A 223,377-nucleotide genomic window follows, 5' to 3' on the forward strand; every position below is an offset into this window, starting at 1 on the left:
GGCCAGTTCGGCAGTCACCACTGCATCGCTTCCACCTGAGCGAGCCGCAGGCACCTGGATCACAGTGACGGACCCGGGATCGATCTCCATAACGCCCTCGAAACCGGTGACGCTCACGTCTTCTCCTGCGTCCGCGGCCGTCGTGGCCACACCGGTCGCGGGGCCCGAATCGCCGGGGGAGGCGTGAAGCAGGCCGTCGCGGAGCGACAGCGTCACCGTCTCGCCCGCCTGGATGGCCGCCGTCGCGATCGCGGCGTCCTCCTGCACGCTCTCGAGGACGTCGTCGGTGACGTGCTCGGCGAAGCGGCGGAGTCCGCGCGCTTGCTGAAAGAGCCAGTCGACGCCCTCTTTGGTCACGCGGTACCGCGAGCGGGCTTCCTTGTCGACGTACCCGTCGTCGACGAGTTCGCGGATGTACTCGCTGACTGCCTGACTCGTCACCCCGACCGCCTCGGCGATTTCGCCCTGGCTCACCGCCGGCTGACGGTCCGCGATCTCGACGAGGATGCGAAACCGGGTCGCGGTCCGCTTGTCTTCCAAAGCACCGCTCATACCGACGTATCGATCGCCGCGGAGAAAAATCCCCGCGGGCGGTGCGGGATGCCCGGGGTGTCACTTGCGGGCGACGACGCGCCACGAACCGGAGCCGCTGCGGATATGTCGCTCCGCGCTCAAGGCGTCCTGTGGACGGTATCGAGTACCGAACGCGGGCGGCGTTCCTCGAGGACGCGGAGACGCTCGTCGTCGCCGATCTGCACGTCGGACGGGCCGACGCGTCGGGGGTCGCGTTCCCGATCGGCGAACGGCGCGACCTCACCGAGCGGCTGGCGTCGCGACTCGACGAGTTCGATCCGGAAACCGTCGTGTTCGCCGGCGACGTCCTCCACCGGTTCGGAACGATCACCGAGCGGAGCCGCGAGACGGTCAGCGCGCTCGCAGACGCCTGCCGGAATGCGGGAGCAACGCCCGTGTTCGTCCGCGGGAACCACGACACGGCTCTGGAGGCGATCGACGAAGACGTACACGACGCCTTCGTGGCCAGCGACGCGCCGCGGACCGTGGTCTGCCACGGACACGAAGCGCCCAGCGTCGACGCGGAGCGCTACCTGGTCGGTCACGATCATCCGGCGATCACGATCGAGGGGCGAAAGCGGCCCTGTTTCTTGAATGCACCGGACGCGTTCCGGGAGGCCGACGTCCTGATGTTGCCGGCGTTCTCGCGCGTCGTGTCCGGCGTCGTGGTCAACGACGCACGCGGATCGGACCTGCAATCGCCGCTGCTCTCCCGGCTCGGCGACGCGCGCCCGATCGTCTACGACGAGGGGAGCGAGGAGGCGCTCACCTTCCCGCCGCTGGACTCGTTCCGCCGACTGCTGTAAGGGCGCAGCGGGGGATCACCGGTCCCGCTGGACCGCTCGGGCCGCCTCGCGCCCGCTCCGCATCGCACCCTGAATCGACGACCACGCGGTGTAGTCACCGGCCAGGTACGTCCGCCCGCCGGGCGCTCTGACGTCCGGGAGTTCCTCGTGGATCCCCGGGGGCTGATCGAACTGTGCGAACTCGATCCGGTGCGTGCGGACGGGCGCTAACTCCTCAAAGTCCCGGTCGGGGTACCACGATTCGAGCGTCAGCCGCGTCTCCTCGGCGAGCGCCGCCTCGTCACGGTCGAACGCGGCGTCCTCGAGGAAGGTCGCGTTCAGGAGCGCCGCCCCGTCGGGGGCGTACTCGGGTGCGACCTCCGACATCGGGACGATGGTGTTCGGCGATGGATCGCCCGCGTTGAGCAGCAGCTTCCGGCCCGTCGTCGGCGCGATCTCGCTCGGGAGTCGGTAGTGCTGCGTCACACAACTTCGGGTCGCTGTCGGAATTGAGTCCGTGCCGGTCAACTGCCGGGCCGTCTTCGGATCGGTCGCGACGACGACGGCGTCGGCCGTGATGGCGTCGCCCTCGACCTCGATGGTAACGCCGTCGTCGTGGTCGGTCACGTCGACGACGCGTTCGCCGAGGCGGATCGACGCGCCGGCGCTGCGGGCCGCATCGGCCAGTTGCTCGGGGATCGCCTGCATCCCACGGGCCGGAAGCGCGATCCGGCCTTCGGAGAGCGACTTGAACGTGTACTCGAAGACGCGCTTGGACGTCGACAGCGACCGATCGAGCGTGATCCCGCCGTAGAACGGGGCGACAAAGTTCTCGATGTAGGACTCCGAGAACCCCCACTCCCGGAGGTATTCGCGGATCGATTTGTCTGCGCTCCGGAAGATCTCGACCTCGGTCCGCGTGCCCACGTCCTGTCTGAGTAACAGCGTCCGGACCTTGTCGGTCTGGGTGACCTCGTGGTTCCGCAGCGACGCCAGCGCCGACTGCGGGTCGCGGAGGGGGTCCGAGAGCGTCGAGCGCGACCCGGGGCGGGCGATGACCGCCCCTGGGGTGAAGTACCGGAGATCGAGCGCGTCGAGGTCGAGTTCGGTTCGAACGGCCGGATAGCCGGTGAAGAGCACCTGGAATCCCCGATCGAGGGTGAACCCCTCCCGGTGCTCCGTGCGGACCCGGCCGCCGACCGAATCGCGCCGTTCGAACAGCGTCACGTCCGCGCCGCCGGTGGCGAGCCGACGGGCCGCGACGAGTCCGGCGAGTCCACCGCCGACGACCGCGACGGAATCAGCAGTCATACGCGGGTGTTCAGCCGGGACGCACAAAGGGACTGCGAGTGGCCGACGGCGTGGTCGAGTGATCGATCGCGGGCGTCGGATGGCCAGCGACGGCGCTCGGGCGTCCGGGCCGGGCAGTCAACGGGGCCCCTCCGCGGCCCCGCCCGATGAATAGGGATTTGAGCGTCGGACCGAACGTCGAGGTATGGGAACGAGCGAGGCGTTTCGCGGGTTACGGTGTACGGCGACCGACGAGCGCTACGACGCGACGGCGACCGGTGAGACCGACGCGGGCGCGCGACTCGAAGCGACCTACGAGTACGACGCTGTCGACTGGGCCGACGACGCACTCGACGGAGCGCCCCAGTCGATGTGGCGGTACGCGGAGCTCCTCGCCTTCGGGGACCCAGTGACCTCGGGCGAGGGCGGGACGCCATTGGTGTCGGCTCCGACACTCGCCGCGGAGGCCGACGTCGGGAGCCTCACGATCAAAGACGAGAGCCGGAACCCGACGGGGACGGTCCTGGACCGCGGCCTGGCGGCGGCGGTGACGGCAGCGCGCGAGGCCGACGCGGACCTCGTCGCGCTCGCCGCCCCGGGGAACGCGGGACAGTCAGCCGCCGCCTACGCGGGGATGGCCGACCTCCGATCGTACGCGTTCGTCCCCTCGCGCGCGCCGTTCTCGAACAAGGCGATGGTGAACGTCCACGGCGGCGAGATGCGCGTCGCCGGGGGCCGCTACCCGGACGCCGAGGCCGCGCTCGACGACCAGTTACAGTCGGAGTGGTACACGCTGCAGGAGTTCGACAACCCACACCGCCACGACGGGCTCAAGACCGTTGCCTTCGAGATCGCCGAGTCCCTCGCGTGGACGGCACCGGACGCAGTTGTCGTCCCCGCTGGCACCGGTGAAGTCGTCGCGGGCGTCGGCAAGGGGTTTCGGGAACTCCAGGCGATCGGGATGATCGAATCGGCCCCCACGCTCTACGCCGCACAGCCCGCCGGGTGTGCGCCGCTCGTGGCCGCCGCCGAGCGAGGTGACGACGAGATCGAGCCGTGGTCGTCGCCGGATACGATCGTCGGCGAACTGGAGATTCCGGCGCCGAAAGGTGGAGCCGCAGCGCTCGCCGCCGTCGCCGAGACCGACGGGCGGTTCGTCGCGGTCGACGACGACGACAGCCTCGAGAGCGCCGTCGTCGCCGCGCAGGAGGCGGGCCTAGAAGTCGGGGCGGCCGGCGGCGTCGCACTGGCGGCCGCCGGACAACTCGGCGACGACGGAGTCCTGGGCTCCGAGGACGACGTGGTCGTGCTCAACACCGAATCCGGAACGAAGACCGCAGACGTGCTTCGAAGCCACCTGATGGGAAAAGGAATCTAGCAGTGAGACCGGATCCGGCCCGAGATCGTTCGCTTTCACGGTAATCAGTCACACAGAGACAGTTGTTTCGACCGATAGACTAATATTTTTAGAGTGGTCTAAACCATCTATGTTGAGTGACGTGATGGAAGACTATCTCAAAGCCATCTACCAGTTACAAGCCCGGACCGGGCCGCCCGTCTCGACGTCTGCGATCGCCGACACGGTGGGGAAGACGCCTGCGACGGTGACGAGTATGCTCGAGACGCTCGAAGAGCGCGGACTCGTGGCACGCGAGAAGTACAAGGGAGCAGAACTCACTGCGGAGGGCGAGACGGTTGCACTCGAGGTGCTCCGGCACCACCGACTGCTCGAATGCTATCTCGCCGAACACCTCGATTACGCCTGGAGCGAGGTCCACGAGGAAGCCGACGCACTCGAGCACCACATCAGCGAGGAGTTCGAGCGGCGCGTCGCCGCCGCACTGGACGATCCGGTCGTCGATCCGCACGGGGACCCGATCCCGTCGGCCGATCTCTCGCCGCTGGATGAGGACGACGCGACCCCGCTGACGGCCCACGATGTCGGGAGTCGGGTCGTCGTCTCGCGCGTCAGCGACCGCGACCGCGAGGAGTTGGAGTACCTCGCCGACGCGGGTGTGACGCCGGGGACCGTCCTCGAGATCGTCGACATCGCGCCGTTCGGGATGGTCACGGTTCGGACCGAGGACGAGGCCGAACAGAGCCTCCCCGAGTCCGTCGCGGACGCGATTTCGGTCCGTCCTGCCGCGGAGGCGGGCGCGGCCGCCGGCCCCGGCGAGGTGACTGACGCGTGAGCAGCTACCTCGAGATCCTGGTCGTCGCGTTTGTCGCACAGCTGGCGGTGCTCCCCGGCGAGAAGGTTCAGTTCATCATCGCGGGGCTCTCGACGCGGTACGATCCCCGCGTGGTGGTCGCGGCCGCAGGTTCCGCCTTCGCCGGGTGGACCGCCATCGAGATTCTGTTCGGCCGCGCGCTCCAGTCGCTGCTGCCGCCCGTCGTCCTCGATACCGTGACTGCCGGGCTCTTTCTCGCGTTCGCGGTGCTGCTCTATCGCTCGGCACCCAGTCAGGGCAGTGGCACGGGCCTGAACGAGGCGACCGAGACCGACGGCGGCTTCGTCGATCTCGCGGGGAAGGACCTCCCGGGTCCGCTGAACCGATTTTCCGGTTCGTTCGGCGGCTTCCTGCCGATCTTCGTGATGATGGTCACCGGCGAGTTCGGCGACAAGACGCAACTCGTCACGATCGGATTGGCAGTCCAGTACGGCGCGACCTCGGCGATCTGGGCGGGCGAGATGCTGGCGATCATCCCGATCAGCCTCGCGAACGCGTACTTCTTCCACACCTTCGCCCACCGGTTCGATATGCGGAAAGCCCACTTCGCCTCTGCGGCGCTGTTCGCGTTCTTCGGCGCGGACACCGCGCTCTCGATTCTGACTGGGTTCTCCCTCTGGGAGACGTTCATCGGCTCGGTCAGCGCGGCCGTGGCGGTGCTCCTGTAAGGACCCGCCATTTCGGTTCTTTTTTCTCGATTCCGGTCCTCGGACCGGTCGATGACGAGTCTTCTCGCGACGCTTTCGGCGGGGGTAGTCTTCGGCGTTGCCCTCGCCGCTCCGCCCGGCCCGATGAACGCGATCATCGCCGAAGAGAGCGTGGTCAGAGGATGGCTCGCGGGATTCAAAGCCGGCCTCGGGGCGATGAGCGCCGACGCGATCTTCTTCGTGCTGGCGGCACTCGGCGTCGTTGCGTTCGTCGACCGCTTCCCGCTCGTGCGGGCGGCGATGATCGGCGTGGGCGGCCTGCTGATGCTGTACTTCGCGTACGGTGCGGCCGCGGACGTCCGCTCCTCGTTCCGCCCGGGTGAGGGGCCGACCGACGAGTCCGATCCCAGAGTCGGCACCGGGTTCAGGAAGGCGTTCGTCCTGGCGCTCACGAACCCGTATCAGATCCTCTTCTGGCTCACGATCGGCGTCGGGCTCCTCCAGTCGGGCACGGTCGACATCCTGGCGCAGACGCCGTACGTCGGGAACACGCTGGCCGGGCTCTTGGTCGTCGAGACGGGGTCGCCGGCGCTCGTCGCCGGCTTCTTCGGCGGGATCGTCCTCTGGATCACCGGATTCCCGGCCGCGCTCGTCGGTGCGGAACGCCGCGTCGAGGCCTTCGCGCCCCTGGTCGCCGGTCTCAGTGCCGTCGTCCTCGCGGGGTTCGGCGTGGTCTTCCTCGCCGAGAGCGTCGCGGTGCTCGCTTAACCCGACGTCGAACCCACAGGTGTCGGAGCGATCAGTGCCGCTCGGAGCCACCGTCGAACGGGCATAAACTATGTACCAGCAGGACCCTAATTATCTACGATGTCAGACTCACAGCCGCCCGACGAGCGCATCGACGAGACGACGACCTGGCCCGAACTCGCGATCGGTCTCTACGACAGACTGACCGGGCGCGGAGCGGAGATCACGTACGACTTCGAGGATATGGAGGTCGAAGTCCCGAGCGGAACCGGCGACGACGCCGAGCACGCGCGGTGGCGCGTCGACGGCACGCTCCGCGTCACGACCCGGGAGCGTGACTGACGCGCACGCCGAGGAACAGTTCCCGCCCCTCTCGGTTGCTGCGGACCTGACCCTCGAGGTCGCCGGGACCCAGGCCGAGGTGCAGTCCACCGGGGAGCGGTTGTTCGTGCTGTTTCCCTCGCTCCCCGGAGCGGTCCGGGCGCTGCGCCGACTCCCCGAGGGCGGCGAGACGCGTCTGGACGAACTCCTCCGACTGACGGATCTGACCGTCGAGATTCGGATTCGCGACCGGACGGTGGCCGTCGCCGGCGTCGGAGCCGACCCGGGCGTCGTCTCGACGCAACTCGGGACCGCACCGATCGAGGTCCGGATCGGCGGACTGCTCGGCGCTGTCGGCCGCGAACTCGTGGTCGCGCTCCGTTCGGTGTGAGCGTCGACTCCCGTCCTCGGAGCCTCGCGTCCCTGCCCCCCGAGCGTGGCGGGCCGGGACGGAGACCCTCATCTTCTAAATGGTGCAGCGAAGTACGTGTGCTATGTTCGATAAGACGACGTGGATCAAACTCCCGCGGAACGTGCTCGTCGGGCACGGCGTCCTCGACGACCTCTCCGACGCGCTCGGAGAACTCCATCTCGCCGGCCGTCCGCTCGTCGTCACGAGTCCGACGCCGAACGAGTTGGCTGGCGACCGGGTCCGTGCGCAGTTCGACGATCCGGCGACGGTCACCGTCGCGTCGGCGAGTTTCGACGCCGTCGAGCGCGTCATCGACGTCGCGGAGGCCGAAGACGCCGGCTACCTGGTCGGCCTCGGCGGCGGAAAGCCGATCGACACGGCCAAGATGGCTTCCGACCGGCTGGGGTGCGGCTTCGTCTCTGTGCCCACGGCTGCCAGCCACGACGGCATCGTTTCGGGCCGGTCGTCGATTCCGGAGGGCGACACCAGACACTCGGTCGCCGCGGATCCGCCGCTGGCGGTCGTCGCCGACACGGAGATCCTCGCGGAGGCGCCGTGGGACCTCACCACGGCGGGCTGTGCGGACATCGTCTCGAACTACACGGCGGTGAAAGACTGGCAGTTGGCCCATCGGTTGAAGAACGTCGAGTACAGCGAGTACGCCGGCGCGCTCTCGAAGATGACCGCCGAGATGCTCGTCGAATCCTCTGACGCGATCAAACCCGGGTTCGAGGAGTCGGCGTGGCTGGTGGCGAAGGCGCTCGTCTCCTCCGGCGTCGCGATGTCGATCGCGGGGTCGTCCCGGCCCGCGTCGGGCGCGGAGCACCTCATCTCACACCAACTTGACCGACTCGTCCCCGGACGCGCGCTGCACGGCCACCAGGTCGGCGTCGCGGCCATCGTCACCGAGTACCTCCACTCCGGCGAGCGCGGCGAGTGGGCCGACATCCGCGCCGCGCTCGAAGACGTCGGCGCGCCCACGACCGCCGAGGAACTCGGGATCGACGCGGAGACGTTCCTCGAAGCGCTCACGACCGCCCACACGATCCGCGATCGATACACGATTCTCGGCGACGGCGTCAGCGACGACGCGGCCCACGAGGCGGCGACGTTCACCGGCGTGCTCTGAGCGAGTCGTCGCGGATCCGAAGACCGAATAGTGCCGAGTCCAACCCTTCGATATGGCAACTGCGAGCGCCGACAACGCGGCCAAACGGCATCCGCTGGCGGCCACGATCGTCCTCTCGATCGTCGGCTACGCCGCCGTCGTCGGGACCTTCCTCGGCGTGGTCCCCCGGAGTCTCTTCCCCGAGCTCTCGCTGACGGCAGTGAACCGCCTCGCCGACGCGATCGCACTCGTCAACGCGGTGAACGTGCTCGTGATCGCCGCCGGGTGGCGGTGGATCCGGCAGGACGAGGTGAAAAAACACGCCACCGCGATGGTGACTTCCTTCGTGCTGATCTTGGTGTTCCTCGTGATGTATCTCACCAAGATCGGCGGCGGCGGAACCAAGGAGTTCGTCGGGCCGAACATCGTCTACTACCCGTATCTGGCGATGCTCGCGATCCACATCGTCCTCTCGATCGTCGCGGTTCCGGTGGTGCTGTACGCGCTCGTACTCGGCGCGACGCACTCGCCGGCCGAACTGCGGACGGAGACGCGACACCGCACGGTCGGTCGGATCGCCGCGGGATCGTGGCTGCTGTCGCTCACCCTCGGCGTCGTCACCTACCTCCTGCTGAATCACGCCTTCGACTGGGAGTACGTCGAGGCGGCCGCGGCGACGCTGCTTCTCGTCGGCTGACCCGATCCAGCCGAACCATTTTACCGTCCGGCGCCGTCGCTCTCGCTGGTATGAGTGGCACGCAGTACACGCACGTCAGTATCCTCGCGACCGACCTGGATGCTTCAGTCGAGTTTTACGAGTCGGTGTTCGGGATGGAACAGATCCCGACGCCCGGCTTCGACGAACCGACGCAGTGGCTCGCCTGCGGCGATCTCCAGTTGCACATCGTCGAACGGGCGGACGAACCACCGGCGTTCAACCACCACGCGCTCCACGTCGACGATTTCGAGGCAGTCTACGAGGCCATCCGCGCCCACGAGAGCGCCGAGGTGGAACTCCTGCCACAGATCGAGACCGGCTACGTCGACGGTGAGCCGCCGGTGTACGTGCTCCCGTCCGGCGCGGTACAGTTCTACATCCGCGATCCCGCCGGCAACCTCGTCGAGGTGAACGCGCCCGACGCGGAGGCCCTCGACGACGGGGTCGTGGGGAATCTCGTCGAGCGGACCGACGTGGCGGCACCCGGACCCGACGAGGCGGCCGCACCGATCTATATGGACGACTGAGACGGATCAGAGGCGACAGCCACGCCCGAGCCGGAGGCGGCAGACGCCGGATCGCAGCCAACAGCTACACCCGAGCCGGAAGCGAGCGACCACCCGCGGGACCGGCGGCTACGGGCAGTCACCCTCCGGTCTCCGCACGACAACGATGCGGCGTTTCGACCGCCGGAATGTCGAGGGTTTTTATCGCCACGCCGGAATCCTCGGATATGCGCGTCGCGTTCGTCTCGCTGTATCCCGATCAACGCCGTTCAGACGGGGCAACGAGGCGTGCACGACGAGTCGCCGAGCGGTTGGCCGCCCGCGACCACGACGTCGTCTTCTTCTGTACGCAGTGGTGGGACGGGCCGCTGGATCGGTTCGAGCAGAACGGCGTCGAGTACGTCGGAGTGACCGAGACGCCGTCGGCGCGGGGGTTCGCCTCGAAACTGCCGTTCGCGCTGCGACGAGCCGGTCCGGATGTCGTCCACGTGACCAACAGCCCGCCCTCCCAGGTCGTCGCGGCGAAGACGGCCGCACGGGTACTCAGAGTGCCGGTGATCGTCGACTGGTGGGAGAGACGCGACGGCGACACCACGCGGATGTGCCGCCGGGCCGTGAGCGGCGCGAGTCGGGTGCTCGCCCCCTCACGGCTGGTGAAGACCGACGTTCGCGAGTACGGCGTCGCCGCCGACGCAATCGACGTCGTCCCGGAGTCGATCGACTTCGACCTCGTTCGCGACGCCGGCGTCGACCACCGCGCGGACGTGGTGTACGCGCGTCGCTTAGACGAGCACGCCAACGTCGAGTCGTTTCTCCTGGCGCTGGCGGAACTCCGGGACCGCGACTGGCGTGCGGCCATCGTCGGCGACGGTCCCGAGCGCGAGGCCGCGATGGAGACGGCCGCGGAGCTCCGTATCGACGACCGCGTCGCGTTCCTCGGGGCACTGGATCCCGCGGAGTTCGTGCCGATATTCAAGGGCGCACACGTGTTCGCGCAGACGGCGACCGTCGAGCCGTTTCCCCGCGGCCTGCTGTGGGCGCTGGCCTGCGGGTGTGTCGGCATCGTCGAGTATCAGGCCCGTTCGAGCGCGCACGAGTTGGTCGAGAACCGCGAGCGGGGCGCTCGCGTTACGAGTCCCCAAGAACTGGCTGACGAGGTCGTCGCCGCCGCCGGGCACGAACGCGAGACGATCAACGAGACGTTCATCGAGTACGACCACGGAGCCGTACTGGACAGCTACGAACGCATCTACGAGGCCGAAATCGACGAATACGGGCTATTCTGAGCCCCGAAGGGCTTACTCCTCCTCGATCTCGTAATCGCCGCCGTACTTGAGGAAGAAGAAGGCGAGTCCGAGGGTGGCGACCATCGCGAACGTCGTCGCGACCCCGAGCGTCTTCGCAGAGTTCGGGAGTTCCGGCGCGCCCGATCCCGACGGCGTCGAGAGGGATTCGACGACCTCGATGGACGCGACCATCCCCGCAGTTCGGTGGGGCTGACAGTAGTACTCGTAGGTACCGACCGTCTCGAACGTGTGCGTGTACGTGAAGCCCGTGTTCTCGATCGGCTCGTGGCCCTCCCAGTTCGCCCCTTCGGGCTGGCTCTCGACGACGATGTTGTGGTTGTCCGAGTCCCAGACGAACTCGACCGTCGTGCCGGGCGTGATTTCGAGCGGTTCCTCGGTGCCCGGTTCGTAGACCAGCGATCCGCCGGGGCCGACCGTCACGGTCTCGGTGGCGCCGCCGCCACCGCCGTCTTCCTGTGCCGCTGCGGTCCCGGCTGCGCCGGTCGCCGCCGCGGTGCCGGCCGCCGTCGTGAGGAAGGCGCGACGGGACATCTCCGCGTTGCCGTCAGTCATACCCGGGGGTTGGGAGTCGCCTGTAGTGAATACTTTGGTTTGTCTCCTTCCACGGGAGCGGAACCGGTAGCGTCACTCGATGCTCGGCGCTTCGCGACCCTTCATCTTCGTGATCTCGAGTTCGTACCACGCGGGGTCGAGATCCGCCGACGGCCGATCGAACACCGAGAGGCCGGCGAGAGAGGCGAACTCGGCGAAGATCTCCGACGCGTCCATCGCCGCCGGTGACGCCTCCTCGATCGGCTGGAGCCGACCCTCGACGACGACGCTCCGCCAGTCGCTCGGGTCGTTCCACTCGTAGGCGACCAGCGAGACGCGGTTCGATGCCTCGAGTCGGGCACTCTTCTCGCTGTCCTCGTGGAACACCAACTGGAAGATGCACCGGTTCTCGAGGACGTCGTAGCCGAACGAGATCGGGAGGCTATACGGGACGTCGCCCCCGAACGAGAGGACACCGTGTCCCTGTGAGGTGAGGAACGACGCGACCGCTTTGTCGTCCATCGCGACACCGTAATCACCACGCGGCATTGGTGGCGCTTCCATATCGACGTCAAAGAAAGCACGGGCCGAACCCCGGTGTCCGAGCAACAACTCACAACCCGTTTGTGGTGGTTCCGGAACGTTTTTGCAGGTCGTCTCGCACGTCTCGGCTATGGCAGACGTTGAGGCGGAACTCCGCCAGCAGTTCACCGACGCGTTCAGTGGTGCCGACTACCCCGTCACGAGTCAGATGGACCTCGTCCCGACGCTCCCGGACGGCCCGGGGACGAAGTTCGAAGCCGGCGACGTGACGCTGAGCGCGATGGAGATGGCCGCGAAGCTCGGCTCCCACCAGGACTTCCCGTACGACGACGTCGAGTCGCTCGTCGACGACGTCATCGAGGGGCTGAAGGCCGAAGGGATTATCTGATCCGGCGAGCGTTCCTCGCGTTATAGCCCACGGCGGTCGGCTGTTGCGGCCGTCGAGGCAGTGAGCGATGGTGACCGGTGGGACCCGAACGCTTTCGTCCGCGGCGGCGAACGCGGAGGTATGCCCCACGACATCGAGCGGTACCTCAACGTTCGGAGTGCCTACGGCGCGTCGATCGGACCCGAGGACGAAGCACTCGCGTTTCTGATGGATACGACCGGCGTCCCGCAGGTGTGGACGATCGACGAGCCCGGTGGCTGGCCCGAGCAGCGGACCTTCTTCGACGAGCGGGTGACGTTCGTCTCGTGGTCGCCGACTCGCCGGGAGTTCGCGTTCGGGATGGACGAGGGCGGGAACGAGCGCGCGCAACTGTTCCGATACGACCTGGCCGACGGTGCGATCACCAACCTCACTGCGGACCCGGAGGCGAAGCATCGCTGGGGCGGGTGGAGCCACGACGGCGAGCGGTTCGCGTTCACCTCCAACCGTCGCGAGGCATCCGTCTTCGACGTGTACGTCCAGGGACGAGACGAGCGCGGCAGTGCCGCCGACCTGATCACCGAAGGCGACGGGTGGCTGACGCTCGGCGGATGGTCCCCCGACGATTCGCGGCTCATCGTCTCACAAGCGTATTCGAACTTCGATCAGGACGTCTCGGTCCTCGACGTCGAAAGCGGCGAACTGACGCTGTTGACCCCGCACGACGGAACCGTCCGGTTCCAGAGCCCCGAGTGGGGGCCCGACGGAGAGCGCGTGTATCTCGTCTCCGACCGCGAGAGCGACACGCTCGATCTGTGGTGCGTCGACGTCGAAACCGGTGAGTTCGCGCTCGTCGAGCGCGACCCCGACTGGGAGATCGACGGCGTCGCCGTCGACGAGGAGACGGGGCGGATCGCGTACGCCACGAACGTCGACGGCTACACCGAACTGACCGTGGGCCACCTCCGCGCGCCCGACTCGGCGGAATCGGCGGCCCCGGCGATCGAGGAGGGGCCGGCACCCGCGCTGCCGCGCGGCGTGATCGGCGGTGTCGAGTTCGACAGCGCGGGGGACCGGTTCGCCGTGACCGTGACGCAGCGCGGTGATCCCGCCAACGTCTACGTCGTCGAGTCGGACGCGGTGACCGCCGTGGACGAAGGGTCGGAGCGCCCGGCCGAGCGCTGGACGCGGGCGGCGACCGCGGGAATCCCGCGGGACACGTTCGTCGCGCCCGAACTGGTCCACTACCCGACGTTCGACGGACGGGAGATTCCGGCGTTCTTCTCGACCCCCGAGTCCGACACGGGGACGGACGAGACGCCGGTGATCGTCGACATCCACGGCGGCCCCGAGTCCCAGCGCCGACCCTCGTTCAGCGCGGTGACGCAGTACTTCCTCGCGAACGGCTATGCGGTCTTCGAACCCAACGTCCGCGGCTCGGCGGGCTACGGGAAGGCCTACGGCCACCTCGACGACGTCGAAAACCGGATGGATTCGGTGAAGGACATCAAAGCGGCCGTCGAGTGGCTCGAAGACCATCCGGCGATCGACCCCGACCGGATCGTCGCGATGGGGGGCTCCTACGGCGGGTTTATGGTGCTCGCTGCGATGACTGAGTATCCCGATCTGTGGGCCGCCGGCGTCGACATCGTCGGAATCGCGAACTTCGTCACGTTCCTCGAGAACACCGGCGAGTGGCGGCGCGAACTCAGGGAAGCCGAGTACGGTTCACTCGACGACGACCGCGCGTTCCTCGAATCGATCTCACCGCTCAACACCATCGAGGAGATCCGCGCGCCGCTCTTCGTCATCCACGGCGCGAACGACCCGCGGGTCCCCGTCTCGGAGGCGCACCAACTCGTCGAGGCCGCGAGCGAACACGTCCCGGTCCGAGAGCGCATCTTCGAGGACGAGGGCCACGGCATCGCGAAACTGGAGAACCGAATCGAGGCCTACAGCGAGGTGGTCGAGTTCCTGCGTGAGCACGTCCCGTGAGCGCCCGCGCGGAACTTGTCTCAATTGAAGACACTAACGGGTTTTGGCGCACTGGTAATAGCTACCAAGTCCCGTCGAATTCGGCGAGTTTACACACCAAGGGGTGAGTACGGGACTGAACCGGTCTGCCGGGCAAACATCTTAATGGACTGACGTTCAAGGGGTGCGGTATGGTGGGGGCAGCAGACGGGGGACGCATTCTTGTCGTCGTTCCGGAGTCCGTCGACATCCCACGGGAAGGGGTCGACGTCGGCGACTGGGACGGCTCACGACAGGGGGCTGTCGACGGAGGGGAGACAGGATTTGGCCACGATGACGGCTGCGACCCCGTCGAGAGCGGTGGTTCGAGAGCCGACGAGGATGGCGACGGCAACTGTGACACAGACCGCGATAGTGAGCAGGGAACGAGTCGCGACCGCGACGCCGACGCCGACGCCAACAGGGAACCGAGCGTCGAGACGGTCCTCAAGACGCTCGAACGACACCTCAGAGCCGAAGTGGTGGTACGGTGTCGGAGAACGTATGCCGAATACGTCGAGGAACTCGGGCCGACCCTCGATTGCGTCGTGGTTCTCGGCAAGGACGAGTCGCTCGTTCGCGCGCTCGTCGAAGACAGTCTAGTACCCACGGTCATCTACAGTCCACCGATCGTGGGAACCATAGATGGCGTCCGTTCCGGCGACGACGGTATCGAGACGCTTCTCAACCGCGTCGAGTCGGCGGTCCAAGAAGACCGGCACATCAACAAGCTTCGGGAGTCGAACGCGCGACTCGCTGCACTGAGCCACTACGCCGAGGACATCGCCGCCTGCAAGACGGCTGGCGCCGTCGCCGAACAGACGATCGAAGCGACGACCGAGGCGCTGGCGTTCGATCACGCCATCGTGTTCCTCGCCGAATGTGGGCGGCTCGTTCCGCAGGCGTCGGCCCTCCCCGATCCGGCGGCGAGCGCAACTGATCTCGAGGACGGCATCGCCGGGCGGACGCTGGCCACCGGAGAATCCGAAGTCGTCGCCGACATGCAGTCCGATCCCGACGCGGTCTCCGAACACGACGACCTCCACGCCGTCCTGAGTGTCCCGGTCGGGGACCAAGGAGTGATCCAGGCGGTCTCGGACGAACGAGACGCCTTCGACGATCGGGACGTCGAGTTCCTCGAGATCCTCGCCGGATACACCGCCGAGGCGCTCGAACGGATCGAACGCGAGGTGACGCTGCGACGCGAGCGCGACCGCCTGCACGCGTTCTTCGACGAGATCCCCGCATCGGCGCTCTACGTCGAACGGAACAGACCGAGCCAGACCCTTCGCATCGAGGAAACGAACGGGGCCTACGACGACCGCTTCGGAACGGTCGAGAGTGACACACCGCTCACGGCAGTCACCTCGAGCGATGCCGAGACGGAGCAGTACGAGGCCGCTATGGGAACCGGCGGCGTCTCGAACGGCCGCGTCGAGCGGACGATGGCCGATGGATCGACAGCGACGTTCGCGCTGAGCGTCGTCTCGGTATCGCTGCCGGACGGGCGCACAGGCGCGTACGGGATCTATATCGATCCCACGAACAGCGCGTTCTCCGAGTTGCTCGACTGACCCTCCGGTAGATCCAAGCGCCGGGCGCACGAACACCGGGATATGAGCGCCGACGCCGAGCAGCACGGCCGCAACCGACCGATCCGGTGTCTCATCGCCAAAGTCGGCTTAGACGGCCACGACCGCGGGGCGCACGTCATCGCCCGCGCCTTCAGAGACGCCGGCTTCGAGGTCGTCTACTCGGGGCTCCACCGCGCGCCCGACGAGATCGTGCAGGCGGCCGTCCAGGAGGACGTCGACGTGCTCGGAATCTCGATCCTCTCGGGCGCGCACAACAGTCTGGTCCCCAAGGTGGTCGACGGGCTGAAACGTCACGGGGCGTTCGCGGACACTCTCCTGATCGTCGGTGGGATTATTCCCGAGGAGGATCGACCGGAACTCCGCGACCTGGGCGTCGCCGCGATTTTCGGCCCCGGCACGCCGATGGAGGAAACGATCGAGTTCGTGCGCGAGAACGCGCCGCGCCGCGAGTGATGGCCGGCGACGACACATCCGGGCGCGATCTCGACGCACGGAACGACGACCTCGTCGCGGCCCTGCTCGCCGGCGAGCACCGCGCGCTGGCCCGCGTCATCACCCTGATCGAGAACCGCGCACCGGGCCATCGCGACCTCGTCGCACGACTGCATCCCCACGCGGGCGACGCCGCCGTCGTCGGCATCACCGGAAGCCCCGGAGCCGGAAAGTCGACGCTCGTCGACAAACTCGCGGCAGCCTACCGCGACCGAGGCGACACCGTCGGCGTCGTCGCCGTCGATCCGTCCTCGCCGTACTCCGGCGGTTCGGTCCTCGGTGACCGGATCCGGATGGCCTCGACGAACGGCGATATGGACGTGTTCTTCCGTTCGATGAGCGCCCGGGGGCGTCTCGGCGGCCTCTCGACGGCGACGACGGACGCGATCACCGCGCTCGACGCGTTCGGCAAGGACGTCGTGATCGTCGAGACCGTCGGGGCCGGCCAGAGCGAAGTCGACATCGTTCGAACCGCCGACACCGTCGGCGTCCTGGTGCAACCCGACAGCGGCGACGACGTCCAGATGCTGAAGGCCGGAATCCTCGAGATCGGCGACGTCTTCGTCGTCAACAAGGCGGATCTGGACGGCGCGGCGCGCACTGTCGCCGAGTTGGAGGAGATGCTCCACCGGCGGGACGTCGGCGCCGGGGCCGGCAAGCACGGTCACGGGAGCGTAAGCCAATCCGGTGGAGAGAGTCACGCTGACGGGGCGCGGTCCGACGGTGCCGACGCAGCCGCCGACTGGGAGCCGCGCGTCGTCGAGACAGTCGCGACCTCGGGCGAGGGGATCGAGGACCTCGTGGACGCACTGGACGCGCACGCCGCGTACCTCCGCAGCTCAGGGGTGGGAGAGGCGAAAGCACAGCAGCGCCACGGCGAGAAGATCCGCCGGCTCGTCCGCGGCGATCTCACCGAACTGCTGGAGGCGGAACTCGACCGACGCGGCGGCGTCGATGCACTCGCCGAGCGGGTGCGATCGGGTGAGACCGATCCCTACACCGTGGCCGACGCGGTCGTCGAACCGCTACGAGAGTGCCTCGACGGCCAGCGAGTCGACAACAAGCGCACGCCCACCGCGGCGGAGTCAGACCCCGGAGACGACCGCGACTGAGTCCCGCCCAGCAACCTCAAGCGTCTCGCGGTCGTGCAGACTCGTATGAGACTCAGATCGGTCGCCGGCGCGGCCGTCGCCGGAGCCGGCGCGCTCGCAGTGGCCAACACCGCACTCGATCGACGCGCAGCGCCCCTCGAACCCGCCCTCGGCGGGACGCAGCAGACGTTCGAGTGGAACGGGTTCGACGTCGCGTACGCCGAGGCCGGCGATCCCGAGGATCCGGATCTCGTGTGCCTCCACGGGATCAACGCTGCCGGATCGAGCGGCGAGTTCCGCGAGATCTTCGACGACCTCGCAGACGACTACCACGTCGTCGCGCCCGACCTCCCGGGCTTCGGGACGTCCGATCGGCCGCCGCTGCGCTATTCGGCGACGTTCTACGAGGAGTTCGTCCGCGATTTCGTCGCGACGTTCGAGTCGCCGCGGGTGGTGGCGTCCTCGCTCACGAGTGCGTACCTCGCGGCGGTCGCCGACGACCTCGATCTCACCTCGCTCGTCCTGATCTGCCCGACCGAGCGCGGCGGCCCCGACCGGAATCTCCTGGCACGGGAACTCCTCAGGTCGCCGCTGCTGGGGGAGGCACTCTTCAATGTGCTCGCGTCGAAGCCGTCGATCCGGTACTTCAACGCCGACCACGGCTACTACGATATGGACAGCGTGACCGACGAGTGGATGGACTACGAGTGGCAGACGGCCCATCAGCCGAACGCCAGGTACGCGCCCGCATCGTTCGTCAGCGGCTTTCTCAACGCCGAGATGGACCTCACATCGACGCTCGAGGACATCGATGCGCCGGTGACACTGCTGTGGGGACGCGAGGCCGACATCACGCCGTTGAAGCGGGGTCGCGAACTGGCGGACGCGGTCGGCTGTCGGCTGGTCGTCGTCGACGACGCGAAACTCCTGCCGCACGTCGAGTTCCCCGCACAGTCACTCGAGGCGATCCGCGAGGCGATCGAGGAGTGAGCGACGACCCACGCGGCATCTGATCCGGACCCCGGATCGATATCGAACCGCTGGGTCTTTTTCCTCGACTGTCGTAGCGGCGTGTATGTGCGGAGTCGAGTCGGCCAGACGGGCGAGACGGACGCGACCGGAGACCGAGCTGTGAGCGACGCGGCTCGCTCGGTGCTCGTCCTCCATCGGCCCGATTCGGCGGATTCGACGGTGGAAGCGACGCTCTTCGACCGTGAACCGGCCGATATCGAGGTCGCAGACCCGACCGAGACAGACGTCGGCGAGCGGATCGCAGCCGCCGACGTCGTCGTTGCCGACGGGGAGGCCGCGCTGCTCTCGTTGGCGGGCCACCCCCCCGACTGCCCGGTCGTTCCCGTCGGCACCGGCGCGACGCGCTACGATGTCCCCGCGACGGACGTCGCGGCCGCCGTCGACGCCGTCGGTGCCGGCGTCGAAACCGCGCCGCACCCGGTCCTCGGCGTGACGATCGACGGCGAGACCGTCGGGCACGCCGTGACCGACGTCTCACTCGTGACGGCCGAACCCGCTCGCATCTCCGAGTACGGGGTCGCTTCCGGTGCCGGGTGGTCCGACACGGTCAGGGCCGACGGGATCGTCGTCGCGACGCCGCTCGGGAGCGAGGGCTACGCGCACGCGGTGGGCGGCCCGCTGTTAGCGCCCGAGACCGGACTCGCGGCGGTCCCGATCTCCCCGTACGCGATGCACGCGGACGTGTGGGTCCTCCGTCCCCCCGTGTCGGTGTCGGTCGAGCGCGACGAGGCCGCCGTGTCGCTCCTGCTGGACGACGAGGAAGCGAGAACGGTTCCGGCGAAGGCGCCGGTCGAGATCACCGTCTCGCGGACGCTCGCCGTCGTGACACCGGACAGCGTCCCGGATCGGTAAGCGGCGTTGCGCAGACGCTCCGGTGTCAAAAACGCGTCGACGGGGATCGCTCGGGTCGTGGCCCCCGTCAGATGATCGAGTTCCAGAGCGGCTCGATGAGGAAGAAGAAGCTCTGATAGGCCGCATATATGAGCGCGAAGACCGACGCGCCGACCGCCGGGATCGGTCGTTCGAGATCCTTGCTCTTCGAGCGCGCTTCGACCTTGCGCGACTCGAATCCGAAGAAGTCCGCGATGAATACCGTCACGACGAGGACAGACAGCACCATCCCGCCGTGCGGGGCGACGATCAGATAGAGGAACGACAGCAGCACCATCCCCAGGGTGGTCAGCGTGTGCGGGAGCCACCGGGTGATCGCCTCGTCGCCGTCATTCTCGCGAAGCTGGCGTTTGTGGTGGTTGTGCTGGAGGATCCGCGTGATCATATTGAGTATCACCAGTACGAGGACGGCGACAGGGAGAATCCCACCGACGGCCTCGAGTGCGTCGATCGGAACGAGGAACTGTAGCGGTTGCATACTCGACGTTGGGTATAGGAGTCATTAGAGTTTTTCCAATCCGTCGCGCGACTGGACGATCGACGACATCGACGGCAGAATAGGGCGACAGCGCTACTGTGCGCGTTCTTCGATCGCTTCGCGAGCCTGCCGGATCAGGGGGATCCCGACCCAGAACGTCAGCGCGCCGATGACAGTGAACCAGAACAGCGCGTCCATCAGCAGGACGCCCAACGAGTCGAACATCGTCGCAGAGTCACCGATCGAGATCGGCGCGACGAGCTGCTGACTGCTCTCGAAGCTCGGCGTCCGGTACCAGCCTGCGAGCACCATCCAGGCGAGGCCCCCGCCAGTGAAGATGCCCAATCCTTTGACGAACTCGTCAGCCATTGTTGTTCGAATCTTCGTTGGAGTCCTCTTGAGACTTTCCCATTCCGCGGGCCCGAAACCGCGTGCCGATGACGTACACGCCCGCGCCGAACGCGATGATCGCGAGGCCCAGTGCGGCCAGGACGGTGCTCAACACGCTCTCGGCAACACTGACGCCGAGGAACGACAGGAGACCGCGGATCAGTCCGCCCAGAAAGCTCACGTTCAGCGTCGCCGCGTCGAGGAGCATGAACCCGAACACGACGCCCACGACGGCGATCAGCGTCGAGAACACGGTCACGACCTTGTACAGCGGCATCGGGACGATGACGTCGCGGCCCCGGCCGCTGGGATTGCCCCCTTCCGGCGTCTCCGTGTCTCCCGGCTCGACGGCACTCGTGCCGGTCGCGTCTCCATCGGTCATTAGCGTTCCTACGGCCGGGAGCGAAAAGGACCTTTCCGTCTCTGGGCGGTCGACGATGATGCGAGCGGCGAAAATCAGATCAAACGCAGCAGGAAACGTGGGAGTGAAGACGGGACGCAGAGCGCCGTGCGGCTACTTCGGTGGCCGGAGGCGGTAGTACCGGCGGTTGAGGTCGTACATATACCCCTCCCGCATCGTCTTCAGCACCGCCCAGGTGATGAATCCGCCGACGATCGGCAGGAGGAACGCCAGGTCGAACGCGAGGTCGACGTTCATCGGGAGGAGGTTCTTCGCGGAGTAGACGCTGATCGTGAACGCGAAGATGACGCCGCCGACGCCGACCGCCGCCCAGAAGGGCTGTTCGACGGGCCGGCGTGCGCTCCCCTTGTTGAGGAAGGGCACGATGGCGACGATCCCGACGACGACGAGGTTCGCGAGGACGCCGTAGGTCCGGTCGGCCATCAGCTTCTGCCCGCCGAGGATCGACAGTTCGGGGTTCAGCGGACCGAGCTTGAGCAGCCCGAAGGACCAGTAGAGATACCAGTCAGGCAGGATGATGGCGGGCGTACTCGATGGGTTCGCCGGATCGCCGATGTGCGGTGGCAGCGTCGCCGACAGGAACAGCAACATCCCCACGAAGAAACTCGCGATGGCGAGGTTTCGGATGACCTCGTGGGGCCAGGTCGGGAACGCGAGCACGTCGCGTTCGACGTAATCGGACTCCTGACGGAGGTCCTGGTCTTCGCGGCGGGCGCGCTCGAAGTACTCGTAGGTGAGCCGGGAGAGCCCCTGAGCGCGCTTCTTGCGCTCGTGCCACGTCGGGGTCTCGTCGTCCGGCGCGACGATGCCGCTGCCGTCGGTGCGAGCGTCGTCGGTCTCGGTGTCGGAGGTGGTTTCGTCGGTCATTGGTCTCTTAGTGGGGTTCCGCGATGCCCTGCACCCAGACGATCCCGATGTGGATGGCGATGAGCGTCGTCACCACGAACGGGAGTAAGAACACGTGCAGGACGTACATCCGTTGCAGCGTCGCCTGACTCAGCGAGAAGCCGCCGAACAGGAGCTGTGCGATCCACTCGCCGGCGAGCGGGATCGACAGCGACATCTCGACGCCGATCTGGCCCGCCCAGAAGGCCAGTTGGTCCCACGGGAGCAGGTAGCCGGTGTACCCGAACACCATCGTCAGGCTGATCAGGACGATGCCGATCAGCCAGTTGAGTTCGCGGGGCTCCTTGTACGCGCCGGTGAAGTACACGCGGAGCATGTGCAGGAACACCGCGGCGACCATCACCTGCGCCGCCCACCGGTGGATGGAGCGAAGCATGAACCCGAACTGCATATCGCGCATAATGAACGCGATGCTCTCGTAGGCGACCGTCCCCGCCGCCTCTGATCCCGCGGCGGCTGACGGACTATAGTAGAAGCCCAACAGCGCGCCCGATATCGCGGCGACGACGTACGCGAGGGTCGAAAACAGCCCCAGCGTGTAGAGGGGGTACCAGTACCAGAACTTGTTGTCGAGGTTGTACTGCTCGGTGTGGCTCTTCGGCATCTGGAGGTTGACCCGGTAATAGAGGGTCTCCAGGAGCTCCAGATAGTCGACGATGCGGAACCGCTTGTCGAGCCAGATGAGCGTCGTGAGGAAGGTCGACTCCACGGGAGTCAGATCCTTCTCTTTCATCCAGCCTTTGTGATCGTATTCGTCTTTCTTTTCGAGGCTCATTGTTATCGCTTGTAGTACGGGTAGATCGCCCGTTTGACTTGGTCCCACGCGCCGTCACCGAACGTCGTCCCGTCGACGTCCTCCTCGCGGATGTAGAGGTCCTCGTACTTCCGGCGCCGTTTCTTCACGATCATCACGTCCGGGAGGAACTCCTTCCGGTACAGTGCCAGTATGAACGCCAGGTCAACGAAGATTACGGCCAGGACCGCGCCGAGGTACATGTTCCCGGTCTCCGACAGTCCCCAGCCCGAAATCAGGCCGTACGTGAACAGGAACACGAAGACGACTTCGATGACCGTCAACAGGACGATCGCGATGGCGGCCGCGGTACTCTCGCGCGCTGGCTCGTAGCGATGGATGTCGCCGTAGGTGCTTCCACTCGATGACATTATCCGTTCCTCCCCGTGCCCGTGTGGGCCGATTCACCGTACTTCAGGACATAGAACGTGAAGATGATCGTGACGATGATCGCGAGGATCGTCGCCGCGCCGACCCAGTGGGCCTGGATCGGAACGCCGAAGCTGTGGAGTTCCTTCTCGCCGCCACCGCCGCCGGCGTTGGGGTTCTCGACGACTTCGATGGAGGCGACCATTCCAGCGGTCCGGTGCGGCTCACAGTAGTACTCGTAGGTCCCGAGCGTCTCGAACGTGTGCGTGTACGTGAAGCCCGTGTTCTCGATCGTCTCGTGACCCTCCCAGTTCGCGCCTTCGGGCTGGCTCTCGACGACGATGTTGTGGTTGTCTGAATCCCAGACGAACTCGACCGTCGTGCCCGGTGCGATCTGGAGTGGTTCCTCGGTGCCCGGCTCGTAGACCAGCGACCCGCCGGGACCGACCGTCACGGTCTTCGTCGGCCCGCCGCCACCGCCGGATCCGCCCGAGGTACTCGTTCCCGTTCCGGTACCCATCCCGGTCCCGGTTTCCGTACCGGTCTCGGTGCCGCCGTCCGTCTCCTGGGCAGCGACGCTGCCGGCGGCAGCAGAGGCCGTCGTGGCAGCAGCAGGGACGCTTGCTGCTCGCAGAAAGTCCCGCCTCTTCATACAAGTCGGTCTCAGGATGGAATGCGCTTAAACCCACCGACTCCCCCGCCAGAAACGGATCTACGCACCGGGGTCCTCGTCGGCTGTATCGGCGGTTCGGGGCGCTTCGGGGGCGTCCGTTTCACTCGGCGCCCCGCCGTCTGAGCCGCGTCCCTCGTCCGCTGCGGCCGCCATCTGTTCGGCGACGACGTCGGCCGGTTCCTCGCTCGCCGCGTCCAGCGTCTCGAGTCTGGCGCGGAACTCCTCGACGCGGAACCGATCCGAGAGTCGGGCGTTCGCGACGACCAGGAACAGGAAGAACCCGATTACCAGGAAGCCGAAGGACGCGATCGGCGCGACGATGGTGGAGAGTGACGGGAGTGCGAGCCAGGCGACGAGCAGCCCGACCCCGACGAGGAGTTGGACCCCAGCCACGATCTGGAGCATCAGGTTCCCGAACTCGCCGCTGCCCTCCGGGACGTCGTCGGGGTCTGGGAGCGACGCGTCCGCCGGCGCGTCCATCAGCTCGTAGTCGGCCATCGAACAGAGCGCCACCGTCGGTTTGACGTCTCGGAGGACGGTGCCTTCGCCCTCGACGCTCCCGTCCTTGTAGATGACCGCGTACCCCTCGTCTGAGTAGGCGATGACGCGGTCCTCGCCGTCGGTGACGCGTTCGACGACGGCGAAGATCTCGCGGATCGCGACCCGCGCGTTGAGTTCCTGTTCGACTCGGTCGAGGAGTTCCTCGCCGACGACCCACGTGCCCGGATCGAACGCGGCCTCCCACTCTTCGAGACTCATCTCGGCCATCTCCGCGGGGCCGAAGTTCTCGAAGTCGTACGTCGCTTCGACCTCTTTGCGGAGCGCTTCGAGGTCGTCTGTCTCGGACGTGTCGCCGGCGGTATTTGTCGCGGCGGCGGCCTCGTCCGGTGGGTCGTCGGACCGCGGGTCCGAGGGGCGGTCCGCCGCGGACGACTGTTCCGAGGACTCCGTCATCGGTGGCGGTTGGAGCGGCAGACTCCTTAGGGTAACGGTTCCGCTACCGGTGCGTGACGTCGCCGGCGACGTCGAGTCGGACGGTTTACACCCGGGGAGCCCCTAGCCGGACTGATGGTATCCGACTCGGCCATCGCGACGCTCGCGGCGCTGATGGTCTCAGCGAGCCTCCCGTTCTACCTCTACGGCGCGTGGATTATGATCGACGCGGAAGTCGTGACCTGGGGCGTGCTGATGTACCATCTCAAGTTCATCGTCCCCGGGCTGGTGCTCAACACGATTCCGGTCGTGACGTGGATGCTCCCACGGATCCTGAATCAACTCGAGGGAGTCACCGTCCTGCACGCGCTCTTGGGACTACAGGCGTACGCCCTGCTGGCGTTCGCCCTGACCGGCATCGTGCGAATTCTGCAGGTGAAACGGGAGGCGGACCTCTACGACGAACCGGGAAAGGCAGTCGACATCGACGAACTCCACCCCAATATGAGCGCGTGGCGGGGTCGACTCCGAGTCGGCGTCTTCGGGTACGTGCTCTTCTGGTTTCTGGCGTGGGTGCTCGGCCTCTATCGCTACGTCGGTCGGTACGTGCTGGGCTGAGGTGACGCCGCCGGGGCGCGTCGAGCCGGACCGGAAGCGCTCACTCCCACGACTCGCCCGACGCGAGATCGACGTCGCTGTCCAGTTTCGAGGACGGACAGACGTCCTCGAGGACGCACTCGCCGCAGTCGGGGTTACGCGCGGTGCAGACGGCGCGCCCGTGACTGATGAACAGGTGAGTCGACTGCTGCCAGTCCGATTCGGGGAGTAGGTCCATCAGTTCCGTCTCGATGGCCTCGGGCCGTTCTTCCTCGGTGATCCCGAGCCGGCGCGTGATTCGCTGGACGTGCGTGTCGACGACAACGCCTTCGACGACGTCGTGACCGTGTTGGAGGACGACGTTGGCCGTCTTGCGGCCGACGCCCGAGAGGTCAGTGAGCGCCGTCATCGTGTCCGGAACCTCGCCGTCGTGCTCGGCTTCGAGCGTTTCGCCGATCGATTGCAGGTAGCCGGCCTTGTTGTTGTGGAACGTGATACCGTAGATGTTCTCCGCGAGTTCCGCTTCGTCGGCAGCGGCGTAGTCGGCCGCAGTCTGGTACTTCTCGAAGAGATCCTCGGTGACGTCGTTGACCCGCTCGTCGGTGCACTGTGCCGAGAGGACGACGGCGACGAGCAGTTCGAGCCTGTTGGTGAAGTGCAGCGAGATCGTCGAGTCGGGATACGCCTCAGCGAGGCGGTCGAGTACCTCCGCGGCCTGGTCGTCGCGAGTATCGAGCGGCGTGCCCATATCTGTGTCTCACGGGCGCCGGTGTTGAGTGATTCGGCCGCGGTTCGGCGAGCACGGACCGGTGCCTCAGTCGTCGGACTCGGCAGTCACCGCCGCCAGCGACGCCTCGCCGACGCGATCGACGGACGATCGGTTGCTCGTGGGATCTTTCTCCACGGTGACGAGGTCGTCGGCGGCCGCGACGAGTTCGTCGTCGTGGCTCACGATCAGGATTTGGTTCACGCCGAGGCGCCGCATCTCCTCGACGAGGTCGACGAGCCGCGAGACGTGCCCCGAGTCGAGGAAGACCGTCGGCTCGTCGAGGATCAGCGGCGGCATCGGTGCCGATCCCTCGATCCCCTCCGCGAGCAACCGATAGATCGCACACCGCAGCGAGAGGTTGAACAGCGCGCGCTCGCCCCCGGAGAGTTGCTCGGGTTCGAGCGCGGTGCCGTCCTTCTGGAACACCGTGAGGTCGTACTCGTCGTCGAGTCGGATCCGCGAGTAGGCGTCGTTGCCGTACACCAACTCGAACGTCTCGTTGAGCATCCGTTCGAGCGTCTCGACGTTCCGCCGACGGAGTTCGGCTCTGAGGTCGCCGTAGGTGGTTTCGAGCGTCGACACCTCCTCGTGGAGCGACGCTAAGCGCTCGACGCGCTCGCGGATCCGATCGCGGTCTTCGCGAAGCGACTCCAACTGTTCGATCGATCCGCGGACGCCGCCGATCTCGTTCTGGAGTTCGTCTCGGCGTTCGCGGAGTTCACGCAGTTTCGTCTCGACGTCGTCGAGGTAGGACGCCGCCTCGCGCTTGTTCTCGCGGGCCGTCTGGATCCGCGATTCGTCGATCTCCGCGGCGAGTTCGTCCCGGCGCTCGCGCTTCTCCCGGAGATACTCCCGCCGCTCGTCGTTGCGGTCGGCGATCGTCTCTCGACGCTCCCGGAGTCGGTCGATCTCCGATTCGGCGTCAGCGATCCGTTCTCGAAGGTCCTCGACGCGATCGAGTCGGTCCCGTGCCGACTCGATCCGCTCCAATTCGGCCTCCAGGTCGGCGACGCGCTCGCTGGCCTCGGTCGCGGCGTCGGCTTGCGCCTCCGCGGCGTCGCGCTTCTCCTCGGCCTCGGCCTCGAACTCCGCGGCGTCCTCGCGGTGCGACGACGCCTCCGCGCGACGCTCCTCGGCGGTCGATTCGGCGTCTGCCACGCTCTCGTCGAGCAACGACCGCCGCTCTTCGAGATTGGCGAGTCGGGTTTCCGCCTCCGCCAGCGACGTTGCCGTCTCCAGTTCCGATTCGAGCGCGTCGCGACGCTCCTGTAGCGCTTCGAGATCGCCCTGGAGTTCCGTGATCCGCGCTTCGTACTCGCCGATGGCGTCGACGTGGGGCGAGCCGTCGACCGGCTGTCCGCACTCGGGACACTTGCCCGCCTGGCGGAGCGACTCGGCCTCTTCGAGGCGATCGCGGACCGTCTGCAGTTCCGCACGCGCGTCGGCGAGTTCGTCGCGGACGTCGTCGAGGTCCGACTGGATCGAGTCTCGGTGGGCCGCCGCCGAACCCGGATCGACCGGGGCCTCGCCGAACCGCTCGCGAATGGACGCGATCTCGGAGTCGACCTCGTCGCGTTCGCTCGCTCGGTTCTCGGCGCGAGCCTCGGCGTCTTCGGCGGACGACTCCGCATCAGTCGCTCGGTCGCGCGCCTCCTCCGCGCGCGAATCGAACTCTTCGGCTCGCTCGCGAAGCTTCTCGGCCTGATTCGAGAGCATCGTCTGGCGCTGGCGCGCTTGCTGCAGGTCGTCGCGGACCGACGACTCCTCGGCGTCGAGCGCGTCGCGACGATCTTCGAGTGCGTCGGTGTCGACCCCACTGGCTCCCCCGTCCAGCGCCGTCTCGGCGACCACGTCGTCGAGCGTTGCGTCCAGTTCGTCGATCGCCTCGCGCGTCTCGACGATCTCGTCGCGGAGGTTCTCGCGGGTCGATTCGTCGGACTCGATCGTCTCTTCGAGTTTCGCGATGTCGGATTCGAGCGACTCGATCTCGGATTTCGTCTCCTCGTAGTCGCCCAGGATCTCCTTCGCATCTGCGAGCGTCTCCTCGGCGCGGTCCCGGTTCTCCTCGAAGCGTTCGATCTCGTCGTCGACCGTCGAGAGTTCGGTTTCGAGGTCGTTCAGCCGGTCGTGCAGCCCCGCCTCCTCTTTCGCTTCGATCCGAGACTCCCGATCGGAGAGGAGTTCGCGCTTCCGGTTCAGCACGTCTTCGACGCCGAGGCGCGCCTGGCCCGCTCGCTCGCGGTACGCCTCGAGCTTGCCGAGTTGGAGGAGGTCGTCGATGGTATCCTGTCGCTGCGCCGGCGTCGCGTTGATGAGTTTGTTCACCTCGCCCTGCCGGACGTACGCGCAGTTGACGAACGCCTCGGCGTCCATCCGCAGGAGGCCGGCCACGAACTCGCGGACGTCGGTCGCGCCGTCGATCTCGACGTCCGGGCCCGAGAGCGTGCAGGCCGCCGTCTGCATCCGGTCCCCGGTGCGCCGGAGGCGACGCTCGATCCGGTAGGTCTCGCCCTCGTGGACGAACGAGAGCGTCACCTCGGCCTCGTCCTCGCCGGTCGTCACGACGTCGTCGAGCGTCTCGTCGAGGGCCCGGGCGCCGTAGAGGGCGAAGAAACACGCTTCGAGCAGCGACGACTTGCCGCTGCCGTTGAGCCCGTGGATGACGGTGACGCCGTCCCGAAGGTCGAGGTCGGCGTCGGCGTACGGCTTGAAGTTCTGCAGCGAGATTCGCTGAAAGCGCATCTAGAAGTCCTCCATCGTGACCTGGGTGTCCGCCGGCGTCGTCTCGTCGGTCGCAGAGCCGGGGGCATCGTCCGTCTCGTTCGCGTCCGCCGTTTCGTCTTCGTCGTTCAGGCCTTCTGGTTCGTCGGCGTCGTTCGCGTCCGCCGTTTCGTCTTCGTCGGTCGTTTCCTCCGTCTCGTCAGCGTCGTTCGCGCCCTCAATTTCGTCTTCGTCGTCCGCGTCGTCCAGTTCGTCAGTGTCGACGGCGTGGTCTGCCGCATCGGTCGCCGTCGACTCCCCGACGTCGTCAGCGGAATCGTCCGCCGACGGGTCGGCCGCCGGCGCGAAGGCGTCGGCGTCGTCTTCCAGCAGTTCCGAGACATGGGACTCGACGGTCTCGCGGACGGTGGTGTCGGGAATGCCGTCCGCGCGGATGGTGCCCTCAACGTCGAGGGCGGCCGCGGAGAGGCCGAGTTCGCGGACGCGCTCGTCGACCGCGGCGTCGGGATCGGCGAAGGAGACGTCGATACTCGCCTCGTGGTCCTGCTCGCGGCGGTCCGTGACGCGCGCAATGAGCGCGCCTCGCTCGGTGAGCGCCTCCTCGACGGCTGCGGGCGTCACCGGATCGCCCGCGCCCGTCACCTCGACGACGACGACCGCGTCGGTGACGTCGCGCTGTCGCAGTTGCTCGTGGACGCGCTCGACGCCCTCGTCCTCGGCCAACTCCACGGACACGAAGACGAAGGGCCGGGTGTCGAGCGTTCGCCGGCGGACGTCCACCGACTCGTCGAACGTCACGAGGTTGTACCCGCGGGGCTCCTCCTCGGCGGCGCTGGCTCGCTCGGTGGACCCACAGTAGGTCACCCAGGTGTCGTCGACGACCTCGGTGCCGGGCGCGTGGTTGTCGCCCAGGAGGAGCGCGTCGAAGTCGACGTTCGACTGTTCGAGGACCGTTTCGGTCTCCCAGTTGGCGTGTGCGAACGGGGTGAACAACCCGTGACCGACCAGTACCGCGTGCGCCGCGTCGTGGGCCTGGAAGTCGTAGTCGAGGTCCGCACGTCGCGACTTCGGGACGTGATCGAGTCCGTAAAACGCGGTATCGCCGACGGTTCGGGGCGCGTCGCCGAGGCGTTCGGCGAGATCGAGGTTCTCGAAGAGATCCAGCCACTGACCGCCGCGCGTGGCCTCGTGATTGCCGACGACCGCGAGGAAGGGGACGTCGGCGTCCCGAAGGCGGCGGAGGACGCGGATCGTCCCCAGGAGGTCCCGCAGGTCCGGGCGGCGGTCGTGGAAGAGGTCGCCCGCGTGGACGACGGCGTCCACATCGGTCTCGATGGCGTCGTCGATCACCTGCTCGAAGGCGTCGAGGAAGTCCGCGCGACGCTCGGGGGAGTGGTACTGCTGGTACCCCAGGTGGGTGTCGCCGGTGTGGATCACCCGTGTCATCTGCGCGGATCTTGTGCGGTGGTTCCTAAAACGATTCCGCGACCGGAGTGGAAGTGGTCGCCCCGGAGCCGGCGCATAGGCGGTCACTCAATCGCTGGCCTGCCCGACGGCCGGTGACGACTGAGAATCAGTTCGCGCGTCGAGCAACGCCGTCTGGAGTCGTCGGAGCGTCCGGCGGGCCGCCCGGCCGCGACGCGCGAGGTCGTCGTCGTGGTCATCCGAGGAGCGCTCGGTCGCGGCGGCATCGACCGCGCGATCGAGAGCCGCGAGGCGGCCGTCGGCCAGGTACGCCGACGCGCGCTGCGCACAGGTCGTCGCCGCCTCTGCTTCCGCGATCGCCCGTGCTGCGGCGTCGACGGCGACGACATCGGCTGGGCTGCTGCGCGGCGCTGTGCCGTCTGCCAGCGCACGAAGCGAACGCCGAACCGCGTGAGCGGACGGTGCGGGGGTGTTCGACATATCCCCTCTGGCTCCCGATCCGGGAAGAACGTTCGGACGAGTCGGTGAGCCGGAGTGCGTCCGTCAGATAGCCAGCGTGTAGAGCCGTTTGCGCGCGTCGGTGAACGAGAACCGCGAATCGACGACGTCGGCGTCCTCGAGTCGGGAGAGGGCGTAGCGGACCGTCCGCGGCGGAAGCAGCGTCTCCTCGGCGAGTTGGCTCTGCGTCAGCGTGTCGTTGTAGTCGAGGACCTTCGCCACCAACTTCGCACTCGGCGGCATCTCGCGCACCGGGTCCCAGCGATCTGTCGACTCTTCGTCCGGAGCGACTGCCTCGGTGGTACTCATTCGTACTCGATACACGGTAATGTAGACAGATAATATTTGCTGTATGTTCTTATTACCCGTATGAATACCACTTTCGGAAATGCATAAGCCGGTGCTTTCCTATTGTTGAATAACTGCGTGGGGGTGATCGATACGATGTGCGGGCGACACCGATCGGAGCGAAACAGGGCACAGCGGCTTCGCCGACGGCCGGAGAGACTGAGATGACACTCGAAAACATCTCCCGATACGACCCGGACCGCGTGACCGCGCGGGACGGCCACGCCGTCGTCGTCGGCGCGAGTATGGCCGGCCTGTTCGCCGGGCGCGTCCTGGCCGACGCGTTCGAGCAGGTGACCGTCCTCGACCGGGATCCGCTCCCCGACGAGCGGATCGCGCGCCGCGGCGTCCCGCAGGCGAACCACGTTCACGCGCTGCTGGAGCCAGGGCGCGTGATGCTGGAGGATCTGTTCCCCGGATACGGGGGGGAAATCCGCGACGCGGGCGGGGTCGTGATGAACGCGTCGAAGAAACTCGACCTCTATCAGGGGGGAGACTACATCGCGGAGGCCGAAGAGGAACTGCCGTTCTACTGCGCGAGCAGACCGCTGTTCGAGCAACTCACGCGACGACACGTCGCCGAGCGAGCGGATATCGCGCTCCGCGGGGCGTGTCACGTCACCGACTTCGTCGCCGACGACGACGGGAGGACTGTCACCGGAGTCAGGGTCGTCGACGGAGATGACGGCGAGGAGACCATCGCTGCAGATCTGGTCGTCGACGCGACGGGGCGGACCTCACGAACCCCCGAGTGGCTCGAACGACACGGCTACCCGACGCCGGAAACCGAGAACGTCGGCGTCGACCTCGCGTACAGCACGGTCGCCGTCGATCGACCGCCGGAGAACGAACGGGGGTACCTGATCGTTCCGTCGCCGCCGGTCACGCGCGGGGGGACGGCGGTCCCCGTGGAGGGCGACCGCTGGATCGTGACGGTGTTCGGCCGCCACGGCGATCATCCCCCGACCGATCCGGAGGGGTTCGAGGAGTTCGCGTCGTCGCTCCCGGCGCCGGCGATCAGCGAGGTCCTCGCGCACCACGAGTGGGACGGCGACGAGATCCACCGCTACCCGTTCCCCGCGAGCAAGCGCCGGTACTACGAAGACCTGGATCGATTCCCCGACGGCCTCCTCGTCACCGGCGACGCCGTCGCGAGTTTCAATCCGATCTACGGGCAAGGGATGTCCGCCGCGGCCCTCGATGCGTTGCACCTTCATCACGCGCTCGCGGCCGGACGCGAGAACCTCGCCACGCGGTTCTTCGACCGGGCCGCCGACACGCTGGATGTCGTCTGGCGGATCACGGTCGGCTCCGACTTCGAGTACGCGGAGACAGAGGGGAAGAAGCCGGCCGGGACGGACGTGTTCAACCGCTATCTCTCGTGGGTCGTCGACGCCGCTCACGAGGACAGGTACGTCGCCGAGCAGTTCACGCGCGTTCTCAGACTCGAGTCGCATCCGACCGCGCTGCTGGCGCCTGGGATCCTCGGCCGGGTCGCCACCGCGAAGGTACGTGCGTATGTCTGACAGCGTAGTCGACGGGCGGAGAGCCACCGATACGCGGGCGATCGCGCCCGACGCGCTCCCGCCGTCGGCGACGTTCGAGTTCGTCGAGACGAACGGGATCGAACTGCACACGCTCGTTGCCGGCGACGACGCGGACCCGCCGGTCCTCTGCTTGCACGGCTTCCCGGAGTTCTGGTACGGATGGCGCTCACAGATCGCCCCGCTCGTCGACGCCGGCTACCGCGTGATCGTCCCCGATCAGCGCGGGTACAACCGCAGCAGCAAGCCCGACGGAGTCGACGCCTACACCATCGACGTGCTGGTGACAGACGCGGTCGGCGTACTCGACGCGTTCGGCTACGACAGCGCGCGAGTAGTCGGTCACGACTGGGGCGGGGCGGTCGTCTGGCAGACGCTCGTGGAGCATCCCGACCGTATCGATCGCGCCGTGACGATGAACATCCCGCACCCGGCAGTGTTCTTGCAGTACTTCAGGGAACGGCCGAGTCAACTCCGCCGGAGCTGGTATATGTTCTTCTTCCAGTTGCCGAGGATCCCCGAGGTGACGTGGCGCGCCGATGGCTGGCGCGGCCTCCGGTGGTTCATCGACACCTCGAACCGCCCGGACACGTGGGACGAGCGGACGCTCGAACGGTACGAACAGGCGTGGGCGCGGCCGGGAGCGTTCACGGGGATGCTCAACTGGTATCGAGCGCTGCTCCGGGAAGACGCGCCCGAACCGGCGTCCTGGAGGGTCGAACCGGAGACGATGCTGATCTGGGGCCGCGAAGACCCGTACCTCCATCCGGAGATGGCGTCGGCGAGCGCTGATCGGTGCGAAAACGGGCGGTTGGAACCGATCGAGGGCGCCACCCACTGGGTACAACACGAGGCGGCGGCGCGGGTGAACGAGGTCATTCTGGATTTCCTCGAATAACGGCGTGAGCGCCGCTCGAGAGCGCCTCCTGCTGTGTCGAGGTTTCACCTACCCGAAGCCTCTTATGAAGCCGTGACCTACGACGGGTGATGACTGACACTGTGGACGACGTCGAGCTCCCATACGACGAGGAGGCGGCGTCGCAGCAGGAGAAGATCGAGGCGCTCAGAGAACGCCTCGACGTTCTGGAGTCCCAAAACGAGGAGATGCGGGACAAGCTGCTGGACGCGAACGCGGAGAACAACAAGTATCAGCAGAAGCTCGAGCGACTCACGCACGAGAACAAGAAGCTGAAGCAGTCGCCCCTGTTCGTCGCGACGGTGCAGGAGATCACCGACGACGGCGTCGTGATCAAGCAGCACGGCAACAACCAGGAGGCGCTCACCGAAGTGACAGACGAGATGCGCGAGGACCTCGAACCCGACGCGCGCGTCGCCGTCAACAACTCGCTGTCGGTGGTCAAGCGGCTCGATAACGAGACCGACGTCCGGGCCCGCGTGATGCAGGTCGAACACAGCCCGGAGATCACCTATCAGGACATCGGTGGGCTCGAAGAGCAGATGCAGGAGGTTCGCGAGACCGTCGAAATGCCGCTCAAGTCCCCTGAGATGTTCGAGCAGGTCGGGATCCAGCCGCCGTCCGGCGTGCTGCTCTACGGCCCGCCGGGGACCGGGAAGACGATGCTCGCGAAGGCCGTCGCGAACCAGACCGACGCGACCTTCATCAAGATGGCCGGCTCCGAACTCGTCCACAAGTTCATCGGCGAGGGCGCGAAGCTGGTTCGCGACCTCTTCGAGGTCGCCCGCGAGAACGAGCCCGCGGTCCTCTTCATCGACGAGATCGACGCCATCGCCTCCAAGCGGACGGACTCGAAGACCTCCGGCGACGCCGAGGTCCAGCGGACGATGATGCAGCTCCTCTCGGAGATGGACGGCTTCGACGAGCGCGGCGAGGTTCGCATCATCGCGGCGACGAACCGCTTCGATATGCTCGACGAGGCGATCCTCCGCCCCGGTCGCTTCGACCGGCTCATCGAGGTCCCCAAGCCCGAGAAGGCGGGTCGCGAGATCATCTTCCAGATCCACACTCGCGGCATGAACGTCGCCGACGACGTCGACTACGAGCAGCTGGCCGAACTGGCCGACGACGCCTCCGGTGCGGACATCAAAGCGATCTGCACGGAGGCGGGGATGTTCGCCATCCGCGACGACCGCACCGAGATCGCGATGGCCGACTTCGTCGAGGCCTGGGAGAAGATCCAGGCCGACGCCTCCACCGAGGGCGAAGCCAGCCGCGCCTTCGCCTGAGTTCCGGACGCGGTCAGCCGGACTCGTCGGACCGGTTTCCGTCGACTGTCACGGCGTTTTCATCGCCCGACGCACCGTGTTCCCGTAGCCTCGCGATCGCCCGACGAGTCGTGTCGGTCGCGTCGTAGCCGCGCTCGCCGCGGACCCTCGTCTCGGTGAGCAGTCCCGCCGCGCGGAACTCCGAGAGGAGACCGTGCAGGTCCGACTCACAGAGGTCGTACGCCGAGAGGAGGTCGACGACCGACATCGGCCCCCGGTCGGCGAGTTCGACGAGCAGGCCCAGCGATCGGTCGTCGTGGGCGGCCGTGACGACGGTCCGAACCGACGACGGGATCCCGTCAGTGGCGACCGAGAGCGGCGCGTCGCTGTCCTCGAAGGTCAACTGCTCGTTCGGCAGGTAGCGTTCCTCGCCGGTCTCGGGGTCGCGGACGCGACTCGACTCCGTGGAGCGCTTCACGAGGAGATACCGGTCGCCCGACGGATCGCGAACCGTCTGCATACGCCATCGGAATCACGGCGTGCGCTTATCGGTTGCGCTCGTTCCGCGAGTCGACTCGGCGCGTCGACCCATCGACCCACCGACCCGTCGGCCCGTCGACCCGCCGACCCCCTCACTCGGAGCCGTTCGCTGAGACCTCGCCGGCGGTGTCTGCGGAAGCGGCGGCCGCATCGTCGGCTCCCGTCGCGTCGTCGTCAGCGACGCGCGTCTGGTAGCTGTCATAGAGATCGTACGTCCGATAGAGTGCGATCAGACCGACGGCGATCGCCACCCCACCCACCGTGAACTGGCCGCGGAAGGCGATGACCAGCAACCCGATGCTGACGCCACCGAGCGCGACGTTGGCGTAGACGACCGTCACCCAGAAGTACCTCGCGAGGTCGCTGTCGATCTCGACCTCGGCGTCGGCGTCGACGCGCTCTCCCGGATCTTCGACCGACGGAATGGACGTGAGATCGTCTTCGGGCTGGCCCCACCGCGACTCGGGATCGGGATCGTCGGGCTCGTCGGGCCACTCCTCGGAATCCGGGAACACACCTGAGGTGAGGAACGGCAGTCGCAAAAGCGGTTCGCTCGGTGGTGGCGGATCGACGTCGAAGTGTCGTCCGCGCCGATACTGCTCAGCAGTGATCCGTGAGTGTGACCGTTCGGTCGGCCTCGACCCACGCAAGCGGGTTCTGCGGATCGTAGAATACGATCCCGCCGTCGACCTCGTAGGACTCGACGTCGTCGAGTCCGCTCGCTTCGCCCAGCCGCGCGGGGGCGGCTGACGACCGATCCGTCCGCTCGGAGTCTGCAGGGTCGACCATCGTGGACTTTGGTATGATGTAACACACTATATGTCTTGCGCCGTGAATATCGTGGTCGATAGTGCGGTTCCGCAGCGGTCGGGTGTAATGCCGAACCTTTTAGCCCGGACTCCCGAACGCGTGGCTATGAAACAGGCAGGGCTCACCGACGACTGGGGGGGCGAGGACGCCGCCGACGGCGCCCGGCCGGACGCGGAGGCAGTCGCGGTCGCCGGCAACGGGACCCAGCACGTTTCGGAGGTTGTCGACAGCGAGGAGATCCGCTTTCCCGAGCCCGACGGGACGGTCGAACTGCTGGTGACGCAGGTGAACTACTCCATCGAGGGCAGCGGCCGCCGCGAGTATCCCGTCCTCCACGTGTTCGGTCGGACGCCCGAGGGCGACGTCGAACACGTCCGCGTCCTCGGCTTCGAGCCGTACTTTTACGCACCGACGGAGTCCCTCGACGACGACGCGCTCGACAAGGACGTCATCACGCGAACCGAGGAGGGATTCGAGAGCATCCGCGGCGACGACCTCACGAAGATCTGCACCCGGACGCCGCGCGACGTCGGCGAGATCCGCGACGAGTTCGATCACTACGAAGCCGACATCCTCTTTCCGAACCGGCTGTTGATCGACAAGGACGTCAAGAGCGGCATTCGAGTCCCGGAACGACGCCTCGACGGCGGCGAGGGCGGCGAAGCGGCCGACGACGCACCGATCCAGATCCCCCACGACGAGATCGAATCGACCGACGTCGAGGGGGACATCCGCGTCAACACCTTCGACATCGAGGTGGACGACCGCTCGGGCTTCCCCGAAGAGGGCGAAGAGCCGATCGTCTGTCTCACCTCTCACGATTCCCGCCGGGACGAGTACATCGCGTGGCTCTACGACGCCCCGGACGCCGGCGCGGACGTCGAGTCTCCCGGCGACCTCGGCGACTACGAGCCGATCCGCTCGGACACGGACGTCGACGTCCGAACGTTCGAGGCGGAGGATGCGATGCTCGACGCGTTCGTCTCGTACGTCGAACGGACCGACCCGGACATACTGACCGGCTGGAACTTCGAGGACTTCGATATGCCGTACCTGCTGGACCGGATGGAGGTCCTCGATCCGACCTCGGAGTACGGCCTCGACCCCGAGCGCTTCTCCCGGATCGACGAGGTCTGGCGAGGCGGGTGGGGCGGTCCTAACGTGAAGGGCCGCGTCGTGTTCGACCTGCTGTACGCGTACAAGCGCACGCAGTTCACCGAACTGGAGTCCTATCGGCTGGACGCCGTCGGCGAACTCGAACTCGACGTCGGCAAGGAACGGTACCCCGGCGACATCGGCGACCTCTGGGAACAGGACCCGGCGCGCCTGCTCGAGTACAACGTCCGCGACGTGGAACTCTGCGTCGAGATCGACAGAAAGCAGGACGTCATCGCCTTCTGGGACGAGGTGCGGACGTTCGTCGGGTGCAAACTCGAGGACGCCCCGACCCCGGGCGACACCGTCGACATCTACATTCTCCACGAGGCCCACGGCAGATTCGCGCTCCCCTCGAAGGGACAGGCGGACGCCGAGGAGTACGAGGGGGGAGCCGTCTTCGATCCGATCACGGGCGTGAAGGAGAACGTCACCGTGCTGGACCTCAAAAGCCTCTATCCGATGTGTATGGTGACGATCAACGCCTCTCCGGAGACGAAGGTCGACCCCGAGACCTACGGCGGCGACACCTTCCAGGCCCCCAACGGGACGCACTTCCGCCGCGAACCGGACGGGATCATCCGCGAGATGATCGACGACCTCCTCGCCGAACGCGAGGAGAAGAAGTCGCTGCGGAACGACCACGACCCCGACACGTCCGCCTACGAGCAGTACGACCGACAGCAGGCCGCTGTCAAGGTCATTATGAATTCCCTGTACGGCGTCCTGGGCTGGGACCGGTTCCGCCTGTACGACAAGGAGATGGGCGCTGCCGTCACCGCGACCGGCCGGGACGTCATCGAGCACACGGCCTCGGCGGCGAACGACCTCGGGAAGAGTGTCATCTACGGAGATAGCGTAACTGGAGACCGTCCGGTCGTCGTTCGGGACCCGGACGGCCAAATACGGATCATACCGATCGAGATGCTCTTCGAACAGACCGCGGCAAACTCGGAGTCAGAGATCCTCATTACCGCGGACGGCGCGCCGGTCGGAAGTGCTGGGCTTCCCAAAGAGCGCCGGGAGCCCGACGGCTGGGACGCACTATCTCTGAACGAGGCCGGTGAGACGGAGTGGCAGCCGATCGAGCAGGTCATCCGACACCAAACCGAGAAGGAGGTAGTCAAGCTCCAGCACAAGTTCGGCGAATCGACGACGACCCGGGACCACTCCTACGTCGTCGCTTCCGGCGGAAAATACGTCGAGGCCGAACCCGAGGAAGTCGACGAGCCACTCCGAGTGCCCGATCTGCCGGCAGTCGAGACAGTAGAGACTATCGACGTATACGAGGCGCTGGTCGGGTACGAACGGGCGTACGAAGACGAGGGAGGCACCGGAGGAACGTCGACGAAGACGAAGCGCGTCCACGCCAACGACGAGTACGTCTGGTTCGGTCACGATCACTACGACGAACTCGACTCGACGATCAAGGTCCAGCGATACATCGACGTCGACAGTGAGGACGGACGTGCGTTGAGCAGACTACTCGCAGCATACATACCGGAAGGAAGTGCGACGACCGCCGAGACGGCGGAGTCGAAGTTCGGGGCGAGCATCGCGGAGTCGCGCCGTGAGTGGCTCGAACAACTCAAATCCGACTACGAGCGGCTGTTCGAGAACGCGACAGTAAGCATCATATCGAGCGACACACGGAACGAACGAACCGTCGAGTACGAGACGGCGAGCGGGAGTGGATCGGCGACATACGGCGATCGGACGCTGAAGCTACAGATGATGAACGAACTCTCGGCCGTCTTCTTCCGGGAGTTTGCCGGACAGTCCTCACGCGGGAAGCGGATTCCCTCGTTTGTTTATCATCTCCCGACAGGAGAACAGGACCGTTTCATCGACATCCTCATCGAGGGCGACGGTTCTCGTGAGTTCCCCCGGTATTCGGACGAGTACGCGGAGCGGAATTTCGACTTCGAGACGACGAGTCGGGAACTTGCCGCTGGGGTGTCGATATTGCTTACCCAGCGAGACAAGAAGCACTCGCTGAAGTATCGAGACGGCAAGGATTCGTACACAATTCGGACCGTCGACTCCTACCGACGGGGGCGCGATCCCGTCCTCACCGAGGTCGATCACGACGGCTACGTATACGATCTCAGCGTGGCCGAGAACGAGAATTTCGTCGACGGACTCGGTGGAGTCGTGCTTCACAACACCGACTCAGTTATGCTGGAACTCGGCGGCGACGTCAGCAAAGAAGAGGCCATCGAGCAGTCCTTCGAGTTAGAGGAGTACATCAACGCCTCCTACGACGAGTTCGCCCGCGAGGAACTCGACGCCGACGAGCACCGCTTCCAGATCGAGTTCGAGAAGCTCTACCGGCGGTTCTTCCAGGCGGGCAAGAAGAAGCGCTACGCCGGACACATCGTCTGGAAGGAGGGGAAAGACGTCGACGACATCGACATCACGGGCTTCGAGTACAAGCGCTCGGACATCGCACCGATCACGAAAGAGGTGCAAAAGCGCGTGATCGAGATGATCGTTTACGGGAAGGAGACAGACGAGATTGCGGCGTATCTCAACGGGATCATCGAAGACTTCGAGACCGGCGAGATCCCCGTCGAGAAGATCGGCATCCCCGGCGGGATCGGCAAGCGACTCGACGCCTACGACACCGCGACGGCGCAGGTCCGGGGGGCGAAGTACGCCAACGAGTTCTTGGGAACGAACTTCGGCCGCGGCTCGAAGCCCAAGCGGCTCTACCTCCGGAAAGTCCACCCGTCGTGGTTCCGGCAGATGGAGACCGAGGAGGGCTACGATCCCCAGCGAGACGCACTCTACGGTGAGTTCAAGCGCGATCCCGACGTCATCTGCGTCGAGTACGACGACCAGGTGCCCGACGCGTTCGAGGTCGACTGGGACAAGATGCTGAAAAAGACGCTGAAAGGGCCGATCGAACGGATTATCGAAGCGCTCGGGATGTCGTGGGACGAGGTCAAATCCGGACAGGAGCAGACCGGCCTCGGCAGTTTCGTGTAGGTGTCAACTGGTCCGGGGTGGCCCCGGACGTCGAGGTTTGTTTCGGGAATTGCAAATATATTTTCTCTGCAGTAAAGTTCGGAGTTGTGAATGCGTAACCATTATGAGCGACACAGCCCACTTCACTGGTACGAGGCAACGAAATACGATGGCTACACTCGAAATCAAGAACCTCCACGCGAGCGTGGCGGAGGACGATGGCGAACAGATTCTTCGTGGCGTCGACCTGGAGGTCAACTCCGGTGAGATCCACGCCCTGATGGGTCCGAACGGGTCCGGGAAATCGACGACGGCGAAAGTAATCGCCGGACATCCCGCCTACGAGGTGACCGACGGTGAGATCCTGCTCCACCTCGAGGACGACGAGTTCGGCGAGGACGTGGAGATCCCCGACGAAGACCGGACCTGGGACCTGCTCGACTTGGAACCGAACGAGCGCGCGGCGCTCGGTATCTTCCTCGGTTTCCAGTACCCGGCCGAGATCGAGGGCGTGACGATGACGAACTTCCTCCGGACGGCGCTCAACGCCAAACTCGAAGAGCGCGAAGAACTCTTCGAAGACGAGGACGCAGACGAAGCTGAGGCCGACGAGGACGACGACGGCTACGAGAACTCCCCGATGGAGGGTCCCGCCGATGATGGCGAAATCGGCGTCGCCGAGTTCCAGCAGCTCCTCAAAGAGAAGATGGAGATTCTGGATATGGACGAGAAGTTTATGCAGCGCTATCTTAACGCCGGATTCTCCGGCGGCGAGAAGAAGCAGAACGAAGTGCTACAGGCCGCCATTCTCGAGCCCTCGGTCGCAGTCCTCGACGAGATCGACTCCGGACTCGACATCGACCGCCTGCAGGACGTCGCGAAGGGCATCAACGCGCTCCGCGACGAGCAGGGCACCGGCGTCCTCCAGATCACCCACTACCAGCGGATCCTCGAATACGTCGAACCCGACCACGTCCACATCATGCTGGACGGAAAGGTCGTCAAGAGCGGCGACGCGTCGCTCGCCGAGGACCTCGAGGACCACGGCTACGACTGGGTCCGCGAGGAAGTCTACGAGGCGGCGTAACTATGTTTGGTTACGCACAAGCCTATAAGAAACGAACCGTAAACACACACCACACACTATGAGTTCCGAACAAGATCACCTCAAAGACACTGACACCGAAGCCCGCTTCGACTTCAAGAAGGAGGAGTCCTCGGCGTTCCAGACCGAGAAGGGCCTGACCGAAGAGACAGTCCGCGTCATCTCCGAGGACAAAGACGAGCCCGAGTGGATGCTGAACCGGCGGCTCCGGGCACTGAAGCAGTTCCAGAAGATGCCGATGCCGACCGACTGGCCCGGCCAGCCGGACCTCTCGGAAGTCGACGTCGCGGAGATCGTCCCGTACATCCGCCCCGACGTGGACGTCCGCGCGGGCGTCGACGACTGGACGGAACTCCCCGACGAGATCAAAGACACCTTCGACAAACTCGGCATTCCGGAAGCCGAGAAGAACGCGCTCTCCGGCGTCGGCGCTCAGTACGAGTCCGAAGTCGTCTATCAGAACATGCAGGAGCGCTGGGAGGAGAAGGGCGTCATCTTCATGAATATGGACAAGGCGGTGCAGGAGCACCCCGAAATCGTCAAAGAGCACTTCATGACGAAGTGTGTCCCCCCGTCGGACAACAAGTTCGCCGCGCTGCACGGTGCGGTCTGGTCCGGCGGCTCGTTCGTGTACGTCCCCGAAGACGTCACCGTCGAGATGCCCGTTCAGGCGTACTTCCGGATGAACTCCGAGGGGATGGGCCAGTTCGAGCACACGCTCATCGTCGCCGAAGACGGCGCGGAGGTACACTACATCGAGGGCTGCAGTGCCCCGAAGTACTCCGCGTTCAATCTGCACTCCGGCGGCGTCGAGGTCTTCGTGGGCGAGGACGCCCACGTCCAGTACTCGACCGTCCAGAACTGGTCGAAGAACACCTACAACCTCAACACCAAGCGCGCGCTCGTCGAGGCCGACGGCCGGATGGAGTGGATCTCCGGCTCGATGGGCTCGAAGGCGACGATGCTGTACCCCTCGACCGTCCTCAAGGGGCCGAGGGCCTCCGACAATCACATCACTATCGCCTTCGCTGGCGACGGACAGAACATCGACACTGGCGCGAAGGTCTATCACAACGCGCCGGACACGAAGTCGACCATCGAGTCGAAGTCGATCTCGAAAGACGGCGGCCGGACCAACTACAGAGGGCTGGTCCACATCGCCGACGGCGCAACTGACTCCTCGACGTCAGTCGAGTGTGACGCGCTGATGTTCGACAACGAGTCGACGTCGGACACGATGCCGTATATGGAGATCAACGAGTCGAAAGTCGACGTCGCCCACGAGGCGACGGTCGGCAAGATCGGCGACGAGGACGTCTTCTATCTCCAGTCGCGCGGCCTCGACGACGACGACGCTAAACAGATGATCGTCTCGGGCTTCATCGAGCCGATCACCGAAGAGCTCCCGATCGAGTACGCGGTCGAGCTCAACCGCCTCGTCGAGCTCGAGATGGAGGGGAGCCTCGGATAGTATGAGCGGCGTCCAACTGCCCGCGAACCTCTCCGAAGAGACCGTTCGCGAGATCTCAGAAACCCGCGACGAACCCGAGTGGCTGCTCGAAGCCCGCCTCGACGCGCTCGAATCGCTCGAGACGCTCGAACTCCCGGACGTCATCCAGACGCCCGGCCGTCGCTGGACCAACCTCGACGCGCTCGACTTCGAGTCGCTCGTCGACCCGCTGGACCAGGCCGACGAGACCGAGCGCGCGAGCGACGAGGGCGTCGAAGTCCTCACGTTCGCCGAAGCGATCGACGCGCACCCCGAACGCGTCGAATCCGCGTTCGGTTCGACGATCGATCCCGAGGAGAACTACCTGACGGCGCTGTCGGCCGCGCTCTTCACCACCGGGACAGTCGTCTACGTCCCCGAGGGCGTCGACGCCGAGGACGTGACGATCCGCGCGGAGATGAACTCCCGCTCGCTGTTCAGTCACACCCTCGTCGTCACCGAGAAATCATCGTCGGTGACCATCCTCGAGAGCATCGAGTCCGGCGAAAGCGTCGACAGCGACGCGCGGTACTTCTCGAACCTCGTCGAGATCGACGCCGGCGAGAACTCCTACGTGCAGTACGGGTCGCTGCAGGACCTCGAAGAGGACACCTACAGCTACTCGCTCAAGCGCGCAGACGTCGGCACGTACGCGACGGTCAACTGGATCGAGGGCAACCTCGGCTCCCGGCTCACCCGCTCGGACGTCGAGTCCGAACTCAACGGCGACTCCGCCGAGACGAAGATCGTCGGCGCGTTCTTCGGTCACAGTGACCAGCACTTCGACGTGAATGCGCGCGTCTGGCACAACGCCGAGAACACGACGGCGGACCTCGTCACCCGCGGCGTCCTCGACGAGGAGGCGCGCTCGGTCTACGAGGGCGTCCAGGACGTCGGCCGCGACGCGTGGAACACGAGTTCCTACCAGCGAGAGAACACGCTGATGCTGTCGGACGATAGCGAGGCCGACGCGTCGCCGAAGCTGATCATCCAGAACCACGACACCGAGGCCTCTCACTCCGCGACGGTCGGACAGGTCGACCAAGAGGACCTGTTCTATATGGTCTCGCGGTCGGTGCCGCCGCAGCAAGCGCGGAATATGCTCGTGGAGGGGTTCTTCGTGCCCGTCCTCGAGGAGATCGAGGTCGACGAGTTCCGTGAGGACCTCGAAGAACTGATCGCCGCGCGTCTCCGGTAAGCAGTCTCGCTCCCGATTTTTTGTCATTCTCGTTGGCACTGTCCCGTCGGCGTGACACAGCGCGGCCCGGGTGCAGAACCGCGCCAGGCCAGCGACCGTTCGTCCATATTGCCGTCAGTGTCGCCAACACCGAGTTTGCCCGGTGGGACGACCGCGACGGCGACCGTCCGGATCCGGAAGTCGACGCGTTCGCTCCGGCCCAGCGCCTCCGACACTCCGTCGCCGTCGACGTCGAGCGAGACGGCCGCACCGTCGCGGACGTACGTCGTGTCGCTCCCCTGAGCCCCGACGGCGAAGCGGCCGTACGCGCCGCGGGACTCGACGATCCAGAGGTTCGCCGTGGCGACCCACGGACTGAGCGTCGGCGAGAGCGGTAGCCCCGCCGGGATACCGCCGATGGTGTCGTTCGTCGCGCGGGCGAGACCCCGCTCGGTGGCACGGGCCGCGGCGTCGGTCGCCGCCCTCTCGGCGACCGCGCGGGTGGAAGTGACGGCGTCGTCGACGGCGGATTCGGGGACGCGAACGCGCTCGGAAGTCGCGACCGCCCGGAGTTCGACACGGAGGGCGGTGCGGAGTCGGTCCGCGGCGACGGCCCAGGCCTTCTGCCCGGTGGAGTCCGTTTCGACCGCGACAGCGGCCACTGCGCGGGCCAGGGATCCGTCGGTCGCGGCGACCGCGCGCTCGCCAGGGCCGCCGAAGCGGGCGAACGACTGATCCACGACCCGGCGGCGCTCGTCACGGGTGAGCGACGTTTCCCGAGCAAGCGTGCGCGTGGCGGTGGTCCGGACGTCACCCATCGACTGTTCGACCGTCCGCGCGAGCGCGTCACGTCGCGCTCGAAGCCGTGGGTCCCGGTGCGTTTCGAGGGTCGAGTCGGCGGCGACGAGCGCCTGCCCCGCGGTGTGCAGTGAGACGCGACCGGGGTCGCCAAGCAACGTTCGCGTGACGAGATCCGCGCTGTCGCCGTACGGCACGCTGAAGACGTTCACGTTTCTGACAGCGAGTCCGACGTAGCGTTCGTCGTCAGCGACGCCGTCAACGAGCGTGCCCTCGACGGGATCGGGTGCGAGATACGCGGGGTCCGCGTCGGGGAGCAGGACCGTCTCGCCGCGGACGCCCGTCTCCCCCCCGAGGTTCGTCCGCGGTGATGGTGCGTCGGGGGTGAGCGTCGCGAGGTTGTTCACTCGCGAGGGTACGAGACCGCTCGCGTCGAGCGCGCGATCGATGCCGGCGTTCCGCGACCGGGTCTGTCCAGCGCGGTCCTCGAGTCGCGCGACGACCCGATCGAGGTAGGCCGCGCGGGCGGCGACGCGAGTTCGATCCGCAACGCCGTCGTACCGGGACGGCGCGTCCAGTAACGCCTCGCGTCGATCGCGGAGCAGTGCCGCGAGCCGCGCCGCGCCGTTTGCGTGGCCGGTGGCGGCGTCGCTGGCAGCAACGTCGACAGAGAGGGTGCGGACGCGCTCTCGGAGTTCAGCGAGATCGGCGTAGATCCACGAATCGAGGTCGGCGGGTCGCTCGCCGACGAACGCCCGCGATCCGCTCGTTCGGCCGCCAGTCACCGCCTTCCGGGCAATTGCATCGGCACCGCCGAGCGCGGAGACGAGCCGCTCGGTTTCCGCACGTCCCTCGCGCAGATTCGGCCCGGCGAGCGCGCCGCCGGACTCGAACAGCGGTCTGAGGGGACGGGTCGGTGCCGCGGTGCCCCGCAGGCGACCGGTCCCGGTGATCCGAACGCGGTGGACGTCCCGCCAGGTAGCGCTCGTCGTCCGGGGGGTCTCGTTGCGTTTCACCCAGGTCCGGTCGACGCGCCATCGCTCGGTGACGCGTCGGGTGGCCGAGTAGAGTCGTCGCGTCCCGACGCCGGCCCGGGAGGCCACCCAGCCGCGTCCGTCGCCTCCACTCACGGAGATGTCGTTGGCCGTCGTCGAATACGCGAGAGTCCAGTTCTCGCCGGGAGCCCGCGGAGACGGGCGGTGGCCATCGGCGACCGTCTGCACGCTGGTGTGGACTGCGACCGTCGCGCGATAGCCATCGCGCCGGATCGATTCGAGGGACTGTGCTCCGTTCGTGCCCCGGAGCAGCGAGAGGAACGCGTCGTCCGCTGTCCCGTTGACCCCCACCGAGACGGTCTGTGCCGCCGGGAGCGACGTCCGTCCGGAACTGGCCCCGGTTCGCTCGGCCGCGTTCGGGTCCGGAAGGCGACCCGTGACCGCCGAGACGACTCGCGGGTCCGTTCGGGGGCCGAGGAGGTCGGTCGCGCCGGTCCGGAGCGTCGCCGCGCGAACGCCGGCCGCCGCGTCGGGGTCGGCCCGCCCGAAGGCCGCCCGCTGTGCGTCCAGCAACCCGGCGTTCGTCGAGAGCGCGACGTGGCGGTTCCCGACGACGTTCGTGATCGGCAGGCCCCCGTACTGTCCCAGGCCGCGGGCCTGTGCCATCGCCGTGACCCCGATCGTGGTCCGGCGAGCGAGCCCCGGGGCTTCGATCGGATCGGCGTTCAACCGCGTCTGGAAGGCCGTCGTGCGGTCGTGAAGCGCCAGCACCGGAACACCGACGGTTACCGTCCGATTCACGCGGCGCGTGTCGAGCGTCCGCCCGTCTGTTTCGACCGTCAGTTCGAGCCCGTGGATCGTCACCTGGAGTTCCGTGCCGTCGTCGACGCCGGCGATCGAAACGCGCTGGATCGCCTCGGAGGCGTCATCGATTGCGATCCCGAAAGACGCGCTGGCGACGCTCGCACCACGGTGGTGTTCGACCGGCTCCATCGCCGCCCGAGCGGCGAGGAAGATCCGGAGTCGGAGATATCGACGGAAGGTATCGGGCCCGGTGAGCGCGGTACCGGCGTCGCTGTCGGCGGCAAGCGTGACCGGATCGCGCGCGGCGGCCATAGCGGCATCGCGAGCAGCGACTCTGAGGGCGGCGGTCGCTTCGGCATCGACACGGTCTGCCGCGACGTCGGCAGATCGATCGACCGGCGTCGGTCCGGGCGTCGCGAGTGAGGCAGCGAACGTCGAACTGCCCACGAGCAGCAGCACGCCGAGGAGCGCGAACGGGATTCGAGCGCGGTCGTCTTCGGCGAGCCGCATCACCGGTCACCTCCGGTATCGCCCCACGTTCTGACCACGATACGGACCGAGGAGACCGAAACCGCTTCCGCGGCCTGGGTCGGGGAGTCATACTCAGATCGGAGATCGGCCGACATCCGGGGCGCGAGGCGGCGTGCAATCCGTGCATTCGCCGCCGCCGTATCCTCGGTCGTGAGCGGTGCCGACACTGAGGCGTTGGTTGCCGCCGCCAACCGCGCGTAGCGGTGGCGGACCAGCGCCGCCGCTGGGTCGTCGCCGCGGAGCGCGAGCCGCGCCGGACCGGGAGGCACGAGGAGGTTCACGGTCCGTTGAGCGACTGCAGTCCCGAGTCGATCGAACCCGTCGGCGGTCGATGGCGGCAGCGGCTCGATGCCCGTCGGAATCGTGAGCGTCGCAGCGTGGACACGGTCGGAGGAGGGTTCGGGGCCAACGCCGAGGTGGCCACCGACCGGTGCGCCGGGATACGGTCGCCACGTCGCGTCGATGCGGACCGACGCACCGGTGCGGGCACGGACCGTATCGCGGACGCCTGCAGTGAATCCCGCTCTGCTCCGGGTGAGCGACGACAGATCAGTCGTCTCGCCGTCGAGGTCGACGCCACTGCCAGCCACCGCGCCGCGGGCCAGCAGACCGGCGAGACTCCCCCGGGCCGTGCGGTCAAGTTCCGGGGAATCGAGAGCGATCTCCGGCGCGAGATCGGCCGCTGAAGCGGACGCTCGCATCTCGCGAACCCCCGGTGCGAGCGAGTAGTTCACCGCTGCGGTCGTCGTGGCGAGCGCGTCGGCGACGGCGTCGGCCGAGCCGTCCGTCGCGGCTGGCGACCGGTCGATCGTCGCGAGCCCGACGACAGCCGCCGAGAGCAGAAGCAGACAGATCGCCGCGTCGATGGCGACGTTCATCGCCACACCCAGACGGTGAGGCGGCCCCAGATCACCTCGCCCCCGCCGGCGGCGACGCTGACCGGACGGGTCGCTCGATCGACTCCGGGACGGCCGTCAGACGGTGGCCGCCGTCCGTTCGTCCATCGGCCCCGCGCTGTGCGCACCGCGACGGCGACGCGATAGCCGTCGGGGGCAACACGGCTCGCCCGGAGGAGGGCGACGGGGTCGACCACCCCGCCGGTGCTCACGGCGTCGTGAACGCGGTCGAGGGTGGGGTCGGCGAGTTCGTTGTCGGTCTCGGTCGGCAGCATCGAATCCAGGCCCGCCGCGTAGAGAGATATCCCAGTGCAGACCGCGAAGAGGGCGATCAGCGCGACCAGTGGGGTCGTCTGCGCCCGCGTTCCCGATCGCCGGTCGCGATCACGCATCGACGAGCACGACAGCCACGTCCTCCCACGCGGTCCGGCGGACGAGCAGCGTCCGATCGACCTCGCGCCAGGGCGCGTCGGTCGCCCTGGCCCGGGCATCGACGACGGCCTGCCGAAACGCCTCGGGCGAGTCGTACACCCGCTCGGGCGGCATCCCGTGGAGGACATCACGCAGCGGCGAATCCGCGACCGGAACCGGCGTAACGGGACCGAACGCCAGCGACACGTGAGCCGTGCCCGCGTCCGAGCGGAGTGCGATCCGGCGCGTCCCGAGTCGGATCGAATCGGCGTCCAGCGGGTGCTCCGCGGTCGAAGCGTACTCCGTGGCCGCGACGCGATCGACGGTTGCTCCCACCGCGCCGGCATCCGGCGGCGGTGCCGACGGGAGTCCTGCGGTCGCGCCGAACAGGGCGACACCCGCGAGCGAGAGGCCGATCCAGGCGTACCACGCGTCCACCGTTACGTCGAACATAGCGGCCTTGGTCCCGTCTTGGTATAAAAACGCTCGCGGGCGGTGCCCCCTCAGAACAGGGCTGCGGCCCCGACGTACGCCGCGAAGTACGCCGCGGTGGCGGAACAGAGTGCAAGACCGACGCTGTAGCCGACGAGCGACCGATCCAGGCCGCGATCAAGCCCGGTCGCCACGGCCGTCAGGATGACCGCAAGGGCGAGCACGTACGCGCCGACGGCCGTTCCGAGCAGCGACGGAGCCAGCACCGTCGTGCCCGCGGTACCGAGCGGTGCGGCACCAGACGCCACCACGGCTCCCGAGCCCGCTTCGCCGGCACGCGCGGCAGCCATCTGGGCCGCCATCGCGACGGTCGCCCCGCCGACCAGCGGCCCGAACAGTGCGGCCGTATGCCGCAACGTCCCCGTGATCGCCGCAAGTTCCCGTCGGGCCGACGCTTCGACCCGCTGGAGCTCGGTCAGGTGAGCGGCCAGCGTGACCAGCGTGGGTCCCGCGGGCCGGCCCTCCCGCGCCGCGACTGCGAGGAGTGACGCGGTGGCCCGGGCGCGCGGACTCGGGACATCCGACAGCGCGCCGAAGTCACCGAGGAACGACCGATAAACGCCGACTCGCAGCCGACGCCCGACGCCGGCCGCAGCGGCGAAGCGGTCACTGGTGGCGCCGGTGGTCGCGTCGGCGGCCGAATCGATCGCTGACTCGACCGACTCGCCGCGGCTCACACGGCGGCCGACGACCGCCGTCGCGTCCGCGAGACCCTCTTCGACCGCTCTGACGTCCGCTCGTACCGCTGCCATCGGCCGATAATGAACGACGAGTCCGGCGCCGAGGCCGAGGCCCACGGCACCGACGGGCGACCCCCACGGCACGAGTATGCCGCCGAGAACTGCCCCGACGACGAGCCCAGCGACACCGGCGGCGATCCCACGGATTGGCCCCGACGGAACCGCGGGGTGAGCAGCGGTCACTCGGACGGGTGCGAGCGCGACCGGCCGTCGGAGTAGCAGCCACGCGCCCGCGAGGAGCAGACCCGTGGGGAGCACACAATCGTAGAGCAGGACGAACGCAGTCGCCGGAACCGACACGCCGCCGGCGCGTGCCGCTGGCAGCACGCCGACGAGCGCCAGTGGCAGTAGAACCCCAAAGGCGTAGATCCCGCTCGCGGGCCCGCGGACGTCCCCAGCGAACTCGGCCATCTCGGTCCGGGTCCCGTCGAGGACCGTCTCCAGCGCCCGGTCGAGGGCCTCCGCACGGTCCCCAGCCGAGTCCTCGACGGCAGCCACGAGCAGAGACACCGACCGTTCGAGCGCGGGAAACCAGCCCCGCCACTCGGCCGCGAAAGACCGGAGGCCGGCAGCGGGACCGGCGCGGGACCGTTCGGCGTGCGCTGCGAGGCTGTTCGCGAGCGGCCCCCGTCCGGTCCGCGCGGCGAACAGGGCCGCTCGCTCCGGTGTCGGGTCGAGTCTGAGTCGGAGCGCTGCGCGGGCGACGAGCCCGGGTGCCTTACCGAGCGACCGCGTCCGCCGGAGCGTCGCCGCGGCGACGGGCGCGCGGTGGACGAGCAGTGTCGTGCCCAGGCCGATCCCGACAGCCGCCGACAGCACCGCCGCCGGTGGGAGTCCAGGAATCGAGAGCGTCGCGGTCACGAAGACCACCACGGCGACGATCTGGGCCGCGGTGTAGCCGGCGGCGACGACAGTTTCCGCACGGAGTTCGCTCTCGAGGAAGGCCAGTGAGCGGTTCAGTTCGTCGGTCGGTTCGACGGCGCCCGGATACCAGCGGGCGAGCGTCCGCACGAATCGGTCGAGTCGCGTGGGGGGCCCGGTCATCGCGTCTCGCCCCGAGAAGCCCGCTGCTGCTCGGCCGGCCGCGTCAACCCCGCGGCCGCGAGCCGCTCGAACCGCGCCGTTCGCCGGTCGAGCAGCGCGAGCACGTCGGCGTACGACTCCCCGTCTCGACGGAACCGGTCGACGAGCGTGCTCTCGCCGCGGTCGATGCGACCACACCGACGGAGCGACCCGTCCGTACGCTGGAAGAGCGCGTCGAAGGAGGGTTCCGCGCCCGCTCCATCGACCGCCTCGATCGCGGAGACGTATCGGTCGTCGCCGTCGCGAGCGCAGGTGACGACGAGGTCGGTCGCGCCGAACGACGACGGCGGCACGCCGAGGTCGGAGACGACGCGCTCGCGGACGGCCGCGGCCGAGTCGCCGTGGATCGTCCCGAGCACGGCGTGGCCGTGCGCACCGATCCGCATCGCCTCGTAGAGCGCGCTCGCCTCCTCGCCGCGGACTTCGCCGACGGCGAGCGCACCGTCGCCGAGTCTGAGCGCTGCTCGCAGCGCATCGGTGGGGGAGAACGACTCGTCTCCCGATCCGCCGGTCGCCCCGCCAGGCCCGCCCGACTCGGTGTGGAGCGCCTGGACATCCCGCCCCCGCTCGCGGAGCGACGCCATCGGGAGTTCCGGCGTGTCTTCGATTGTCACGAGGCGCGTCGCCGGCGGCAGTTCCCACAGCAGCGCCCCGAGTGCCGTCGTCTTCCCCGCCCCACGAGTACCGGCCACGATGATCGCCGCACCGCGCTCGACGGCGAGTGAGAGCACCGACGCCGCCCGGGCCGTGATCGAACCGGCTTCGATCAGGCGAGTCAGCGTCCACGCCGACTCGTCGCGGATCCGGAACGCGAACCCGATGCCGTCGCTGGCGGGGTCAGTCACGCCCGCGACGCGAATCCGTCGCCCGGTTTCGCCGACCAGCGAGGCGTCGAGTGTCGGCGAACTCCGCGAGAACGCCCGTCCGCTCTCGCGTCGGCAGCGCGAGGCGAGCGACGCGGCCCCCGCCGGCGTCAGCCGGATGTTCGTGGGCAGGCGTTCTCCCTCGACGACGACACGGACTGGTGCCGCGGTCACCGGCGCGGAGACGAGAACATCGGAGACCGATTCGTCGGCGAAGAGGTGTTCGAGGAGGCCTAGCCCGTGGGTGTGCCGCGCGAGTACGTCGGCGATCCGCTCGACCGGCTGCGCCGCGGGTGCGACGCGCCTGACCGCGCGTCCGGGCGCGCGATCACCACCCCCGACGGAGCCACTCGCGAGCAGGTCGCGAGCCGCCGCCAGCGTGTCCGTCGCACCGTCGTCGAGGTCGCGCACGACGGGATCGAGGTGGTAGGAACGCCCCGACGCGGATTCGACGATCCGGACGGTCGCACCGGTCGGCACGTCGCGCGTCGCACGGACGGTGGCGTCGGCCGGGAAGCACTGTGACGCGTGCGCCTGCGAGATCGTCGGGCCGACGAACGGATCGAGCGCCGTCATGTATACATCTGCAGTCGGTGCGGTTTGCGACGAGTGCCCACCCCCGACGTGTGTCGCCGCGACATCGAGTCCCGATTCGGCGGCGATGCGAGCGACTGGACCCGCGCGCCCCGTAGCCTCGTGGCCCGCGGCGATCGGATCTCGGAGAGCCCGCTCGGCCAGCGCCTCGTCGTGAAACGCGACGCGCTCCACGAAGCGGCCCGCCGCGACGAGCAGCGCCAGGGCGGCGTCGGTGTAGGTCCGCTCGCGCCCGGCGCATCGGGTCCGGACCGTGTCGACATCCCGGCGAGAGAGCGCGTCGATCACTGTCGCCCGGCACGCCGGGGCCGATTCGAGTCGACCCCGACCCGGACAGTCGCCGGCGTCGACGACGAGTTCGCACCGCTCGGAGAGCCCGAGCCCGACCGGTGTCTCGAACGACGTCCGACAGCGACAGACCGGTGATTTCGCCGTCGATTCGTCGGCAGTGTCGGGATCGCGGTCGAAGACGGCGCGGGCCGCGTCCGACAGTGAGCTGTTCAGCCCGTCGACGAGGAAATCGAGGGAGCGAGACATAGCGCTCGTGGTCGCGTCACCGTATATAAACGATCGCCGCTCACCCACCCGAGCCGCGGGCGGCGACGAGCGTGGGACCGCGGTCGTCCACGACGAGCGCGAGCGAGACGACGTGTCGGCCGCTCGTGCGGAATACGATCGGGCCCGTGGGCGTGCGGAGCCGAACCGGAAGCGACAGTCCACGGATCCGCGTCGGCGACGATCGGAGGGCGTAGGTCACGACCGACCGGTTCCCGGGGCCACCCGGCCGGCCGCCGACCGCGACGAAGGCCGGAGCGGCAGTCGTCCAAGATTCCTGCGGGATCGAAACCGCGACGCGTCGCGTCGCCGCCGACCGCCGCGTTTCGACGGCGTCGTTGGTCGATGCGAGTCCCCTGCCGGCGCGTTCGATTCGATCTGCCGCGTTCTCGATCCGGTCGGTGGTGTGCGTCGCGCTCGCATTCTCGACGGCCGGGAGAGCAGCCGCGAGCGTCGCGACGGTCAGCACCGCCGCGACGACCAGCCGAATCACCGGAGGGCGTCTCGGAGCCGCGCGCCGAGTCCCGACTGTCGGTCGGCATCCTGCTCGTCTGCTGCGAGCGGCCCCGATGAGGACCGCTCGCCCGATAGTGACGAAGGGTGGTCGTCCCGGGATCGGACTCGTTCGGCGGCCGGCGTCGTCGTGGCCGGCTGTTCCGTCGGTGCGTCCGCTGTTGGTGACTGGCTCGTCGATGAGTCCCTCTCGGGCGGCGATCCGGGCTCGGCCAGTCGCTCGCGGACGAGACCGTTCGGCTCGGTCGAGACCGCTTCTTCCAGCGCTTCGACCTTCGCGAGGGCGATCGACGCGCGTCGTTCGACCGCCTCGTCGATCGCCTCGACACCGCCGAGGAGGCCGCGGACGGCGTCGAGTTCGGCTTCCAGTTCGGTCACCCGGCGGTCGAGGGCGACCACGCGAGCAGCCTCAACGGCGTCCCCCCACCCCGGGCCACTCGCTGTGCTCTCCGGTTCGGTGGGTTGGTCTGACGCGTCTGCGGTAGCGGCTCGGGGGTCGCTCGACGACGGCGTCGGTCGGGCTCGACGGTCGGAATCGCTGGGCATACCGAGGGTGGTCGCGGCATCCGATATAAACCGTCGCGTGGCCGCGTTCGGGTCGCCCGTCGACGGGGCGATTCGGCGGGGAGAACGTTGAAGGGGGACCTGAGAGATATACGCAGTATGAAGTCCGTCCTGATCGGCGTCGGCCAGGCCGGCGGGAAACTCGCCCGCGAACTGGTCGAATACGACGAGCGGATGGGGTTCGGCTCCATTCGCGGCGCCGTCGCGGTCAACACCGCGAAGGCAGATCTCAGAAACCTCCCCTTCGAGACCGTCCTCATCGGTCAGGATCGAGTGAAAGGCCACGGCGTCGGCGGCGACAACGAACTCGGCGCCGAGGTGATGCAGTCGGATACGAACGAAGTCCTCTCGGCGCTGGACGGCCGCATCACCGCCGGCGTGGAGTCGATCTTCGTCGTCGCCGGCCTCGGCGGCGGCACGGGGAGCGGCGGCGCACCTGTGCTCGCGAAGGAACTCCAGCGGATCTACGACGTCCCGGTCTACGGTCTCGGAATCCTCCCCGGACGGGACGAGGGCGCGATGTACCAGGTGAACGCCGGGCGTTCGCTGAAGACGTTCGCGCGCGAGGCCGATGCGCTCTTGCTCGTCGACAACGACGCCTTCCGGTCGGCCGGCGAGAGCGTCACCGAAGGATTCGATTCGATCAACGAAGAGATCGCCCAGCGCGTCGGCCTCCTGCTGGCGTCCGGCGAGGCCGTCGATGGGGTCGCCGAGAGCGTCGTCGACTCCTCTGAGATCATCAACACCCTCCGAACCGGCGGGATCGCCGCGCTCGGCTTCGCGTCGGCGGAGGCCGCCCCCGATGCCGAGGGGAACATCAACACCGTGATGAGCACCACTCGCCGCGCGCTCCTCTCGGGATCGAGTCTCCCGGACGCGACTGACGCCGACGCCGCGCTCCTGATCGTCGCCGGGGAGCAGGACGCCATCCCGCGGAAGGGCGTCGAGCGCGCGCGCAAATGGGTCGAAGAGGAGACCGGCAGTCTCCAGGTCCGCGGGGGCGACTTCCCCCTTTCGAGCGACCGGATTGCGACGCTCGTACTCCTTGGCGGCGTCGAACGCTCGGACCGACTGGAGACGTTTATGGAGCGCGCCGCGGACGCCCAGAAAGCCGAGGCGGAGGACCCCACCGACGGGGATCCCGCCGAGCAGTGGGGAAACGACGAACTCGACGACCTGTTGTAATCCGGCACTGACTCGGCGATCGTTCTGCGCGGAATCGCAGTCTCCGTCGGCAGCGGGTGCGTCGTCCCGTGGCTGACAGGGATGCGACCGCGCGTCCGCCGACTACTTCAGGAGGCTCGCACCGTCGAGTTCGGCGCGGGCGTACTCGACGTCCATCAGATCGAGGATCGTCGGGGCGATGTCGTAGAGGTCGACGTTCTCGATCTCGGCGTCGGGATCGTCGACGAACAGCGTCGCGTTGTCGAAGCTGTGCATCCCGTTCCGGGGCCCCGTCCCGAACACGTCCTTGTCGCCTTTGAACCCCGACTTGAGGTCGAAGCCGTGGTTCGGAACGACCACCAAGTCGGGCGCGATGTCGTCGTGGTCGCCGCGGAAGGCCGCTTCCTTCTCGACGACGCGGTCGGCGACCTTCCGGCCGTTGGGGCCTTCGAGCGCCTCGAGTTCGGCTTTGAGTTCCGCTCGCGTCTCCTCGTACTCGTCTTTCGGGACGCTTCCGCGGGGCTCGCGCCCCTCGAGGTTGATGTAGAACCGCCCCGGAATCAGCGAGTAGGCTCGCGTGTCGTCGTCGATATCGCCGAGCTCCTCGTGATCGTCGTCCTCGTAGGAGAGCCACCCTTGCTCTTCGAGCCAGGCGTTACAGTGGACCTCGTAGTCCAGCGAGGTGAAGCCGTGGTCGGAGGCGACGACGAGTGTCACGTCGTCCGGCAACGACGCCCGAATCTCGCCGACGTACTCGTCGACCCGCTCGTAGAACTCCAAGAACGCCTCCTTGTTCTGACCGTCTTCCTCGTAGTCTTTGAACAGGAAGTGGTTCACCCGATCCGTCGTCATAAAGACGCCGAAGAACAGGTCCCAGTCGTCGCGTTCGAGCACGTTCTGGAACGCTTCGTACCGGCGGTCGAGGGTCTCGTTGGCGTCCTCGACGAACTCCGTCTTGTCGTCGTCGTGGCCGAGTTTGGCGTTGACGTCGATCCGGTACCCGAGGCCGTCGAGTTCGTCACGGAACTCGTCGGGAGTGGCTGCCTTGTCGACGCCCGGCGAGAGGAAGCCCGAGACCATCCGCTGGACGTTGCGCTGCGGCGGGAACGTCACCGGGACGTTCAGAATGCTCGCTTCCCGTCCGGCCTCGGTGACCCGGTCCCAGAGCCGCGTGGCCTGTACGTCTCGGCCCATCGGAACGTAGGTGTCGTAGGAGCCGTTCTCACGGTCCTGGAAGCCGTAGACGCCGGTCTCTCCGGGGTTGACGCCCGTCGTGAGGGCCGGCCAACACGCCGACGACTCGGGCGGGACGATGCTCTCGATTGGGCCCGCACTTCCCTCTTTGGCGAGCGCAGCGAAGTTGGGGAACCGCTCCGGGTTGTCGTCGAGAAGACTGAAAGGAACGCCATCGATACCGATGAAGGCAACGCGCGGGTGATCCTCCCCACGCAACCGATCGAACAATCCCATACCGACCGTATTTCACGGTAGTCATAAGTACTTTCGTCTCCGTGCGGCCACTGCCGCCGTCTGGGACGCGCGGTCGGCGCAGTGCCACTGCGACCAGCGAAGGAGCGAAGTGTGCGCCGCCGCAACAGGTGACCGAGAGCCGTGAAGGAGTTCGAACGAAAACAGCTGTTAGAGCGTGTCAACCGCGAGGCCGCGACGGTGGGTGCGGAGATCCCGGACTCGATCGACGTCCAGGGCGAAGCGATCGAACTGCAAACCTTCGTCTTCGAGATCAAGCGGCGCGAGACGATCCCGCCGGGCGAACGCGACCGCGTCGAGCGGGCGAAGAAGAACCTCCGTCGCGAGCGCCTCCAGCGCCTCCAGCGGATCGAGGACGGAGAGATCTCCTACGAGAAGGGGGTCGAACTCGCCGAGAGCATCGTCGGCATCGACCGGGCCCTGAATGCCCTCGAACAGCTCCGTCCGGTCGACCTCGAGCAGGAGGCCGAGGTCAAAGAGACCGCCGACCAGAAGCGCTGGATGACGTTCCTGAAACAGGCGCTCGGTCGCGAGGACAGCAGTGGCTCGGCCCGGGGGCGCGGGGGTGGTCGGCTGTGAGTCGCAACGCCGAGGTCGCCGCGCGACTCGAGGAGTTCGCCGACTTACTCGAAGCGGACGACGTCTCGTACAAACCGAACGTCTACCGACGCGCCGCCGAGAACATCCGGGAGCACCCCGAACCGATCGAGGAGCTCGCTGCGGACGGCGAGGCGGCGGTCGCGGAGATCGACGGCGTCGGCGACGCCATCTCCTCGAAGGTCGTCGAGTACATCGAGACCGGCGAGATCGAGGAACTCGAGGAACTCCGTGCGGCCCTCCCGGTCGATATCGAGGCGCTAACGCGGGTCGAAGGCGTCGGACCGAAGACCGTCGGAACGCTCTATGAAGCGCTCGAGATCACCACGCTCGACGAACTCGCGGCGGCCGCCGACGCCGGCGAGATCCAGGAGGTGAAGGGGTTCGGCCCGAAGACCGAGTCGAACATCCGTGAGAACGTCGCCTTCGCGCGGCAGGCCCAAGAGCGCGAGCGCCTCGGCGACGCGCGCCCGCTCGCAGACGACGTCCTCGGGTACCTCCGGGGGACCGACGCCGTCGCCGAGGCCGACGTCGCGGGGTCGATCCGACGGTGGCGTGACACCATCGGCGACGTCGACGTGCTCGTCGCCAGCGACGCGGGCGAGCGCGTCGTCGAGGCGTTCGTCGCGTGGCCGGGCGCGACGGATACGATCGAGGCGGGCGACGCCAAGGCCAGCGTCCGCGCGGGCGACGTGCGGGTCGACCTCCGCGTCGTCGTCCCCGACGAGTTCGGCGCGGCCCTGCAGTACTTCACCGGCAGCAAGGACCACAACGTCGAGCTCCGGAACCGCGCGATCGCACGCGATCTGAAGATGAACGAGTACGGCGTCTTCGACGTCTCGGACGTTCCCGACCCCGACGACGGCCAGCGGGTCGGCGAGCGAATCGCCGGCGAGACGGAGGCGTCGATGTACGAGGCGCTCGATCTGCCGTGGATCCCCCCGGAACTCCGCGAGGGGGCCGGCGAGATCGACGCGGCTGCCGAAGGCGCGCTCCCGGATCTCCTCAAGGCATCCAGTCTCCGCGGGGATCTCCACACCCACACCGACTGGTCCGACGGGCGGTCGTCGATCGACGAGATGGTCGCGGCGGCGGTCGATCGGGGAGACGACTACTACGCCGTGACCGACCACGCGACCGGGCCGGGAATGGTGGGCGGCGTCGGCCTCTCCGACGATGACCTCGGCGAACAGATGGAGGCGATCGAAGACGTACGCGAGAGGCTCGACTCGGACCTCGTACTGCTGCACGGCGTCGAGACGAACATCGACGCCGACGGCGGCCTCTCGACGGACGACGACCTGCTCGCGGCGTTGGACGTCGTCGTCGCCTCGCCGCACGCCGCACTCGGACAGGACCGCGAGACGGCCACCGAGCGACTCGTCCGCGCCGTCGAACACCCGAGCGTCGACATCCTCGGCCACCCGAGCGGCCGACTGCTCAACGAGCGCGAGGGGCTGGAGTTCGACGTCGAGCGCGTCGCCGAGGCGGCAGCCGCTGCCGGGACGGCACTCGAGATCAACGCCGATCCCGCCCGACTCGACCTCCCTGGCGAGCGCGTCCGGATCGCCGTGGACGCTGGTGCGAGGATCGCGATCGACACTGACGCGCACGCGCCCGGCGCACTCGACTACGCGCGGTACGGGGTCCACACGGCCCGGCGCGGATGGTGCGAGCGCGACGACGTCCTGAACGCGTGGCCCATCGAGGAACTGCAGTCGTTCCTGCACTGAGCGATTCGACGTGTCCGACCGACTCCTCCTCGACGCGATGCTCGGGAAACTCGCGACGTACCTGCGACTGTGTGGGTACGACGCGGCGTACGTACTCGACGACCGCGACGGCGATCAGCGGGACGAGCAGCGCGCCAGTGACGGCGACGACGAACGAACCGAGAAGGGCTCGCGAGCGACTGTGGATCCCGGGGACGACGAGATCGCCGACTGGGCCCGCGCGTCTGGGCGCACGCTCCTCACCAGAGATGTGGACCTCGCCGCGCAGGTGGACGGCGCGGTACTGCTGACTTCGCGGGACGTCGGCGATCAACTCCGCGAGTTGGTGGCGGCGGGCTACGAACTCTCGCTCGCGGACCCGCCGGCGCGGTGTGCGGCCTGTAACGGCCGTCTCCACGCCGTCGGCAGCGGCGAGTCGACCCCGCCGTACGCGCCCGATTCGGCCGCGACCGACTGCTGGCGCTGTCGCGACTGTGAGCAGGTGTTCTGGAAGGGCAGTCACTGGGACGACGTCCGCGACCGACTCGACGCGCTCTGAGGTCCGGGGTCGACACTCCCAATCGACAGGGGTCTCGTCGATGTGGCACCAACGATTCACGAACCGACGACCGGGGAGAACGACCGGTGGCGGCGTGTCAGCGACGACGCGATCGCGGCGTCCACTCTTCACAGGGATCCATATCGTCCATCAGTTCCTCGGAGACGCCGCAGTACGGTTGGATCCCATCGTCCGTACGGACGTACTCGAAGTGCGCGCAGTTACCGCAGTACGTGTCGCCGGTGTCGAGGTCGCGGCCAGCGCCGGGTCCAGTGGTCGAGCGGGAGCGATCCGGCCCCGACGGCGACCGTCCGGGCGACTGCGGTGACGCATCCGGTCCACCCGACTGCGGTGACGCCTCTGGACCACCCGACGACGACTCGTCGAGCGGCGAGGAGATCGATTCAGCGTCGGTGCCGCCGTCAGAGGCGGTCCCCGCGCTCACGCTGCTGCGACCCGTCCCGCCGCGATCACCCGTCTGCGTCTCGACGTCGCCGTCGGGCGTGCCACCGAAGAACCCGATCCCGCCGAGGCCGCCGCGGGAGCGCTCGACGGGAACGTACTTCGTCTCGCTCCGCCGCGTCACGTTCACCGTAGCGGTGCCGCCGGGGTCGTTTCGCGTCTTGAAGTTCGCGACGCCGACGAAGAGACACCAGAAGGTGACCATCGCGCCGAGGAAGTAGACGCCGACGGTCATGAGCGTCAGATCCGGCTTCCCCGCCCCGCAGAGCGACCCCGACCACCGGCACGGGTACGCGTGCGTGAAGAGCGCGACGCCGACCACGGCGATGCCGGCGCCCACGACCGCCGCGGCCTTGGTGAGCCGACCCGACGGAAGCACGGCGAAGATGCCGAGGAACACAGCCGGGATGCCGACGCCGGCGAGCACCCCACCGAGTTGTCGCTTGGCCGTCAACGCCGCCAGATCCGATCCGTACAGCACGTCTGTCGTCGCGACCACGATTCCGGCCACGACCAGGAGCGCGCCGGCGAGGAACAGCCCCAGTCCGAAGAGCAGTCGCCGGAGGCTCGCTCCCGATTTCTTCCCCCTGTAAACCTCCGAGAGACTGGGCATACCGGCCTTTCGTGCGCACGGCACAAAGAGGTGCGTCAGACGGACGCACGACGGACGGCGCGAAGCGTCGGGCTCAACCGGCAGATCGATCGGGGCTCGGGCGCCGACAGAGAGACGCGTCGGCCTCACGTTCGGGGCTGAGCGGGCGTGTCGAAGGGATTATTGTCGCGGATGGCAAACCGCGGCGTATGGCAGACGAGGAGGAAGACGAGGGTCCCGTCGTCGAACTGGGCGAGGAGACGCCCGTCGAGGGACAGCCGCTGGCGCGGATCGCCGCGCGGCTCACCTGGCCCCACGAGAAGAGTCGGATTGTCGAACAGGAAGGCGACAGCGTCGTCCGGACGCCGTCGGGGCCGCAGACGCTCTCTGACGTCCTCGAATCCGTCGACGAGACGTACTTCGACTCGCGGCAGACGTTCGTCGACCTCGTTCGAGACGTGATTGGCAACGGCCCCGTCGAGACGGAGTGACGCCACCGGACGGTGTCCGTCCACGCCCGACTCCGTGCCGCCGCCGGCGAGTCCACGTGGCTCCAGCGATCGCTGATCGTCGGGCTCGTGCTTTCTGTGGCGTGGAGTTCGTGGTCGGTCTCACCGACTGATCTCTCCGCACGCGTCGTCCGCGACGTGGTGCTCTTTCTGTTGATCCCCGCAGGATTGGCGCTCACACACGGTCGTGAACTCGGCTTTCGCGTCGACCGGCGCGCGCTTCGCGATACGCTCGCACTGGCGGCGTTCGTCTTCCCGTTCTACCTCGTCGGGGCGTCGCTGCCGAGCATCCGCGCGTACTATCCGATGTGGGAGACCTCAACGGCGCTCGGCGAGTTCCTCCCGCACGCGCTCCAACAGTTGCTCGTCGTCGTCGCCGCCGAGACGTACTACCGCGGCCTGCTCTGCGTCGGCGTCAGTGACGAGTTCGGAGCCAAGAGCGTGTTCATCAGTCCCATCGTGTACGCGCTCCACCACGTCGGGAAGCCGCCGATCGAGTTGCTGCTGTCGGGACCGACGGACGTCCTCTTCGGGGCGGTCGACTACCATAGCCAGTCGATCCTGCCGTCGATCGTCGCTCACGGACTGGGGTTGACGCTGCTCGACTGGCTGGCGCTGCACGAACCGGCGATTCCACCCGAAACGGTCCTCAACGCCCTGCGCTGGCTCCCCGTCCCGCTGTGAGCCGGCGGTGGCCACTGCTGTGCACAGTATTCACAACACCATAGATTTTCATCGCACGCGCTCGTTGGTGGAGACGATGACACTACCGATCGATCCAGAGGCGATTGCGGCGGGAGATATCGGTGAAGAGCGCGCCATCCTCAATATGGAACACGAGGAGGCGATCGAACACGTGCGAGAGGCGTTCACCGACGCCGGGTTCGGCGTCGCGACGGAATTCTCCGCCTCGGAGATGCTCAACGAGAAAGTCGACGCCGGGCGTGATCCGTACTACGTCCTCGGGGCCTGCAACCCGAATATGGCCAACCGAGCGCTCGACGCGAGCGAGAAGCGAATGGGTGGGCTCTTCCCCTGTAACGTCGTGATCTGGCAGGAGGAGCCGGGCGTCCAGACGGTCTATCACATCAGCATTATGCGAGTCGCTCGGCTCGTCGGGATGGCACCGGAGAACGAGGAGATGGCCGATATCATCGCTGACACGGGGGAACTCGTCGACGAGGCGTTCGGCAACCTCGACGCGCAATAATCACGAGCGGGCGATGCGGCACGCGTCACGAGGGGAGGGCCGTGAGTGCGGGCGGTCTGGACAGTCAGGAGCGGTCGGCATTCGACGCAGTGTCGCGTGACCCGAGTTGACGGATCGTCGCGTCCATCTGCGAGAAGTGGGCCGTTTTCCTGTCACGTGATGTCATAGCACACTAGCGGAAGGTGGAATGACATAAGTACTTTTTCCCAAAAGTCTCCGAAGTAATACCGAATCATTTGAGACATTATATCCATATTTATTTTCTTCGGGCAGGTATTTTTCGATGATTAGTCTATTTTGATCGCTGCCTACTAACGGAACGTGGAATTCGGTGCAGAGCATCTGGCGGGGACGCCATCGCAACCGACAGAATTAGCCCGCATCCGGCCACACGCACTGCTATGACGCAAAGCGACTGGGGAGACTGGTTGCTCCGAGCGGTCGAATCGGCAGACCCCGAGACGGTCGCGATCTGGTATCTCGGTTGCAACGGATTCATTCTGAAGGGCTCGGCGGGCACGACGGTCGCGATCGATCCCTACCTCGGGACGGGTGATCCGCCACGGACGGTGCGGATGATCCCCGTCCCGTTTGATCCGGCAGACGTCACCGAGATGGACGCCGTGCTCGCCACGCACGAACACACGGACCACACGCACGGCCCGAGCCAGGGGCCGATCCTCGAGCGCACCGGGGCGGACTTCTACGCGCCCGACGATTCGCTCTCGGTCGCGTTCGACGACGAGGCGTGGCTCGACGAGTACGACGTCGACGAGGCGCAGTTCCACGAGGTCGCAGCGGGCGACACCGTCGAGGTAGGCGAGTTCACGATCTCGGTCGAGCTCTCTCACGACCCCGACTCGACGCACCCGGTCTCGTACCTCTTCGAGCACGAATCGGGCACGTTCTTCCACGGCGGCGACACGAAGCCCCACGACGACTTCGAGGAACTCGGCGAGCGCTACGATATCGATCTCGGGGTGCTCGCGTTCGGGGCGATCGGAAACATCGACGACAAGCAGACCGGCGAGCCGGTTCGGACGCGCTGGTACTCGACCGAGAACGAGGCCGTGAAGTCGGCGTCTGACCTCCAGTTCGATCGGTTCCTCCCGAGCCACTGGGATATGTGGAAGGGGCTGACCGCGGATCCGAAGACGCTCCACCACCACGCGCGGAGTTACGACTATCCGAAGAGTCTCGAGATCGTCGAAATCGGCGATCGAGTCGACCTGTGATCCCGTCTCATCCCGCCGGCGAGTCACTTCGCAGCGCACGGATCGAAGAGTTACCCCACGCAAGCGAGTAATCCACCACGAAGACCCCACGCGATGGTTTCCATTCCCCCCGCCACCGGCCTCCCGGCGTATCTCGCTCCGCTACCCGACCGTGTCGAGGAGTGGGCACTCCGACTCACCTGGCTCATCGTCGTCGTCAACCTCGCGGGCACGGCGTTCGGATTCTGGTACTACCGGTTCCAACTCCTGCACACCCCGCTCGTGATGTGGCCCGTCGTCCCCGACAGCCCCCTGGCGACGTTGCTGATGATCGGAAGCCTCGTCTCGTGGCGCCTCGGGCGCGACCGTGGCTGGGTGCACGCGCTGGCGTTCGTGGCGAACCTGAAGTACGGCCTCTGGGTGGTCGTCGTGCAGGTCGTGATCAACGACGTGTTCGTGAGTGGCGATCCCTATCTCTGGTTCCTGTTCGTCAGCCACCTCGGGATGGGCCTGCAGGCGTTTGTGATCCCCCGGTACGCCGAATTCAGTGTCCCGGCGGTGGGCGCCGCGGCCGCCTGGTTCGGCTTCAACGACATTGTCGACTACCTCGTCCCGCTCGTCGGCGACTACCACCACGCGTACTTCGGCCCGAACTTCGCGGGCGCCGCCGACCACACCGTACCCGCGCACGACATCGCCGCGGCCGCGGCCGTCGCGCTGACGCTCCTCGCGACGTTCCTCGCGCTCGTCATTCGAATCCGACAGGGAGCAAACGGATCTCGTGGCGGAACAGGCTAATTCCAGCATCGAATGCGCGCGATGAGGACGTGACGGGATTCCCGCGAGCGCGAGCGAGTGGGAAGTCGTCACGGACGTGAGTGAAACGAACGGACGTGACGGGATTCGAACCCGCGATCTAGGGGTTAGGAACCCCTCGCCCTGATCCACTAGGCCACACGTCCGGCATCAGCGTGTCCCACAGCAGCCGCTTAAACGGGTGGGGTTTCGCAAAAAGACCGGGTGGGGACGTGACTCAGTTCGTCTCGGTGGACGTGTCGGTCGAGGTGGACGTCGACGTCTCGGATTCCTCTTCTTCCTCGTCGTCCATCTGGCTCAGTTCCTCTTCGATCTCTTCGCGGCCCCGCCTGAACTCACCCATCGCTTGCCCCGTCGAACGGGCGAGCTTCGGGATTTTGTTCGCCCCGAACAGCAGTACCAGTATGAGCAAGACGACGAGCACTTCCGGCCCACCCGGCAGCCCCGGGAACAGTGGGGTTACACTTCCGTACATCACTACGTGAACGTAACCCAGTGGTAATTATAGGCTTTTTGCTCGCTTGGCACGTACGACGCCGCCCGCGACTGGACAGCAACATTCAACAAAACGGGCGACGCAGGAGAGGTATGGTTTCAGTCGGCGACGACGCGCCCGATTTCACCGCACCGCTCGCAGACGGCGACGTAGGATCTTTCACCCTCTCGGAGCACCTCGAGGAAGCACCGATCGTTTTAGCGTTCTTCCCGGCCGCCTTCACCGGCACCTGTACCACGGAGATGTGCACCTTCCGCGACCAGATGGCCAACTTCGAGGACGTCGGCGCGACCGTCTACGGCATCAGTATCGATACGCCGTTCACACTCAACGAGTTTCGCGAACAGAACGAGCTGAACTTCGGCCTCCTCAGTGACACCAACCGCGAGGTCATCGACGCCTACGACATCTCGATGGACTTCGCTGACCTCGGCGTCCGCAACGTCGCCAAGCGCGCGGTCTTCGTCGTCGACGGGTCCGGAACGGTCACGTACACGTGGGTGAGCGACGACCCCGGCGTCGAACCCGACTACGACGAGGTCGCCGAGGCGGCCGACGCAGCGAGCGAATAGTCGCGACCGGCGCGACCCGCAGGTACTTTGCGGTCCATAGACTATCTCGGGGTATGGCTGAATCCACCGCGAGCCCCGGGTACGAGTACGATCCCGACGCGGAGCACAACTTCCCCGACGGGCGACTGAACGCGGTTCTCCCCACGGTTCTCTCTGATCCCGAGATCGAGACCTACCTCGAGGCGCAGAACGTCAACGCCGTCACGCGGAAGGGGTACAACGACCACGGACCGAAGCACATCGAGATCGTCCGAAACCGCGCGCTGAACCTTTATGATCTGCTGAAGGGCGGCAACGTCGCGTTCAACGGAGCCGCCGACCAGGGCCTCGAGGAGGCCGACGAGCCGGTGATCATCGCACTGGCGGCGACGCTGCACGACATCGGGCACGTCGTCCATCGCGACGAACACGCCTACTACTCGATTCCGCTGGCTGCGGACATCCTCGATCGACTCCTCTCGGACTTCGAGTTCTACGATACCCAGGAAGCCATCCGGATGAAAGCCGAGGTGCTGCACGCGATCCTCTGTCACCACACCGAGGAGGACCCGCTGACCCTCGAGGCGGGCGTGATCCGCGTCGCCGACGCCCTCGATATGGAGCGCGGCCGGTCGCGCATTCCGTACGAGAAGGGTGGCCGCGGCATCAACACGCTCTCCAGTCAGGCCATCGAGAACGTGACGCTCGAGCCGGGCGACGGACGGCCGGTGCTGGTCGAGATCGAGATGATCAACGCCGCCGGCGTCTACCAGGTCGACAACCTCCTGAAGGCGAAGCTCAAGAGATCGGGCCTCGAGGACCACGTCCGGATCGTCGCGGTCAACACGAAGGCCGAAGCGGGCGACCAACTGGTCGAGCGGATCGAGTTATAGGCGCGCTCCCCGAGACCTCAGTCGTCCGCGGGCGAGACCTCTTCGAGTCCCGCGACGGTGAGGTCGCCACCCAGCGTCCGGTTGGGATAGGGGATGTCGATACCTTCCGCGTCGAAGCGCTCTTTGACCGTCTGGACGTACTCTGCGCGCGTCTTCACGAAATCCCCCCGGCTCGGATCGTCGATCCAGATCCGGGATTTGAGCGTCACTGACGAGTCGCCGAGTTCGGTGAGTCGGACCGTCGGCGCGGGATCGTCGAGGATCTCCTCGTGGTTGTCGGCCTCCTCGATGATGATCTCGGTGGCCCTGTCGATGTCGTCGTCGTAGCCGATCCCGAAGGGGACCTGCAGACGGAGTTTCTGCTTGGCGACAGGGTTCTTGATGACGCCGTCGGTCAGACTGGAGTTCGGAACCGTGAGCAGTTCGTTATCGAAGGTCCGGACCCGCGAGACGCGGAAACTGATGTCTTCGACGATCCCGGAGTTGCCGTCCCACTCGATCCAGTCGCCGATCTTGAACGGCCTGTCGGTGTAGATGAAGATCCCCGCCACGAAGTTCTTGAGCACGTCCTGCAGCGCAAACCCGATAGCCAGCGTCGCGGCGGCCGCGACCGTCGCCAGCGACTGCAGGAGATCACCGTACCCGGCCGCACCGAAGGCAATGGTGACGGCGGCGAATCCGAGAACGACGGCGGTGAGTCGCCGAAGCGGCTTCCGCGCGTGCGGTTCGAGCCCCCGCGACTCCATCACTCGCTCGATCACTGGGATCAGTACCGCCCGAGTAACGTAGAACAGGACGACGAAGACCGAGAGGAATGCGATCGCCTGTCCAGCGAGTCCCGCGATGCTGTCTGGAAGGCCCAGATCGGCCAGAAACCGAGCGATCGATCCGCTCAGGCCGACCCCAGTCTGCAGCGCGACGGCGCTCATCGATGCAGTACCCCCGTGTTCCCACGCGTCTCGATGACGTCAGCACCGGTCTGTTCGGCCAGTTCCGTAGCCAGTTCCTCGACGTTCGTCCCACCGCGGGCCGCCCGCAGGAACTTCACCTTGATCAGGTCGCGATCGGCCAGTTGGTCAGAGGCCTCCTCGACGACCGGCTCCAGTCCCCCCTTGCCGACCCAGACAGTGACGTCGAGGTCGTGAGCCCGCTTCCGCAATTCCTGTTCGTCCATACGGGTCCGCTACGAGGGCGTCCCGTTTGAAAGTTAAGGGTTCCAAAGTCGGTAAAGAAAGGGCGAGCGGGCGGTTTCGCCGTGATCGCGACGAGCGCTCCCTCAGTCTTCGTAGGGATAGCGCTTCGTTGCGCCACAGGACAGACACCGGACGCTCACGTGACCCGACCGAAGCCGGACCCGTGCGGTCACGTCCGGTCGGAGATACACGTCACACTCGTCGCAGGTGAACCGCCGAAACCGTCGAGGGACGCCGGTTCGGTGTCGCTCCGCAATCCGTCGGGCGAGACGGACGTACTCGCGGGCGCGGTCGAGATTGCCGTCGGCCGTCGCCTCCCGCGCGAGGTCGTGCAGGCGGTCGATCCGCTCGGCCGGGATACCCATACTGGAAGGCCGACGGCGGGTCGAAAAAGCGTTCCGAGTCGCCCACAGATCTTCGACGGCCAATTGTATTGTCACAACCACACAATATTAGTTCATCGGGAACCAATGATGCGTATGCGCGTCGTATTCGCCACCGACCGCTCGGACGCGAACGAGGACGCGATGCGTTCGCGGACGTGCCTGGACTGTCTCGACAACATCGGTGTTACCGACGTACACCTGGTGACTGTCGTCCCCGACAACGTCACGACCGGACTGCCCGGGATGGACACGGCGTCGGACGCGCAGACGGCGCTGCAGGCCCAGCGCGACGTGTTCGAGTCGGCGGGCTTCCGGGTCGAGACCCACGTCGCGCGCGGGACGCCCCATCGCCGCATCAACGGCTTCGCCGACCGCCTCGACGCGGATATGGTGATCGTCGGCTCCCGAGGGGAGAGTCCGCTCGAGAACCGCTTCGTCGGGAGCACCACCCGAAACGTGGCGCGGACGGCCACCCGGCCGCTGCTCGTCGAACGGATCGCACCGCCGGCCGCCGATCAGGCCGTCGTGAAAGAACACCTCTTCGAACACGTCCTGGTCCCGACGGACTTCTCGGACAACGCCCGACAGGCCGTCGAGTACCTCCCCACGCTTCGGGGCGCGACGCAGGCGGTCGATCTCCTGCACGTCCGGAACAACGACACCGAGTCGACTGACGCCCGGTCGCACCTGCAAGACCTCGCCCGCGAGGTCGAACGCGAGATGGATATCGAGGCCGGCATCAACGTCCGTGAGGGCGATCCAGTCGACGAGATATTAGCGGCGGAACGCCGCGTGGGCGCGACCACGACCCTCCTCGGGACCCGCGGGCAGAGTCGGCTCCGTCGACTCCTCCTGGGCAGCGTCTCCGAGTCCGTCGTCGCCCGCGGCAACAACAACGTCCTCTTGGTGCCGCCGGAGTCCGCACCCCGGCGCTGACGTGACCCGTCGGTCCCGGCCGGCGAACCGGGAGCACGTCGGGTGCGCTGCGGCCGAGCAGACAGGATAAAATGACCCCGCGGCGAACGGAGAGCAGACGTGGCACTCCGCGCCCTCAACTACCTCGAGATCGAGTCCAGACTCGATCGCAGCGGAATCGGAACGGCCGCCGACCAGCAGCGCGCCGCGCTCGAACGGACGGACGTCGAGGTGGTGACCTCACCGTGGCGCGGCGGGGATCCGCTCTCGGGGCTCCGGGCGGCCGCCACCGGTCGGGGTCTCTTCCGGGAGTACGACGTCGCGCACTGCAACCTCGTCGGGCCGGGGTCGCTTGCCGTCGCTCGTCACGCGAAGCGGAACGACATCCCGCTGATCTTGCACACGCACGTCACGCGCGAGGACTTCGCCGAGTCCTTCCGGGGGTCGACGACGGTCGCGCCCGCGCTCGGCCGCTACCTGCGGTGGTTCTACTCGCAGGCGGACCTCGTGCTCTGCCCGTCGGAGTACACGAAGCGCGTGCTCGAATCGTACCCCGTCGAGGCCCCGATCCAGCCGATGACCAACGGCGTCGACGTCGAGGCGCTCGAGGGGTTCGAGGCGTTCCGTGAGGAGTATCGCGAGCGCTACGACCTCGAGGAACCGGTCGTCTTCCTCGTCGGCAACGTCTTCGAGCGGAAGGGGCTGACGACCTTCTGTGAAGTTGCGGAAGCGACGCCCTACGACTTCGCGTGGTTCGGCCCCTACGACACCGGCCCGCACGCCTCGAAAGCGGTCCGCCACTGGACCGCAAACCCGCCCGAGAACGTCACGTTTACCGGCTGGATCGACGACATCCGGGGCGCGTACGGCGCGGGTGACGTGTACCTCTTCCCGACGAAGAACGAGAACCAGGGGATCGCCGTCCTCGAGGCGATGGCCTGCGGGAAGGCGGTCGTGCTCCGCGACATCCCCGTGTTCGAGGAGTTCTACACCGATGGCTACGACTGCATCAAGTGTGAGACGACCGCCGAGTTCACCGCGGCGGTCGAGCGCCTCGCAGCGGACGAGGCGCTCAGACAGCGGCTTGGCGAGAACGCTCGTGAGACAGCCATGAACCACAGCCTCGACCGCGTCGGTGAGCGACTCGCCGGCATCTACCGCGACGTCCACGAGGCGAAGCGGGACGGCCGGCCAGTCGACGTCGGCGATCGCGACGACGCCGACCGCGACGATCGGGACGGCGACGTCGGTCCCGAGGACCACGACGGCGACGGGAGTCGTCGCGGCACGTAACGCCTCAGTCGACCACACGGGTAGTCGCAGCACGTAACGCCTCAGTCGACCACACGGGTAGTCGCAGCACGTAACCGCCGATCGACCACAGCACCAAGCGGGGCGGGGGATTCGCAACTGATTAAGCCCGCGTCCGTGAATCGCCGTCGATGGCTCCCCCTTCGGTCGCCGCGTTCACCGACACCTATCTGCCGACGGTCAACGGCGTCTCCTACACCGTCCAGACGTGGCGCGACCGCTGGCGGGATCGCGACGGACGGATGTCGATCGTCTATCCCGGCAGTGACGAGTACGATCCCGACGACGACGAGTACCCCGTCGGGAGTCTCCCGTTCCCGGTGTACGAGGGGTTCCGACTCGGGACACCGACGATTCCGAGCGCCGTCGACGACGTCGACGTCGTTCACGCGCACACGCCCTTCGCGGTCGGCCTCGGCGGAGTGCGTCTCGCCCGCCGGGAAGACATCCCGCTCGTCACGTCGTATCACACGCCGACAGCGGAGTACGCCGACTATCTCACGTCTCGCCCACGGGTAGAGCGGGGGATCGAGCGCGTCGCCGAGCGCTACGAGCGGTGGTTCCTCTCTCGGTCGGACGCGATCGTCTTCCCCAGTGAGGACGCGAGAGAGCGCGCCGTCTCCGAGACGGACATCGAGGCCCCGACCGAGGTACTCTCGAACGGGGTCGACGTGGAGTTCTTCGCCCCGGGCGACGGCGACGCGTTCCGGGACCGCTATGACCTCTCGGCCGGACCGCTGCTCGGCTACACCGGTCGGCACGGATACGAGAAGAACCTCGCTGAGTTCCTCCGGGCCGCAGCGGGGATCGACGCGACGGTCGTCCTCGGCGGTGACGGCCCGGCGCGCGAAGAACTGGAGTCGCTGGCCGCCGACCTCGACCTCGATGCCCACTTCCTGGGCTTCCTGCCGCGCGAGGCGTTGCCCGGATTCTACACGGCGCTCGACGCGTTCGTCTTCCCGAGCCCCGTCGAGACGCAGGGGCTAGTCGCGCTGGAGGCCAACGCCTGCGGGACCCCCGTAGTCGCCGTCGACGCCGGCGCGCTCGCCACCACGGTCGAAGACGGCGTCACCGGCTATCACTACACCCTCGGCGACGTCGCGGACTGCCGGGCGACCATCGAGCGCGTGCTGGACGAGCAGGCGTCGCTCGCGGAGTCGTGTCTGGCGCGCCGCGAGCAGTTGAGCGTCGAACACGTCGTCGACCGGCTCGCGTCGCTCTACGAACGGATCGTCCGAAAAAAACGCGCCTGACGGACTCAGTCGTCGAGGTCTTCGACGGCCTGCGCGATGCGCTGGAGTTGCCGCGTCGCGTCGCGGACCTCGTCGCGGAGCTGTCGCACTTCGCGGACGAGTTCCTCGTTATCCTGCGAGCCGCCCTCCTCACCGCGGCCGCCGGGGCCGCCGCCACCCATTCCGGGCGGGCCGCCACCCATCCCGCCGGGGCCGCCGCCGCCCATCATGCCGCTCATCATTTGTGCGAAGGGGTTGCCGCCGCCACCGCCGGGGCCGCCGCCACCGCCCATCATCTCTTCGGGTTCGGGGCGCTCACCCTCCTCGCGTTCCTCAGCGCGCCGCTCGCGGATCTCCTCGACGCGCTCGCGGAAGGACTTCTCCTCGCCGTCCTCGTCTGGAGTATCCTCGGCCTCGTTCTCGGCGTGATCGTCTGGTTCGTCCGACATACGATCCGATACAGCCTCACCCCCCAAATGACTGTTGATCGCTCGCGGGAGCCGGGGACAGAACGAGCCCGAACGCGACAGATCGCCCCGGCGACGCGTTATGCGACCGCTGAGTCTTCCTTGTCGTCGCCGCTCGGTTGGGCCAGCTGTTCGATGACGTCGTGGAGGGTGACGTCGTTGACGAGGATGACGTCGCCGACGGCGCGGACCCACCGATACGGCAGAATGACGCCCTTCTGTCCGTTCACGAGGTCGGCGAACAGTTCGTCGTTGAGTTGTCTGAGTGCCAGTCCGGTTACCGCCTGTCGCTCCTCGAGATCGAGGCGGACGTCCGCGACTTCGCCGACGAACACGCCTTCGTTCGAGTACACCTCGCGGCCGATGAGTGTCGTGATCTTCTCGGGTGTCTCGTCCATACGCCTGTGGTCGTGAGCGTTCGTCTTAATAGTTCGCAGAGACCGCCCCGGAAACGGTCGATACTGCGAGAAGCGCGGCAGACAGGCGTCAGACGAGCCACTTAGACCGGTGGGTCGACCTCACCCTCGGTCGAACGCCTCGGCGGTGACGCGGACGACCACCGTCTCCGAGACCGGGCGGAGGTCGTACTCCGGGACGGTACCGTCCGGGCGCCGAGTGACGTACATCGGTTCGACCAGCGCGCCGTCCTCGACGCCGTACACCGCGAGTCGTTCGCCCGTCTCCGTGGGCCGGACCTCGCCGTCGCGGATCGCCGTCGCGAGCGACCGGCTCAGCCACTCGTCGGTCGAGACGCTCGGCTCCCGAACGAGTGCGAGATCCACGAAGCGGACGAGATACCAGTTCAGATCGTTGCACAGCGAGACGGCCGCGCCGAGGCTCACGGTGTCGACCGCCAGCGAGTTCGCGAACGGTTGGTGGCGCTCGTACGTCGAGAGCGCCTCCCGGGCAGTCTCTCGGGAGAGGAGTTCGTACTGGACGTCGACGTCGTCGGCGCCGATGAAACAGACCCGCGTCATCGTCGTGAGACCGCAGAGACGGCCGGTGGCCACTCGGAGAACGGGTCGAACGCAGTTCGCGAAAGCGCGTCGATCATCGGTCTGTGGTCCCGCGTCGGCGGGAACGGCTATCCTCAGGTTTCGAAGGCGGTCATAAATCCGTTGCGGTGCGACGTCACACGAGACGAAGAACAGATGAGCGGTCTCGACGCGTCAGTCGTCGCCGTCGAGCCAGGCCGTCGCGCACGTCTCGTCGCAGAAAGAGAGCAGTCGGCGCTCGCGGGTGATCTTCGTCGCGCTGCCGGGGGTCCGGGGTCGATCGAGTTCGATCTGGTAGTGTGACCCGTGGAGGTCGACCATTTCGCCGCACGCCGGGCACGGTTCGGTCGTGGCGTCCCAGTCGTTTCGCTCGACGACTTGCCGAACCGTCCACTCGGGATCGGGTGCGGACCGGATGGGTCGTGACGTCTGTGACATTACCAGATTGTACGTTCTCTGGATACGTAAACCCATTTTTGACCGATTATTCATACTGGACTGCTATGTAATTAATGTCCACACGCATATCGCCAGAGGTCCACACAGTCAGGTGCGGTGGACGGTCACAAGGATCGGATCGAGGCGGACGCTCCGGCCTCGCGGGCGATAGCGAGGAAATCAGGCGGTTCGGCGGCGACGACTGCGTCGAGGCTCGCGTTCGTCTCCGGGTGGGCGGGCGCGACGCGGTCACACCCCGCGGGGAGCGTCGCGTCAGTGTATGTGCCGAGGTCGCGCGCCTCGGCGACGATCATCGGCTTGTCGGCCGTGAGCAGCGGCCGGTGGACGGGGAGCGCAACCGCGGCGTCGGTGACCGCGAGGTTCGCGCCGGTCTGACTCGACTTCTGTCCCAGCGCCTCGCCGGTGGCCACGCTGTGAGCGCCGTCGCGCTCGGCGACAGCCTCGGCGGCGGCCAGCATCGCCCGACGGAGCGAGAGCATTCTGGTCTCTCCGACGGCCTCGACGCCCTGTTCGACGAACCCCTCGCCATCGACGACGCGAGGGCGGAGGTCCGCCCGCGGAGCGCGTTCGGCGAGCGTCCGGAGCACCTCGAAGGCCCTCGCACGGTGGTCCGCACCGCCGTAGCGCCCGAGATCGACGTACACGGGGATCGCCTCACAGCCCCGACGGAGCATCCGCCAGAGGGCGACCGGCGAGTCGAGGCCGCCGCTGACGAGGACGGCGACGCGGCCCTGCGAGCCGACCGGAAGGCCGCCGGGCCCCTCGAACCGCTCGGCGGCGACGAACGCCTCTCCCCGCCGGACTTCGATGCGGTAGGTGCGGTCCGGCTCGTCGAGGTCGACACTCGCGCCGGTCTGCTCGCCGATCACGCGGCCGGCTTTCTCCTTGATGTCTCGGTTCGAGAAGTCGTGGGCGTCGTCGGGGCCGATCCGGTCGCTATCGACCGCGTAGGTCGGCTCGTCGTAGGCGGTCGCGAGTCGGCGTGCCGCGTCGCAGATGACGTCGAGTTCCGGCGCGACCGCGGCGGCGGGGCGGGCGAACGACACGCCGGGAATGGTCGCAGCGACGCGCGCGGCGGCGGTGGGAGACGCGGTCCGGACGACGATCCGCGACCAGCGGCGTTCGACGTCGCCGTCGACGCCGGCCGCGTCGAGTGCGGCCTCGACGTCACTGGCGACCCGCTCGGCCATCTTCGTGCGGACCGCACTGCTCTTCGCGCCGAAGTCGCCGTGGCCGAGAAGCACTGCGTCGGTCGCGTTCACGGTCGTGCTTCGTCGCGGGTGCGTATCAGCGTCTCGGTGGTGGACGAGAGCGAAGCGAACTCCGGGCGCGGGCGGCGGGGAGCGAGGGTCCGGGGGGCAGAAAGCGCCGCGATCAGAACGTCGTGAGTTCGCCGTCGATGACGCGGCGGGTGATGTCGGTGACGTTCGCCAGGCGGTCGTCGACGATAGCGCGGATCTCCGGTTCGAGCGTCGCGAGGTCGGCGTCGGGATCGGTGACGACCTTCGCGTCGGCGATGTGCGGTTGGTCGATCGGTCGACCGATCTGCGAGAGCAGGCGGACCTGGAGGTCACGGATGCCGTCGACCTCCTCGACGACGCTCTCGGCGATGTCGGTCGAGAGCAGGTTGTAGATCTTTCCGATGTGGTTGACGGGGTTCTTCCCGGAGGTCGCCTCCATACTCATCGGCCGATTCGGCGTGATCAGCCCGTTGGCGCGGTTGCCTCGGCCGACGGACCCGTCGTCGCCCATCTCGGCGCTGGTCCCCGTGACGGTGAGGTACACCGAGCCCTCCTCGTAGTCGTCGGCGGTGTTGACGTCGACCGCGACGTCCCGATCGGTGAGGTCGCGGGCGACCGCGGCGGCGTGGTCGCGGACGCTCTCGACCGCGTCGTCGTACTCTTCGAGGTCGGCGATGTATGCGTCGACCATCGCGGCGGCGACGGTGATGTCGATGTGATCGCCCTCGCGCTTGCCCATCACCTTCACGTCGGGACCCAGTTCCGGGTGCGTGTCGGCGTACGCACCGTTGAGTTCCTGTTCGACGGAGAGCACGATCTCTTCGGTCTCGGTGAGCGGGGCGTGACCGACGCCGAAGGAGGTGTCGTTCGACATCGGGATGTCCGCGCCGTCCTCGCCGAAGACGTCCTGCAGGTCGCCGGAGCCCTCGCCGAGTCGCACGTCGACGATGACGTCCGTCCCGACTTCGAGTTCCGGGATGTGCTCGTTGAGGTAGTCGCGCGCGGCCCCGATGGCGGTCGCGTCGACCGGGAGCCGTCGGCCGTCGTACTCCTTCGTCGCACGGCCGACGATCAGGAGGTAGATCGGTTCGATGATCTCACCGCCCCCGTACTGGGGCGCGGACTCGCCTGCCACCAACTGCGTCTCGTCGGTGTTGTAGTGCAGGACCTTCCCGACGCGGTCCAGGTACAGATTCGAGAGTGCCCGCGAGACGCTCTCGGCGATGCCGTCGCTGATTGAGTCCGGGTGCCCGATGCCCTTTCGCTCCACAATCTCGACCGCCTGATCCTCGACTGCCGTCCGCTCGGCCGCCTCGATAGCGATGTTCCGCTCGGTCATTGCCGCTGGGTTCGCCCCGGGCGGATCTATAACTTGCGGAAAACTTCGAAGGCAGGAATATTACTTGTAGATATGCCCGACGGTGGGATCAGGACTCTCCTCACGTCTCCGCAGCGAGCAACAGGCCGAGGTAGGAGGTCCTGATCTGGTCGTTCGGGTCGAGGCCGAGCCGATCGAGCACGTCGAATGCCCCCTCACGGACGGCGTCGACGTCGGCTTCGGCCTCGGTTTCGGCTTCGACTTCGACGAACTCGCCGAGGCCGTCGACGCGATCGAGCGTCACCGTATACCCGTCGAGTTCGTAGAACGTCCGGTGCTTTTCGACGACGGCCGCCGGTTCGAAGCCGAGGCCCGCGAAGATCGACCGGGCCGTGTCGGCGTCGTCGACGCCGGTCTCGTGTTCCTCGCGCGTCTTCGAGTCGGCGTCGACGAGCGGTCCCTTGTAGGTGAGTTTCGTCGTCGGTCCCGTCTCTGTCTCGGGTGACTCGTCGTCTGTGGGGGCGTCCCCGCCCGACGACTGCCGGCGCTCCTCGCGGATCCGGAGCGCCTCGTCGGTCTCGGCGAAGTCGCGGTGGGGCGCGTCGTAGTAGGTGTCGACCTGGGAGACGCGGGCTAGGCGCGTGGCGCCCGCTTCCTCGATTGCCGGGCGGACGGCCTCGTGTGACGCGCGCAGTTTGAGTTCGACCTCGAACATATCGAGCCAGTGACCCGGAATCGTCAAAAACCGTCCGCTTGCGCCCGAGAGCGGTGAGCGCGCCGTTCGACGGGGTAATCCGGCCGTGGGGCCGAAACGTGATTCTTAAGGGTCGCACGGGAGATGATCAGCGTATGAGTGACGAACAGCAGGCGGACGCCGACGAATCGCAGGCAGACGCCGACGAGGACGTTCCCGAGGACGCCATCCAGGATGGCGACTTCGTCCGTCTCGCCTACACGCTTCGGACCGTCGACGACGACACCGTCGTCGACACGACAGATCAGGAAACCGCCGAGGAGGCCGACATCGACACCGAGGAGTACGACTTCGAGCCTCGCGTGATCACCGTCGGCGCCGGCCACGTCTTCGAGAGCGTCGACGAGGAGCTCACCGGCGCGGAGGTCGGTGACACCGGAACCGTCGAGATCGCGGCCGCCGAGGCCTTCGGCGAGTACGAGGACGAGCAGGTCCGCACGGTCAGCGCCAACAAGATCGACGAAGACGACCGATATCCCGGCGCACAGGTCCAGATCGACGGCGATCAGGGCCAGGTCATTACGATGGTGGGCGGCCGCGCCCGCGTCGACTTCAACCACCCGCTCGCGGGTGAGGACCTCGAATACGAGTACGAGGTCCTCGAACTCGTCGACGACCGCGAGGAACAGGCCGCCAGTATGCTGGAGATGTACCTCCAGGAGACCCCCGAGGTCTGGATCGAGACCGACACCGTCGAAGAAGAGCAGGTCGTCGAGTCCGACGAGGACGAGGGCGAGGACGAAGACGAGCCGTCCGAACCCGAGACCGAAACGGTCGAAGTCGAGAAGGAGACGCTGTACATCGAGGCCACGCAGCAGATGACGATGAATCAGCAGTGGATGTTCTCGAAGCAGCAGATCGCCCAGGACGTGATCGACCGGCTGGATCTCGACCGCGTCATCGTCCAGGAGACCATCGACGGGATGGGCGGGATGATGGGCGGCCTCGGCGGCATGATGGGCGGCGCTGGCGGTGCCGGCGCGGCCCCCGAAGACATCGAGGACGCCATCGAGGACGTCGACGTCGATGCCGACGAACTCGCCGCGGAACTCGACGACGTCGACGTCGACGAGTAACGCACCCGGTTCTCGAACCCTTTCGGCGGCCCGAGCCACACGACGTTCCGAGAGGGATTCGTTCGAACAAAGACACCACGAGCAGCGTCCGCCCCACCAACGGCGAGGCTGGCAGCCGACGCGTTCGCCGGACTCCCTGTCGCTGGTCACGAGGTGACTGCCGCTCAACGCGCTCGACAACCGCGAAATTGGAGGACGGTGACCGTCCTCGCGACGCTCGTCGCAGCAACGACTGGATGCCTCGTCTGTACGTCATCTTCCGTTGTCTGTACGTCGCCTTCCGTTGTGTATACCGCCCGTGCGTCGGCTGTACGCCGCCCATACGTCGGCTGACGCCGTTCCGGCGGTGGCCTCACGCGATGTCGCGGCTCGTGTCGACCGTGACGCGGTCTGCGAGTTGGAGTTTGATCGTGTCCGTCGGCGGACTGCCGCCGCGGAACTTCGGAACCGCGAGGCGGTTCTCGATCTCCGATCCGTCGATCTCGGTCTGGAGGTCGAAGACGACGTCGGCCATATGTTCGGTGTAGGCGCGGTTCTGCGGCTCCGAGTCGTGTTTCATCCCGTGGAGGACCGCCAGTCCGCCGGTGTTGACCATATGCGTCTGGAGTTCGTTCAGGAACTGCCGGTAGCGCGCGGGCTCGGGTTTCTCAAGCGCGTCGACGACGTCGATCACCAGGTTCGCCCGCTCGGGGAGGTCCCGGACGAACCGGTTCGCGGTGTCGAGCGGCGCGTTCCCGCCGACGTCCCGGATCGTGGGATCGCCCACCCGACCGGGCGTGCGATCGAGCGCGTCGCGGATGGCCTGATCCGAGCGGATGGTGGTGAGATACAGCGTCGCGCGGACTGCGGTCAGTTCGTAGAGAAACAGCTCCGACTGGCTGGCGGGATCCGCAGCGAGAAACACGATGCTGCCCGGCGGGATCCCACCGTCGAGTTGGCGATCGAGAACGCTGACGCCGGTCGAGAGCCTGTCTGCCACAGGAGGAGTTGAACACCGAGCGGCTTAGGCTTTCTGTCGGTCGGCGAGCGCCCGCGCCAGTCTGTCGTACGAACGGCCGACGGCGGGATCGGCGAGCGGATCGGCCGCCGGCGGGACCGTCGCGAGGACCGGGCAGCCGAGCAGATCGTCGGCACCCGGCGGTGTGAGGCGGGCTTGCGTGAGGACCGCGCCGGCGACGGGCGTGCCGACGGCACGTGCCATCGCTGCTGTCTTCGCCGCGTCGCGCAACGCGGCGATGCAGGGCGTCGCGACGAGGAGGACCGCGTCGGCGACGCGAAGCGGGACCGTGGCATCGGGCCCCGCCCCGGCCGGGCAGTCGACGAGGACGGTTCCCTCGTAGCCGGCGAGCCGTCGGAGCCGACAGCCGACGCCGTCGGGCGGGGCGCGGACAGCGGGTGCGACGTAGGTCTCCCCCCGAGGGGTCGTGGGGTCGGGATGGCCGGGGTCGCCGCCGGGTGGCGGATCGCGCGGGACGCCTGCGAGCGCGTGGAGGTTCGGGAGGTCGGCGTCGGCGTCGACCGCGAGGGTCCGGTCTTCGATGGCCCGGGCCAGGCCGAGCGTCGTGGTCGTCTTTCCGCTGCCACCCTTGCCGCCGGCGATCGCGAGCATACCGGCCGTGGCTGCGGCTTCCTATATGAATGCGAGGGCGCGGAGAAACAGTCGGGGAACCGCGCCGGACACGGATCGGGCGTAATTCCCGGCCAGACTGCCGCTCAGTCGTGACAGCAGCCGCCGGCCTCGCCGCCGAAGTCGATCGCCAGCGGTTCGGAGATGGCCTCGTTGACCGCTTCGAGGCGGTCGGTGAGTTCCTCTTGGGCCTCGAGGTACGCCGCCATCTTCGGCATCGAGTGGAGTTCTTCCTGGGCCGCCTGGACGTTCTGGAGTGCCTCCTCGGAGGCGGAACCCATCTGTCGGGCCTGCATATACTGATCGCGGAGCTGTCTGAACTCCGAGATCTGTTCTTGGACGTCGTCGTCGGCCTCGACCCCCGCCTTGGCCTCCTCGAACGCCTCGTACTCGGGAGTGGAAGCGATCGCGTCGCCGAGTTCGTGACCGAGTTCTTCGAGTGGGTCCGTCTGGACGCTCATACCAGTCTTACTGAACGCTGTGTGTTTCAACTTACCGGACGGGAGGGGCACGTCTGATATCCGCCGAACATCTGAGCAATCGGGTCTCTCACGGTCGTTTTCCGGTGTCTCGGAACCGCCGGGGTTATGGGCGTCGGCGGGCTATGGCGTTGCAATGAGCCAGGACGCGTCGACGGACGGCGACCTTCGGAACACCGGAATGTCGCTGAAGCACGATCGAGAGTGGGACTACGAACTGGACCGAATCGTCGAGGCGGTCGAAGAACGGGACGCCACCCGCGTCGGCCTGCAGTTCCCAGAGGGACTGAAGCGCCGGGGACCAGCCGTCGCCGACGACCTCCGGGAACTGTGCGACGACGACGTGACGTTCTTGCTCTCGGGACAGCCCTGTTATGGGGCCTGTGACCTCGATACGTACCTGATGCGGCGGACGGACGTGTTCGTCCACTTCGGCCACTCGCCGATGAAAGAGTCCGAGAAGATCATCTACGTCCCGCTGTTCTCGAACGTCGATCCCTTCCCGATTATGGAGGACGCCGTCGAGGAGTTGCCCGAGGACGACGTCGGACTGGTCACGACCGCCCAGCACATGAACCGCTTCGACGAGATGGTCGAGTGGCTCGAAGAACGCGAGTACGACGTCCACACTCGCCGCGGCGACGACCGACTGACCCACGAGGGACAGGTCCTCGGCTGCAACTACGCCTCCGCTGACATCGACGCCGACCAGGTACTCTACGTCGGTGGCGGAAAGTTCCACCCGCTCGGGCTGGCGATGGAACACCCCGACAAGAAGGTGCTCATCGCCGACCCCGTCAACAACGTCGTGACCGTCGCCGACACGGAGAAGTTCCTGAAGCAGCGCTACGGGGCGGTCCACCGCGCGATGGACGCCGAGAAGTGGGGCGTCATCTTCTGTACGAAGATCGGTCAGGGGCGGATGGAGATCGCCGAGGAGATCATCGAAGACAACGACGACGCCTACCTCATCACGATGGACGAGGTGACGCCCGATCGCCTGCGGAACTTCGATATGGACGCGTTCGTGAATACGGGTTGTCCGCGCATCACGACCGACGACGGCCCGCAGTTCCACAAGCCGATGCTGACGCCCGGCGAGTACCGGATCGCCGTCGGCGACAAACCGCTCGACTCGCTCTCGTTCGACACGTTCCACGGCACCTGGTAGTCCGACGCGTCGGATCGACAGTCGGCAACGCGTGGGCCTGAGAGTCGTTTTTTCACGCTCGGTGACTGAAGCCGTCGATATGTGCGCCGCGCCACCGACCAGCGTGCTCCTCCCGACGCGTGAGTGGACGCCGGTCTGTGAGATCGACTCGTCTGGACGGACGATGACTTCGGTCACCCCGCGGACTGGCTAGCGGCGTTACACGTCCTCGGTCGTATCGCTCTCGGCGTCCGCCTGGCACGCATTCGCGGCGGATTCGACGTACGTGACCGCCGCTTCCGCCGACTCGACAGCCTCGACGTGGGGGGCGTCGTGCGTTCCCAGCCCCACCGTAGGTCGGTCGTAGACCGCCGCGTAACCCAGTTCCGAGAGCGTGCCGCCGCCGCCGTCTACCGCGACGACGGCGTCGCCGTTCATTACCACGAGCGCGTTGCGGGCGTGGCCCAGGCCGGTCGCGATCACCTCGTCGACGTACTCGTTGGCGTCCGCCCGGCGGTCGGTGGGAAGAATACCGATGGAGCGGCCGCCCGCGTCCGCCGCGCCCCGGCAGACCGCCTCCATCACCCCGCCGAGGCCGCCGCACACGACCGTGTGACCGCGCTGGGCCAGCAGTCGACCCAAGGCTGCCGCCCTCGTCGCTTCGCGCTCGTTCACCGTACTACCGCCGATGACGCTGACTCGCATACCGGGTCTCGTCGGTCGCGTGGGAAGGCCTTTCGCCTCCGCGTCCGGGCACTCCGGTGGCTTACGAGCGAACCGTGACGGACTCGACCGCGCCGATTTCCGGATACGACGTCACCGGATCGCTGGGCCCACAGCCGTCGCGGGGCTGTGCGCGCAGTGGCTCGATAGAGTCCGATCCCACGACGGGACTCCGCGTCTCCAGAACGTACGCAGCGTGGGCATCGTCGTCGCCCAGCGGGACCAGACGGAGGATCCGCCGGTCGACGATTCCCTCGATGTCGACGTCTTTCTGGCGCGCGTCGACCGTCTCCTCGCTGACGGCGGCCACGCGCGTGACGATCGGCGATTCGAACGTCACGCCGCGGACGGTCGCGCCGTCTGTCGCCAGCGTGATCCGCACCTCGTCGCCTTCCGACGCCGTCGCCAGCGTCCCGATGAGATCGGCAGCCATACGCCGGGCTACGGGCGGGTGCGTCAAGAAAACTCTGGCGACGGCTGTGGGGGACGACTGTCGATCGGAGACGGCGGACGGAAGCGAGAGTGCGGACGGAGGCGAGGATGCACGGAAGTGAGAGCACGGACGGAGGCGATGCCGTCGAATCACGCGTCGTCCGACACCGGCGTACCGTCGGGGCGCTTCGGCCCCTCAGAGTCGTAGACGACCACGCCGTCGGCGTCGGTGGGCGCGTAGTTGTCCCGGACGCCGATCGCCTCCTCGAGTTCACGGATCGCCCGCGTTTTGAGCGCCGAGGCCAGCTCTTCGGCCTCCGCGCGGGAGATGTCGCGACCGAGGCCCTCACACTCGTGGGCGCGGACCATCCCCGCCTCGTCGACCGCCTCGCCCATCGGCTGGCTGGTCCCGCCGAGCGCGACGCTGAACGGGTACGTCTCGCAGATGAGCGGGCGGTCCTCGTGGACCTGACAGGCTCCTTTCGCGGTGCCGTCTGCGCGCTCGCCGACCTCCTCATAGAAGACGCAGTCGCCGCAGGCGTCCGTCTGGAGCGCCCACTCGAACGTCTCGCCCGTGGGGCCGTCGTCACCGTCGTCGAGACCGTACGGCATCGGCCGGGCGACGTCGCGCCAGTCGTAGTCCGACGCCGACTCGGGGGCGTCGTCAGCCGCCTGCAGGTCGCGGACTTCGTCGGGGAACACGGTCGCAGTGTGCGGCTCCGTCTCCGCACCGTCTTCGCGCTCGTGGCCTTTGCAGCACGCGCCGCAGCGTGTACACTCGAAGCCGATCGATTCGATGGCGTCGGCGAGGTCCGACACCGACAGGTCACGGGCGCGTTCGAGTTCGGTCTCCAGCGACGGCGCGTCGGTCACGCGTCGTGATCAGGGCGGCGCGGACTAAGTCCTCTCGGTCGCACAGCCCGGGTGTATCAGGAGGGCTCGACCGTCTCCGCCTCGCGGTCGAAGCGCACGCGCCGGGCGGCGTCGAGTTTCTCCAGGTGGGCGACCATCGTCGCCCGTGCGAACCCGCGGATCCCGGTGAGGTCCCGGTCGTAGACCGCCTCCACGACGGCGTCGACGTCGCGGGCACCCGCTTCGACGGCGGCGAGCGCGTCGCGTTCGCGGTCGAGTCGCCGGCGGAGCAGCCGCTCACAGACCGCCCGCGGGTTCTCGATCACCGGCCCGTGTCCCGGGAACAGCACCGGTGGGTCCCGGGCGTAGAGTCGACGAAGCGCGACCAGATACGCCCGGACGTCGCCTTCGGGTGCCGCGACGGCGACGCTGCCCTGCCCGATCGCGACGTCGCCACAGAGCGTTCCGGCCGCAGTCTCGAACGCGACGTGGTCGGGGGCGTGCCCGGGGGTGTCGATGACGTCGACGCCGTCGCCAACGGGGAGTTCCGAGCCCTCGACGAACGTCCGGTCGGGCTCGATACCGGTCCCGTCGGCGAAGCGGGCCTCACGACCGCGGCGACACCAGACGGTCGCACCCGTCTCCGCAGCGTAGGCGGCGACGGCCCCGACGTGGTCGGGGTGGGCGTGGGTGACGGCGATGTGGTCGACCGACACCTCGGCGACGGCGTCGTCGAGCGCCTCGGTGCGTCGCTGCGGGTCGACGAGCAGTGCGGGCTCCTCGCCGACGACGTAGGCGTTCACCGAGCCGGTCGGAACTGGGGCGTCGACGGGGATCGACACGCGCCGAACCGGTAGCACGCCGTCGAGATCAGTCGCCACGGTGACTCGCCCTCCGGGAGAGTCTGGACCCGTTGCTCTGGGGCGGTAGCACGACGCCTGGCGCGGTTGTGCGAGTCATCCGGTGGGCGGAGCGTCGTCGATGCAGCCGTCGACTGTCCGGCGCAGTGGTGAGTCGCCGCTGGCGACGCGGGCGTCGGGGGATCGAAGCAGGCGGATGGTTACGTGTTGAGGTAGTAGACCTGCTTCCGCGCGTCCTTGAAGCTGTACCGGGAGCCGACGAGGTCGGCCTCTTCGAGCCGGTTGAGCGCGTAGCGAACCGTTCGATCCGGGAGGAGCGACTCCTCGGCCAGTTGTCCCTGAGACAGCGGCGCGTCGCCCTCGAGTACCTTCGCGACGAGTTTCGCACTCGGCGGGAGTTCGCGAAGGCGATCGCGGTACTCCGACTCCGAGAGGAGGTCATCACCATCGAGGTCTGCGGTACTGGTGCTCATAGACAAAGGAAGACATCTTTTCGTGGTAAAGGTTGGCTACAAGTGTGTGAATACAGTCGGTATAACTTATATCCGTATAAGGACGGTTGTCGCAGCCGACCGAATCCGCCGACTGGGCGGGGACGGGTGGAGATGCGCAGGCCGATACGCTTCCAGTACGGTTTTAGTCCACGAGCGAGGACGGGAAGACAACGTGAAAGGAAAGGAGTGGTACCAGGCCGACGACGTGGCCCAGGAGTACGACTCGAAACGGTTCTCCCGTGGCGGGCGGCTCATCGACGACCGCGAGAAGCGGGCCGTTCTCGAGGCGCTGGGCCCGGTCGACGGCAAAGACATCCTCGAAATCGCCTGCGGGACGGGACGGTTCACGGCGCTGCTAGCCGAGCGTGGGGCGAACATCGTCGGCCTCGACATCTCCGCGGCGATGCTGGCACAGGGTCGCGAGAAGGCCCGGAACGCGGGCGTCGCCGACCACATCGAGTTCCTCCGCGGCGACGCCGCCCGGCTGCCGTTCCCCGATGACCACTTCGACGTCGTCTTCGCGATGCGCTTTTTCCACCTCGCTGAGACCCCGGCGAAGTTCATCACCGAGATGGCGCGCGTCTCCAAGGATCTCGTCTTCTTCGATACGTTCAACGAACGGAGTACACGGGTCGCCTACAACTGGCTGCTCCCGATGGGCTCACACCTCTACTCCGCCGACCAGGTCGGCCGGTTGCTCGACGATGCGGGCCTCCGCCTGGTGAACGACGAACACGACTTCCTGCTGCCCTACGGGTTCTACCGAAAGATCCCCAACAGCGTCGCCCAGCAGTTCCGCGACATCGACACCTCGCTCGGCGAAGCGGCCGTCGGGCCCTGGGACGTGGGGGACGCCCTCGCGTCGGTCTCGTACTGGACCGCGACCGTCGACGGCGCGGACCAGTAATTCGGCTGATGACTCCCGGAGCGCGAACGTAGACCCGTCGGCGACGCGGTCGTCTCGAGGTGCGACATTTAAGTTCTCGTGTCGCAACCGACGGGTATGGAACTCTCGGTCGTCGTCCCGACTCTCAACGGGCGGGACCGCCTCGCGGCCACGCTGGACGTGCTGGCCGCGAACGCGCCCAGCGCCGAGATCGTCGTCGTCAACGGCCCCTCCGCCGACGGGACCACCGGAATGGTCCGCGACCGGGACGACGTCGACGTCCTCGTGGAGGTGTCCGACCGCACGCTGAACGTCTCCCGAAACGCGGGGCTTCGAGCGGCCTCCGGGGACGCGGTCGCGTTGCTCCGCCACGACCTCGCGGTCGAGGAGACGTGGGTCGACGCCGTCACAGCGGGGCTCGCCCGTGCGCCGGTCGTGACCGGGCCGGTCCACGAGACGCTGCCAGCGGGGATGACGACGACCGAACCGGAAACCCAACAGCTCCGCGGACGCGACGTGACGTACTTCAACGGGGGCAACGTCGCCTTCCGGACGGCAGTACTCGACGAACTCGACGGCTTCGACGAGTACCTCGAGACGGGCGGCGCCCGGGACGCCGCCCACCGGCTGGCCGGACTCGGCCACGAGGTCGCCTGGGAATCAGAGATGTGCGTCCGGACTGAGTACGAGGCCGACGGCGGCGTCGACGACCGCGACCTGGGGTGGAAGTACCGCGCGCTCGCCTACCGGCTGGTGAAGAACTACGGCGTGCGGCCGACCATCGTCCGCCGGATCGCCGGACACGCCGGCTCTGACGCACTGTCGGCCGCCCGCGACGTGCTCGCCGGCGAGGGAACTCCAACCGCCTGGGTCGGCGACGGCCGGAACGTCATCGTCGGCGTTGCAACGGGCTGGTCAGACGGGCTCGTCGCGCGCGCTCGCGATCGATCGCCATCGCGGAACCCACACGGCTGCTCGAAGCGAGCCGACCGGGCCGTCGCGAAGTACGACCGCCGCTGAGGCACCCGCTGTCTGCACGGAGTCGGTTACGATTCGCCGGGGGCCAGTCCGGGGACCACTCGCGAGGCGTTGGCCGAGAACGCGCGCCGCATCGCGTCCTCTGAAACGTCGAGCGTCAGAATCTCCATCACGCCGACGCTCGGGTGGATCTCCGGCGCCCCGCTGCCGAACAGGACGCGGTCGGGGTGTTCGAGCAGCGCGCGCTCGAGCACACTGCGGAACCGGACCTGGTGCGTGTCGAGATACAGGCGGTCGTGGTCGTCGAGGAGATCGATCGCCGCGTCCATCAACTCCCGATCGAGGGGATACCCGCCGAAGCCGCTGAGGACGACCGGGAGGTCCCGGTCGAGCAACGCCTCGGCGACCTCCTCGGGAGGGAAGTCCTGCCCGCCGTGGACCACGAGCGGGAGGCCGACGTCCTCGAGCTGATCGAGCGTCGCGTCGTCCGGGAAGCCGTCGGCCGTCGGGTCCAGCGAGAACCCGTGGAAGCGATCGTCGTACGCGTACTGCTCGACGTCCTCGGGGCTGGCGTGATGCGGCTCGCGGGACGCGGTGAGGTTACGCAAGCGAGCCGACGCTCGGGAACCCGGATCGCGCGGGCCGTCGATCCGCGCAAACGCGAGGAAGGGCCGGTCGACGCTCAGGCGCGCCACGGCGTTGTTGGCACGGAGATAGCCCTCGCCCGACGGACGGTCGCCGGGCGTGACGACCGCCCGGACGACGCCCGCCTGGTGCAGTTCGCGCTCGAGGGCGTCGGGGGTCGTCTCCCGGCCGCGGGTGGCGACCTCCGCCTCGTCGCTCGGATCCAAGCGCGCGTGGAGGTCGACGACCCTGAACCCGTGGTTCAACTCCAGCATCGTCCAGTACTGTCTCGGCGACGCAAATATACCTTGGCGACCGGAGCCGGGAGTGAGACTCCCGGGAGCCGGACGGGTGCGCCCCGGGATCGACCGGTTAGACGGCGAGGACGACGTCGTCGCCGGGGTGGAGTCCGAACGCGTCGTCGCCGCGGCCCCGGTTGACGTCGCACTCGACGTATCCGTGACTACCGACGGTCACCAGCCGATCGCCGACGTCGACGTCGTCGAAGGCGGTGACGGCCGTCGCCGCCGTCCCGTTCACCGCGACGTCCGCACCGACGCAGTCGTCGAGAAACGCCCCCGGGATGTTGGTGATCACGTTGCCGAAGTCATCGACGACCAGAACTTCGCCGCGGGCTGTCGCCGAATCCACCGCGGGCTCGGGAAACTGACAGTCGACGACTGTGTCGGTCGATGCGTCGGGCGGGACCGACTCGAGGTGGTCGATCGGGTCCAGCGACTCCAGTTCGGCGACGCCAGCTTCGTGAACTGCCGCGGCCGCCGGAGCGAACACGTCGCGGCCGTGGAACGTCGCGGAGGCGGGGTCGTCGTAGTCGTAGCGGAAGCACTCGACCGGGACGTCGCCGTCCGAGTCCGCGGCCGCGCGCTCGGCCAGACGGCGCGCGGCGGGCAGCAACACGCCGTTGTCGGGGGCCACGAGGGCGTGCTCGCCCGCCCGGACGACGAGGGCATCGCGGTCGGTGCCGACTCCGGGGTCGACGACGACGAGGTGGACGGCGGGGGGGAAGTACGGGAGCGTCTCGCGGCACCAGAAGGCCGCGGCGCGGACGTCCTGACGGGGGAGGTCGTGAGCGACGTCGACGAGGCGCGCGTCGGATCGCTGGAGGATGACGCCCTTCATCGCCGCGGGGTAGGGCGACCCGAAGTCAGATGCGAGGGTGATCATCTGGGTGTCACTCGGGATCGCTCGTGTCGTCGCTGCCGGCGTGTGCGCGGGTCGAGTCCGCCCCGTTCGAGTCGGTGTCGCTGACACGCTGGATCCGTTCGATGCCGTTGATCTCCGCGATCACCTCGACGACTGGCGTCGGGACGAGATCCCGCCAGTCGTCGCCGCTGATCATCCGCTCGCGGAGTTCTGCGCCCTCCAGTACGTCGCGGTTGAACATCGGCGACTGCCGGACCTCGACGCCCGCCTCGGAGAACAGTTGAATCACGAGTGGGTTGTTCGAGTAGGCGACGTCGAATGCCGGGGACATACTCTGGACGTGGCTCACCCAGACGGAGTTGCGATCGAGGTCTTCGATCGGGACCACGTAGGTCGTGATGTCGAGGTCCACGACTGATTTCGTGACCATCATCACGCGCTCGCCGGCAGTGAACGGGTTCCGCGGACTGTGTGAGTCGTTCGCTGATCCGATCCCGAGGACGAGTTCGTCGACCTCGCTCGCGATCTCTGCGACCATCCGGTGGTGGCCGTTATGGTAGGGCTGAAACCGGCCAATGTAGAACCCCCGCATACCTCCCCTGTCGGTTTCTTCGTTTATAAATACCCCGAGATGTAATGGTGTCGAAATACGCCGTATAAAACAGCTTAAAGTGCCGATATCCGCGTTTTAGGGTGTGAGAATTCGAGGAGAAAGTATATCAGTCGCCCGGCCTTGAGAGTAAGTAGCGAAGAATTCTATGAGTAACGACACGGAAACCGACGACAACGCCCCCGAAGAGGAGGGCGGCGTCACCGACGAGCGGCCCGATTCGCCCCCGGCTGAGGACGGCGGCGGGGCCCCAGAGGGGATCCCCGACGACCCGTCAGACATCGTCGGACCCGAAGACCCCGGCGACCGGTCCGGCTCGCGAAACGGGCACCCCGGCGCCGACGGCGACACCAACGGGACCATCGACGACCTCGGGAGCGATGTCGAGGTCGATGCCGAGGTCGCAGACGACGTCGGCGAGGATGACCTGCTCGGCGGGCTTCGGATCGACTCCACCGACGAGATCGACGTGCCCGACCGGCTCGTCGATCAGGTGATCGGCCAGGAGCACGCTCGGGACGTCGTGATGAAGGCCGCAAAGCAACGGCGGCACGTGATGATGATCGGCTCGCCCGGGACGGGTAAGTCGATGCTGGCGAAGGCGATGTCCGAGCTGCTGCCGCCCGAAGAGCTCCAGGACGTCCTGGTCTATCACAACCCGGACGACGGGAACAATCCGAAGGTGAGGACTGTCCCCGCCGGCAAGGGTGAACAGATCGTCGACGCCCACAAAGAAGAGGCCCGCAAGCGGAACCAGATGCGGTCGTTCCTGATGTGGATCATCATCGCGATCGTCATCGGGTACTCGTTCATCATCGCCGGCCAGATCCTGCTGGGAATCCTCGCGGCCGGGGTCATCTACCTCGCGTTCCGCTACGGCTCCCGCGGCGGCGACGCGATGGTGCCGAACCTCATCGTCAACAACGCCGACACGACGACGGCGCGGTTCGAGGACGCGACGGGCGCGCACGCCGGTGCACTGCTCGGCGACGTCCGCCACGACCCGTTCCAGTCCGGCGGGATGGAGACGCCGAGTCACGACCGCGTCGAACCCGGCGCGATCCACAAGGCGAACAAGGGCGTGCTGTTCATCGACGAGATCAACACGCTCGACATCCGCAGCCAGCAGCATCTGATGACGGCGATCCAGGAGGGCGAGTTCCACATCACCGGTCAGTCCGAGCGCTCCTCGGGCGCGATGGTCCAGACCGAACCCGTCCCGACGGACTTCATCATGATCGCCGCGGGGAACCTCGACGCGATGGAGAACATGCACCCCGCCCTGCGCTCGCGGATCAAGGGCTACGGGTACGAGGTGTACATGGACGACACCATCGAGGACACCCCCGAGATGCGCCGGAAGTACGCCCGCTTCGTGGCCCAGGAGGTCGCGAAGGACGGTCGGCTGCCGGAGTACTCCGCGGAGGCCATCGAGGAAGTCATCCTCGAAGCGCGGCGTCGCGCCGGCCGGAAGGGCCACCTCACGCTCAAACTGCGTAACCTGGGTGGGCTCGTCCGGGTCGCAGGCGACATCGCCCGCGCCGACGATAGCGACTTCGTCACGCGCGATCACGTGCTGCAGGCGAAGGGCCGCAGCCGGTCGATCGAGCAGCAGCTCGCCGACGACTACATCGAGCGTCGCAAGGACTACGAGCTGCAGGTCTCGGACGGCTATCAGGTCGGCCGTGTCAACGGGCTGGCCGTGATGGGCGAAGACTCCGGGATTATGCTCCCCGTGATGGCCGAAGTCACGCCATCGCAGGGCCCCGGCGAGGTCATCGCCACCGGGCAGTTGAAGGAGATGGCTCAGGAGGCCGTCTCGAACGTCTCGGCGATCATCAAGAAGTTCTCCGACGAGAACATCTCCGAGAAGGACATCCACATCCAGTTCGTCCAGGCCGGCCAACAGGGCGTCGACGGCGACTCCGCGTCCATCACGGTCGCAGCAGCCGTGATCTCCGCGCTGGAGGACGTCGGCGTCGATCAGTCGCTCGCGATGACCGGGAGCCTCTCAGTCCGCGGCGACGTCCTGCCCGTCGGCGGCGTCACCCACAAGATCGAGGCCGCCGCGAAGTCCGGGTGCGACCGGGTGATCATCCCGGCCGCGAACACGCAGGACGTGATGATCGAAGAAGAGTACGAGGAGATGGTTGAGATCATCCCCGTCTCGCACATCAGCGAGGTCCTCGACATCGCGCTGGAGGGCGAACCCGAGAAGGACTCGCTCGTCGCCCGTCTCAAGAGCATCACCGGCTCCGCGCTCTCGCAGCCGCAGGGCGAGAACGTCTCCGGGCCGTCGAGTCCGAGCCCGCAGTAGTCGATCCGAATGCCCGAGTGGGCGACGTTCGCCGGCTTCGCGTTCGTCGTCACCGCGGCACTTCTCTTGCTGTCACACGCGTCCAGTAGCATCCTCACCGATTCCGGGACGCGTGATCTCGACGCCGACCGATCCCCAGCGCCCGCCGAAGAACTCGGGGAACCGACAAGCGACACCGTCCACCGGGTCGACGGCGAGACCGAGGGCGAAACCATCACACTCCCGAAGTCGGGCGTGGAGTTCCGTCCGGAGCGAGTCCGACCCGACCCCGAGGACGGACAGGACGTCTCCGACTTCTCGACGGCCTCGCTCCTGGCGAACGTCGCGTTCTCACAGGGGCTGTTCGCGCTCCTGCTGCTCGTCGGTGCCTGGTACGCCGAGATCCCCGCACGGGCGTTCGGCGTCGGACCGCTCGATCCGCGAGCCGCCGCGGTCGGTGTCGGATTGGGCGTGGTCCTCTACGTCGCGAACGAGGCCGGAGCGGCCGTCGGAGCACGCGTGGGACTCGGCGTCGGCGACGGGGAGCGACTGCGGAGCGCACTCGCACCGGAGACGCGGCGCGGCTGGATCGTGCTCTTACTCGTCGTGCTGCCGGTCATCGCCGGCTTCGAGGAACTGCTGTTCAGGGGGGCGCTCGTCGGCGTCGTCGCCGCGGGCTACGGCGTCTCGCCGTGGACGATGGTGGTCGTCTCCTCGGCGGCCTTCGCGCTCGGGCACGGAGCGCAGGGCCGACTCGGCGTGCTCGTCACCGGCGCTCTCGGGGCCGTACTCGCGGCGGCGTTCGTCGTGACCGGAAGCCTGCTCGCCGTGATCGTCGCGCACTACCTCATCAACGCCTTGGAGTTCGTCGTCCACGAGGGATTGGGGGTCGAGTGGACGCCCGAAGGGGCGTGAGCGTCGGGCAGGGGTTCGTGTGCGAACACGCGTCGGTTCCGTGTCACCCAAAGGACAAAAATAGCAGGGGCGTGACGGTCAGTTGAGATGGTCGACAGACAGCGGCGGACGTTGCTTCGTACGATGGGTTCGATGTCGATGCTAGGTGCCCTGACAGGATTGGCGGGTTGCACCGCCGAGATTCCCTCGGTCCGGGTCGAGGTGGGCGACCCGGCCGAGGAGTCCGAACGGACACAGGAACCGACAGCGACGCCGGCAGCGACCGAGACGCCCGCGGAGACGGCCCGGCCCTCGCCCTCGGAAGTGGAGACTGGAACCGCGGACGCCGCGACCGAGACGGGCGCACCGACGTCGACGCCGACGGCAACTGATACTGTCGGACAGAAGTTCGTGAATCATTTTGGCACCCACGAGGTGCCAATAATTTTCACATAGTTCTGTCCGACAGTATGAGACGCCCACAGCCACCGAAACGGCGACGGCGACGGCGACTACCACCGCAACGACCACTGCGGCGCCGACAACGACTGCCACCGCAACGACCACTGCCACGCCCACGTCGACCGCAACGCCGACCGCGGAGGGGGACGACGCGCTCGTGGCGCGATATCGGTTCGAGGGCGATCTGACGGACACCACCGGCGATTACGATCTCTCGGGGTCGGACGTCACGTACGATTCCGGCCCGGAGGGGTCACAGGGCGCGTTCTGGCCTGGGTTCGCCTCCGCGGACATCACGCCGATCGCCGACGACGAACCGCTGACGTTCTGCTATTGGATCCAAGACGACGGCACGAGTTCGACGTGGGACGACGACCTGATCTGGAAGATCACCTCCGAGAACGGCGATCAGGTCGGCACGTTCTGCACCACCGACGGGGAGGTCTTTCTCTTCACGGCGGGCGACAACACGATGAACGAGAGCGAGACGGACGTCCTCGACGGGCAGTGGCACCACGTCGCGTTCGTCTACGAGCAGTCCGAAGACCGGATGCGGTTGTATCTGGACGGGAGCGAAGAGTACGACATCGAGTACACCGACGACCTGACCGGGATGGACACGACGGTACTGATGTTCGGGAACAACGGCTCGGACGGCTGGAAAGAGTACGACGGCGGCGTCGACGATTACCGGTTTTACCGCCGGGCGTTGAGTGCCGCAGAGATCAGCGACATCGCCGAGCGATAGCGAAGGGTCGTTCGCGCCCGACGTCAGGCCGATTCGATCTCGCGCAGCCGCGCTGCCACCGACGGCGGGGCTCCCCCGGGGGCGTCGCGCACGCGGTGATCCGGCACGAAGAGGGGAACGGGGTTCTCCGAGAGCGCCGTCCGAGCGGTGTCGAGAGCCGCACGCTCGTCGGGGTCCAGGCCGGCCATCCGCACGACCCGATCGAGCGAGACGGTCTCACCGTGCGGGACGTTGCGAGTCGCCTCGAGGACGCTCCGCTGGTCGGTCGGGACCGTGAGCGCGACGTCGACGTCGTCGAAGTGGTCGCGTTCGCCGGCGAGGTAGGCGGACACTCGATCGAGCAGAGGGTGGTCCGCTTCGGCGTCCGCGGGCGGGGTTTCGGGGAACGAGACGCTGATCACGCGGCCGCTCGCGATCCCGATTTCGACCGCTCGAGTCAACTGGTCGGATTCGCGAGCGAAGACGCCGACATCCATATTCCCGGATTGTGCGCCCGCAGGCTTGAACCTTGACGAGTCCACCGCGACCAGCGGCAACGGGGCGACAGACCGTCAGATCAGTTCGTCCGGCGCGTGCGACGTCCGCATCCGGCGCGCCTCGGCAGCGTACTGGGTCCGACGCGTCGGGTCCTTGACGGGGACGAGGGCGTCGGGATCGACGTCGACGGCTGCCGTCGTCTCGTGTGCACTGGTGGGCGAGCGCAGCTCCCGCGACTTGCGGAAGCGCCGCTCGCCGTCCGGCGTGGCGTACGTGAGACGGACCCGGTTCCGCTCGTCCTCCGGGTAGGTCCGCTCGACCAGCCACACCCGGACGCGGTCGGGGTCGCATTCGGTCTCATCGGAGCTACCCTCTATGAAACGCGGCGATTGGTTCCAGTGCGCGTTCAGTCCGCGGACTCTGGTCGTGTCTGTGGGTGCCGACTCTTCCGATTCGGTGATACGGACCGGGGCTGTCTGGAACTCGAAGCGCGCCCCACCCGCCGCGGACTCGCCGACCGAGACGTCCCAGCCGTGGGCGGCGGCGATCTGTTCGACGATCGTCAACCCGAATCCGACGCCGTCCTCCACAGTACTGAACCCCGTGTTGAAGATTCGATTCGTCGGTTCGGCGTCGATCCCGCAGCCGTCGTCTTCGACGAAGAACCCCTCGCCGCCGCAGAGTCGGCCAGCGGTGATCCGCACGCTGGCGTCGGAACGGTTCGTCGCGTCCGCCCGATCGGCCGACGCGCGATCCTGGCGGTCGGTCGGCGAGTCCTCGCCCTGCACGTCCGAGCCAGCGTCGGCGGACCCGTGTTCCACGGCGTTCCGAAGCAGGTGCACCAGCAGTTTCCGAAAGCGCGCTCTGTCGGCGGTGATCCTGAACGACACCGCCGTGTCCGGAATCGAGAGGGTCGCTTCGCCCGTGTCGACCTCCGCCCACGCGCGCCGGAGCGCGCGCTCGAACGGGATGGGTTCGGGGTCCTGGACCGTCCGGCCCTGCTTCGAGAGCGTGAGGATCTCGTCGATCATCGCCTCCATTCGCTCCAGGGCGTCCAGCGTCGCTTCCAGCGGCTCTCCCGTGTCCGAATCGAGGGCGAGTTCGGCGTTACCGAGCGCGATCGCCAGCGGATTACGGAGGGTGTGCGCGACCGTGCTCGCGAACAGATCTAACTGCTCGTGTTCCCGTTCCAGTTGCCGCTCGTACTGCTTTCGGTCCGAGATGTCGGTGTTGATGCCGACGAACCGCTCGATCGTGCCGTCTTCGTCGGTGATCGGCGCGATCGTCTGATGGATGTGGTACTGCTGGCCGTCCTTTCGTTCGTTGAGCAGATCGCCCTCCCAGACCTCGCCGTCTGAGATCGTCTCCCAGAGGTCCCGGTAGAACGATTCGTCGTGTTCGCCCGACTGGAGAACGCTCGGCTGTTCACCCAGGACCTCGGATTCCTCGTAGCCAGTGACTGCCTCGAAGGCGGGGTTGACGTATTCGATCGCTCCGTCTGCGTCGGTCAGGAGCACGGCGTGACCGGCCTGTTCGACCGCGGTCTTGAAGCTCCGGAGGTTGCGCTTTCGGTATTCGGATTCCGTGATCTCCCGGGCCAGAAAGAGGACGTCTTCGGAGTCGGAGCCGGTCGTTTGTAACGGTGTGAGGCGGGCGGCGAACCACCGCCGATCGGTCTCGCCGTCGAGTTCGAGACTGTAGGTGAGCCGCTGTATCTCGTCCGTGTCGAGCGCGTCCTCGATCGCGTCGAGGATCTGTTCGGCGACGTCTTCCGGCAGCGCCTCGGTGACGTGCGTGCCCTCGAGCACACTGGGCGGATCGACGAGCAACTCCCGCTGTTCGGAGAGCACCTCGCGGTACACACCCTCGGCGTCGTAGATAATCGCGAGACCGGGAATCGAGCGGCAGACGGCGCGGAGTTCCTGTTCGCGCGCGTACCGTTCGGAAACGTCTCTGAAGTGGCCGATCACCAGCCGCCGGCCGTCGATCTCGACGGTCGAGACGTTGATCTCGACCCGCACCCGGTCGCCATCGGCGGTCGTGACATAGAGCGGGTCACGGTCCTTGGAGCGGTCGGGGACATCACCGGGGCGGGCGTGCTGTTGAAACAGCGCTCGGTACCGTTCGCGGTCCTCCGACGGGTGAAGTGCCGTCTGGTGCAGTCCGATGAGCGCCTCCCGAGAGCGGCCGACGAGTTCGTCGCGGGAGCGACCGAGGAGCGCTTCGGCGGCCTCGTTCGTCTCGAGGATCTCCGCGGTCTCTGGGTCCACGACGAAGGTCGGGTTCGGGGCCGTTTCGAGAAGCGTCTGATAGCGCCGCTTCGTGGCTTCGAGTTCCTGTTCGCGCGCTTTGCGCTCGGTGATGTCCTGGGCGATGCCGAGGGCTATCGACGGCTCACCATCCTCGTCGTGCTGAATTTCCGCACGCTCGCGGACCCACTTGACGTCGCCGTCGACGACGATGCGGTGTTCGAGGTCGTACGGTTCCCCCGCCAGTGCCTGCGTCCACTGCTCGTCGACTGTCGCACGGTCCTCGGGATGGACGCACTCGAGGAACCGTTCGTAGGTGATGTCCTTTTCCGGAGAAAGACCGAAGATGCGGTAGCACTCGTCGGACCAGTTCAGGGAGTTGGTTTCGAGGTCGAACGTCCAGTTCCCGATGTCGGCGATATCCTGTGCCTGCGAGAGGCGGAGTTCACGCTCCCGTAGTTCCCGCTCGGTCTCTCGCTGGTCAGTAATGTCCTGGGACATCGTCATCCCCGCGACGACCGCTCCGTCCTCGTAGACCGGGACCGTTCGGATGCGGAAGATCCGCCCTTCGAGCGTCTGCTCGATGACGCTCGACGTCCCCGCCAGCGCGTTCCTGTAGTGCGGTTCCAGTTCGCGGACCACGTCCGGCGGGAACACGTCCTGGAGGCGCTCACCCTCCAGGTCCGATGGCGAGAGTCGGACCCGATCGAAGCCGTTCCCGCCGACGATCTGGTACCGGAGGTCCTCGTCGAAGAGCGTGACGAGGCCGTTCGGGAACTGCTCGACGAGCGTGCGGTAGCGACGGCGGTTCTGTGCCAGTTGCCGCGTCTGTGCCCGCTGCTGTGTGACATCCGTCCCGGAGCTCAACATCCCCGTGACCGAGCCGTCGTCGTCCCGGACCGGCGTGTTGCGCCACTGGATGGTGTACTCCTCACCCGCGTTCGTCAGTACCGGGCTCTCGGACTCCTGTGCGACGTCGGCAGCGAGGTCGCCCGCGATCACTCGCTCGAACGTCTGCCGGACGCCGTCGCGAGCGGACTCGGGAACGCAGGTCTCGAACCAGTCCCGCCCGACGAGTTCCTCGCGGTCGTATCCGAGCATCGAACGCATCTCCTGATTCGCGAACACGACGTGACCGTCGGCGTCGACGGCAACCACCAGTGCTTGTGTGAATTCTAAGAACGCACGGGTATCAAAATCAGTTGACAGAAACTCGGATAGCGTCATAGAATTGTGTACGGCGTGTGATACAGGCCGGTTGTAATTCACAGGGTTAATCCTTGTTATCTCGGCGCACACGACGAACTGAGGTGGCGAGTGCCGGCGTGGCGCGACTGAGGCTGCCGCCGCATCCGCCACCGACACGCAAACCTTATGTGCAAAAGAGTCCGTTAGTGAACATAGATGAACGCTAATGAGGACAAACTCGCCCCGGAAGTCCGCTCGATACTCGCGACGGCCCGGGAGCGGTCCGGCGGCGACGGGACTGTCGACGTCGACGCCCGGTCGTTTCCCGACGCGGTTCGAGCGACCGACGACGCGGGACGCGTCCCGATCGTCGCGGAGGTGAAGCCGACGAGTCCGACGACCGACGGCGAGCGGACCGACGATCCGGTCGAGCTCGCAGCGGAGATGGTGGCCGGCGGCGCGACCGCGCTGTCGGTGTTGACCGAACCCGAGCACTTCGGCGGATCGATCGCGAACCTCCGGCGGATCCGCGAGACCGTCGACGTGCCGGTCCTCCGGAAGGACTTCGTCGTCCGCGAGGCCCAACTGGACGCCGTCGATTCCGACCTCCTCCTGCTCATCGCACGGTTCCTCGACGAACCGGGGACCGACTCCCTCGCGACACTGTACGAGGCGGCGCGCGAACGAGGGTTTCAGCCGCTCGTGGAGGTCCACACCCGCGAGGAACTCGAACGCGCACTCGACGTGGGAGCGGAGATCATCGGCGTCAACAACCGCGATCTCGGCCAGTTGGCGGTCGACATCGAGACCTTCGAACGCCTCGCGCCGCACGTGCCCGACGACGTGACGCTGCTGGCCGAGAGCGGCATCTCGGACGTCGCGGACGTCCGACGGATGCGCGAGGCGGGCGCGGACGCTCTCCTGATCGGCACGGCGATTATGGACGGCGACGTGCGGACGAACACCGAACGGCTGACAGGCGTGGACGCCCAGAGGGTTCATAGAGCGAGCGAGACAGCGACACACACGGAGACTGAGACACAATGACACAGAAGTACGCGGACGGGAAGTTCGGAGAGTACGGTGGACAGTACGTGCCCGAGGTGCTGATGCCGGCGATCGAGGAGCTGACAGACGCCTACGAGCGCTACGTGCTGGAGAACGAAGACGGCTTTATGGACGAGTTCCGGGCCCGACTCCGGGACTTCGGCGGCCGACCGACGCCGACGCAGTACGCCGAGCGGCTCTCGGAGCGCTACGATCGCGAGGTGTATCTCAAGCGCGAGGATCTCCTCCACGGCGGCGCACACAAACTCAACAACGCGCTCGGACAGGTCCTCCTGGCGAAGTATATGGGCAAAGAGCGGATCGTCGCCGAGACCGGCGCGGGCCAGCACGGGACCGCGACGGCGATGGCGGCGGCGCACCTCGATATGCCCTGTGAGATCTACATGGGCGAGCGAGACATCAACCGCCAGCGGCCGAACGTCTTCCGGATGCGACTCAACGGCTCGGCGGTGAACCCGGTCACGACCGGGAGGGGCACCCTCAAGGAGGCCATCTCCGAGACGATGCGCGACTGGGCAACCAACGTCGAGGATACCCACTACGTCATCGGGTCGATCGTGGGCCCGCATCCCTTCCCGGCGATGGTGCGGGACTTCCAGGCCGTGATCTCCGAGGAGGCGCGGCGGCAACTCGACGAGCAGACCGGCGGCCTCCCGGATGCCGTCCTCGCGTGTGCGGGCGGCGGCTCGAACACGATGGGCACGTTCGCGAACTTCGTCGACGACGACGGCGTCGAACTCTACGCCGTAGAGGCGGGCGGCTCGAGTCTCGAGGTCGACGAAGAGGAGGGCGTCGCGCCGAACTCGGCGTCCCTGTCGACCGGCGAGGAGGGCGTCCTCCACGGCGCGCGGACCAAGGTGCTCCAGGATTCAGACGGACAGATCATGGAGAGCCACAGCGTCTCCGCCGGCCTCGACTACGCGGGCGTCGGCCCCGAACTCGCGCGGCTCGTCGACGACGGCCGCGTGCAGGCGGTCAACGTCGGTGACGTCAGTGCACTGGAGGGGTTCCACCGGCTCTCACAGCTGGAAGGAATCATCCCCGCACTGGAGACGGCCCACGCGTTCGGCTACCTCGAAGAGCACTCCGAGGAACTCGGCGAGACGATCGTCGTCAACGTCTCCGGCCGGGGCGACAAAGACTTAGAGACCGTGATCGAGGAGACCGAGAAACGCGACATCGAGAACGCGCCGTCGATGGCGGAGTTCTCGGGAGGAATCTGAGATGGCCGGCCACGCTAACGCCGACCTCGCCGAGGCGTTCGCCGACGAACCGGCGTTCGTGCCGTACCTGGCGGCGGGCGATCCCGACTACGAGGCCTCCCTCGAGTACGTCGAAGCCTTAGCACGCGGCGGTGCGGACGTGATCGAACTCGGGCTTCCCTTCTCGGAGCCCATCGCGGAAGGATCCACGATCCAGAGCGCAATCGTCCGCTCGCTGGAGGGCGGGATGACGCCCGATCGGTTCTTCGAGTTCGTCGGGGACCTCGACGTCGACGTCCCGCTGGTCTGTATGACGTACTACAATCTGATCTACCAGTACGGAGCGGAATCGGGCCCGCGGCCGTTCGTCGAGCGCGCCGCGGCTGCCGGGCTCTCGGGCTTCGTCGTGCCCGACCTCCCCGCCGAGGAGGCTGGTCCCCTCCGCGAGGCCTGCGACGAGTTCGGCCTGGATCTGGTGTTCATCGTCGCGCCGACGACCCGCGGTGATCGCCTCGATCAGATCATGTCGCAGGTCTCCGGCTACGTGTACGTGCAGGCGCGACTGGGCGTCACGGGCGCGAAAGACGACGTCTCCGGACAGACCGAGGAGAGCCTCGAACGCATCGCCGAGTACGACGTTCCGAAAGCGGTCGGCTTCGGGATCAAGACGGGCGACCACGCAGAGCGGATCGTCGGCGCCGGCGCGGACGGGATCATCGTCGGGAGCGTCCTCGTCGACATCGTGGGCGACGGCACCGAGCGCGGCGACTCGACCGAGACGATCGCTGAGCGACTCGAGTCGAAGGCCCGCGAGCTCAAGCAAGGAGCGCTGCGCGGGTACGAACAACGTGTGCCACAAGCGGAAGGCAAATAACCGACGGTTGCCACAGTCTCTCACACGATGAACACAGGACTCTCGGCGCGACTCGATCGGATCTCGACAGGGGGACGATACCTCGTCGTTCCGATGGACCACGGCATCACGATGGGCCCCGTGAAGGGGCTCGTCGACCTCGAATCGACGGTCGACTCGATCACGCGCGGCGGCGCGGACGCCGTTCTCACCCAGAAGGGCGTCGCCCCGCGCGTCCACCCGAACAAGAACGGCCAGGGGTACATCGTCCACCTCAACGGATCGAGCGTGATCGGTCCCGACGAGGAGGACAAGCGGCGGACCGGAAGCGTCGAGGAGGCGCTCCGGGCGGGCGCCGACGCCGTCTCGTTCCACATCAACGTCGGCAGTAACCACGAGCCCGATCAACTGACCGAACTCAGCGAGGTAACCGAGACGGCCCACCGACTCGGCGTCCCCGTGCTCGCGATGAGCTACGCCCGCGGGCCCGGAGTCGACGAGCACGACGCCGAGAGTTTGGCCCACGCCGTCCGGATCGCCGAGGAACTCGGTGCGGACGTGGTGAAGACCGCCTACTCCGGCGACGCGGACTCCTTCGAGCGGGTCTGTGAGGCCACCCGGCTGCCGGTCGTCATCGCCGGCGGCAGCCGCGGCACCGATCGGGAGACTGCCGAGATGGTCCGCGGCGCGATGGACGCCGGCGCGGCGGGCGTCTCGATGGGGCGCTCGATCTTCCAGCACGACGAACCGGAGTCGATCACGCGGGCGGTCAGCGCGATCATCCACGACGACGCCGACGTCGACGCCGCAGTCGAGGCCGCGGGACTCGGGATCGAAGCCTGACGCTCGGCGCGAGCCCGCGCGTTTATCATCGTGGCGAGCCTATTCGCACCTATGCCTACGACGCTCGAAGTGCGATGCACTGACGACGCGTGTGAGATGGATATGTTCGAACTTCACTACACCTACGATATGCCCGACGACGTCGGCGTCGCCGACTTCGTCTGCCCACACTGTCGTGAGAGCGACCCGCTGGAGGCGATCGAACTATGAGCGGGCTCGACGATCTCGGTCGCCTCGGCGACCCGGAGCGACTCCGCGAGATCGGCGAGTCGATCGCGGAGAACGCCCTCGAGCGAGTCGGTCGCAGCGTCGCCCGCGTCCAAGAGCGGACGCCCCTCCCGCACGACCTCTTAGAGAGCGACGAGGCCTACCTCGTCGTCTTCGACGCGCCGGGAATCCGCGAGAAGGACGTCCAGGTGCAGTTCCGCGCCGGCGACGTGCAGGTCCGACTCGATCGGTTCCGCGACTTCCACGAGGGCTTCGAGATGCGGTTCCCCGGCCGCGGACTCTCGCTGGACGGCGCAGCGTCGCTTCCGGCGGACGCGGAGATCGATCCCGAGGCCGCCTCGGCGACGGTGACAGACGCCGGGACGCTGCAGGTGCGACTGCCCAAGCGAGCGGCCGACGCGTAGGACAGCCTCAGACCGGGAGTTCCGCGTCGGCGTCGACGACCCGATCCGGCTCGTCGGGGGCGACCCAGTCGGTCGTGAGTTCGAGCAACTGGACGAGCATCCGCCCCGTCGCGCCCCAGACCGTGTAGTCGTCGACGTGGAAGTAGTGCACCCGGTGGTCGCCGTAGACCGGGTGCTCGCGGCGCTCTGACTCGTAGTTGTCGAGGTCGGTCAGTTCCGGAACCGGGAGCGCGGCGACTTCGGCGACCTCCCGCTCGTCGGGGTCGTAACTGCGGTCGGGGACGCCTGCGACGAACGGCCGGACGGCGTAGTCGGTCACGGTCCGGATGTCGTCGATACGGCCGAATATCGCGGCTTCGGACGCTTCGAGGCCGATCTCTTCGTCCGCCTCGCGCAGCGCGGTCGCCTGCAGGTCCGCGTCTTCCGGTTCCAGCGACCCCCCGGGGAAACTCATCTGTCCGGGGTGTTCGCCGAGGTGATCGGCGCGCTTGGTGAACAGGATGTGCTCCGTCCCGTTACGGACTAAAATGGGGGCGAGCACCGCGGCCTGTTGGCCCGCATCGTCGACCGTCGACGGCGTGTGGGCCGACACCCCAGAGAGATCCATACTCGCTACCGGATACACACTGCGGGGGCTTATACTGTCCGCTGAACAACCGTGAGGGATCGCCGTCCCCTCACGCGCGCGGGCCGTCGTCGAGCGCGGCGTCCAGTCGGTCGCGGACGTCGTCGATGTCGATCGACTCCGCCCAGACCGCGACGTCGTACGTCAGATCGAGCAGCCGGCGTATCTCGGCGTCGTCGCCGGCCGAGGCCGCCCGCGCGGCGTCCGCACGGAACCGTTCGGCGAGCGCCTCGGCGGCGGTCTCGCGGTCGACGTCCCGCGAGTCGACCGCGAGGATGTGGGGGAGGTCCTCCGCGTTCGGGGGGAGCGTCGGGAACGCCGCCGGTCCGGGCGCGAGGAGCGTCCGGTCGCCAGGGCCGTCCTCAGCCGCAGTCGCGTCACGCGCGGGGTCACCGTCCGCGGCGGCTGCCGCGTCCCGCGCATATCGGACGAGCGCGTAGGATCGAACCGCCTCGTCGACGGCGGCAGCGACCGCGTCGTCGGCGAGGTCGGTGCCGCGCTTGAACGCCAACTCCGAGAGGGCTCGTTCGAGTTCCGCCGGGGTCAGCGCCCCGAAGAGGTCGACGATGCCGGCGAGTTCGTCTGGATCGAACGGCGGGTCCGCCGCGGCCGTCACTCGCCCACCTCGCGATGTGTCGCGCCGGATGGGGTCGGATCCGACTCCGACTGCGGGCGCGATTCCGCGTCGCCGGAACGGTCCACCCGTCGCCGCTCGCTGGCTCCCGCCGCGCCGACGACGTCGGCGAGGTCGGCGGCCGCTGCGTCAGCCACCGCGTCCGGCGAGAGCGACGTGGTCTCCCAGGCCGGGAGCCGGTCGTCGGTCGAGTCGGGGGCCCGAACCGCCTCGGCGTACCGGTCGACCTGGGTCCGCTCGTGGTCTCGATCGAACTCGAAACCGTTGAACGCCGCGTCCTGGGCGTACTGATCGACGAGCGTACCGGCCGCGGCGCGATAGCGCGATTCGAGCGTATCGAAGTCGATCTCGATGCCGTGCTCGACGACGGTCCGCAACAGCGTCTCACCGACAGAGCGACTCATCTCGGAGAGGCCCGCCGACCCGTCGACTGAGCGGTGATCGTGTTCGTACTGCCCCAGGTCGACCTGTGCGGTCCCGTCGAACCCGGCGACGTCGAAGGCGTCGCCGAGCGTGCCGACCTCCAGCCCCCACCGACGCGGCGTCCGGATCTGTCTGGCGGCGTGTGCGGTCGCTCCGAACTCCCCGGCGAGCGCGTAGCGGAAGGCGTCGAGGTACTTGAGGAACGGCTCGGGGTGCTCGTCGAGCAACACCCTGACCAGCGGGGCGTAGAAGAGTCGAAAGAGCCGACCGTAGAGCCGGTCGTCCTCGACGCGAGCGTAGTAGCCCTTCGAGAAGTCGTAGCCGCGCGAGAGGGGGAACAGCAGCCGCGAGACGAAGGACTCGTCGTACGTCGTCGTGTCGGCGTCGTGGACGACGACGAACTCCTCGGTCGTCGCGCGGCCGAGGCCGAGCCAGACGTCGCGGCCCTTTCCGCGGGCGCCGTCGAGAGTGGCATCCGAGAGCAGGTCGGCGATCCGGGGGCCGTCACACCACAGCAGTTCCGTGCGGAGGTCGTACGTCGAGAGCCACTCGCTGATCGCGGCGACGCGCTCGGCATCGGCACGCAACGGGACGACCACCCGCGCGGGGTTCAGTCCCTCGAGCGTCGAGAGCACCCGGTCGGCGGCGGCGGTCTCGCAGTCGCGTTCGCTCATCGGCACCACGATCGCCGCCCGGTCGGTCGGCGCAGTCGGGACCGGGTCCGCGAGGTCGTGAAGCGTCGTCACCCGCGCTTGCACGTATTCCATCGAAGGCCCCTCAGGGCGGCACGAGCAAAAGCCCGGGGGTTCTAGAGAGTCACCGCCGACGAGCGCTTCGGCAGGGACCGTGTGCGCGAAGGGTTATGTACGATACCGCAGCCAGGAGGGGTGTGCGCTGAGAGCAGCCCCGCGTCGACAGCGGTCGTTCGGCACGACGACGCGGGGTGCGAGACGGGCCGTGCCGACTGTTTGCCCCCGTAGGAGCCGTCTCGGAACGAGGCGTCTGGGATCACTCTCCGGGAGGTCACACCGGCGCGGTGAACGCACCGGGCGGCGGTTCGCACGACGCGGGTCAGGTCCCCGGTGCGACTACGTCGGCAGCCTGTCAGTCTGCTGTAACGCGATCAGTCCGACGACGACGATACTGAGCGCGAGCGCGAGGCGCGTGAAGATGACGTCGTAGGCGAACCCGCCATCGCGGAGGGCACCGACCGCCGAGGAGCCCGTGGCCTGGAGGATCATCATCCCCGCAGAGTACCACGCGTACGAACTGGCGCGCGCCTCGCTGGGGAGCGTGTCCAACAGCAACGTGTCGATCGCCGGGAACAGGCTGTGGATGACGTACCCGATCACCGCCGTGAGCGCGACGATCGCGACGGTGCCGCGGGTGACCGTCAACACCAGCAGACTACCGGTGAACGCGCCGATGATCGCGAGAATGTACGGCACGCGCGGCAGCCGATCCGCGAGCCGACCGGAGACAAAGAACGCCGGGACGCCGGCCCCGAAGAGCACCGTGAGGAGGTTCTTCGCGACGGCGTCGGGGACCCCCTTGGTCCCCATATACAGTTCGTAGAAATTGAACAACCCCTGCCAGACGAACCCGGTCGTCCCGACCACGAGGACGCCGAGGCCGACGATGGGCCACTGCGAACGGATCGCACCGACCAGGTCGCGGTCGTCGGTCCCCGCGTCGGGCAGCGTCGTCCGCCGCGCCGCGACGTACAGCGCGAGAGTGACGACTGCGGCCGCGATGGCGATCCCGGCGAAGACGACCCGCCACTCGAAGAAGAGACTCAAGACGAGCGTGACGATCGGCGCGGCCGCGACCGCCGCGATTTGACTCGCCATCCCGTGGACGCCCAACGCCCAGCCGACCCGACCGGGGTAGAGTTCGCTGACCAGCGGGTTGGCGGCGACGAGATACGCCCCCGAGGAGAGCCCCATCAGGAGCGCGCCCACGCTGAGCATCGGAACCGATGTCGCACTGGCGGTGAACGCCGCGGCGGTAGTCAACACGCCGCCGGCCGCGAGGATCACGCGGTGCCGGGCGACGTGGGTGAGAATCCACCCGGTCGGGAGCCGCAGGAGCGCGCTCCCCAGCCACGCCATCGTCGCGATCAGACCGGCGGTTCCCTCGGTGATTCCGAAGACCGCGATGAACTCCTGCAGAAGTGGCGCGAAGACGACTCGCCCGAGGTTGACGAGGAAAAACATCGAACAGAGCGTACCGAAGAGACGACCCCGAGACACGGTCCGACTTCGCCACGGGCCTAATCAACCCTTGCGATTCCCCGGCCGGGATACGGATCTTTTTACGGACCGGTACCCAGATTCGAGGTATGAAGTCGACACGGAAGGGGCTCCGGAGTGGGGAGTTGGAAAAAGACACCTACGGTCGGCTCAACTGCGCGGAGTGTGAGGAGTCGCTGAAGACCGAGAACGACCCGGACGAGGTGTTCACCGTCCGGCGGTGTCCGAACTGTGACTCGAAGTGGAAGGAACTGCGCTGAGAACCCCGATCGACATAACCGATCGGCGTGAGAGCTACTCGAAGACGCCATCGAAGGCGCGCGCACCGAGCGGTTCGAAGGTCCCGGCGGCGACGTTCTCGGGCACGTGGTCAGGTGAACTCGTCCCGACGAGCGCAGTGGTGACGCCGGGAGCGCTCCGCGCGAAGTTGATCGCCCGCTGCGCCGCGGTGTCGCCCCGCAGTTCTGCGTCGATCTCCGGCGGAATCGACGACGTCAGTTCACCCTGCGCGAGCGTGGCGCTCGCGACGACGTCCAGGCCGGCCGCCTGGGCGTACGTGAGCGCGCTGACGTCCTCGCCGTCGTCCGGATGAGCGTGTGCCGAGACGGTGAACGCGTCGGCCATCGCGACGTTGAACGGAAGTTGAATCGCACCCAGGCCGACGTCGTCGGCACCGGCGGCCTCGGCAGCGCGCTCCGCACGCGAAACGACCTCGGGCAGCGACAGGTACGAACCGTGACCGCGCGGTACCCGGAACGCCTCCCAGGTGGCGACGCCGTACATTCCGATGTCGCCCGCTGCGCGTCGCCGTTCGAGGCGCTCGAAGGTCGCTTCGAGTTGGTCGTACACCGCATCACGACTCCGGACCTGTAGTTGTGTCTCCGGGTTGTGTACGTAGTAGCAGTCGATCGTCTCGACCCCGAGATTCGAGAGCGAGCGATCGAGCATCGCCTCGATGAACGCCGGTGCGATGGCGTGGCTCCCGGCGGCGAGCTCCTCGGGGTCGAGGAGCCCGGTGTCGAGGAAGTGCTCCCTGACGTACGCCGCGGGGTCCTCGGGTCGGGAGCCGTCGAAGGGGAGGAAGCCGCCCTTCGACGCGACCACGACCGCCTCACGGTCGACGTCGCTGTCCGACAGCGACTCGCCCACCACCCGCTCGCTTCGCTGGCACCGGTAGTTGATGGCCGTATCGACGTGGTTGATGCCCGCCGACAGCGCCGACGTGATCGACGCTCGATAACCGGCGTCGACCTCGCGCGTCGGAGCGCCGAGATACGTCCCGAGGCCGACGCTGGATGCGACGCCCGGACCGAACCGGCGGAAGTACGTCCGGGCGAACGCGTCGCCGAAGCGGTCGCGATAGCCCCACGTCCCCTGACTCGTCGCCATAGCGACCTGGAGGGCCGCGACAGGTAAACGGTCGTCGTCTCAGGAGCACGCAGGATCCGCAGTCGCGGCCGAATACCACCGACGGGTCAGACGTCGCCGGACAGCGACTCGAAGAGCCGATCGGCGAGTGCGTTCCGGCTCACCACCTCGCCGCTGACCGTCCGAATCACCCCCTCGTGCAGGGACAACTGACCGCCACCCATCCGCGCGTGTCCGCCGCCGCTAGCGTCCTTGAGCGTCGCCAGTGCGGCCTCCAGCGTCCGGCCCATATGGACGCGATCGTCGCGTGAACGCCCGGAGAGGTGGATCGTTCCCTCGCGCTCGCCGAGGACGACGACCGCCGTGACGCCCTCCAGTTGAATGAGTTCGTCGGCGGCCTGCGGGATCGCGTCGGCGTTCGAGACACGACCGACGTCGCTGACAGCGAAGGGACCGCGGACGTCGCGACCGGCGATGGCGCGCGCCTTCAGCTCCAGCACCTCGGTCGAGACCTCGGGGTTGGCGATCCGGTCGAGGCGGTCCTCGTCGACGCCGGGGTACAGGAACCCCGCCGCATTGAAGTCGGCGGCTGAACAGCCGGACGTCAGCCGTTTCGTATCCGTGAGAATGCCGTAGAGCAGCCCCGTGGCGACGAGCGAGGGGACGGTGTAGGTGGCGTCGACCTCGCTCTTGTGTTTCGCCGGCGGGACCGGCGTCGCGTTCAGGTCGTCGAAGTACTCGGCGATGATGCTCGAGGCCGCGCCGTAGTCGGTTCGGACGTCGGTGAACGCCTCGCCGGTCCCGTCGCCGGGGTGGTGGTCGACGACCGCGAAGGGGAGGACGCTGTCGGCGCCGGCGAACCCCCGCGGGCGGTTGTGATCGACGAGGACGACGTGTTCGGCGGCGAGGTCGCTGACGTGGTCGATCTGATCGATGTCGAGGTCGAGGACGGTCTGGAACGCGCGGTTCTCCTGGTGTCGTACCTGGCCGGCGTACTGGACGCTGGCGTCGGTGTCGACCTGATCTGCGAGGCTCGCGACGGCGATCCCGGTCGCCATCGCGTCCGGGTCGGGGTTCGGGTGCAACAGCACCGCGACCTCCTCGAGTTGTTTGAGTTCGTCGAGGAGTCGCGCGCCACGCGGCCGCGTGAATCGACGGAGGAGATACAGGCCCGCAACGAGGGCGAGGAGCCCGATGATGACGGCGGCCATCATCGTGGGGTTCTCCATAGCGAAGGCCATCGTTCGGTCGAGCAGTTCCGCCCCGCGCTCGACCAACCCGGTGCGTGCGGAGCCCATACGCCCCCAGAGCGGATGCACCCTCAAGAAGATTCCCACGAGGTGCGTGATCGAGACGGACCGAGAGGGCTGAAATCGGCCGTTCAGACGTCTGATGCGGGCGTTCCGTCGCGGTACGCATCGATCGCCGCCCGGTATCCCTCGCGGAACGTCGGATACGCGAACTCGTAGCCGAGGTCGCGGAGCCGACTGTTGTCACAGCGCTTGCTCGTCTGGAGGCGACGCGTGGCTGCCTCCGAGAGGTCCGAGTCGGCGAGGCGCGCTTCGATCGTGCGCTTCGACGGGGCCTCGACCCCACACTCGGCCGCCAGCCAGTCCGCGAACGTCCACTTGTCTGCGGGTTCGTCGTCGGCGACGAGGACGACCGAATCGCGGGCGAGCTCGGATTCGAGGAGGAACGCGATCGCACCCGCGGCGTCGTCGCGGTGGACCATATTCAGGTATCCCTCGGTGACGGGCCCCTCGATGTAGCGGTCGAGTCGGTATCTGTTCGGGCCGTAGAGGCCTGCGAACCGCGCGACAGTCCCGTCGATGCCGGCCGCGGCGGCGTCCTCGCGGGCAATGCGCTCGGCCTCGGCCAGGATCGCCGTCTTCTCGGTCGTGGGGTCGATCGGCGTCTCCTCGTCGACGAACGCGCCGTCGTGGTCGCCGTAGACGCCCGTGGAGGAGGTGTAGACGAGTCGGTCCGGCGTGGCGTCGCGCGCGGCGTAGGCGTCGATGACGTTCCGCAGTCCCTCGACGTAGACCTCGCGAGCAGCCTCGGCACCGCGGCCGCCGGAGCTGGCCGCGAAGACGACCCAGTCGGCGTCCGGGAGCGCCGCGAGCGAGTCCGGATCGGTCGCGTCCGCGCGCTGGGTATCCAGTCCGGCCGCAGCGACCGCGTCGAGCCCGGCGTCCGAGCGCCGGACGCCCGTCACTGCGTGGCCGGCCGCCCGAAGCTGTCGGCCGAGTTCGAGCCCGACGTAGCCGCACCCGACGATGACGACCCGGGCCATCACCGATCGTTCCGGCTGGCGAGGAACCGTTGAATCGCCGCCAACTGTTCGAGCGTCATCGCCGACCGCCCCTCGACGGCCTGCTGGACCTCCTGGCCGGAGAGGTCGAGGTCGACGTTCGAGGCGATCGTGTCGACGTCGACGACACCGGTGGTCATCGCCATCAGGAGGTGATCCCGGAGTTCGAGTACGATCGTTTCGGCGTCAGGGCGGTCGTCGTCGAGCGCGAGCAACGCCGCGGCATCGGTCACCCTGAGATCCGGCACTGGCCCGTCGGCGACGGCCGTCACGGTGTCGCGATCGAGGCCGGAGTCGGCCGCGGCCGTCTCGACGCCGACGTCGTCGACGACCGTTCTGAGTTGGTTCTCGTACGCTTCACGGAGCGCCGCCGGTGAGAGCGACGCCGGCTCCGAGGCCGCGTCGTAGAGCATACGAGTAGTCGCCACTGCGGCGGCAAAACGGTTTCCCGAAATATGCGGGCCTGTGCCGGCGGCCGCGCATCCGGGCTTCGGTCCAGGCCCCGGGGATCCGGTGACGATTCCGGCGGTGCGGCCGCGACGCGGTCGATTCAGCCGAGGGGAACCGCTTAAGTCCGTCAGCACTAACAGATTCCGTATGCACCGATCGTGGCGCTCGAACCCGGAGGTGGCCGCGTGAGCGTCGGCCATCGGGTGAGCTCCGACCACCAACTCGCCCGACTGCTCCAGATCGGTATCGTCCTCGAGGAAGTCGTCGAGGCCCGATCGTATCACCACTACCAGTCGCTCGACGACGCGCCGGCGCTCGATCCCGAGATCGAGTCACTGCTGGAACACGCCGCCGCGGAGTCCGCAGCGCACCGCGAGCGCCTCGAGGAGCTCGTCGACGAACTCGACGCCGAGAGCATCCCGTTCGAAGAGATCGAGGCGCTCGTCCAGGCACAGTACGGTGGAACCGATCCGGACGACTTCGACGACATCCTCTACGATCAGCTCGCCAACGAGGAGACGGCCTACAAGTTCTACGACGACCTCGTCGGCGCGCTGCGAGCGTCGGAGGCGACGTTCGGCATCGACCGCGACCACCTCATCGACGTCCTCGTGGAGATCCGCGAGGAGGAAGCCGACGGCGTCGAGGAGGTCACGAAAGTGATGAACGATCGCTCATGAGACGACACACGACGCACGACTGGGAGCAACGATGAACACGGCCGATCAGTACGTCAAGGCGATCTATCTGCTCCAGGAGATGGAGAACGGACCGGCGTCGACTGGCGCGCTCGCGGACCGACTGGGTGTCAGCCCCGCGAGTGCGAACGAGATGATCGGGAAACTCGAATCGCGCGGACTCGCCGAACACGAGAAGTACAAAGGCGTGACGCTGACCGACGAGGGGATCGTCCGCGCCCGCGACGCGCTGCAGACGTACTGCATCATCGAGCGGTTCCTCGCGAACGTCCTCTCGGTGGACGAGTTCCGTGCGGAGGCGGGCGACCTCGAACCGGTGATCGACGATCTGGTCGCAGAGCGACTGGATACGATCATCGACCGGAACGCGGAGTGTCCCGACTGTTTCGACCCCGAGACGGACGCCTGCTGTCACCTCGACGTCCCCGCCGAACCGGTCGAAACCGAAGAGCAGCGGGCTGACTGACAGCGCTGAGCCCGGGTCGGACCGGTCGGAGTCGAATCCCACATTTTCAAGACCGTGTCGGCCGATCCACCGCGTATGGATGGGAAAGCGGCGATCGGCCGTCTCCTCACGCTCGCGGGTGTGGGACCCCGCGACTCGCCGAGAGAGACTGAGCAGTCGACGCCCTACGCGTGTCTCGGATGCGGCGCGACGTACGAGGTGCAGTACCACGTCTGCCCCGAGTGCGGCGGGTTTAGCGTCGAGTCGCAGACCGAACGTCGAGATACGCAAACTAACTGACGCCGACAGGGCGGTGCGGCCGGTCTCGACCCAGCGAGCGCAACCCGATGGGTTTTCAAACGCTGCGGCGTGAGTAATGCGTGCAGTCCCGTGGTGTAGCGGCCAATCATATGGGCCTTTGGAGCCCATGACGGCGGTTCGAATCCGCCCGGGACTACTTCTGCCGCGAGCAATACCGCGAGCGCCACATACGTCCAGCGGATTTGAGCCCAGGATGGACCCCCAAACGAATCCTCTCGTTCAAGATCCAGTTTACCGATTTCAACCGCTGTCAGTTTCATCGATGGAACCGCAGCCGTCCGTGTGACAGGGATCCGGTCGTGCCGGCCCACCACGACGTGGACATCGTGGCACGCAGCTTGTTCGTCTGTAGAGTGAGAATATCGGGACCGTCGATAGTCGTTCGACAGGTCTGTGTGGGCGTAAATCAACACGGGGTATGCACGAGGATCCGACGGCCTGAGCACGAGAGCGTTCGGGGGCGGCGGAGACGACTTGCGACGCCTGAGATGCGGTTGGCTCGGTACAGGTCAAGGCGGATCGCACCGCAGCTTCACGGCTCTAAAACAGGGTAGAAGTCTTCGACGGGAGACAGAGATCGGAACCGGTGTCAGCATCCGATCTCTCGCTGGAGTGCGTTTATGAGGACCTTGGTAGACCAGTGAAACCGCATTTGCCTGACGAGACCGATGCGTTCGTATGTGGCCAGACGCGAAAGCCGACTTCGATCCGGAGACGGACGCCAGGATGAAGGCGGTGATCAACAGTCGGTGGCTCGAAATCGGTTCCACCGATTCTGGTGTAGACAAAACGGATCGGTGGCGGGATACCAGCTGAGAAGTGATCAGCGATTCACCCGTCGGCGAAGCGATTGATTCCCGAGGCGTACACGTGACACGCATCCCGGATAGACGAGAACGAGAGGGCGTCGACTGCAAACTGAGGCCGGTGATGCCGCCCCAGAGTACGCGAATCCCGTAGACGGTTCGGTGCGGGCCCCGATCCTCCGCATTTTGCACACTGTCAGGGAGAGATCCAGCCCACCAGGTCGACTGAAGAGTCCCGAGGACAACCGTCGATCACAGAGTACCGGACCAAATATTGTTTTCTTACTATACAAATTGAATTAACACGTTTATCGCCGAAAAGAAGAATACTTATAGGATATCCTGGATCAGGCGAACGGGACGCAACAGCAGACGAATGCGCAATCGCAGGGACTCTCGTCGTCAGCCGATGTGTTGCCGAGTCCCGACCAGCGACGACCCGTTCTCTCGACGAGCCGACGCGGTAGCCGGCCGGTGGTGCCGACGCGCGGTCCGACAGGACGAGCCGATAGCGCGTGCGGCGGCTGCGACCCCACAATCTTTGTATGATAGGGTTCACGAGTCGGTTCCGAGCGGCGGCTTTCGTATTGGTACTCCTGATCAGCGTCTTCGGCGGAGTGGCGGGCTACGCCGGGACCGTCGTCGCTGATCCGGGGACGATCGCGTTCGACTCCGCAACGTACACCGACGGCGAGACAGCCACCGTCACTGTCGAGGACGGCGATCTGTCGACCGGCGAGTCGTACGTCGTCGACGTGGAGTCGGATACTGAATCGCAAAGAGACGTGATGGATGAAGACGTATCAGATGGGACAAATTCTATTACAACAGATCATTCGGTGATAGATCTAAATGGAGATAATAAAATTACGAATGATGACATCATATATACCAATAATGGGGATGGATCTGGAGTTATCTCGGGGGTTTCCCGTAATTCAAACGGGACGGTAAGTATAGTTCTAAACTCATATTCTGACGCTGATGACACAATCACGTACAAATCTGCTGAAACGGTTCTTCTTACTCACACTTCTGGATCACAATTTACTGGGGAAATTTTGTTGAGTACCAGTGATTCAGTCGGAACTCTTCATATATCAGATACAGATAACATAAACTCGACTTACTTCGATGAAAGTCAGAATTCGAATATAAAAGCATCAGCAACGGTGGATATAGTAAAAGAATCAAAAAATTCTGATCCAGAGCCACTTACACGCGGGCCAGCGACCGAATTCTCGATCGCCAGCCTGGGCGGAACGACGCTCACAGACAGTGAGAGCGTCATCGAAATCCCGTTCAGCGAAGGGCTCTCGAAGGCGGGCGGCGAAGCCGGCGGGCTGACGCGCAGCGACAACGTGACCGTCACCGTCGACGGGGAGGACGTGACCGATCGATACGCGCTCGACGCGGACGGCTCGGCCGACGGCCAAGTCGTACTCAGTGCTGCGACCCCGCTCGATCCGGGAGCGACCGTCTCGGTCACCATCGATGCGGTGAACGACTCGATCGACACCGAGACGATCAGACCGGGATCATTCGAGGTGCGCGCGACGGATTCGACCGTCGTCGAGGGCGACGGCGACGTCAACGCGTACGAGAATACGACGATCGCGTTCGTGACGGACGACGGTTCTGCGGACGTCGACCAGCCCTTCGAGGTGGAAGACGAGGACGGCGCGTTCGTCTTCGCCGGAGAGACCGGGACCGGGAGTCAGGTGTTCACCTTCGATACGGCGACACGGAACTGGAGCGGGGCGTACGCGATCGAAACGCAACTCGACGACGGGAGCCTCGACAGCCGAACGGGAGTCACGCTCCGAGCACTCGATCTGGCCGTCGCCGTCGAGGATCGATCGGTCGCGACTGATGGATCGATCGAGGGCACGATCGAGTCCAATACCGCCGATCGAGCGGTCGAAATTGGGCTTGCGGCCGACAACGGAGCGGTCGTCGCGGTGCGGAATCGCACGCTGGCGGGGAACGGGGAGACGGCGTTCCAGTTCGATGCGACCGAACTCACCGCCGCGGGGCCCGGCAACTACACCGTCAACGTGACCGACAGCGCGACGGGCGTTCGCGCCGTCTCCCGATCGGTCACCGTCGTTGACGCAGCGCGGAAAACCGCCGCTTTCGGATCGGCGGTGATGCACGATCACGCGGGCGACATCGCAGAGATCGTCGTCGACCTGCAGTACGCGGAGGCCGCGACGGTCACTATCGGCAGCGACGCGGCCGGGTTCCGAGCCAATGCGACGGTCGTCGACGAGAGCCACGACGGGACGGTTCGGCTGCGGTTCAACACCGAGGCCGTCGCCGGGACGACGACGCTACCCGCCGATGGCGGCGATGTCTTCGAAACCGGCCCGGGGGACGGTAACGTCTCTGACACCGTCGTCGCGGCCGACATCGATGATCGAAACGCACTGTCCGAGGTACCCGCCCCCGGTGAGTACCCCCTGTCGGCGCGCCCCGGGAGGGTAGCCGACGACGAGGCGACGGCCGTTGGGACGCTGCTACTCGCCGAACCCGAAGTAGCGGCAGTCACGAACTGGGTTGCACCCGCAGGGGTGCGGCTGACGACAGCCGACGACGTCGCGGCGGAGCGCGCGGCCGGGCGACTCACCCCGGCGACCGAGATTGCCGCGGGGGACGTCGTCGTCCACCGGATCGTGGCCTCTGGCCTCGCCGGGGCGTTCGCCCGCCAGCCCGGGAGCGCCACCGAAGCGTTCTTTGCACTGTCGGGCACCGAGGATGGCGATCGCTACGCACTCGACGTTTCTCAGCGCGACGAAACGATGAATCGCGAGGCTGCGCGGCTCCGGATCAACGAGAGCACTGCGCACGTCGTCGCCGATCCCGACAACGACACGTACCTCGTGTCGTATTCGTTGGGCGGTCCTCCGGAGGTTGCCCTGACGGGCGAGCGCGCGGTCCGGACGACGGACGGGTCCATCCCAGCGACCGGCGAGTCGTTCGTTGCGAACTTCACGACCCACGATCAGGGGTCGTTCGTGGGTATCGATTCGGTGGCGCGGACAGCCACTGCCGAGTACACGCTGGCCGACGGGACGGTCCAATCGCTCGGGACGCCGGTGGTGGTCGCGCCCGGGCCGAACCGCTCGGTCCGGGGGACGACGAACGCCGCGCCGGGAACAGCGCTGGACCTTCGGATTCGGTCCGCGAACGGGAGCGCTGCGACGTATCTACAGACTGCGACCGCCACCGTCGCCGCCGACGGGACCTGGCGGGCGCGCTTCGATTTCAGTGACCGGGAGGTCGGTGACGAATTCGTGCTCCGATCCCTCGTGGGCGTCGTTGCCGAGGCGGACGAACTGGCCGTCGGCGGGGAAGTCCGCGTGATCAGCACGACGGTGGCCGCACCGTCGACGACGACCTCGGGGCCGGGGCGAGCGGGTGGAGGCGGCAGCGGCGGTGGATCCGGCGGCAGCGGGAGCGCGCCCGGTGATCGCCGCGACCCCGTGACTACGCAATCGTCGACCGCGACGGCGACACCGGGACCCGACTCGGTCGTGGACTCGACCCGCGAGTTCGTCGGGGGCGTGCTCGGGCGCTTCGTCGACGACGCGAACGAGGAACCGCTCCACAGTCGACTCAGGGGCTTCGACGCGCTCGTCGCGATCGGCGGCCTGCTGCTCGTCGGCCTCTTCGTCGTCTCCCGACGGGGGTGACGATCGGATTCTATCGGGCGTCGTAACGCCTAAGAACCGAAGAACCGTTCTATTCAGTAATGAATCTGAACGCGGATGCGAACGTCGCGGGTCCACCCGGACCCAAACGGAGGTGGTTCCGTGGGCGTTGAAATCAAGGAATCGACAGTGGGCGACGAGGAGTTCGAGGAGATGAAGGGATTCGTTCGCGACTACCTCGCCGCCAGCGTCGAAAGCGAAGACGACGGCGGACGGATGCGGTGGTACCCCTGGCACAGCGCCGAGTACCGCTTCAATCACATCCTGAACGTCGTCCAACTCGCAACGCGGATCGCCGAACGCGAAGGCGCAGACACCGACGTCGTCCGGGTTGCCGCGCTGTTCCACGACATCTCGAAACTGGAAGCCGAACAGGAAGTCCACGCCGAGGAGGGCGCCCGCGTCGCCCGCGAGTACCTCCAGGCCCACGGCGACTTCCCGCAGTCGTTCGTCGAGCAGGTGTGCCAGGTCGTGGCCGACCACTCCTATCAGGGACCGCTGTCGGACGTCTCACTGGAAACCCAGAGCCTCATCGAGGCCGACATCCTCGATAAGGTCGGCGCGAACGGTTCGGCGCTGATGCTGCTACGGATGGGGTACGAGTCGCGGACGCACATGGACGCCGCCGAGATGATCGAGCGAGTGCTCGAGCGCGGCCGCGACGCGACCGAGCGGATCAACTCCGACGCCGCCGAGAGCATCGCGCACAAGCGGCTCAAGCGCGTCAAGTGGTTCCGCGAGTGGCTCGAGAGCGAAGTCGTACAGATGGACCACGAACCCGAAGAACCGGAACTGTAGCGCTCCGGATCGCGTCCGATCGTGACCAGTCGGTCCGGGAGTACCCGCTCGCGGCCCGATAGTGCGACCGACGCCGACGACACGTTTACCTACCCGCCGACAGACGTCCGTCGCGTGTCCGCCCCGCTCCCTCCGCAACTCTCGAAGAACGCACAGATCGGCATCGTCGTCGTCCTCCTCCTCACGCTGGCGTACAGCGTCGTCATCGCCGGACAGATCCTCCTGTGGTTCGTGCTCGTCGGGATCGCCGTTGGCATCTACGTCGCGTACCTGCTCGTTCTCGCCGTGTTCCGGATGGTCGACGCAGTCGAGCGACTCGCCGATGCGGTCGAGGCCCGGAACGAGGCCGGTCAGACGCAGCCGAGCGACGGCAGTTCGACGAGTGAGAAGTCTGACGACGCCGAGGCCGCTCCCGACGAGGTCGAAGCCGACGCAGATGAAGGAGACTCCGGCGCGAAAGACACCGACTCCGACTCGGATGATGCTAACTCCAGCACGGAAGACACCGAATCCGACACGGGCGGCGACGGAACCGAACCCACCGACCGCGGTCGCGAATCAGCCGAGCACCGAAGCGATACCGACACCTGATCGGGTCGAGAGCGACGCCCCGACCGGTGCTCGTTTGTACGCCGACGTCCTACGCCGGACAATGACCGACTCCGGCAGCTGGGTCAGCCTCTTCTCCGGCGGCAAAGACTCCTCGTGGGCACTCTACCGTGCGCTCGAGAAGGGACTGGACGTGTCGCGACTGCTCACCGTCCACCCCGGCGACGACTCGTATATGTATCACGTCCCCGAGACCCGGCTGGCCGGACTCGCAGCCGAGAGCATCGGCATCGACCTCGTCGAGGTCGAACCCGAGGACCTCGGTGCGGCCGACGCCGACGACGCGAGCAGACAGGGCGACCGGGAAGTCGAACCGCTAGAAGCGGCGCTGTCGGCGCTCCACGCCGACCTGCCGAACGGTCTCAGGGGCGTCACCGCCGGGGCCGTCGAGAGCGAATTCCAGACCTCGCGCATCCAGGCGATGTGCGACCGCCTCGGTATCGATCTGTTCGCGCCGCTGTGGCAGCGCGATCCGGTCGACCTCGGCCACGAGATGCTCGATGCCGGATTCGAGATCCGGATCGTCCAAGTCGCTGCGGGCGGCCTGGACGAATCGTGGCTCGGCCGGACGCTCGACGCCGACGCGCTCTCGGACTTACAGCGCCTCAACGAGGAGTACGGGGTCCACGTCCTCGGTGAAGGCGGGGAGTTCGAGACGCTCGTGACCGACGGACCGCATATGCGCCGACCGATCGAACTGGCGTACGAGACGGTCTGGGAAGGAACCCGCGGCCACATCCGCGTGACGGAGGCGGGGCTCGGCGACGCCTGAGCACCCACAGCGACTGGGCCAGCGTCTGGACGCGGGAGGACCGTTTACTGGGGAGACAAACGCACGGGCGCCTCTGCCGCCCCGAGCGATCTGCCGATGGACTTCTGTGGACTCGCTCCCACCAGTCCCTATGGGAACAGACGACGGCGGTCACAGAGCGCGAGCGATCGACGCGCTCGCTGGGCGCGAGTACGCGACGGCGGGAGACGAGTACACGCGGGCCGGGTGGCGGGTGCTGGCCGAGCCGCGGCCGAACCAGAGCCCGTTCGAGGCGGACGAGCGGGGCTGGGTCGGTGAGGGGCTCCGGTATCTGACCGCCTCGGCCGTCGCGTACCGGGTCGCTGGCGCGGACGCCCGCGCCACGCGCCGTGCGGTGGAGGGCGTCGCAATCGCCCGGGATCTGGAGACCGCGCTCGAATCCCCCGTACAGCGGGCGTGTTTGCAAGAGTTCGTCGCCGACTTCCGGGCCGTCGGCGACACCGGGGATGTCGATGCGGCGTACCGGGAGGCGATCGACGCCTACCAGTCGCTCGCGGACGTCGAGTCCGTCCGGCGCTGGGCGACGTCGCCGCTGTTCGAGGCGGCCGCCGCGACGATCCGACAGGTGGCCCGAACGCTGGCGAACGGCGAGATCGCCATCGACTGGGAGGACCTCCACGGGAGCGACGCGTCGAATCCCGGCGCGTTCCTGGCCGAGCGCGCCCGGTTCAAACGCCAGCGGTTCCGATCGCTCCTCGCCCGCGTGATCGAGGAGGGGTGGCTCGCTGCGTCGCGCGGAACGACGGAGTACGACAACGCCACCTATCGATGTCCGGCGTGCGAGTCGACCGACGTCAACTGGATCGCCGACCACGTCCTCTGTCTCCGGTGTTCGGCACCGATGACCGAGGCCTGACCGGGTTGCTCGGCCGGATCACGGCAAAATCGATGTTCGGACTCGATCGCGAGTGTGGCGCGGCAGCTATCCCAGCTGGGAGTGCGCGCCGACCAGCGCCGAAGACAGTTCGATGTTTTCGACGCGAGCGTGTTCGTCGACGATGGTGCTCCTGAGATCGGAGTCACGGATCACGGCGTCGCTGAAAACGACGCTCCGGTGCAGTTCCGAGTCGGTGACCTCCGCGCCGGCCATCACGTGGACGTTCTCCCCGAGATCGACGTTTTCGAGCGTCGCCTCGTCGTGCACGTACGTCTCGCCGTCGAGGTGCCACGACACCGCTTCGAGGTAACTCTCGGGCGTGCCGATGTCGTACCAGGCGCCGTCGAAAGTGAACGCGTTGACGTCGCCGCGATCCTGCAGCCACTGCATAAACCAGCCCGGCTCGTCGGGATTGTTGCCGCTCTCGAGGTACGTCTCGAAGTCCGGAAGCGTCTCGGCGGGGAACGCATAGCAGGCGATCGAGACGAGCGTGCTCTGCGGATCATCGGGTTTCTCCTGGAAGTCGACGACGCGGTCTCCGTCCAGTTGGACCAGCCCGTACGACTTCGCGCGCTCGCGCGATCCGACGTCGTAGGCGGCCAGCGAGGGGGTGCCCTTCGCATCGAAGAAGTCGACGAACTCCGAGACCTCGAACGAGAGCAGATTGTCGCCGGCGACGACGACGAGATCGTCCGCGACCTCCTCGCGGTCGATGAGTTGTGCAAGTGCGCCGACAACCCCGAACTTCTCGTCTTCTGCGACGGTCTCTTCGACGGAGACAGTCGGCTTCTCGTACGGGGAGTCGTCGAGGAACGCCTCGAAGTCGTCGGCGAAGGCCTCGTTGGTACTGACGTAGACTTCCTCGATCCGGTCGTCGTCCTCGAGTTCCTCGAAGATGATATCGATGACTGTCCCGTCGCCGATTGGCAGGAGCATCTTCGGCCGGTCCTTCGTGATCGGCCACATTCGCGTCGCGTACCCGCCTGCGAGGACAACAGCTTTCATACCTCTCACCTGCCACCGGAGTTTCAAGACTGTTTCCCTAACCGCGGTGCACCGCCGAATCCACACCGGGAGAGAAGGAGCTATGATCCTCGGGGCCGGCGTACCGGTATGGCAGATTCGGGCGACGACGCGACGGCGAGACAGCGGATCGCGGACGCGCTCCGGTCGGAACCCCACGACGCGTCGGCGCTCTCGGCGGTCGTCGGCGTTCCGCGGTCGACGGTGTACCGACACGTCGAACACGTGGCACAGAGCCTCGAGAGCGCCGACGACGAGCAGTTCCTCGTCGCACCGCCGGAGTGTCGCGAGTGCGGCTTCGATCGCTTCGACGACCCGCTGAATAACCCCTCACGGTGCCCGGAGTGTCGCTCCGAGCGGATCGCCGAACCGACGTTCCTGATCGAATAGCCCGATCGGAGCGCCGCGCGTCCGGTGAGAAAACACGCTCTGACCTCACTCCTCGTCGAGGAGGTGGCAGACCGCGGTGTGCTGCTGGCGATCATCGCCACCGACCGGATGCGTTGCGGGGGCTTCCGACGCACAGACCGTACCGAACTCGTCCGCGAGGAGCCGCGCCGCCGCCTCACGTTCGCCCGCGGCGAGACGAGCCAGTGCGCGGTCGAGGACCGCCTCCGCGCCGTCGTCACCGAGTTCCGACGGGAGGTCGAACTCCCGTCTGAGCGCCGTCTGTACGGCGTGGGTCGGAACGTCGGCGGGAGCAGTCTCGGGTGCGGAGTCCGACGCAGCGTACGCTCGGATTGCGTCGAGGTCGACGCTCGGTCCTCGTTCGAGCCGCGAGTGGAACCGATGCACTCGCCGCCAGGCGACGCCGTCCAGGTCGTACGTCTCGGGGGGAATCACCGCAGGACAGCGCGTGTGGAACCGACACCCCGAGGGCGGATCCGCCGCGCTCGGCACCTCGCCGACGAGATCGACGTCCCGCCGCTCGACGGTGGGATCCGGGACCGGGATCGACGCCAGGAGCGCCTCCGTGTAGGGGTGTCCCGGACTCTCGAACACCGACTCGACCGGGCCGGACTCGACGATCTCGCCGAGGTACATCACCGCCACCCGGTCGCACACCTCGCGGACCACGGCGAGGTCGTGACTGACGAGGACGATCCCGAGGTCCAGTTCTCGCCGGAGTCGGTTCAGGAGTGCGAGTACGTCCGCCGTGACCGAGGCGTCGAGCGCCGAGACGGGTTCGTCGGCGACGAGGAGGTCGGGATCGAGAATCAGTGCTCGGGCCAGCGCGGCCCGCTGTTTCTCCCCGCCGGAGAGTTCGTGGGGGTAGCGGTCGGCGTCGCTGGGGTCGAGTCCGACCCGGGAGAGCGTCGACGTCACGAGGCGACGGCGCCGCGCTCTGTCGGTCATCCCGTGGATCGCGAGCGGTTCCGCAACGGAATCGCCGATCGAGCGTCGCGGATCAAAACTCCCCGTCGGGTCCTGAAAGAGCAACTGTGCGCGGCGACGGAAGCGCTTCAGTCGCGACCGATCGTCGCTCGTGACGGGGTCGCCGTCCAGCCTGATCGTTCCGCCGGTCGGTTCTTCCACCCGGAGCATCGTCCGGGCCGCCGTCGACTTCCCGCACCCGGACTCGCCGACTAGGCCGACAGCCTCCCCGCGCTCGACGGTGAGGTCGATCCCGTCGACGGCCCGGACCTGCCCCGTCTCGCGGTTCAGCAGCCCCGTTCGCACGGGGTAGTGTTTCGTCAGATCGCGGACCTCGAAGAGCGGCGACGCGTCGGTCATCGGCGGTCACCGCCGGCTGATTCGTCAGCAGACGCCCCGGAGTCAGCCGATTTCGCCGAATCGACGACGACGTCCGGGTCGCCGTCGGGCCCGAAGTGGACGCAGGCGGCGACGTGTGCCCGCGCCCCATCGGGGGCTGAGGTCGTCGCGTCGGGGGTCGGATGGAGCGGCGGCTGGTCCCCCTCTCGACAGGCGTCGACGGCGTGTGGACAGCGCGAGCGGAACCGACAGCCCGTGGTCGAGTCGGTCGCACTGGAGGGGTCGCGATCCGCAACGTCTCGCGCTGCGGTGGGTGTCAGATCGACATCGCGGCCAGGGATCGCATCCAGGAGCGCTCGGGTGTAGGGGTGCGACGGCCGCTCGAAGACGTCGTGGACGCTCCCGCGTTCCATCACCGTCCCGTCGTACATCACGACGACGCGGTCAGCGACTTCGGCGACCACGCCGAGATCGTGCGTCACGAGCAGCAGGCCGAGGCCCGACGCCGACTGGATCGATTCGAGCAGCCGGAGCACCTGCGATTGGATTGTCACGTCGAGTGCGGTCGTGGGCTCGTCGGCGACGAGCAGATCCGGTTCCCCCGCGAGGGCCATCGCAATGGCGACGCGCTGTTGCATTCCACCGGAGAGTTCGTGGGGGTAGTCGTCGATCCGAGTCGCCGGGTCGGGGATGCCGACGCGGTCTAAGAGGTCGATGGCGCGGGCTCGCGCGTCGGCCTTCGAAACGTCGTCGTGGAGCTGGATCGCCTCCAGCAACTGCCAGCCGACGGAGTAAACCGGATTGAGCGCGCGCTGTGGGTTCTGGAACACGTGAGCGATCCGGTCGCCGCGGACCGCTCGCAGTTCCGCCTCAGAGGCAGTCGCCAGGTCACGACCGTCGAAGCGAACCGTCCCGCTGACGATCTCGCCCGGAGGATCGTCGATCAACCGAGTGAGCGACTCGGCTGCGACGGTCTTGCCGCTCCCGGATTCACCCACGAGACAGACGGTCTCCCCGTCGTCGAGATCGAACGAGATCCCGTCGACAGCGGTGACGGTGCCGGCGTCGGTGTGAAAGCGAGTCCGCAGGTCTTCGACGTGGAGGAGTGAATCGCGGGGAGCTGCGGGTGGATCGGTCATCGGCCCACCTCCTGCCGCGGATCGAGGGCGTCTCTGAGCGCGTCGCCGAGGAAGTTGAACGCCAGGATCGTCGCGAACAGGAACAGACCCGGGACGGTGGAGACCCACCACGCGGTCGCGAGGTCACCCCGGCCGGCGGCGATCGTCTGCCCCCAGGAAGGTAGCGTCACGTTCCCGAGGCCGATGAACGACAGCGCGGCCTCCGAGAGGATCAACACCGGGATGTTGAGCGTCGCGGCGGTGACGATCGAGTTCGAGACGTTCGGCACGACGTGTCGCCAGACGACGAACGGACCGGACGCGCCGGCGCTGCGTGCGGCCGCGACGTACGTCTCTTCGCTGCGCTGGAGCGCCTCGCTGCGGACGATCCGCGCGATCCCGCCCCAGCCCGTGACGCCGAAGATGACGATCAGGACGAACAGGCTCCCGCCGTAGAGGTACGCCAAGAAGAGGAACAGGAAGAACGTCGGGAAGGTCTGCTGGATGTCGACGTAGCGCATCAGCGCCTCGTCGATCCATCCGCCGGCGTACGCTGCGGTGGCCCCGACGGCCGTCGCGATCGTGATCGAGATCAGGGTCGCGATCAGGCCCACCTGCATACTGACCCGCATTCCGAAGATCGCCAGCGCGAGCAGGCCCTTTCCGTCGGCGGTAGTCCCGAGCGGGTAGCGCCACGTCCCCTGGCAGCGGCCCTCGACTACCGGGCCGACGCACTCAGTCGGAATCGAGGCGTCGACACTCAGGAAGACGGGGGGTTGGTACGCGGCGGCGACGTCCAGCGCCGGCGGGTCGAGAAAGAGCGTCCCGACCGTCCCCAGGAGGAAGATGACGAGGAGGTACGCGAGACTGAGCACCGCGGGCCGGTGTCGGCGAAAGCGGCGCCAGTAGTACGCGACGAGGCGGCGGTTCCGCGCCAGCGGAACGAGCGCGAACACGAGCACGGACAGCGTCGCGACGAACAGCCAGTCGACGGCGGTCGCGTCCCAGACGAACGCGACGCCCCCGAACGCGACGTCGATCGTCGGATCGCCGCCGGCGACGAGGCGATCGGAGGCCACCGCGAGACCGTAGCTGCCAGCAGCGACGAGCGCGGCGAGTCGGAGCGGCGAGCGACCCCCACCGTCGGCGTCGATCGACGCCCAGTCGACGTCCTCGAACCGCTCGGAGGGTGGCTCGCCCCCGTCGGCTGGCTGCGAGTCGTCCGTCCCCGTTCCGGGAGAGTCCTCGGCACCGATCATCACCGATCACCGTAGTCGATGCGGGGGTCCAAAAGCGCGTAGGCGAGGTCCTGCAGGAGGTTCCCGAGCACCGCCACGAGCACCGGAACGAGCGTCGTGCCGAGCACCAGCGCGGTGTCCTGCCGACGGATGGCTTCGAGGCTGAGCCGGCCCAGTCCGGGAATCCCGAAGACGACTTCGACGAGATAAGACGCCGAGAGGATGATCCCGAGGAGGTCCCCGACGAGGATCGTCGAGAGCGGGACAAGCGTCGGGCGGAGCACGTGTCGGGTGAGGATGCGCCACTCGCTCGCGCCCTTCGCCCGGGCGGCCTTCACGAACGCCGCGCGGACATACTCCAGCGCCTCGGCCCGGGCGTAGCGCATCGTGCTCGCGATCGCGCTCGTCCCCAGGACGAAGACGGGCAGAACGAGCTGTCGGGCGTTGGCGAGCGAGAGCGGCCGGGTCCGGGCCAGTTCGGCGTCGAACAGCACCGGGACCCAGCCGAGTTGGACGGCGAAGAGCAAGAGCAGGACGATCCCGAACCAGAAGTTCGGGATGCTGACGCCGAAGAAGGCGACGAACGTCGCCGCGTAGTCGGTCGTGGTGTACTGATTGAACGCCGAGTAGAGTCCGATTGCGATCCCCAGAACGGTCGAGAGCGCCACTGCGGGCACGGTGTACATAAGCGAGTACGGGAGCGCCGTCAGAATCGCCGTCAGGACGGGCTGTGAACGCGTGTCCGACCAGCCCCAGTCGCCCGTCGCGAGGTTCCCGAGGTACTCCAGGTACCGCTCCCAGAGCGGCCCTGTGAGTCCCCGGCGCTCCGCGTAAGCCTCGGCCGCGGTTTCGGCGTCGGCACCGGTCGCGGCCGCTCGGAACTGGATTCGCGCCAGCTCCGGATCGGGCGCGTAGTCGAGGAGGACGAACGTGACCGTCAGGATGACGAAGGCGGCGACGCCAGCCCACGCGACCCGGCGTGCCGTGTACCATTTCAGCCCCATCGTGAGTGCGGATCTGAGTGCGTCGATCGCGTTGGCGGTCGGTCCGCTCCGCGGCAGTTAATTGTATCGTCGCGTCGGCCGTCTCGTCGGAGTTGCATTCGGCGTCCCCGTCGGAATCGCATTCGGTATCCTCGTCGACGTCGCATTCGCCCCCCGCTCGGTCCGATGCGGCCGAGGCGGCGAGTCACGCCCCATCGAGCCGCCAGGTGTTTCGGTCCCACGAATAGCCGAAGGTCTCCTCGGGACCCCGGATCGCGCTGTCGTACCCCACGATCTCGACGCCCATATGCAGGAAGTTGAACGGTTGTTCGACCGAGAGTGCGCCGAAGACCTCAGCGAGCGCGGCCCGCCGTTCGGCCTCGTCGACGGTGCTGGAGGCGGTCTCGAACAGCGATGCGAAGTCGGTCTCGGGGTGATACCCGTAGAAGTTGGTCCCGCCGCGGCGGACCGAAAACCCGCGGATCGAGGTCGGCGTTCGGGGATAGGTGTTGAACGTGATCCCGAGGATCAGATCCCAGGGTCGCGAACTCACCGACTGATCGCGCGGCCCGCCGTTGTAGGGGCCCGCGTCCCACGGCGGGTCGCCATCGCCCTGCCAACTGTTGTAGAGGTGCTGTTCGACGATGCTCCCGTACTGCTTGCCGGTCAGCTCGACGTCGATGCCGACCGCGTCGTACTCCTGGGCGACCAGTTCGGCGATCGTCTGAATCGGCTGTGAGCCCTGGGCGAACACGAGATCCAGCGTGACCGGCTCGTCCGCGTCGTCGACGACGCGGTCGCCCTCGTAGCGGTACGGCGTTCCATCGAGATTGTCCCGCAGGAGTTCGCGAGCGCGCTCGTGACTGTAGGTCTCTCCGACGCCGAGTTCGCGGACCGCTTCGTCGGCGTACCACTTCGAGAACGTCGGCTGGAAGGTGTGCGCGACGGTGGCATAGCCGCGGCGGACGTCCTCGACGATCTGCCGTTTGTCCACCGCGTGCGCCAGCGCGCGTCTGACGGCTGGCTTCCGAAGCGCCTCGTAGAAGGACCCGTTGGCGCGCTGATTGTAGATGAGCGATGTCATATACGCCTGCGGGAACACCTTCACCGCGACGTCGTCGAGTCCCTCGAACTGCTCGACCCGCGACGCGGGGAGGTCCGTAGCCGTGAGTTCGCCAGAGCGGAGCGCCGACAGGCGCGTGCTCTCTTCGGGCACGACGCGATAGGTGTACGAGTCGAAATACGGAGCGTTCTGCCACTCGTCGGGCACGTCGTCCACCTCGCGGAGGTAGTACTCCTCGTTCCGGGTGGCGACGAACGAGGAGCCGCGCTCCCAGCGCTCGAACGTGTAGGGGCCGAGGTTTCCGGCGTACGCGAGCGTCTGAACCGCCTCGTCCTGCGCCAGCCCTTCCTGGTCCTCGGCCGGTCGATACTGTTCGATGAGGCCCTTGGGCATACAGAACGCGCCCCACAACACCGGGCGGAGGGGGAAGGCGGGATCGGGCTCGGGGAGGCGGACCTCGAACGTCCGTCGGCCAGTCTTCTCCACGGGAATCGGCTCGCCGGCCCGCTGCCACTCCCCGGGAGTGGGGTAGTTCGCCCAGTTCGAGTCGGCCTGGAACACCTCGGTGATCATATACACCCAGTCTTCGGCCGTCATCGACCCGTAGTCCGCACCCCACTCGAGGCCGTCTCTGAGTTCGACCGTGTAGACCCGACCTTCGTCGGTCGAGATGTCGGCCCACAGCGGGAAGATCTCCTGCTCGGGCGTGATCGCGTACGCGCCGTCGAGTACCAGTTGGATGCGGTTCGCGGAGGGGGTGTCGTTGACGCTGAGGAAGTTCAGGGTCTGTGTGCCCGTCGACGTACCGTCGACGTAGTGGGTCTCGTCGCTGGTGCCGTCGCCCTGCGAGGAACTGCACCCCGCGACTGCGGTCGCCCCACTGAGACCGAGAAGATGGAGAAATGATCGCCGGGACCGAGACGCGAGCGCGCTCGGTCCGGCATCGCCCGAACGGTCACCGGGTAGCATACCGACACGGTTCGGCTATCCGGTAAAATAGCCATCGATGGCCCGCATCCGACGAGGGTGGTCACTCGGGCCTCGAACGCGGCCGCTGCGGTGGGCGGTGCGGCGCCGGATCAGTCGTCGCCGGACTCGTCGACGATGACGACCTCGCCGTCCTCGACGCGGACGTTGATGAGCGTCTTGACGTGGTGGTCGCTGTCGTCCAGTTCGTTCGAACCGGCCTTCTTGATCACGGCGACCGTGTCGACGACGTCTGCGCCGATGCTGTCGAGGGCGTCGAGCACCGCCCGCATCGTCCCGCCGGTCGAGAGCACGTCGTCGAGGACGAGCACCCGGTCGCCCGGGTCGACGTCGTTGATGTACATCTCGTTCTCCGAGTACCCCGTCTGCTGACTCAGGGGCTCTTCGCCGTCGAGGCCGTACTGGCGCTTTCGAATGACGACGAGCGGGATGTCTGTCATCAGCGAGACCGCCGTGGAGATGTGAATTCCCATCGCCGCGGGGGTGACGATCTTGTCGACGTTGTCGATCTCGGCCTTGCGGATGATCTTGATGACGATCTCCCGCAGCAGCTCCGGTCGGAGCATCGGGACGCCGTCGCTGATCGGGTGGACGAAGTACTCGTACTCTCCTTTCTCGATGATTGGGGCTTCAAGGAGCGACTGCCGCAGTTGGTCCATGTCGAAGCGATGCCGGGTCGAAAATAAAAACTGGCGGTTCGTCTGCTCGCCGCGAGTGAGCGCCGCGGTTCGTGTCAGCGGCTATCGCGGCAGCAACACACGTGGAGAGCCGGCGGGCGCGCCGAACCCGTGCGGGGGAGACGTTCCCCGTCAACTGGGGAAACTGGACGTATGACCACTTGTCCGCGGTGCTACCGCTCGACAGAGCGGAAGACGTATTTGACACCCTTAGTAACGGTACCGTAACGTATGAGCCGAGCGACCGACCGGAACGGAGCGGCACCGACCTGGGCTGGTGGTGGCAGGTGAGTGCCGAGAGTTCCCGCATCCTCGTTCCCGTGGGTGAGTCCTCCACCATCCGCAACACGGTGGCGTACGCGATCCGGGAGGCGCGTGCGGGTGCGGAAGCGACTGACGAGACACCCGCAGACGCGGACGGGGCCGACGAGACACCCGCAGACGCGGACGGGACCGACGAGACCCCTGCGGTCCACTTCGTGTTCCCGGCCAGGGGGCGCGCCGTCGACGCCGAAAGCCTAGACGACTCTGCACAGGCCGAACGTCTCCTCGAACGCGTGATGGTCTGGGCGCGTGAGGACCTGGGTTACGACGACAGCGAGGAGGCCGAACTCGACATCGAGATCGAAACCGCGGTCGTCGGGACCGACCGCTACCTCTTCAGCCCCGGCGACTTCGCGGCCGTCATCACTGAGTATGCGGCGGTGGCGGGGCTCAGTCGCATCATCGTCGATCCGGAGTTCCAGCCCGGCGGCAGCGCGCCGATGCTCCGGCCCTTCGAGGTGGAACTCACGCGGTCCGACTTCGCCGTCGAGGAGGCGCCGGTCGAACGACAGACGTCGCGGACTCGGCTGGTCTCGCGGACGACGATCGGCAAGGGGATCGCGACGTTCGGTGCGACCTACGCGTTCTACCTCCTGATCGCCGGGTCACTCAGCCTGTTCAACCTCGCCACCGGCGGACTGACGGCGCTACTGGCGACGATCGGCTTCGCGAACATCACGTTCGTCTCGTCGCCGTCGCCGCGCCGGACCGCGCTCCGGATCGCGCGGCTGGGCCTGTTCGTGCCGTATCTGGTGTGGGAGATCACGAAGGCGAACCTCTCGATCGCCTACATCATCCTCCATCCCGATCTGCCGATCGACCCCGAGATGCGTCGGTTCCGCGCGGCAGTCTGGGGCGGCATCCCCGTGACGACACTCGCCAACAGCATCACGCTCACGCCGGGGACCCTGACCGTCGACGTCGGCCGAGACGGTCTCGACATTCACACGCTGACCGGCCCGGCTCGCGACGACCTCGCCGCAGGGGGGTTAGAGCGGGCGGTCCGATTCGTCTACTACGGCCGAGCCGGCGCCCGGATCCCGACACCGACAGAGCGCGAGAGCCTGTCGCTCGTGACCGCGGAGTCGACGCCCTCGGGCGCGGCGTCCGGCGCCGAGACGGAGACCGGCGCCGATTCGACGGGCGAGGTGACCGAAGCCGGGGGTGAGACGTGATGGCGGTCTCGGGACTCCTCGGAACGGTCCTGCTCGCGGCGGCCGGCGCGTTCGTCGTCTTCGCCATCGTGTTGGTCTACCGGATCGTCGCGGGGCCGACGATGCAGGACCGCGTCATCGCGGTCAACGGAATCGGGACGAACGTGGTCGTCGTACTCGCCCTTCTGGCAGCGGCGCTGGAGCGCCCCGGCTACCTCGACATCGCGCTCGTCTACGGGATGCTGAACTTCCTGATGAGCATCGCCATCTCGAAGTTCACCGTCGAGCGGGGCGGGGTGATCTGAGATGGCGGTCACCGAGTGGCTGGCTATCGCGCTCGTCGTCGCGGGGACGTTCTTCGGGTTCGTCGCGGTCGTCGGTATCGTCCGCCTCCCGGACCTGTACACCCGCGCACACGCCACCTCGAAGAGTGACACGCTCGGGATCATCCTGACGCTCAGCGGGGCAGCGCTGGTGTTCGGCGCGGACCTCGCGGTCGCGAAGACGGCGGTCCTGGGGCTGTTCCTGTTCGTGACGAATCCCACGGCGGCGCACGCGATCACGCGGGCCGCGTACGATCAGGGAATCGCGCCCTGGACCACGGAGGGAGACGAATGACGGCGATCACGGCCGAACTGACCGTTGTGCTCACCTTCGCACTCCTCACAGCTGTCGCGGCGACTTTCCTGCGAGACGTTCTCAACGCCATCATCGCATTCGCGGCGTTCAGCTTCGGGATCGCCGTCGCGTGGCTGCTCCTCGCCGCCCCGGACGTGGCGCTGACCGAGGCCGCCGTCGGGGCGGGGATCACCACGGTCTTCTTCCTGGTGACGATCGCGAAGACCGTCAGGCCGGGCGGCGAGCGACTCTTCGAGCCGATCGCGTGGCGCTCGGTCGCGGTGGTCGCCGTCCTGGTCGGGGCGCTGCTCACCACCGTCCGGTCGCTGCCGGCGGTGGGCGCGATGAACTCGCCGGTCGCGACCTCCCGGATCACGGAATACTACCTCGGAAACGCCTACGATCAGACCGGCGTCGAAAACGCCGTGACCGCCGTGTTGGCCGCCTACCGTGGCTTCGACACGCTGGGCGAGGCGACGGTCGTCATTGCCGCCGGACTGGCGGTGCTTCTCGTGCTACGACAGGAGGCCTACGTATGAGCAGTGCAGACCAGAACCGAACCTACGTCGAGAGTACGATCATTATGACGACGGTCCGCGTCGTCGCCCCGTTCGCGTTCACCTTCGGGCTGTTCGTGATGTTCCACGGCGCGGAGTCGGCGGGTGGCGGCTTCCAGGGCGGCGTCATCGTCGCTGCAGCCGTCCTGTTGCTCGCGTTCGCGTTCGGAATCGAATCGACGCGTGCGTGGCTCGAAGGACCGCTCGCGCGTGCCGCGATCGCGGCCGGCGGGGCGGCGTTCACCGTCATCGGTCTCGGTGCGGTGGCGGCGAACGGAGCGTTCCTCGAGTACGAGGCCTACAACCTCGAAAAGACGGGCGTCAAATACGGTATCGAACTCGTCGAACTCGGGATCGGTGCGATCGTCTCGGGCGTCCTCGTGGGGCTGTTTTTCAGCCTGGCTCGGGGAGACTTCGAGTCCATCAACGGCAGCGACGCCGACGGGCAGGGAGGTGAGCAGCCGTGATCGATCTGCTCGCGACCCACTACAACTACCTGATGTTCGTGGCGCTCGTCGGACTCGGCCTCTACGGCGTCACCGCGAGTTCGAATCTCGTGAAGAAGATCATCGGCCTGAACATCTTCCAGGTCGGGATCTTCCTGTTCATCGTCACGAGCGGGTACATCGACGGCGGGTCGCCGCCGGTCGTCCACGGCCACGGCGCCGAGACGTACGTCAGCCCGCTGCCGCACGTGCTGATCCTGACGGCGATCGTCGTCGGCGTGAGCCTGACCGCGGTAGCACTCGCGCTCGTCGTCCGAATCTACGAGGCCTACGGGACGCTTGATGAGGACACCATTCGGGAGGTGCGCCTGAATGACTGACGCGATCGCACTCTTGGTCGCCGTCCCGATCGTCTTCGCGCTGTTCCCCATCGCGTTCGGCGGCCGGTGGGAGCATATGGGCTGGGGGACCGCCGCGCTCGGAGCGCTCGTCCACCTCGGGCTGTCGCTCACCGTCGCGGCGACGGTGCTCTCGGGCGGCCGGTTCACGTACGCCGTCGGCGGCTATACGCCCCCGTTCGGCATCGAACTGGTCGGCGACGGCGTGAGCGCGGTGCTCGTCGTGTTGACGTCGCTGGTGACCGTCGCGGTGGTCGCCTACGCGCGGCGGGCGGGTCCGCACTCGAACACGTTCTACAGCGAACTACTGGTGCTCACCGCCGGCATCTCCGGGGTGTTCGTCACCGGCGACGTGTTCAATCTGTACGTGTTCATCGAGATCACGGGGTTAGCGACGTACGCGCTGGTCGCGACCGGCCGCGGGCCAGCCGCGGCGCTTGCGAGCCTGAAGTACCTGCTCGTCGGAACGGTCGGCGCCTCGCTGTATCTGCTCGGCGTCGGCTACCTCTACGTCGCGACGGGGACGCTGAACATGGCGGATCTGGCCAGCCAACTCTCCTCGGTGGGGTACGGCTCGCCGCTCGTACTGACGGGCTTCGGGCTCATCGTCGTCGGTCTCGCGGTCAAGGCGGCGCTCTTTCCCCTCCACACCTGGCAGCCCGGCGCGTACGCCGAGTCGCCAGACAGCGTCACCGCGTACATCTCGGCGCTCGTCTCCACCGCGGCCGCGTACGCACTGTTCCGGATCATATACGCGGTGTTCACTCCCGCCTTCGACGCCGCGGTCCCGTTCGCGCTCGACGCGCTGGTGATACTGGCGTCGGTGAGCGTCGTCGTCGGCTCCGTCCTGGCCGTCCTCCAGTCGGACCTCAAGCGGATGCTGGCGTACTCCTCGGTCGCACAGTTCGGCCTGATCGTCGCCGGGTTCGCCATCGCTAACGCGACGGCCGTGACCGGCGGGTTGGTCCACCTGATCGGTCACGCAGTGATGAAGGCGGGACTGTTCGTCGGCGTCGGGGCACTCGCCGGCGTCGCGGGTGGGCGGACCGTGGACGACTTCGCCGGCCTCGCCGAGCGCGCACCGCTCGTGAGCGCCGCCTTCGCCGTCCTCGCGTTCGCGCTGGTCGGCGTGCCGCCAGCGATCGGCTTCGCCGGCAAGTGGCACATCGTGCTCGGAGCGGTCGAGGGCGGCCGGTGGGGGGTCGCACTCGTCGCAGTCGTGAGCACGCTCCTGACGCTGGCGTACTTCGCGCGCGTCGTCGAGCGGATGTACTTCCGCGACGCGCCCGCGCCGGCTGAGGAATCCGTCGCTGCGGCCGCTGACGGTGGCGACGCGGAACTGGCGTCCGACGGCGGGAGCGACGGCGACGGTGACGCGTCCGGGGCGGCCTCGGACGCGGGAGCCGAACCCGAGACGATCTCGATGACCGCCCGGATCATCGTCGTCGGCGCGGCCGTCGCGGCGGTCGGCGTGGGTCTGGTCGCCACGGACCTGATTGCGGTCTTCGAACCGGTCCTGGAGGTGTACTTCTAGATGTCCGAAATAGCGTCTCTGAGGCCGCTTGCGGCGGTACTACTCCCCGCACTCGGCATTCTGGCGATCGTCGCATCGCAGCGTCGACCGAACATCCGAGAGGGATTCACCATCCTCACCGCGCTCGCAACCTTCGGGACGGTCGCGAGCCTCGTGCCGTCGGCGCTGTCCGGCGCGACGCACGTGTCCCGGCTGGGGACGTTCGTACCCGGCATCGAACTCACGTTGCGCGCCGATCCGCTCGGGATGATCTTCGCGCTCCTCGCGAGCGCGCTGTGGCTCGTCACGAGCTTCTACAGCATCGGATATATGCGCGGCCTCGACGAGCACTCGCAGACCAGGTACTTCGCGGCGTTCGCGGGCAGCGTCGGCGCGGCACTCGGCGTCGCGTTCGCGTCGAACCTCGTCGCGCTGTATATCTTCTACGAACTGCTGACGGTCGCGACCTACCCGCTCGTCGCCCACGACGAGAGCGAGAAGGCGCGGGCCGCAGGTCGGAAGTACCTCACCTACACCTTCGGGGGCGGCGTCGCCGTCCTCGCGGGGACCGTCCTACTCTTCTGGACCACCGGAACGGTCGCGTTCACGCCCGGCGGCATCGCGGCCCTGGCGACGGCCGATCCGGTCATCGCGCGGGCGGCCTTCGCGCTCCTGGCCGGCGGCTTCGGCGTGAAAGCGGCGCTCATCCCCGTCCACTCGTGGCTGCCGGACGCGATGGTCGCGCCGACGCCGGTCTCGGGGCTGCTGCACGCGGTGGCGGTCGTCAAGAGCGGCGTGTTCGGGATCGCGCGGGTCGTCCTCGACGTGTTCGGGCCCGAGACGGTCGCCGACCTCGGCGTCGGTCTCCCGCTGGCGGCGGTCGCGGCGGTGACGATCCTCGTATCGAGCGTCATCGCGCTCCGACAGGACAACCTCAAACGCCGACTGGCGTACTCGACGATCAGCCAGTTGTCGTACATCGTGCTCGGACTCGGACTGCTCTCGCCGGCCGCGCTGATCGGCGGCCTGCTGCACATCCCCGCACACGCGTTTATGAAGCTCACCCTGTTCTTCTGTGCGGGTGCGATCCACGTCGAGACCCACACCGACGACATCAGCGAGATGGCCGGGATCGGAAAGCGGATGCCGCTCACGATGGCCGCCTTCGGCGTCGCGAGCGTCGGGATGGCCGGACTGCCGCTCGTCGCGGGGTTCGTGAGCAAGTGGTACCTCCTGATCGGCAGCCTCGACAACGGGACGGCGATCTTCGCCCTCGTCTTGCTCACGTCGGGCCTCCTGAACATCGGCTACTTCTGGCCGATCGTCTATCAGGCGTTCTTCCAGACGGCCGAGGACTCGGACGCCAAACCGCTCGTCGAGTTCCCGATCGGCGGAGCCCGTGTCCGCACAGACGGCGGCGAGCGAGCGGAGGACCGAGATGACGACGCCGAGGAGGCGGCCGGCGAACCGGAGGCCGCCGAGGCCGCGGCCGGGGCGGGAGACGTCCCCATCGATACCGCCGAACCGGTCGACCCGGAGATCGATCCGGACGTCACGCCCTCCGAGGAAGAGGGCGACGTCGAGATCGACGCCCGAATCGAGAGCGAAGGCCAGTACGCCGTCGACCGGAACCCCAGTGATCACCTCCAAGAGGACGCGCCTGGTGCCGTCGACGGCGAGAGCGACGGCGAACGCGACGACGAGGACGAGGCCTCGCTGAGCGATGCCGGGAGCGACGGACACGCCGACGTCCACGGTGGCCCGTCCGGCTGGGAGCGCCGCGGCTTCGGCGAAGAGAGCACGTGGTTTATGCTCGGACCGATCAGCGTGGCGGCGGCCGGCGCCGTGGCGCTCGGGATCGCGCCGCAGGCGATGGTGTTCCTCGCGCTCGTCTATGAGGTCGTCGCGAACGCGACGGGGGTGGTGTTCTGATGAGCGCCGCTGTCGCCCCGTTCGTGGCCGGCCTCGCCGCCAGAGCGACCGTCCTCGCCTCGGAGCCGTCGGTGTCGCTGCCGACGGCCGACGTCCCGACTGTCGTCCCGCCGGCGGCCGCGATCCTCGCAGTCGCGATCGTGCTGCCGGTCCTCTCGCGGAAACTCGGACACGCGCTCGGCGTCCTCGCGACCGGCGGCGTGTCCCTGTGGTCGCTCTTGGCTCCCGCCGGAGCGTACCTCGACGTGACGTTCCTCGGCTTCGACGCGCTGCTGTTCAACGTCGACGCGTTCTCGCGGCTGATGGGCGTCATCTTCGGGCTGATCGGAGCGGCCGCCGTGCTGTACTCGTACTCGTCCGACGCGAGCAACCGCCAGACCGCGTTCGCGCTCGGCTACGTCGGAACGAGCGTCGGCGCCGTCTTCGCCGGCGACTGGCTGACGATGATCTTCTTCTGGGAGCTGATGGCGGTCACGAGCACGCTCTTGGTCTGGGATTACGGCGGGGAGGCCGTCCGCGCCGGCTTCCGCTACGCCGTCTATCACGGCCTCGGCGGAAGCCTGCTGATGGCGGCGATCGTGTGGCACTACACCGAAGTCGGCTCGTTCCTGTTCAGCGCCAGCGACGGGATCGTCGCGGGCATCCCGGCCGCGTTGGCCGCGGTCGGGATCGGCGTCAACGTCGGGTTCGTGGGGCTGCACACCTGGCTGCCCGACACGTATCCGCGTCCGCACGTCGCCGCGAGCGTCTTCCTCTCGGTGTACACGACAAAGACGGGCGTGTACGGACTCGCGCGGGCCTTCCCCGACGGCAACCTCGCGGTCGCGTATATGGGGGCCGCGATGGCGCTCGTCGGCGTCGTCTACGCCCTGCTGCAGAACGATATGCGCCGCCTGCTCTCGTATCACATCCAGTCGCAGGTCGGTTATATGGTCGCGGGGGTGGGCGTCGGGACGGCGCTCGCGACCGCCGGTGCCTTCGCGCACGTGTTCAATCACATCCTCTACAAGGCGCTGCTCTTCATGACCGCGGGCGTCGTCATCTCACGAACGGGCAAGCAGAGCCTGAAGTACCTCGGCGGACTGGGTCGGGCGCTGCCGGTGACGGCGCTGGCTTTCACCGCCGCGGCGCTGTCGATCAGCGGCTTCCCCGGCTTCAACGGCTTCGTCAGCAAGGGGATGATCACGGCCGCGGCGCACAAAGAGCACCTCGACGGGATCTTCTACATCCTGCTCGCGGCGGGCGTGGGGACGTTTATGTCCTTCATCAAGTTCGGCTACTACGCCTTCCTCCGCGAGAGCGACAGCACCTGGGCGATCCAGCGGTCGGTCACCGGCCAGCGGGTCGCGATGCTGGGAGTCGCCACGCTGTGTGTGCTGCTCGGCCTCTACCCCGACGCGCTGTTTGCACTCCTCCCCGGCAGCACGGCCGACGCGCACCCGTTCACGCTGAGTCACCTCGGCGAGGGATTCCTGCTCGCGGCGCTGGGCGTCGTCGGCTTCGCCCTGCTGAAGACGCCGCTCTCGAAGATCGGCAACGGCATCGACGTCGACGTCGTGATCGAACCGGCGACCTTCTACGGGATGCGCGGTCTCGTCCGCGGGACCACGGAACTGTTCGCGGCCGTCGATCGGGCAGTCGTGGCCGCCGCTTCGACGGCGCTGGCGGCCGCCGGCGACCCCTACGGCGCGATCCGCGGTCCGGCGGTCGCGCTACTGGGCAGTGAGGGCGAGTCGCTGCAGGACGGCGGCCTGCGTGCGACCATCGCGACGAGCGTCCTCCTCGTGGTCGTCGTCCTGGCGGCGACGCTGGTCGGCCTGCTGTAGCGCCCGACCAGCGACCCCGATTGCGAACAGCGACGACGGTTTCTACAGACCCGTCGTAGTAGCGGTATGCGTACGCTCACACCCAAAGAACTCCTCGCCGGCATATGGGTCGCCTCCGGGCTGGCACTGCGGGGTGGCGGCGGGGAATTCGTCGGGAGCGTCCTCGCGGCGGCGTTCATCGCGAGTGGGTTCGAGATCGGCCTCGGGGGACTCGTCGGCTTGGTCTACAAGGTCGCCGCGGATGCGAATCGGCAGGATTCCTGACCGCAGCCCGTGCTGTGCCCGCCGCATACGCTCAACGACGGCTGCACAGCGCGATTCCGTTACTCGACGACGCCGGCTGCGAGTCGCTCCGCCACCGCCGCGCCGAGTTCGCGCTTCGACCCGGAGAACTCGGAGACGGCCTCCTCGTCGACGAACAGCGTCCGCGTCGCGTCCGACCCCATCACGGAGGCGTCGTTGGCCACGACGAACGCCAGTCCCACGCGGTCCAGGATGCTGCGCGCGGCCTCAGTCATCGCCCCGTCGTCGCCGGACGTCTCGGCTTTGAACCCGACAATCGGGAGGTCGGGGTGGGCTTCGCGCACGTCGTCGAGCAACTTCGGCGTCGGTTCGAGTTCGAGCGTCCGCCGTTCCCCCGAGCGGAGTTTCTCGCTCGCGGCCTCGACGGTGTAATCGGAAATCGCCGCCGCAGAGACGACAGCGTCGGTGTCGCGGTCGGTGTGTGCGACCACCGCGTCGCGCATCTCCGCGGCGGACTCGACCGTGACGGTCTCGGCGTAGTGGACGTCGCCGCCGGGGTGGACGAGCGTCACGTCGGCCCCGCGGCAGTGACACGCCCTGGCGACCGCCCGTCCCGTCTTGCCGGATGCGCGGTTCGTGAGAATTCGGACGGGATCGATCGCCTCCGCGGTCGCGCCGGCCGTGACGACGACGTGGCTGTCGGCGAGCGTCTGTTCGGTCGTCGCCCGCGCGGTCGCGGTGACGATGGCCTCCTCGGTCGCGATCTTGGCTTTGCCCTCGTCGATTCGGGGATCGACGAAGTCGACGCCCCACGACTCGACGCGGTCGATCGCGTCGAGTACGCCCGGATGGTCGTACATCGGTTCGTGCATCGCGGGGGCGATCACGACGGGAACGTCCGCGCCGAGCGCGGTCGTCGCACAGGTCGTCACGGGCGTGTCGTCGACCGCACCGGCGATCTTTCCGACCGTGTTGGCCGTCGCGGGAGCGAGCAGGAGCACGTCGGCCCAGCCCTCGCGGCCGCAGAGTTCGACGTGTTCGACACGGCCCGTGATCTCGGTCACGACCTCGTTCTCGGTCGCGAACTCGACCGCCCACGGGTGGATGATCCCCTGTGCGCTCTCGGTCATCACGCCGCGGACCGTCGCCCCCTGCCGACGCAGCTCGTGAGCGAGTTCGACCACCTTCACGGCGGCGATGCTCCCCGAGATCCCGAGCGCGACGTTAACCCCGTCCAACATCGGTCGATGGTTCGGGTGCGGCAGGTAAAACTCCACGTCTTTCGGCGACGGCGCGAGCCCGGGGCAGCGCGACGGACGTCAGCGATCGCGGTCGCGAGTGGGCACGGCCGGCATCCGTCGTTTGTGTGCGGTCGCCTCGTGCCGATCGAGGAGATCGGTGACAGTCGTCACGTCCACGCCGACGCGGGCCGCGACGGCGTCCGGCTCGAGCCCGGCGTCGACTCCGAGTTCGAGTATCGGGTCGATGACGTCGTAGGGTGCCCCGAGGTCGTCGGCGTCCACCTGGCCGGGACGGATCCCGGGGGTCGGTTCCTTGTCGAGGACGAAGTCCGGGACGTCGAGAGCCTCGGCCAGCTCTCGAACTTCGGTCTTGTACAGGTGGCCGATCGGAAGGAGGTCGGCCGCCCCGTCGCCGTGCTTCGTGAAGTACCCGAGGAGCCGCTCACTCCGGTTGGTCGTGCCACAGACCAGGCGGTCCGTCGCGTTGGCCGCAAAATACGCGAGCATCATACGGAACCGGGCGATCGCGTTGCCGGCCGGGACAGGTTCGTCGTGGAACCCGAAACTGTCGGGGACGACCGAGCCGAAACGGGCGAACAGCGGCTGGAGGTGGACCGTGTCGTGATCGATGCCGAGTGCGTCGGCGAGCGCCTCCGCGTCGCGCGCGGCGGTGGCACCGAGTTTGGTGCACGGGAGGATCAGCCCGTAGACCCGTTCGGGTCCCAGCGCATCCACCGCGAGAGCCGCGGTGACTGTCGAATCCAGCCCGCCACTCATATTGACCACGACGCCGCGGGCGTCGGCGTCCTCGACCGTCTCACGAACGACAGTCTCGATCCGCTGCCGGGCCACCTCGGGATCGACGATGGATGGAACCGCTGCCTGCTCTCCGTCGAGCGACCCGTCGGTGGTCGAGAGACTGTCGGTGGACTCGGCGTCGGCCGCCCGCGACTCCGACGCAGTCGAAGAGTCGGTCATCGCTCGCGGCCCCTCCGCGCACCCGCGGAGCGATCGAACCACGGTGCCTGCGTCCGGCGGTCGATGCCAGCGTCGACACGAGCAAACATCACTGGTGGCGGTCAGCGGGCACGGTGTAAATACGCTTTGTACTGTTTGTTTAAGGAATACCCGAGAGACACAAGCCATACGCATAGTATTCGGTTTTGATAACAATATGTACGGTCTCTCGGTCGTATTTTCATACGAACCTCAATTACGCCCAAAACAGCGTTTGGAATCATATAATGTAAGGTATTTCCGCACTATAGACGAAGTATTTCGTTTTTCTCGGTTTTTGTTTTCTGTTTAAGGGATATAACGCCATTATATCCAAACATTTATCAAAATAGTTTCCTCACCATATACTATGGCGATACCCGAGTTGACGTCGAGTCAGAAGCGGATTCTCCGGTCGCTGGTCGACTTATCGAGTGAAAGCGAACGCGCGGTCCGAGGCGAACTGATCGCCGAGGACATCGACCGCAATCCCGGAACGATCCGTAACCAGATGCAGAGCCTCCGGGCGCTCCAGTTAGTCGAAGGGATTCCGGGGCCGAAAGGCGGGTACAAACCGACCGCGAACGCGTACGAAGCGCTCGACATCGAGGAGATGGACGAGGCCGCTCAGGTTCCGGTCGAGCGCAACGGCGGCGCGGTCGATGGCGTCAACGTCGAGGAGATCGACCTCGCGACCGTTCACCACCCCGACCTGTGCCGCGCGGCGGTAACGTTCCGTGGATCGGTTCGACGGTTCTCCGAGAGCGACCGCGTGACGGTCGGGCCGACGCCCTCGACTGGCCTCCGCCTGTCGGGGACCGTCGACGCCGTGAAAGCCGACGAGAGCACGCTGATCCTCAGCGTCGGGCAGATGAACACGGCCGCAGAGCAGTCGGCGGGCTAACGTCCCCCGCGAACTGCTGTGGGCCGAGCCGCGGGCGTTTAGTCGTTCGCTCGCGTACGCGGCGGCGATGACCGCACAACGCTGGTGGGTCCGACTGGCCGCTCGGTGGCTGGCCCGCGTCGACGGTGTCTCCGGGATGGTCAGACTGGCGATGCTGGGGATGACCGGGCTCTCGACCGCCACGATCACGCTCAGACAGTACGGACACGGCGAGTACGCCTGGCCCCTGATCGGGGTGACGCTCGGCGGCACGCTCGTGTTCACTTACTTCTACACCGAAGGCGGCGTCTGGAACCAGATGTCGCGCGACCGTCAGGACCTCTCGAGTAACTTCGCGAACCCGTCGATGCGGATGAACAACGAACTCCTGGCGCGCGCGGTGCTGGCCGCGCAAGAGCAGCGAGAGCTCACCGAGTCCGAGCGGGCGGCTATCAAGGCGGAACTCGACGACGCGTTCGAGGAGTACCGCGACGGGATCGAACTGGACGACGACCGGTGAGTCGGGCCGCGAGCGCTTACTCGTCCAGCCGACCCAGGTCGTCGGCGACGAGACTCGGGTGCGTCCGTTGCGGTTCGGGATGTGGTCCGTCGAAGGACCGCTGCAGTCGCTCGCGCGCCGCCGCACGCCGGCGCGCACGCTCGTCAGCGTCGATCTCCTCACAGCCCGGGGGGACGTCCCGACCGCGGTCGGTGAAGTAGCCCTCCGGGGTCACCCAGTCGTGGTAGTACGCTACCTCCGAGTCGTGGACGACTGTCAGACCGACTTCCGCGCCGTGACCGGCGGCGACGACTGCTTGGTGGTATTTCTCGGTGAGCCGCCCGGCGGCGTAGAGGCCCTCGACGGCCGTCCGGCCGAGTTCGTCGACGTCGACGTACTGCTTCGATCCCGCGCTGCGGATCTCGACATCGAGGCCGTCGAGATACGAGACGTCGGCCCACGACGCCGCGATAACAGCGTCGGCTCCGGCGGACCACTCGTCGACCGCGGCGTCGTCGGCGGCCGCGACGGTGACGTCGAAGCCGTCGCCGCTGATCGCGACGTCGGTGACGCGGCCCGACCGTCGGTGGACGTCGTTCTCGTCGGCCTGTTCGCGGAGCAGGTCCAGGAATCGGCGGGCGTCGATGCCGCCGGGGAAGCCGGGCATATTCTCGAGGTGCGCGTTGCGTGCGAGGATGCTTTCGGGCGCATCGACGACGAGCGTCCGAAGGCCGGCCCGAGCGGTGTAGGTCGCCGCGGTCAGCTCGGCGACGCCGCCGCCGACCACGACGACGGCTGCCCCGTCGTCGTGGGTCGGTCCGCCGGTCCGTGCGTCAGTATCCGAGGGTGACATACACGCCGAGACGCCGTCGGACCGAATGAGTGTCACGGTCGGCACCGCACAGACGCGGGTGCCGATCGGTCTCAACGGTCGGTGTTGCGGTCGTAGAGCCGTCGGTCGTTGCGAGCGTCGAGCGACGCCAGGCCCCCGGGCACCCGGTCCGGCTCGATACGGAGCTGCCAGGTGTGGTCGTCCAGTGGCGTCGCGTCGGCGAGGCGGAACGGCGTGGTCGGGAGCTGCCGGGCGAGAGCGATCGAGACGGGGAGCGTCGGCAGCCGTCCGGTTCGCTCTGCGAGCGCGTACCCGTCGAGTCTGATCCGCCACCCCGCCTCGTCCGCGGCCGACTCGACCGCGTGGGCGTCGAGAAAGCCGACCGCTTCGAGGTGATCGAGCGCCGCCTCCAGTCCCGCTGCCGGCCGTCCTGTGGTGTCGACGTCGTGACACCGGAGGGCCGACGCGGCGGATGCGACGACGGCGGTCTGCTCGCGACGGCCCGTGAGTCGAGCCAGTTCGCTCGTCACGCTCCACAACAGCGTGAGACAGAAGTCGTCGGGATCGGTGACGACTTCGGCGAGGGTCAGATACGTCTCCATCGCGGCCGATTCGACATCGCGGAGGCCGGCCGCCGAGAGGGCCTCGAACGTCGCGCCGGCGACGTCGTGACAGAAGGAGAGATAGCGCACCCGCTCGTCCGTGCGGTCCTCGATCACGTCCCCGCGCGGGGCGTCTTCCACGTCGTGGACTAGCGGTTCATAGAAGAGGACTTGCGGGTCGTACTGCCGGAGCGTCGCGCGGTACTCGCTGGCGGCGTCGGCTGCCTCGGCGGCCGTGTCGCGGTCGTCGAACCGCAGTCCGGTGACGGGCGAGGGCTCACAGCCCGTCCGTCCGCAGACCACGGCGTACGGACCGCGGGGCGTGGCCAGCGCGTCGACGTGACGGCGGATGTCGAGGAGGGTCGACCCGACCATCGACTTCGAAATGAATGCTCGATAACAAGTGCGTTCCGATGCGCGGCGAGTGGCCGTGGTGCCAGGTGTGACCGCCCGCAACGCTTTCGACGCCCCGGCCCCAGCGTCCGGCGTGGACGAACTCGTCGTCACCACTGTCGTCTACCTCCCCCCGGAGGAGACCTACGACTTTCTCATCGACTTCCCACGGTACGCGAAGTATTCCGAGCACCTCCGGACCGTCTCGCGGCGCAGCGGCGACGGCGGCGCGGGGACCCGGTACGCGCTGCGGTTCGCCTGGTGGAAGCTCACGTACACCGTCGAGTCCGAGGTGACCGAAGTCGAAAAACCGGAGACGATCGACTGGCGGATCGTCCGGAACCTCGACGCCAGCGGCCGCTGGGTCATCGAACCACTCGACGAAGTCCCGTCGGACGCCCCAGACGACGTGGACGCCGCGTCCCGGGTCTCGTTCGAGGTGGCCTACGATCCGGGATCCGCGAACGAGGGCGGACTCGACCTGCCACGCTTCGTTTCGTTCGGCTGGGTGCTCGACCGCCTCAAGCCCGCGATCGCAACCGAGGCCGAGCGCATCGTCGAGCGCGTCGTCGAGGACCTCGAGGGGACGCACAGACCCATCGATCTCACCGTCGAACGACGGTCCTGAGTTCGTCGTCGTCGAAGCCGCCGGGGGCGGTCGGATCGATGCCGAAAGATGGATACGCCCACGCGGGACACATCGGGACGAATGATTTCGGGTGATCGGCAGTGCGCGTAGTCATCATCGGTGCGGGCCAGGTCGGATCGAGTATCGCCGCCGACCTCGCCAGCGCGCACGAGGTAATCGTCGTCGACTGCGACGAGGAACGGACGGAGGAGCTGAACTACTCTCTCGACGTCCTGGGTGTAACTGGCGACGGGACCTCCGTGTCGACTCTCGAGGAGGCCGGCATCGGAGAGGCCGATATGGTGATCGCCTCCACCGACGACGACGAGACGAACATCGTCGTCTGCTCGACGGTGAAGGCCATCTCCGACGCGTTCACGATCGCTCGAGTGAAGAACACCGAGTATCTCCGGACGTGGGAGCGTTCCGAGCGCGCCTTCGGTGTCGACTTTATGGTCTGCACGAACCTGCTCGCCGCGGAGTCGATCGTCCGGATGATCGGCCTGCCGGCCGCCCGCGACGTCGATCCCTTCGCGGGCGGAAAGGTGCAGATGGCCGAATTCGAGGTCGACGAGGAGAGTCCAGTGGCGAATCAGACTGTCGCGGAGGCCGACCGCTTCGACTCGCTGACGTTCGTCGCCATTCTCAAGAACGGCTGCGTCGAGATCGCTCGTGGCGAGACGCTGATCGAGGTGGGCGACCGAGTCGTCGTCATCGGCTCGCCGGAGAGCGTCCGAGAGTTCGCCGGATCGGTCGCTCCCGAGGAATCTCAGGGGACCGCCGAGGAGGTCGTCATCGTCGGCGGCTCGGAGATCGGCTATCACGCCGCGCGGTTGCTGGAGTCTCGGGGCTTCAAACCGCGTCTGGTCGAACAGGACACCGATCGCGCGCGAGACCTCGCAGAGCGGCTCCCACAGACCGTCGTGATGGAGTCCGATGCGACGGACATCGAGTTCCTCGAGCGTGAGCACATCGGCGATGCCGACATCGTGATCGCCGCGCTGGACTCCGACGAGAAGAACCTCCTCGTGTCGCTGCTCGGTCGTCGGATGGGCGTCGAGCGGACGATCGCGATCATCGACACCAACGACTACGTCGAACTCTTCGAGACCGTCGGCGTCGACGTCGGCGTGAGCCCGCGCAGCGTCGTCGCCGAGGAGATCTCGCGGTTCACCCGCGAGGGAGAGGCCGAGAACGTCGCACTGATCGAGTCCGACAAGGCCGAAGTTCTCGAGATCGAGGTCGACGCCGAGAGCATTCTGGCCGACCGTCCGATTCACGAGTCGGTCGCCGATCTGCCCGACGGCGTCGTCATCGGTGCGATCACCCGCGATGCGGAGTTCATCACGCCCCGCGGCGACACCGTCGTCGAGGTGGGCGATCACGTCGTCGTCTTCGCCGACATCGACGTCGGAGAGGAAGTCGCCACCCGGCTGTAGCCGACCGGAGCGAGCAGACCTCGGACCGAAACATCTTCCCCCCGTGAGAGTATCCCTCCGCTCGTATCTCTGATGAAACTCCGCGTCGACGCCCGCGCCAGTCTCAGCCTCGTCGGGTCCGTGCTGAAGTACCTCGCGGTCCCGCTGTGTCTCCCGCTCGTCGTCGCGCTCTACTACGGGGATCCGGTCGCTCCGTTCGTCGCGACGATCGCACTGACCGTCGTCGCGGGGGTGGGCCTCGAACGGCTCGACCCCGACCCCGAGATCAGGCCCCGCGAGGGCTTTCTGATGGTGGCGGCGACGTGGCTCGCGGTCGCAATCGTGGCGGCGGTCCCGTACCTGATCGAGGCGCACGGCATCCCGATGGTAACGCAACCGATCAACCCCGAATCGACGCTCGGGAACCCCGCAAACGCCCTCTTCGAGGCGATGAGCGGCTTCACGACGACTGGGGCGACCGTGCTCGGCGAGATCTCGTTCGATGCGCACACGCGGTCGATTATGCTGTGGCGACAGCTCACCCAGTGGCTCGGCGGGATGGGGATCGTCGTGCTGGCGGTCGCGATCCTCCCCGAGCTGTCGGTCGGCGGTGCGCAGTTGATGGACGCCGAAGCGCCCGGCCCGGGCATCGAGAAGCTCACGCCGCGGATCGCCGAGACCGCACGCGCGCTGTGGGGGGCGTACCTCGGGCTGACCGTGTTGGAGATCGTCCTGCTCTACTCGCTCAACGTCGCCGGGGTCGATCAGGCGATGACGCTCTACAACGCCGTCGCGCACGGGCTGACGACGATGCCGACGGGCGGGTTCTCGCCGGAGGCGCGGAGTATCGAGGCGTTCAGCGCGACGGCGCAGTGGATCATCATCCCCTTCATGGTCGCCGCCGGGACGAACTTCGCCCTGTTCTGGCACGTCCTGACCGGCGATCCGCGGCGGCTGTTCGGCGACTCCGAGTTCAAGTTCTACGTCGGAGCGATGGGGACGCTCACCGCGGTCATCGCCGGGATCCTGTTCGCCGGCGGACTAGTGGGTGCCGCGCCGGCCGGCGAGACGTTCGACGCCGCGTACCTGGAGACTGTCCGGGCGCAAATCGTCGGCCAGGTGGAGCCGTCGCTTCGGTACGCCGCGTTCCAGGCCGTCTCGATCGTGACCACGACGGGGTACGCGAATATGGACTTCAACGCGTGGGGCCCGCCCGCACAGTATCTGCTGCTCTTCGCGATGTTCATCGGCGGATCAGCCGGGTCGACCGGTGGCGCGGTGAAGATCGTCCGCTGGTACGTCATCCTCAAATCGATCCGCCGCGAGCTGTTCACGACTGCCCACCCTGAGGCGATCCGCCCGGTTCGCCTCGGTGGCCGGACGATCGACGAGAACGCCGTTCGGGGTATCTACAGCTTTACGCTCCTGTATATCGTGATCTTCTTCGTGGGTGCGGGGCTGTTGTTCCTCGATTCGCTCCGGATCGGCCCGACGCTGTCGGTCCTCGAGGTCCTCTCGGCGACGGCGGCGACGCTCGGGAACGTCGGTCCGGGATTCGGCATCGTCGGACCGATGGGGAGTTATCTCGCGTTCTCGGACGCGTCGAAGTACTTTATGGTGGGGCTGATGTGGATCGGGCGGCTGGAGATCATCCCCGTCTTGGTGCTGCTGACGTCCGAGTACTGGACGCGATGATCGATCGAGGGTCCGGGGTAGGCCCGAGAGGTCGTCTCGGTCGACCGCCGTGCCCTACGGATCGAGTCCGTAGAGCAGCGACCGAGCGAAGACGAGGATCGGGATGATCTCCAATCGACCGACCCACATATTCAGGAGGAACATCGCCTCGGCGACCGGATGCATCGTCGGACCAGTGATCCCCGCCGAGAGGCCGACGTTCCCCTGTGCCGACGCCACCTCGAAGAGCGCGTCGGCGTAGGTGAAGTCCGGACCGGCGAGGTTGACGAGGACGATGCTGGAGGCGAGCAGCACCACGAGCCACAGCAAGGTGACGATGGCCGCTTCGGAGAACTCCCGCTCCATTCCTTCCCGGTCGAGCCGCCGACCGTTGAGTTGAGTCCCGACGACTGCGCTGGCGGGGAGAAACACGCGTCGGAACTGCCACCGGATACCGCGGCCGATGACGTAGCCGCGAATGATCTTGATCCCGCCGACCGTCGAGCCGGCGGCTCCGCCGAGCGTCATCGCGCCGGCGATCAGCACTTTCGCGCCGGCGGTCCACCGACCGATCGGCGCGGACTGGAACCCGGTGCACGTGAGCGCGCTGATCCACTGGAACGTCGAATCGCGGACGGCATCCGCGACGATCGGATCGACCGCACCGCCGACGTCGAGTGTGCCCGTCGCGACGAACGCTCCTTCGACGGACGGAATCGAGACGAGGTTCTGGACGGACAGCGCCAGCACGCCGAGACCGAGAAGCAAGAAGAGCCACCGGGTCTGGAGGTCCGAGACGAGTTCCCCGAGATCGCGCTCGGAGAGGATCGTGTAGTGGACTGGAAACGCGATCGCGCCGAGCGCCATCACCGGGAGGAGAACGGTCTCGATGAGCGGTGAGTCGTAGGTCGCGATCGAGTTGTCCGTGACGGAGAACCCGCCGGTCGAGAGGCCGGTCATCGCGTGATTGAGTGCCTGCCAGGCGGCCTCCCACAGCGGGAGTTGCGAGCCGAAGGGGGAGAGTCTGATCGCGACGAACAGCACGAGAATCGAGACCGCAGTGTAGCCGAGAAAGAGCTTCCAGACGGTTCGGACCGTCGAGACGATGCTGGGGTGGATCTTCTCTTCGCGCGTCTCCGAACGGTAGAGCGCGTAGCTCCCGCTCCCGGGGCGGGCGAGGATCGAGACCGTGAGGACGATCACGCCGACGCCGCCGACCCACTGGATGAGCGATCGCCACCACTGGATCGTCCGCGGCAGCGACGGCTCGTGGACGGCCATCGTGAGCCCGCTGCCCGTCCACCCGCTCATACTCTCGAAGAACGCGTGCAGCGGGTTCGCGAAGTACGCGAGACTCGACTGACCGTAGGACGCCCCCGCCGGGACGTACGACGCGGCGACCTCTGCGGGGACGAACACCGCCGCGAGAAAGAAGGGGAGCGACCCGAAGGCAGCAGTCATCAGCCAGCCGCTCGCGGCGATGATCATCCCGTGTTTCATCCGGGGATCGGGCGCGTCGGCGAACGCGCGGCGTGCGCCCAGTCCGACGACGGCCGTGACCCCGCCCGCGAGGGCGAACGCCAGCGCGACGTACCACTCGCCGAAGAGGGCCGCGACCACGGTACTGAGGGTCATCAACGTGGCTTCCATCGTGAGCAGCGACCCGACGTCGTGGGCGATCGTCGCCAGGTCTGTCGGCCAGCCGCTGACGGTTCGAGATCGCGGCCGCGGCATCAGTGATCCTCGAAGTGGCCGAAGACGTCCGTGACGTCCGGCGTCGCGCCCTCGGCCGAGTAAACCGTCAGGAGGTCACCACTTTCGATTACGGTCGAACCGCGCGGGGTGATCGGGTTGCCGGTCCCGTCGCGCTCGATCGCGACGACGAGCATATCGCTCCGGAGGTGGTCCGCCTCGGCGGCCTCCCGGATCGACATCCCCGCGATCGGCGCGCCGTCGTCGACGCGGATCTCGAAGACCTCCGCCTCGTCGCCGATGCGCATATAATCGACGATGGACGGCCGCTTGACGGCGCGGTAGAGGTACTCCGCGATCAGTCGCTGCGGGTTCTCCATCGTGTTCACGCCGATCTGACGGTAGAGACTCATATGCTCGGGGTTGTGAACGACCGAGACGATGTTCGGAATGTCGAGTTCCTTCGAGAGCAGGCACACCATCACGTTCGTCGCGTCCTGATCCGTCGTCGAGATGAGCGCGTCTGCCCGGTCGGCCCCGGCGTCGACAAGCGTTTCCTTTGCGGTCGCGTCGTCATGCAAGACGAGACAGTCGAACGCGGACGCCGCGGCCTCTGCCTTGGTCTCATCGTTCTCGATGACGACGACCTCGTTCCCGCCCTCGGCCGCGATCTCGATGAGCGGCGTGCCGATGTTCCCGGCACCGACGACGATGATGTACATTCGAACTCAGTCAACGATCCAGCGGGCAGCGTTGAAAACGTACCGCTACGCCCCCGGGCGACTCACCGGCAGCGGTCAGTCTTCGGCTGCCGAGGCGGCCCGGACGATCGCTTCCTCGCCGAACTTCGGGCCGATCAACTGGAGGCCGACCGGGAGGCCGTCGGCCTCGCCAGCGGGCACCGAGATGGCGGGGAGGTTCGCGAGGTTCACCGGGACCGTGTTGGCGTCCATCAGATACAGTTGCAGCGGGTCGTCGAGGCTCTCGCCCAGCGCCGGCGGCAACACGGGCATCGTCGGCGTCGCCAGCACGTCCGCGTGCTCGAAGGCCTCGTCGAAGTCGCGTTTCACCCACGCGCGGGCGTCCTGCGCCTTCTTGTAGTACTTGTCGTGGTAGCCCGCCGAGAGGGCGTAGGTGCCGAGCAGGATCCGGCGCTTGACCTCCTCGCCGAAGCCCTCCTCGCGGGCGCGGGCGAAGGCGTCGTTCCAGTTGCCCTCGTAGCCGCCCGACTGGCCGTACCTCACGCCGTCGAAGCGTGCGAGGTTCGAGGAGGCCTCCGACATCGCGATCACGTAGTACGCCTGGACCGCGTGCTCCAGCGAGTCGAGCGACACCTCGACCGTCTCAGCGCCCTGCGCACGGAGGTCGTCGAGAGACGCCTCGAACGTCTCGACGACGCGGTCGTCTGCGCCCTCGAGAAGGTCGGTGATCACGCCGATCGTGGTCCCGTCGACGTCGCCGTCGGCCGCGGCCGCGTAGTCGGCGTCCGTCGCGGGATGATCGGCGTCGGACTCCGCGGCCGAATCGTCGGGGCCGCCACCGCTCGCGTTGAAGCGGGTCGTCGCATCGTGCGGGTCGGGTCCCGAGATCACGTCCAGGAGCGCCGCGGCGTCCGCGACCGTGTTGGCGATCGGCCCGATCTGCTCTAAGGAGTTGGCGTAGGCGACGAGGCCGTACCGGGAGACGAGTCCGTAGGTCGGCTTGATGCCGACGACGCCGCAGAACGCGGCGGGGTTGCGGACCGAGCCCCCGGTGTCCGAACCGAGCGCGAGGTCCGCCTCGCCGGCGGCGACGGCGGCCGCCGACCCGCCCGAGGATCCGCCCGGAACGTGGTCCTCGTTGACGGGGTTCTTGACCGCGCCGAAAGCAGACGTCTCGGTGGTGCCGCCCATCCCGAACTCGTCCATATTTGCCTTGCCGACGATGGTCGCCCCGGCGTCCTTCAGCCGCTCGACGACGGTCGCGTCGTACGGCGGGACGTAGGAGTCCAGCATCGCCGACCCGCACGTCGTCCGGACGCCCTCGGTGCTGATGTTGTCTTTGACCGCGACGGTCTGACCCGAGAGCGGGCCGTCGGCGTCGGGGTCGATCTCCGCTTCGGTGATGAACGCGTTCAGGCTCATCTACGACACCCGCGGTCCCTTGAAGAAGCCGTCCTCGGTCTCCTCGGCGTTCTGCAGCGCCTCTGCCTGATCGAGGCCGTCGGTAACCTCGTCGGGGCGCATCACGTTCACCAGGTCCGCCTCACTCTCGACTTCGGGCACTTCGTCCAGCGCCTCGAAGTACTCGAGGATCTCCGCGAACTGCGTCGTGAACGCGTCGACTTCGTCGTCAGCGAGGTCGACGCGCGCCAGTTCGGCGACGTGTTCGACCTCCTCGGCGTCGACGGGCGTCTCGCTCATACCCGTGAGGAACCGTGGACTGGGAGTAAGCGTTTCGGTGCGGGCCGAACCCGGACGCACCGCCCGGTCGCACGGTGTGGTTATCACGGCTGATCTTCGGGGTAGAAGTGTTATTACGCGTGCGTGAGAGGAAATCGTATGGATTCACTCGTCGACGGCCCAACGATCGGTACGGGTACTTCTGCAGAGCAGCTTGCCGCCGAGATCGGACTGACCAGCGAGGAGATCGCGTGGCGGAAGGAGTTTATCGACTTCTCCGCGGAAGACGAACGCCGCGTGGCCGATCTCGACGACCTCGTCGAGTCGAATATGGACGCCCTGGTCGAGTCGTTCGTCGGCCCCGTCTTCGGGCACGACCGAACGAAAGAGATTGTGGACCGCTCGCCGCGAACCGAGTCGGATCTCGAGGCGATCGTCGAGGGGTATATGCGGATGGTCACCGGCGGGCAGTACGACACCGAGTACTTCACCCACCGGACGCGGATCGGTCGCCTCCACGACCGTCTGGAGATGCCGCTTCACTACTTCGGGGGGATGTTCGCGAACCTCCTCAGCACGTTCTTCGAGACGCTGCAGCAGCGAACGATCGACGCCGCGACAGCGGAACTGGACGCCGACGACGCGGCGACAGTCGAGGAAGCCATCACGGACGGCTTCCGCGACTCGATGGCGGTGACGCGGATCCTCAACCTCGATATGCAGGTCGTCAACGACACGTACCTTCACTCGTACTCCGCGGACCTCCGAGAGGAGATCGAGCGCTCGCGCGAACTCCGCGCGGAGATCGGCGATTCGGTCGCGACGCTGCGGACCGAGGCCAACGGCGCGGCGCAGAGCGCCGATCGGATCGACTCGCTGGCCGAGGAGCAGTCCGAGCACACCGAAGACATCGCGGGCAAGGTGTCGACGCTCTCGGCGACGATCGAGGAGATCGCCTCGACCGCCGATCAAGTCTCCTCGCGGAGCGGAGAGGCCGAGACCCTCGCGACTGACGGGCTGGAGGCGGCCGCGGTGGCCGAAGACGAGATGCAGGAACTCGACGACGAGCGGGCGGAGATCATGGACGAGGTCGACGAACTGGTCGACGCCGTCGACGAGATCGACGAGATCGTCGAAGTGATCAACGACATCGCAGACCAGACGAACCTGCTCGCGCTCAACGCCTCGATCGAGGCCGCGCGCGCCGGCGAAGCGGGCTCGGGGTTCGCCGTCGTCGCCGACGAGGTGAAATCGCTGGCCAACGAGTCGAAAGCGCAGGCCGAACGCGTCGAGGAGATGATCGACACCGTCACCGCGCGGATCGACCGAACGGCGACCGGCCTCGACGAGGTCGGCGAGAGCATCGACGGCGCGCTCGAGAGCGTTGACGAATCGGTCGATACGCTCGAGGGAATCGTCGACGCGGTCGAAGAGACGTCCGACGGCATCGACGAGGTCGCCCGGGCGGCCGACGAACAGGCCGAGGCCAGTTCCGACATCGCCCGCGTCGTCGACGAGGCGGCCGAACACGCCACCGAAGTCGCCGCCGAGGTCGACGTCATCGCGGACAACATCCGGTCACAGTCCGAGACCGCCGACGAGGTCGACGCCGCGCTCTCAGAGTTGCAGTCCGGCACGTCCCGCATCGAGGACAGCGGCGATCAGGTCCGATCGGCGACCGACGGCGGGCTGCAGGTCGACGGAGCCGACAGCGATGACGGACTCGATCCCTTCACCAACGCCGACCCCGTCAGCGACGGCGAGGCCGACAGCGGTCGTCGCGAGCACGACGGGGCGGGGGACACGCGAGCGACCGCGACCGCGAACGATCACATCGGCGGGATGAGCGACGCGGAACTCCGCGCGGCGCTGCCCGACGGGATTCCCGAGGCCATCCGGTCACAACTCTCGCGGGAGAAGATGGAGTCGATCGTTCGACAGAGCCGCGGCGCCGGCAGTCGGTGAACTCGCAGCGCGGATAGTAAGAGACACCACGACGCCGCCGCAGGGACGGATATGGAGACGACGCGGCATTTCACGGCCACGGTCTACATCGTCGAGAGCGGCGCGGTCGCGCTGCACCGCCACGACGGACTCGGAATCCGGATCCCCCCTGGCGGCCACGTCGACCGCGACGAAGTCCCCCACGAGGCCGGCCTGCGGGAGGTCTACGAGGAGACCGGTCTCGACGCGGAACTGCTCGATCACGCCGAACCGGTCGACGCGCCGGCGGGCGAACACCTCCCGCAGCCCCGCCACCAGATGCTCTACGACATCAACGTTCACGACGGCGGACACGTCGGTCACCAGCACATCGACCACATCTACTACGCCCGTGTCGCGTCACGGGAGATCGACCCTGCGGGCGACGACGAGGCCGGCCCCGAGGCCTGGGCGTGGTACGACGAGACGGCGCTCAGGGAGTCCGACCTCGACGCCGACACCGTCCAGTTCGCGCTGGAGGCGATCGAAGCCGCGGCCGACGCTGAGTAAGCGGACGCACAGCATAACGCGACCTCGCACGACCGGATCCCGCTTCGCGTCAGACGTCTGCGACCAGCGACTCGACGTACCGCTCGACGTGGTTGTCCATCCGGCGCTTGAAGCCGGCCTGCCGAGCCAGTCGGTCCAGTTCGCGGGAGACGTAGGTGCCGTACTGGACCGCCTTCTTGTCGGCCGTCCGGACCGTGTCGGGGACGAGTCCGCGCGCCGCCTCCCGGAGTGCGACCTTCCGCGTCTCGCCGTCGACGAGCAGCGATTCCGGGAGCCGCAGCGCCGCCGCGACGACGTCGTCGTGCAGCAGCGGCGTGACGGGCTCGACGCCGCCCAACCGAATCGCCAGCACGTCGCGTTCGGCCTGCTCGGGGATCGTCCCGAGGAGTTCTCGCCGAGCGCCCCTGACGGAGTCGGCGTCGACGCGGGGGTCCTCGGGGGCCTTCTGCACCTTCGCGTAGCCCCCGAACAGTTCGTCGGCCCCCTGGCCGAGCGCGAGGCGGTCGTAGCCGTCGGCGGCGACGCGCTCGGCGACCAAGAACAGCGGCAGCGCGATCGAGAGGTCCATCGGATTCGTCCGGCCGAAGGCGTCGACGAGCCGTGGGACCGCCTCGCGAAGAGCCGCGTGGTCGAGTTCGACGACGCGGAGGTCGCGGTCCATCGCCGTGGCCGCGTCGCGAGCGGCGGCGACGTCGTGACACCCCTCGAATCCGGCCACGTAGCAGGGCGCGTCGGGGACGCCGGCCGCGACGAGGCCGGAGTCGACGCCGCCCGAGAAGGCGACCGCGACGTCGTCGTTTCCGGCCCCGGCGGCCCCGTCCTCACCGTCCGCTCCGACGGCCCGCGTCCGTTCGCGCACTGCGTCGCGGACGGCAGCGAGCGCGGCCTCGCGGTCGGCCGCGGGCGATGGGTCGGGGAGCGTCCACTGCGCATCGACGCTCTCGGGGGCGGTCCCGACCCGTGCGACGGTTCCCGCCGGGACCGAGACGGGATCGTCGAGACTGGTCGGCACGAAGGACCACCGGGCGGGATCCGCCGCGTCGACGAAGAGGGGGCGACGGCCGAGCACGTCGCGGACGAGGTACTCGTCCACCTCACCCGCAAACCCGGCGGTCCCGAGAAGCGGCGCTCCGGTGTCGAGTGCGTCGCGGACGAGTGCCGGCGACGCACCGTCGAGCCGTGACGCGGCTCCCGGGGCGGAATCGGAAACGTGAGGCATTACACGAGGTCCGAGACGGTGCGCTTGATTCGGCGCTTGACACCGCCGCCGAACTGGCGGAAGGAGATCCGCCAGGGCGTGCGGCGGCCGACGACGCTGGTCTGTCCGTCGACGATGGCGTCGAGGATCCCGCCGACGGAGCGGTCGTCGGTGCCGACTTCGGTGACGGCCTGCCCGACCATCTCCCCGATGTGGGCGTCGCTGCCGGCGGTCATCGGCAGCCCTCGGGCGGTCGCGAAGCGCTCGGCCTTCCGGTTGGCCCAACCGGTGAACAGCCGGGAGTTGTACACCTCGACGGCGTCGGCGGCCGCGAGTTGGTCGCGACTGACGTGCGCCGCGACGCCGTGTCGCGAGGACTGAAACGGGTGCGGAACGACGGCGATCCCCCCCTGGTCGTGGATGCGGTCGAGCGTCTCGTCGTAGGAGAGGCCCGCCGGGACGAGTTCCTCGATCCCGAACGCGAGGACGTGGCCAGCCGCCGACGTGACTTCCATCGCCGGGATGCCGACGAGTCCGTATTCGGCGGCCTTCTCGGCCGCTTCGAGGCTCGCGTCGATCTCGTCGTGATCGGTGATCGCGAGCGCGTCGAGGCCGACCGCCTCTGCCTGCGCTAAGAGCAGGTCGACCGGATCGCGGCCGTCGTACGACAGCGACGAGTGCGCGTGCAACTCGACCGATAGCACGGGTGGGGGTAGTGACCGGGATTAAAAAAGCGACCCGGTCCGCGTCCGCGGGAAACGGCCGTGTGCGAACCGCCACCGACGACAGATCCTCGCGACGATACACGTCCGTGCACACAGAAAAGCATTAATCGAACCTTCTTGAACAGGGAAGTGAATGAGCCTGCCGGACTCCGACCGCGAACTCGTCACGGCCGAACTCGGGCGCGACCCCACCCCGACGGAGGCCGCACTCTTCGAGAACCTCTGGAGCGAACACTGCGCGTATCGCTCGTCGCGGCCCCTCCTCTCGGCGTTCTCCTCGGAGGGCGACCAGGTCGTCGTCGGCCCCGGCGACGACGCCGCCGTCGTGCGCCTCCCCGACAACGACGGCGACAGCGACGCGGAGACGTACGTCACGATGGGGATCGAGAGCCACAACCACCCGTCCTACGTCGATCCCTACGACGGCGCGGCGACGGGCGTCGGCGGGATCGTTCGGGACACGCTCTCGATGGGGGCCTACCCGATCGCGCTCGCAGACAGTCTCTACTTCGGCGACTTCGACCGCGAACACACCCGCTATCTGCTCGAGGGCGTCGTCGAGGGCATCTCCGATTACGGCAACGCGATCGGCGTCCCGACAGTCGGGGGCAGCGTCGAGTTCCACGACGACTATGAGGGCAATCCGCTCGTCAACGTGGCCTGCGTCGGACTCGTCGACGAGGAGCGCCTCGTCACCGCCGAGGCACAGGAGGCCGGCAACAAACTCGTCCTCCTGGGCAACGCCACCGGCCGGGACGGTCTCGGGGGCGCGTCGTTCGCGAGCGAGGATCTCGCCGAGGACGCCGAGACCGAGGATCGCCCCGCAGTCCAGGTGGGCGACCCCTACTCGGAGAAGTTGCTCATCGAAGCGAACGAAGAACTCGTCGACGACGGCCTCGTCCAGGCCGCACGGGACCTCGGCGCGGCCGGTCTCGGCGGCGCCTCCTCCGAACTCGTCGCGAAAGGCGGACTCGGCGCTGACATCGAACTCGAACGGGTCCACCAGCGCGAGCCGAATATGAACGCACTGGAGATCGTGCTCGCCGAGTCCCAAGAGCGGATGTGCTATGAGGTCCGTCCCGAGGACGTCGAGGCGGTGGAAGCGATCGCCGCGAAGTACGATCTCGGCTATTCGATCATCGGCGAGGTGACCGCGGGCAACTACGTCTGTACGTTCGAGGGCGAGACTGTCGTCGACGTACCGGCGGAGTTCCTCGCCGACGGCGCGCCGATGAACGATCTCGCAACGGTCGAACCGAGCCAGCCGAGTCGCGATCGGCCCGACGTGGATCTCCAGTCCGCGTTCGAGGCGGTCGTCGGCGCGCCAAACACCGCGTCGAAGCGCTGGGTCTACCGCCAGTACGACCACGAGGTCGGGGCGCGGACCGCCCGCAAGCCCGGCGACGACGCGGCGCTGCTCGCCGTCCGCGAGGCCGGGACCGGCGTCGCGCTCTCGTCTGGCGCGGTGCCAGCCTGGACCGACTGTGCGCCCTACGACGGCGCGCGGGCGGTTGCACTGGAGAACGCGACCAACCTCGCGGCGAAGGGCGCGACGCCGCTGGCCGCAGTCGATTGCCTCAACGGTGGAAACCCCGAGAAACCGGAGGTGTACGGGCGCTTCAGCGCGATCGTCGATGGCCTCGCGGATATGTGCCGCGAGCTATCGATTCCGGTGGTCGGCGGCAACGTCTCGCTGTACAACGACTCCGTCGCCGGACCGATTCCGCCGACCCCGACGCTCGCGGTGCTCGGGGCGAAGGCCGGCTACGACGCCCCCCCGACAGCGCTCGACGGGAGCGGGACCCTGCTGCTCGTGGGCCGCGGCAGCGACGCGCTCGGCGGCTCCGAGCTACTCGCTCAGGAGGGAGGCTCCGACACGTTCCCGACCCTCCCCGAAAACGCGGGCGACGTCGTCGCAGCGCTCGCGGCCGTCGCGAACGACGACGCGACGCTCGCGGTCCACGACGTGAGCAACGGTGGGCTGGCCGTCACGCTGGCCGAGATGATCACGTCGGCGGCGGGCGCGGACGTCGCCGTCGACGACGCGGTCGCGCTGTTCGAGGAGACGCCCGGCCGCGCAGTCGTCGAGACCGCCGATCCGGCGGCGGTCGAGGCGGCCTTCGACGGCATCGCACCGGTCACGACGCTGGGCGAGGCGACCGACGACGGGACGCTCCGGCTGTCGGTCGGCGACGAGAACCTGGCCGTCGACGCCGAGGCGATCGCGTCGCTACGGGACGTGCTCGCGTCGGAGTTGGACTGAGAACGGCGTTCAGAGGAGGAGCGGGACGCCGAAGGCGACAGCCAGGCCGACGACGAGGACGAGGAGACCCGTCGTGACCTGACTCATTCCGAAGTCCTGCATCGGCGAGGTGACGCGGCCGTCGTCGTCTCCGTGGCCGTGGCCACCGTGGTCGTGGCCGTCCCCGTGATCGTGCGCTTCGTCGCTGTGGCCGCCGTGGTCCTCGTGGTCGCTCATATTCGAGCGGTCGCGTGCCGACTACTAAAACGCTCTTGAATCGTCGAGTCCGGAGACACGGGGGCGAACAGGCGACACCGTCGAGCGAGCCCGGGGGACTCCGCCCGCGACGCGTGGTGTCGCACACCCGCTGGCGCGTCGCGGCCGCGTTCAGCGCACGCGGCGTCTGGCCCCGTCATCGCACAAAAACCATCGCCTCGGGAGTTATGACCGACCGAACAGATCGCTGTCTGTCGGTTTGGTCTGGCGTTTCTGCCGGAGGTAATACAGGAAGAATCCCGAGATGCCCGCCGTGTATGGCGTTACGATGGCGACGCGAGCGACGGCATCGGCCGGCAGCCAGAGCGTGAATCCCGTTACGCCGCCGAGCAGGGTGAGAATCGAGAGGACGATCACGACCGCAAAGATCACTTCGCCGACCCGCATCAGGCGGGGCCTGTACCCCTCGGGCTGGTAACTGCAGACTGGACACCGGGTCGCGTCGGCCGGAATCGACATCCCGCAACGGTCGCAGGGGGCGGTCTCCTCGGTGTCGTCGACGTCGTCCGCCATAGGTGATACACGCCGTTCGACGGAGTTGAGTCGTTCGCCGCGTCCGCCGCTCGAGACCGCCCTTCCGACACCTTTTGATGGCGGGCGTCGTATCCGGACGTATCGTATGACTCTGACGAAGCGGATCATCCCGTGTATCGACGTCGACCTCGACGACGACGGGAATCCGGCGGTCTACACCGGTGTCAACTTCGAGGACCTGAAGTACACCGGCGATCCGGTGGAGATGGCCAAGTTGTACAACGAGGCCGGGGCCGACGAGTTCGTCTTCCTCGACATCACGGCCTCCGCGGCCGGCCGGGAGACGATGCTCGATACCGTCTCCCGGGTCGCCGACGAAGTGTTCATCCCGCTGACGGTTGGGGGTGGCATCCGCACGCGTGAAGACATCAAAGAGACGTTGCGGGCCGGCGCGGACAAAGTCTCGATCAACACCGCGGCGCTCGAACGCCCAGAACTGATCGACGAGGGCGCGCGGGCGTTCGGTTCGCAGTGTATCGTCATCTCCGTCGACGCCAAGCGGCGCTACGACGAGGAGGGCGAATACTACGCCGAGATCGACGGGGAGTCCTGCTGGTTCGAGTGCACGGTGAAAGGCGGCCGCGAGGGGACCGGCGTCGACGTCGTCGAGTGGGCCACCGAGGCCGAATCCCGCGGAGCGGGCGAACTGTTCGTCAACTCCATCGACGCCGACGGGACGAAAGAGGGGTACGATATCCCGTTGACGAAGGCGGTCTGTGACGCCGTCTCGACGCCCGTCATCGCCTCCTCGGGTTGTGGCGGGCCCGAAGATATGTACGACGTGTTCACCGAAGCGGGCGCCGATGCGGGGTTGGCGGCGTCGATCTTCCACTTCGACGAGTACAGTATCGAAGAGACGAAGCAGTACCTCGACGAGCACGGCGTGCCGGTCCGACTGTAGCGCGAGCGCGGATCGGGCCCCGAACCGACGCTACTGTGCGGCCTCGAAGGCCGCGGAGAAGTCCTCGACCGTCGTCTGCACGTGCTGAGACGCGTCGCCGAGTGCGTCGAGCGGATCGACGCCCGACTCGGTCTTGATCGAGAGGATCGGTTCGGTCTGTCCGCCCGACTGCTCGGGGTTCACGTCGTAGGTCGCGGCGGCGACGCCTTCAGTTTCTAAGAGCGCGCCCTTGATCACGTTCATAAAGGTGTGATCCTCGCCGGCGACCTCGATGCGGAGTTCCTCGTCGGTCTTGTCGATGACCCGCAGTTCCATACCGTCTTCTTTCCGGCGACGGCGTTTCAGTATTTCGTATTCGGGAACAGGGCGTCGACGTCGGGATCGGTGTCGACCAGTCGGTACTCGAAGTCCTCGCGTTCGACCGCCCCGACGCGTTCGAGGTGATCTAAGTGGGCGTACGCCTCACCCGGTCCGTGGAGAATGTGGATGTGCTCAAGTTCTCCGAAGAGGTGCGCACTGACCGTCCAGGCGTCGGCGGGGCCGTGTTCCTGGAGGGTCTCGACGACGCGGCGGGTGCGGTCGTAGTGGTGATCGCGGATGACCTCGATTCGCGCCGCGGGATCCTCGATCGGATCGCGGTGGCCCGGCCACGCGGTCTCGAGGTCGTGACTCGCCAGGCGGTCGAGGCTCTCGAGGTACGTCGCCAGGGGTTCGTCGACGCGGAGGTCCGCGCCGCCGATGTTCGGCGTGTACTCCGGCAGGATGACGTCCCCGACGAACGCCGAGTGGCCGCCGTCTTCGGTCTCGAATGCGAACGCGATGTGGCCCGCGGCGTGTCCGGGGAGGTGACGAACCGTCAGTTCGCCGTCGCCCGCACGGATCTGATCACCGTCGGCGAGCGTCTGCACGTCGACGGGGTCGCCGGCGACGCCCTGGAAATCCGACTGGACGCCTAAGAGGACCTCGCGCTTGTCCGGCGGGATCCCCCACTCGCTGAACCGGCGATCCCGGAGTTCGTCGAGCGCCTCGGCGGTCTCGTCGTCGCCGGCGATCAGCGAGGCGTCCATCTCGTGAGCGAAGACGTCCGCGCCCGACTCCGCCTGGAGTTCACCCGCGAGGCCACAGTGATCTGAGTGCCAGTGGGTCAGCAGGATGCGATCGATGTCGGTCACCGCCACGCCGGCCGAGTTGAGACCGGCTTCTAAGTCGCTGCGGACGGACTCCGTCGACGCGCCGACGTCGACGAGCGTCGTCAGGTCGCCCTCGAGGAGGTAGGCGTTGTTCTCGCCCTCGAACACGGAGTTGCCGAGCGCGATGCGTGTGAAATCCATACACAGAGGACCCGGGCGAACGACTATGAGGGTTACCATCCCGGCGAGAGGGAGCGGGCCGCGACGCCCGTCGGTACATTCAATTCGGTCGGTGTCAAACTCCGCCCGAAGAGGATGGACGACTTCTACGAACTGCTCGGCGTCTCGGAAGACGCCTCTGCCGAGGAGATCGACCGAGCGTGGCGAGAGCGCGTCCGCCGGTATCATCCGGACGTCAACGACGACGCGCGAGCCACCGCGCAGTTCAAGACGCTCAAAGCGGCCCACGAGGTCCTCAGTGCGGAGGAAAAGCGGGCGGCGTACGACCGTATGGGCCACGCGAAGTACGTCCGCAAGCGCCTCGACGGCCTGCCGACGGCCGGACAGCCGGGGCCGGACGCAGCGGACGACGAGACGGACGGAGAGGAGTCGACCCGGAGCGGCGACCGATCGTCGACCGATCGGCGGAGTGCGACAGGGACCGGGCGGAGCCGAAGCGGACGTTCGTCGAGCAGTCGATCGGGCTCCACGCGTCGTTCCGACTCGACGGGATCCGCGACGAGCGATCGAACGCGGTCGTCGTCACGAACGAGCGCGAACGGCCAGAGCACGTCGCGGACCCGACAGACCGAGTCACAGAGCCGATCGAGTCGGCGCACGCGAAACACCCAGCGCACCGAGCGCAATCGGCGCGCGCAGTCGACGACCGACAGCGGGGACTCTGCGGCCGACGCCGGAGCGAGTCGCGAAACAGCAGCGACGGCGCGGCGCGGGCTCTCTCGACTCCAGTACGCCTGGATCAGCGTGGTGTTGGCCGGGGCGATCTACCTGGCCGGGCTCTGGCAGTATCTCGCCGCGAACGCGGGAGCGCTCGGGACGCTCCGTCCGGCGGTCGTCTCCGACCCGGTCAGTGCGTTGGCCGCCACCGGGGCCCTGACGCCGCCCGGGACGTTCGCCCTCCGGGCCGTATCGGGTATGGCAACGACGACGCTGTTGTTTCCGATCGGATCGGTCGTCCTCGCTATCGCGTTCGTCGCCGTCGTCGTCGCCGTCGGCCGGGGGTCAGCGTATCTCTACGCAGTGGCCGGATTGGCGCCGCTGGCCGGGCTGGCTGTCGGCCCGGTGGCCCTGCTTCCGACTGGGGCCGTCCTGGCGCTCGTCGTCGTGCTCCCGGTCGGCGGGACGGTCCTGTTTGCACTCGACGTGGGACGCTACGTGACGTGACTGACAGAAGACCGACGCGGTCGTCGGGGTGCTCGCTCGAAAGGAAGGGGACCGCAGTGTGCGGTCCGTGACTGACCAAGCCACTGCGAAGAGCACCAGTCTCGCAGGTCCTTACCTGACGCGCCCGGTATCGACCACGCGCGTCATTTTTGATTTCCGCGTTTGTAGTGAAAAGCTCTGTGATTGGACCAATATCGGCCGTCCTTCACCAAACGACTACGTGAATTAGAATACTTCTCGGTGTATTGGTTCAATAAATGAAAAATTTGTTTCTCTGCGGCGCAGCGGTGTACGTTCTCGATATGTCTCGGTCAATTGTTGCAAAATGAACAAAAAATGCTGTAGAATCGGTTCTCCCGGTGACTCAGCGCGAAATCACCGGACGAGGTAGGGATCGTTCCCGGCACCGAAGCGCCCGAGATCGGCCTCGCGCCGGTAGTCAGTCGACGTGAGCGTCTCGAGACCGTCGACGAGACGGCCGGGATGTGTCTCGTCCCACGTCGCGGGCTCTGCGATCGGGACGACGAGGAAGCCGCTGCCCCGGATCTCCGTCCCGTGGAGCGCGTCCATATCGACGGTCGTCTTCCGCGCCTGTGCGGTGTAGGTTTCGAGCACGTGTCTCGTCGCCCGCTCGCCGACCGGGAGGAGGACGTGCGCGGCGATCGCCCGGAGTTCGGCGTCGAAGAACCGTTCGAGGTCGTCGTACGACGACTGCGAGGGCTCACCGTCGCCGGCGCACAGGTGCAGATACGAGAGAAACGTCTGTTTCGGGTTCGGACGGTCGCCCACGGACTCTAAGAGACCGGCTTCGGCCAGGGCCGCCTGGAGCCGACGGCCCGCGTCGTTGGTGAACGGAACGCCGGTGTCGAGGCCGCCGTGGCGTTCCGGGCGGTCACCGACGACGTGAAAATCCGCGTTCGCGTCGCCGTACCCGGGGACGAATCGCTCACAGGGGGGCCGCATATCGAAGGGGTTGCTCGTCCGGTCTGTGACGTTCTTCACGGGTGAACCCTCACAGCGAGTCGGAGAAAACTGAACCGATTCGACGCCCGAATCGTGGTCACGGCTCGACGCGTACCCCCGCCGTCACAGTTCGACGCCGGAGGGGATCAGGCTGTGCGATCGAAGGAGATTGCCGTCGGCGTCGTACACCAGGAACGTCTGTTTCTCGTAGGTGACGACCTCATCGCCGTCCATCGTGACCTCGACGCGGTAGCGCCCGTCGTTCACCTCGGCGTCGTGACCGTACTCGCGAGCGGCGCGGATGAACGTGAGTACGTCGTCTGCGTCCTCGTTGAGTTCGAGGACGAAGTCGCCAGTGATGCGATTCGTGACACTGACGACGCCCGTCGCGTCCGGTTCGTCCAGTGAGTTCTGCAGCCTGAACGCGACGTCTGTCTCGCTCGCGTCGAGATATGTTCCACTGGGATCTGAGAGCCGGCGGTCCAGTTCCTCGCTCGGTCCGTGGAAGGCGATCCGGACCAAGGGCTTGCTCGGGTCGCCGTCGTCGTCGACCCAGGAGATGTTTTCTACGTCCAACTCGAAGTAATCCCGCCTCATTCCGTACGTTCTGCTTGGACGTCATCGGGTATGAACGTAACGCCCGCGTCAGACAGTAGTCGGGTCGTTCGATCGAATTTCTGCGGGTCCGACCGGCGTCACCAAGCTGGGCCGTCACGCGGGGGCCGCTGACTCCGATAGGATATTTTGCCACGACTCCTTCGAATCCGGTATGGTCGAGCGATCGATCGCCGTTGTCGGCGGTGCAGTTGCGGGACTCGCTGCTGCGGACCGGCTCGCGTCGGCGGCCGACGTAACGCTCTTCGAGCGGCAATCGTACGACGACAAGCGCGTCAACTGCGGGGAAGCGATCAACGATACGTCGTTGATCCCGCTGGCGAAGACGCCCGAGAACGGGTTTCTGAACGACGTCGACGGCTTCGAGTTGCGCGTGTTCGAGGGGCGAGAACACGGACCGAACGCGCCGCCGCTCGGGACCTCGCTGATCCGGTGCCCGCCGGGATACATCACCGACCGGGACGTCGTCGAACGGACGTGGGCCGAGAAGGTCGCCGCCGACGGCGTGGACGTCAAAGAGAACGCGGCCGTCGGGCCGGACCGGTTCCGCGAACTGTGTCGGTCACACGACTACGTGATCGATGCCACCGGACAACCGGCGCTGTCGATGCGAGCGTTCGGCGATCTGGACGCGTACACGGGTGAGATCGTCGCCGTGAACGCCGACGTGGATGGCGACTTCGGCTCGATCGCGTCGTCTCCACAGATTTTCTTCGAGGGATACGTCGGGTACGCGTGGCTCTTTCCGAAGTCCGAGACGCGGGCGAACGTCGGCATCGGCTGGGCGGGCGAGGAGCGTCCAGACGAGTACTACGCCGCGCTCGAAGGGGCGTGCCGCCGGAACGGCCTCCCCGTTCCCGATCGCTCGGAGACGAACATCTACACCATCCCGCGCGGGCCGAGTCTGGATCCGGCGGCGACCTACCGCGCGGGCAAGAACGTCGTCCTCGTCGGCGACGCGGCCGGGATCGCCAATCGGTATCAGGGTGAGGGGATCTGCCAGGCGATCCGTTCGTCGTCCCTCGCCGCCGAAGCGATCCTCGAGGACCGCCCCGAGACCTATCCCGACCGCCTCTACGAGCTGATGCAGTCGGAGTACCGACTGGCCCACCTGATGCGGGGGGCCTGGGTCGAACATGGCGATCCGCGACTCCTCGCCAGGGTGGCCGAGGCACTCGACGGCCTGACCGTCGACGACATCACGCGCTCGCCGGGACGCGTCGCCGCCCGCCTCGCCCGACACCCGGTGACGGCGTCTCGGCTGTTAGCCGACGCCGGAATGCGCCAGCGACTCGTGGACGCCTATACCGACTCCTGGGAGTACACTCGGGGACCGCACCCCGCGGATTGACCGTTCGATATCGCTGTATACGATTTATTTCGGTGAGACGCAGTGCGGTCTCGAACGATGGAACTCGCACAGAAACCGTCGTCAGCGACTCACGAAGCGTGATTCCGAACGGACTCGAAGTCGCCGGCCGCGACGCTGTCGTTGACGCTTTCGACGTCGACGTCCGGGAGGTTTCGCGGGTACTTTCGATTGAAGTACGAGAGGAGGTTCTCGACGTCGCGATCTAAGAGTTCGCGGGCGTTCTCGTGATCGGTCGGGACCGACTGCGGCCAGTCGAAGACCGTCACCCCGGACTCGCTGATCGCGACGTTGTACTCGCTCATGTCGGCGTGGACGTAGCCGATGTCGTACGCGGTCGCGATCTCCTGGAGGATGAGATCGAGGACGCCAGTGACCTGTTCGTCCGGGAGTTTCGCGCGGTCCAGTTCGACGCCGTCGAACTTCGCCATCACGATTGCGTGCCGATTGTGATCGATCGGACGGGGCACCGAGACGTCCGGATAGAGGGATTCGAGGGCCTCGTGTTCACGCTCTGCGGCCTTCCGAGCGGTGTAGAGCCACGAGACGTGTTGGTTGTCCGATGTGTAATCCCGCTCGCGCATCACCTCGCGAAAGTTCGTGTAGCCCTCGCGGTGGAACTTCAGCGCCAGCGGTTGGTACGACTGCACCTCGAACACGTCGCTCTCCTTGCCGACGCCCAGCGGTGCACCGACGCCTTCGATGGTGTCTCGCTCGGAGAACGTCCGGAGCGCGAGGGCGTCGTAGCCCTCAGCCGTCAGGGTGTAGCCCTCGTACTGGATGGTCTTCCGTTCGATCAGGCCCCGTGTCGCACAGCGGTCCAGTCGGTAGTCGACCTCCTCTGCGGTGAGATTCGAGAGGTCCGGGAGCTTCCCGCGGTTCACCCACTCGGAGAACCGCATCCCCTGCTCGACGCCGGAGAGGAGATAGAAGTCCTCGGGTTCGAGTTCTGCCATCACGCCGGCGACGTTCCGCACCATACCGGAGGGAGGAAAGCGACGTGTAAAAGGCTCGCGAGTCGGTTCGTCCGCTGATATAGTGTATGATGCGATATGAAATTGGAACACGGGCGACGCAACGACGAAACCGCTTTGCCGCGGCAGGCGTAGCCTGCGGTATGAGCGACAACGACGGCGGGCCCCTCGCTGACGCGGAGTGGCGACTCATCAGGGAGGAGGCTCGCGACGGGCCGATGCAGATGGCACTCGACGAGGTGGCCGCCGAAACTGCTGCCGACGGCGGCCCGCGGACGGTCCGCGTCTATCGGTGGGATCCCAGTACGCTCTCGCTCGGATACGGACAGGACCCCGACACGGTCGACTGGGACCGCTGTGCGGCCGAGGGGGTGTCGGTGACCCGGCGGCAGACCGGCGGCGGCGGCATCTACCACGACGTCGATGGCGACGTCTCCTACTCGATCGTCGCGCCGAAGCGCGAACTGCCCGGCGACCTCCTCGACGCCTACCACCTCCTGTGCGAACCGATCCTGGCGGCGTTCCGGGCGGTCGGGATCGACGCGGACTACGTCTCAGAGTCAGTCGAAGCGATCTGGTCGCCCGCGTGCTACCTCCGGGAACTCCACCCGGCCCACGACATCGTCGCCGAGGGTCGGAAGATCAGCGGCAACGCCCAGTACCGGCAGCAGGATGCGGTCGTTCAGCACGGATCGCTCACGTACACGGTGAAGGCGGCCGAGCACCTCGCGACGTTCGCCGGCCACGACGTCGACCCGGACCGGTTTCGGGACCGGGTCGTCGGCGTCGACGAACTGACAGACGTGTCCCGCGCCGAACTCGTCGAGGCGGTCGAGGACGCCCTGGCGACGTGGGCGGACGCCGCCGACGGATCGTGGACCGACGACGAACTCGCGCGTGCCCGTGAGCGCGCGGAAGAGAAGTACAGAAGCGAGGGGTGGATTCGCCGGCGAACCGAGTGACGTCGTTCGGCGGGAGGGCGGGACGGACCCGCTCGGAGTGCCGGTCCCCGACCGCCGCCGCGACCCGAAGTCGCTTTACTCCCGGCGTGCCAGCGGCCAGTATGCGCGTAGGAGCACACGAGTCGATCGCCGGGGGCGTCGCGAACGCCGTCGATCGACAGCTCGACGACGGTGGCAACTGCGGACAGATTTTCACGCACTCGCCGCAGGTCTGGCAGAACCCCGACATCGCTGACGACGACGCGGCGGCCTTCCGCGAGCGGTCGACAGACCACGACGTCGGCCCGTGGGTCATCCACTCGTCGTATCTCGTGAACCTCTGCACGCCGAAAGACGACCTCCGTGCGAAGTCGATCGATTCGATGCAGCGCGAGGTCGACGCGGCCGCCAAACTCGACATTCCGTACGTGAACGTCCACCTGGGGGCACACACCGGCGCGGGCGAGCAGCAGGGTCTCGACAACGCCGTCTCGGCGCTGAACGAACTCGACGTTCCCGATGGCGTCACCGTGCTCGTCGAATCCGACGCCGGGTCCGGAACGAAGTTGGGCGACGACTTCGCCCACCTCGGCTACGTCCTCGAAGAGAGTACCCAGGACCTCGAAGTCTGTCTCGACACGGCCCACGCCTTCGCGGCGGGCTACGACCTCTCGAGCGCCGAGGGGGTCGACGAGACGATCGAGGCGCTCGATGCCGAGGTCGGCGTCGAGAACCTCGCGTGCGTCCACCTCAACGACTCGAAGCACGAGTGCGGGACCAACAAAGACGAGCACGCCCACATCGGTGAGGGGCTGATCGGCGAGGCGGGGATGACCGCGTTCGTGAACCACGAGGCGATCCGCGACGCCCCGCTCGTGCTGGAGACGCCGAACGAAGACGGCAAGGGGTTCGCCTGGAACATCGACCGCGTCCACGAGCTCCGTGAGTCGTAAGCGGCGCGTTCTTCAGCGGCCGGCCGATAGCGGTCCCTAACAGTGGACAAGCGTGATTTCTCACCTCGGGCGCGGCCGTCGCGCCGGGCTGTCGTGCGCGGAAGCGCCAGCGTGCTCGGAACGCTCGGCGCTGGGGCATCGCTTCGTGGTGTCGAGACGGCGGCCGCGACAGCGACGCCCGAGCGCGATGCCGACGGGACGGCGCTCACGACGACGGTCGCTACGCAGAACCTCGGGCTGGGCGCGGACTTCCTCTCGATCGCGAGAGACGACAGCGACGCGCCGATCCCCGAGCGGGTTGGCGACCTCTACGACACCGTCCGCGCGAGCGATCCGCGCGCGCGGATGACCGCCATCGCGGACGAACTCGCAGGCCTCTCGCCGACCGTGCTCGGTGTGCAAGAGGCCGCAGTCGTCCGCCGCGGGCCACGCTCCGGTGGGGATCCGACCGACCCCGACGCCGGGACCGTTGTCTTCGACTTCCTCGCGATCCTCCGCGACGCGCTGGCCGACCGGGACGTCCCGTACCGCCTGGTCGCAGCGACGACGAACACGGATCTGGAGCTCCCGGCTCGGGTCGACGGCGAGCGGATCGACGTCAGGCTCACCGACCGCGACGCCGTGCTCGTCCGGGCCGACGCCGACGTCGCGGTCGAATCGACGGCGGGCGCGACCTACGACGCCTCGCTGACGCTGCCGGTCGGCGGCGACCGGACGGTCGAGATCGAGCGCGGGTACGCGCGAGCGGACCTCCGCATCGAGGGCGCGTCGGCGACGATCCTGAACACGCACCTGGCGTCCGGTCTCGCGGACGTCCGGACGGCACAGGCGCGGGAACTCGCCGCGACAGTCGAGTCGCTGTCCGGGCCGCTGGTCGTTCTGGGCGACCTCAACGACGAGCCGAGCCGGACCGGAGAAACGCCGACGCCTGACGGAAGTGACAGCGCCGACGCGGGGGCATACGGACTTCTGACCGAGGGGCTCACCGACGCCCCCCGAGCGGCGGGGGCCACAGGCGGTACGTGTTGTCGGCCTTCGGCGCTCCGCCCGCCAGACGAGGACGGCCTCTCTCAGCGCATCGACCACGTCCTCGTCCGCGGGCTCCGAGCGCCGAGCGCCGAGCGGTTCGCCGTCGATCCGATCGAGGGAGCGAGCGACGGGTCGGGGCTGTTCCCCTCCGATCACGCCGGGGTGCGGGTCGGCCTGACGTCGGCGCCGGCGACGCCCTCGACGTCGACGACGGACACGCCCGATCCGCGGACGACCGACGACGCGACGACTGACGCGGAGCCGGAGGCGTCGACCACCGCGACCAGCACGCCCGGCTTCGGTCCGCTGTCCGCGCTGGTGGCCGTCGTCAGCCTCGGTGTCGCGTCGATCCGCCGACTGGGTGGCGACTGAGGGAGAGGGAGAAGAGGCGCGGAATCGACCTGCTTTTGAGCGCGCCCGAAGAACGCTCGTCCGTGCGACGATTCTCGCCGGAGTACCTGCGTCGGACCCGCGAGGGGATGTGGGCGGACTCCCGCGCGGCGCTCGCGCCGCTCTCGCTCGACGGCCGGGAGCGGATTCTCGACGCGGGGGCGGGCACCGGCGAACTCGCTCGCGTCCTGACCGCCGAGTCGCCGGCGGAGGTGGTGTGTCTCGACGCCGACCCCGGGCTGTTGTCGGTTGCACGCGAAGAGACCGACCTCGACGTGGTCGCCGGCGACGCGGTCCGGCCGCCGTTTCCCGACGACGCCTTCGATCTGGTGGTCTGTCAGGCGCTCTTGGTCAATCTTCCCGACCCGACGGCGGCGCTCCGGGCCTTCGGATCGCTCTCGCGTGACGCCGTGGCCGCCATCGAACCCGACAACGCCGACGTGGGGGTCGATTCGACCGTCGAGGCGGAAGTCACCCTCGAGCGGCAGGTCCGCGAGGCCTACATCGAGGGCGTCGAGACCGATGTCGCGATGGGCGACCGTCTCGTGTCGGCGTTCCGCACGGTGGGGCTGGAGTCGATCGAGACGCGGCGGTACTACCACCGGAAGGTCGTCGAACCCCCCTACGAGGAGGCGTCGCTGTCGGCCGCCGCACGGAAGGCCAGCGGGGCGGGACTGGCGGATCACGAGACCGAACTCCGCCGCGTGCTCTCCGCCGAGGAGTACGACGCCCTCCGGCGGGAGTGGCGCGAGATGGGCCGAGCCGTCGTCGAAGCGATGCAGGAAGAGACGTATCGGCGCGCCGAGGTGGTGCCGTTCGACGTCGTCGTGGGTCGCGTCCCGGGCTGACCGGCGGAGTCCCCCTCAGACGACGTCGCCGCGGACGGTGCGTCCCGACTGCGACGCCCGGTACGCTCTGATGGCGTCGGCGGCCTCGGCGGCGGTGTCGTCGTCGAGGCCGAGCATCGACAGCGACTCCGGGAGCGTCGGGAAGACGAGTTCACCGTCGCGCAGTTTCTGGAGCGCCGACTCCGAGCGCTGCTCCTCGGCGTAGAGGCAGACGCCGCGGGGGTCGAGGATCTGCTCGTAGGCGTCGCGGTCGATCGCGCTCTTCAGACGCTGTCGGACGTTGTCCTCGAACGACGCGTTGCAGACTTCGAGGTGGATGGGTTCGTCGCCGTCGAGCAGATGCGCCGCGAGGCACTTCTCGGGCGCTGCGTGCCCGCTGGCGTTGGTCCGGATGCGGTCGGGATACGCTTCGGCCCACGCCGCAGAGACGCTGCGACCGATCCCCTTCACCCCGTGTTCGGTCTCGAAGCGCGCTGCGGCGTCGGCGTCGCCCCGGAGCAGGAGGTCCTTCGTGACGTAGACGTCGAGCCGCTCGATCGGGTCGAGGCCGAGCGCGACGTCGCCGTAAACCCAGACCTCTCGAACGGGGACCGGCATCGGGTCGTTCTCCACGGCGTCGAGAACGGCTTCGATCCGGGCCAGCGCGCGATCTCGTTCCATACACGGGATGGGAGGAGGACGACCGAATGTGTTTCGACGACGACACGGCACCTGTCAGTCGATGCTGAAGCTCCCACGCGGCAGCGACCCGTGAGAGAACCCACCGCACTTCCGGAGGAATTTTGAATGCGGTCGTTCTACCACCGAATGGCACCTCTGGGGTGTCGATCGATCGGTCATCGTACGGTGACCACTCGGGGTAACGCTACCCTAGGGTGCCGTTCCCCCCATCCCCCCTCTCCCTTCGACACGCGTACCCCGTTTGTGACGGTGGCGCTCGCCGAGCACCGCGGCCGTGTGCGACACCCTGAGACGAAACCCGTATCCTCTCCCGCCGCCAACGGCGGACCGATGGAGTGCGACAAGTGCGGCCGCGACGCCGTAATGCACGCGGGTTACTCCGGAGCGCATCTGTGCGAAGAGCACTTCTGTGCCTCCGTCGAGAAGCGCGTTCGTCGCCGGATCCGCCGCGACAGCCTCGTCCCGCGAGATGCCTCGCCGGACGACCCCGAGCGCTGGGTCGTCGGACTCTCCGGCGGGAAAGACAGCGTCGTGCTCACGCATATCCTCGACGAGACGTTCGGCCGCGATCCCCGGATCGAGATCCTCGCGCTGACGATCCACGAGGGCATCGAGGGGTACCGCGACGAGAGCGTCGACGCCTGCGTCGAACTCGCCGCCGACCTCGACCTCCGCCACGAACTCGTCTCGTACGAAGACGAATTCGGCGTCCGGATGGACGACGTCGTCGAGGACGACCCCGAGGGGATGGCCGCCTGCGCGTACTGCGGGGTGTTTCGGCGCGATCTCCTCGAGTCGTACGCCGCGGAGTTCGATGCGGACATTATGCTCACCGGTCACAACCTCGACGACGAGGCCCAGACCGCGCTGATGAACATCCTCGAAGGCGACGTCGAGCAGATGGCCAAACACTTCGACGCGAGTCTCGGCCCGTTCGACGAGCGTCACGACTCCGAGCAGTTCGTCCCCCGGGCGAAGCCGCTCCGCGACGTCCCCGAGAAGGAGGTGGCGCTGTACGCGCACCTGAAAGAGTTGCCGGCGCACATCACCGAGTGTCCGCACTCCTCGGAGGCGTTCCGCGGCGAGATCCAGGACCTCTTGCTCTCGCTCGAAGAGGCCCACCCGGGAACGAGGCATTCGATCATCTCGGGGTACGAGGAACTGGCGTCGATGGCAGCCGAGCGCTACCGCGGGGCGTCCACACCGGACCTCGCCGAGTGCGAGCGCTGCGGGTCGCAGACGACGAGAGACGTCTGTCGGAAGTGCCGGCTGTTGGAGTCACTGGAAGCGGCGTAGTCTCGCCGGCGGTGGCGACGGTGCCTGCCCGGCTCTGTGAGCGATCGTGCCAGGGAGTGAGCCAGAGCGGGCGCTACGGGAGCAGGCGACAACCGAAAACCGTGGACGAAACGCGAATGACTGGAGACTGCGGGAGACGCACCGGCGGTCAACACGGTGCGGTCGGGTCTGTCTGAGGCGCGACTATCGAATGACGTCGACGCCGTGCTGTGTTTCGCGCTGTTCTTTGCCGCCATCGGACTGCCAGGAACCGCCGGTCGCAGTCGATCCGGAGGAGGTTCCCCCCTGCGCGAACTCGGCGTTCTCACTCGCGTCGAACTCCGAAGCTTCCAGGCTCTCTCTTGAGCGATCGGCCTGCTTCTGCGTCGACGGGCCGAGCACCTGTGCGGACTGGACGCCGGTCATAATCGCCATCACGCGGACTTTCCCCTTGTACTCGTCACGGATGCGAGCGCCCCAGATGACGTTCGCGCGCGCCTCGAGGCGCTCGGTGATGTTGTTGGCGATGCCCTCGGCCTCTTTCAGTGTGAGGTCGGGGCCGCCAGTGATGTGAACCAGGCCGCCGGAGGCGCCGCGGTAATCGACGTCCAGCAGCGGGTGGTTCATCGCGTCGTTGACGACTTCCTGCGTCTTGTTCTTGTCCTGGGTCTGACCGACGAGCATCACCGCGACGCCGCCCTGGTCCATAATCGTGGACATGTCCGCGTAGTCCAGGTTGATGAGCGAGGGCTGGGTGATGGTCTCGGAGATTCCCTTTACCGTCTCGGCGATGATCTGATCCATCACCGAGAACGCCTTCCCGATCGGGAGGTTGGGGACGTAATCGAGCAGGCGGTTGTTGTCGAGGACGATGATCGAGTCGGCTTCGTTGCGAAGCTTCTCGAGTCCTTCCTCGGCTTTGACCGTCCGCGCGCGCTCGACGTTGAACGGCGTCGAGACCATCCCGACGACGATCGCGCCCTGTTCTTTCGCGATCTTCGAGACGACGGGGGCCGCACCGGTGCCGGTGCCGCCGCCCATCCCCGCGGTGACGAAGACCAGGTCGGCCTCGCCGAGGACTTCCTTGATCGTCCCCTGGGCCATCTCGGTCGCCCGCTCACCCATCGAGGGATCGCCGCCGGCACCGAGTCCCTGCGTCAGCGATTTGCCGACGAGGATCTTCGTGTCCGCCTCGACCATCTTGAGGTGCTGCTTGTCGGTGTTGATCGCCACCGTGTCAGCGCCCTCGACGCCGATGTTGTAGAGACGATTGACGGTGTTGTTTCCGGCGCCACCGCAACCGACGATGACGATGCGGGGACTCCCGAACTCGTCGCCGTCTGGGCTGTCGGCGGCGTCGCGTTCCTCCTCGTCGCGTTCCATCGCCTCTCTGACAATGTCCTGCATCGTTTACACCTTGGCCCAGTGCTTGGTCGGTGAGTCGCGGTTCTCCGGCTGCTGTTCGTTGAGCATCTCGCGGACGGCCGAGCGAATGGCTTCGGACCGGTTCGGGAACTCCCCGGTCTCGACCATCTGTTCGACCTCCTCGATCTGCTGCTTCGGAATTCGTAGTGTCACACGCTCCATTGTTGCATTCCCCCGGTAAGACGGCGCGCACACCCTGTGCGAACGTCTTACATCCACGAAAACGGAAGCCAGAGGGCATCTCGCCCGCTTCCGTCGGTTCTGTAAGACGACCGTCTTACGCGAGAGTTACCACAGACTGATACGTTATAAATGTACCGACGGTCGTAAGACAAAGCCGTGAAACGAACGTATACAGGCGTTTCAGCGCGTTTACGTTCGTTCGAGCACGTCGGCCGCAGAGGTTCGCCGGCCGCAGCTGGGGCAGAACGCCCAGTCGGAGCGGAGTTCGTCGCCGCATTCGCAGAACACGCGGTGGGAGGCCTTTTCACCGCAGTTCGGGCAGTAAACGTGGTCAGAGCCCACGTTTTCGCCACATTTGTCACACGTCTTCTCGTGTCCCTCGCGCGCGTCCACGTCGAGCTCGTCGCGTGTCTTACGCTCAGCCGAGTCGACCCCACGGGCTTCAACGCCGTCGTTTTCGACCGTTTCGGATGTTTGCGCGCCGTCTACAGTGACGTTGACGTTCAGGTCGCGCGCAGGACGCGGACGCTCACGTCCGACGAGTTCGTCGAGTCGTTCGGTTACGAGTTCGTCCACGCGTTCACGGATGACGTCGTCGACGGTGTCAGACGTGGTCGGGGCGTCCGCAGACACCTCACGGTCCGCGCCGTCGAGGTACGTGCGCAGCGCGTCGCGCATCGCCTCGCTCTTGGAGGTCTCCAGCGCCTCCAACCGCTCGACGAGATCGTCGTCGGCACGGAACGTGATCTTACTCATCGGTTCAACATATGTGACACAGTATTTGAATCTTCCTTCGTGTCTGACGGCTGTCTGTCGCTCCGCGGACGCCGGCAAATTCAAGTCGACTTTCGTCGATGCACTCGTCGTGGCAGTTACGTTCGATCTCTTCGGCACGCTGGTGGCGATCGATCGCCCCGGGGACCCCGCAGCGACGGTTGCGACCGCCCTCCGCGATCGCGGCGTCACCGTCCCCGACGGCTGGAGCGAGCGGTACACCGAGCAACACGTCGAGGCTCCCGCAGGGGCGGAGATCCCGCTTCCGGCACACGTCGCCGCGGCGCTCCGGGCGGGGGGCGTCGACGCGTCCGCGAGCACCGTCCGACGTGCTGTCGTCGCCGCGTTCGATCCCGACGTGCGCACCCGCCCGGGTGCCGACGACGCCCTGTCGGCCGCCGCGGCGCGCGGCCCCGTGGGGCTGCTCTCGAACTGTTCGGTGCCCGAACTCGTCCCGCGGACGCTGATCCGCTCGGCGCTGGATCGAGAGACGTTCGACGCGATCGTGACGAGTGTCGGGTGCGGGTGGCGCAAACCTCACTCGCGGGCGTTCGAGACCGTCGCCGGGGAGGTCGGCGTCGGTGCCGACGCGCTGGTGCACGTCGGCGACGACGAGGCGTCCGATGGCGGCGTCGAAGCAGTCGGTGGGACGTTCCTCGACGTTGCCGACATCGGACTGGAGACGATCGCCGATCGGCTCCGCGCCGGTGACCAGCCCGCGTCGCTGGCGGAGGCGTCGCCGTGCCGGTGAGCGCGGCGACCGCCGTCCTCGTCGCCGTCGGTCTGGATGCCGCCTTCGGCGAGCCCCCGGCGCGCGTGCACCCGGTCGCGCTGTTCGGACGGCTCGTGGGTCGAATCGAGCGCGCGATCAGCAGTGGATCCGTCGACCGGCCGGGTCGCGCACGGCTCGCCGGCGCGCTCGTCGCACTCGTGCTCCCGCTCGGGTTCGCGGGCGTCGCCGCCGGCGTCGTCGGCGTCGGGACTCGAATCGACCCCTGGATCGGAGCCGCACTGGCTGGCCTCGCGCTCTTCTCGACGACGAGTCTCCGACTGTTGATCACGAGCGCCCGGGGCGTGATCGACGCGACCGAGACGGACCTCGACCGGGCGCGCCACGACCTCCGGGCGCTCGCCGGCCGCGACGCGACCGAACTCGACGCGGCGCACGTCCGCTCGGCCGCGGTGGAGAGCCTCGCGGAGAACCTCGCGGACGGGCTGGTGGCCCCGCTCACGGCCTTCGCACTCGTCGCGGGCGGTGCGGGACTCCTCACCGGTAGCGGAGCCGTTCCTGCTGGAACCAGCGCCGTCGCAGCATCGACTTCGCTCCCGGCGGCCGCCGGAGCAGCCGCGTGGGTGAAGGGCGTCAACACGCTCGACTCGATGCTGGGGTACCACTCGAAGCCGGTCGGCTGGGCGTCGGCCCGCCTCGACGACCTCGTGATGTGGCTGCCGGCGCGGGCGACGGCGCTGCTGCTCGCGATCGCCGGCGGGTCGCCGCGGCTCCCGTTTCACGCGGAGACGAGGGCGCTCGCACGGCGTCCGGCATCCCCCAACTCCGGCTGGCCGATGGCGACGATGGCGGCGGTGCTGTCGGTGCGGTTGCGGAAGCCCGACGCGTACGACCTCGATCCCGAAACTGCCGTGTCGTCAGACGCGTCCGACAGTGCGAAGACGGGAGACGGCGACGGGGAAGGGGCTCCGCTTCCGGACGTTGCGGCGGCGACGCGAGGGATCCGTGTGACGCGGCGGGCCGGCCTGCTCGCGGTCGCGGTCGCGGGGGTGGCCGCGTGGTGGTGAGCGCGCTCCGCGGCGCACTGGGCTTCCTCACGCGACTCCCCGTCGGCGGCGACGAGGCCGCCTGGGAGGCGTTCCGCCGCACGCCGGTCGCGATCACGCTCGTCGGCTACGTCGTCGGCGCTGTCGCCGCGCTGCCGCTCCTCGTTCCGCTCCCCGTGCCGAGCGCGGCCGCGCTGTATCTCATCACGATCGTCCTCCTCACGGGCGTCACACACGCCGATGGGTTGGCCGACCTCGGCGACGCAGCGGCGGTCCACGGCGGCGTCGACACCGCGCGTCGGCGCGAGGTGCTGAAGGACTCACAGACCGGTGTCGGGGGCGCGCTCGCCGTCGCGCTCGCGCTCGTCACGCTCGGGCTGGGCGCGCTCGGGATGGCCGGGACCCGGCCGCAGATCGCGTTCGGCGTAGCGCTCGCGGTCGAGGTGGGCGCCAAGAGCGGGATGGCCCTGCTGGTCTGTACGGGCGATGCGATCCACGAGGGGCTCGGCTCAGCGCTCAGTGAGCACGCGACGCCGACCGCGTTGCTGCCGGTAGCGATCGCAACGCTCCCCGCGCTCGTGCTCGGAAACGCGATGGGGTCGGGGTATGCGGGCCCGGTTGCCGCACTGTTGTCTCCGATCGCCGTCGCGTGGCTCGTCGGCCAGTGGGCGGCGGGCGCGCTGGGCGGGATCAGTGGCGACGTCCTCGGCGCGGCGAACGAACTCGGCCGCATCGCGGGGGTGCACGCGGGGGTGATCGTGTGGACGCTCTGGTGATGTGCGGCGGCCGCGGGACCCGGCTCCGGGAGGTCGACGGCACGAACGACGCCGACGCGATCCCGCCGGACCGTGAGAAGCCGCTCGTCGAGATCTGCGGGCGATCGATGCTGGCCCGCGTCGTCGACGCGCTGAGAGCGAGCGGCCTCGACGGCACGATCCACGCAGTCGTCTCACCGCAGACGCCCGCGACGGCCGACCGGGCCGCCGACCTCTCGGTATCGGTCGTCGAAACGCCGGGAGCGGGGTACGTCTCCGATCTCGGGGCGGCGCTGGCGTCGGTCGGTCGCCCGGCGCTCACGGTCCCCGCCGACCTGCCGCTCCTGGCTCCGGAACACGTCGACGACGCACGTTCGCGGGCGCGTGTCGCGGACGGCCGCTCCGACGCAAGCACCGACGCCGAGACCGTCACGTCGCTCACCGTCTGCGTCCCGGCGGTACTGAAGCAGCGCCTGGGGGCGTCCGTCGGGACGACCTTCGAATCGGCGGGGCGCGCGGTCGCGCCGACGGGACTGAACGTCGCCGCCGGCGACGACGACACCGTGGCGTTGACGTACGACGCCCGCCTGGCGGTCAACGTGAACCGACCCGGAGATGTCGCGCTCGCAGAGGTGCTGTGCGAGTGACTCGAGCGACCGAACCGCCGCGGGTGATCCTCGTCGCGGGGACGACCCGCACGGCCGAGATCGAGGGGATCAGCGCCGCTGGCGCGTCCCGGGACGCCCTCCTGCACACGCCCGGTGCGGACGCCGAACTTCTGACGTACGGCGACGTCGTTCGCGCGCCTGCCCTCCCGGTGAGTCCGACCGGCTGTCCGACGCCCGCGCTCGTGACGCGGGCCGTCCGCGACCTGGTGGGATTCGACGTGACCGTCGTCGACGGCGGACTCGCGCGCCCGACCGGCGCGCCGACCGTGACCGTCGGCGCGAGGCCCGGCGACGACATCCGCGAACCCGATCCGGTCCAGACCGCCCCCGGCGCGTTCACCGCGGCGCGAGCGTTCGGCCGCGGACTGCCGGACGAGCGAATCGTCGTCGGCGAGACCATCCCCGGCGGAACGACCACCGCGATGGCGGTCCGCCGAGCGCTCGGCGAGTCGCGGATCGAGCCGTCGTCGTCGCTACCGGAGAATCCGATCGAGTTGAAGCGGCGGGTCGTCGACGAGGCGTTCGAGACCGCACCTCTCGAACCCGGACAGGCGGCCCACACTCCCGAGCGCGCGGTCCGATCCGTCGGCGATCCCGTGCTGGCGGTCGCCGCGGGCCTCGTCGCCGGCGCGCTCGAATCGGGAACCGAGGTGATGCTCGGTGGGGGGACGCAGCTGCTCGCGGTCGCCGCCTTGGTCCGCCACGCCGGCGTCCCGCGACCGGCGACGCTCGCGACGACGCGATACCTGGCAGACGACGTCTCGGGCCTCCGCGAGGCCGCCGCTGCGTTCGACCTCGACGTCGTGGTCTCCGATCCCGGCTTCGACGCCGACGGGGCTGGACCGCTCGCAGCCTTCGCCGACGGCGTCGCCAAGGAGGGCGCAGCGATGGGTGGCGCGCTTCGGCTCGCGGACGAGGCCGGGCGGCTCGACGACGTGACCGAGACGACGCTCGGGGTGCTCGATCGGGTGAGGAGCAGTCGCGACGAGCGTGCGGGCCGCGGCGGGATCGACGGCCGGGGTGACGGCGACGGCCGGCGCGGCGGGCCGGGCGGCGACGGGGGAGGCGACCGTGGACCCTGACGCCGTCGCGGACGTCGGTCGCGTGCCCCACGGCGGCAGCGACGATCCCGATCTGCTCGACTTCAGCGCGAACACGAACCCCGTGCGACCCGCGGGCGTCGCCGACGCCTACGAGGCCGCGCTCGACGCGTCGACGCGGTACGCCGACGACCGCCCGCGGTTCCGCGCCGCCGCGGCCGACTACGTCGGGTGCGACCCGGCGACCGTCGTCCCGACTCCCGGGGGCCTCGCCGCGCTCCGGTTGGCGTTCGGCGTCACCGTCGGCCCGGACGACCGCGTGGCGGTCCCGGAGCCGAGTTTCGGCGAGTACGCCCGCGAGATCCGTCTGCAGGGCGGCGAGCCGGTCGGCGTCGCCCACGACGCGATCCTCGACATCGATCCGGAGGACTACGCCGCAGTAGTCGTCTGCACGCCGAACAACCCGACGGGTGAACGGCCCGAACTGGGGCGACTCAGGGACGCGCTCGCGGACTGCCGCGCGGCCGGCACGCCGCTCGTCGTGGACGAGGCGTTTCTGGACTTCACCGACGCGCCCGGTCTCGCGGGCGAGCGAGGCGCGATTGTCGCCCGCTCGCTGACCAAGATGTTCGGGCTGCCCGGGATTCGCGCCGGGTTCGCCGTCGCGACCGGTGACCTGGGCGAGCGGATCCGCGCGGCCCGTCCGGCGTGGTCCCTCTCGACGCCGGCCGCGGCGGTCGGGCGGCACTGCCTCGAGCAGACCGAGTTCGTCGAGCGGACGCGCGAGCGGGTCGCGAGCGAGCGTGAACGGCTGCGTGCGGCGCTGGCGGGACCGTACGACGTGTTCCCCTCGGACGCGCCGTTCCTCCTCTTGGACGTCGGCGAGGCGTCAGTCGACGGCGTGCTCCGCCGCGCTCGCGACGCTGGGATCGCACTCCGGGACGCACGGACGTTCGCGCGACTGGATTCGCACGTGCGCGTGGCCGTTCGCCGACCGCACGAGAACGATCGGCTGCTCGCGGCGCTACTTGACGACCGATGAGCGGATCCGAGCCTGATCGGGAGTTCGACGCCGAGACCGAACCGGTGTTCGACGCGACGGTCGCCGAGGAGGTCTGTCGACTGCGTCGACCGGGGACGCGGTGGCTCTCGACGGGCTACGACGGCGGCGACTCCCGCGCGGACGCCGCGTATCTCTGCTCGGTGCCGGAGGGGTGGGACGACGTGGACATCGAACGCTACGTCGAGCGCCGTCGTCGGGACGCCGGGTTCGACGACACCGATCCCGGCCCCGCCCTGCTGACCGGCGTGTCGATGGGTCACGCTCACCGCGCCCGCCTCGGCCCAGTCGAGGCCGTCGCGACGGCCGGCCTGAGCAACCCCGCGGCGCTCCCGATCCCAGACGAGGGGCGAGTTGGTGACGGCAAGAACGCAGTGGGGAGCGGCGACGGCGGCGGCGAGAAGGCAGTGGGGACCGGCGACGACTCGAATCGGATCGGCACCGTCAACGTCGTCGTGGGCACGACGAGATCACTCGCACCGGGCGCGCTCGCGAATCTCGTCGCCGTCGCGGCCGAGGCGAAGGCGGCGACGCTCCTGGCCCGGACCGGGTTCCCCGGCACGACCTCAGACGCCGTGGTGGCCGCCTGCGATCCCGCCGGCGAACGCGCCGCGTTCTCCGGGAGTGCGACCGCCGTCGGCGCCGCGGCGCGCGCCTGTGTCCGCGACGCGCTGCTGGCGGCACTCCGTTCGCGGTATGATACCGAACGCCCGCCGGCGTCGGTCGCAGACGCGGCCTACGGCGTCGTGACCGATGCCCGGGCGACGGTCTCGAATATCAACATCGATATCTCGAACAGATGATTTATTCCCGACTGCGACAGAGGAGGGGCAATGCCGACTGAATCGGTTCCGTCGGACCTCCCCGGGGTCGTCGTCGCGGGGACGTCCTCGGGCGTTGGCAAGACCATCGCGACGCTGGCTGTCTGTCGTGCGCTCGAACGCGCGGGGAAGACGCCGGTGGCGGCCAAAGCCGGCCCCGACTTCATCGATCCGAGCCATCACGCCGCTGCGCTCGGCCGCCCTTCCCGAACCCTCGATCCGTGGCTCTCGGGAGATCGGGGGCTCCGCCAGGCGTACGCTCGCGGGGCCGACGACGGCGACGTCTGTGTCGTCGAGGGGATGATGGGCCTCTACGACGGCGACGTGAGCACCGCCGCCGTGGCGTCGGCGCTCGACCTCCCGGTGATTCTGGTCGTCGACGCCAGCGGGGGGATGGAGAGCGTCGCCGCGACCGGACTCGGGTTCCAGCGGTACGCCGCGCACGTCGATCACGACGTCGACGTCGTCGGCCTCCTCGCGTCGCGTGCGCACAGCGGCCGTCACGAGCGTGGGATTCGTAACGCCATCGCGGAACTCAGGTACGTGGGTCGGATCCCGCCGCTTGACGGCCTCGAGATCCCCGACCGCCACCTCGGCCTCCACGCGGGCGACGAAGCCCCCGTGAGCGACGACGCGCTCGACGCCGCAGCGCGACAGATCGAGACGGAGCGCCTGCTCGACATCGCGCGGCCGCCGGCGTTCGACACGACGCCCTCGCTCCGCGCCGCTGACGAAACGGGCGTTCGCGTCGCGGTCGCGACCGACGATGCCTTCCGGTTTATGTATCCGAGCACCGCGGACCGCCTGCGCGACCGCGCCGTCGTCGAACAGTTCTCGCCAGTCGCCGGCGATCCCGTCCCCGAGTGCGACGCCGTCTATCTCCCGGGCGGCTACCCCGAACGGCACGCGGCGGCGCTCGCGGCGTCACCGACGCTCGACGAACTGGGGGACCTCGCTGCCAGGGACGTGCCGATCTTCGGCGAGTGCGGCGGGATGATGATCCTCGGCGAGTCGCTCGCGACCGAGGAGGGCGATCACGAGATGGCAGGCATCCTGCCAGTTCAGACGCGGATGACGGACGCCCCCGCCGGCCTCGACCACGTCGGCGTTCGGGCCACCCGAGATACGCTCGTCGCGCCCGTGGGCGAAACACGCCGCGGGCACGAGTTCCACTACTCGTCGGCGGCGCCCGCATCCGACGCGCGCTACGCCTTCGAGATGGTCCGGGGGGCGGGGATCGACGGCGCGAACGACGGCCTCGTGGAGTACCGGACGCTGGGGACCTACACGCACTTTCATCCCGGATCGGGCGTGTTCGACTACCTGCTCGAAACGGTGTGAGCGGGTGAGCGAGCGGGGCCGTCCGACGGCACCGCCCGTGCCAGCCGCGGCGACTGCGTCTCGCAGGGTTTATGCCGCCGCCCGGGGTAGAACGCGGTACTATGGCCGACAATAAGGCGCGAACGACCGGCAGCGCCGGTCGCTTCGGAGCGCGATACGGGCGGGTCGCCCGTCGACGCGTGAAGGAGATCGAAGCGGAGATGCGGAACGCGACGGTCGACGAGGACGACGTCACCCGTCTGGAGCCCGGAATCTGGAAGAACGAGGAGACCGGCGAGGTCTTCACCGGCGGGACGTACCGCCCGCAGACCCCGGGCGGCACGCAGGTCCGCCGCTCCATCCGCGCCGCACTCTCCGGCGACGAAGAGTAACGTACGCATCAGCCAACAGCCCCGACTACTATACAGATGAGCTACAAGTGTTCCCGGTGTAAGCGCGACGTCGAACTGGACGAGTACGGCGGCGTGCGCTGTCCCTATTGCGGACACCGCGTCCTCCTGAAGGAGCGCGCACCGGACGTCAAGGAAGTCCCGGTCGAGTAACGCTGGCTGCGTCCGCCGCCGATGACAGCGCCAGAGTCACCCGCAGACGGCGACGACGTCGTTCACGCGGCAGCAATCGATTTTACCTACCCGACCCAGCGGCGCGCTCGCATCGTCGCCGAGAGCGCGGGCGTCGAAGTCGGCGAGATCGACGACGATCGCTCGGGAGCCGAGCTCGTACACGAGGACGACCGCGTCAGCCTCGACGTCGAGGCGACCGACCTCGTCGCAGTGCGCGCGGGGCTGAACACGTGGCTACGACTCGTCGACGTCGCGGAGGCGGTCGCAGACGACGCCGCATCGCGAGGTCCCGAGAGCGTGCCAGCCGGCGACGACGCGTGCGGGGACGCACCGTCGAGTGAGAGCGCGACTCACGGAGACGAGGGGTAGCGGACGTGACGCGGTCGCCGCGTCCGCGAGCGGAGAATACGGGCCTTTTTCAGTCCGCATCCCGTCGCCACGGATATGCAGGGTAATCTGCCGCCGGAAGCGCAAGAGAAACTCGAAGAGCTGCAGGACCTCCAGGACACCGCCCAGAAGGTGGCCGCCCAGAAGGAGCAGGCCGAGTCCACGCTCACCGAGTCGAAGACAGCGCTGGAAGCCCTCGAAGAGATCGACGAGGGGACCACGATGTACCGCGAGGTCGGCGAGCTGCTCGTCGAGACCGAGTACGACGAGGCACACGAGGAACTCGACGACAAAGTCGACAGTCTCGAGATCCGCGTCGAACAGCTGACGAAGCAGGAAGAGCGCGTCGAAGAGCAGTTCGAGAGCCTCCAGCAGGAGCTCCAGCAGATGCTCCAGGGTGGCGCGGGCGGCGGCCCGATGGGCCCCGGCGGCGCCGGCGGCGCGTAAGTCGATGCCGAGTGACGAAACGGTCGTCCAGACGGCCGCCGAGGCCGCAGAGGGCGTGATTCTCGCCCACTACAAGCAGTCGGAACTCACCGACTTCGACGTGACTGTGACGTTCGAAGAGGGCGTTCTCGACGTCGACGTCTACGTCAACGCCCCCGACGACGCCGACGAGGACGAGCAAGCCGTCGCCGACGAGGCCGCGCGCACGGCGCGCGACGCCGTCGACGAACTGTTCGAAGACGACGGCTGACACCGGCACCCGGCCGGCCCGATTCGAACTCGCGCGTTACGCGAACAGGAATATCAAGATACTGACAGCCACGGCCGCGAGGATCACCGAGACGGCGAACGCGCCGCCCAGCGCGACGACGGCGTTGGCGTGGCTGGCGAGCGTCTCGGTGCGGTCGTTCCCGAAGACAGTCACCGCCGCGCGCTCGACAGCCACCCCGGCCTCGACCGGCTCGCAGTCCGCACGGGCCTCGGCGACGAGGTCGCTGACCAGGCGTTCGAGCTCCGCCGAATCGAGGGCCGCACCGACCTGATTGTCCGCCTCGACGCTGTTGACGATGTGGGTGTCGGTCGTCATCACCTCCGCCTCGTCGAGGGGCCCCTCGGCGACGACCGCGTCGTGGAGTTCGCCGCGAAGCCCGGGCTCCATATTGTTGCCGTCGATCAGCACGTACGCTGTCTCCTGCCCGTCCACGACCGTGACAGCGACGCGAATCCCGAGCGGGCCGATCCCGTCGGCTGGCTCCCACGGGGTCTCGTCCCAGGCGACGCCGAGTTCGATGTCGCTGCGGTCGGCCGTCGAGAGCCGCTGACCGGTGATGCCGGCCGCCCCGATCATATCGAACGCGCGCTGTGAGCCGGGCGTGACGTGGCCCAGATCCGGGCCGTTCAGGCCGTCGTTGGAGTTGTGGGCATCGACGAGGACGACGTTGTCGAGGCCGCTTGTGCGTGCTTCTGCGGCCGCAGAGAGCCCGACACCGTACTCCACGTCGTCGGCAAAGCCGGGCGCGTAGGTCGACACCAGGAGGGCATCGTCGCCGAAGGCCTGCCCCAGCATCGAGTTCTCGCCCGATTGGACGCGGACACTCTGCGTCGCTGCCGTGTCGTAGGAGATCCGGTCGGCCGCCGTTCGCGCGGCGTCGAGGATCGTGTCGACCTCCCGTTCGGTCACGAGATTGAAGTCGTGGCCGGCGGTGGCGTGCGGCGGGAAGACGAGCGCCGAGCAGTCTCGTGCGACCCGCTCGGGGAAGTTACCGCCGCCGATCTCGCCCATCGGGCCCGGGTGGATCATCGGGAGGACGAACCGGGCCTTTTCGCCCTCCGGAGTGCGGAAGGAGAGAACCGAGACGGGCACCAGCGCTTCCTCGCCCAGTTGCTGGAAGAACTCCTCGAGTTCGCGGGACCCCTCGGCGACGTGGCCGACGAAGCCGCGGAGGAAGTCGAGCATCGAGACCCCGAGGCTCCGCCGCCACGGCCGATCGACGGCGACGATGAACGCGTAGACCGCCAGCGCGTAGAGTCCGCAGGTGACCCCGAGAAGGACGAAGTGCTGCGCGGAGATCGCAGACAACTCCGCCGGCGCGTCCGCCGAGCGCGCCAGGTAGGGCATCAGGTAGACGTCGAGGAGCGACCCGCCGACTTCCAAGAGGCGGAGCGTGCCGCTGTAGATGAACAGCAGAGCGGCGGCGGCGGCGGTCTGGAGGCTCGCCGGAATCGACGCGATCAGGAGTGACGAGCGCGAGACCGCCATCACGACGAGCAGGCGGAAGGCGAACACCGACGCGAGCGCGATGACCAGCGCGTCGAAGACGAACCGCTGTCCGAGGCCGGTGAATACCGAGACGATCGCCGCACCCGTGACGATCGCGACGACGATGACCTCCGAGATCAGCGCCAGGAGCGACGAACGGTTGTGCGTGAGTTTGCCGCCGACGAGACGGTCGAGGCCGGTCGTGCCGAACGCCGCGACGACTGTCGGGATCCCGATGAAGAAGATCCCCTCCCACGCGTCGCGACCAAAGAAGAACAGGCCGCGCCACGAGCGGGCGTAGACACCGGAGTCGAACGCAGCGACTCCGGCGACGGCGGCGATGAGGAGGGCGAACGCGAGACTGGTGTACCACCTCGGTGCACGGAAGATGAACCGAGACAGGCCGGCAAGATCGCTTTGTGTGGATGTCATAAGAGAATCTGATCGGCGGAGCGGTCGCAGCGTCCGGATTACTCGCAGATGTCGATGAAGTTGCGGAAGACCTCCTCGCCGCGCTCAGTGTGGGCGACCTCCGGGTGCCACTGCACGCCGTAGCGGTCGCGGTCGGGATCGCTCATCGCCTCGACGTCGCAGACGTCGGACGTCGCCGTGTGCGAGAAGCCCTCGGGGACCTCTTTGACCTCGTCGGCGTGACTCGCCCACACGCGGGTCCTCGGCGCGAGCGAGCCGACGAGCGGGTCGTCACCGTCGAGGATGTCGACGTCGACGTCCGCGTAGCCGCCGTAGTCACCGGAGTCGACTCTCCCCCCGAGTTCGTCCGCGAGGATCTGCATCCCGAGACAGATCCCGAAGACGGGGATTTCGAGGTCGAGGTACGCGGGGCAGTTGCCGATGTCGTCGATGTCCGGCCCGCCCGAAAGGACGAGTCCGTCGGCGTCGATCTCCTCGGGCGGCGTGTCGTTGTCGACGAGTTCGACGTCGACGCCGAGGTCCCGGAGCGCGCGTCGCTCGAGGTGCGTGAACTGACCGTGGTTGTCGATGACGACGATGCGGGTCATCAGTTGGGGACAGTACACCGAACAAGGCCAAAAAGCGCCCGGTCTGCGTGCGTACGGCGTGCCCGGTCCTGCGCGGCCGACGCCGCGAGAGGTGCCCGGTCTCCGCAGGCGACGGGCCCCGCCGACGTGACAGCCGATTCTCACGAGCGGAGAACGGTGTCAGGAGCTAACACTATTGCGTCCCTACCCCCGCGTATGCACCTGCTACTGCCATTCGACATCGTTCCCGTAGAGAGCCGGGTGCCACAGAGCGCCTTCGGGGTATCGCCGACGAGCGAACGGGCGGTCCGGTACGCGTTCGAGGTGTTCGGCCGTCACGACGACCTCAGCGTGACGGCGGTCGAACTCTCCGCTGAGACGATCAGCCTCGAGGAGAATCTGGGCGTGGCCGACATCCGGTCGCTAGCGAACGAACGGGACGTCGACGCGGACATCCGCCAGCACTCGGTGACCGACGTCGACTCGATGGCGTCCCTCCGGGAGGAGATCCTCGACATCGTCGAGACCGAGGACGTCGACGCGGTGGTGATGGGCTACGAGGAAGCGTCGTTCGACGACGCGGCGTTCGCCGGAAGCACCGTCGAACAGGTCTTAGCGGAGCGAGGCGTCCCCGTCGTCTTGGTCCCCTGAATCGGTGATCGAGTCCCCGGAGCGATACGGGTGAACGCGGGCATCGCCGGCGGCCGCGACGGTCACCGCTCGGAATCGGCGTCGTCGTCGGTCGCGACCGTCACCCCTCGGAATCGCCGTCGCGGCGCTCCCGCGCGGAGGTGAAACCGAACTCCGACTGTTCTTTCGCGCGGCGTTCCTCGCGGGCCGCGAACGCGTCCGGGTCGGGTTCGGCGTCGTCGTCGATCCGGGCGAACGACTCGTGGATCTTCGCGTGACACCACCGGCACAGCGCGACCGTGATCTCGTGCGTCGGGTCCCCGTCCTCCCCCTGACCGCTCGCGCTCCCGTACGAGAGGTGGTGTTCCTCCAGGAGGGGCCGCGAGTCGTCGTGAGCCATCCGAACCGACTCCAACCCGCAGCGGACGCACGCACGGCCGTCCGTCGTCGAACGGTAGTGCGGACAGTCGCGGAACTCCCGGTCGTCGTCGGCCGCCACGCAGTCGTAGTCGGCGCGGCGGCGGGCGGCGGCGAACTCCGGATCGTCGCCGGCGCGGGTCAGCGCGAATCGACACCGCCCGTCGTCGGTGAGGTGATCACAGACCCCGGCGTGGTCGTAGGGGTCGTCGACGCCGACCGGCGTGCCTGTTGGCGTCTCCCGCATAGGCGACGGCTCCGGCTTCCGGGGAGTTGAATCCGCCGGTGCGCCCGGAGTCGAACGCGCGGGGAACCGCCACACCCCAGCCGAGCGATTTATCCGCCCGGCCGCAGACCGGGGCCTGTGCGACTCGAACACCGCAGCGGGGGCGATCGTCGGACACTCGCGGCCGACGTCGAGGTGGCGGATACGTTTCTCTCACGGGCGCGCGGTCTGATGTTTCGGCGGTCGATTCCCGACGACTACGCGATGGTGTTCCAGTTCGACGATGCCGAGCGCCGCGACCTCCATATGGTCTTCGTCCCGTTCGACCTCGACGCGCTGTGGCTCGTCGGCAGCGAAGTGGTCGCGAAAAAACGGCTGCGGGCGTGGCGCGGCATCGGGGCCGCGACGGCCGATACGGTGGTCGAACTCCCGGCGGGCGCCGCAGACGGCGTCGAACCCGGAGACACCGTCCACGTCGTCGATTGAGCGGGGCGAGTGAGACACCGTGCCGAGAAGCGTCAGTTTAAGTAGCTGCGTGAACACAGTCCGTGTGAGTACATGACTCGTGGTCGATTTATTCGGGGGTAACCCCGACAACCCCCTCGCATCCACCGTGGATTCTGACGACTCTGTACAGCTGCTGGACACGACGCTCCGAGACGGCGAACAGGCCCCGGGTGTCTCGCTCACGCCGGACGAGAAGGCCGACATCGCGCGGTCGCTCGACCGCGCCGGAATCGAGTTCATCGAGGCCGGGAGCGCCTGCACCGGTGAGGGCGAGCGCGAGACCATCCGCCAGGTGACCGCGCTCGACCTCGACGCGACCGTGACGAGTTTCGCCCGCGGCGTCCGGAACGACATCGACCTCGCGCTCGACTGCGGCGTCGACGGCGTGACGATCGTCGTTCCTGCGAGCGACAAGCACGTCGAGCGAAAGGTCGGCACGACCCACGACGAGGTGGTCGAGAACACCGGTGACCTCGTCGCGTACGCCAAGGACCACGACCTCTGGGTCGAGGTCATCGGCGAGGACGGCTCTCGCGCCGACCTGGACTTCCTCGAACGCCTGATGCGCGAGGCGCTCGAGGCCGGTGCGGACCGGTCGTGTTACGCCGATACCGTCGGGCACGCTACCCCGGAGACGACCTACGAGTACGTCTCCCGGCTGGCCGACCTCGGGCCGGTATCGACCCACACCCACGACGACCTCGGGTTGGGGATGACGAACGTCTGGGCCAGCCTCGCGGCCGGCGCGGACCTCGTGCACGGCACGATCAACGGCATCGGCGAGCGCGCCGGCAACGTCGCCCTCGAGGAGGTCGCGATCGCGCTGGCGCACGGATACGGCGTCGAGACGATGGACCTCGAACAGGTGTACGACCTCGCCCAGCAGGTCTCTCACGCGACGGGCGTCCCGCTGCCGCCGAACAAGGCGGTCGTCGGCGAGAACGCGTTCACCCACGAGAGCGGCATCCACACCGACGGCACCCTGAAAGACGACACGATGTACGAGCCGTATCCACCGGAGATGGTGGGTCGAGAGCGCCGGCTCGTCCTCGGAAAGCACGCCGGCCGCGCCGGCGTCCGTGCCGCGCTCGAAGAGCACGACGTCGACGTGGACGAAGAAGAACTCGCGGCCATCGTCGAGCGCGTCAAGCGCCTCGGCGACCGCGACAAGCGCGTCACCGACGCCGACCTGCTCGCAATCGCCGAGGACGTCCAGGGTCGCGAGCGAGACCGTCACGTCGAGCTCTTAGATCTCACCGCCGCCTCGGGCGGCGGAACGCCGACAGCCTCGGTCCGCCTGCGCGTCGGCGACGACGAGCGCGTCGCGTCCGGGACCGGCAGCGGCCCCGTCGACGCCGCCGTCGAGGCCGTCCGGGCCGCACTCGGCTCCGAGGCCGACGCCCAACTGGAGTCCTACCACGTCGACGCGATCACCGGCGGCACCGACGCCGTCGTCACCGTCGAGGTGGAGATGTCGAAGGGCGACCGGACGGTGACCGTCGCCACCTCGGACTCCGACATCACCCGCTGCAGCGTCGACGCGATGGTCGAAGCGCTCGACCGTCTCCTGTCGACCGACGCGCCGAGCACCGAAAGCGGCCCCGAGGAAACGCTGGCGGACGACTGACACCGCCGGCGTGCCCGCTGTTCGATACGGGGCGGGACCGCACGATGAAGTAACCGCGTCCCGTAGCCGCCGGTGTGAGCGAGTACGTCGTCGACGTGAAGCCGTCGGCGCGACGGACGAACGCCGCGGCCGGGAATCTGGTCCAGCGGTCGGGGAGTCGCCACCGCTTCGACAGCCGTGCGGACGCCGAAACGTGGGCCGCGGGACTGACCGCGCAGGGCGGGTCGACGGTGTGGGTTCGGACGGCCAATCCCGACGATCGATCCGACGCCGACGCGTATCTGATCGGTCGGCGGACGCGGCATCACGGGAGCGAGGCCGCGGACGCGGCGGGCGGTCGGACGTCGGACACCGGCGAGCAGGCAGGGCTCGACGGCGACCCCGTCGCCGAGTCGTGAGCGACCCCGCCGGGAATGCAGCGGTGCAGCGGCTCGGCGCTACCGCTCTTCGACGAGGTACGTCCAGCCGCCGCGCCGTTCGAAGCGAACGGACTCACAGGTCGCCGCGTACGCCGCGACCTGCGCCGTCTCGACGTCAGTGACGTCGATCCGTCGCGTCTCGCTTTTGCGTTCCGCCGTCGGGTCGTCGATGGCCGTTGCGTGCATATCTCCACTATCGGCGGGAATCGGTATGTAAGTCAGCCTAGCGGAGTGAAAGTGAAATCGGGAGACAGCGGTGGGTGACGCTACAGATTGCGATCGAGCACAGCGGGGCACTTGTGACGCTTCGAGCGAGGGCGTCGCTCGGGGATCGCGCTGCTGCGATCGGTACGGCCCGCGGCGCGACGAGCGCGCCGCTCCGGGGGTGAGTCGTACAGAAGCGCCGAGGGTGAGATTTGAACCTCAGTCGCGGTACTCGCGCCGCTCGCGACGCTCCCTGTTTCAAATCTTCCGTGCTGCACCATCACGACTACCGCGTCCAGCGGCGCGACGAGCGCGCCGCTCCGGGGGTGAGTCGTACAGAAGCGCCGAGGGTGAGATTTGAACTCACGTGTCCGAATGGACAGTAGATTTCGAATCTACCGCCTTGGCCAGGCTAGGCTACCTCGGCTGCAGTCGATAGTGGTCGGTGACGCGTTTAATCGGTTTCGATTTCGGCGGAGTCCCGGCGTTCGACGGTCGTCCGATGCGACGATATAAGCCCGCGCCGGAACAGACGACGGTATGGACCTCGACGACGCGACCGCCGCCTGCGAGTCCGTCCGCGCCGAAGTGTCGACGGCTGTCATCGCCGACGAGCGCTTCCTCGAACGCGTCCTCCTCGGCGTCCTCGCTCGCGGCCACGTCCTCCTCGAAGACGTCCCTGGCACCGGCAAGACCCTCACCGCCCGCAGCGTCGCGCGGGCGCTGGGCCTCTCCTTCTCGCGCGTCCAGTTCACGCCCGACCTGCTCCCCGCGGACGTGACGGGGACGAACGTGTTCGACGAGCGCGAGCGGACCTTCGAGTTCAGTGAGGGACCGATCTTCGCGAACGTCGTTCTCGCCGACGAGATCAACCGCGCGCCGCCGAAGACACAGGCAGCGCTCTTAGAGGCGATGGAGGAGCGACAGGTGACCGTCGACGGCGAGACCCACCAGCTCCCGGACCCGTTCTTCGTGATCGCGACCCAGAACCCCGTCGAGAGCGAGGGGACGTTCCCGCTGCCGGAGGCGCAGGTCGACCGCTTCGTCGTGCAGACCGCGATCGGCTACCCCGACGAAGCGGGCGAGATCGAACTGCTCCGCCGACGCGTCGATCGCGAGGCGCGCTCACCGAGTGTCGGGGCAGTGCTCGATCGCGAGGCCGTTCGCGAACTCCGCCGCGCACCGGAGTCCGTGCGAGTCGACGACGACGTCCTCGAGTACGTCGCCAGGGTGGCGCGCGCCACCCGCGAGCATCGACACGTCGAGGTTGGCGTCTCGCCGCGGGGAACCCAGCGCCTGCTCGAGGCGGTCCGCGCGCAGGCGATCCTCGAGGGGCGCTCGTTCGTCACGCCCGACGACGTGAAGCGCGTCGCCGATCCGGTGCTCGCACACCGCGTCGTCCTGACGCCCGACGCGCGGGTCGACGACGTCGCGGCCGCCGACGTCGTCGCCGACGTACTCGACCGCGTCGACGTGCCGACTGTCGAGGCCGACGGCCCGGCGTGAGGCCCGGGCGGAGTCGCGGCCGCGACGTGTGCGCCCCGCGGATCAGCGACGGAGCACGGCGACGAGAATGACGACGCCGACGAGGAGCGACGCGACGGCGGACGCGGGCTGACCGCCCTGGGTACCGAGGAAGACGCCGTAGAGCACGCCCGCGCCGACGACCCCGACGAGGAGGCCGGACGCGGCGTGGACGATGGTCAGTCGCGCAGTGTCGGCCTCGCGCCCGAGTTGCTCGCCGACGCCGACCGCGAACGCTCCGAGGTCCCACGCGAGGACGGCCCCGAGCGCGGCGAGCAGGAGTGGCTCCGCCGCCGCACCGCGAGCGCCGGCCACGAGAATCCCGAGGAGGAAGGCACCGCCCGCGAACGCCACGACGCGTCGAGAGGCGGCGTACAGTCCCCCTGCCAGCAGGACGGCCCCTGCCGTCCCCGCTGCGAGCGCGCCGAACGACCCGACTGCGAGCGCGAGCACCGAGGCAAAGCCGGCGAGCAGCGCCAGCGACGCCGCGAACGTCGGCGGCCGCGCTGTCACCCGCTGTCGGGTCATCCCGACCACCGCCGTTCGGCGCGGGCGACGCGTGCGCCGAGCGGTTCGGCGCCCCAGTCGACGACGCGGAGCCCCGCGCGCCGCAAGCGGGTCAGACGGTTCCGACGTTCGAGTCGCGCCAGGCGGCGACCCACCGTGTCGGTCGCCGTCGCGTCCGGCGAGACGACGGTGACCGGATGCCCGCGCGCGTCGAGTCCGCGGGCGACCTCGACGGCCCGCTCGTCGATCAGCGGCGAGAAGAACAGCACCTGTGCGTCCGCGGGGAGACGCCGGCGGAGTCGCCTGATCGCCGACGACGACAGGTAGGACTGCTCCGGCGGCGTCGGCGCGAGCGCCGGGTGCGAGGCGAGCAACTCACGCCCCCGGTTCCGGTGATCCCGCCCGGCCCCCGGCGCGAGCCAGCACTCCCGCGGCGACAGCGCGGCGATGCCGACGCGGTCGCCCGCGTCGAGTAGCGACGCGAACGCCTGTGCGGCCGCGTCGACGCTCCGCTCGACGGCGTTTCGGTGTTCCCGGTCCGGGGCGACGTAAGCCGTCTCGCGGGCGTCGACGAGGAGGACGACCGCGGCGGCGCGCTCCTGGCGGAACTCGACTGTCGAGAGTTCGCCCGTTCGAGCGTAGCGGTTCCAGTCGATCCGCGAGAGCGGGTCCCCGCGACGGTACTCGCGCGTGGAGGAGAACTCCAGCCCCGAGCCGGTGACGTCGGTCGAGACGCGGCCCGCGTACGGCGTCGTCAGTCCGCGAAGCGGCAGCGTCTCGATCGCCTCCAGCGTCGGGGTGCACGACAGCGAGGTCGGTTCCGCCGCCTCGACGTCGACCGACTGCTCTCGGCTCCCGCTGGGAGACCGCGTGATCGCGGTGAGCGGTTCCCACTCGTGCGCGCCGCGCACGGCCTCGACGGTGTAGGAGAACGTCGTCCCGGCCCCGGGACGGAGTGCGGTGCCGTGGCGCGGCGAGCCGTCAGTCACGGCGAGGGCCGGCGGCACGCCGTCGACGAGTCGGAGGTCGGTCAGCGTTCGTGAACCGACGTTTCGGACCTCGACTGTCACGTCGACCTCGGCCTCGGGATCGGGGTCCGCGTTGCCGACCCGTCGCTCGACCGCGAGCTGGGGCTCCGGCGCGTCGCCGAACCACGCGTAGGCCGTGTACACGACACCGAGGGCGGCCACGAGCAGGAGCGCGGGGCGCTGAAAGAGCACGCCGGCCGCGCCGGCCACCAGCGCCGCACCGTCGATGCCGACCCAGCGGTTGGTGTCGATGCGGCGCATCAGGTCCGTCCCTCCGCGACCGAGTTGGCCCCGTCGGCTTCGGCATCGGCGTCGCCGTCGGCTCTGTCAGCCGTGCCACCCGATCCTATCGCCGCACGTTCGGCCGATTCGTTCCGGAGTGCCTCCAGCGCGTCGAGCGCTCTGGCGGCCTGTGCTTGTCGCGGACTGCGGGCGAGGAGCCGCCGGACCCGAGTCGAAAGCGACAGCGGGACGTCGGCCCCGAGATACCGCGCCGCGATCGGGTCGTCCGTCCAGGTCCCCGCCTCGATGCGGCGCTCGGCTTCCGCGGCGGAGCAGTGCTCGCGGAGCCGAATCGTCTCGACCGTCGCCGCTTCGATCCGTCGCCGGAGGGTCCGCGGGACGCGTCCTCGACGCCGCCGACCCGACCCCGACCGTCGTCTCCCGGCGCGTCCCCGTCCACTTCGGTAGCCGTCGTGGCCGCGGATCTCGTCGCCCGGAACCGGGACCTGATACCGCCGCTCCGGATCGCCGGGGTCGGTCGCGGCGTAATCGAGGCCCGAGCGGCGGATGAGGTACCTCGCGCCCTGCACGCCGGCGAGGACGCCGACCAGCGCGACGAAGACGAACGAGGCGTTCAGCCCCGGGATGAGGACCCCCGCGAAGCCGGCGATGCCGAGAAGCACGCCCAGTCCGCCGAGGGCGGTCAGCACGTCCGACTCGTTCACGACTCCTCACCGGCGTACGCCGATTCGATGCGCCTGAGCGCCGCGACGGCCCGTTCGGCGCGGGCGTCGGTGACGCCCTCGTCACCGTAGCGGACCGCCTCGAACAGGTGGGTGAGTTCGTCGACGTCGTCGGGATCCATTCCGGCGTCGACCGCCGCGGCGGCGAACTCGCCGGGCGTGCTCGAAGCCGGCCGCTCGACGTCGAGGTGGGCGGTCATCTCCACCCACGCGCGGTACACCTCGTTGCCGACGTCGGCGTCGCCCTCGAGGCGGTCGGCTGCCGCCCCCGCGGCCCGCCCCACTTCGCGAACGTCCGCCGGCGGTGTCGACTCTGACTCCTCGGTCTCGTCGTCCTGCGTGATGGCGTCCCCGGTCGACGCCACTAAGAGGACGACGGCAGCGACGAGCGCGACGAACAGAGCGAGGCCGAAGACCGCCGTCGGCGTGGCGACCGTGCCACCGTCGCTCCCCCCGAGACCGAAGGCACCGCCACCGGATGGGAACAGAGCCCCACCGTCGGAACCGAAGAAGCCGAACCGGAAGATCGGCCCGGACTCGAGCTGGCAGGCCACGAGCAGCCCCCACAACAGCGCCAACGGGAGGCCGACACCCACAGCAGTGGCGGCGACGGCACCGAGCGACTCCGTCTCGCGGTAGACGAGATAGTGGCCGACGAGGGCGACGGCCACGAGTCCGGCGACGACGGGCGGCCGGGCGAGAAACGGGACGCAGATCACGACGGCGCGGAAGGCGCTCTGGCTCACCGGGACGCCGATCACGGGTTCGGGGCTGTCACCGACGCTACCGCTCGAGCCGAACCCGAAGCCCCCACCGGCCCCGCCCGTTACGGTCGTCTCGATCGTCGCAGCCGCCGCTGCGAGTGCGACGACGGCCAGGAGGGCGACGGCGACCCGACGGGCGGTCGTTCTGTCCACTGGTTGCTGTCACATCGGGCGCACCGTGCTAAAACTGTTCGCCGCAGGGCCGAGGCCGGGGTCACTCCGTCGCCGATCCCGGGAGCTGGATGACGGCCACGGTACGCAACGACCGCGGGGTGTCGAGCGATCGACCATCGTCGCCCGCGCCACTCGCCGGTGAGATATCGTCGTCGCTGGACACCTCCTCGTCGTCGAAGCGGAGCGAGCCGCCGTTCTCGATCACGCACCAGTACGCGAGCCAGAGCCCGAGCCCCTCAGCGTGCTGGAGCGGCGTCTCCGATCCGGCGTCGAGCGCCTCCCGGTCGACGGCGGGGATGTCCGGGCCGTTGGATTCGATCCGAACGGTGACCGTCCCCGTCGGACTGTCACTGGTGACGCTGATCGACAACGCGAGATCTTCACGGGCCACCTCGGCTTCCGCGACGAGCAGGTCGGTCAGTTCCTCGATCGCCGTTGTGATCGCCGTCGCGTCCGTGAGTTCGGCTCTCGCGTGCTCCTGGCCCCGACACGTGAAGCCGACAGCCGGGTACGCACGGCGGGCGCTGCGGACGGTGCTCGCGACGATCTCACTCACGTCGTGCGTGGCGGGACTCTGCGTGTGGGTGTCGTTGAGCTGTGATACTTTCCGGGCCTTGTCGCTGACCGTGAGGAGGTCGTCGGTCCGATCGAGGATCGACGCTGCGGCCTGCTCGACGTCGTCGGCAGAGCCACCCGCTACGACGTCGGCGTACCCCCGGACCACGTTCATATCGTTCCGGAGGTTGTGCCGGAGGATCCGGTTGGCGACTTCGAGCCGCTGTTCGTAGCGGTGCCGGCCCGTGACGTCGCGGAGCGCCAGCGCGTATCCGACCTCGTCGCCGCGGGTGTCGGTCAGATCCGAGACACGGACGTCGTACGCGAGGTTGTTGGCATCGGTGACAGTGGTCTCGTGTAACTGTTCGAATCCCTGTTCCGGGAAGAGTTCGCTGACGGGGGTCCCCGCCTCGGGTGGCGGATCGAGAACTCGGCTGGCCGTCTCGTCGGCGTCGACGACGACGCGGTCGGAATCCAACACGATCAGTCCGTCGCCCATCGCCTCGAAGGCACGGCGGCGAGCGACCGGCATCCGTTCGAGCAGGTCGTAGTGATAGAGCCCGGCCACCAGGAGCGCCCCGGTGATCGTGAACGCGAACACGGTCAGGTTGACGCCCGGAACGGGACTCACGCCGAGGAGGAATGCCATATGCGAGACGAACGGCGGGAGCGGGGCGATCGCCAGCACCGCGACCTGCTTCCAGTAGAGCAGCGACATCCGGATACCGACGAGGATGATGAGTCCCATCCCGACGACGACGGCAGTGTAGGCGACCACGATGTGCGCGTAGTAGAGCGGGCCGAACGACACAGGGAGCGCCCCGTTAGCCGCGACCGATTCGGCCGGAACGCGCCAGACGAGGTGGGTGAAGCCGTTCGTCAACGTCGCGAGGATGACCACGACGGGTTCCAGCGCCAGGAGCGCCGCGCGGGTCCGCGTCAGCCACTGCGAGCGGCTCACGTACTGGACCACGAGAAGCAGCCACAGCATCGGCACCGCGCTGGACAGCGCGAACGTGAGTTGCCACCACTGCCGCTGGGCCGCGACCGAATCGAACCCTAAGAGCACCGAGTACGAGAGGGCCGACAGCCCCACCACGAAGTGCAGTGCGGCGATTTCGATACCGCACCGCGAGTCACGGTACCGCCAGCCGACGACGACGAGTACCGCGTGGACGCCGGCAGCGACAAATCCCAGCGCAGAGAGGGTAGTGAGTTCCCACGGCATACGAGGTGAGGGTCACATAAGCCCCAGGAGACCCTGCTACATCAAACCACCAGTCGTTCGAGAGGTCCCGAATCGAGGTACTTCCCGGGGGGAAGTTCCAGTGTACCGACATTCTTATTGGAAATTTGACTCTATCTCTGCCGGTCACGATCGGAGCGCGTGCAGATCAGGAGACGACGCGCACGACGAACACAGCCGTCGAGGACTCGGTCGGCGAGACGATGCGAACGCGGACGACTGCGGCGATTGGTGTCGTCCGACCGGCCCGCTCCTGGACGACGAGACCGTCGATCGCGCGGCACGGCCCGAACGTGCGACCGGGGCCAGCGGGACAGTCGGCCCGCGCAAACCGGATCGCTCCGGCACCGTCGAATGCGACCGACAGCGACCGCCCGCGCTCGGCGTGGACGCGTTCGATTCGTTCGACATCGGCGGACAGAGACGCACGGATCCGGGTCACGACCGCACGTCGGTCCCGCCACGCGATGGTGTCGGTTCCCGCAGTCGCGTCCTGCGCGGCGGCGCGGACCGCGGCGGTCAGGCTGCGGTCGATCGTCGAGAGCGAGGCGACGTCGACGTCGCTCGCACTCGCGCGATCGCCGTCGTAGCCGAGTTGGGCGAACGCGACCGTCATCGCGAGGAGCGCGACAGCGACGACCGCGGCGGCGACGAGGACGATCTGCCCGCGGTCGTCGGGGCGTCGAATCACGGGACCCACACCCGGAGCGAGAGGACGCACCGCCCGGTCGAACGCGTCGCCGTCCCGGCGGACACGGCGGCCGGTGGGGCTGGACCGACGGCCCCGTACGGCGTCTCGAGCCGTCCGAACGCCGCAGCCGGCAGCACCGCATCGAGGCGGGCGGCGAGTTCGGTCCGCTCCGTCGCGAACGCGGCGGGAGACCGACACGCTGCGGACAGCCGGCTGCGACCGGTCCCCGCCGGCGGTTCCGCGTCGAGCACGGCGAGCGCGTCCGCCGCGTGCCGGTCGAGCCTCGCGTCGGGAGCGTCTCCGACGGGCACCCACAGGAACCCGGCCACGACCGAGAGGAGCAGGAGTGCGCCCACCGTCGCCTCGACGAGCGACGTCGCGAGCTGGCCGCGATCGGTCCGCTCAGCCACCGACGACCACCACCAGCGACGCGGTCCGCGCGGTCGGTTCCGTCCAGGTGACAGTCGCAGTCGCCCCGACGACGACGGGCCGTCCGCGGGTGACGAACACGAGGTCGAGCGGGCGCGTCTGCGGGACCGACACGACGTACCGGCCCGCCAGGCCGTCGGGATCGTGGAGGACGATGCGGTCGCCCGCCCGAAGCGTCGCGATCGACTGCCCCGGAGCGGGGTCGACCACTACCACCACGGGACCGGCGTGGTCTCGGAGTGTGACCGCGCGTCGGTCGGCGAGATCGATCCGTGTCGACCGTTCGACGGCCCGTTCGATCCGGACGCGTCGGGTGACCCGAGCGCCCCGTCGATCGGCGGAGCCACCGGCGACGGCTGCGGAGGGGTGGCCCCGTACGACGACCGTCTCGGTGCCGAGCGAGACGCGGAACGAGCGGTTCCGGAGCGGCGGGACCGCCGCGTCGAGCGCGGCGGGTGTGAGGTTTGCCGTGGCTCTCGATCGGAGGACGTTGGGGCCACGGGTGTGGGCGGCGTCCGCGGCGACGAGGTGGTCCGCCAGGCGTTCGGCCGCGTGCGTCGCGAGCGGCCGCCGGTCGGCGTCGGCGACGGCGTCGTTCGCGAGTGCGACCCCGACGACGGCGACCGTGGTGACGACGATCACCGCCACGGCGAAACCGATCAGGTTCGCCTGTGCGCGGTCCGTTGGAGCGCGCAGTTGCGAGGCGCTCACGGTGAGCCTCCCGGACTTGGCGTCGGTACCGGTGTCGCCGTGGAAGCGTCGGTGCCGAGGCCGCCGCCATCGACGAGCCGAACGGCGAACGACTCCTCGGTCACGGAGACCGTCGCCCACGACGGCGACGAACTCGTCCACGAGCCGCTGATCGACGCCCGCCGCGGGATCGCGAGGCGGAGCCGACCCCCGATCGACGGATGCGGGTGGACGAGTCGGAGGGTCGGATCGCCCGCGTCGTCTGCGGCGACGATTCGGTACGCGTCGCCCCGAATCGTCTCCGGGAGGGGGACGGTCACGCGACGATCGATGCGATCGAATCGCTCGCTCGGGGCGGCCGTCTCCAGTCGGTCCCCGGCGGCGACGAGCGCTCGGTCGCCGAGTTCCGCGCCGACAGTGGCGCGGTAGTCCGGGACGAGGCCGCCGAAGAACGTCGCTGTCAGAAGGGCGACGAACAGGACGCCGATCCCGAGTTCGAGCGTCTTGCCCACGACCGGGGAGAGCCCTCGATCGGTGCCGGAGTCGCCGGTGAGAGCCCGACAGACGCGGGTGAGCAGGGTCACCGTCCCACCTCGACAGCGAGACGGACGTCGCGGACGACAAGATGTGCCGTCCGCCGACCGGGGAACGACGCGACGACAGCGGTGGTGCCGTCGCCGTCGATGTCGCGTCGGGTCGTCGTCGCGCCGCGCTCGCGCAGGTGGCGTTCCCACGCCGCCGGCGTTTCGGTCTCGACCGCGACGCGGTACGTCGATCGCGGGAGATCAATTCGTTCGGTTCGTGCGACGGTGTGAAGCGTCACACTGAGCCGGTGTCCGCCGGTCGCAACGCCGTCAGCGCCGCTGGCGTTCAGCACCGGAACGCCGAGATAGAGCGTCCCGTTCGCCGGGGCGATCCGGCTCGGCGCGACGACGCGGTCCCCGCGGTCGTCGGTTCGGACGACGGCACCGGCGAACCCCGTGACGCGGTGGCCGTCGTCGTCGTAGACGATCGCGCCCGCGTGCCCGGCCCAGACGACGCCGTCGGCGTCGAGCACCCACACCGATCGGTTGACGACGCGGACGGACCCCGACGCCAGGTCGATGGTCGTGGCTCGCGGTCCCGGGTTCGGTCCGAGTGCGGTCTCGAAATCGGTGGCCACGCGGGTCGCCGCCGCGGTGGCTGCGCCGTCCTCGACGACGGATCCGGTCGTGGCGGTCAGCCCGCCGACCGCGAGGACGGTGAGCCCGAGCAGGATCGCGACGCCGACGACGGCGGTCTGTGCGCGCTCACCGGAAGCAGCCCCCGGGCTCGACGCGCCCGTCACACCAACCCCATCCCGGTGAAGACGACGTGACAGAGCGCGACCAGACAGCCCGAGTGGAGCAGCGCTTCGTAGCGCCCCCGGCTGGCGACGCCCGCGAACCAGCCGGCGGCGATCATCGTCGCTTGCGTGGTCACGTAGAGGCGGAACTGATCGCGAGCGAGGTCGACCGCGGCGGGGTCGACCGCGAGCCCGGAGAGCGCTGACATCGTCGACAACCGATCGAAGCCCGTGAAGACGGTGACGCCCGTGGCGACGCTGATCCCCACGATCAGGAGCGCGGTCGTCCAGCCGACGGCCACGTACACGAGCATCGCGGCGCGGAGGGCACGCTTCTCGTGATAGAGCCGGCCGACTTCGCCCTGTAGGGTCTCGAAGACGACGCCCGTGTCGCTGCCGGCGTCGAGTGCGCCGATCACCAGGCCGACCGTCTGCTCGGCCATCGGCGTGCCGACCCGGTCGACGAACCGGTCGAGCGCGGCTGTCCGCAGGTCCGTCTCGGCAGCGTCGAGCGGCGTCGTGAGTCGGAGGTTCATCGCGAGATCGGCGACGTCGCCGTTCAGCGGCCCGAGGTCGACGTCGCGGGCGACGTGTTCGACCGCCTCCGAGAACGGGCGGCCGAGCGACACGTGCCCCGAGACGGCGTGCACGAAGTCCTTGAGTTCGTGGTCCTTGCCGTCGTCGAGCCGCGATCGCCGGACAGCGACGAGTCCGACCGGGATGGCGAAGCCGACGTATCCGACCAGTAGCGAGACGATGACGCCGACGCCGAGCAACAGCGAGGCGACGCACGCCGCGATCCCGATCGGTGCGAAGGCGACAGTCGCACTCGCTGGATTCCTCGTCGCCGAGCGAAGCGCCTCGATCGCCCCCGCTGGCTGTGGATAGTCGACGCTCTGGTCAGGTGGCCTGAGCCGCGTGACGAGCACGGCGGTTCCGGCGCCGACGAGTAACACGAACGCGGCGCTCCCGTAGACCGCCAGGGCCCGAAGCGAGACCGCTCCGAGCGGCGTCTCGACGGTCGCCGCGAGGGCTGGCGAGACGATGCTCATCACGGTGAGTACGATCACGAGGAGCGCCGGGAGAACGAGGAGGACGACGAACAGTTCCGCGAGGAGTTCCAGAAACCCCTGCGCTTGACTGCGGTCCCGATCCTGCTGGTGGCGGAGCATCCGACTCTCCATCGCCAGGTACTCTGCGAGTGCGTCGGGGCCTTGATCGGCGTGCTCGCGGAACTTCAGGAGAAACGGCGCGAGCGTGTCCTGAGCCGGGGTGTCCCGGGCGATTCGCCGGAGCCCCTCGTCGACGTTGCCCGTCATCGCCGCGGTGTTGAGCGCCTGCCGAAGCGCGACGGCCGTTTCGCCGTACGCGTCGGTGGCGGCGACCCGTCCGAGCATCGCCCGCCGGCCGTCGCTGCCCGAGGCGAGAACGTTCAGATATCGAACCGCGCTGGGGAGCGTCCGCGTGATGTCGGCGCGGCGGGCGGCCGCGAGCCACCGGAGGTACCGGCCGCCGGTGTAGACGACGGCGAGATGGACGCCCCCGGCGGTGAGGAGTCCGGCGGCGCCCGCAAGCACCAGCGGCGTCCGGCTCGTGGCCTGAATCGCCCCGGGGAGCGCGGTCGCCAGTCCGCCGTTGCCGATGCGGCTCAGACGGGTCAGTAGTGCGGTGCCGGTCGATTCGATCGCGGCCGGCGAGAGCGCGAGCACGGTCGCGGCGGCGGCTCCAGCGAGTCCAATCCCGAGGAGCCACGAGAGGGCGTAGACGCGTGCGAGGTACACGTCGAACGCCACGGTCAGGTTGGTCCCGCGATACGCGCGTCGGTCGCGCTCGTGGCGTCGCGTGTCGGCCCGGCCAGCGAAGAGCGCGTACGCCGCGCGGTCGAACGCGCCGAGAGACGCGTCGCGGGCGACGCCCGCACCGCGCGGACGGTCGTCGTCGCTCGTGGTCGCCGCGGTCTGCAGGCCGGTGTCGTCGTCCGCACCGGTCCCGTCTGACCGGGCGTCTGCGACCCGTCCGATCACGGCCCGTCCCCGCGGCGGTCGGCGGCGGCGTCCACCGTACGAGCGGGGTCGGCGTCGCCGTCAGTCCTGGATCCGCTCACGCCGTCTGATTCGTGCGCCCGCTGTCGCCGGACGCGCTCGACGGTCGCGGCCTCGTCGGTCCGCAGGTCCGAGAGGAAGCCGAACAGGTCGTCGACGTCGGTCACGCGCTCTCGCCGGAGGTACTCGACGTACCCCTGTTTGCGCCGGAACTCGCGTTCGACGTCCGCGACGTCGCGGTCGGTCGCGGCGGCGAGTCGGTGAAAGAGCCTGAGGGCGCGACGGTGGGTCTCCCCGTCGGTCGCGGCATCGTCGCCGCCGAGCGTGGGGTGGTCGTAGGCCATCCCGAACGAGCCGTCGGTCTCGCGCCACAGCAGCGTGTTGTAGTGCAGCGTGATCCCGTCCTTCTCGACGACCCCCGTCCGCGCTGACGCCGGCAGCGATTCGGCCGCGTCGGCGGAGAGCAGTTCGACCACCGAGCCGACGTAGCGCTCGCCGTCGACCCGCCGGGGGAAGACGACGACGTCGAGTTCGCGGAGGAGATAGCCCGGGAGCCCCTGTTCGATCACCCGGTTGACGAGCGTCTCGATGTCTTCGGCGTGAGTCGTACCGACGACGCCGTGCCCCGTGTTCAACACTTCAGCGAACGTCTCGAACGATTCCGGGGTGTTGACTTCGGCGATGACCTCGACGTCGGGGTTGAGGTAGTTGGCTTCGGTCATCAGGTCGGCCATCGAGACGCGTTTGTACGCGTTCTCGTGGTCGCGCGTGGTCAGCGAGACGCCGGTCTCGTGCGGGAGATACACCTCGCGGGAGCCTTCGTCGATGCTGATCGGACGGTGATCGTACGGGATAAAGGGCATATGGGCGTTCATCAGAGTAGTCTTGCCCGCGCCCGTCGGCCCCGAGAAGAGCACGACCCGGTGGTGCTCATAGCAGAGCCACAGGAGCGTCACCAGTTCGGTCGGAATCGAGCCGAAGCCGACGAGTTCGATCGGCGTTAGCGGCGACGCCGCCTGCTTCCGGATCGAGACGTGGGGGCCGTCCTCGGAGATGACCGGGAGCGCGACGGCACAGCGGATCGTCTCGCCGTGCCCCGTCGCGTCGGGCGCGACGCCGGCGGGGCGGAGGTTCACCTTCGCCGATGGCTGACTCGCGCTGAGTTCGACCCCGTCGGCGGCGGCCAACTGGGTGACTACGTTGACGAACGTGTTCTCGTCCTCGAACGAGAGGTTGGTGGGCACGCGCTCGCCGGCGCGGACGACGTCCGCGCGCGGGACGACCTTCACCCGCTCGCCGACGCGGTTGGCCTCGACGTCCTCGAGGTGCGGATCGCGGATCGGGATGGTGAGGACGCCCTCGCCGACGTAGTCGCGTAGGACGTAGTAGACCAGGTCGTCGAGGCGGTCCTGAGCGTACCGGCGGTCGACGGGCGGGACCCCGAACCCATACGCGGCGAGGGCGCTCCGGGCGCGGTAACGCGTCGCTGCGAGCCACGCGCGGGTGTTGCGAGCGGTGAGCCGCCGCGAGAGGAACTGCCGGGCGCGCTCGCGGATGAACGCCGTGCGCTCCTCGACGATTTCCTCGACGTTGGCCTCCCAGATTCGCTCTTTGCACTCGGCGATCAGTGCCTCGTCGCCCGGAAGTAAATCGGGTTCGAGGACGGCGTACTTCGCCTCGAAGCGATCGTCGCCGAGGAGCCGGTCGCGGTGGACCACGACCTCGACGTCGAAGCCGGCGAAGGAGACGGTGTAGCGGCGGAGCCGCTGGCCGGCGACGCGGCTGGCGAAGGGCGCGTCCGCGCGGAAGTCGGTCGCGGCGGGCGCGTAGTCCTCGGTGTGGACGACGAGCGCCCCGTCGGTCTCGCCGTCGAGGTCGACGACGTCGACGCGGTCGTCGAGCGCGATGGGCGTGAGTGCCCCGAGCAACCGGAGTTCGCAGATTGCGTGGTAGTCGATTCGACGGCGCGCGGCCGGCGACACGTCGAGCAGTCGGTCCAGCACCCGGCGGTACTTCGGCGGAAGCCCCGCGGCCGCGCGCTCGGCGGTTCCCTGTCGAGTGAGCGGCCGGCGACCCTCCACGCCGGAGAAGTACTCGCGGATCTCCTCGAGCGCGCGTTCGGACTCCGCGCGCAGTGACGGTTCCCGGAGGTGGTACGTGAAACCGACGCCGTCGGGGGCGTCACGGATGGTCGTGACGACGCCGGGGGCGACCTCGTACTGCGATCGGACGTCGCGCGCGTACCACGCGGCGCGACTGCCCGGCGGCTCGGGGGCCGGGACCGTCGGTCTCTCGGTGCCGGAGGCGACCGAGCTGTCTGCCGGAGTCATTCCCTCACCGCGGCAGTATGCCTACAATGCATACGGCGGATCTTTCGGCATCGTATATAAATTCACGCGACACTCATCGGAAGAAAACCGGGCCGGCGTGTGCGGACGAACCGATTGGACCTGTCGGCAACCGTGACTGTCGGTCTGGGGCGCCCGTCGACGTCGACGGTTCACACGGGCTTTATTTCGGTGACTCGAAACTGGGACGTATGCGCTTCGGCATCATCGGAACCGCAGACATCGCGCGAACGGCACTCCTCCCGGCCCTCCGGGAGACCGAGCACTCCGCGGCTGCCATCGCCTCCAGGGACGAGTCCCGGGCCGTCCAGGTGGCCGAGGAGTTCGGCATCCCGCGGACGTACGGCTCCTACGAGGAACTGCTGTCTGACCCGGAGATCGACGCGGTCTACAACCCGCTGCCCAACGGACTCCACGCCGAGTGGACGAAGCGCGCGGCCGACGAGGGCCTCGACGTCCTCTGTGAGAAACCGCTCGCGGCCGACGCGCAGGAGGCAGAATCGGTAGTTCAGTACTGCCGGGACGCGGGCGTGACCCTGATGGAGGCGTTTATGTACCGGTACCACCCGCGGACCGAGCGCGCCGTCGAACTGGTGCGCGAAGAACTGGACAACGTGCACTCGCTGAACGCCTCGTTCAAATTCCGGCTCGAAGGCACCCCCGACGACGTCCGCCTCGATCCCGACCTCGCCGGCGGGGCGCTGATGGACGTCGGGTGTTACGCCGTCTCGGCCGCGCGGTTGTTCCTGGGTGAGCCGGACCGCGTCTACGCGTACCAGAACGACACCCGCGACGCCGGCGTCGACACCACGCTGATGGGGATCCTGGAGTACGAGGACGGACGGATGGCGCACGTCGACGGCGCGTTCGACGCACCCGAGGTCCAGCGATGCCGCGTCGAGGGCGAGAACGGCTGGCTGGAGCTTGACCCGGCGTTCAACGTCTCTACCGACGAACCGGCGGCGCTGGAGTACGAGATCGACGGCCGACACGGTCACGAGCGGTTCGAGCCGCTCGATCAGTACCGTGCCGAGGTCGAGGCGTTCATCGACGCTGTCGAGTCGGGGGCGGAACCACGGACCGGCGGTGCGGAGGCGATCGCGAATATGCGCGTCATCGACGCGCTGTACGAGAGCGCGAGCCGCGGTGAACCAGTCGACGTCGAGTGAGCATCGAGTGGCGCGGGTGGGTCGATCGGCGGTGACGCTTTCCGAAGTGTTAGGCAACTGCGATCGCGATATCTGACTATGGAGACGCGACCACTCGGCGGGACGGGCGCTGAGGTCACCGAAATCGGACTGGGCACGTGGGAACTGGGCGGCGACTGGGGCGACGTCGCGGAGGCGGAGGCACGCGAGGCGATCAACGCCGCGCTCGACGCCGGCGTCAACTTCCTCGACACGGCCGACGTGTACGGCAGCGGCCGCAGCGAACGCCTCATCCGAGACGTGCTGGCGGAGCGCGACGAGGACCCGTTCGTCGCGACGAAAGCCGGACGGATGCTCGACCCGCACACCGCCGACGGGTACGACGAGGCCCACCTTCGGGAGTTCGTCGACGACTCCCGCGAGCGACTCGGCGTCGAATCGCTCGACCTCGTCCAACTGCACTGTCCACCGACGGACGTCTACTATCAGCCGTCGACCTTCGAGGCGCTCGAAACGCTCCGTGAGGAGGGGCGGATCGACGACTACGGCGTCAGTGTCGAGCGCGTCGAACAGGGGCTGAAGGCCATCGAGTACCCCGGCGTCGAGACGGTACAGATCATCTTCAACCCCTTCCGCCAGCGCCCGCGAGAGTTGTTCCTCCGAGAGGCCGCGAACAGGAACGTCGGCGTCATCGTCCGCGTGCCGCTGGCCTCCGGGCTCCTGACCGGCGCGCTCTCGCCGGAGACGGAGTTCCCGGACAACGACCACCGGAACTTCAACCGCGAGGGCGACGCCTTCGACGTCGGCGAGACGTTCGCCGGCGTCCCGTTCGAGCGGGGGCTGGAGGCCGTCGACGCGATCGAGCCCGTCGTCCCCGAGGGGCAGTCGATGGCGCAGTTCGCGCTCCGCTGGATCCTCGATCACGACGCCGTGACCACTGTCATTCCCGGCTCCTCGAGCCCGGCACACATCCGTGACAACGTCGCCGCCGCGGACCTGCCTCGGCTGTCGGCGGAGCGCCACGCGGCCGTTCGCAGCGTCTACGACGAGTACATCCGCGAGCACGTCCACCAGCGCTGGTGACCGAGTCCCCGGGCGACGCCGGGAACGGCGAGCGGGACCGACACCGTTTTGCGGACCGACCTGGGTAACTGAGACGTGTCCCGAACGACCGACAGCCGCCCGAATACCCTTGTTTCCGGCCGACGCCGGGTGAACTGAGGTGTTTCTCGAGGCACTCCGCTACCCGGTTGCGGACCGGTCGCGGCTGGACGGCACCGCCAAGTGCCTGCTGGCTCTCCTGCTGGCCGCGGCACTGCTCCGGGCCGCCGCGCGATTGTGGCCCGACTGGGCCGCGTTGGCGCCGCTCGCACTCGTCATCATACCGGTCTTCGGGTTTCTCGGGTTCATCAGCGGCGTGCTCTCCGGCGAGGGGTTCCCCCACCTGCCGACAGGCGAGACGGTTCGACGCGCGGCCCGGCTGTTCGGCGTCGCCGTCGGCTACCTGTTCGTGCCCGCGCTGACGATCGTCGCCGTCGGGTACGTCACCGGCAGCGGTGCCATCCCGGCAGTCATCGGGGGCATAACGACGGCGACGCTGGCGACGGTGGCGCTGCTCATCACCGTCGTTTGCGCGTACCTGCTCCCGGCAGCGGCCGTCAGGGGCGTCGAAGACGGACTCCGTGCCGGCCTGCAGCGCGAGGCGCTCCGCGGGACGGCCTCCAGCGCGTACTTCCTTTCGTGGGTCGGAGCGACGGTCCTCGTCGTGCTCTCCTGGAGCGTCCTGGCGACGACGGCGACGCGGAGCCTCGCGGCGCTCGCGGCGCTCGTCTGGTTCGCGTACGCACACGTCGCCGCCGCCGCACTCGTCGCTGAGGGCGTCGAGCGGGGGCGCTACTGGGAGCGGTAATAAAAAGCGCGCGGCGAGTCAGTCGAGTTCGACCGCTTCGATGTCGTCCTCCAGCGAGCGGTTGTGGAGGGCCTCGCCCGTCGCTCGATCGAAGAGGTGGATCGCCTCTTCGGGGATTCGGGCGACGACCGTATCGTCCTCGGTGACGCGAGTGAAGCCGTCTGTCGTCGCGACGAGCGTGTCGTCGTCCTCGCCCGCGGCAGCGGCGAACTGGAGGTAGACCGTGTTCTCGTCGCCCATCGGTTCGACGACGTCGACGACCGTCTCGAAGTCGTGCGCATCGTTCGCGCGCTCGGTGAGTTCGATGTCTTCGGGACGGATCCCGAAGACGAGATCGGTCGTGCCGCCGAGGTCCGCCTCCGTCTCGGCGTCGATGGGGTACTCGAAGGCCTCACCGCGCAGGACGCCGTTCTCCAGCGTCACGTCGAAGAAGTTCATCGACGGTTCGCCGAGGAAATCGGCGACGAACTGATTCGCCGGTTCGTGATAGCACTCCAGCGGCGTGCTGATCTGTTGCAACTTGCCGTCGTTGAGGATGACGATACGGTCGCCCATCGTCATCGCCTCCGTCTGGTCGTGCGTCACGTAGACCGTCGTCACGCCCAGATCGTCCTGGAGCCGCTGGAGTTCGGTCCGCATCTGTGCGCGGAGCTTCGCGTCGAGGTTCGACAGCGGCTCGTCCATCAGGAACACCTCGGGGTCGCGCACGATGGCGCGGCCGAGCGCGACGCGCTGTTGCTGGCCGCCGGAGAGTTCAGTCGGTTTCCGGTCGAGCAGGTTCGAGATCCCGAGCAACTCTCCCGTCTCTGAGACCATCTCTTGGATCTGGTCGTCCGGGAGGTCGGTCGACTCCTCCAGCCCGAACGACATATTCTCGCGGACGCTCATATGCGGGTACAGCGCGTAGGACTGGAACACCATCGCGATGTCTCTGTCCTGTGATTTCACGTCGTTGATGACGCGGTCGGCCAGCGAGATAGTCCCCGAGGTGATCGTCTCGAGTCCCGCGATCATCCGTAGCATCGTCGACTTCCCGCAGCCCGAGGGGCCGACGACGACGATGAACTCCCCGTCGTCGATCGACGCCGAGACGCCGTCGACGGCGCGGATTTCGTCGTTGCCGTCCTGGAAGACCTTCGTTACCGAATCGAGTTCAAGCGTTGCCATATCTGTGAGTTGTGATGGGGTAGTCGTTCAGGTGCCACGCAACTATCTCTTTCGCGGGGGGAATCGCGCCGCGGCCGGGTCGCAGGGGACGGCTCACGCCGCCACCCCCTCGGCGAACTCGTCGCCGAAGAAGATGTAGACCGCCAGCGTCGGGAGCGCCGCGAAGAACGCTCCGGCCATCCGGAGCGCGAAGTCTTGGCCCTCCATCGACGTTCCGAGGCCGGCGAGGATCAACACGACCGGCGCGGCCGGACTCGATTCCGTCGAGACCAGCACCAGCGTGAAGAGGAGGTCGTTCCAGATCTGCGTGAACTGATAGATGAGAACGACCGCGAACATCGGTCCCGACAGCGGGAGGACGATGCGCTGATAGACCCGACGGAGCGACGCCCCGTCGAGGCGTGCCGATTCGATCATCTCCTCGCTCAGGTTCTTGTAGTACGTCCGGAAGAGGAGCGTACAGATGGGGATCCCGTAGGCCACGTGGGTGATGACCAGTTCGATGATGCCGGCGTAGTCGTCGGGGACGCCGAGCGCCCACACGAACGAGAGGTGCTGGACGAGTTGGACCCACTGCGACCAGAACTGTGTCAGCGGCACCAACACGGCCTGATAGGGGATGAAGATCCCCGAGATGATGATCGCGAGCAGCGGTGCTTTGTACGAGACCTTCCAGTCTGGGATGGTCAGCCCGTACGCCGTCAGGCTGCCGACGGCCGCGGAGATGACCGTGGCGGGCACCGCGTACAGCAGGCTGTTACCCATCCCGCGCACGAGTGCATCGATAGCCGTCTGCCACTTCTCCAGCGTGAATCCCGCCGATCCCGGCGGTGCGAATGGCGCTGTCTCGAGGATCGCGGTGCCGGTCTTGATCGACGTGACCAGCCCCGACTCGATGGGGACGAGATAGAACCCCGCCATCAGGAGCAACGCGACGTACAGGCCGACATCTTCGAGCGTCAGCCCTTCGACGTTCCGTCGCAGCCGTCCAGTCACCGTCGCGCCGCTGCCGTCAGTTCGTATCTTGCGATCGCTCATAGGTTGTTCCTCCGGTACTCGTAGACGAGATACGGGCCGATGACCGAGAGTGCCATCGCGAAGAGGACGATGGCGATGGCCGCCCCGTAAGCCCAGTTGAGATTCGCGTACGCTTCACGCACCATCTTCGTGGCCAGGATGTCCGCCCCGTTCGGCGGTCGGTAGCCACCGACCAGCGAGTAGAGGAAGTCGAAGGCCTTCATCGCGAACACCATCAGGACGACTGCGGCACTGATCGTCGCGCCCTTCAACTGGGGGATGATGACCCGCCAGTACATCTTCAGGGTCGACGCACCGTCGACCTGCGCCGCCTCGTAGTGCTCAGTCGGAATCGCGCGGAGGCCGGCGAGGTACACGACCATCGCGTACCCCGAAAACTGCCACATCAGCGCGAAGATGATGGCCCAGAGGACGATCCCCTGATTGCCCAGCCAGCTGACTGGACCCACACCGAACACCCCGATGATTCGGTTGACGATGCCGTTGTTGAAGTTGTACATCCACAGCCAGAACTGGGCAGTGACCACGAACGAGAGGCTCATCGGCAGGAGGTAGATCGTCCGGAACGTGTTCTCGAACCGGATCCCCCTGTCGACGAGGATGGCCAGCACGAGCCCGACTGCGAGCGTCGCCACGGTGAACGCGATGAGCAGGATGAACGTGTTGACCGCAGCGTCGATGAATCCCGGATCCGCGAGCGCGCGGGCGTAGTTGTCGAGGTCGAGATTCGAGTAGTCGGGGGCGTTGGCGAAGCCCTGATAGTCGGTCAGCGAGATCAGGAGGTTCCAGATGATCGCCCCGTAGACGAACAGCGCCATCAGCAGGAACGGCGGGAGCCAGAACGGCGTCGACTCGATGAAGTCGCTCCCGAACCGCCGGTCCGCCGCCGAGCTGAGCCGTTCGATGGGCCCCGGTTCAGACGCCGACGAGTCCGTGACCGAGCCGTCGCTCACGACGCCGCCGTCGGGGCGTGCCGTCTCTTCGTCCCGCGACGACCGGCTGAGCGCGTGGTACAACCGACGATAAAAATCCAGCATACGGCGGGGTTCAGTTCGAGACGGCGTCCAGGAAGCCCTGCGTCGCTGCGTCGACGTTGTAGGGCCCGGTGAACTCCGAGGAGATGACCTCGTTGAGCTGGGTCATCTTCTGGGAGGAGACGCCGAGTCCGTGCTGGAGGTTCGGCGGCCGGAACTCCGCGTCCGCGAAGTCCTCGGCGGTCTCCTGCAGGTACGGCCCGAAGGCGTCCATACTCACGTCGGTTCGCGTCGGGATCGAGCCCTTGTACTGATTGAACGCGATCTGCGCTTCGGGGCTTCCGACGAACGCTTCCCAGGTCTTCGAGGCCTCGGGGGTCGGGTTGTTCGCCGGGTAGAGGAACGAGTCGAAGTGGAGGGTGTACATCCCTTCCGTGCCGGGGAACGTCTTGAAGCCCCAGTCCTCGTCGTACGCGAAGTCCTCGGTGTTACGGTAGGCACCCGCCGCCCAGTTACCCTGGTGGATGAACGCCGCGTTCCCGTTGATGATGTTCTGGTTCGACGCCGTCAGGTTCAGCGACGCCGCGTCGTCAGAGATGTAGTTTTCGAGCATCTCCGCGGTCGTCTCGAACGCCGCGCGGACGTCGCTCTCGGAGCCGTCGCCCGCGAGGAAGTCCATATAGGACTCATAGCCGTTGACGCCGAGCATCACGGCGGCCCACAGCTGCGTCGTCGTCCACGTCCCGCCCATCGCGTGGGTCATCGGGACCGCGTCGGTCTCGCTGGCGACCGTCTCGAAGGCGTCGATGAGTGCGGAGGGACTGTTCAGCGACTCGACGTCGATGCCCGCATCCTCGACGACCGAGACGTTGTAGAACAGGCAGTTCAGGCGGTGCGATCCGAGCGGGACGGCGCGGTAGCTCCCGTTCTGCTGGTGGAGCTCGATGGCCTCATCGACCATCACCTCCTCGAAGTTGTTCTCCTCCCAGACGTCGTCGACGCTGCCGAGGACGCCCTCGTAGCGGAGGAGGTTCGGGCCGGGCCAGTTAGCGAACGCACCGGGCGGATCGTTGCTCTGCAGTCGGTTCGCGACGACCGCGTCGAGGTTCTGGTTCCCGCCACCGCCGATGGGGTTCATATCGAGGCCGACGTCGGGGTGTGCTTCCTCGAACGCGGCGGTGAGCGCCTCGGCCGCACGGGCACCGTCGCCGCCGGTCCATCCGTGGAGAACTTCGACGGGACCGCTGCTCCCGCCTCCGCCACCGCTCTCTGTTTCGGTTGCAGTGCTCTCGGCGGTGTCGTCGCCGCCACCGCTGCCACCATTGCCGCTACAACCCGCGATACCTGCAAGCGCTGCGATCCCGGTTGCGTGAATAAACCGTCGCCGTGACCGCGAACGACCGTTGTCACTGTTCGAAGACATCACTCATAATTTTTTACGACCCATATAATAAATTTTTATGTTGTCTTACCACACAGGAGTAATCCCGGCTAATACGGACGGATACCCGGACCTCCATAGTTTTCACCCCGAGAGTAACGCGGCGTCCCGGGGAGCCGGTCGTCGGTTCTTTATTGTCGATACCCCACCGCTTAGGTAGGACGACTGTGAGAGCGGACGTACGGTGGCGCTGAGAGAACCCGCGGCGAGCGTGGTCGAGTCCGTCGACGACGACCGGGCCGTCACGCTACTGGAATCGATCTACGAGCACGACCTCCCTCCGGCAGTGCAGGATCTGGTCTCGGAGTATCAGAACTTCGAAGAAGCGCGATCGACGTTCCTGTGGAAGTGGATACACCACCTCGCGCCGAAGAACGTGATGCCGTTCGTCGACGAGTCCTACCGCGAGGCCATCGCGGTCGACAACACGATCCTCGTCATCTTCGTGACGGTCCTGGACGATCTGATCGAGAAGCACCGTGATTTCAGGACGTTCGACGCCATAACGGGCCTCATCCGCCTCAACGGCTGGAACGACAGTGCGGCCCTCGGTCGGTCGCTCGAACTGGCCGACGGCAGCGGGCGAGGGCCGCCCCGCGTCGACGAACCGTACGCCGCATTCGCCGTGCGTGTCTGGGAGACGCTCCTCGATAGACTGGAGCGCGCCCCAAAGTTCGACGAGTACGCCCCGCTCTTCCGGTTCGACGTCGGGCAAGTCGTCACGTCGATCGAGTACAGTAGACTGGCCATCGATCGACCGGAGCTGGCGACCGTCGACGACCTCGGCCGGTATGAGTCCCACAATATGGGGATGCACAGTTTCCTCGATATCGATCTCATGCACACCGCTCCCGAGTACCGGAATCATCTCTCAGTCTTGCGGGAGGCTGTCGAAATCGCCCAACAGATGGCCCGGATCGGCAACTGGCTCAGCACCTGGGAACGGGAGGTCTACGAGGGCGACGTGAGCTCGGGCGTCGTCGTCTCGGCGGTCGAGCGTGACATCGTCGGCGTCGAGGAGCTCCCCGACCCGGCGGACCCGGACCCCGAGACGGCGAGCGAGGTGATCGAGCGGATCAACGAGCACGACCTCGAAACCGAGTTCCTCTCGCGATGGAACGACAAGTACCGCCGGCTCGTCGCACTCGACCGTACCGTCGACGAGATCGACATCGGCCCGTTCATCGACGGCACCGAGGAAGTCCTCCGATACCACCTCGCGAGTCAGTGGTTCAATTAGCGCTCGACGGACGATCGCCGCCGAAGCGCTCGCGCTCGCGGCGGCATACGCGCACCCAGAGCGCGAGCAGGGAACTGTCGAGTCCGTACCGCGCGTCGGTGTCTCGCACCCACTCGTCGTCGGTGAAGAGCAGGTACTGAAACCGCCTGACCGTCGGGTCGAGATCCTCCAGCGCGAGGTCGCCGACGTAGTAGCCGACCGTCTGAGAGCGGGTCTCGGCGATCAACTCCGGCGGGACGCCGATGCCGCACTCGCCGGCGACGTAGTCGAACCACTCCAGGTGGAGGATCGCGTCCGCGAAGGCGAACCGATCGGCGAAGCCGGACACCGACTCGATGGCGGGACGACCGTGGGAGATGACGTCCTTCGGCCGACTGAACCGCGGGACTGAGAGGTGATCGATCGTTCGCGCGTACTGGTCAGCGACGCGCCTGAGCCGCCAGTCAGCGTAGGCGACCGGGGCGGTCAGCGGGAGTTCGTACCAGACGGGCGTCCACTCCAAAAACGGCAGGCCGAAGGCGGCGTCGGCATAGAGGTCTGCGGCGACGAGTCGGTTCACCGCCGGCGCGACGTCTTCGCCGGTCCGACCGGCGCGCATCGCGGTCTCGGCCTCGTCGATGAACCCGGCGAGATCGCCGGTGTGGAACCCCATCCCGTCGGCGACCCGCAGGAGGTACTCGCCCCCGGGTCGGAACCAGTCGGCGAAATCCGCAGGCGTCCGCGCACGTAGTAATGAGAAGACGCTCACGGAAGACAGTACGGCGTCCGAACCTATATACCGTCGGTTCCGGGTTGATCCGCCGTCGATTCTGTGCCTGTCTGCCGTCGATTCCAAGCCGCCCTGCCGTCGATTCTATGCCGACCGATCGCCGGCAGGGGGCCGATCAGTGACCTTCTTCGGAGTCGTCGAGTTGCCCCGTCAGTCCCCACTCGGCAGCACGCGAGCGGGCCTCAGCACGAGCCTCCTCGCGGATGGCTTCGATGCCCTCCGTATCGGCCAGAAAGGCTTCGACCGCGCTCGGCGCGTCCTCCTCAGAGACTCGTTCGTCCGGGGCAGCGGCGCGCGTGCGCTCGACGAGGGCGTCGTCCCCGGCGAGTCGTCGCGCCGGCGCGGTCGGGGCGACCCGGAACTCGTCGACGCGGTGGGCCGCCGCCAGCGCCGAGGCGGGGAGTTCGTACAGTTCGGCGTGGAACAGTTCGCCCGTGAGCGCGTCGAGCGCGGCCGCGCCGCCGGCGTCGCTCCCGGGGTGGTACGCCAAGACCGGCACGCCCGCCTCGAAGGTGACGACGGCCCGTTCGTCGTCGCCGAGGAGGATCGATCCCTGCGGCTCGAAGACGACGTAGCCAGTGAGTTCGCGCGCCAGCACGTCGGCGAGGGTCGCGCCGACGTCCGCGTCGGTCCGGGACCGGCAGAGGTCGCCCTCGGGGATGTGGCCGTCGGCGAGCATCCTCACGGACGGTCCGGCACGACGGCGCTCCGGAACCGATCGGCGACGCCCGCGGCATCACCGGCGCGCACGTCGAGCGCCGCCGCCGCCTCGTGGAATGCATCGGCGGCGGGGTCGCCCGGTGCGTGCGCGAGCAGCGGTTCCCCGGCGCGACGGGCCGCGCGCACGGCGTCGCTCTCGGGGACGCTCGCCAGCGTCGTGCCGCCGAAGTAGCGGGCGGCCTGGTCGGCGACGGCGTCGACGTCCTCGTCGGGGCGCGCGCGGTTGAACAGCACGCCGGCCGTCTCGGTGCCGTACGAACGGGCGTACTCCTGCACCTTCAGGCCGTCCGACAGCGAGGGCACCGTCGGCTGGAGCACGACGACGATCCGATCGGCCAGGACGATCGGAAGCACGGCGCTCTTCGAGCCGAGTGCTGCCGGCGAGTCCAGGAGGAGGACGTCGGTGTCGGCCGCCAGTTCGGCGACCACGTCGCGGAGGAGCCCCGGATCCGCCGATTCGAACGCCGTGAGGCTCGTCCCGCAGGGCACCACAGACATCCCGAAGCGATCGTACACGGCCGCGGAGACCGGGACGTCGCGCTCGGCGAGCAGCAGGTCGTGCAGTGTGACGTCGGCGTCGTCGAGGCCGGTGTGAAAGAGGAGGTTCGCCATCCCGGTGTCGGCGTCGATGACCGTCACGTCGTATCGCTCTGCGAGCGCCATCCCGAGCGCCAGCGTGCTCGTCGTCTTTCCGGTGCCGCCCTTGCCGCTGGCGACCGCGAACGCTTCGACCATACCTGACGCACGCGACACCCCCTCAAAAGTCTTCGAGTCCGAGGCGCAACGGCGGTGTTCGGCGCTACTCCCCCGGAACCGACGCGAGCAGGGCCGCAAGTGAAACAGCGCCGACGAGGTCGGCAGCGCGCTCGAACGGGTCGGCACCGCGCGTTTCCCCGTGCAGTCGCTCGGGCGGGCGCTGGGGGCCCGCGTGCGCGAAGACGCTGTTCACGAACGCCGCGCGCGCCGCCTCGTTCTCGAAGAGTCCGTGGAGGTAGGTCCCGAGCGTCTCGCCCGCGGCCGCGCCGAGCGTGAGCGGGTCCCGCCCCGCGGCCGTGAACGGGGTCGCGACCGGTCCCGCGCTGTCCGCCGCGTCGGCGGGCCGGGTCTCCCCGGCGTGGATCTCGTAGCCGGCGACGGTGCCGGACGCGCCGGCCAGCGGCCCGGTCCCCTCGAGCTCCCACTCGACGGGCGCGACACGCTTTCGGGCGGAGAACTCGGTCTCGACGGGGAGCAGGCCGATCCCCTCGCGCGTCGCGTCCGCACCGACGCCTTCGACATCGGCGGCGACGAGGCGCTCGCCCAGGAGTTGATAGCCGCCGCAGAGGCCGACGATCGGGCCCTCGAAAGCCTGCAGTCGCTCGGAGAACCCGGCCTCGCGGAGCGCCTGCAGGTCGTCGGCGGTGTTCTTCGTCCCGGTGATGACGACGGCGTCGGCGCCGTCCAGCGAGGCATCGAGCGGAACGAACGCGACTCGGACGCCCGGTTCGGACGCGAGCGGGTCCAGATCGGCCGTGTTCGACGCGCGGGGAAGTCGCGGGACTGCGACGGTGACGCTCCGGGCATCGGAGACGCCGTCGTCGTCGCCGCGGGTCTCGCGCTCGTCGGGGGCCGGCAGCGAGACGCTGTCCTCCTCGGGAAGCCCGGGGTCGTCGTACGGGAGCACAGCCAAGACCGGCACGCCCGTGCGGGCCTCGATTTCGTCGATGCCCGGTTCCAGGAGGGAGCGGTCGCCCCGAAATTTCGTGATCGCGACGCCGGCGACCCGCTCGCGGACGTCGTCGGGGAGGAGTTCGAGCGTCCCGAGGATCGACGCGAACACGCCACCGCGCTCGATGTCTGCGACGAGCAGGATCGACGCGTCCGAGAAGCGGGCGGTCTCGACGTTGGCGAGGTCGCGGTCGTGGAAGTTTATCTCGGCGATGGAGCCCGCGCCCTCGGCGACGACGACGTCGTGCTCGGCCGCGAGCCGAGCGTGTGCCGCTTCGGCCGCCGCTCGGGCCCGCTCCCAGTGCGCGTCGTAGTACTCGCCGGCCGCATAGTGGCCGACGGCGACGCCGTCGACGACGACCTGTGACTCGCCCTCGCCGCGCGGCTTCAGGAGGACGGGATTGTGGTCGGTCGTCGGCTGGACCCTCGCCGCGCGCGCCTGGACGAACTGTGAGACGCCGATTTCGCCGAACGCCGGATCGTCGCGTTCGGCGGTGGCCGCCCCCTTGCTCGCTCGGACCGCGCCCGGGCGCACGACTGCGCGGGCTTCGTTACTCATATTCTGTGCCTTGAACGGCGCGACGTCGACGCCGGCGTCGGCGAGGCGGCGACAGAGGCCGGCGGCGACCGTGCTCTTACCCACGTGGCTCGCCGTGCCCGCGACGAGGATCGTCTCTGCCGCGTCCGCGGTCGGCGCAGCGGCGTCGCCGTCGACCCCCGCGGGCATCAGTACTCCGTGCCCTTCCGCGCCCGAATCCCCGCGTCGAAGGGGTGCTTCAGCTTCCGCACCTCAGTCACCAAATCGGCGTCGTCGAGGAGGTAGGTCGGCTCCGTGTGGCTCCCGGTCAGGACGAGTTCTAGGTTCTCGGGCGTGGCGTCGAGGAGGTCGAGCACGTCCGACTCGTCGAGGAGCCCCTGCTCGACGGCGTAGAGGATCTCGTCGAGGACGAGCAGGTGAACGCCGTCTTCGGGGTCGGCGTCGGGGGCGAGCGGTTCGGTCAAGTCGGCGTCGGCTGCGCCGGCGACGATCTCTTCGGCCCGAGCGAGCGCGCCGCGAGCCTTCGCGTGGTGCTCGTCGTCGTCGGAGCCGTCGAGCAGGCCGTGCCACCCGTAGTGGCCGGTGTTCTCATAGGAGATGCCCGGAACCGACGCGATGGCGTTGTACTCGCCGCGGACGCCCTCGACCGAATCAGCGCCGCCCTTCAGGAACTGGAGGACGTGCACGCGGTAGCCGTGCCCGGCGGCGCGGAACGCCATCCCGAGCGACGCCGTGGTCTTGCCCTTGCCGTCGCCCCACCACGCCTGCACGAGACCGAACTCCGCAGGGGCCGCGGGCTCGATCTCGTCCGCTGTCGGTCGAACGCCGCCGCCGGGCGTCTCGCGGCGCGTCGATTCGGGCGTGGGATCCTCGGGCGTCGATGACGAGTCTGCGTCTGTCATACCGTTCGGGACGGGCGGCGTGGTCAAGAAAGCGACGCGTTGTGCAGATGTCGCGCCGCGGCCAGCAGAGGCGATCGATGCTCGAACCGCGGCGATGCGACAGGCAGCAGAACCGACCGACGCGTCGGGCGAACGGCCCGTTCAGTCGTCGGCGAGCGCTGCGTCGCCGCTGAGTTCCGCGGGCAGGTCGGCCGGCAGTCGGTCGCGGTTGTGCGGCGCGGAGAAGTCGATGGTGGGACCGGTCGGTACGATCCGCTTGGGGTTCAGATCCTCGTGACTCGAGTAGTAGTGTCGGGTGATGTGATCGATGTTCACCGTCTCGGCGATCTCGCCCAGCTGGTAGACTTCCTTCGTGTAGTTCCAGAGATTGGGGTACTCGTGGATCGCCTGTTGGTTGCACTTGAAGTGCGTGTGATAGACGTGGTCGAAGCGGACCAGGGTCGCGAACATCGCGACGTCGGCCTCGGTGAAGGTTTCGCCCGCGACGAAGCGCTGGTCTTCGAGGACCTCCTCCCAGTGGTCGAGTGCGTCGAAGAGGTCTTCGACCGCCGCGTCGTACGCTTCTTGGGTGTCGGCGAAGCCGGCACGGTAGACGCCGTTGTTGATCGACTCGTAGACGTCGTCGATGATGGTGTCGATCTCGTCTTCACGGCCCTCGGGAAGGAGTTCGACGCCGTTCTCGTCGCCGAACGCGGTGACGAGCATCCGCATAATCTCGCGGGACTCATTGTTCACGATGGTCTCTTGCGCTGTGTCCCACAGGACGGGAACGGTCACGCGTCCGGTGAACTCGTGATCGGCGCGGGTGTAGATGTCCCGGAGGTATTCCTCACCGTAGAGCGGGTCGGGGTACTCCTCGGAGAACTCCCACCCGTCGTCGTAGCGCTCGGGTTCGACGATCGACAACGAGATGTCGTCGGTGAGACCGAGGAGTCGGCGGGTCATCGCCACGCGGTGTGCCCACGGGCAGGCCCGTGAGATGTAGACGTGGTAGCGACCGGACTCGGCCGGGTACTCGGCGTCGGGATCGTCCTGGATCCAGTCGCGGAACGTGGTCTCCTGCCGGTCGAATTCGCCGTCCTCGTTGGTCGTCTCGTATGCGTCTGTCCGCCACTCGCCGTCGACGAGCATGTTCATCGAACGACCCCTCCGGCGGCCACTCGATCGGTTGCCGTCGATCTGGCGATGGATATCGCTTCGGAATTCATCACTTGGATAATGGACTTCTGTGTGTGTAAGTCGTTTGGCTGTTGGTGCGCGCTGTACACGACCGTTCGGTGGCTGCTGTGTGACGTCGTCGAGGTGGTGCCTCTCACCCAACGTTGTCGGGGGAGTGCCTCCCACACGATGTCGTCGCCGCGATGCCTCCCGCGCGGTGTCGTCGGTGCGCTGGCTTCGACTCACTGGGTACGGACGCCGAGGGCGACGTGGCGGCGAGCGGGCGGCACGGGGACGATAGTACCGACGGCACGGCGAGACCCGTCAGTCGCCGAGCAGCGTCTTGACCGCAGTCACGACCGCTTCAGCGTCGGGCCCCAGCACGTAGGTGATCGGTTCGATGCCGTAACCGCCGGTCTGATAGCACACGAACGTCGAGGAGAGGTCCTCGCGGTCCGCGAGCGCCTCGCGGATGGGATCCGTCGGGGCGTCGGCGTCGAACTCGACGGCGTCGTAGCCCGCGGCCTCGAGGCCGGCGACGACCTCCGGGTCGTAGCGGACGTTGATCGCGGCGTGGACGTCGCGGCCGGCGTCGCGAGCCGACAGCAGCACGCTTGCGACGTGCTCGCTGACACCGAATTCGGGGTCGCCGGGGATCGTCGCGCGGCCCTTGACGTCGAAGATGCGTCCGGGGACGCCGGCCACGTCGTCGACGGTCGCGGCCTCCGGAAGGCTCTCGACGAGGTTCGAGCCGACGTTCGGAATCAGCCCGGCGAAGCCGCTCGCGTTCGTGAGTCGGCGGAGGGCCCGCCGGACCGACGACCGGACCTGTTCGCTCGTCCGCAGGCCGCTGTCGGGGTCGTGGATGCGCTCGTAGCCCTCGTGGTCGGCGAGTTCGGGCATCGCCTCCTCGTGGAGTCGCGCGAGGAGGTCACCCGCCTCCAGCCGGCGGACGAGCACCTCGGCCTCGACGAGCGCCTGGACGCGGCTCATATCGCCGGTCGCGAGCCCCTCGCCGACGCGTTCGACGAGGTCTGCGACGCGCTCGTCTTCGAGCACTTCCTCGCGCCGGTTCACATCCCCGTGAGCGTACTTCGAGACGGCGCTCTGGCTGATGCCGAGCGCCTCGGCCACCTCGTGCTGTGTGAGGCCTCGGTCGCGGAGGTCCTCGGCGAGCATCGAGCGGAACGTCGGGAGAAACTCGTCGACGACGACTTCCTCGATGAACTTCATCTTACGTCGACTCGGCGCCCCCGTCGGTCCCGCGCGTCTCCTCGAACTCGGGGTCGGCGCCGATTCGGGAGGCCTGGGGGCCCTCCTGCCCCTGGTACTTCGAGCCGCGGTCCGCGCCGTACGGGCGCGCGGCGGGCTGTGTGAGCTCCGTGAAGACGAGCTGGGAGACGCGCATCCCCGGCGTGAGTGCGACCGGAGCCGTGCCGAGATTCGACAGTTCGAGCGTGATCTGGCCCTCGTATCCGGGGTCGACGATGCCGGCCGTCGCGTGGATGACGACCGCCAGCCGACCCAGCGAGGAGCGCCCCTCGACCGTCGCCAGGAGGTCGGGCGGGATCTCGACGCGCTCTTTGGTCGTGCCGAGGACGAAGTCGCCGGGGTGGAGGATGAACTCCTCGCCCTCGGGGACCCGCGTCTCGGTCACGTAGTCGGAGACCTCCGACTCGCGGTTCGGGTGGATACAGGAGATGTTCGTCCGCTGGAACTCCAAGAACTCCTCGCCGAGGCGCAGATCGAGGCTCGCCGGCTGGACCTGCATATCGAGGTCGTCGATCGGTTCGACGACGAGGTCGCCGGCCTCTAGTCGCGCGAGGATGTCGTCGTCCGAGAGTATCATCGTGCGAGACACCGGGAGCGAGCGACGTAAAGGCACACGCTTTCCCGCGACCCGCGTGACAGGCAACGCCGGGGCGCGACCCCCAAAGCGAGGACATATACCGGCTCGCGGGCCATTCGCGCCTATGAAGCAGGCAATCGTCGCCCGGACCGACCTCGGAATGGGTCGCGGCAAGCTCGCTGCGCAGGTGGCCCACGCGTCGCTGTCGGCCTACGAGGACACGGGCCGGCGGACGAGAACGGAGTGGAAAGGTGGCGGGCAGAAGAAGGTCGTCCTCAAGGCCGACGGCGAAGACGCGCTGTTCCGCCTCGCCGACGAGGCCGAGCGGCTGGGTCTCCCGAACGCTATCGTCCGGGACGCGGGACACACACAGGTCGATCCGGGAACGGTGACGTGTCTGGCCGTCGGCCCCGGCTCCGACGAGGAAGTCGATCGGGTGACTGGCGACCTCTCGTTGTACTGAGCGACCGTATCGGTCCGCGGCCGCGAAACCCAACGGCCAAACGACTTACCACCCCTCGCGACGCAGAACAGATAGATGAACGAATTCGCGGGGGTTGATCCGGACGACGCGTTCGCCCGGATCGCGGAGGACCTCGGCGACGCGGTACTCGTACACGACGCGGCGAGCGGCGATCTCGTCGCCGTCGCCGGCGGGATCGAGGCGGTGTTCGGATACGATCGCGAGTCGTTTCGGACCCTCGACCCGGGCGCGTACGTCGTCGACACGGATGCGGAGTCCGAGGTCCGATCCGAGGCAGTAGAGGAAGCGGAACGCGGCGAGCACGGAACGTACCGCTGGCGGGCGCGCCGCGCCGACGGAACGACGTTTCGGGCGGAGTCGACCGTCTCGAAGACGACCCTCGACGGGCGAGAGTGCCTCGTGAGCGTCGTCAGAGACGTGACGAAGCGGAGCGAGCGCGAACTCGAACGGTTCGCGGAGACGCTGACACACGATCTCCGGAACCCACTCAACGCGGCCCAGGCGCAGGTCACCATCCTGCGCGAGGAAGCCGAAGGCGGCGAGGAGTTCCTCGATCGGCTGGACCGCGTCCACGGTCGGATGGCCGACATCGTCGACGACGTCCGCGCGCTGGTCAGCGACGGACACCGCATCGACGACGGCGAGCGGGTCGACCTCGCGGAGGTCGTCACCGACGCGTGGGACGCGATCTGTGAGTACCGAGGAGAGAACGACAGCGGACCGTGCGAGCCGTCGAGTGAGGAGGGGGCGACCTGCATCATCGAGGGCGACCTGGGAACGGTCGTCGGAGACGAGCGGCGCATCGGCCGCCTGTTCGAGAACCTCTTCGAGAACGCGCTCCGGCACGCGGACGACGGCGAGGTCACCGTTCGGGTCTCGCCGCTGCCCGAGGCCGGGGGCGTCGCCGTCTCGGACGACGGTCCGGGGATCCCGCCAGCCGAGCGCGAACGGATCTTCGAGTACGGCTACACCACCGCCGACAGCGGGACGGGATTCGGGCTGAACATCGTCGTCTCCGCAGCGGCCGCCCACGGGTGGGACGTCACGGTCCGCGAGTCGGCCGCGGGCGGCGCGCGGTTCGAGATCACTGGGATGGACGACGGACCCGGCAGTCCCGAGTAGCCGCGACCGACGGGAACCGGAGCGACCTTACTTGTCGAGCGGCATTCGAAGAACCGAATGCGCGAGGCCCACCCGCTGGAACGTCGCGTCGGGATCGAATATTACTGCAGCGACGCCGACGGGACCGGCGGTCGGCTGCGCGACCGGCCCGAGGACTTCCGGGTCCGCGAGATCGAGGCGGTCGAGCCCGAACCCCTCGACGCAGATCCGGGCGATTTCCCGCACCTTCTCGTCCGGGCGACGCTCCGCGAGTGGGACACGAACGACTTCGCCAACCGGCTCTCGAACGCGCTCGGAATCAGCCGTGAACGGGTCTCCTGGGCGGGGACGAAAGACAAACACGCCGTCACGACGCAGCTGTTCACGCTCGCAGACGTCGATGCCGAGCGGCTCCCGGAGATCGCGGGGGCCGACGTCGACGCTCTCGGACGGGTGGGCCGGGCGCTCCACTTCGGCGACCTGGCGGGCAACGCCTTCGAGGTCCGCGTCCGCGACGCCGACACCGACCCCGTGCAGTCGATCACCGAGGCGTTGCACGGCGTCCGTTCGGGCGGCGAGGACGCTGCAGTCGCTGCGTCCGGAGCTCCCGTCGAGGTGGCCGTCCCGAACTACTTCGGCCACCAGCGGTTCGGCAGCCGCCGGCCCGTCACCCACGAGGTTGGCCTGGCGATCGCCCGCGGGGCGTGGCGCGAAGCGGTGTTGACGTACGTCGGCAACCCCTACGAGGCGGAGCCCAGCGCGACCCGCGCGGCCCGCGAATTCGTCGACGAGCAGGCCGCGACAGCCGAGCCAGACTGGGCGGCCGCGCTCGAACGGATGCCCGGCGCGCTCCGGTTCGAGCGGTCGATGCTCCACCGGCTTCGCGAGGACGGGAGCGAGAACCCCGCGGACTGGCGGCACGCGCTGGAAGCAGTGCCCTCGAACCTCCAGCGGCTGTTCGTCAACGCCGCGCAGTCGTACGCGTTCAACCGCATCATCAGCGAGCGGCTGAGTCGTGGGCTGCCGTTGACCCACCCCGTCGAGGGCGACGTGGTGTGCTTCGCCGATAGCGACGCGCCAGCGGAGTTGTCCCGTCCGGATACCGACCGCACGAACGTCGCCACCGACGGCCGGGTCGACGTGATGCGTCGCCACTGCGAGCGGGGGCGCGCCTTCGTGACCGCACCGCTCGTCGGCACCGAGACCGACCTCGCGGCGGGCGAACCGGGCGATGTCGAGCGAGCGGTACTGTCCGATCTCGACCTCGCACCCGAGGACTTCGACCGGCCGGGCGAGTTCCACTCGACGGGAACGCGCCGGGCGGTCCTGCTACGGACGGCCGTCGAGACCGACGTCGATCCCGACGCCGATTCATACGAACTCTCGTTTTCGCTCCCGTCGGGGTCCTACGCGACGGTCCTGTTCAGAGAGTACCTGAAGACGAGCCCCCGAGACCTCTGACGGCGACCGTCGGAGTCGATCGTCCCACGGGGCCCGAGACAGGTGACACGGAGGGCTCGGGAACGGACAGCACGGGAAAACCACAGATGGATGGCGCAGGGAACTCACAGGTGGATGGCACACCGGGCTCCGAGATCGGTGGCACCGAACAGTTCGCTCTCGGGGCAGTCAGAGCGGTGCAGAATCCGGACTGGGCGCAGCCACCGATAGCCGTGCTTTTATTTTTCCGTCGTCTCCGTTCGGTATGGACTGCCGGCGGTGCGGCACGCCGCTCGAACGCCCGGGCGATTACTGCCTGGTCTGTAACACGGCCAACTGCGACGCCGTGGTCGTCGTCTTCGAGCGCGACCGCGCGGAACTGACGATGCTCGACGACGAGGAGATCGTCGGCCGGACCGCGCTGACGACGATGCCGGAGGACGATCCCGAGGCGGCGGTCGTCGAACTCCGGAACTTCGCGGGCCGCGTCGCCGACGACATCCGCCGGAAGCGCCCCGAGACGGTCTTCGCGTCCGGCGATCGCGACGTCTTGCGCGAGGCGCGGGCACAACTGCACCACGAATTCTATCGGATCGCCGCCGACGACCCCGTCGAGCGCGTCCTCGAACGCCGCGGCGAGCGCTCGCTGGAAGTCGTCGAGACGGCGCCGAAAGAGAAACTCGGCGGCTCGCACTCGACGCTCATCGGCGGGCGCAAAGGCCGGCGCGCGATCGGCGTCGTGGCCGACCACCCGCACGTGAAGAAGATCGTCCCCGGGCCGATCGACGCCGGCGGTACGGGATCGAGGACTGGCCTCCGCGCGAAGGTGACCCGCGCCGACGACAACGGCAACGTCCGGCTGCTGCTGCGCGACGGATCGAGCGTGCAGGAGAACCGGATCGTCACGACCGCAATGGACCGCGAGACCGGAGAGTTCGTGCGCGGCGATCTCAACGAGGCGCTCGTCGAAGCCGAGTTGCAGGAGACGTGAAAGGCCACCTCGCGGCCGACTGAGACCCGTCGAGCCGGGCGCTCGGGGTCCCGTTATTCCAGGTCGCCAGAGCGGATGGTCCCCTCGGCGGCGTCGAGGGCCGCTTCCGGGTCGAACGATCGAACGATCGCCTCCAGGTCATCGGTGGCGGCGGACTCCAGTTCCTGTGCGTGCTCGGTGATGTTCGGGACGGCTCGGAGGATGTTGTCGACGATCGGAACGGCGGCGGTTTTGGCCGACCGCGAGAGGGGATTCAGGTCGATCACGATCTCGCTCTTGCCCATCACCGAGAGCGCCTCCGCGCGGTCGCCGTCCTCGAGCGGTACGAGCACCACGTCCGCCGACCCGATACCGCCGGCGTCGACCTTCGAGCGCTCGTGGTCGAGACCGGGGAGCCGCGCGTCGGCGGTCAGTCCCTTGATCGGGACCCCGGCTTCCTCAGCGCCGTGGTCACGGAGGTGCGCGGCGATCGTGCGCATCCGCTCGTCGGTCCGGTTGAACAGGTTCACCTCGATAGCGGCGTCCACGGCCGCCGCGAGGTCGATCATCTCCCCCGGGACGAGTGCGGCCACGTTGCCGTTGACCGAGAGGACCGGGCGCTCGGCGAGGTGCAGGAGT

General features: G+C 67.7%; 233 protein-coding genes, 3 tRNA genes and 3 pseudogenes (2 of these 239 cut by a window edge). 117 read left to right on the forward strand and 122 right to left on the reverse strand.

Features of this window, described 5'->3' with window-relative positions; genetic code table 11:
• Nucleotides 1-552, reverse strand: the 5' portion of a protein-coding gene (locus BLU74_RS00265) for a DUF7839 domain-containing protein (protein WP_089763875.1). Its footprint begins 273 nt before the window's first position; the window shows 552 of its 825 coding nt (coding positions 1-552); it begins with the start codon at nt 550-552; its stop codon lies beyond the left edge, outside the window.
• A 131-nt stretch (nt 553-683) separates the two neighbouring features.
• On the opposite strand from BLU74_RS00265, the gene BLU74_RS00270 reads away from it, so the two are divergent.
• Nucleotides 684-1,379 (forward strand): metallophosphoesterase, encoded by a 696-nt coding sequence (locus tag BLU74_RS00270; protein ID WP_245705693.1) that lies wholly within the window; start codon nt 684-686, stop codon nt 1,377-1,379.
• Between the two features lie 15 nt (nt 1,380-1,394).
• On the opposite strand, the gene BLU74_RS00275 is transcribed toward BLU74_RS00270, so the two are convergent.
• Entirely contained in the window at nt 1,395-2,669 is a 1,275-nt protein-coding gene (locus BLU74_RS00275; RefSeq protein ID WP_089763877.1) for an NAD(P)/FAD-dependent oxidoreductase, read from the reverse strand.
• Between the two features lie 184 nt (nt 2,670-2,853).
• Between BLU74_RS00275 and BLU74_RS00280 the strand changes: the two genes are divergently transcribed.
• The 10 genes from BLU74_RS00280 (at nt 2,854) to BLU74_RS00325 (ending at nt 10,624) form a co-directional block, all read left to right on the forward strand.
• Nucleotides 2,854-4,026, forward strand: coding sequence for a pyridoxal-phosphate dependent enzyme (locus BLU74_RS00280; RefSeq protein WP_089763879.1), 1,173 nt, complete (start codon nt 2,854-2,856; stop codon nt 4,024-4,026).
• A gap of 109 nt (nt 4,027-4,135) precedes the next feature.
• Nucleotides 4,136-4,840, forward strand: coding sequence for a metal-dependent transcriptional regulator (locus BLU74_RS00285; RefSeq protein WP_089763880.1), 705 nt, complete (start codon nt 4,136-4,138; stop codon nt 4,838-4,840).
• Nucleotides 4,837-5,547, forward strand: a complete 711-nt coding sequence (locus BLU74_RS00290) for a TMEM165/GDT1 family protein (protein ID WP_089763882.1) — start codon at nt 4,837-4,839, stop codon at nt 5,545-5,547. The genes BLU74_RS00285 and BLU74_RS00290 overlap by 4 nt, the downstream gene beginning before the upstream one ends.
• Nucleotides 5,548-5,598: 51 nt before the next feature.
• Nucleotides 5,599-6,294 (forward strand): LysE family translocator, encoded by a 696-nt coding sequence (locus tag BLU74_RS00295; RefSeq protein WP_089763884.1) that lies wholly within the window; start codon nt 5,599-5,601, stop codon nt 6,292-6,294.
• A 99-nt stretch (nt 6,295-6,393) separates the two neighbouring features.
• Nucleotides 6,394-6,615: a hypothetical protein gene (locus tag BLU74_RS00300; protein ID WP_089763886.1), complete on the forward strand. Its 222-nt coding sequence runs from the start codon at nt 6,394-6,396 to the stop codon at nt 6,613-6,615.
• Nucleotides 6,608-6,985, forward strand: a complete 378-nt coding sequence (locus tag BLU74_RS00305) for a hypothetical protein (RefSeq protein ID WP_089763888.1) — start codon at nt 6,608-6,610, stop codon at nt 6,983-6,985. Before BLU74_RS00300 ends, BLU74_RS00305 begins: the two co-directional genes overlap by 8 nt.
• Nucleotides 6,986-7,088: 103 nt before the next feature.
• Entirely contained in the window at nt 7,089-8,135 is a 1,047-nt protein-coding gene (locus BLU74_RS00310) for an NAD(P)-dependent glycerol-1-phosphate dehydrogenase (protein WP_089763890.1), read from the forward strand.
• 52 nt (nt 8,136-8,187) lie between these two features.
• Entirely contained in the window at nt 8,188-8,811 is a 624-nt protein-coding gene (locus BLU74_RS00315; protein WP_089763892.1) for a DUF420 domain-containing protein, read from the forward strand.
• Between the two features lie 50 nt (nt 8,812-8,861).
• The gene (locus BLU74_RS00320; protein WP_089763894.1) at nt 8,862-9,359 is read left to right on the forward strand and encodes a VOC family protein; all 498 of its coding nucleotides are present in this window, start codon (nt 8,862-8,864) and stop codon (nt 9,357-9,359) included.
• Between the two features lie 206 nt (nt 9,360-9,565).
• On the forward strand, nt 9,566-10,624 hold the full coding sequence (locus BLU74_RS00325) for a glycosyltransferase (RefSeq protein ID WP_089763896.1): 1,059 nt from the start codon (nt 9,566-9,568) through the stop codon (nt 10,622-10,624).
• Nucleotides 10,625-10,636: 12 nt separating this feature from the next.
• On the opposite strand, the gene BLU74_RS00330 is transcribed toward BLU74_RS00325, so the two are convergent.
• Together BLU74_RS00330 and BLU74_RS00335 are read right to left on the reverse strand one after the other, a co-directional pair.
• On the reverse strand, nt 10,637-11,197 hold the full coding sequence (locus BLU74_RS00330) for a plastocyanin/azurin family copper-binding protein (RefSeq protein ID WP_089763898.1): 561 nt from the start codon (nt 11,195-11,197) through the stop codon (nt 10,637-10,639).
• A 72-nt stretch (nt 11,198-11,269) separates the two neighbouring features.
• A complete protein-coding gene (locus BLU74_RS00335; RefSeq protein WP_175454518.1) occupies nt 11,270-11,725 on the reverse strand; it encodes a pyridoxamine 5'-phosphate oxidase family protein in 456 nt (151 codons plus the stop codon).
• 124 nt (nt 11,726-11,849) lie between these two features.
• Between BLU74_RS00335 and BLU74_RS00340 the strand changes: the two genes are divergently transcribed.
• The 7 genes from BLU74_RS00340 to BLU74_RS00370 all read left to right on the forward strand — a co-directional run bounded on the left by BLU74_RS00340 (nt 11,850) and on the right by BLU74_RS00370 (nt 19,161).
• Nucleotides 11,850-12,107, forward strand: a complete 258-nt coding sequence (locus tag BLU74_RS00340) for an MTH865 family protein (protein ID WP_089763903.1) — start codon at nt 11,850-11,852, stop codon at nt 12,105-12,107.
• 120 nt (nt 12,108-12,227) lie between these two features.
• Nucleotides 12,228-14,081, forward strand: coding sequence for a S9 family peptidase (locus BLU74_RS00345; protein ID WP_089763905.1), 1,854 nt, complete (start codon nt 12,228-12,230; stop codon nt 14,079-14,081).
• A gap of 170 nt (nt 14,082-14,251) precedes the next feature.
• Nucleotides 14,252-15,673, forward strand: coding sequence for a GAF domain-containing protein (locus tag BLU74_RS00350; protein WP_089763907.1), 1,422 nt, complete (start codon nt 14,252-14,254; stop codon nt 15,671-15,673).
• 42 nt (nt 15,674-15,715) lie between these two features.
• Entirely contained in the window at nt 15,716-16,147 is a 432-nt protein-coding gene (locus tag BLU74_RS00355; protein ID WP_089763909.1) for a cobalamin B12-binding domain-containing protein, read from the forward strand.
• The gene (gene meaB, locus BLU74_RS00360; RefSeq protein WP_175454519.1) at nt 16,147-17,298 is read left to right on the forward strand and encodes a methylmalonyl Co-A mutase-associated GTPase MeaB; all 1,152 of its coding nucleotides are present in this window, start codon (nt 16,147-16,149) and stop codon (nt 17,296-17,298) included. The genes BLU74_RS00355 and meaB overlap by 1 nt, the downstream gene beginning before the upstream one ends.
• 45 nt (nt 17,299-17,343) lie before the next feature.
• Entirely contained in the window at nt 17,344-18,267 is a 924-nt protein-coding gene (locus BLU74_RS00365; protein WP_089763913.1) for an alpha/beta fold hydrolase, read from the forward strand.
• A 141-nt stretch (nt 18,268-18,408) separates the two neighbouring features.
• A complete protein-coding gene (locus BLU74_RS00370) occupies nt 18,409-19,161 on the forward strand; it encodes a diacylglycerol kinase catalytic domain-containing protein (RefSeq protein WP_139175563.1) in 753 nt (250 codons plus the stop codon).
• 67 nt (nt 19,162-19,228) lie between these two features.
• Here BLU74_RS00370 and BLU74_RS00375 read toward each other — a convergent pair whose 3' ends face one another.
• From BLU74_RS00375 to BLU74_RS00410, 8 genes are all read right to left on the reverse strand, one after another.
• Entirely contained in the window at nt 19,229-19,678 is a 450-nt protein-coding gene (locus tag BLU74_RS00375; protein WP_089763916.1) for a DUF7313 family protein, read from the reverse strand.
• Between the two features lie 93 nt (nt 19,679-19,771).
• Nucleotides 19,772-20,047, reverse strand: coding sequence for a DUF7314 family protein (locus BLU74_RS00380; RefSeq protein WP_089763917.1), 276 nt, complete (start codon nt 20,045-20,047; stop codon nt 19,772-19,774).
• The gene (locus tag BLU74_RS00385; protein ID WP_089763919.1) at nt 20,040-20,450 is read right to left on the reverse strand and encodes a DUF7315 family membrane protein; all 411 of its coding nucleotides are present in this window, start codon (nt 20,448-20,450) and stop codon (nt 20,040-20,042) included. The genes BLU74_RS00380 and BLU74_RS00385 overlap by 8 nt, the downstream gene beginning before the upstream one ends.
• 132 nt (nt 20,451-20,582) lie before the next feature.
• Nucleotides 20,583-21,356: a cytochrome b family protein gene (locus BLU74_RS00390; protein WP_089763921.1), complete on the reverse strand. Its 774-nt coding sequence runs from the start codon at nt 21,354-21,356 to the stop codon at nt 20,583-20,585.
• Nucleotides 21,357-21,363: 7 nt separating this feature from the next.
• Complete coding sequence (locus BLU74_RS00395) at nt 21,364-22,170, reverse strand: cytochrome b (protein ID WP_089763923.1); 807 nt, start codon at nt 22,168-22,170, stop codon at nt 21,364-21,366.
• 2 nt (nt 22,171-22,172) lie between these two features.
• Nucleotides 22,173-22,559 (reverse strand): DUF7318 family protein, encoded by a 387-nt coding sequence (locus tag BLU74_RS00400; protein WP_089763924.1) that lies wholly within the window; start codon nt 22,557-22,559, stop codon nt 22,173-22,175.
• Nucleotides 22,559-23,209, reverse strand: coding sequence for a plastocyanin/azurin family copper-binding protein (locus BLU74_RS00405; protein WP_089763926.1), 651 nt, complete (start codon nt 23,207-23,209; stop codon nt 22,559-22,561). The genes BLU74_RS00400 and BLU74_RS00405 overlap by 1 nt, the downstream gene beginning before the upstream one ends.
• 60 nt (nt 23,210-23,269) lie before the next feature.
• Complete coding sequence (locus tag BLU74_RS00410; protein ID WP_089763928.1) at nt 23,270-24,184, reverse strand: DUF7319 domain-containing protein; 915 nt, start codon at nt 24,182-24,184, stop codon at nt 23,270-23,272.
• Between the two features lie 114 nt (nt 24,185-24,298).
• Between BLU74_RS00410 and BLU74_RS00415 the strand changes: the two genes are divergently transcribed.
• Nucleotides 24,299-24,781: a DUF7321 family protein gene (locus BLU74_RS00415; RefSeq protein ID WP_089763930.1), complete on the forward strand. Its 483-nt coding sequence runs from the start codon at nt 24,299-24,301 to the stop codon at nt 24,779-24,781.
• Nucleotides 24,782-24,821: 40 nt separating this feature from the next.
• On the opposite strand, the gene nth is transcribed toward BLU74_RS00415, so the two are convergent.
• The 5 genes from nth to BLU74_RS00440 all read right to left on the reverse strand — a co-directional run bounded on the left by nth (nt 24,822) and on the right by BLU74_RS00440 (nt 30,482).
• Nucleotides 24,822-25,508: an endonuclease III gene (gene nth / locus BLU74_RS00420; protein ID WP_089763932.1), complete on the reverse strand. Its 687-nt coding sequence runs from the start codon at nt 25,506-25,508 to the stop codon at nt 24,822-24,824.
• A 66-nt stretch (nt 25,509-25,574) separates the two neighbouring features.
• On the reverse strand, nt 25,575-28,271 hold the full coding sequence (rad50, locus tag BLU74_RS00425) for a DNA double-strand break repair ATPase Rad50 (protein WP_089763934.1): 2,697 nt from the start codon (nt 28,269-28,271) through the stop codon (nt 25,575-25,577).
• The gene (mre11, locus tag BLU74_RS00430) at nt 28,272-29,696 is read right to left on the reverse strand and encodes a DNA double-strand break repair protein Mre11 (protein WP_089763937.1); all 1,425 of its coding nucleotides are present in this window, start codon (nt 29,694-29,696) and stop codon (nt 28,272-28,274) included. It lies immediately after the preceding gene.
• Nucleotides 29,697-29,783: 87 nt separating this feature from the next.
• The gene (locus tag BLU74_RS00435) at nt 29,784-30,155 is read right to left on the reverse strand and encodes a DUF7966 family protein (RefSeq protein ID WP_089763939.1); all 372 of its coding nucleotides are present in this window, start codon (nt 30,153-30,155) and stop codon (nt 29,784-29,786) included.
• A 63-nt stretch (nt 30,156-30,218) separates the two neighbouring features.
• Nucleotides 30,219-30,482, reverse strand: a complete 264-nt coding sequence (locus tag BLU74_RS00440) for a MarR family transcriptional regulator (RefSeq protein WP_089763941.1) — start codon at nt 30,480-30,482, stop codon at nt 30,219-30,221.
• A 203-nt stretch (nt 30,483-30,685) separates the two neighbouring features.
• Between BLU74_RS00440 and BLU74_RS00445 the strand changes: the two genes are divergently transcribed.
• The 3 genes from BLU74_RS00445 (at nt 30,686) to pan1 (ending at nt 34,270) form a co-directional block, all read left to right on the forward strand.
• Nucleotides 30,686-32,047, forward strand: a complete 1,362-nt coding sequence (locus tag BLU74_RS00445) for an FAD-dependent monooxygenase (RefSeq protein ID WP_089765192.1) — start codon at nt 30,686-30,688, stop codon at nt 32,045-32,047.
• A complete protein-coding gene (locus BLU74_RS00450) occupies nt 32,040-32,963 on the forward strand; it encodes an alpha/beta fold hydrolase (protein WP_089763943.1) in 924 nt (307 codons plus the stop codon). The genes BLU74_RS00445 and BLU74_RS00450 overlap by 8 nt, the downstream gene beginning before the upstream one ends.
• Nucleotides 32,964-33,052: 89 nt before the next feature.
• Nucleotides 33,053-34,270 (forward strand): proteasome-activating nucleotidase Pan1, encoded by a 1,218-nt coding sequence (gene pan1 / locus BLU74_RS00455; RefSeq protein ID WP_089763946.1) that lies wholly within the window; start codon nt 33,053-33,055, stop codon nt 34,268-34,270.
• Nucleotides 34,271-34,283: 13 nt separating this feature from the next.
• On the opposite strand, the gene BLU74_RS00460 is transcribed toward pan1, so the two are convergent.
• The 3 genes from BLU74_RS00460 to BLU74_RS00470 all read right to left on the reverse strand — a co-directional run bounded on the left by BLU74_RS00460 (nt 34,284) and on the right by BLU74_RS00470 (nt 35,578).
• Nucleotides 34,284-34,769: a DUF7346 family protein gene (locus BLU74_RS00460; RefSeq protein WP_089763947.1), complete on the reverse strand. Its 486-nt coding sequence runs from the start codon at nt 34,767-34,769 to the stop codon at nt 34,284-34,286.
• Between the two features lie 112 nt (nt 34,770-34,881).
• Nucleotides 34,882-35,304 carry a DUF7322 domain-containing protein gene (locus tag BLU74_RS00465; protein WP_089763949.1) on the reverse strand — a complete coding sequence of 141 codons (423 nt, stop codon included), beginning with the start codon at nt 35,302-35,304 and terminating at the stop codon, nt 34,882-34,884.
• 85 nt (nt 35,305-35,389) lie between these two features.
• Entirely contained in the window at nt 35,390-35,578 is a 189-nt protein-coding gene (locus BLU74_RS00470) for a DUF7331 family protein (RefSeq protein ID WP_089763951.1), read from the reverse strand.
• Between the two features lie 126 nt (nt 35,579-35,704).
• Here BLU74_RS00470 and BLU74_RS00475 point away from each other — a divergent pair, with 126 nt between their 5' ends.
• The 4 genes from BLU74_RS00475 to sufD all read left to right on the forward strand — a co-directional run bounded on the left by BLU74_RS00475 (nt 35,705) and on the right by sufD (nt 43,516).
• Nucleotides 35,705-39,745 carry a DNA polymerase domain-containing protein gene (locus BLU74_RS00475; RefSeq protein WP_089763953.1) on the forward strand — a complete coding sequence of 1,347 codons (4,041 nt, stop codon included), beginning with the start codon at nt 35,705-35,707 and terminating at the stop codon, nt 39,743-39,745.
• A gap of 148 nt (nt 39,746-39,893) precedes the next feature.
• Complete coding sequence (locus tag BLU74_RS00480; protein ID WP_089763955.1) at nt 39,894-40,811, forward strand: ABC transporter ATP-binding protein; 918 nt, start codon at nt 39,894-39,896, stop codon at nt 40,809-40,811.
• A gap of 58 nt (nt 40,812-40,869) precedes the next feature.
• A complete protein-coding gene (gene sufB / locus BLU74_RS00485; protein ID WP_089763957.1) occupies nt 40,870-42,300 on the forward strand; it encodes a Fe-S cluster assembly protein SufB in 1,431 nt (476 codons plus the stop codon).
• Between the two features lies 1 nt (nt 42,301).
• Nucleotides 42,302-43,516, forward strand: coding sequence for a Fe-S cluster assembly protein SufD (gene sufD / locus BLU74_RS00490; protein ID WP_089763959.1), 1,215 nt, complete (start codon nt 42,302-42,304; stop codon nt 43,514-43,516).
• A 23-nt stretch (nt 43,517-43,539) separates the two neighbouring features.
• Here the strand turns inward: sufD and BLU74_RS00495 are convergent, their stop codons facing one another.
• Genes BLU74_RS00495 through BLU74_RS00530 form a run of 8 tightly spaced genes read right to left on the reverse strand, consistent with a single transcriptional unit; the run spans nt 43,540 to nt 53,316 of the window.
• Nucleotides 43,540-46,602 (reverse strand): DUF7286 family protein, encoded by a 3,063-nt coding sequence (locus tag BLU74_RS00495; protein ID WP_089763961.1) that lies wholly within the window; start codon nt 46,600-46,602, stop codon nt 43,540-43,542.
• On the reverse strand, nt 46,602-47,501 hold the full coding sequence (locus tag BLU74_RS00500; RefSeq protein ID WP_245705715.1) for a DUF7284 family protein: 900 nt from the start codon (nt 47,499-47,501) through the stop codon (nt 46,602-46,604). Before BLU74_RS00500 ends, BLU74_RS00495 begins: the two co-directional genes overlap by 1 nt.
• On the reverse strand, nt 47,498-47,911 hold the full coding sequence (locus tag BLU74_RS00505; RefSeq protein ID WP_089763965.1) for a DUF7285 family protein: 414 nt from the start codon (nt 47,909-47,911) through the stop codon (nt 47,498-47,500). The genes BLU74_RS00500 and BLU74_RS00505 overlap by 4 nt, the downstream gene beginning before the upstream one ends.
• Entirely contained in the window at nt 47,904-48,383 is a 480-nt protein-coding gene (locus BLU74_RS00510; protein ID WP_089763967.1) for a DUF7283 family protein, read from the reverse strand. The genes BLU74_RS00505 and BLU74_RS00510 overlap by 8 nt, the downstream gene beginning before the upstream one ends.
• 50 nt (nt 48,384-48,433) lie before the next feature.
• Nucleotides 48,434-50,206 carry a type II secretion system protein gene (locus tag BLU74_RS00515; protein WP_089763969.1) on the reverse strand — a complete coding sequence of 591 codons (1,773 nt, stop codon included), beginning with the start codon at nt 50,204-50,206 and terminating at the stop codon, nt 48,434-48,436.
• A complete protein-coding gene (locus BLU74_RS00520; protein ID WP_089763971.1) occupies nt 50,203-52,239 on the reverse strand; it encodes a type II/IV secretion system ATPase subunit in 2,037 nt (678 codons plus the stop codon). The genes BLU74_RS00515 and BLU74_RS00520 overlap by 4 nt, the downstream gene beginning before the upstream one ends.
• 40 nt (nt 52,240-52,279) lie before the next feature.
• The gene (locus BLU74_RS00525; protein ID WP_089763973.1) at nt 52,280-52,750 is read right to left on the reverse strand and encodes a DUF7311 family protein; all 471 of its coding nucleotides are present in this window, start codon (nt 52,748-52,750) and stop codon (nt 52,280-52,282) included.
• Nucleotides 52,747-53,316: a DUF7310 family coiled-coil domain-containing protein gene (locus BLU74_RS00530; protein WP_089763975.1), complete on the reverse strand. Its 570-nt coding sequence runs from the start codon at nt 53,314-53,316 to the stop codon at nt 52,747-52,749. The genes BLU74_RS00525 and BLU74_RS00530 overlap by 4 nt, the downstream gene beginning before the upstream one ends.
• A gap of 117 nt (nt 53,317-53,433) precedes the next feature.
• Between BLU74_RS00530 and BLU74_RS00535 the strand changes: the two genes are divergently transcribed.
• On the forward strand, nt 53,434-54,519 hold the full coding sequence (locus tag BLU74_RS00535; protein ID WP_089763977.1) for a tubulin/FtsZ family protein: 1,086 nt from the start codon (nt 53,434-53,436) through the stop codon (nt 54,517-54,519).
• Nucleotides 54,520-54,621: 102 nt separating this feature from the next.
• On the opposite strand, the gene BLU74_RS00540 is transcribed toward BLU74_RS00535, so the two are convergent.
• Nucleotides 54,622-55,968, reverse strand: a complete 1,347-nt coding sequence (locus BLU74_RS00540; protein WP_089763979.1) for an alkaline phosphatase family protein — start codon at nt 55,966-55,968, stop codon at nt 54,622-54,624.
• A gap of 141 nt (nt 55,969-56,109) precedes the next feature.
• On the opposite strand from BLU74_RS00540, the gene BLU74_RS00545 reads away from it, so the two are divergent.
• The 3 genes from BLU74_RS00545 to BLU74_RS00555 are packed head-to-tail and all read left to right on the forward strand — an operon-like array spanning nt 56,110 to nt 58,854.
• Nucleotides 56,110-56,565, forward strand: a complete 456-nt coding sequence (locus tag BLU74_RS00545; protein WP_089763981.1) for a DUF5788 family protein — start codon at nt 56,110-56,112, stop codon at nt 56,563-56,565.
• Nucleotides 56,562-58,316, forward strand: coding sequence for a DNA polymerase/3'-5' exonuclease PolX (gene polX / locus BLU74_RS00550; RefSeq protein ID WP_089763983.1), 1,755 nt, complete (start codon nt 56,562-56,564; stop codon nt 58,314-58,316). Before BLU74_RS00545 ends, polX begins: the two co-directional genes overlap by 4 nt.
• Before the next feature lie 10 nt (nt 58,317-58,326).
• On the forward strand, nt 58,327-58,854 hold the full coding sequence (locus BLU74_RS00555) for a Mut7-C RNAse domain-containing protein (protein ID WP_089763984.1): 528 nt from the start codon (nt 58,327-58,329) through the stop codon (nt 58,852-58,854).
• Between the two features lie 97 nt (nt 58,855-58,951).
• Here BLU74_RS00555 and BLU74_RS00560 read toward each other — a convergent pair whose 3' ends face one another.
• Nucleotides 58,952-59,929: a cell division protein CdpA domain-containing protein gene (locus tag BLU74_RS00560; RefSeq protein WP_089763986.1), complete on the reverse strand. Its 978-nt coding sequence runs from the start codon at nt 59,927-59,929 to the stop codon at nt 58,952-58,954.
• A gap of 188 nt (nt 59,930-60,117) precedes the next feature.
• Between BLU74_RS00560 and BLU74_RS00565 the strand changes: the two genes are divergently transcribed.
• The 5 genes from BLU74_RS00565 (at nt 60,118) to BLU74_RS00585 (ending at nt 63,639) form a co-directional block, all read left to right on the forward strand.
• Entirely contained in the window at nt 60,118-60,399 is a 282-nt protein-coding gene (locus tag BLU74_RS00565; RefSeq protein ID WP_089763989.1) for a DUF5789 family protein, read from the forward strand.
• 12 nt (nt 60,400-60,411) lie between these two features.
• On the forward strand, nt 60,412-61,101 hold the full coding sequence (locus BLU74_RS00570) for a CPBP family glutamic-type intramembrane protease (RefSeq protein WP_394327853.1): 690 nt from the start codon (nt 60,412-60,414) through the stop codon (nt 61,099-61,101).
• A gap of 76 nt (nt 61,102-61,177) precedes the next feature.
• Nucleotides 61,178-61,627 carry a DUF302 domain-containing protein gene (locus BLU74_RS00575; protein WP_089765196.1) on the forward strand — a complete coding sequence of 150 codons (450 nt, stop codon included), beginning with the start codon at nt 61,178-61,180 and terminating at the stop codon, nt 61,625-61,627.
• Nucleotides 61,628-62,028: 401 nt separating this feature from the next.
• Complete coding sequence (locus tag BLU74_RS00580) at nt 62,029-62,862, forward strand: MBL fold metallo-hydrolase (protein ID WP_089763992.1); 834 nt, start codon at nt 62,029-62,031, stop codon at nt 62,860-62,862.
• 93 nt (nt 62,863-62,955) lie between these two features.
• Complete coding sequence (locus BLU74_RS00585; RefSeq protein ID WP_089763994.1) at nt 62,956-63,639, forward strand: DUF1405 domain-containing protein; 684 nt, start codon at nt 62,956-62,958, stop codon at nt 63,637-63,639.
• 90 nt (nt 63,640-63,729) lie between these two features.
• On the opposite strand, the gene BLU74_RS00590 is transcribed toward BLU74_RS00585, so the two are convergent.
• Together BLU74_RS00590 and tatA are read right to left on the reverse strand one after the other, a co-directional pair.
• Nucleotides 63,730-63,803: transfer RNA gene (locus tag BLU74_RS00590), tRNA-Arg, on the reverse strand.
• Nucleotides 63,804-63,874: 71 nt separating this feature from the next.
• Nucleotides 63,875-64,132 carry a twin-arginine translocase TatA/TatE family subunit gene (tatA, locus tag BLU74_RS00595; protein WP_089763996.1) on the reverse strand — a complete coding sequence of 86 codons (258 nt, stop codon included), beginning with the start codon at nt 64,130-64,132 and terminating at the stop codon, nt 63,875-63,877.
• A 113-nt stretch (nt 64,133-64,245) separates the two neighbouring features.
• On the opposite strand from tatA, the gene BLU74_RS00600 reads away from it, so the two are divergent.
• The gene (locus BLU74_RS00600; RefSeq protein ID WP_089763998.1) at nt 64,246-64,725 is read left to right on the forward strand and encodes a redoxin domain-containing protein; all 480 of its coding nucleotides are present in this window, start codon (nt 64,246-64,248) and stop codon (nt 64,723-64,725) included.
• 53 nt (nt 64,726-64,778) lie between these two features.
• Nucleotides 64,779-65,597 (forward strand): HD domain-containing protein, encoded by an 819-nt coding sequence (locus BLU74_RS00605; protein WP_089764000.1) that lies wholly within the window; start codon nt 64,779-64,781, stop codon nt 65,595-65,597.
• Between the two features lie 17 nt (nt 65,598-65,614).
• Here the strand turns inward: BLU74_RS00605 and BLU74_RS00610 are convergent, their stop codons facing one another.
• The 3 genes from BLU74_RS00610 to BLU74_RS00620 form a co-directional block, all read right to left on the reverse strand.
• Nucleotides 65,615-66,526, reverse strand: coding sequence for a mechanosensitive ion channel family protein (locus tag BLU74_RS00610; protein WP_089764002.1), 912 nt, complete (start codon nt 66,524-66,526; stop codon nt 65,615-65,617).
• Nucleotides 66,523-66,771 carry a YhbY family RNA-binding protein gene (locus BLU74_RS00615; protein WP_089764004.1) on the reverse strand — a complete coding sequence of 83 codons (249 nt, stop codon included), beginning with the start codon at nt 66,769-66,771 and terminating at the stop codon, nt 66,523-66,525. The genes BLU74_RS00610 and BLU74_RS00615 overlap by 4 nt, the downstream gene beginning before the upstream one ends.
• A 102-nt stretch (nt 66,772-66,873) precedes the next feature.
• Nucleotides 66,874-67,155: a ribonuclease P protein component 4 gene (locus BLU74_RS00620; RefSeq protein ID WP_089764006.1), complete on the reverse strand. Its 282-nt coding sequence runs from the start codon at nt 67,153-67,155 to the stop codon at nt 66,874-66,876.
• A gap of 114 nt (nt 67,156-67,269) precedes the next feature.
• Between BLU74_RS00620 and BLU74_RS00625 the strand changes: the two genes are divergently transcribed.
• The 3 genes and pseudogenes from BLU74_RS00625 (at nt 67,270) to BLU74_RS00635 (ending at nt 70,655) form a co-directional block, all read left to right on the forward strand.
• Complete coding sequence (locus BLU74_RS00625) at nt 67,270-68,112, forward strand: universal stress protein (protein ID WP_089764009.1); 843 nt, start codon at nt 67,270-67,272, stop codon at nt 68,110-68,112.
• A gap of 99 nt (nt 68,113-68,211) precedes the next feature.
• Nucleotides 68,212-69,279 (forward strand): annotated as a pseudogene (locus BLU74_RS00630) (glycosyltransferase family 4 protein); the annotation flags it as partial.
• A 254-nt stretch (nt 69,280-69,533) separates the two neighbouring features.
• On the forward strand, nt 69,534-70,655 hold the full coding sequence (locus BLU74_RS00635; RefSeq protein WP_089764013.1) for a glycosyltransferase: 1,122 nt from the start codon (nt 69,534-69,536) through the stop codon (nt 70,653-70,655).
• A gap of 5 nt (nt 70,656-70,660) precedes the next feature.
• Here the strand turns inward: BLU74_RS00635 and BLU74_RS00640 are convergent, their stop codons facing one another.
• The 7 genes from BLU74_RS00640 to cyaB form a co-directional block, all read right to left on the reverse strand.
• Nucleotides 70,661-71,083, reverse strand: a complete 423-nt coding sequence (locus tag BLU74_RS00640; protein ID WP_089764015.1) for a hypothetical protein — start codon at nt 71,081-71,083, stop codon at nt 70,661-70,663.
• Between the two features lie 98 nt (nt 71,084-71,181).
• Nucleotides 71,182-71,499 carry a PRC-barrel domain-containing protein gene (locus tag BLU74_RS00645; RefSeq protein ID WP_089764017.1) on the reverse strand — a complete coding sequence of 106 codons (318 nt, stop codon included), beginning with the start codon at nt 71,497-71,499 and terminating at the stop codon, nt 71,182-71,184.
• Between the two features lie 120 nt (nt 71,500-71,619).
• Entirely contained in the window at nt 71,620-72,078 is a 459-nt protein-coding gene (locus BLU74_RS00650) for a DUF5804 family protein (RefSeq protein WP_089765198.1), read from the reverse strand.
• A 192-nt stretch (nt 72,079-72,270) separates the two neighbouring features.
• Nucleotides 72,271-72,534 carry a hypothetical protein gene (locus BLU74_RS00655; protein ID WP_089764020.1) on the reverse strand — a complete coding sequence of 88 codons (264 nt, stop codon included), beginning with the start codon at nt 72,532-72,534 and terminating at the stop codon, nt 72,271-72,273.
• A 125-nt stretch (nt 72,535-72,659) separates the two neighbouring features.
• Nucleotides 72,660-73,817: a tRNA sulfurtransferase gene (locus tag BLU74_RS00660; protein WP_089764022.1), complete on the reverse strand. Its 1,158-nt coding sequence runs from the start codon at nt 73,815-73,817 to the stop codon at nt 72,660-72,662.
• 112 nt (nt 73,818-73,929) lie between these two features.
• The gene (locus BLU74_RS00665; protein WP_089764024.1) at nt 73,930-75,135 is read right to left on the reverse strand and encodes a methionine adenosyltransferase; all 1,206 of its coding nucleotides are present in this window, start codon (nt 75,133-75,135) and stop codon (nt 73,930-73,932) included.
• Between the two features lie 100 nt (nt 75,136-75,235).
• Entirely contained in the window at nt 75,236-75,829 is a 594-nt protein-coding gene (gene cyaB, locus BLU74_RS00670; protein ID WP_089764026.1) for a class IV adenylate cyclase, read from the reverse strand.
• Between the two features lie 134 nt (nt 75,830-75,963).
• Here cyaB and BLU74_RS00675 point away from each other — a divergent pair, with 134 nt between their 5' ends.
• Nucleotides 75,964-76,944: an FKBP-type peptidyl-prolyl cis-trans isomerase gene (locus tag BLU74_RS00675; RefSeq protein ID WP_089764028.1), complete on the forward strand. Its 981-nt coding sequence runs from the start codon at nt 75,964-75,966 to the stop codon at nt 76,942-76,944.
• A gap of 352 nt (nt 76,945-77,296) precedes the next feature.
• On the opposite strand, the gene BLU74_RS00680 is transcribed toward BLU74_RS00675, so the two are convergent.
• The 3 genes from BLU74_RS00680 to BLU74_RS00690 form a co-directional block, all read right to left on the reverse strand.
• Nucleotides 77,297-77,923, reverse strand: coding sequence for an RAD55 family ATPase (locus BLU74_RS00680; protein WP_089764030.1), 627 nt, complete (start codon nt 77,921-77,923; stop codon nt 77,297-77,299).
• 24 nt (nt 77,924-77,947) lie between these two features.
• Nucleotides 77,948-78,553, reverse strand: coding sequence for a MinD/ParA family ATP-binding protein (locus tag BLU74_RS00685; protein ID WP_089764032.1), 606 nt, complete (start codon nt 78,551-78,553; stop codon nt 77,948-77,950).
• Nucleotides 78,554-78,657: 104 nt separating this feature from the next.
• Entirely contained in the window at nt 78,658-79,032 is a 375-nt protein-coding gene (locus BLU74_RS00690) for a YlbF/YmcA family competence regulator (RefSeq protein WP_089764034.1), read from the reverse strand.
• Nucleotides 79,033-79,186: 154 nt separating this feature from the next.
• Between BLU74_RS00690 and dph2 the strand changes: the two genes are divergently transcribed.
• Complete coding sequence (dph2, locus tag BLU74_RS00695; protein ID WP_089764036.1) at nt 79,187-80,221, forward strand: diphthamide biosynthesis enzyme Dph2; 1,035 nt, start codon at nt 79,187-79,189, stop codon at nt 80,219-80,221.
• Nucleotides 80,222-80,419: 198 nt separating this feature from the next.
• On the opposite strand, the gene BLU74_RS00700 is transcribed toward dph2, so the two are convergent.
• From BLU74_RS00700 to BLU74_RS00720, 5 genes are all read right to left on the reverse strand, one after another.
• The gene (locus BLU74_RS00700) at nt 80,420-80,905 is read right to left on the reverse strand and encodes a TIGR00725 family protein (RefSeq protein ID WP_089764038.1); all 486 of its coding nucleotides are present in this window, start codon (nt 80,903-80,905) and stop codon (nt 80,420-80,422) included.
• A gap of 61 nt (nt 80,906-80,966) precedes the next feature.
• Entirely contained in the window at nt 80,967-81,356 is a 390-nt protein-coding gene (locus tag BLU74_RS00705) for a hypothetical protein (RefSeq protein ID WP_089764040.1), read from the reverse strand.
• A 149-nt stretch (nt 81,357-81,505) separates the two neighbouring features.
• Nucleotides 81,506-82,228: a YkgJ family cysteine cluster protein gene (locus BLU74_RS00710; protein WP_089764042.1), complete on the reverse strand. Its 723-nt coding sequence runs from the start codon at nt 82,226-82,228 to the stop codon at nt 81,506-81,508.
• 56 nt (nt 82,229-82,284) lie between these two features.
• Nucleotides 82,285-83,088 carry an MBL fold metallo-hydrolase gene (locus tag BLU74_RS00715; protein WP_245705694.1) on the reverse strand — a complete coding sequence of 268 codons (804 nt, stop codon included), beginning with the start codon at nt 83,086-83,088 and terminating at the stop codon, nt 82,285-82,287.
• A 179-nt stretch (nt 83,089-83,267) separates the two neighbouring features.
• A complete protein-coding gene (locus BLU74_RS00720; RefSeq protein WP_089764044.1) occupies nt 83,268-83,540 on the reverse strand; it encodes a MarR family transcriptional regulator in 273 nt (90 codons plus the stop codon).
• A gap of 193 nt (nt 83,541-83,733) precedes the next feature.
• Between BLU74_RS00720 and BLU74_RS00725 the strand changes: the two genes are divergently transcribed.
• Nucleotides 83,734-84,468: a class I SAM-dependent methyltransferase gene (locus BLU74_RS00725; protein WP_089764046.1), complete on the forward strand. Its 735-nt coding sequence runs from the start codon at nt 83,734-83,736 to the stop codon at nt 84,466-84,468.
• Nucleotides 84,469-84,564: 96 nt separating this feature from the next.
• Nucleotides 84,565-85,467 (forward strand): glycosyltransferase family 2 protein, encoded by a 903-nt coding sequence (locus BLU74_RS00730; protein WP_089764048.1) that lies wholly within the window; start codon nt 84,565-84,567, stop codon nt 85,465-85,467.
• 26 nt (nt 85,468-85,493) lie between these two features.
• On the opposite strand, the gene BLU74_RS00735 is transcribed toward BLU74_RS00730, so the two are convergent.
• The 3 genes from BLU74_RS00735 to BLU74_RS00745 form a co-directional block, all read right to left on the reverse strand.
• Nucleotides 85,494-86,324 carry an amidohydrolase family protein gene (locus BLU74_RS00735; protein ID WP_089764050.1) on the reverse strand — a complete coding sequence of 277 codons (831 nt, stop codon included), beginning with the start codon at nt 86,322-86,324 and terminating at the stop codon, nt 85,494-85,496.
• A gap of 97 nt (nt 86,325-86,421) precedes the next feature.
• Nucleotides 86,422-87,234, reverse strand: a complete 813-nt coding sequence (locus BLU74_RS00740) for an SAM hydrolase/SAM-dependent halogenase family protein (protein WP_089764051.1) — start codon at nt 87,232-87,234, stop codon at nt 86,422-86,424.
• A 7-nt stretch (nt 87,235-87,241) separates the two neighbouring features.
• Nucleotides 87,242-87,805 carry a nicotinamide-nucleotide adenylyltransferase gene (locus BLU74_RS00745; RefSeq protein ID WP_089764053.1) on the reverse strand — a complete coding sequence of 188 codons (564 nt, stop codon included), beginning with the start codon at nt 87,803-87,805 and terminating at the stop codon, nt 87,242-87,244.
• A gap of 166 nt (nt 87,806-87,971) precedes the next feature.
• On the opposite strand from BLU74_RS00745, the gene lonB reads away from it, so the two are divergent.
• The 4 genes from lonB (at nt 87,972) to BLU74_RS00765 (ending at nt 92,223) form a co-directional block, all read left to right on the forward strand.
• On the forward strand, nt 87,972-90,140 hold the full coding sequence (gene lonB / locus BLU74_RS00750; protein ID WP_089764055.1) for an ATP-dependent protease LonB: 2,169 nt from the start codon (nt 87,972-87,974) through the stop codon (nt 90,138-90,140).
• Nucleotides 90,141-90,149: 9 nt separating this feature from the next.
• The gene (locus BLU74_RS00755) at nt 90,150-91,034 is read left to right on the forward strand and encodes a CPBP family intramembrane glutamic endopeptidase (RefSeq protein WP_089764057.1); all 885 of its coding nucleotides are present in this window, start codon (nt 90,150-90,152) and stop codon (nt 91,032-91,034) included.
• Nucleotides 91,035-91,121: 87 nt separating this feature from the next.
• Nucleotides 91,122-91,469: a hypothetical protein gene (locus BLU74_RS00760; protein ID WP_139175566.1), complete on the forward strand. Its 348-nt coding sequence runs from the start codon at nt 91,122-91,124 to the stop codon at nt 91,467-91,469.
• Nucleotides 91,470-91,632: 163 nt separating this feature from the next.
• Nucleotides 91,633-92,223, forward strand: a complete 591-nt coding sequence (locus BLU74_RS00765) for a LamG domain-containing protein (protein WP_089764062.1) — start codon at nt 91,633-91,635, stop codon at nt 92,221-92,223.
• Nucleotides 92,224-92,246: 23 nt separating this feature from the next.
• Here BLU74_RS00765 and BLU74_RS00770 read toward each other — a convergent pair whose 3' ends face one another.
• Together BLU74_RS00770 and BLU74_RS00775 are read right to left on the reverse strand one after the other, a co-directional pair.
• The gene (locus BLU74_RS00770; protein WP_089764063.1) at nt 92,247-92,699 is read right to left on the reverse strand and encodes an MGMT family protein; all 453 of its coding nucleotides are present in this window, start codon (nt 92,697-92,699) and stop codon (nt 92,247-92,249) included.
• A 75-nt stretch (nt 92,700-92,774) separates the two neighbouring features.
• Nucleotides 92,775-96,176, reverse strand: a complete 3,402-nt coding sequence (locus BLU74_RS00775; protein WP_089764064.1) for a DUF7967 family protein — start codon at nt 96,174-96,176, stop codon at nt 92,775-92,777.
• Nucleotides 96,177-96,353: 177 nt separating this feature from the next.
• Here BLU74_RS00775 and trpC point away from each other — a divergent pair, with 177 nt between their 5' ends.
• From trpC to BLU74_RS00800, 6 genes and pseudogenes are all read left to right on the forward strand, one after another.
• Complete coding sequence (trpC, locus tag BLU74_RS00780) at nt 96,354-97,184, forward strand: indole-3-glycerol phosphate synthase (RefSeq protein WP_089764066.1); 831 nt, start codon at nt 96,354-96,356, stop codon at nt 97,182-97,184.
• The gene (gene trpB / locus BLU74_RS00785; RefSeq protein ID WP_089764069.1) at nt 97,181-98,428 is read left to right on the forward strand and encodes a tryptophan synthase subunit beta; all 1,248 of its coding nucleotides are present in this window, start codon (nt 97,181-97,183) and stop codon (nt 98,426-98,428) included. The genes trpC and trpB overlap by 4 nt, the downstream gene beginning before the upstream one ends.
• Nucleotide 98,429: 1 nt before the next feature.
• Nucleotides 98,430-99,281, forward strand: coding sequence for a tryptophan synthase subunit alpha (gene trpA, locus BLU74_RS00790; RefSeq protein WP_089764070.1), 852 nt, complete (start codon nt 98,430-98,432; stop codon nt 99,279-99,281).
• A gap of 27 nt (nt 99,282-99,308) precedes the next feature.
• A complete protein-coding gene (locus BLU74_RS00795; RefSeq protein WP_089764072.1) occupies nt 99,309-100,103 on the forward strand; it encodes a 2-amino-3,7-dideoxy-D-threo-hept-6-ulosonate synthase in 795 nt (264 codons plus the stop codon).
• A 51-nt stretch (nt 100,104-100,154) separates the two neighbouring features.
• A complete protein-coding gene (locus BLU74_RS18710) occupies nt 100,155-100,313 on the forward strand; it encodes a DUF7559 family protein (protein WP_175454521.1) in 159 nt (52 codons plus the stop codon).
• Nucleotides 100,310-100,729 (forward strand): annotated as a pseudogene (locus BLU74_RS00800) (Hsp20/alpha crystallin family protein); the annotation flags it as partial. The gene BLU74_RS18710 and the pseudogene BLU74_RS00800, both read left to right, overlap by 4 nt.
• Before the next feature lie 13 nt (nt 100,730-100,742).
• Here the strand turns inward: BLU74_RS00800 and BLU74_RS00805 are convergent.
• From BLU74_RS00805 to BLU74_RS00820, 4 genes are all read right to left on the reverse strand, one after another.
• Complete coding sequence (locus BLU74_RS00805; RefSeq protein ID WP_089764076.1) at nt 100,743-101,342, reverse strand: NUDIX hydrolase; 600 nt, start codon at nt 101,340-101,342, stop codon at nt 100,743-100,745.
• A gap of 70 nt (nt 101,343-101,412) precedes the next feature.
• Nucleotides 101,413-101,976, reverse strand: coding sequence for a DUF7109 family protein (locus BLU74_RS00810; protein ID WP_089764078.1), 564 nt, complete (start codon nt 101,974-101,976; stop codon nt 101,413-101,415).
• Nucleotides 101,973-103,184, reverse strand: a complete 1,212-nt coding sequence (locus tag BLU74_RS00815; RefSeq protein ID WP_245705695.1) for a glycosyltransferase family protein — start codon at nt 103,182-103,184, stop codon at nt 101,973-101,975. The genes BLU74_RS00810 and BLU74_RS00815 overlap by 4 nt, the downstream gene beginning before the upstream one ends.
• Before the next feature lie 321 nt (nt 103,185-103,505).
• Complete coding sequence (locus BLU74_RS00820) at nt 103,506-104,633, reverse strand: MFS transporter (RefSeq protein ID WP_089764080.1); 1,128 nt, start codon at nt 104,631-104,633, stop codon at nt 103,506-103,508.
• A 125-nt stretch (nt 104,634-104,758) separates the two neighbouring features.
• Between BLU74_RS00820 and BLU74_RS18715 the strand changes: the two genes are divergently transcribed.
• On the forward strand, nt 104,759-104,929 hold the full coding sequence (locus BLU74_RS18715; RefSeq protein ID WP_175454522.1) for an HVO_0758 family zinc finger protein: 171 nt from the start codon (nt 104,759-104,761) through the stop codon (nt 104,927-104,929).
• A gap of 34 nt (nt 104,930-104,963) precedes the next feature.
• Here BLU74_RS18715 and BLU74_RS00825 read toward each other — a convergent pair whose 3' ends face one another.
• The 4 genes from BLU74_RS00825 to BLU74_RS00840 form a co-directional block, all read right to left on the reverse strand.
• On the reverse strand, nt 104,964-106,058 hold the full coding sequence (locus BLU74_RS00825; protein WP_089764082.1) for an aldo/keto reductase: 1,095 nt from the start codon (nt 106,056-106,058) through the stop codon (nt 104,964-104,966).
• An 86-nt stretch (nt 106,059-106,144) separates the two neighbouring features.
• Nucleotides 106,145-107,335, reverse strand: coding sequence for a DHH family phosphoesterase (locus tag BLU74_RS00830; protein WP_394327854.1), 1,191 nt, complete (start codon nt 107,333-107,335; stop codon nt 106,145-106,147).
• 83 nt (nt 107,336-107,418) lie between these two features.
• A complete protein-coding gene (locus BLU74_RS00835) occupies nt 107,419-108,330 on the reverse strand; it encodes an SDR family oxidoreductase (RefSeq protein ID WP_089764084.1) in 912 nt (303 codons plus the stop codon).
• Nucleotides 108,330-108,761 (reverse strand): DUF5791 family protein, encoded by a 432-nt coding sequence (locus BLU74_RS00840; protein WP_089764086.1) that lies wholly within the window; start codon nt 108,759-108,761, stop codon nt 108,330-108,332. The genes BLU74_RS00835 and BLU74_RS00840 overlap by 1 nt, the downstream gene beginning before the upstream one ends.
• Nucleotides 108,762-108,983: 222 nt before the next feature.
• Between BLU74_RS00840 and BLU74_RS00845 the strand changes: the two genes are divergently transcribed.
• The 9 genes from BLU74_RS00845 (at nt 108,984) to BLU74_RS00885 (ending at nt 117,855) form a co-directional block, all read left to right on the forward strand.
• Entirely contained in the window at nt 108,984-109,478 is a 495-nt protein-coding gene (locus BLU74_RS00845) for a rubrerythrin (RefSeq protein WP_089765205.1), read from the forward strand.
• A gap of 31 nt (nt 109,479-109,509) precedes the next feature.
• A complete protein-coding gene (locus BLU74_RS00850; RefSeq protein WP_089764088.1) occupies nt 109,510-109,962 on the forward strand; it encodes a metal-dependent transcriptional regulator in 453 nt (150 codons plus the stop codon).
• A gap of 75 nt (nt 109,963-110,037) precedes the next feature.
• Nucleotides 110,038-110,241: a hypothetical protein gene (locus tag BLU74_RS00855; RefSeq protein ID WP_089764090.1), complete on the forward strand. Its 204-nt coding sequence runs from the start codon at nt 110,038-110,040 to the stop codon at nt 110,239-110,241.
• A gap of 84 nt (nt 110,242-110,325) precedes the next feature.
• Nucleotides 110,326-110,398 (forward strand) — tRNA-Gln (locus BLU74_RS00860).
• Nucleotides 110,399-112,240: 1,842 nt separating this feature from the next.
• Nucleotides 112,241-114,763, forward strand: a complete 2,523-nt coding sequence (locus tag BLU74_RS00865) for a DUF7827 domain-containing protein (RefSeq protein ID WP_089764092.1) — start codon at nt 112,241-112,243, stop codon at nt 114,761-114,763.
• A gap of 120 nt (nt 114,764-114,883) precedes the next feature.
• Entirely contained in the window at nt 114,884-115,579 is a 696-nt protein-coding gene (locus tag BLU74_RS00870; protein WP_089765207.1) for an HD domain-containing protein, read from the forward strand.
• Between the two features lie 114 nt (nt 115,580-115,693).
• Nucleotides 115,694-116,170: a DUF8066 domain-containing protein gene (locus tag BLU74_RS00875; RefSeq protein ID WP_139175569.1), complete on the forward strand. Its 477-nt coding sequence runs from the start codon at nt 115,694-115,696 to the stop codon at nt 116,168-116,170.
• Between the two features lie 61 nt (nt 116,171-116,231).
• On the forward strand, nt 116,232-116,960 hold the full coding sequence (locus tag BLU74_RS00880; RefSeq protein WP_089764096.1) for a diphthine--ammonia ligase: 729 nt from the start codon (nt 116,232-116,234) through the stop codon (nt 116,958-116,960).
• Between the two features lie 130 nt (nt 116,961-117,090).
• On the forward strand, nt 117,091-117,855 hold the full coding sequence (locus BLU74_RS00885) for a hypothetical protein (protein ID WP_089764098.1): 765 nt from the start codon (nt 117,091-117,093) through the stop codon (nt 117,853-117,855).
• Nucleotides 117,856-117,921: 66 nt separating this feature from the next.
• Here BLU74_RS00885 and BLU74_RS00890 read toward each other — a convergent pair whose 3' ends face one another.
• Nucleotides 117,922-118,881 (reverse strand): nucleotidyltransferase family protein, encoded by a 960-nt coding sequence (locus tag BLU74_RS00890; protein ID WP_089764100.1) that lies wholly within the window; start codon nt 118,879-118,881, stop codon nt 117,922-117,924.
• Between the two features lie 108 nt (nt 118,882-118,989).
• On the opposite strand from BLU74_RS00890, the gene BLU74_RS00895 reads away from it, so the two are divergent.
• Nucleotides 118,990-119,289: a transcriptional regulator gene (locus BLU74_RS00895; protein WP_089764102.1), complete on the forward strand. Its 300-nt coding sequence runs from the start codon at nt 118,990-118,992 to the stop codon at nt 119,287-119,289.
• A 45-nt stretch (nt 119,290-119,334) separates the two neighbouring features.
• Here BLU74_RS00895 and BLU74_RS00900 read toward each other — a convergent pair whose 3' ends face one another.
• The 6 genes from BLU74_RS00900 to hpt all read right to left on the reverse strand — a co-directional run bounded on the left by BLU74_RS00900 (nt 119,335) and on the right by hpt (nt 126,660).
• A complete protein-coding gene (locus BLU74_RS00900; protein WP_089764104.1) occupies nt 119,335-120,633 on the reverse strand; it encodes an ABC transporter ATP-binding protein in 1,299 nt (432 codons plus the stop codon).
• On the reverse strand, nt 120,630-121,751 hold the full coding sequence (locus BLU74_RS00905; RefSeq protein WP_089764106.1) for an ABC transporter ATP-binding protein: 1,122 nt from the start codon (nt 121,749-121,751) through the stop codon (nt 120,630-120,632). Before BLU74_RS00905 ends, BLU74_RS00900 begins: the two co-directional genes overlap by 4 nt.
• Nucleotides 121,748-122,989, reverse strand: a complete 1,242-nt coding sequence (locus tag BLU74_RS00910; protein WP_089764108.1) for an ABC transporter permease — start codon at nt 122,987-122,989, stop codon at nt 121,748-121,750. Before BLU74_RS00910 ends, BLU74_RS00905 begins: the two co-directional genes overlap by 4 nt.
• Nucleotides 122,989-123,972: an ABC transporter permease gene (locus BLU74_RS00915; protein ID WP_089764109.1), complete on the reverse strand. Its 984-nt coding sequence runs from the start codon at nt 123,970-123,972 to the stop codon at nt 122,989-122,991. The genes BLU74_RS00910 and BLU74_RS00915 overlap by 1 nt, the downstream gene beginning before the upstream one ends.
• 184 nt (nt 123,973-124,156) lie before the next feature.
• Entirely contained in the window at nt 124,157-125,983 is a 1,827-nt protein-coding gene (locus tag BLU74_RS00920; RefSeq protein ID WP_089764111.1) for an ABC transporter substrate-binding protein, read from the reverse strand.
• Nucleotides 125,984-126,093: 110 nt separating this feature from the next.
• Nucleotides 126,094-126,660, reverse strand: a complete 567-nt coding sequence (gene hpt / locus BLU74_RS00925) for a hypoxanthine/guanine phosphoribosyltransferase (RefSeq protein ID WP_089764113.1) — start codon at nt 126,658-126,660, stop codon at nt 126,094-126,096.
• A gap of 305 nt (nt 126,661-126,965) precedes the next feature.
• Between hpt and BLU74_RS00930 the strand changes: the two genes are divergently transcribed.
• The 10 genes from BLU74_RS00930 (at nt 126,966) to BLU74_RS00975 (ending at nt 135,710) form a co-directional block, all read left to right on the forward strand.
• Nucleotides 126,966-128,177: a monovalent cation/H+ antiporter subunit E gene (locus BLU74_RS00930; protein ID WP_089764115.1), complete on the forward strand. Its 1,212-nt coding sequence runs from the start codon at nt 126,966-126,968 to the stop codon at nt 128,175-128,177.
• Nucleotides 128,177-128,461, forward strand: a complete 285-nt coding sequence (locus tag BLU74_RS00935) for a monovalent cation/H+ antiporter complex subunit F (RefSeq protein ID WP_089764117.1) — start codon at nt 128,177-128,179, stop codon at nt 128,459-128,461. The genes BLU74_RS00930 and BLU74_RS00935 overlap by 1 nt, the downstream gene beginning before the upstream one ends.
• Before the next feature lies 1 nt (nt 128,462).
• A complete protein-coding gene (gene mnhG, locus BLU74_RS00940) occupies nt 128,463-128,774 on the forward strand; it encodes a monovalent cation/H(+) antiporter subunit G (RefSeq protein ID WP_089764119.1) in 312 nt (103 codons plus the stop codon).
• Nucleotides 128,771-129,313: a DUF4040 domain-containing protein gene (locus BLU74_RS00945; RefSeq protein WP_089764120.1), complete on the forward strand. Its 543-nt coding sequence runs from the start codon at nt 128,771-128,773 to the stop codon at nt 129,311-129,313. The genes mnhG and BLU74_RS00945 overlap by 4 nt, the downstream gene beginning before the upstream one ends.
• A complete protein-coding gene (locus tag BLU74_RS00950; RefSeq protein WP_089764122.1) occupies nt 129,310-129,798 on the forward strand; it encodes an MnhB domain-containing protein in 489 nt (162 codons plus the stop codon). The genes BLU74_RS00945 and BLU74_RS00950 overlap by 4 nt, the downstream gene beginning before the upstream one ends.
• Nucleotides 129,795-130,157 carry a cation:proton antiporter subunit C gene (locus BLU74_RS00955; RefSeq protein ID WP_089764124.1) on the forward strand — a complete coding sequence of 121 codons (363 nt, stop codon included), beginning with the start codon at nt 129,795-129,797 and terminating at the stop codon, nt 130,155-130,157. The genes BLU74_RS00950 and BLU74_RS00955 overlap by 4 nt, the downstream gene beginning before the upstream one ends.
• Complete coding sequence (locus BLU74_RS00960; protein WP_089764126.1) at nt 130,150-131,709, forward strand: monovalent cation/H+ antiporter subunit D family protein; 1,560 nt, start codon at nt 130,150-130,152, stop codon at nt 131,707-131,709. The genes BLU74_RS00955 and BLU74_RS00960 overlap by 8 nt, the downstream gene beginning before the upstream one ends.
• Complete coding sequence (locus BLU74_RS00965; RefSeq protein ID WP_089764128.1) at nt 131,710-133,620, forward strand: cation:proton antiporter; 1,911 nt, start codon at nt 131,710-131,712, stop codon at nt 133,618-133,620.
• On the forward strand, nt 133,620-135,446 hold the full coding sequence (locus tag BLU74_RS00970; protein WP_089764129.1) for a Na(+)/H(+) antiporter subunit D: 1,827 nt from the start codon (nt 133,620-133,622) through the stop codon (nt 135,444-135,446). Before BLU74_RS00965 ends, BLU74_RS00970 begins: the two co-directional genes overlap by 1 nt.
• 66 nt (nt 135,447-135,512) lie before the next feature.
• On the forward strand, nt 135,513-135,710 hold the full coding sequence (locus tag BLU74_RS00975) for a hypothetical protein (protein ID WP_089764132.1): 198 nt from the start codon (nt 135,513-135,515) through the stop codon (nt 135,708-135,710).
• A 59-nt stretch (nt 135,711-135,769) separates the two neighbouring features.
• Here the strand turns inward: BLU74_RS00975 and coaBC are convergent, their stop codons facing one another.
• Entirely contained in the window at nt 135,770-136,930 is a 1,161-nt protein-coding gene (gene coaBC, locus BLU74_RS00980) for a bifunctional phosphopantothenoylcysteine decarboxylase/phosphopantothenate--cysteine ligase CoaBC (RefSeq protein ID WP_089764134.1), read from the reverse strand.
• Nucleotides 136,931-137,008: 78 nt separating this feature from the next.
• Complete coding sequence (locus BLU74_RS00985) at nt 137,009-137,908, reverse strand: NAD+ synthase (protein ID WP_089764136.1); 900 nt, start codon at nt 137,906-137,908, stop codon at nt 137,009-137,011.
• A 388-nt stretch (nt 137,909-138,296) separates the two neighbouring features.
• On the opposite strand from BLU74_RS00985, the gene BLU74_RS00990 reads away from it, so the two are divergent.
• Together BLU74_RS00990 and BLU74_RS00995 are read left to right on the forward strand one after the other, a co-directional pair.
• Nucleotides 138,297-138,830 (forward strand): Rrf2 family transcriptional regulator, encoded by a 534-nt coding sequence (locus BLU74_RS00990; RefSeq protein WP_089764138.1) that lies wholly within the window; start codon nt 138,297-138,299, stop codon nt 138,828-138,830.
• A 67-nt stretch (nt 138,831-138,897) separates the two neighbouring features.
• Nucleotides 138,898-139,329 carry a hypothetical protein gene (locus BLU74_RS00995; RefSeq protein WP_089764140.1) on the forward strand — a complete coding sequence of 144 codons (432 nt, stop codon included), beginning with the start codon at nt 138,898-138,900 and terminating at the stop codon, nt 139,327-139,329.
• A gap of 16 nt (nt 139,330-139,345) precedes the next feature.
• Here the strand turns inward: BLU74_RS00995 and BLU74_RS01000 are convergent, their stop codons facing one another.
• Complete coding sequence (locus BLU74_RS01000) at nt 139,346-140,161, reverse strand: thioredoxin reductase (protein WP_089765209.1); 816 nt, start codon at nt 140,159-140,161, stop codon at nt 139,346-139,348.
• Nucleotides 140,162-140,232: 71 nt separating this feature from the next.
• A complete protein-coding gene (locus BLU74_RS01005) occupies nt 140,233-141,117 on the reverse strand; it encodes a DUF7551 domain-containing protein (protein WP_089764143.1) in 885 nt (294 codons plus the stop codon).
• Between the two features lie 112 nt (nt 141,118-141,229).
• Between BLU74_RS01005 and BLU74_RS01010 the strand changes: the two genes are divergently transcribed.
• Nucleotides 141,230-141,763 carry an SRPBCC family protein gene (locus BLU74_RS01010; protein WP_089764145.1) on the forward strand — a complete coding sequence of 178 codons (534 nt, stop codon included), beginning with the start codon at nt 141,230-141,232 and terminating at the stop codon, nt 141,761-141,763.
• Here BLU74_RS01010 and BLU74_RS18720 read toward each other — a convergent pair.
• The gene (locus BLU74_RS18720; RefSeq protein ID WP_175454523.1) at nt 141,741-141,878 is read right to left on the reverse strand and encodes a hypothetical protein; all 138 of its coding nucleotides are present in this window, start codon (nt 141,876-141,878) and stop codon (nt 141,741-141,743) included. The genes BLU74_RS01010 and BLU74_RS18720 overlap by 23 nt on opposite strands.
• On the opposite strand from BLU74_RS18720, the gene trkA reads away from it, so the two are divergent.
• Nucleotides 141,865-143,202, forward strand: a complete 1,338-nt coding sequence (trkA, locus tag BLU74_RS01015) for a Trk system potassium transporter TrkA (RefSeq protein WP_089764147.1) — start codon at nt 141,865-141,867, stop codon at nt 143,200-143,202. The genes BLU74_RS18720 and trkA overlap by 14 nt on opposite strands.
• Before the next feature lie 72 nt (nt 143,203-143,274).
• A complete protein-coding gene (locus tag BLU74_RS01020; RefSeq protein ID WP_089764149.1) occupies nt 143,275-144,876 on the forward strand; it encodes a TrkH family potassium uptake protein in 1,602 nt (533 codons plus the stop codon).
• Nucleotides 144,877-144,930: 54 nt separating this feature from the next.
• Here BLU74_RS01020 and BLU74_RS01025 read toward each other — a convergent pair whose 3' ends face one another.
• The 4 genes from BLU74_RS01025 to gatC all read right to left on the reverse strand — a co-directional run bounded on the left by BLU74_RS01025 (nt 144,931) and on the right by gatC (nt 148,949).
• Nucleotides 144,931-146,589 (reverse strand): TrkH family potassium uptake protein, encoded by a 1,659-nt coding sequence (locus tag BLU74_RS01025; protein WP_089764151.1) that lies wholly within the window; start codon nt 146,587-146,589, stop codon nt 144,931-144,933.
• Nucleotides 146,589-147,269 (reverse strand): potassium channel family protein, encoded by a 681-nt coding sequence (locus BLU74_RS01030; protein WP_089764153.1) that lies wholly within the window; start codon nt 147,267-147,269, stop codon nt 146,589-146,591. Before BLU74_RS01030 ends, BLU74_RS01025 begins: the two co-directional genes overlap by 1 nt.
• Before the next feature lie 75 nt (nt 147,270-147,344).
• A complete protein-coding gene (gene gatA / locus BLU74_RS01035) occupies nt 147,345-148,670 on the reverse strand; it encodes an Asp-tRNA(Asn)/Glu-tRNA(Gln) amidotransferase subunit GatA (RefSeq protein ID WP_089764155.1) in 1,326 nt (441 codons plus the stop codon).
• Entirely contained in the window at nt 148,671-148,949 is a 279-nt protein-coding gene (gatC, locus tag BLU74_RS01040; protein ID WP_089764158.1) for an Asp-tRNA(Asn)/Glu-tRNA(Gln) amidotransferase subunit GatC, read from the reverse strand.
• A 138-nt stretch (nt 148,950-149,087) separates the two neighbouring features.
• On the opposite strand from gatC, the gene BLU74_RS01045 reads away from it, so the two are divergent.
• Both BLU74_RS01045 and BLU74_RS01050 read left to right on the forward strand, forming a co-directional pair.
• The gene (locus BLU74_RS01045) at nt 149,088-150,893 is read left to right on the forward strand and encodes a globin-coupled sensor protein (protein WP_089764160.1); all 1,806 of its coding nucleotides are present in this window, start codon (nt 149,088-149,090) and stop codon (nt 150,891-150,893) included.
• Nucleotides 150,894-150,944: 51 nt separating this feature from the next.
• Complete coding sequence (locus tag BLU74_RS01050; RefSeq protein ID WP_089764163.1) at nt 150,945-151,421, forward strand: NUDIX domain-containing protein; 477 nt, start codon at nt 150,945-150,947, stop codon at nt 151,419-151,421.
• A 49-nt stretch (nt 151,422-151,470) separates the two neighbouring features.
• Here the strand turns inward: BLU74_RS01050 and BLU74_RS01055 are convergent, their stop codons facing one another.
• Complete coding sequence (locus BLU74_RS01055; RefSeq protein WP_089764166.1) at nt 151,471-152,640, reverse strand: asparagine synthase C-terminal domain-containing protein; 1,170 nt, start codon at nt 152,638-152,640, stop codon at nt 151,471-151,473.
• Nucleotides 152,640-153,323, reverse strand: coding sequence for a CehA/McbA family metallohydrolase (locus BLU74_RS01060; protein ID WP_089764168.1), 684 nt, complete (start codon nt 153,321-153,323; stop codon nt 152,640-152,642). The genes BLU74_RS01055 and BLU74_RS01060 overlap by 1 nt, the downstream gene beginning before the upstream one ends.
• A 154-nt stretch (nt 153,324-153,477) precedes the next feature.
• Here BLU74_RS01060 and purL point away from each other — a divergent pair, with 154 nt between their 5' ends.
• Nucleotides 153,478-155,607: a phosphoribosylformylglycinamidine synthase subunit PurL gene (gene purL / locus BLU74_RS01065; RefSeq protein ID WP_089764170.1), complete on the forward strand. Its 2,130-nt coding sequence runs from the start codon at nt 153,478-153,480 to the stop codon at nt 155,605-155,607.
• A 9-nt stretch (nt 155,608-155,616) separates the two neighbouring features.
• Here the strand turns inward: purL and BLU74_RS01070 are convergent, their stop codons facing one another.
• Together BLU74_RS01070 and BLU74_RS01075 are read right to left on the reverse strand one after the other, a co-directional pair.
• Complete coding sequence (locus BLU74_RS01070; protein ID WP_089764173.1) at nt 155,617-155,823, reverse strand: DUF7550 family protein; 207 nt, start codon at nt 155,821-155,823, stop codon at nt 155,617-155,619.
• Nucleotides 155,824-156,027: 204 nt separating this feature from the next.
• Entirely contained in the window at nt 156,028-156,375 is a 348-nt protein-coding gene (locus tag BLU74_RS01075; protein ID WP_089764176.1) for a hypothetical protein, read from the reverse strand.
• 106 nt (nt 156,376-156,481) lie between these two features.
• Here BLU74_RS01075 and hisF point away from each other — a divergent pair, with 106 nt between their 5' ends.
• The gene (gene hisF, locus BLU74_RS01080) at nt 156,482-157,297 is read left to right on the forward strand and encodes an imidazole glycerol phosphate synthase subunit HisF (protein ID WP_089764178.1); all 816 of its coding nucleotides are present in this window, start codon (nt 156,482-156,484) and stop codon (nt 157,295-157,297) included.
• Between the two features lie 30 nt (nt 157,298-157,327).
• On the opposite strand, the gene BLU74_RS01085 is transcribed toward hisF, so the two are convergent.
• A complete protein-coding gene (locus tag BLU74_RS01085) occupies nt 157,328-157,612 on the reverse strand; it encodes a DNA-directed RNA polymerase subunit L (RefSeq protein WP_089764181.1) in 285 nt (94 codons plus the stop codon).
• A 26-nt stretch (nt 157,613-157,638) separates the two neighbouring features.
• Nucleotides 157,639-158,628 (reverse strand): MBL fold metallo-hydrolase, encoded by a 990-nt coding sequence (locus BLU74_RS01090; RefSeq protein WP_089764184.1) that lies wholly within the window; start codon nt 158,626-158,628, stop codon nt 157,639-157,641.
• Between the two features lie 114 nt (nt 158,629-158,742).
• On the opposite strand from BLU74_RS01090, the gene BLU74_RS01095 reads away from it, so the two are divergent.
• Nucleotides 158,743-159,831 carry a DnaJ domain-containing protein gene (locus tag BLU74_RS01095; protein WP_089764186.1) on the forward strand — a complete coding sequence of 363 codons (1,089 nt, stop codon included), beginning with the start codon at nt 158,743-158,745 and terminating at the stop codon, nt 159,829-159,831.
• Nucleotides 159,832-160,206: 375 nt separating this feature from the next.
• On the opposite strand, the gene BLU74_RS01100 is transcribed toward BLU74_RS01095, so the two are convergent.
• Entirely contained in the window at nt 160,207-160,833 is a 627-nt protein-coding gene (locus BLU74_RS01100) for a uracil-DNA glycosylase family protein (protein ID WP_089764189.1), read from the reverse strand.
• An 84-nt stretch (nt 160,834-160,917) separates the two neighbouring features.
• The gene (locus BLU74_RS01105) at nt 160,918-161,391 is read right to left on the reverse strand and encodes a DUF5793 family protein (RefSeq protein WP_089764191.1); all 474 of its coding nucleotides are present in this window, start codon (nt 161,389-161,391) and stop codon (nt 160,918-160,920) included.
• A 172-nt stretch (nt 161,392-161,563) separates the two neighbouring features.
• On the opposite strand from BLU74_RS01105, the gene BLU74_RS01110 reads away from it, so the two are divergent.
• Complete coding sequence (locus tag BLU74_RS01110) at nt 161,564-162,760, forward strand: NAD(P)/FAD-dependent oxidoreductase (RefSeq protein WP_089764194.1); 1,197 nt, start codon at nt 161,564-161,566, stop codon at nt 162,758-162,760.
• Nucleotides 162,761-162,849: 89 nt separating this feature from the next.
• Here BLU74_RS01110 and BLU74_RS01115 read toward each other — a convergent pair whose 3' ends face one another.
• Nucleotides 162,850-163,758 carry a serine/threonine-protein kinase RIO2 gene (locus tag BLU74_RS01115; protein ID WP_089764197.1) on the reverse strand — a complete coding sequence of 303 codons (909 nt, stop codon included), beginning with the start codon at nt 163,756-163,758 and terminating at the stop codon, nt 162,850-162,852.
• 137 nt (nt 163,759-163,895) lie between these two features.
• On the opposite strand from BLU74_RS01115, the gene BLU74_RS01120 reads away from it, so the two are divergent.
• From BLU74_RS01120 to BLU74_RS01135, 4 genes are all read left to right on the forward strand, one after another.
• Nucleotides 163,896-164,714, forward strand: a complete 819-nt coding sequence (locus tag BLU74_RS01120) for a lipoate--protein ligase family protein (protein ID WP_089764200.1) — start codon at nt 163,896-163,898, stop codon at nt 164,712-164,714.
• A gap of 101 nt (nt 164,715-164,815) precedes the next feature.
• On the forward strand, nt 164,816-165,646 hold the full coding sequence (locus BLU74_RS01125; RefSeq protein ID WP_089764203.1) for a deoxyribonuclease IV: 831 nt from the start codon (nt 164,816-164,818) through the stop codon (nt 165,644-165,646).
• A gap of 111 nt (nt 165,647-165,757) precedes the next feature.
• Entirely contained in the window at nt 165,758-167,047 is a 1,290-nt protein-coding gene (locus BLU74_RS01130) for an endonuclease/exonuclease/phosphatase family protein (protein ID WP_175454524.1), read from the forward strand.
• Between the two features lie 62 nt (nt 167,048-167,109).
• Nucleotides 167,110-167,913 carry a class I SAM-dependent methyltransferase gene (locus BLU74_RS01135; RefSeq protein WP_089764210.1) on the forward strand — a complete coding sequence of 268 codons (804 nt, stop codon included), beginning with the start codon at nt 167,110-167,112 and terminating at the stop codon, nt 167,911-167,913.
• Between the two features lie 15 nt (nt 167,914-167,928).
• On the opposite strand, the gene BLU74_RS01140 is transcribed toward BLU74_RS01135, so the two are convergent.
• Nucleotides 167,929-168,573 carry a DUF7095 family protein gene (locus tag BLU74_RS01140; RefSeq protein ID WP_089764212.1) on the reverse strand — a complete coding sequence of 215 codons (645 nt, stop codon included), beginning with the start codon at nt 168,571-168,573 and terminating at the stop codon, nt 167,929-167,931.
• A gap of 351 nt (nt 168,574-168,924) precedes the next feature.
• On the opposite strand from BLU74_RS01140, the gene ncsA reads away from it, so the two are divergent.
• Nucleotides 168,925-169,890 (forward strand): tRNA 2-thiolation protein NcsA, encoded by a 966-nt coding sequence (gene ncsA / locus BLU74_RS01145; protein WP_089764215.1) that lies wholly within the window; start codon nt 168,925-168,927, stop codon nt 169,888-169,890.
• Between the two features lie 183 nt (nt 169,891-170,073).
• Here ncsA and ftsZ read toward each other — a convergent pair whose 3' ends face one another.
• The 3 genes from ftsZ to BLU74_RS01160 form a co-directional block, all read right to left on the reverse strand.
• The gene (gene ftsZ, locus BLU74_RS01150; protein ID WP_089764217.1) at nt 170,074-171,276 is read right to left on the reverse strand and encodes a cell division protein FtsZ; all 1,203 of its coding nucleotides are present in this window, start codon (nt 171,274-171,276) and stop codon (nt 170,074-170,076) included.
• Nucleotides 171,277-171,279: 3 nt separating this feature from the next.
• Nucleotides 171,280-171,456 carry a ribbon-helix-helix domain-containing protein gene (locus tag BLU74_RS01155; protein ID WP_089764219.1) on the reverse strand — a complete coding sequence of 59 codons (177 nt, stop codon included), beginning with the start codon at nt 171,454-171,456 and terminating at the stop codon, nt 171,280-171,282.
• A gap of 210 nt (nt 171,457-171,666) precedes the next feature.
• A complete protein-coding gene (locus tag BLU74_RS01160) occupies nt 171,667-172,233 on the reverse strand; it encodes a double zinc ribbon domain-containing protein (RefSeq protein ID WP_089764222.1) in 567 nt (188 codons plus the stop codon).
• A gap of 109 nt (nt 172,234-172,342) precedes the next feature.
• On the opposite strand from BLU74_RS01160, the gene BLU74_RS01165 reads away from it, so the two are divergent.
• The 13 genes and pseudogenes from BLU74_RS01165 to BLU74_RS01225 all read left to right on the forward strand — a co-directional run bounded on the left by BLU74_RS01165 (nt 172,343) and on the right by BLU74_RS01225 (nt 181,359).
• On the forward strand, nt 172,343-173,002 hold the full coding sequence (locus BLU74_RS01165) for an HAD family hydrolase (RefSeq protein ID WP_089765212.1): 660 nt from the start codon (nt 172,343-172,345) through the stop codon (nt 173,000-173,002).
• Nucleotides 172,993-174,048 (forward strand): adenosylcobinamide-phosphate synthase CbiB, encoded by a 1,056-nt coding sequence (gene cbiB / locus BLU74_RS01170; RefSeq protein WP_089764224.1) that lies wholly within the window; start codon nt 172,993-172,995, stop codon nt 174,046-174,048. The genes BLU74_RS01165 and cbiB overlap by 10 nt, the downstream gene beginning before the upstream one ends.
• Nucleotides 174,039-174,803, forward strand: a complete 765-nt coding sequence (cobS, locus tag BLU74_RS01175; protein WP_089764227.1) for an adenosylcobinamide-GDP ribazoletransferase — start codon at nt 174,039-174,041, stop codon at nt 174,801-174,803. Before cbiB ends, cobS begins: the two co-directional genes overlap by 10 nt.
• Nucleotides 174,788-175,429: an NTP transferase domain-containing protein gene (locus BLU74_RS01180; RefSeq protein WP_245705696.1), complete on the forward strand. Its 642-nt coding sequence runs from the start codon at nt 174,788-174,790 to the stop codon at nt 175,427-175,429. The genes cobS and BLU74_RS01180 overlap by 16 nt, the downstream gene beginning before the upstream one ends.
• The gene (locus BLU74_RS01185) at nt 175,426-176,532 is read left to right on the forward strand and encodes a nicotinate-nucleotide--dimethylbenzimidazole phosphoribosyltransferase (protein ID WP_089764232.1); all 1,107 of its coding nucleotides are present in this window, start codon (nt 175,426-175,428) and stop codon (nt 176,530-176,532) included. Before BLU74_RS01180 ends, BLU74_RS01185 begins: the two co-directional genes overlap by 4 nt.
• Entirely contained in the window at nt 176,522-177,532 is a 1,011-nt protein-coding gene (locus tag BLU74_RS01190) for a threonine-phosphate decarboxylase (protein WP_089765215.1), read from the forward strand. Before BLU74_RS01185 ends, BLU74_RS01190 begins: the two co-directional genes overlap by 11 nt.
• Complete coding sequence (locus BLU74_RS01195) at nt 177,529-178,353, forward strand: adenosylcobinamide amidohydrolase (protein ID WP_089764234.1); 825 nt, start codon at nt 177,529-177,531, stop codon at nt 178,351-178,353. Before BLU74_RS01190 ends, BLU74_RS01195 begins: the two co-directional genes overlap by 4 nt.
• Before the next feature lie 30 nt (nt 178,354-178,383).
• The gene (locus tag BLU74_RS01200) at nt 178,384-179,712 is read left to right on the forward strand and encodes a cobyrinic acid a,c-diamide synthase CobB (protein WP_089764237.1); all 1,329 of its coding nucleotides are present in this window, start codon (nt 178,384-178,386) and stop codon (nt 179,710-179,712) included.
• A 101-nt stretch (nt 179,713-179,813) separates the two neighbouring features.
• The gene (locus BLU74_RS01205; RefSeq protein ID WP_089764239.1) at nt 179,814-180,083 is read left to right on the forward strand and encodes an eL43 family ribosomal protein; all 270 of its coding nucleotides are present in this window, start codon (nt 179,814-179,816) and stop codon (nt 180,081-180,083) included.
• A 36-nt stretch (nt 180,084-180,119) separates the two neighbouring features.
• Nucleotides 180,120-180,254, forward strand: coding sequence for a DNA-directed RNA polymerase subunit P (locus BLU74_RS01210; protein ID WP_089764242.1), 135 nt, complete (start codon nt 180,120-180,122; stop codon nt 180,252-180,254).
• Between the two features lie 21 nt (nt 180,255-180,275).
• Nucleotides 180,276-180,542, forward strand: a pseudogene (locus BLU74_RS01215) (KEOPS complex subunit Pcc1); the annotation flags it as partial.
• 177 nt (nt 180,543-180,719) lie between these two features.
• Complete coding sequence (locus BLU74_RS01220) at nt 180,720-181,109, forward strand: prefoldin subunit beta (RefSeq protein ID WP_089764247.1); 390 nt, start codon at nt 180,720-180,722, stop codon at nt 181,107-181,109.
• A 4-nt stretch (nt 181,110-181,113) separates the two neighbouring features.
• Nucleotides 181,114-181,359 carry a DUF3194 domain-containing protein gene (locus BLU74_RS01225; RefSeq protein WP_089764250.1) on the forward strand — a complete coding sequence of 82 codons (246 nt, stop codon included), beginning with the start codon at nt 181,114-181,116 and terminating at the stop codon, nt 181,357-181,359.
• A 36-nt stretch (nt 181,360-181,395) separates the two neighbouring features.
• Here the strand turns inward: BLU74_RS01225 and BLU74_RS01230 are convergent, their stop codons facing one another.
• Nucleotides 181,396-183,300 carry a DUF2070 family protein gene (locus BLU74_RS01230; protein ID WP_089764253.1) on the reverse strand — a complete coding sequence of 635 codons (1,905 nt, stop codon included), beginning with the start codon at nt 183,298-183,300 and terminating at the stop codon, nt 181,396-181,398.
• 38 nt (nt 183,301-183,338) lie between these two features.
• Nucleotides 183,339-183,887: a GMP synthase subunit A gene (locus BLU74_RS01235; protein ID WP_089764255.1), complete on the reverse strand. Its 549-nt coding sequence runs from the start codon at nt 183,885-183,887 to the stop codon at nt 183,339-183,341.
• Nucleotides 183,888-184,082: 195 nt separating this feature from the next.
• Between BLU74_RS01235 and BLU74_RS01240 the strand changes: the two genes are divergently transcribed.
• A complete protein-coding gene (locus BLU74_RS01240) occupies nt 184,083-184,517 on the forward strand; it encodes a universal stress protein (protein WP_089764258.1) in 435 nt (144 codons plus the stop codon).
• A 100-nt stretch (nt 184,518-184,617) separates the two neighbouring features.
• Here the strand turns inward: BLU74_RS01240 and BLU74_RS01245 are convergent, their stop codons facing one another.
• The gene (locus BLU74_RS01245) at nt 184,618-185,160 is read right to left on the reverse strand and encodes a DUF7097 family protein (protein WP_089764261.1); all 543 of its coding nucleotides are present in this window, start codon (nt 185,158-185,160) and stop codon (nt 184,618-184,620) included.
• 117 nt (nt 185,161-185,277) lie between these two features.
• Between BLU74_RS01245 and BLU74_RS01250 the strand changes: the two genes are divergently transcribed.
• The 3 genes from BLU74_RS01250 to BLU74_RS01260 all read left to right on the forward strand — a co-directional run bounded on the left by BLU74_RS01250 (nt 185,278) and on the right by BLU74_RS01260 (nt 187,671).
• A complete protein-coding gene (locus tag BLU74_RS01250) occupies nt 185,278-185,625 on the forward strand; it encodes a DUF192 domain-containing protein (protein WP_089764264.1) in 348 nt (115 codons plus the stop codon).
• Nucleotides 185,626-185,704: 79 nt separating this feature from the next.
• A complete protein-coding gene (locus BLU74_RS01255; protein WP_089764266.1) occupies nt 185,705-187,273 on the forward strand; it encodes a (R)-citramalate synthase in 1,569 nt (522 codons plus the stop codon).
• Nucleotides 187,274-187,347: 74 nt separating this feature from the next.
• Nucleotides 187,348-187,671: a DUF8081 domain-containing protein gene (locus BLU74_RS01260; RefSeq protein WP_175454525.1), complete on the forward strand. Its 324-nt coding sequence runs from the start codon at nt 187,348-187,350 to the stop codon at nt 187,669-187,671.
• A gap of 39 nt (nt 187,672-187,710) precedes the next feature.
• On the opposite strand, the gene BLU74_RS18725 is transcribed toward BLU74_RS01260, so the two are convergent.
• Complete coding sequence (locus tag BLU74_RS18725; RefSeq protein ID WP_175454526.1) at nt 187,711-187,878, reverse strand: hypothetical protein; 168 nt, start codon at nt 187,876-187,878, stop codon at nt 187,711-187,713.
• Nucleotides 187,879-188,238: 360 nt separating this feature from the next.
• Nucleotides 188,239-188,323: transfer RNA gene (locus BLU74_RS01265), tRNA-Ser, on the reverse strand.
• 113 nt (nt 188,324-188,436) lie between these two features.
• Between BLU74_RS01265 and BLU74_RS01270 the strand changes: the two genes are divergently transcribed.
• The gene (locus tag BLU74_RS01270; protein WP_089764269.1) at nt 188,437-189,402 is read left to right on the forward strand and encodes an AAA family ATPase; all 966 of its coding nucleotides are present in this window, start codon (nt 188,437-188,439) and stop codon (nt 189,400-189,402) included.
• Between the two features lie 42 nt (nt 189,403-189,444).
• On the opposite strand, the gene BLU74_RS01275 is transcribed toward BLU74_RS01270, so the two are convergent.
• From BLU74_RS01275 to BLU74_RS01330, 12 genes are all read right to left on the reverse strand, one after another.
• Nucleotides 189,445-189,948, reverse strand: coding sequence for a DUF7519 family protein (locus BLU74_RS01275; protein ID WP_089765217.1), 504 nt, complete (start codon nt 189,946-189,948; stop codon nt 189,445-189,447).
• Nucleotides 189,945-191,219 (reverse strand): DUF58 domain-containing protein, encoded by a 1,275-nt coding sequence (locus tag BLU74_RS01280; protein WP_175454555.1) that lies wholly within the window; start codon nt 191,217-191,219, stop codon nt 189,945-189,947. The genes BLU74_RS01275 and BLU74_RS01280 overlap by 4 nt, the downstream gene beginning before the upstream one ends.
• Nucleotides 191,216-191,902 (reverse strand): DUF7269 family protein, encoded by a 687-nt coding sequence (locus tag BLU74_RS01285; protein WP_175454527.1) that lies wholly within the window; start codon nt 191,900-191,902, stop codon nt 191,216-191,218. The genes BLU74_RS01280 and BLU74_RS01285 overlap by 4 nt, the downstream gene beginning before the upstream one ends.
• Nucleotides 191,899-192,837: a DUF4129 domain-containing protein gene (locus BLU74_RS01290; RefSeq protein ID WP_089764275.1), complete on the reverse strand. Its 939-nt coding sequence runs from the start codon at nt 192,835-192,837 to the stop codon at nt 191,899-191,901. Before BLU74_RS01290 ends, BLU74_RS01285 begins: the two co-directional genes overlap by 4 nt.
• A gap of 61 nt (nt 192,838-192,898) precedes the next feature.
• Entirely contained in the window at nt 192,899-194,641 is a 1,743-nt protein-coding gene (locus tag BLU74_RS01295) for a histidine kinase N-terminal 7TM domain-containing protein (protein WP_089764277.1), read from the reverse strand.
• Between the two features lie 166 nt (nt 194,642-194,807).
• Complete coding sequence (locus tag BLU74_RS01300; protein ID WP_139175572.1) at nt 194,808-195,350, reverse strand: DUF7261 family protein; 543 nt, start codon at nt 195,348-195,350, stop codon at nt 194,808-194,810.
• Nucleotides 195,347-195,760, reverse strand: a complete 414-nt coding sequence (locus BLU74_RS01305) for a DUF7262 family protein (RefSeq protein ID WP_089764282.1) — start codon at nt 195,758-195,760, stop codon at nt 195,347-195,349. Before BLU74_RS01305 ends, BLU74_RS01300 begins: the two co-directional genes overlap by 4 nt.
• Nucleotides 195,753-196,490, reverse strand: coding sequence for a DUF7263 family protein (locus BLU74_RS01310; RefSeq protein ID WP_089764285.1), 738 nt, complete (start codon nt 196,488-196,490; stop codon nt 195,753-195,755). The genes BLU74_RS01305 and BLU74_RS01310 overlap by 8 nt, the downstream gene beginning before the upstream one ends.
• Nucleotides 196,487-197,053 (reverse strand): DUF7266 family protein, encoded by a 567-nt coding sequence (locus BLU74_RS01315; protein ID WP_089764287.1) that lies wholly within the window; start codon nt 197,051-197,053, stop codon nt 196,487-196,489. The genes BLU74_RS01310 and BLU74_RS01315 overlap by 4 nt, the downstream gene beginning before the upstream one ends.
• Nucleotides 197,050-197,796: a DUF7289 family protein gene (locus BLU74_RS01320; RefSeq protein WP_089764290.1), complete on the reverse strand. Its 747-nt coding sequence runs from the start codon at nt 197,794-197,796 to the stop codon at nt 197,050-197,052. The genes BLU74_RS01315 and BLU74_RS01320 overlap by 4 nt, the downstream gene beginning before the upstream one ends.
• The gene (locus tag BLU74_RS01325; RefSeq protein WP_089765219.1) at nt 197,793-199,757 is read right to left on the reverse strand and encodes a type II secretion system F family protein; all 1,965 of its coding nucleotides are present in this window, start codon (nt 199,755-199,757) and stop codon (nt 197,793-197,795) included. Before BLU74_RS01325 ends, BLU74_RS01320 begins: the two co-directional genes overlap by 4 nt.
• A 56-nt stretch (nt 199,758-199,813) precedes the next feature.
• A complete protein-coding gene (locus BLU74_RS01330) occupies nt 199,814-202,165 on the reverse strand; it encodes a type II/IV secretion system ATPase subunit (RefSeq protein ID WP_089764293.1) in 2,352 nt (783 codons plus the stop codon).
• A gap of 209 nt (nt 202,166-202,374) precedes the next feature.
• Here BLU74_RS01330 and BLU74_RS01335 point away from each other — a divergent pair, with 209 nt between their 5' ends.
• From BLU74_RS01335 to BLU74_RS01345, 3 genes are all read left to right on the forward strand, one after another.
• Nucleotides 202,375-203,352, forward strand: a complete 978-nt coding sequence (locus BLU74_RS01335) for a Gfo/Idh/MocA family protein (RefSeq protein WP_089764295.1) — start codon at nt 202,375-202,377, stop codon at nt 203,350-203,352.
• 78 nt (nt 203,353-203,430) lie between these two features.
• Nucleotides 203,431-204,414: an aldo/keto reductase gene (locus tag BLU74_RS01340; protein WP_089764298.1), complete on the forward strand. Its 984-nt coding sequence runs from the start codon at nt 203,431-203,433 to the stop codon at nt 204,412-204,414.
• A gap of 139 nt (nt 204,415-204,553) precedes the next feature.
• On the forward strand, nt 204,554-205,240 hold the full coding sequence (locus BLU74_RS01345; RefSeq protein ID WP_089764301.1) for a DUF4013 domain-containing protein: 687 nt from the start codon (nt 204,554-204,556) through the stop codon (nt 205,238-205,240).
• Nucleotides 205,241-205,258: 18 nt separating this feature from the next.
• Here the strand turns inward: BLU74_RS01345 and BLU74_RS01350 are convergent, their stop codons facing one another.
• The 4 genes from BLU74_RS01350 to BLU74_RS01365 form a co-directional block, all read right to left on the reverse strand.
• The gene (locus BLU74_RS01350) at nt 205,259-206,407 is read right to left on the reverse strand and encodes an ABC transporter ATP-binding protein (RefSeq protein ID WP_089764303.1); all 1,149 of its coding nucleotides are present in this window, start codon (nt 206,405-206,407) and stop codon (nt 205,259-205,261) included.
• A gap of 93 nt (nt 206,408-206,500) precedes the next feature.
• Nucleotides 206,501-207,445 (reverse strand): carbohydrate ABC transporter permease, encoded by a 945-nt coding sequence (locus BLU74_RS01355; protein WP_089764306.1) that lies wholly within the window; start codon nt 207,443-207,445, stop codon nt 206,501-206,503.
• A complete protein-coding gene (locus tag BLU74_RS01360) occupies nt 207,442-208,482 on the reverse strand; it encodes a carbohydrate ABC transporter permease (RefSeq protein ID WP_089764309.1) in 1,041 nt (346 codons plus the stop codon). Before BLU74_RS01360 ends, BLU74_RS01355 begins: the two co-directional genes overlap by 4 nt.
• Nucleotides 208,483-208,492: 10 nt before the next feature.
• A complete protein-coding gene (locus BLU74_RS01365) occupies nt 208,493-209,842 on the reverse strand; it encodes an ABC transporter substrate-binding protein (protein ID WP_089764312.1) in 1,350 nt (449 codons plus the stop codon).
• A gap of 202 nt (nt 209,843-210,044) precedes the next feature.
• Between BLU74_RS01365 and BLU74_RS01370 the strand changes: the two genes are divergently transcribed.
• The gene (locus BLU74_RS01370; RefSeq protein ID WP_089764314.1) at nt 210,045-211,100 is read left to right on the forward strand and encodes a hypothetical protein; all 1,056 of its coding nucleotides are present in this window, start codon (nt 210,045-210,047) and stop codon (nt 211,098-211,100) included.
• On the opposite strand, the gene BLU74_RS01375 is transcribed toward BLU74_RS01370, so the two are convergent.
• The 8 genes from BLU74_RS01375 to dcd all read right to left on the reverse strand — a co-directional run bounded on the left by BLU74_RS01375 (nt 211,093) and on the right by dcd (nt 218,743).
• Nucleotides 211,093-211,848: a DUF8116 family protein gene (locus BLU74_RS01375; protein WP_089764316.1), complete on the reverse strand. Its 756-nt coding sequence runs from the start codon at nt 211,846-211,848 to the stop codon at nt 211,093-211,095. The genes BLU74_RS01370 and BLU74_RS01375 overlap by 8 nt on opposite strands.
• A 136-nt stretch (nt 211,849-211,984) precedes the next feature.
• Nucleotides 211,985-212,548 (reverse strand): DUF8054 family protein, encoded by a 564-nt coding sequence (locus BLU74_RS01380; protein ID WP_089764319.1) that lies wholly within the window; start codon nt 212,546-212,548, stop codon nt 211,985-211,987.
• Nucleotides 212,549-212,550: 2 nt separating this feature from the next.
• Nucleotides 212,551-213,324, reverse strand: a complete 774-nt coding sequence (locus BLU74_RS01385; protein WP_089764322.1) for a nucleotide-binding protein — start codon at nt 213,322-213,324, stop codon at nt 212,551-212,553.
• Between the two features lie 64 nt (nt 213,325-213,388).
• Nucleotides 213,389-215,023 carry a cobyric acid synthase gene (locus tag BLU74_RS01390; RefSeq protein ID WP_089764324.1) on the reverse strand — a complete coding sequence of 545 codons (1,635 nt, stop codon included), beginning with the start codon at nt 215,021-215,023 and terminating at the stop codon, nt 213,389-213,391.
• Complete coding sequence (locus BLU74_RS01395) at nt 215,023-215,736, reverse strand: cob(I)yrinic acid a,c-diamide adenosyltransferase (RefSeq protein ID WP_089764326.1); 714 nt, start codon at nt 215,734-215,736, stop codon at nt 215,023-215,025. Before BLU74_RS01395 ends, BLU74_RS01390 begins: the two co-directional genes overlap by 1 nt.
• A 141-nt stretch (nt 215,737-215,877) precedes the next feature.
• A complete protein-coding gene (locus BLU74_RS01400) occupies nt 215,878-216,873 on the reverse strand; it encodes a glutathione S-transferase family protein (RefSeq protein WP_089764328.1) in 996 nt (331 codons plus the stop codon).
• A gap of 345 nt (nt 216,874-217,218) precedes the next feature.
• Nucleotides 217,219-218,127, reverse strand: a complete 909-nt coding sequence (locus tag BLU74_RS01405) for a thiamine-phosphate synthase family protein (protein ID WP_089764331.1) — start codon at nt 218,125-218,127, stop codon at nt 217,219-217,221.
• Nucleotide 218,128: 1 nt separating this feature from the next.
• Entirely contained in the window at nt 218,129-218,743 is a 615-nt protein-coding gene (dcd, locus tag BLU74_RS01410; protein WP_089764333.1) for a dCTP deaminase, read from the reverse strand.
• 124 nt (nt 218,744-218,867) lie between these two features.
• Between dcd and pth2 the strand changes: the two genes are divergently transcribed.
• From pth2 to BLU74_RS01430, 4 genes are all read left to right on the forward strand, one after another.
• Complete coding sequence (pth2, locus tag BLU74_RS01415; protein ID WP_089764335.1) at nt 218,868-219,206, forward strand: peptidyl-tRNA hydrolase Pth2; 339 nt, start codon at nt 218,868-218,870, stop codon at nt 219,204-219,206.
• A 75-nt stretch (nt 219,207-219,281) separates the two neighbouring features.
• Entirely contained in the window at nt 219,282-220,349 is a 1,068-nt protein-coding gene (locus BLU74_RS01420) for a sensor histidine kinase (RefSeq protein ID WP_089764337.1), read from the forward strand.
• 57 nt (nt 220,350-220,406) lie between these two features.
• Complete coding sequence (gene truD / locus BLU74_RS01425; protein WP_089764339.1) at nt 220,407-221,789, forward strand: tRNA pseudouridine(13) synthase TruD; 1,383 nt, start codon at nt 220,407-220,409, stop codon at nt 221,787-221,789.
• A 244-nt stretch (nt 221,790-222,033) separates the two neighbouring features.
• Entirely contained in the window at nt 222,034-222,759 is a 726-nt protein-coding gene (locus BLU74_RS01430) for a DUF2103 domain-containing protein (protein ID WP_089764342.1), read from the forward strand.
• Between the two features lie 53 nt (nt 222,760-222,812).
• Here the strand turns inward: BLU74_RS01430 and BLU74_RS01435 are convergent, their stop codons facing one another.
• On the reverse strand, nt 222,813-223,377 hold the 3' portion of the coding sequence (locus BLU74_RS01435; RefSeq protein WP_089764345.1) for a 4-phosphopantoate--beta-alanine ligase. 197 nt of this gene lie beyond the right edge of the window; the window shows 565 of its 762 coding nt (coding positions 198-762); the start codon falls outside the window, past its right edge; it ends in the stop codon at nt 222,813-222,815.

The organism is Halobellus clavatus, assembly GCF_900107195.1.
Taxonomy (GTDB): Archaea; Halobacteriota; Halobacteria; order Halobacteriales; family Haloferacaceae; genus Haloquadratum; species Haloquadratum clavatum.

Excerpts from the sequence above, each read along its gene's own strand:
- mnhG (WP_089764119.1), top strand. The coding sequence starts at position 128,463 with ATGGCGGTCACCGAGTGGCTGGCTATCGCGCTCGTCGTCGCGGGGACG.
- BLU74_RS00350 (WP_089763907.1), top strand. The coding sequence starts at position 14,252 with ATGGTGGGGGCAGCAGACGGGGGACGCATTCTTGTCGTCGTTCCGGAG.
- BLU74_RS00950 (WP_089764122.1), top strand. The coding sequence starts at position 129,310 with ATGAGCAGTGCAGACCAGAACCGAACCTACGTCGAGAGTACGATCATT.
- BLU74_RS01220 (WP_089764247.1), top strand. The coding sequence starts at position 180,720 with ATGCAGGGTAATCTGCCGCCGGAAGCGCAAGAGAAACTCGAAGAGCTG.
- BLU74_RS01045 (WP_089764160.1), top strand. The coding sequence starts at position 149,088 with ATGGATTCACTCGTCGACGGCCCAACGATCGGTACGGGTACTTCTGCA.
- BLU74_RS01110 (WP_089764194.1), top strand. The coding sequence starts at position 161,564 with ATGGTCGAGCGATCGATCGCCGTTGTCGGCGGTGCAGTTGCGGGACTC.
- BLU74_RS00625 (WP_089764009.1), top strand. The coding sequence starts at position 67,270 with ATGCGCGTCGTATTCGCCACCGACCGCTCGGACGCGAACGAGGACGCG.
- BLU74_RS01020 (WP_089764149.1), top strand. The coding sequence starts at position 143,275 with ATGAAACTCCGCGTCGACGCCCGCGCCAGTCTCAGCCTCGTCGGGTCC.
- BLU74_RS01120 (WP_089764200.1), top strand. The coding sequence starts at position 163,896 with ATGAGCGACAACGACGGCGGGCCCCTCGCTGACGCGGAGTGGCGACTC.
- BLU74_RS00960 (WP_089764126.1), top strand. The coding sequence starts at position 130,150 with ATGACTGACGCGATCGCACTCTTGGTCGCCGTCCCGATCGTCTTCGCG.
- BLU74_RS01365 (WP_089764312.1), bottom strand. The coding sequence starts at position 209,842 with ATGTCTTCGAACAGTGACAACGGTCGTTCGCGGTCACGGCGACGGTTT.
- BLU74_RS00440 (WP_089763941.1), bottom strand. The coding sequence starts at position 30,482 with ATGAGTACCACCGAGGCAGTCGCTCCGGACGAAGAGTCGACAGATCGC.
- BLU74_RS00895 (WP_089764102.1), top strand. The coding sequence starts at position 118,990 with ATGGCAGATTCGGGCGACGACGCGACGGCGAGACAGCGGATCGCGGAC.
- purL (WP_089764170.1), top strand. The coding sequence starts at position 153,478 with ATGAGCCTGCCGGACTCCGACCGCGAACTCGTCACGGCCGAACTCGGG.
- BLU74_RS00650 (WP_089765198.1), bottom strand. The coding sequence starts at position 72,078 with ATGACGCGGGTCTGTTTCATCGGCGCCGACGACGTCGACGTCCAGTAC.
- BLU74_RS00585 (WP_089763994.1), top strand. The coding sequence starts at position 62,956 with ATGGTTTCCATTCCCCCCGCCACCGGCCTCCCGGCGTATCTCGCTCCG.
- BLU74_RS01330 (WP_089764293.1), bottom strand. The coding sequence starts at position 202,165 with ATGACTCCGGCAGACAGCTCGGTCGCCTCCGGCACCGAGAGACCGACG.
- BLU74_RS00635 (WP_089764013.1), top strand. The coding sequence starts at position 69,534 with ATGGCTCCCCCTTCGGTCGCCGCGTTCACCGACACCTATCTGCCGACG.
- pth2 (WP_089764335.1), top strand. The coding sequence starts at position 218,868 with ATGAAGCAGGCAATCGTCGCCCGGACCGACCTCGGAATGGGTCGCGGC.
- BLU74_RS00325 (WP_089763896.1), top strand. The coding sequence starts at position 9,566 with ATGCGCGTCGCGTTCGTCTCGCTGTATCCCGATCAACGCCGTTCAGAC.
- BLU74_RS00520 (WP_089763971.1), bottom strand. The coding sequence starts at position 52,239 with ATGTCTCGCTCCCTCGATTTCCTCGTCGACGGGCTGAACAGCTCACTG.
- BLU74_RS00575 (WP_089765196.1), top strand. The coding sequence starts at position 61,178 with ATGACACTACCGATCGATCCAGAGGCGATTGCGGCGGGAGATATCGGT.
- trpB (WP_089764069.1), top strand. The coding sequence starts at position 97,181 with ATGACACAGAAGTACGCGGACGGGAAGTTCGGAGAGTACGGTGGACAG.
- coaBC (WP_089764134.1), bottom strand. The coding sequence starts at position 136,930 with ATGTTGGACGGGGTTAACGTCGCGCTCGGGATCTCGGGGAGCATCGCC.
- BLU74_RS01395 (WP_089764326.1), bottom strand. The coding sequence starts at position 215,736 with ATGACAGACGCAGACTCGTCATCGACGCCCGAGGATCCCACGCCCGAA.
- BLU74_RS00565 (WP_089763989.1), top strand. The coding sequence starts at position 60,118 with ATGGCAGACGAGGAGGAAGACGAGGGTCCCGTCGTCGAACTGGGCGAG.
- BLU74_RS01235 (WP_089764255.1), bottom strand. The coding sequence starts at position 183,887 with ATGACCCGCATCGTCGTCATCGACAACCACGGTCAGTTCACGCACCTC.
- BLU74_RS01335 (WP_089764295.1), top strand. The coding sequence starts at position 202,375 with ATGCGCTTCGGCATCATCGGAACCGCAGACATCGCGCGAACGGCACTC.
- BLU74_RS00900 (WP_089764104.1), bottom strand. The coding sequence starts at position 120,633 with ATGACCGACGCGTCGCCGCTCTTCGAGGTCCGCGATCTGACGAAACAC.
- dph2 (WP_089764036.1), top strand. The coding sequence starts at position 79,187 with ATGAGCCAGGACGCGTCGACGGACGGCGACCTTCGGAACACCGGAATG.
- BLU74_RS01245 (WP_089764261.1), bottom strand. The coding sequence starts at position 185,160 with ATGCGGGAGACGCCAACAGGCACGCCGGTCGGCGTCGACGACCCCTAC.
- BLU74_RS00450 (WP_089763943.1), top strand. The coding sequence starts at position 32,040 with ATGTCTGACAGCGTAGTCGACGGGCGGAGAGCCACCGATACGCGGGCG.
- BLU74_RS00935 (WP_089764117.1), top strand. The coding sequence starts at position 128,177 with ATGGCGGTCTCGGGACTCCTCGGAACGGTCCTGCTCGCGGCGGCCGGC.
- BLU74_RS01405 (WP_089764331.1), bottom strand. The coding sequence starts at position 218,127 with ATGAAGTTCATCGAGGAAGTCGTCGTCGACGAGTTTCTCCCGACGTTC.
- BLU74_RS00610 (WP_089764002.1), bottom strand. The coding sequence starts at position 66,526 with ATGAGCGCCGTCGCGCTGCAGACTGGGGTCGGCCTGAGCGGATCGATC.
- BLU74_RS00315 (WP_089763892.1), top strand. The coding sequence starts at position 8,188 with ATGGCAACTGCGAGCGCCGACAACGCGGCCAAACGGCATCCGCTGGCG.
- tatA (WP_089763996.1), bottom strand. The coding sequence starts at position 64,132 with ATGTACGGAAGTGTAACCCCACTGTTCCCGGGGCTGCCGGGTGGGCCG.
- BLU74_RS01090 (WP_089764184.1), bottom strand. The coding sequence starts at position 158,628 with ATGGATTTCACACGCATCGCGCTCGGCAACTCCGTGTTCGAGGGCGAG.
- BLU74_RS00815 (WP_245705695.1), bottom strand. The coding sequence starts at position 103,184 with ATGGAATACGTGCAAGCGCGGGTGACGACGCTTCACGACCTCGCGGAC.
- BLU74_RS00560 (WP_089763986.1), bottom strand. The coding sequence starts at position 59,929 with ATGCCCAGTCTCTCGGAGGTTTACAGGGGGAAGAAATCGGGAGCGAGC.
- BLU74_RS00820 (WP_089764080.1), bottom strand. The coding sequence starts at position 104,633 with ATGTTTTTCCTCGTCAACCTCGGGCGAGTCGTCTTCGCGCCACTTCTG.
- BLU74_RS00405 (WP_089763926.1), bottom strand. The coding sequence starts at position 23,209 with ATGAAGAGGCGGGACTTTCTGCGAGCAGCAAGCGTCCCTGCTGCTGCC.
- BLU74_RS00615 (WP_089764004.1), bottom strand. The coding sequence starts at position 66,771 with ATGGACGAACAGGAATTGCGGAAGCGGGCTCACGACCTCGACGTCACT.
- BLU74_RS01030 (WP_089764153.1), bottom strand. The coding sequence starts at position 147,269 with ATGTACATCATCGTCGTCGGTGCCGGGAACATCGGCACGCCGCTCATC.
- BLU74_RS00805 (WP_089764076.1), bottom strand. The coding sequence starts at position 101,342 with ATGGATCTCTCTGGGGTGTCGGCCCACACGCCGTCGACGGTCGACGAT.
- BLU74_RS01200 (WP_089764237.1), top strand. The coding sequence starts at position 178,384 with ATGCCGACTGAATCGGTTCCGTCGGACCTCCCCGGGGTCGTCGTCGCG.
- BLU74_RS00915 (WP_089764109.1), bottom strand. The coding sequence starts at position 123,972 with ATGGGGCTGAAATGGTACACGGCACGCCGGGTCGCGTGGGCTGGCGTC.
- BLU74_RS01070 (WP_089764173.1), bottom strand. The coding sequence starts at position 155,823 with ATGAGCGACCACGAGGACCACGGCGGCCACAGCGACGAAGCGCACGAT.
- BLU74_RS00655 (WP_089764020.1), bottom strand. The coding sequence starts at position 72,534 with ATGTCACAGACGTCACGACCCATCCGGTCCGCACCCGATCCCGAGTGG.
- sufB (WP_089763957.1), top strand. The coding sequence starts at position 40,870 with ATGAGTTCCGAACAAGATCACCTCAAAGACACTGACACCGAAGCCCGC.
- BLU74_RS00365 (WP_089763913.1), top strand. The coding sequence starts at position 17,344 with ATGAGACTCAGATCGGTCGCCGGCGCGGCCGTCGCCGGAGCCGGCGCG.
- BLU74_RS00720 (WP_089764044.1), bottom strand. The coding sequence starts at position 83,540 with ATGAGCACCAGTACCGCAGACCTCGATGGTGATGACCTCCTCTCGGAG.
- BLU74_RS00745 (WP_089764053.1), bottom strand. The coding sequence starts at position 87,805 with ATGCGGGGGTTCTACATTGGCCGGTTTCAGCCCTACCATAACGGCCAC.
- BLU74_RS00470 (WP_089763951.1), bottom strand. The coding sequence starts at position 35,578 with ATGGTCGACCCTGCAGACTCCGAGCGGACGGATCGGTCGTCAGCCGCC.
- BLU74_RS00540 (WP_089763979.1), bottom strand. The coding sequence starts at position 55,968 with ATGGGATTGTTCGATCGGTTGCGTGGGGAGGATCACCCGCGCGTTGCC.
- BLU74_RS00965 (WP_089764128.1), top strand. The coding sequence starts at position 131,710 with ATGTCCGAAATAGCGTCTCTGAGGCCGCTTGCGGCGGTACTACTCCCC.
- BLU74_RS00855 (WP_089764090.1), top strand. The coding sequence starts at position 110,038 with ATGGATGGGAAAGCGGCGATCGGCCGTCTCCTCACGCTCGCGGGTGTG.
- BLU74_RS01360 (WP_089764309.1), bottom strand. The coding sequence starts at position 208,482 with ATGCTGGATTTTTATCGTCGGTTGTACCACGCGCTCAGCCGGTCGTCG.
- BLU74_RS00495 (WP_089763961.1), bottom strand. The coding sequence starts at position 46,602 with ATGCGGCTCGCCGAAGACGACCGCGCTCGAATCCCGTTCGCGCTCCTC.
- truD (WP_089764339.1), top strand. The coding sequence starts at position 220,407 with ATGCGCGAGGCCCACCCGCTGGAACGTCGCGTCGGGATCGAATATTAC.
- pan1 (WP_089763946.1), top strand. The coding sequence starts at position 33,053 with ATGACTGACACTGTGGACGACGTCGAGCTCCCATACGACGAGGAGGCG.
- BLU74_RS00985 (WP_089764136.1), bottom strand. The coding sequence starts at position 137,908 with ATGACCGACTCTTCGACTGCGTCGGAGTCGCGGGCGGCCGACGCCGAG.
- BLU74_RS00705 (WP_089764040.1), bottom strand. The coding sequence starts at position 81,356 with ATGGCTGCCGATCTCATCGGGACGCTGGCGACGGCGTCGGAAGGCGAC.
- hisF (WP_089764178.1), top strand. The coding sequence starts at position 156,482 with ATGACTCTGACGAAGCGGATCATCCCGTGTATCGACGTCGACCTCGAC.
- BLU74_RS01115 (WP_089764197.1), bottom strand. The coding sequence starts at position 163,758 with ATGGTGCGGAACGTCGCCGGCGTGATGGCAGAACTCGAACCCGAGGAC.
- lonB (WP_089764055.1), top strand. The coding sequence starts at position 87,972 with ATGAGTAACGACACGGAAACCGACGACAACGCCCCCGAAGAGGAGGGC.
- BLU74_RS00395 (WP_089763923.1), bottom strand. The coding sequence starts at position 22,170 with ATGAGCCTCGAAAAGAAAGACGAATACGATCACAAAGGCTGGATGAAA.
- BLU74_RS01025 (WP_089764151.1), bottom strand. The coding sequence starts at position 146,589 with ATGCCGCGGCCGCGATCTCGAACCGTCAGCGGCTGGCCGACAGACCTG.
- BLU74_RS00345 (WP_089763905.1), top strand. The coding sequence starts at position 12,228 with ATGCCCCACGACATCGAGCGGTACCTCAACGTTCGGAGTGCCTACGGC.
- trpC (WP_089764066.1), top strand. The coding sequence starts at position 96,354 with ATGAACGCTAATGAGGACAAACTCGCCCCGGAAGTCCGCTCGATACTC.
- BLU74_RS00460 (WP_089763947.1), bottom strand. The coding sequence starts at position 34,769 with ATGCAGACGGTTCGCGATCCGTCGGGCGACCGGTATCTCCTCGTGAAG.
- BLU74_RS00535 (WP_089763977.1), top strand. The coding sequence starts at position 53,434 with ATGAAGTCCGTCCTGATCGGCGTCGGCCAGGCCGGCGGGAAACTCGCC.
- BLU74_RS00730 (WP_089764048.1), top strand. The coding sequence starts at position 84,565 with ATGGAACTCTCGGTCGTCGTCCCGACTCTCAACGGGCGGGACCGCCTC.
- BLU74_RS01095 (WP_089764186.1), top strand. The coding sequence starts at position 158,743 with ATGGACGACTTCTACGAACTGCTCGGCGTCTCGGAAGACGCCTCTGCC.
- BLU74_RS01205 (WP_089764239.1), top strand. The coding sequence starts at position 179,814 with ATGGCCGACAATAAGGCGCGAACGACCGGCAGCGCCGGTCGCTTCGGA.
- BLU74_RS01400 (WP_089764328.1), bottom strand. The coding sequence starts at position 216,873 with ATGAACATGCTCGTCGACGGCGAGTGGCGGACAGACGCATACGAGACG.
- BLU74_RS01390 (WP_089764324.1), bottom strand. The coding sequence starts at position 215,023 with ATGCCCGCGGGGGTCGACGGCGACGCCGCTGCGCCGACCGCGGACGCG.
- BLU74_RS00995 (WP_089764140.1), top strand. The coding sequence starts at position 138,898 with ATGACCGCACAACGCTGGTGGGTCCGACTGGCCGCTCGGTGGCTGGCC.
- BLU74_RS01160 (WP_089764222.1), bottom strand. The coding sequence starts at position 172,233 with ATGAGTAAGATCACGTTCCGTGCCGACGACGATCTCGTCGAGCGGTTG.
- gatC (WP_089764158.1), bottom strand. The coding sequence starts at position 148,949 with ATGAGCGAGACGCCCGTCGACGCCGAGGAGGTCGAACACGTCGCCGAA.
- ftsZ (WP_089764217.1), bottom strand. The coding sequence starts at position 171,276 with ATGCAGGACATTGTCAGAGAGGCGATGGAACGCGACGAGGAGGAACGC.
- BLU74_RS00905 (WP_089764106.1), bottom strand. The coding sequence starts at position 121,751 with ATGACCGATCCACCCGCAGCTCCCCGCGATTCACTCCTCCACGTCGAA.
- BLU74_RS00445 (WP_089765192.1), top strand. The coding sequence starts at position 30,686 with ATGACACTCGAAAACATCTCCCGATACGACCCGGACCGCGTGACCGCG.
- BLU74_RS00945 (WP_089764120.1), top strand. The coding sequence starts at position 128,771 with ATGACGGCGATCACGGCCGAACTGACCGTTGTGCTCACCTTCGCACTC.
- BLU74_RS01385 (WP_089764322.1), bottom strand. The coding sequence starts at position 213,324 with ATGGTCGAAGCGTTCGCGGTCGCCAGCGGCAAGGGCGGCACCGGAAAG.
- trpA (WP_089764070.1), top strand. The coding sequence starts at position 98,430 with ATGGCCGGCCACGCTAACGCCGACCTCGCCGAGGCGTTCGCCGACGAA.
- BLU74_RS00380 (WP_089763917.1), bottom strand. The coding sequence starts at position 20,047 with ATGGCTGACGAGTTCGTCAAAGGATTGGGCATCTTCACTGGCGGGGGC.
- cyaB (WP_089764026.1), bottom strand. The coding sequence starts at position 75,829 with ATGTTCGAGGTCGAACTCAAACTGCGCGCGTCACACGAGGCCGTCCGC.
- sufD (WP_089763959.1), top strand. The coding sequence starts at position 42,302 with ATGAGCGGCGTCCAACTGCCCGCGAACCTCTCCGAAGAGACCGTTCGC.
- BLU74_RS00475 (WP_089763953.1), top strand. The coding sequence starts at position 35,705 with ATGAAACAGGCAGGGCTCACCGACGACTGGGGGGGCGAGGACGCCGCC.
- BLU74_RS00340 (WP_089763903.1), top strand. The coding sequence starts at position 11,850 with ATGGCAGACGTTGAGGCGGAACTCCGCCAGCAGTTCACCGACGCGTTC.
- BLU74_RS00990 (WP_089764138.1), top strand. The coding sequence starts at position 138,297 with ATGGCGATACCCGAGTTGACGTCGAGTCAGAAGCGGATTCTCCGGTCG.
- BLU74_RS01430 (WP_089764342.1), top strand. The coding sequence starts at position 222,034 with ATGGACTGCCGGCGGTGCGGCACGCCGCTCGAACGCCCGGGCGATTAC.
- BLU74_RS00375 (WP_089763916.1), bottom strand. The coding sequence starts at position 19,678 with ATGCAACCGCTACAGTTCCTCGTTCCGATCGACGCACTCGAGGCCGTC.
- BLU74_RS00435 (WP_089763939.1), bottom strand. The coding sequence starts at position 30,155 with ATGTCGAACACCCCCGCACCGTCCGCTCACGCGGTTCGGCGTTCGCTT.
- BLU74_RS01140 (WP_089764212.1), bottom strand. The coding sequence starts at position 168,573 with ATGGAACGAGATCGCGCGCTGGCCCGGATCGAAGCCGTTCTCGACGCC.
- BLU74_RS00640 (WP_089764015.1), bottom strand. The coding sequence starts at position 71,083 with ATGTCGGACGAACCAGACGATCACGCCGAGAACGAGGCCGAGGATACT.
- BLU74_RS01240 (WP_089764258.1), top strand. The coding sequence starts at position 184,083 with ATGCACCTGCTACTGCCATTCGACATCGTTCCCGTAGAGAGCCGGGTG.
- dcd (WP_089764333.1), bottom strand. The coding sequence starts at position 218,743 with ATGATACTCTCGGACGACGACATCCTCGCGCGACTAGAGGCCGGCGAC.
- BLU74_RS00880 (WP_089764096.1), top strand. The coding sequence starts at position 116,232 with ATGACCGACTCCGGCAGCTGGGTCAGCCTCTTCTCCGGCGGCAAAGAC.
- BLU74_RS00970 (WP_089764129.1), top strand. The coding sequence starts at position 133,620 with ATGAGCGCCGCTGTCGCCCCGTTCGTGGCCGGCCTCGCCGCCAGAGCG.
- BLU74_RS01005 (WP_089764143.1), bottom strand. The coding sequence starts at position 141,117 with ATGGTCGGGTCGACCCTCCTCGACATCCGCCGTCACGTCGACGCGCTG.
- BLU74_RS01355 (WP_089764306.1), bottom strand. The coding sequence starts at position 207,445 with ATGAGCGATCGCAAGATACGAACTGACGGCAGCGGCGCGACGGTGACT.
- BLU74_RS00310 (WP_089763890.1), top strand. The coding sequence starts at position 7,089 with ATGTTCGATAAGACGACGTGGATCAAACTCCCGCGGAACGTGCTCGTC.
- BLU74_RS18715 (WP_175454522.1), top strand. The coding sequence starts at position 104,759 with ATGAAGTCGACACGGAAGGGGCTCCGGAGTGGGGAGTTGGAAAAAGAC.
- BLU74_RS01155 (WP_089764219.1), bottom strand. The coding sequence starts at position 171,456 with ATGGAGCGTGTGACACTACGAATTCCGAAGCAGCAGATCGAGGAGGTC.
- BLU74_RS01055 (WP_089764166.1), bottom strand. The coding sequence starts at position 152,640 with ATGCCTCACGTTTCCGATTCCGCCCCGGGAGCCGCGTCACGGCTCGAC.
- BLU74_RS01085 (WP_089764181.1), bottom strand. The coding sequence starts at position 157,612 with ATGGAACTGCGGGTCATCGACAAGACCGACGAGGAACTCCGCATCGAG.
- BLU74_RS00665 (WP_089764024.1), bottom strand. The coding sequence starts at position 75,135 with ATGACCGAGCGGAACATCGCTATCGAGGCGGCCGAGCGGACGGCAGTC.
- BLU74_RS01195 (WP_089764234.1), top strand. The coding sequence starts at position 177,529 with ATGAGCGGATCCGAGCCTGATCGGGAGTTCGACGCCGAGACCGAACCG.
- BLU74_RS00825 (WP_089764082.1), bottom strand. The coding sequence starts at position 106,058 with ATGGCGACGAGTCAGGGGACGTGGGGCTATCGCGACCGCTTCGGCGAC.
- BLU74_RS00770 (WP_089764063.1), bottom strand. The coding sequence starts at position 92,699 with ATGGATGTCGGCGTCTTCGCTCGCGAATCCGACCAGTTGACTCGAGCG.
- BLU74_RS00355 (WP_089763909.1), top strand. The coding sequence starts at position 15,716 with ATGAGCGCCGACGCCGAGCAGCACGGCCGCAACCGACCGATCCGGTGT.
- BLU74_RS01125 (WP_089764203.1), top strand. The coding sequence starts at position 164,816 with ATGCGCGTAGGAGCACACGAGTCGATCGCCGGGGGCGTCGCGAACGCC.
- meaB (WP_175454519.1), top strand. The coding sequence starts at position 16,147 with ATGGCCGGCGACGACACATCCGGGCGCGATCTCGACGCACGGAACGAC.
- BLU74_RS00975 (WP_089764132.1), top strand. The coding sequence starts at position 135,513 with ATGCGTACGCTCACACCCAAAGAACTCCTCGCCGGCATATGGGTCGCC.
- BLU74_RS00740 (WP_089764051.1), bottom strand. The coding sequence starts at position 87,234 with ATGATCACCCTCGCATCTGACTTCGGGTCGCCCTACCCCGCGGCGATG.
- BLU74_RS00500 (WP_245705715.1), bottom strand. The coding sequence starts at position 47,501 with ATGAACGTCGCCATCGACGCGGCGATCTGTCTGCTTCTGCTCTCGGCG.
- BLU74_RS00320 (WP_089763894.1), top strand. The coding sequence starts at position 8,862 with ATGAGTGGCACGCAGTACACGCACGTCAGTATCCTCGCGACCGACCTG.
- BLU74_RS18710 (WP_175454521.1), top strand. The coding sequence starts at position 100,155 with ATGCCTACGACGCTCGAAGTGCGATGCACTGACGACGCGTGTGAGATG.
- BLU74_RS00795 (WP_089764072.1), top strand. The coding sequence starts at position 99,309 with ATGAACACAGGACTCTCGGCGCGACTCGATCGGATCTCGACAGGGGGA.
- BLU74_RS01210 (WP_089764242.1), top strand. The coding sequence starts at position 180,120 with ATGAGCTACAAGTGTTCCCGGTGTAAGCGCGACGTCGAACTGGACGAG.
- gatA (WP_089764155.1), bottom strand. The coding sequence starts at position 148,670 with ATGAGCCTGAACGCGTTCATCACCGAAGCGGAGATCGACCCCGACGCC.
- rad50 (WP_089763934.1), bottom strand. The coding sequence starts at position 28,271 with ATGCGCTTTCAGCGAATCTCGCTGCAGAACTTCAAGCCGTACGCCGAC.
- nth (WP_089763932.1), bottom strand. The coding sequence starts at position 25,508 with ATGGGCACGCCGCTCGATACTCGCGACGACCAGGCCGCGGAGGTACTC.
- BLU74_RS00410 (WP_089763928.1), bottom strand. The coding sequence starts at position 24,184 with ATGACGGAGTCCTCGGAACAGTCGTCCGCGGCGGACCGCCCCTCGGAC.
- BLU74_RS18720 (WP_175454523.1), bottom strand. The coding sequence starts at position 141,878 with ATGACTACGCGCACTGCCGATCACCCGAAATCATTCGTCCCGATGTGT.
- BLU74_RS00760 (WP_139175566.1), top strand. The coding sequence starts at position 91,122 with ATGGTCGACAGACAGCGGCGGACGTTGCTTCGTACGATGGGTTCGATG.
- BLU74_RS01295 (WP_089764277.1), bottom strand. The coding sequence starts at position 194,641 with ATGCCGTGGGAACTCACTACCCTCTCTGCGCTGGGATTTGTCGCTGCC.
- BLU74_RS00920 (WP_089764111.1), bottom strand. The coding sequence starts at position 125,983 with ATGCTACCCGGTGACCGTTCGGGCGATGCCGGACCGAGCGCGCTCGCG.
- BLU74_RS00685 (WP_089764032.1), bottom strand. The coding sequence starts at position 78,553 with ATGCTCGCGATCGCCGGCGGCAAGGGTGGCAGCGGAAAGACGACCACG.
- BLU74_RS01050 (WP_089764163.1), top strand. The coding sequence starts at position 150,945 with ATGGAGACGACGCGGCATTTCACGGCCACGGTCTACATCGTCGAGAGC.
- BLU74_RS01000 (WP_089765209.1), bottom strand. The coding sequence starts at position 140,161 with ATGTCACCCTCGGATACTGACGCACGGACCGGCGGACCGACCCACGAC.
- BLU74_RS00400 (WP_089763924.1), bottom strand. The coding sequence starts at position 22,559 with ATGTCATCGAGTGGAAGCACCTACGGCGACATCCATCGCTACGAGCCA.
- BLU74_RS01420 (WP_089764337.1), top strand. The coding sequence starts at position 219,282 with ATGAACGAATTCGCGGGGGTTGATCCGGACGACGCGTTCGCCCGGATC.
- BLU74_RS00735 (WP_089764050.1), bottom strand. The coding sequence starts at position 86,324 with ATGCTGGAGTTGAACCACGGGTTCAGGGTCGTCGACCTCCACGCGCGC.
- BLU74_RS00620 (WP_089764006.1), bottom strand. The coding sequence starts at position 67,155 with ATGGGTATCCCGGCCGAGCGGATCGACCGCCTGCACGACCTCGCGCGG.
- BLU74_RS00850 (WP_089764088.1), top strand. The coding sequence starts at position 109,510 with ATGAACACGGCCGATCAGTACGTCAAGGCGATCTATCTGCTCCAGGAG.
- BLU74_RS00830 (WP_394327854.1), bottom strand. The coding sequence starts at position 107,335 with ATGGGCTCCGCACGCACCGGGTTGGTCGAGCGCGGGGCGGAACTGCTC.
- BLU74_RS00700 (WP_089764038.1), bottom strand. The coding sequence starts at position 80,905 with ATGCGAGTCAGCGTCATCGGCGGTAGTACGGTGAACGAGCGCGAAGCG.
- BLU74_RS18725 (WP_175454526.1), bottom strand. The coding sequence starts at position 187,878 with ATGCACGCAACGGCCATCGACGACCCGACGGCGGAACGCAAAAGCGAG.
- BLU74_RS00890 (WP_089764100.1), bottom strand. The coding sequence starts at position 118,881 with ATGAAAGCTGTTGTCCTCGCAGGCGGGTACGCGACGCGAATGTGGCCG.
- hpt (WP_089764113.1), bottom strand. The coding sequence starts at position 126,660 with ATGGACCAACTGCGGCAGTCGCTCCTTGAAGCCCCAATCATCGAGAAA.
- ncsA (WP_089764215.1), top strand. The coding sequence starts at position 168,925 with ATGGAGTGCGACAAGTGCGGCCGCGACGCCGTAATGCACGCGGGTTAC.
- BLU74_RS01230 (WP_089764253.1), bottom strand. The coding sequence starts at position 183,300 with ATGACATCCACACAAAGCGATCTTGCCGGCCTGTCTCGGTTCATCTTC.
- BLU74_RS00885 (WP_089764098.1), top strand. The coding sequence starts at position 117,091 with ATGGGAACAGACGACGGCGGTCACAGAGCGCGAGCGATCGACGCGCTC.
- BLU74_RS00330 (WP_089763898.1), bottom strand. The coding sequence starts at position 11,197 with ATGACTGACGGCAACGCGGAGATGTCCCGTCGCGCCTTCCTCACGACG.
- BLU74_RS00645 (WP_089764017.1), bottom strand. The coding sequence starts at position 71,499 with ATGGACGAGACACCCGAGAAGATCACGACACTCATCGGCCGCGAGGTG.
- BLU74_RS00275 (WP_089763877.1), bottom strand. The coding sequence starts at position 2,669 with ATGACTGCTGATTCCGTCGCGGTCGTCGGCGGTGGACTCGCCGGACTC.
- BLU74_RS01225 (WP_089764250.1), top strand. The coding sequence starts at position 181,114 with ATGCCGAGTGACGAAACGGTCGTCCAGACGGCCGCCGAGGCCGCAGAG.
- BLU74_RS00690 (WP_089764034.1), bottom strand. The coding sequence starts at position 79,032 with ATGAGCGTCCAGACGGACCCACTCGAAGAACTCGGTCACGAACTCGGC.
- BLU74_RS00605 (WP_089764000.1), top strand. The coding sequence starts at position 64,779 with ATGGCTGAATCCACCGCGAGCCCCGGGTACGAGTACGATCCCGACGCG.
- BLU74_RS00840 (WP_089764086.1), bottom strand. The coding sequence starts at position 108,761 with ATGCTCTACGACGCGGCCTCGGAGCCGGCGTCGCTCTCACCGGCGGCG.
- BLU74_RS00415 (WP_089763930.1), top strand. The coding sequence starts at position 24,299 with ATGGTATCCGACTCGGCCATCGCGACGCTCGCGGCGCTGATGGTCTCA.
- BLU74_RS00600 (WP_089763998.1), top strand. The coding sequence starts at position 64,246 with ATGGTTTCAGTCGGCGACGACGCGCCCGATTTCACCGCACCGCTCGCA.
- BLU74_RS00480 (WP_089763955.1), top strand. The coding sequence starts at position 39,894 with ATGGCTACACTCGAAATCAAGAACCTCCACGCGAGCGTGGCGGAGGAC.
- BLU74_RS00530 (WP_089763975.1), bottom strand. The coding sequence starts at position 53,316 with ATGCCCAGCGATTCCGACCGTCGAGCCCGACCGACGCCGTCGTCGAGC.
- BLU74_RS01340 (WP_089764298.1), top strand. The coding sequence starts at position 203,431 with ATGGAGACGCGACCACTCGGCGGGACGGGCGCTGAGGTCACCGAAATC.
- BLU74_RS01270 (WP_089764269.1), top strand. The coding sequence starts at position 188,437 with ATGGACCTCGACGACGCGACCGCCGCCTGCGAGTCCGTCCGCGCCGAA.
- BLU74_RS00300 (WP_089763886.1), top strand. The coding sequence starts at position 6,394 with ATGTCAGACTCACAGCCGCCCGACGAGCGCATCGACGAGACGACGACC.
- BLU74_RS00510 (WP_089763967.1), bottom strand. The coding sequence starts at position 48,383 with ATGTTCGACGTAACGGTGGACGCGTGGTACGCCTGGATCGGCCTCTCG.
- BLU74_RS00295 (WP_089763884.1), top strand. The coding sequence starts at position 5,599 with ATGACGAGTCTTCTCGCGACGCTTTCGGCGGGGGTAGTCTTCGGCGTT.
- BLU74_RS00910 (WP_089764108.1), bottom strand. The coding sequence starts at position 122,989 with ATGATCGGTGCCGAGGACTCTCCCGGAACGGGGACGGACGACTCGCAG.
- BLU74_RS01350 (WP_089764303.1), bottom strand. The coding sequence starts at position 206,407 with ATGGCAACGCTTGAACTCGATTCGGTAACGAAGGTCTTCCAGGACGGC.
- mre11 (WP_089763937.1), bottom strand. The coding sequence starts at position 29,696 with ATGACACGGGTGATCCACACCGGCGACACCCACCTGGGGTACCAGCAG.
- BLU74_RS00515 (WP_089763969.1), bottom strand. The coding sequence starts at position 50,206 with ATGACCGGGCCCCCCACGCGACTCGACCGATTCGTGCGGACGCTCGCC.
- BLU74_RS01105 (WP_089764191.1), bottom strand. The coding sequence starts at position 161,391 with ATGAGGCGGGATTACTTCGAGTTGGACGTAGAAAACATCTCCTGGGTC.
- BLU74_RS00280 (WP_089763879.1), top strand. The coding sequence starts at position 2,854 with ATGGGAACGAGCGAGGCGTTTCGCGGGTTACGGTGTACGGCGACCGAC.
- BLU74_RS00580 (WP_089763992.1), top strand. The coding sequence starts at position 62,029 with ATGACGCAAAGCGACTGGGGAGACTGGTTGCTCCGAGCGGTCGAATCG.
- BLU74_RS01380 (WP_089764319.1), bottom strand. The coding sequence starts at position 212,548 with ATGCTCGCCGACGGCCACATCCCCGAGGGCGACCTCTGCCGGTCCCGG.
- BLU74_RS00385 (WP_089763919.1), bottom strand. The coding sequence starts at position 20,450 with ATGACCGATGGAGACGCGACCGGCACGAGTGCCGTCGAGCCGGGAGAC.
- BLU74_RS00675 (WP_089764028.1), top strand. The coding sequence starts at position 75,964 with ATGAGTGACGAACAGCAGGCGGACGCCGACGAATCGCAGGCAGACGCC.
- BLU74_RS01075 (WP_089764176.1), bottom strand. The coding sequence starts at position 156,375 with ATGGCGGACGACGTCGACGACACCGAGGAGACCGCCCCCTGCGACCGT.
- BLU74_RS00285 (WP_089763880.1), top strand. The coding sequence starts at position 4,136 with ATGTTGAGTGACGTGATGGAAGACTATCTCAAAGCCATCTACCAGTTA.
- BLU74_RS00755 (WP_089764057.1), top strand. The coding sequence starts at position 90,150 with ATGCCCGAGTGGGCGACGTTCGCCGGCTTCGCGTTCGTCGTCACCGCG.
- BLU74_RS00390 (WP_089763921.1), bottom strand. The coding sequence starts at position 21,356 with ATGACCGACGAAACCACCTCCGACACCGAGACCGACGACGCTCGCACC.
- BLU74_RS00835 (WP_089764084.1), bottom strand. The coding sequence starts at position 108,330 with ATGGCCCGGGTCGTCATCGTCGGGTGCGGCTACGTCGGGCTCGAACTC.
- BLU74_RS00505 (WP_089763965.1), bottom strand. The coding sequence starts at position 47,911 with ATGCGTGATCGCGACCGGCGATCGGGAACGCGGGCGCAGACGACCCCA.
- BLU74_RS00775 (WP_089764064.1), bottom strand. The coding sequence starts at position 96,176 with ATGACGCTATCCGAGTTTCTGTCAACTGATTTTGATACCCGTGCGTTC.
- BLU74_RS01275 (WP_089765217.1), bottom strand. The coding sequence starts at position 189,948 with ATGACCCGACAGCGGGTGACAGCGCGGCCGCCGACGTTCGCGGCGTCG.
- BLU74_RS00335 (WP_175454518.1), bottom strand. The coding sequence starts at position 11,725 with ATGCCGCGTGGTGATTACGGTGTCGCGATGGACGACAAAGCGGTCGCG.